Here is a 227,003-nt window from a genome sequence, read left to right on the forward strand (position 1 = left end):
GCTCCTCCTGGTTAAAGTCAAAGATGCTGAGCTTTGAGACCATCTCCCCCTTTTCGCTGCGCACGGTGCACACAGCGCCATATGTCCCGTCGTAGTTCATGGCTATTGCCGTGATATAGTCGTTGGAGAACGGGTATTCATACTGCAGGCTGCCGTCGGCCATATAGACCTCCAGCTTGGAGGCTCCGTAGCTGCTCTCCAGCCCCAGGGCAAACCTCCCGCCCGGGCAGATTCCCCCGGCAAGTATATCCGTCTCTGCCGCACCCTCCGCAGCTATCCTGCCCCCGGACAGGGCCATATACCCCTTACTGCCGCTGTTAAAGAGCAGGTAGCGGTTCCCCGCCGAGCGCATTACCGGCGCGCTTAAATTGTGCCGCACGGAGAATTTTTCCGTGCCGGTGCTGTTTATGGCGGTCAGGGCCGTATTGCTGAGGGTCACCACGCCGCCGTCGTAGCTTAGGAAGTTCCCCTCATACACGTTCGCCCCGGTGATGGGCACAGGGAAGCCGTCCCCTATCTCCTCGCCCTTCACCTGTAATTTGACAGACTCCCTTATATTGTCCCAAGTAAGGTGCTCTCGGTTTATCCAGAGGCTGAGTCCTACCACCGCTACGAGCAGCACAAGGCTCACTATATACACGGCCTTTGGCAGCTGCCGGAGCTCACGCCGTTTCTGCCGCTGGGCCTCGCTCTCCTCTTCATCTCCGCTGAAAATATCCTCATACTCCAGCTCCGCCTCGGCCTCCTGGGCCGGCTCGCTTGGGGCCTTCTTCCGGTAATCGTCCAGGTTTATGACCCTGCTCTTCTTCTCTTCGTGCTTCTCGTGCTTCGCCATGAGCCCGCCTCCCTTATGAAAAACCTCAGTAGAACACTTTATTCAGGTACAACCCGCAGGCCGGGGCTGTGGGGCCCGCCTTGGCCCTGTCCCTCGCCTCAAGTATTTGAGGGATATCCCCGGGCAGAAGCTTCCCCTCCTGCACCCGCAGGAGCGTTCCTGCCATAATGCGCACCATATTATAGAGAAAGCCGTCGGCGGCAACGGTGAACACCACCATGTCCCCCCGGCGCTCTACACTTGCCTTAGTGACCGTGCGCACCATATCCCCCAGCTCCCGCTTGTCGAGAGTACAGAAGGAGGTAAAGTCGTGGGCGCCCACATAGTGCCCCGCCGCTTCGTTCAATCGCCCCTCGTCTATAGGGTACCAGTAGTGCAGGGCCCTTCCCCTCAGAAAGGGCTCCCGCACAGGATTATTCCATATCTCGTAGCTGTACTCCTTGCCCTTGCAGCTATACCTGGCGTGAAAGTCCCCGGGTACCTCCCGGCAGGCCTTTACTGCTATGTCCTCCGGCAGCCAGTGGTTTACAGCCGCCACCATCCGCTGAGGGGCAATCGGGCTCTCCGTCTTCACGCTGACGCAGAACTCCCTGGCATGTACCCCCGTGTCCGTGCGGGAACATGCCTTCATGTCCCCTCTTGCCCCGGTCACCTTCCTGAAGGCGTCCTGGAACACCTCCTGGACGGTGATGGCGTTCTCCTGTATCTGCCAGCCGTGGTAGTTTGTTCCGTCGTAGGTTATAGTAAATAGTAAGTTGCGCATATGGACTCCTATCTCAGTATTACGAGGAAGCTGCATTTCCCGCAGCCATCCAGGGCGGTATGCTCACGCTTCACCTCAAGGTCCCGCCGGGGAAGGACCTGCTCCAGGATATACGGCAGTCTCTGCCTGGAGCAGCCGCACAGCATGGGGCTGTCCGACAGCATTATTTTTTGTCCTTCCTCTGGATTTTCCCATTTAGTTTCATTCTGACTGTCACAGCTGCTTGAAGTATTCCTTTAAGCCAGCCCTGCACCCACCGTCCAGTTCCTTTATGTCCACTCCTTGTATTGCGGCCTCAAGATAATAAAGTATCACCACGCAGGTGCCTGGATACCTCTCCTTAAGCCTGGATACGGCCTGCCTGCTTCCAATCTCCCGCAGCTCCTCCGCAGAGTTTATACCGACGGATTTGAGCTTCCTTTCCATGGCCTTCCCGAAGCCCATGGTTTTGAGTTCAGCCATAGTTTTCATCCTCTCAGTTTATTTGGTTTATGCAGGCACAAATATCTGAAATAGCCGCTTTCCTACCGCCTGTTTTTCCACCCTGCGAAAATAGTCCGAGCGGAATTTCTGCCGCCTGTCCGAGCATACTGCCACCACCGAAGTGTCCTTTATTACCGGCAGCAGCCTGTCAAGGAGGCAGAGGGCATCTTCCTGCCCCGCCTGCCATTCCACCAGATTTCCGTAAGGCACGTCGGTAAAAACTATATCCGCCTTGAAGTCCCGTCCCTCCAGCGCACCCGGGGACAGGATATCCGCCTGAAAAACCTTACGCTTTATCTCCCGGGCCGCCCCGGTTACAATACCCAGCAGATTTTCAGCACTCTCCAGTGCCTCCAGGCTGGAGCTTTTGCCATGCAGGTCCCGTAGCCGGCCTAGCTGCTCAATCCGCCGCCCAAGGCCTTCCCGGCACAGCAGCGACAGATTTTCCCGGGCCAGCTCCACCGCTTCGGCGCTTATGTCCGAAGCTGCTATGCTCTCTATCCGCCCATAGTTCAAAAACCCCAGGACTGTCAGCAGGTACCCGCCTCCGCAGCATGGGTCATAGATACATATCTGCTCCGGACTGCCTATGCGCTCCATACACCGGCAGAAAATCTCCTGGGCAAGCCGTACCGGGAAGTTGGGATACCCTGTCCTATGAAGAAGTACCCTTCCGCTGGCGAAATCCTCAAAGTTCCTGTTTTCGCAATACTTATATACCATTTTGCCGCTTTTATCTAACAATGCTGGGCGGCAACACAATATTCAGCGCCATAAATGCCCCCAGCAATAATATTGCGCTCAAAAGCACCATCCAGTCCACAGCGCCGAAATGCAGCTGCTTCATCTTGGTGCGGCCCTCCCCGCCGTTATAGCAGCGGCTCTCCATAGCCGTAGCCAGGTCGAAGGCCCGCCGGAAGGCCGACACAAACAGGGGTATCAGCACCGGCACCAGGGCCTTTATCCGCTGGACTATGCCGCCGCTCTCCATATCGGCGCCCCTGGCCTTCTGGGCACTCATTATCTTGTCGGTCTCCTCCAGCAGCAGGGGCACGAAGCGCAGGGCTATTGTCATCATCATGGCGAACTCGTGCACCGGGACCTTCAGCTTTGCCAAGGGCTTCAGCAGGCGCTCGATGGCGTCGGTGAGCTGGGTGGGGGATGTGGTGAAGGTTAGTACAGAGCTTGCAAGTATCAGGGTTATAATGCGAACTGAGACAAACAGGCTGTTCAGCAGTCCGTTCCTTGTAATTTTGATGAAGCCCCACTGCCAGATAGGGTCCCCCGTGCCGTAGAAGATGTTCAGGACGGCGGTGAAGATTATGATAAACAGTATGGGCTTTAGGCTCTTGAGGTAGAGCTTCAGCGGTATCTTCGACAGGGCCATGCCAAGGATTATATAGCCCACGGCTAAGGCCAGGGAGAAGAAGTTCCCCGCTGAGAATATCAGCACGATGGAGAAAACCGTCAGGCAGATTTTGAGCCGGGGGTCGGCCCGGTGCATAACTGACTTTGCGGGGAAATACTGCCCCAGGGTTATATCAGACAGCATTCTTGTCTCCCCCTCTGCTCTTGAAATATGGTATAAGCTGCTTTACGGCCCTATCCACCGTCAGGGTAGACGGGTCGGCTGGCACGCCAAGCTTTATGAGCTCCTGCATTATCTTGGTTATCTGCGGCACCCTAAGGCCCATGCCCTCAAGCTCCTCCCCATGGGAGAAGACCTCCTTTGTGGGGGCAAGGTACTGCTTATGCCCGCCGCTCATTACCAGGAGCCTGTCTGCGGTGCGCCCGATGTCCTCCATACTGTGGGACACTAAGAGCACGGTATTCCCCCGCTCACGGTGGTACTGGCCTATCTGCGCCAGAAGCACATCCCGGCCCCTGGGGTCCAGGCCCGCAGTGGGCTCGTCCAGTATAAGCACCTCAGGGTCCATGGCTATCACCCCCGCGATAGCCGCCCGCCGCTTCTCCCCGCCCGAGAGCTCGAAGGGGGATTTTGTGAGGAGCTCCTCTTTAAGGCCTGTAAACCGTGCGGCCTCATATGCCCGCTCCCTCGCCTCACCCTCTGAGAGCCCCATATTTTTAGGGCCGAACATGATGTCCTTTATTACGGTCTCCTCAAACAGCTGGTACTCCGGGTACTGGAACACCATCCCCACCCGGAAGCGCACCGAGCGTATCTTCTTGGGCTCCTGCCAGATATCCCTGCCGTCTAAGAGCACCTGGCCCGAGGTGGGGCGAATCAGGCCGTTGAGGGTCTGTATAAGAGTGGACTTGCCGCTGCCGGTGTGCCCGATAACGCCTATGAACTCCCCCTTCTCAATGGACAGCGAGACGTCCTCTACAGCCACCTTCTCGAAGGGAGTGCCCTGACCGTAGATGTAGGTTAGGTTTTTGGTTTCTATGATTGGCATTTTCTACACCTGCCTATAAATCTGATAATAGCATTTCTGATAGGTCCGAAAGGCCGTACCTGTCCATCGTCCGGCCTATGCCAGCTCTGATTTTCTCTCTGCTGAATCTGCAGGTCTCCAAAAAGCTGTCCGTCTTCCCGTTAAGGTGCGAATAGAACAGGAGCTCAAGCATCAGGCTGCTCTTACCGCCTTCTATCAGCCCCTCAAGACTATTTTCCGCTTCCAGCACACGCCCTCTGTCCGCAAGCTTTATAAGCTCCTCTAAAAGAGCCCGTTCCTCTCTGCTTTCCATAAGCTGAGCAGATGGTGAGTCTGCCTCTATATTGAAAATAAGCTTCAGGACAGTGCGCACTATCTCTTTAATCTGCCGCATGATGTAGTCTTGTTCAAGCATAAGCTGGCTCCTTTACCCATTCAGATTACTGTCTATAAACTCAAAATAGGGCTTCTTATTCACCTTATCCCCATTCTCCCTGTACCACTCCCAGGCCTCCTTAATACCTGTCTCAAGGTCCGTAACACTGTCCATCAGCTCGTACTGCCTCGTGACATCCAGGCGGTACTCATAATCATAGAAGCTGAAATAGCTCCTCTGTTCCACGTCACCATGGACCTCTACAAACTCCGGCTCCCTGCCAAGAGCCCTGTAGCAGAGCTCTGCCCACTCCCTGAGGGTGACCGTGTCCCTATTGCCCACATTGAAGATGTGCCTTGCCGGGCGCTTCTCCAACAGCGCGTCCATGAACCGGCACAGGTCCCGGATGTGGAAGAACTGGAGCCGCTGGGAGCCGTCCTTGGGGAGATAAAACTTCCTTCCCAGGCTTGCGCAGTCAAAGACGAATGCCTCCCTGTAGACGTTGTCCATGGGCCCGTAGAGGTACGGCGGCCGGAGGATATACGCCCCCGGAGCCCTCTCTGTAAGCGCCCTCTCCGCCTCTATCTTGTCCGTACCGTACCTACCCCAATAGCTGTTGGGGCCAATGGGGGACTCCTCGGCAAAGGGCTGGGGGGCCGTCTCCGGATAGACGGCACTGGAGCTTATCAAGATGTAGTCCCCAAAGCTGCCCAGGGCGTCCAGGAGCAGGTCCACGTCCCGGGCGGTATAGGCGGTGTCTATCACCAGGTCGAAGGTATAGTGGCGCAGTATATCGCCCAGATTGCGGCGGTCGGCCTCTATGAGGGTGGTGCCAATGGGCTGGGGCCTGGTGTTGCGGTTTAGGACGCAGACATCGTCACCTTTTTGGGCGTAGTATTCGGCTATATAGCGGCTTACAAAGACTGTGCCGCCGGTTACGAGTATCTTTTTCATTTTTTCCTCCCCTTCCTCTCCGTCATCTCATAGCTTACATCCAACAGTAGCTTTATCTTCTCCCCCTCCGCACTCCCGTCCAGAGCCACAGATATCCAGTGGGCCTTGCTCATATGGTAGGCGGGGAAAAATCCCGGCTCCATGAGCATTGAGCCCAGCATTATCGGGCCGCATTTCAGGTTCACTATGTCTACGCTCCCGCCCTCCGGCAGACCCAGCCTGTCCCGCCCCACTGTCATGGTGAGAGCGAACCACTTCCTGTTGCTCCTGTGCCGGAACACCGCCGCCTGAGGGGTATCCTCCCAGGGGTAGTCCGGGTCGGTATTGTAGGTTTCCCCAATGTACTTTTCAAGCTCTGCTCTTGTCATGATAAGCACTTCTCCATCTGAATATACTGCCCCTCCCGGTGCGTGACCACATAGCCGCTCCTGCGGTAGAGAGTCACGGCGGGCTCCAGGGCGCTGTTGGTGTCCAGGGCTATCCTGGTGCAGCCCTGCTCCCGGGCATAGTCCTCCACTGTACGCAGGAGCTCCCTTGATATGCCCCGCCCCCGGTACTTTGGGCGAATAAACACCCGCTTTATCTCACATACCCCTTCTGAGCGCTCCCGGTATGCCGCGCAGCCTGCTGGCTGTCCGTCCAGGTACACTATCCAGGCCCGGCCAAGGTGCTCCTTTTCGCTGTAGGTGGTATAGTATTTCCTGTGCTCGCCCAGGAAGTCCATCATATGGGCGTCGTGCTCTGAAAAGAGCTTCAGAAGCTCCGGGCTTGTAAGTTCTGCGGGTCTTATGTCCATATTCCCCTCCTAAATCCTGTTCTCCCCCGGCACATATCTTTCCAGCATATCCTCTATGCCGGTGATTCCCTGCTCCAGCACCCCGCGGTACACATCCATGCTAATGTATTTCCCCTCGCCGTAACCGTAAAGTCCCCGCCTAAGAAGCTCCTGCTTTATCCTGATTATGTTCTCCCTGGCCCCGGGAATTTCGGCTGTCCGGGCCGCTATGCCGTCGCAGTAGCTCTCGGCTTTGCCTATAGTCTCCCTGTCAAAAAACCACAAATCAAAATTCCAGAGCTCACCCTCTATCACGGCCTCAGCCCCCTGGAACCATACGGTTTTGCCCTCGTCCGTTACCTCCTCCTTGGCCTCATACCATTTGGGCCGGAAGGTTTTGATTATATAGTCCGTCAGCTCATAGAGCTTTTCAACGGACATATCGGAGTTCTCAATGTCTATGTCCAGGTCGTTCCAGGCCATCATGTCCATTCTGTAGCTGCCGATTATATGGGGCGTGCCTATTTTATTCAGGCGCTCCAAAAGGCCGGTATTGTAAAGTATTATATCAGCGTTTTCTCTTATAGTCCCCATAATAACCCCTCCGGTTTCCTATTCATTTGACGACTCCCTGCTCCCGTGGAGCAAATCCGCCACAGTTGTAATGGTCACGTAGGCGTTGGCGTCCAGCTTATGCACAACGGCCTTGAGCCTTGGTATCTGGAACTGATTCACAACCGCATAGAGCATGGTCTTTTTCTCGCCGGAGTAAAAGCCGTGGGTCTCCCAAACAGTCAGGCCGATTTCAAACAGTGATGACAGCTCGCTGCCCACCTCCTCTGGCTTCCCGGTGATAATCATGGCGGCCTTCTCGGTGTCCAAGCCGTCCACGATAAAGTCAACCGTTTTGGATGAGGAAGCATATGTGACGATTGAGTATAGTGGCAGTATCCAGCTTTTCAGTATCACGCCGCACAGAATATACAGCAGGGCGTTATACACCATCATAAAGGTGCCCACAGTGATTCCCAGGCGCTTTGCGAACACCACCGCCACCACCTCCATGCCGTCCATGGCCCCGCCGTACCGTATGGCAAGGCCGCTGCCCACGCCTGATATCATGCCGCCGAATATGGCGCATAGGAACAAGTCTGTCCCCGCAAGGGGCGAGGCGAAGGCCACGTCAATAGGCAGAATGTCCGTTATCAGCCAGGCCGTGCACGCATATATTCCTACGGCAAAGATGGCGTACAGGGTAAAGAGGGGCCCCTGCCTTTTAAGCCCGAACAGCAGCAGGGGTATATTCAGAATCAGCAGGAACAGCGTAAGGCTGAACTCCGGGGGCGTCAGCTGGCCCAGGAGTATCGACGTGCCGGAAATGCCGCTGTCGTAGAGGTTTACCGGGGCGATGAATATGGTGACGCCGACGGCGTTCACCACTCCGGCAATGAAGAGCATAAACATATTGAAGGGTGAAAAGCCGGAAAACCAGGTGGAAATTTTCTCTTTCAGGGCCATGACGCAGTCCTCCTCTCTCGTATTCACTGTGTTTTCAGCTTGTTTCTAAACAGCTCCAGGCACTCCTCAACAGAGAGCGGCGCTCCCCCCAGGTCTATACCCGCCGCCTTGAGCCTATAGCAGAGCTCCGTGGCCTGGGGCACGTCCAGGGCGTGGCGTTTCAGGCGCTCCACCTGGGCGAAGACCTCCCTTGGCCCTCCGTCCATGAGTATTGAGCCGCTGTCCATCACCACCACGCGCCCTGCTTGTACAGCCTCGTCCATATAGTGGGTTATGAGCACTATGGTGATGCCCTTCTCCATGTTAAGCTTCTTCACAGTTTCCATAACCTCCGTGCGGCCCCTTGGGTCCAGCATAGCGGTGGGCTCATCCAACACAATACAGCGGGTCTCCATGGCGATGACCCCGGCGATAGCCACACGCTGCTTCTGGCCGCCCGAGAGCTTATGTGGCGCATGGGTGCGGTAATGGTACATGTCAACGGCCTTGAGCGCCTCGTCCACCCTTTTTCGTATCTCCAGCGGCGGCACGCCCAGATTCTCCGGCCCGAAGGCCACGTCCTCCTCTACAACCCCCGCCACCAGCTGGTTGTCGGGATTTTGCAAAACGAGGCCTACCCTCCTGCGCACGTCAAGCTGCCTCTGTTCGTCCAGGGTGTCTATGCCGTCCACCAGTATCCGGCCCTCAGAGGGCAGGAGCATACCGTTAAAGAGCTTCGCCACTGTGGACTTGCCGCAGCCGTTATGACCCAGAAGGGCCACGAACTCCCCCTCCTCTATCTTCAGGTCAATGCCGTGAAGCACCTCTTTTTTTCCCGCGTCCTCGGTCTCATAGCTGAAGCGCACCCCTTGGGCCTCTATGAATGACATAGACTTTACCTCCCTTTTCCTTTGCTTTCAGTACCGTATTATGTAGTATATCACATACACCCAGCTGAGCAGCCCATGAAATATGGCCCAGCCCACCGAGTGCCAGTTCACATAGCTTATGACCATGGCAAGGGCGCTTCCAAAGGAAATGCCCGTCTTTATGGTTTTTCCCACCCTATTTGACTTTCTGGCTTCCTGCCCGTCCAAAGTTTTTTCCTGCTCGTCCATGATTATCTCCTTTAAGTATTTTCAGCTCAGCACCGCCAGCGCTATGGCCCCGGCTATACCCACCAGCATGAAAAACCCGCCACCTATGCGGGTGCTCAGGATGTATAAGTCCGAGGGCTCGCCTGTGGTGTTACTCTTCCAGCTTTCGGTGACTTTATAGATGATTTCGGGTTTTATTAGCATTACTGCCCCGGCTATGGATATTGCTATAGCTAAAAGAATGTACATTTCATTTTCTCCCGCCTATTACTTTTTCCTTCTCAGCTTCAGGGATACGCCGCTGCGCTCCGCTATCTCGTTCAAGAGGCCCACCGCATAGGCACCCCTCTCTTTTATTGCAGCCGCCTCTCTCCCCTTTAAAAGCTCCTGGACCCCCATAAGGTCCGAGAGCTCCAGAAGGTTTACCGCCACGGAGAAAAAGCTCTTTCTCCGGCCGTCGTTGCAGGTGGAGAGCAGGTATTCTAAAATGCGCGCCTTCTCCTCCTGCACACGGTTATATCCGTCTATGCCCATACTCCGCGCTCTCTCCAGGTCTGCCTTTTGATTTGCGTGGGTTATAAACGAGTCGTACCTGTCAACATCCTCATATTTCCCGCAGGGGTATTCCGGGCACTGGAAGCAGTATTCAACACCTCCATGCTCCAGGCTGCACCGGGCTATTCTGCAGCTCTGGTTCCCATTACCGCAGCCGCCGCAGTGTCCTCCAAGCTTCATGGTGCATAGGCCGCAGTTAAGTCCGCATAGTGACAAAAGCTGGTTTTCCCTCTCAAAGCCCTTCATAAATATCCGTCCTAAAAGCCGTTATTTTTTCCTCTTTATCTTCTTCCAGGAAGCATACGCTCCCGACCCCAGAAAGTCCAAAAACATCACGATATACATTGGCAGCATGGGCACATGGATGAGTTGTCCCTGCACTGTGCGCTCAAGGGCAGAATACAGCATGGCGCAGATTAAAGCCGCCAGCATAAACCATATCATGGGCCTAAGTTCTGCAGGCTTTCCTGTACAGTGCTCCTTCGTGACCATGGACATAAAGAGCCCCATGGCTATGGTAATCCCCACCACCGCCCAGGTGATGTACTGCCCAAGCCCCCCTCCGGCCCAGGCCCATTCGTATATCATGGACGCCGCCCAGCCTAGCCCCAAAGCGGCACAGGTCCATTTCAGCATAGCTTCCCCCTCCCTTCATGCTTGGGCCAGGCCTCCAGCTTTTCTTGAAGTGCGCCCAGAAAGCAGCTAAGATGATATCCGTCACATACAGCGTGGTGCACCTGTACTGCCAGCGGCATAAAGCAGCGGCCGTTTTCTTCGCGGTATCTGCCCATTGTGAAGATAGGCAGGAAATATTTATAGTCCGGCGTATTAAGCTGGAAGCTCTCGAAGCCTGCCCATGGTATCATAGAAATATTGACTCTGTTCTCCGGCATTCCGGGCTTTGGAATGAAGCCCTCTGCTTTTCCGTATTGCCCCATATCCTCATTATACCTCTGGAGGAATTCTCCGTAATCCTCTGAATACTCCGTCCAGATACAGGAAAAGGTTTCAGTCTCCTTGTGGAATATTGTGTAGCTTGGGGGCAGCGTTTGATATACCACGAGCTTTCCGTCCCGGCGTAAGGCCGTGCGGAACTGCTCAAACTCCGCGGCGGTTTTACTCAGAAGGTAGAGCATCGCTGGATAAAGCCGGGCCCCGCCCCTTCTTAGACCTGTAATGTCCAGCTTTACCGTCATACTGTATGTGCACGGGACGGCAGAGGTATAGTGCTCAAAATACTCTTTGCGGCCCCAGGACTCCAAATCTATCTCCCTGTATTCCATCACGCTTCCCCCTGCCATATAGCCGTGTTCCCGCAGGGCAGCACCATGCCGCTGTCCGTTACCGGCAGGCCTATCTCGTCGGCAGAGACCGTCCCGCCCAGTTTCGGCGTCATCAGCACCTTCAGCAGGTACTCCATTACCGCCGGGGAGAGGCCTGTGGTGTATGAGTTCAGCACCAGGAAAAGGGGCTCCTTTGACATTACCGAGAGGCATAGGCGCAAGAGGCCGTCAAGCTGCTCCTCCAGCTTCCAGACCTCCCCGCCGGGGCCCCTTCCATAGGAGGGCGGGTCCATGATTATGCCGTCGTAGGTGTTCCCCCGGCGCTGCTCCCTCCCCACAAATTTCACGCAGTCGTCTACGAGCCAGCGCACAGGCCTGTCTGACAGCCCCGAGGCGGCGGCGTTCTCCTTGGCCCACTGGACCATGCCCTTTGAGGCGTCCACGTGGGTGACCGACGCCCCGGCCTTCAGGCAGGCCAGGGTTGCCGCCCCTGTGTAGCCAAAGAGGTTCAGCACCTTCACAGGCCTGTTTGCCCTCCCGATAAGCTCTGTCACCAGGTCCCAGTTCACCGCCTGCTCCGGGAAGAGTCCGGTGTGCTTAAAGCCCATTGGCTTTAGCCGGAAGGTGAGCCCGTTCCGGATGACGGGCCATACGTCGGGCATTTTCTTATAGGGCTCCCAGTGCCCGCCGCCCTTATTTGAGCGGTGGTACCTGGCGTGGGCGGTATGCCAGCGGGGGTCTCTCCTCTCGCTCTCCCAGATTATCTGAGGGTCCGGGCGAATGAGCAGGATATCTCCCCAGCGCTCCAGCCTCTCCCCTGAGGATGTGTCTATCAGTTCGTAGTCCTGCCAGTTTGATGTTCTCATGTTTTCCTCTCCCGCCGGGGCTTACACAGCCCGGGCCAGCCTGGACACAGCCTCCTCCTTCGTGCCCACGAAGAAGAAGTCTTTCCCGTTATTTGATTCGTATATAAAATCGTGGAGCGGCTTGCTGGTATAGCGGGAGAAGTCCCCCCAAACCGCCATTTTTATTCCGTAATTGATGTATTTCTGCAATATATCCCCTGCAAGCCCGCTGCTGAGGATAAAGAATTCCTCTGGCAGCAGCTTCTTCGGGAGAGCGATACGCTCCGCCCCGGTCTCGTACTTCACCGTTACAGCCAGGTCCAGGGCGTCCTGCGGGCTGACTATTTTTTCAGTGTTATTCACAACCGCTACTGTTATGCCGTTTTCTGTTATTATTTCTGTCTCCATTTATTTTGTCTCCGTTTCACTTTAAATTCTTTTCTAAAAGCTTTTGCGCCGGGAAGAACTCATACAGCGCGGCACGCTCTATCCTTCCGGAAAACCGGCGGAACTTCTCTCCCAGCAGCTCCATTGCTTTAAGGGTGTTCTCCCTTTCGTCTATAAGCATGGTGGTGTGGGCCGTCCAGCCCTTTTCATCGCTGAACGCCTCCTTCAGCGCCAGCAGCTCCCCGCAAACATCCGGGGCAATGAACAGCACCTGCTGGCCCTCAAACATGCCTATATGGTTGAAGTACACCTCCATAGGCCCTGCTTTAAGGCCATTTAACTTATTTTCAAGCTCCTCCCGCCGCTCAAGCGGGAAGGTGCCAAGGGTCACATGAAAGGGTATGCCCATAGTCTGGCGGCCTTTGAAGCCTGCCTGCAGTATTGAGTCCTGGTATTCCGCAAGCGCCCGCTGGGTATCGCCGTCATATATGCCCAGCACGCATAAAAATTTATCCATACCTTTCACCTTTCCGCCGAGGCAAACAGATTATCCTTGCCCATGCCAATCACATGGGGCTCCTGGTCATACTCATAGCAGAAATCCAGGAAGTCCCGCTTCTGCCGGGGGTCGCCCATTATCTTTTGCAGTATCTCATGGGGCACCGTCCGGGCAAAGGCCCCCGGCCCCGCCATGCGGATATCCCTAAGGCCCAGGCGCTCCAGTATCCCCCGCAGCTCCCCGGGCATAAAGCCGTAGGTGATGCACCAGGGCGCGCCGCCCATATCATACTCGGCTATCTCCTCTTCGCCGCCCATAACGCCGTCCTTCATGAACTTCCGGGCGGCTGATACGTCAAAGCGAAAGCTGTCTGTCATCTCATCTCTATGGTCTATGCACCAGCGCACAAACGGGTCGGCGCTGCCGTCGTCTAAAACAAACTGGCTTTTCTGGATGGGGTTGCTGAGGTATGGCAGCATTCCAAGCCTTGAGGAAACGCTGAGCAGAAGCCTCTTTCCGCATATCCTGGCAAGCTCCCCTATCACTCTCTCCTGGCTTGGCCAGGTGTACGACACAGGCGCGTCAAAGGAGAGCACCAAGTCAAACTGTCCGTCCTTGTAGGCGCTCAAATCCTCAAGCGCCCCCTGTACGAACTCCATATTGTCCAGCACCCCGGCCTCCTTCGCCAATTCCTTGGCACGCTCTATCATGGGCGCGGATATGTCAAAGTGGGTCACCCGCACGCCCCTCTTAGCCAACAGTATAGAGAAGCGCCCGCTCCCGGCACCGCCGTCAAAAGCAGTCCTTACACCACCGTCCAGGGCCTTCAGCACCTGTCTCTCCAGGTGGTCCTTCTGGACGATATCGTCTATAAACGTCTCCTCCCGGCGGCTCTCAAGCTCCCCCTTGTCGGGCAGGTTCCAAAGCCTTCGGGATATTTTTTCACTATAGCTTTCACTCATTTTTCAGCAGAGCTCCTCGCGTATAACCTTTGCCACGCTCTCGGCAAGCTCCTCAATCTGGGCCTCATCCCGGCCCTCCACCATCACCCGGAGCAGCGGCTCCGTACCGCTGGGGCGCACAATTATCCGCCCGTCGCTTCCAAGGGTGCTGCTCACATTTTCAATAGCCGCCCGCACCCGCTGGTCGGTATAAAACGCCAGCTTGCCCTCTGGAGTCACCTGGATATTCACCATGGTCTGGGGATATCTCTGCATGACTGTGGCAAGGGATGAGAGCTTCGCTTCCCTGCGCCTGAGAAGGCTCAGAAGCTGGCAGGCGGTGAGCTGGCCGTCGCCGGTGGTGGCGAAGTCCCTGAAGATAACGTGTCCGCTCTGCTCGCCGCCGAAGCTGAAGTTGTCAAGGCGCATCTGCTCCAGCACGTACCTGTCGCCCACCTTTGTGGCCTCGAAGCGCATACCGTTGTCCTCACAGAATTTCTGGAAGCCCAGGTTTGTCATAATAGTGCCTACGACCGTATTTTTATTCAGCTTCCCCCGGCTCTTCATGTCCAGGGCGCAGATAGCCATAATAAAGTCGCCGTCCACAAAATTGCCCTTCTCGTCCACCATCAGGCAGCGGTCCGCGTCGCCGTCGAAGGCCACGCCCGCGTCCAGCTCGTGGGTGCGCACATACTCTATAAGTCCCTCCATATGGGTGGAGCCGCAGTTGTGGTTTACGTTAATGCCGTCGGGCTTGTCGTTGAGCATTATGACCTCTGCCCCAAGCTCCGTGAACAGCGCCTCGGCCGTGGCGCTGGCGGAGCCGTTTGCGCTGTCTATAGCTATCTTCATACCGTCCAGGGCAAAGTGCACCGTAGATTTCACGTGCTCAATATAGTCCCGCACAGCTCCCTCGGCCCTTGTGACAGTGCCCAGGCCCTCGTCCTGGGGCAGCTGTCCGGAGATATCTGTCTTGCCCAGGATAATATCCTCTATGCGCTCCTCCAAATCGTCCGGCAGCTTAAAGCCGTCGCCGGAGAAAATCTTTATGCCGTTATACTCAAATGAGTTGTGGGAAGCGGATATCATTATGCCCGCGTCCGCCTTGTACTTCTCCACCAGGTACGCCACCGCCGGGGTTGGAACGACTCCTAGGGTCATTACGCTGGCCCCAATGCTGCAAAGGCCCGCCGCCATAGCGCTCTCCAGCATATCCGAGGAGAGGCGGGTGTCCTTGCCGATTAGCACCCGGGGGTGCAGGTTTGATTTATTCGTCAGCACCTGGGCCGCCGCCCGGCCCAGCTGGGTCGCCAGCTCGCAGGTCAGGTCCTTATTCGCTATGCCGCGTATGCCGTCTGTACCAAAAAGTCTGCCCATTAAAAACACCTTCGCTTTCTAAAAAATTATATTTAATAATATATATGTCGTGATATTCCGGCAGAGGCCGGCTATCAGAGCTTCCCGAGCGCCCAGCGCTCCAGCTCTCGGGCGGCCTCCTGCACCGTCAGCTTCGAGACATCCAGGGTATCATAGTATACCCCCTCTATATTGTCGTGCTCTGAAAAGTACCTGTCATAGTCTACAGAGCCCTGAATCCACTCTGAGTCGGCAATGCCCCGGCCCTCGGTCATGCGCCGCCGGAGCTCAGCTTCCCCCGCCGTCAGGGCCAGCACAAAAATACCGCTGAAAAACCTCGTGCCGTAGGCCTTAGAGAGCATCTGGATATTCCCCGCCCGGCTCCAAACCGCAGGCTTGCCGCACTGCATAACGTCCCGGGAGAAGGACATCATCGCCTCGGTCTGGGCCATATAGTCCCCGGGGGTCTCATGGGGCATAATACTATAGAGCATATCGCTCTCAAGGCACACGAACTCCCGGCTCATTTGCTGTAAATTATGCACCGTAGTGCTCTTGCCCACGCCGCTGGCCCCGGTGACTATAAACAGGGGGAGCCTGAGAAATTCCCAGCTATGGCCGCATTTGGGGCAGGCGATTGTGTTATCTGTAACTGTTTTGTCGGGGCTAAAGTTGCCGCATTCAGGGCATATCTCTACCATATTTATCACTCCGATTTAGTCCTGCGCCCCGCAAAGGCTATCATCTCCGGCAGGGCCGCCGACGGATTTTTATGCCAGTCGTACATCTCGTCCACTTCCTCCCGGCTCACGCTCCGTCCGTTTATCATCTCATCGTTGTCGACAAAGAACGGCCGCTCATAGTCGGGGCTAGGCATAATCTCCTCCATGTGCATAAGGCTTATTCCCGCGTCCAGAATAGGGTTTACGATATCCTGTATGCGCCATGCAAAGTTTACCGTGGTCTCGTCCTCAAAGGGCCCGGTGCTGTCATAGGGCTTCACAACCTTCATATTCTCCCCGAAGGGCCGCTGGAATGGGTGGAGCTCATACATAATGTACACCCCGCCGGGCTTTAGAATCCGGCTGATGTTTTTATACATAGACTCCAGGTCATTGAGCCAGACATGCACGCCGTTGGAGGTGTACACGAAATCATAGGCCCCGGATTCTATGCCCGAGAGCCGCATGGTGTCCTCCTGCTGAAAGATGACCCGCTCAGAAAGCCCCAGCTTCTGGGCGGCTGCCTTTGCCGCCGCCAGCTGATTCCCTGAGATATCACAGGAGGTAACCCGGGCCCCCATCAGTGCGAAAGCCAGCACCGCGTTATTATCCCCGCTGGAGGGCACGCAGACCCGCTTTCCCTGAAGGTCCGGCACATACCTTTTTATCATTGCCCAAACCAACCGGTCAAAGGCGCTCTCAGGCCTTGACTTCAGTCGTTCAAGTATTTTATCCGAAAGATTGAAGGCCTGGTATTTTTCGGAGTATTTCTCCCAGTCCAGCCTGTTCTTTTCCACAACATCCGTCATATTATCTCACTCCAATTTAAGCTGTATTCCGTCCGCGTCGTCCCTTATCCTGGACGGCACCGGCAGGCCCAAATGGGCGCAGGCCGTGGGGGTCACACAGCGCCCCCGGGGTGTGCGGGTCAGAAAGCCTATCTGCATAAGATAGGGCTCGTTCACGTCCAGGAGGGTGACGGCCTCCTCGCCTGTTGCTGCCGCCAGGGTCTCAAGGCCTACGGGCCCGCCGCCGTAGTTTTTGATAATGGCTGTGAGCATGTTGCGGTCGCTCTGGTCAAGGCCGAGCTCGTCTATCTCCATGCGGTCCAGGGCAACCTGGGCAGTATTTAGGGTTATGACCCCGCCGCTCATGACCTCCGCAAAGTCCCGCACCCGCTTTAAAAGCCGGTTGACGATTCGCGGGGTTCCCCTGGAGCGTGAGGCCAGCTCCAGAGCCGCATCCGCGTCAATATCACAGTTCAGTATTTTCGCGCTGCGCTGAACAATAAGCCCCAGCTCCCGGGGGTTGTAGAGCTCCAGTCTCAGCACCACCCCGAAGCGGTCCCTAAGGGGGGCTGAGAGCTGGCCCGCCCTGGTGGTTGCCCCCACCAGGGTAAACTTGGGCAGCGGCAGATGGTACGAAGCCGCCATCTGCCCCTTGCCGGTGATAATGTCCAGGGCAAAGTCCTCCATGGCTGGGTACAGTATCTCCTCCACGGCCCTCGGGAGCCGGTGGACCTCATCGATAAAGAGCACGTCCCCAGGTGACAGGTTTGTCAGCAGCGCCGCCAAATCCCCGGGCTTTTCTATTGCCGGTCCGCTGGTGATTCGCAGGTCTACCCCCATCTCGTTTGCGACTATCCCCGCAAGGGTGGTCTTGCCAAGCCCCGGAGGGCCGTATAGCAGCACATGGTCCAGGCTCTCCTTTCTGGATTTCGCCGCCTCTATATATATTTTCAGGTTCTCCTTCACCTTTTCCTGGCCGATGTACTCCGAGAAGGTCCTGGGTCGCAGAGGATTCTCGGTCTCACTATCGCCTGGGATGTACCCGGTGTCCGTCAGACGGTCCTCTAAGTCCAGCTCGCCGTCCCTCTCGTCCCAGTCGATGCCGTACTGCTCAACGCCTTTCCCACTCTGCCCGCCGCTTTTCTCTATCATCTTTCTCAGACCTCCCCCATCTTTGCAAGCCTCTCTGCCGTCTCGGAAACCGTCAGCTCCGACACGTCCAGCTTTACAGTGTCAAGCTCCTCATACAGCGCAAGCCTCGGTATACTACGCTCAACCGCGTCCGCCTCCCGCAGCCCCTGCTCTATATCCCGGCCCAGCCGCTTTTGGAGCTCGCCTTCACTGCATACCAGCGACACGGCCTTTATACTGCATGAGCCTGTGTCCAGCCTTTCGAGTATACTGTCAATTATCCCCTGCTGGTGCATTACCCAGCAGAATATAATGTTCTCATATTCCGTACAGTGTATGAAATTGTTGAGCACATGGCAGATATTGTCTATCACTATGGCCTTAGTCTCCTCCGTCACCACAAAGGGCTCTGCGTCCCAGCACCAGTCCCCGTCCAGAAATACTGCCTTGGGGAGCAGGCCTTTCAGGCGCTGGCACACAGTGGTTTTGCCCACGCCCATGGTGCCGCCTATCAGGTATAGATTTTTCATGGATGAGCCTCCAAAACTTATCCTATCAGTAGGATAACCTACCCTTTACCTGCTTCCAAAGGATTTCAGCGCCAGCCTGATAAGCTCCTCTGCAGGCAGCGAGCTGTCCAAGCGCCCCACTGCCGCCGCAGCCTCAGAGGGCGAGTACCCAAGGGTCACAAGAGCCTCAGCCGCCTGGGCCGCATTGCCGGCGGCTGACGGTCCTCCGGGCTCTATACCGCCAAGGTCCGTACCGGCAAAGCTCAGGCCCTTCACCTTGTCCTTCAGCTCCAGCACTATCCGCTGGGCTAGCTTGGCTCCAACGCCGTTGGCCCTGGTGAAACGCTTCGCGTCCCCTGCCGCCGCCGCGAGAGCCACGTCCTCTGGGGCCATCTCAGAGAGTATGGCAAGGGCCGCCTTTGGGCCCACGCCGCTGATGGCGGTCAAAAGCTTATAGCAGTTGAGCTCCCCCATAGTGTAGAAGCCGTACAAATCCAAGGCGTCCTCGCGCACGTTTAAGTAGGTGTAAAGCGTGGCCTTGCTGCCGGTCCTGGGCAGGGCCCTAAGGGTGCCCATAGAGGTGAGGCACTTAAAGGCCACGCCCCCCACATCGATAACAGCCACGCCCGGCTCTGTATGGGACACTGTCCCGGTTAAGCTATAGAACATTGGATATCCCTCCGTTTATTTTTATCAGCTTCCGGCGCACATTGGAGCCGGCCGCCTGACCGTGGCATATAGCCAGGGCCAGCGCGTCGGCGGCGTCGTCGGGCTTTGGTATGCCCGGCAGCCCCAGCAGCCTTGCCGCCATCTCCTGGACCTGGCGCTTCTGCGCCTTGCCGTAGCCGGTTACAGACTGCTTCACCTGCATAGGGGTGTACTCATATAATGGCACCCCCGCCTGGGCCAGGGTCAGAAGTATCACTCCCCTGGCCTCGGCAACTCCTATTCCGGTGGTCTTATTATTGGTAAAGTACAGCTTCTCCACCGCCGCGGCCTGGGGCCTTAGGGCGGCGATAAGCTCTGTCATGCCCTCGTATATCTCCTTCAGGCGCAGGCCGAAGTCGTCACCGGCCCTGGTCGTCACCGCGCCGTATTCTATGGTCTCATAGCGGCCTGCCGCCACCCTGACCGCCCCGTAGCCCACAATGGCGTAGCCGGGGTCAATTCCTAAAATACGCATATTTCTCTCCTTGAAAAATTGCTTATCCTGTATTATACCATAGATATTATTTCCAGTCAAAAAAATTTGCTTTGCCGCATTATCATGGCGCCAAAAGGGAAAATAAAGGCAGAAAACATAAGGAGGGCACGTCTATGAAAATCCGGTGGAAGGTCCGGCTTATCACCTTTTCCGCAGCTGCCCTGGCTGTTATCGGGGGCTTCTGGCTGGACTCAAGCCTCAGTTTGGATTCTGCCAGAACAAGGCTTGAGCATGTATACCTGCGCTCCCTTGGGGACCTCACTGACTATGTGTCCGGCATACGGACCGCCCTGCACAAATCCATGTATGCAGGCTCCCCCGCCACGCGCAGCGCACTCTCCGCAGAGCTCCTTGCCCAGGCAGGAGGGGCCAAGTCAGCCATGTCCGCGCTGCCCTTTTCACAGGAGAAGACCGAGCGTTTCAACCGCTTCCTCTCCCAGGCCGGGGATTATGCCATGTCCCTCTCCCGCAGGACCCTCTCCGGGGATGAAATATCCGGCTCGGACCTTGATAACCTGAGAATGCTCGGGGAGTACGCGGACAAGCTTATTATGGCGCTCACGAGCCTTCAGGCCAGGCTGACGGCTGAGGGGGACAGCATAGTTCAGAATGTGCATATGCTGAACAATCTTGACGAGATAGATGCTCTGGCTGTTTTAGACGACGACTTCGACGAGGTTGCCCAGGAATTCGCTGCATTTCCCGCCCTTCTGTACGACGGCCCCTTCTCCGACCATATCTCCCGCCTAGAACCTCTTGCCATAAAGAACCTTGAGGGCGTGACCCAGGAACAGGCCCTGCTTGAGGCCGCAGAATTTCTCGGCTGCCCGGAAGACTCTCTAAGCTTCACCGGCGAGGGCGGCGGGAATCTCCCTGTCTACTCCTTCAGCACGGAGGACTCCATGGTGAACATCACCCGCCAGGGCGGAAGGCCTGTATACTATAAAAAATCCGGCGGCATTTCTGCCGCCAGACTCACTACAGACCAGGCCTGCCGTGCCGCCGGGGAGTACCTGGCCGGCCTTGGGTATGGCCCCATGGAGCTCAGCTACTTCCTGGTAAACGACAATATGGCAAGCTTTAATTTTCACGTCTCCCTCAAAACCGAGGACGGACAGCCAGTTATCTGCTACCCTGACCTTCTGAAAGTCACTATTGAGCTTGAGAAGGGCGGGACCATCGAATTTGACTCCGCAGGGTATGTGATGAACAATCACCAGAGGAAAATCCCGGCGCCCAGGGTTTCCCTTGAGGAGGCAAAAGAGGCTCTGAGCCCTGTGCTCCAGGCGGAGAGCTGGCGGCTGGCTATAATCCCCACCCCGGGCCTTGAGGAAATGCTCTGCTGGGAGCTCCACTGTACCGCCGCAGACGGTCAGGAGGTGCTGAGCTTCGTGAACGCCGAAACCGGGCTAGAGGAGCAGCTCTATATCCTGCAAAAGGACGAGCACGGCACCCTTGCCAATTAGAACTTCATCTGCTCCCCGGCCTCCTCCTCGTTAGGGAGGGAACCTGCTGCGGGGAGCTTTTTCTTGTATCTGGCCTCATTCTTCAGCATCCCCTCAAAATAGAGCTCCGCGCTCATAACCCGCTGGCCCTTCTTCAGGCTCATGGCCTGGACCCCCTGGGTGTTCTTCGTGGACTTGGAGGCTATCTGCCCGGTGTGGAACAGCAGTAGCCTGCCTGTGCTGGCTGTGAGCAGCACCATACCGTCCTCGGGAAGCTGTATTGCCGCGACTATCGGCGACTTATCACTATAGGCGCTGATAAGCTTTTTGCGGTTTGTCTTGGTCTGGTAGGCGCTCATGTCAACTTTTGCCGCCTTGCCGTTCTCAAAGACAAAGAGCATATACCCTGAGAAGTCCGTGGTATAGGCCATATAGACAGCCCTCTCACCCTCGTCCATCTGGAGCTTGGCGGGGATATAGTCTCCGAGAACACTGGCCTTGCTGTCGTCAAAGTCAAAGGCCCTGGCCTTATACACTTGGCACCTGTCCGAGAAGAACAGCAGCTCCCCGCTGTTCTGGCCCTCAAGCTGCTGGGAGAGCCCGTCACCCTCCTTTAGCTTCTGCTCGCCGCTCATGCGCAGGGACTGGGGGGTTATCTTCTTGAAGTAGCCCTCCCTTGTGAAGAACAGGTTCACCGGATAGTCTGGCACCTCCTCGGTGATAACCGCCTCCTCTATCTCGTCGGCATATAGCAGGATGGTCTTGCGGGGCTGGCCGTAGGTCTTCGCTACAGCCTCAAGCTCCTTAATAATAATATTCTGTATCTTTGCCTTTGAGCCAAGTATGCCCTCAAGCTGGGCTATGTCCTTCTCAAGCTGCCCTGTCTCTTCCGTGCGCTTTAGGATATACTCCCGGTTTAAGTGCCTTAGGCGTATCTCCGCAACATACTCCGCCTGGACCTCGTCAATGCCAAAGCCTATCATCAGGTTTGGGACGACCTCGGCCTCCTCGTCCGTCTCCCGGACGATTTTTATGGCCTTGTCTATGTCCAGCAGTATGGCGGCAAGGCCTCTGAGCAGGTGCAGCTTTTCCTTCTTTTTAGTCAGGTCAAAGAAGGTCCTCCTGCGCACACATTCAACCCTGAAGGCTGTCCACTCCTCCAGCAGCTCCCGCACGCCCATCACCCTTGGCACCCCGGCTACAAGCACGTTGAAGTTGCAGGCGAAGCTGTCCTCAAGGGTGGTGAGCTTAAAGAGCTTCTGCATGAGCTTATCGGGGTCCACGCCGCGCTTTAGGTCGATGGTAATCTTCATGCCGGTGAGGTCGGTCTCGTCCCGGACGTCCGCCACCTCCCTGAGCTTATTGCCCTTTGCAAGCTCGATTATCTTCTCGACTATCACCTCTACATTGGTGGAGGGCGGTATCTGGGTCACGTCAATGCAGTTTGCGCTCTTATCATAGCTCCACCTGCTGCGCACCCTGAAGCTGCCGCGGCCCGTACTGTAAATCTTCTCCATCTGGGCCCGGTCAAAGACCAGCTGACCCCCGCCGGGGAAGTCCGGGGCCTGGAGAGTGGCAAAAAGGTCTGCCTGGGGGTCACGCATAAGGGCTATGGTGGTCATACATATCTCGGAGAGGTTGAAGGAGCAGATATTGCAGGCCATGCCAACGGCAATGCCAGTGCTGGGGTTCGTGAGTATGGTGGGAAAGCTTGCGGGGAGCAGCAGGGGCTCCTTCATGGTGCTGTCGTAATTGTCCACAAAATCCACAGTGTCCCGGTCGATATCGTTAAAAAACTCCCTGCATATGCCGTCGAGCTTCGCCTCGGTATATCTGGGCGCGGCCCAGGCCATATCTCTGGAGTAGGCCTTGCCGAAGTTTCCCTTTGAGTCCACATAGGGGTGCAAGAGGGCGTCATAGCCCCGGCTAAGCCTCACCATGGTGTCATAGATAGGCCCGTCTCCGTGGGGGTTAAGTTTCATGGTCTGGCCCACTATATTGGCGCTCTTGGTACGGGCTCCGGTCAAAAGCCCCATCTTGTACATGGTATACAGGAGCTTTCTCTGGGAGGGCTTTAAGCCGTCTATCTCCGGCAGGGCGCGGCTTAAAATAACGCTCATGGCGTAGGGCATATAGTTTTTCCGAAGGGTATCCCCCACGTCCTGCTCAACTATCTCCCCCGCCCCGGCGATATAGCCCTGGACACGTCCGGTCTTCTTAGTGGGGCGCTTTTCTTTTTTTGGCATGTTTATCACCTACATTATAACTCGTATTCTTCCAGCACACAGTTCCCCAGCGAATAGCGGAAGAACTCGTCGTTGGTCATGTCCCTGAAATAAGTGTTTATCACCCGGCACACCCCTCCGTGGCAGACAAGGAGTACTGCCCTGTCATGGCACTCCTCTTTAAGCTCCTCTATGAGCCCATAAGTGCGGTGGGCCACGCCCATCATGGACTCCCCGCCGGGGTAGCGGAAGGCAAAAAGCCTCTTATTGGACAGGAAGCCTTCATTCCCCCGGTCCGCACCCTCGTATATGCCGTAGTTCTGCTCCGTGAGCCTAGGGTCTGTCTCAATGGGTATGCCTCTGCCGGACTCTATCAGACGGCTGGTCTCAAGGGCGCGCTTCAATGGCGAGGAGACTATCAAATCTATCCGGCAGCTCATAAGTTTCTCCCCAAGCTCCCTCGCCTGAGACCGGCCCCTGTCGGTGAGCTCCACGTCGGTTATGCCACAGATTTTGTTTTGGGCGTTCCATTCAGTTTCGCCGTGGCGGGTGACGTATAGTTTCATTTTATATTCTCCTTACTCTCACAATATCTTCTCCATATACCCACAGGTAAAGGGAAAGAAATCAAACTTCTTCACCCCGGTATGCACGAATCCGAAACCCTCGTACCACCTTCTGAGCACCCTATTCTCCTCCACAATGCCAATGTCCATCTTGGAACAGCCCAGCTCCTCCGCAGTCTCAAAGGCATACCATAAGAGCTTCGCGCCTATGCCCTCTTGCCTGCGCTCCGGCAGGACGCAGAGGTTGTTGAGCTCGCAAACACCCTCGGCCTGTACCAATAGAGAGAAATAGCCTATGATGTCTCCCCCACTCACAAAAATGTACATATGGCGGTTTTCCTCGTTAAGCTGGTATATCAGGCGCTCCTCTGTGACGGCAAAGGCGGTGAAGCGAGGGGCGTTTTCTAGGGTGAATTCGAGCTCGTCAGCAACAGTCTTAAAGCTCTCGCGGATGACCTCTGCACAGCGGGGGATGTCAGGCTCTGATACTGACCTAATCATTTTCACGCTCCATTGGTCTCAGGTTTTTGTCCAGCCTGTCTATCAGCCATAGGAGCCGCTTCTCCCGGCCTGCCTCGGTCTTCGCGTCGAAATAGGCCCGGGTGTAGGTCTTGCGCACCGAAGGCGGCATGGCCTGAAAGTTGGTGTATGCGGGCTCATGGCCCTCCAGCAGTCCAGAGACCGTTTCCACCTGCTCGTCCGTAAGCTTCATCAGGTCAGGCGCGTCCCACCGGCCGCTCTTTTTCGCAAGCTCTATCTTCTCCCTGCCGAAGTCCGTCATGAGCCCCCGCTCCTCGAGGGATTTTACCAGGGCCTTATTCTTTTCCGACCACTTGCTTTTCTCCCTGCGCTGGGAGAAATACTTCATATAGGACACTTCGTCCAGCTTTTTCATCTGCCCGTCTATCCAGCCGAAACACAGGGCCTCCTCTAGGGCCTCCCCGGCTTTCAGAGTATTTGGGCCGCCAGGCTTGCCGAAAAGGAGCCATACCCCTTCGTGGGTCCGGCAGTTTTCGCTGAGCCAGGCGCGGAAGTCCTGGCGGGTCTCAAATTTCAGCATATCTTCCATCAGCTCACATCCAACTCCTCAGTATACTCGTTCCCATGCTCCGCTATATACTCCTTGCGCCCGTCCAAATCGTTCCCCTGCATTATCTCAAACATCCTGGCGGCATCCTCCACGTCCCCGGGGTTTACCTTTATGAGCCGCCGGGTCCTGGGGTCCATAGTGGTCAGGCTCATCATCTCCGGCTCGTTCTCGCCAAGGCCCTTTGAGCGCTGTATAGTGTACTTCTTGCCATCAAGCTTCTTTAGGAACTCCGCTTTCTCCTGCTCGTTATAGGCAAAATATGTCTCGTCCTTTGAGGTTATCTCGTAGAGCGGACTCTCGGCAATATATACCTTGCCCTCCTCAATAAGGGCCGGGGCCAGCCTGTACACCATAGTCAGCAGCAGCACGCGAATCTGGAAGCCGTCTACGTCCGCGTCGGTGCAGAAGATTATCTTACTCCACCTGAGGTTATTGATGTCAAAGACCCCCAAATTCTTGTTTGCCTTGGTCTTCACCTGTACACCGCAGCCCAGGACGCGTATCAAATCGGTGATAATCTCAGACTTGAATATCCTGTCATAATCGGCCTTAAGGCAGTTCAGGATTTTGCCCCTTATGGGCATTACCGCCTGGAACGCCGCGTCCCTGGCCTGCTTCACAGAGCCCAATGCCGAGTCGCCCTCCACGATAAAGAGCTCCCGCTCGTTCACATCCTTTGAGCGGCAGTCCACAAACTTCTGGACACGGTTTGCCATGTCCATTTTTCCGGTAAGCTTGGTCTTGAGATTCAGCCTGGTCTTCTCCGCGTCCTCCCGGCTGCGCTTGTTTATGAGCACCTGGCCGGCTATCTTGTCCGCGTCCATAGGGTTTTCAATAAAGTAGACCTCCAGGCTGTGCCGGAGCATTTCTGTCATGGCCTCCTGTATGCCCTTATTTGTTATGGCCTTTTTTGTCTGGTTTTCATAGGAGGTCTGGGTGGAGAACGAGGATATCACGATTACCAGGCAGTCCTCAACATCCTGGAAGGTTATCTTCCCCTCGCCCTTGGTATATCTGCTGTTCTGCTTTAAGTAGGCGTCTATCTGCCCCACAAAGGCGCTCCGCACTGCCTTATCAGGCGCGCCGCCGTGCTCCAGCCAGCTGGAGTTGTGGTAATATTCCGCCACATGCACCCGGTTTGAGAAGGCCGCCGCCACGTTTATCCGGCAGTTGTACTCCGCCATATCCGCCCGGTCCTTTACCCGCTTCTCGCTCTGCCAGAGCTGTACGGTGGTGAGGCTGTCCTCCCCAGCCAGCTCCCGGGCGTGGTCCAGTATGCCGTTTTCATAGCAGAAATCCGTCTGCTCGAACTTTCCGGGCTCAGTTTCGTTGAGAAAATGGAAGGTCACCCCGGCGTTTACCACCGCCTGGCGCTTCAGCACGTCCATATAATATTCAGCGCTGATATCTATATCTGTGAACACCTGCAGGTCCGGCTTCCAGTGGAAAAGGGAGCCGGTGTCCTTTTTCTTATATGGCTCCTTTCCAAGGCCCCCTATGTTCTCGCCGTGCTCAAAGTGCAGGGTGTATTTATATCCGTCCCGGCGCACCTCTACGTCCATATATTCAGAGGCGTACTGGGTGGAGCAGAGGCCCAGGCCATTGAGCCCCAGGGAGTATTCGTAGTTCTCCCCGGAGTCGTTATTGTATTTGCCTCCGGCATACAGCTCGCAGAAGACCAGCTCCCAGTTATATCGTTCCTCTTTTCTGTTGTAGTCCACGGGGCAGCCGCGGCCGTGGTCCTCCACCTGTACGGACTTGTCCAGGAATCTTGTGACGGTTATCTCGTCGCCGTAGCCCTGTCTGGCCTCGTCGATAGAGTTGGACAGTATTTCAAATACTGAGTGCTGGCAGCCGTCTATGCCGTCTGAGCCAAAGATAACGGCCGGGCGCAGCCTTACTCTGTCCGCACCCTTTAGGCTCTGGATGCTTTCGTTGTCATATACCGGTTTTTTCGGCATGGTTTGCACCTCTCTCTTTCACAAGAAGGCCCTGCCGCGGCTTACACGGCAGGTCCTTTTTACTCATTTCTCGCCTGTTTGAGATACCGGGGCGAAGGCTCGGTAATGCTCGCTTTTGGGGCATTGGGAATGGCCTCGAGGGCGCTGGCTTCGCCGCGCACAGGACCTCGGGGGCGCTGCCCCCGAACCCCTGCCAGGAGCCTAGGGCTCCTGGACCTCCTCTCGCTTCGCGCTGTCCTCTTCAGTTTCGCCGGTTTCGGCGGGCAGCTCTGCCTTGGGCTCGGCGGCAGTTCCTACTGCTTCCAGTGCCGGCAGAGTCTCGGGCTTCGGCAGCAGCTCGCCGCCCATGACCCCCTGGAACTCGTTCTCGTCCAGCTTCTCACGCTCATAGAGCACCGCCGCCAGCCTGTGCAGCTCCTCCATATGCTCCTCCAGTATCTCCCTGGTGTTGGCATATGCCGTGGACATAATGGCCTGTATCTCCGCATCTATCTCAGAGGCTGTCTGCTCGGAATAGTTGCTAATATGCCCCATCTCCTTCCCAAGGAAGGGGTTGGAGTCGTCCGTGCCATAGGTGATTGGCCCCAGCTTCTCGCTCATGCCGTACTTTGTGACCATGGCCCGGGCTATCTTTGTGGCCCGCTCAATATCGTTGCTGGCCCCTGTTGAGATATCGTCCAGCACCAGGGCCTCCGCCACGCGCCCGCCAAGGAGCACCACCAGCTCCTCGCGCATTTCATTTCTGGACTTATAGGACCGGTCCTCGGTGGGCAGGTGCATAGTATAGCCCCCCGCCATGCCTCTGGGTATAATGGATATCTGGTGCACCGGGTCCTGGGTCTTGCAGTAGTAGCTGGTTATAGCGTGGCCCGCCTCGTGGTAGGCCGTCAGCTTCTTCTCCTTGTCGCTCATAACACGGCTCTTCTTCTCCGTGCCAACCACCACCTTAATGGTAGCTTCCTCTATCTCCACCATGGTGATGGCTTTCAGGTTCTTTCTTGCCGCAAGCAAAGCCGCCTCATTGAGAAGGTTTTCCAAATCTGCGCCGGTGAAGCCCGCCGAGGACTTGGCAATAGTCGAGAGCTCCACGTCCGGTGCAAGGGGCTTGCCTTTTGCGTGCACCCGCAGTATCTCCTCACGGCCCTTGATGTCGGGGTAGCCCACCATTACCTGCCGGTCAAAGCGCCCCGGGCGCATCAATGCCGGGTCCAGGATGTCGGGCCTGTTGGTGGCAGCTATCATAATAACGCCCTCGTTGGCCCCGAAGCCGTCCATCTCAACTAGGAGCTGGTTTAGGGTCTGCTCGCGCTCGTCGTGCCCGCCGCCGAGACCTGCCCCGCGCTGGCGCCCTACAGCGTCTATCTCGTCGATAAATATTATGCATGGGTGGTTTTTCTTGGCTTTGTCAAACAAATCCCTCACGCGGGAAGCGCCCACGCCCACGAACATCTCCACAAAGTCCGAGCCGGAGATGGAGAAGAAGGGCACCCCGGCCTCTCCCGCCACGGCCCTAGCTAAGAGGGTCTTGCCTGTACCGGGAGGGCCCACCAGCAGCACGCCCTTTGGTATCCTCGCGCCAAGGGAGTTGTACCGCCCGGGGTTTCTTAGGAACTCCACTATCTCCCGAAGCTCCTCCTTCTCCTCGTCGGCCCCGGCAACGTCCGCGAAGGTCGTCTTGCGCTTCTCGTCGGTGAGCTGCTTTATCTTGGCCTTGCCGAAGTTCATCTGCTTGTCGCCTCCGGCTCCGCCGCCTATATGCCGCATCATGAATATCCAGAAGAAGATGAGCCCGCCGAAAAGTATCAGCGTGGGCAGAAGGCTTATAATCCAGCTGGTTTCCGCCGGGCGGGTGACGTCCTGGACCATCTTCTTGTCCGGGTGCTCCTCGTTATACTTTGAGATATACTCCCCCGCGTCCCTGTAAAACAGGTCCACGCTGGGCATAACGAAGCCAACGGCGGTGCTGTTCTCGTCGTCCAGCTTCAGGACCATTTCGCCGGTGCCCAGGTTCAGGGAATACTCCGTCACCCGCCCGGTCTCAAAAAAGTTCAGTATGTCAGAATACTTGTAGGTCATGCCCTGGGGCGCCCTGTTGCTGAACAGTATGATGATGATAAACAGCACCACCACCGGTATGCCTATATACAGCAGCAGGTTCCGAAGCTTTTTGCCATTGTTGCCATCCAAAGATTTGCCCTCCTAAATCATCTATAACTTATCCCGCCAAACAGCCGTTTATTCAAGAAGTATATATCTCGGGCTTCAAAACTCCCACAAACGGCAGATTGCGGTATTTTCCCGCGTAATCAAGCCCGTAACCCACTATGAAAGCGTCGGGGATTCTCGCGCCCACATAGTCCGGGGTCACGTCCGCCTCCCTACGCTCGGGCTTGTCAAACAGCGTGCATATCTTTATGCTCCTGGGGTTCCTGGCTTCAAGCACCTCTCTAAGATAGCTCAGAGTCTTGCCGCTGTCAAGGATATCCTCGACTATGAGCAGGTCGTACTCCTCAAGGGGTATATTAAGGTCCAGCACAATTTTTACAACGCCTGAGGTCTTGACCCCCTTGCCGTAGCTTGAGACCACCATGAAATCTATGCTCAGCGGCTCCGTCACGGCGCGCATCAGGTCCGCCATAAACACCACCGAGCCCTTTAATACGCTCACCATAAGAAGGTTCTTGCCCTTATAGTCCCAGCTTATCTCCCGGCCCATTCTCGAAACTATGGCCGCCAGCTCCTCCTTTGTGAACAGCTCCCGCTGGATATCGTCAAGCATATTCTTCTCTTCCATATTCTTTTACCCCTTCCCGTCCTCGATTTCCACAATTAAAACCCTTTTTGTCCTCTCTGTGGCCCTAAACCGTTCAGCGGCGCCCGCCCCGGGGCACCAGGCAATCTCCCCGCCGCATACCAGCAGCGGCACGCCGTCCCGCATGGGCCCCGGCACCCGCAGCTCCTGAAATATCTGCTTTATGGGCTTGCTCACTCCCCGGCCTATTGGGGAGAACCTGTCCCCGGGCCTGCGGCTGCGGAACACTGCCCCCTCAGGCAGCTCTCCGGCCAGTCCTGTCATTATATCATAGTCCAGCGCATTTTTGAATAACAAATTTTGAATTTTTTCCGGAATTTCTGCTTCCGGGCGGGTTTTCTCCCGCAAAACGATAGATTTTCCTCCTGGCAGCGGATTTTTCCCAAGCCTCGCCGGTATCTCAAAGGGCATATTCCCCGCCGGCCTCCCGGCCCAGAAAACCCCTTGGGCACAGCTCACCCGCACCCCCGGCAGGTCCGCCCCGCCACCGCGCTCCAGTATATGAAGGGCCTCTTCTATGTGCTTTTGCTCCAAGCGTGACCCGCCGCAGCGCTCAATAAAGAGCTTCACCGCACGGCTCCTGACACTTTTCTCCTCAGCCAGCAGCGTCTCTGCCTCAAGGCCCCACATGTTCAAGGACCGCTCTAAAAGCGATTCAGCCTGCCTATTCAGGCAGCTCCTGTCCTCTGAGAGGAGCCTTGCCGCCTGCCCCGCCATATGCACAAAGCGGGGATTCAGCTCTTTAAGCACCGGCAGCACCTGGTGGCGCAGCCGGTTCCTTGTGTAATCGTCCGATAGGTTTGAGCTGTCCGTCACATAGCTCAGGCCGTTCTCATGGCAGTACTGCTCTATCTCCCTGCGGCTCACGTATAAAAGAGGCCGCAGGATTTTTCCCCGCCTCGGCGGGATACCGCAGAGGCCGTCCAGCCCAGCTCCCCGGCAGAGGTTCAGAAGGATGGTCTCGGCATTGTCGTCGGCGTTATGTGCGGTGAGTATGCGGTCGTTCCTACCTGAGGCCAGCTTGTGAAAAAAGGCATACCTTATCTCCCTGCCACACTCCTCCGTGCCCATGCCCCTCTCCTCTGCCAGCCTTCCCACATCGGCCCGGAGTACTTCTATACAGAGCCCGCGCTCCCGGGCAAAGCCCTCTGCCGCAAGCTGGTCCCTGTCGGCCTCCCCGCCTCTCAGCATATGGTTTACATGGGCCAGCAGTATGCGCTCCTTATTGACCTCGCCCATAAGCCAGTGGGCCAGGGCGGTAGAGTCGGCCCCGCCGGAGAAGCCAACTACTATCCGGCCCTCCTCCGGGAGCCCCGGCAGGCCTGCCGCCTTTAAATGGCCGCTACTCATACCGCCTGACCTCTCTGGAGGTGAAGCGCATGTACTCGGCCTGCCAATGCACGTCGATGTCTATGGTCGCCCCATGGCGGTTCTTTGCGACGATTATCTGGGCAGCCGTGGTGTCCATGTCGTCGGTCACCTGCCCGCCCTCGCTGGCGGCGTTATATGCCTCACGGTGCAGGAATATGACGATATCCGCGTCCTGCTCGATAGAGCCGGAGTCCCTAAGCTCCGAGAGGCCCGGGCGGTGGTCCTTGGTGCGGTCCGTGGGCCTTCTCAGCTGGGACATGGCGATAACCGGCACGTCCAGCTCCTTTGCCATTATCTTCAGGTTCCTGGTGATATCGCTTATCTCGTTCACCCTGTTATCGTTCTTCTTTCCCCCGGACATGAGCTGAAGGTAGTCAACTATAATCAAGTCCACATTCTTCAGCCTGCGCACCTTGGCCTTCATCTGGGGCACAGTAATGCCGGGCGAGTCGTCAAAGTACAGGTCGGCGCTGCCGAGAATATCCCCGGCCTCGATTATCCTTGTCCACTCGTCTTCGTTAAGGTCCCCGCTCCTGAGCTTCGTGCCCTCTACCGAGGCCTCTGTGGAAAGCAGGCGCGACGCCAGCTGCTCCCCGGACATCTCCAGGGAGAAAAAGGCCACCCGCCGCTTTGACACCACCGACGCGTGCCGGGCAATGTTCAGCCCAAAGCTGGTCTTGCCCACGCCGGGGCGAGCCGCCAGCACAATAAGGTCCGAGCGGTTAAGGCCGGTTATAGTCGTGTCCAAAAGGCCTATTCCGGTGGGAATGCCCCTGTACCTGTCCCGGTCGGGGGAGTTTAACAGGTCCAGCCTGTCAAATGTTTCAAGGAGCATCCCCTTGATGGAGCGGAGCCCCTTCATCTGCTTGCCCTGGCGTATCTCATATATCCGCTGCTCCGCAGAGTCCAGGAGCCTTGAAGCGTCCGTAACCTCCCCGGCCTCGTCCAGAATCTCCCTAAGCGACTGCATAAGCGCCCGGAGCTCGTATTTTTCCCGGACGATATTGGCATAGGTCTCGGCGCCGCTGACCGAGGGCACAAGCTGGGCCAGCTGTATCATGTACACCCGTCCCTGCTCCTGGTCGAAGTCCTGCTCCTCCCGCAGCCTCTCCAGTACAGTCACAAAATCCACCGGCTGGCCCAGGGTGAACATCTCAAGCATCGCGCCGTATATCAGGCGGTTATTGACGGCGTAGAAATACTCGGCTCTCGGCAGTATCTCCGCCACAAGCGAAAGGCATTCGGCATCCAGGAGCACGGCCCCCAGCACAGACTGTTCCGCGTCCAGGTTAAATGGCATACTGAGCCCGGGCTGCGCCTGGGTGTTAAGATAGCTCTCAGGTTCAAAATCCATGGCTTACTGCTCGCAGACCACCACGCTCATGGTAGCGGTAATGCCGTTATAGAACTTGATATCAAAGGAGAAGGTGCCATAGGACTTTATGTCGCCATCCAGGACCACCTTGCGCTTGTCAACGTCAACCCCATACTGCTTCTTTATCTCGTCGCAAATCTCCTTTGCCGTAACCGAGCCAAAGAGCTTACCGCCCTGGCCCGCCTTGGCGGATATCTTTACTGCCCTGCCGTTCAGGGCCTCGGCGTTCTTTTTAGCCTGCTCTGTCTCGGTCTTAATCTTATACTCCTTGGCGGCCTCGGCGTTCTTCAGCTCGTTCATGGCCTGGGCGTTTGCCTCTTTGGCAAGCTTCCTTGGTAGCAGGAAGTTCCTGGCGTAGCCGTCGGAGACCTCCTTGAGCTCGCCTTTTTTGCCTATGGATTTTACGTCCTGTAAGAGTACAACTTTCATTTTTGGTCATCCTTTCTCTATAGAAATTATATAAATTTTATCTTAGCCTGTATGTTCTGTCCCCGCGCTCCATCGCCGCGAAGATTGCCTCCAGTTCCCCGTGGGCACGCTCCTCGCTGTCGTACTCGCCTATTGCAGGGTCTGCCAGCATTTTATCCAGGTTTCCTGTGTGGCAGTAGCCATAGATACCGTATCTCTGGTCCTTCCTGCCGGTACCGGCCAGCTTCCTGACGGTTATCAGCTGATATTCCCCCAGTGACTTGCCATCCTGCGACATGATGTACATAATCACTTCTCCTTTTCGTGTCTGCGCATACGTTTGCCGGTCTCAACAGCCACCCGGAAACAGACATCCTCAAGGCCCGCGCCCTTCTCGTGGAGTATGCCGCCGTCCCAGCCCGCGTCGTCCACGGTATCCGTGGCGTAGAAGAACTCTGCAAAGTGTACGTCCCTGAACTGCGCCACCGCCGCAAGGCTCGCGCACTCCATCTCCACAGATATGCACCCCTGCTCCCGCCTTCTCGCCGCCTTCGCCCGGGTCTCCCGGAAGAAAGCGTCCGTGGTCCAGGTCTTGCCCTCCGCGAAGGAGACTCCCAGTTCATTCATCGCCTCCCGGCAGGCCTGCAAATCTTCCGGGTTCAGCTCTATCTCGTCAGCCGCCGGGATATAGTGGTAGGAAAGCCCCTCGTCCCTTATGGCCGCCGTGGGCAGCAGCAGCTTGCCGTGGGATATCCCCTTTTCCAGCACCCCCGCCGCTCCGAAGTACACGTAATACTTTCCGCCCATGGGTATGCTCTCCTCCATGGTGGAGGCAGCCCCCGGGCCGCCCACAAAGGGCATGAACACCGCCACATCCGTTCCGTAAGCCTCCACCTTATAGATGGGCACAGCTCCTATGCAACACCCGAAATGGCTTATCTCGGTCCCTCCGTATTTATCCAGAAGCCAATCCATAATGGGCTTTGAGAATATCCCTATGCAGATTTCCGGGAAGTCCCCGTCCGGGTGATGACAGCAGTCCTCCGGGTTGATAATGGCCCTTTTATCCGTGTCAAATTCGTTGTGTATCATAAGCCTGCAGCTCCTCTCAATTCACCGTCGTCTCCTCCAGCCTGTCGTCCAGCGCCCTTATTAGCCGCCTTCTCGCCTCGCCCATGGAGACATTTTTTATCTGCGCCCCTGCCATGGTAAAGTGCCCGCCGCCGCCGAATTCTTCAAGGATAAGCTGTACGTTTACATCCCCCAGGCTTCTGGCGGAGATGCTCACGTCCCCGCCCACCTTGTACAGCACGAAGGAGGCCTTCACCCCCTGTATACTCAAAAGCTCATCCGCGGCCTGGGCCGAGGCCACTCTCAGGTCATCGAACTCCCAGCTAGAGGTGGCTATGGCGCACTCCTTATATATCTCCGCCCCCGACACAAGCTGCGCCTTGCGCTTATAGCTGTCGAGAGTGTTTGAAAACAGCTTCTTCACCGACACCGTATCCGCGCCCCTGCGCCTGAGATAGGCCGAGGCCTCAAAGGTGCGCACGCCGGTCTTTAAGACAAAGTTTTTGGTGTCCAGCATTATCCCCGCCAACAGAGCCTGGGCGTCCGCCCTGTCTATTGCAGAGGACTTGATATACTGCACCAGCTCCGTCACCATCTCGGAGGCGGAGCTTGCATAGGGCTCGTGGTAGAATATCAGGGCGTTCTTAATATGGGTGACCATCATCCTGTGGTGGTCTATTACAACTATCCGCTTGACATTGTCCAGAAGCTCACGGTTCTCCACATAGTTCACCGCATGGGTGTCCACCACAATAAGCAGCGAGCGCTCGCTCACAGTCTGCAGCGCCTCCTGGGGGCTTATGAAGACCCCCTCCTCAGGATAGCTGCGCTCCATCATCTCAACCAGGGAACCGGCTAAGGTGGAGCCCTTGTTTATGACAATATGGGCGGGCTTCTCAAGGCCCTTATATATTGCTGCCCACATGCCCACCGCCGAGCCCACCGAGTCCAGGTCGGAATTGGTGTGTCCCATGATGAACACACAGTCGCTGGCCTTTACATGGTCGCTCAGCGTCGCGGCGATAACCCGGGTACGCACCTTGTCGCGCTTTTCAACGCCTTTGCTAAGGCCCCCGAAGAATTCGTATGTATCGCCGCCCTGCATGACCGCCACCTGGTCGCCGCCCCGGCCCAGGGCCATGTCTATGGCCTGCCTTGCCCAGCGCTCGCTCTCGGCTACGCCGCCTGCCCCACGGCCCACGCCAATAGATACCGTGGCGCTCATGGTGTTCCGCGTGTTCCGCACCTCCCTCACGCTGTCCAGCACAGGGAAACGCTTCTGCTTTGCCTCCTCAATATGGGCGTCGTCGGTGATGATAAGGTACCTGCCGCTGGAGACCCGGCGCATAAATCCCGCCATCTCCTTCATGGCCCAGCTGCGCAGAACAGCCTCCACCTCGGCGGTAATCCGAGACTCCTCGCCCCCGGCGTCGTCCCGGGCCATCTCCTCCCTGTTGTCAAAGGAGGCAATGCACACCACCGGGCGCTTGTCCTTATACTCTTTGTTTACGGCTTTAAAGTAAGTGTCGTCCACAAAATAGAGTATATAGCCGTGGCGGGCCCTCGCGCCGTATACCGTGTACTCCCTGCCGCCGTAGGCGACCGCCGTGCCGGACGCCTCCATAACCTGCCGGAAGGTCTTGGGGTAGATATACCTCGAGGCGTTCTCCCCAAGGCTCGGGTGCCCCTTGCCAAGGGAATCGGCAAAGGCCTCGTTCACCCATACCACGTCCCCCGCCGGGGCCACTACCGCCACAGGCAGGGCGAATTTCTCCAGTACCTCCTGGTCCTCGGCAGTGAGGACCCTTGCCGCCGCTCTCAGAGTTGTGACGGCGTTTGTCCTGTACAGTATGCCGGAGACTGTCACCGCCAGGGCACAGAGGCCCGCGGCGGTCATCTCTATCATGAAGACGATACGGTTATAGGGATAGCTCGCCACAGCCATTGCCAGCATGGCTGCAGCCATCAGGTACATCAGCGGGGATGTTACCCACACCTTTTTTCTGCGCACCTTCCTCAGCTCCTTCTCCTGGGGCCCGGCCCCAAACCACGAAACTTTTGATTTATCATACTTCCATGATGATGGGAAGTATCATTGGATTACGCTGGGTCTTTCTATATAGGAATTTTGACAGCTCATCCTTAACGCACTGCTTCATGTCGCTCCAGTCGCGCACCCGGTGCTCCGCGCACTCCTCCAGCGCCCGGTAGACCACCTTACGCGCCTCCTCCATCAGGGCCTCATTCTCCCGCACATACACAAAGCCCCTGGACACAATATCCGGCCCCGCGGCTACATGGCCGCTCTCAGCCTCAATGGAGCAGACCGCCACAATCAGGCCGTCCTCTGCAAGGTGCTTGCGGTCCCGCAGCACTACGCTGCCCACGTCCCCTACCCCCAGGCCGTCCACCATAACGCTTCCGGCGGGCACGTCCGAGAGCTGCTTCATCCTGTCCTCGTGTATCTCCAGCACATTGCCGATGTCCCCGATGAAGATATCCTTCTGCTCCATCCCCATGGACATGGCAATGCCCGCGTTCTTTTGCAGGTGCTTCTGCTCGCCGTGAACCGGTATAAAGAACCTCGGCTTTACCAGCCCGTGGATAAGCTTCAGCTCCTCCTGGCAGGCGTGCCCGGAGACGTGCACCTCGTACATGGATTCATATATCACCGTGCAGCCCTGCTTCAGCAGCTCGTCCACCACGGCCCCTACGGTCTTCTCGTTGCCGGGTATGGGCCGGGCCGACAGGATAATGAAATCCCCGGGGCCTATGGCAACCTGCCTGTGGTCGGAGAAGGCCATGCGGGTGAGGGCCGACATTGGCTCGCCCTGGCTGCCTGTGGTTATGAGCACCAGCTGCCCGGGCTCATACCTGTTTATAAGATTCAGGTCCACCAGCACGCCGTCCGGGATATCGAGATATCCCAGCTCGCTGGCAATTCCCATTACGTTTACCATGCTGCGCCCTGAAAGCGCCACCTTCCTGCCGTACTTCACCGCGCAGTTTATTATCATCTGCACGCGGCTGATACTTGAGGCGAAGGTCGCAACGATTATCCTTTTTCCCTCGGCCCGCATGAATAGAGCGTCCAGGGAGTTGTTCACCGTCTGCTCGGTCTGGGTATAGCCCGGGCGCTCGGCGTTTGTGGAGTCCATGAGAAGGGCCAATACCCCCTGCTTCCCCAGCTCTGCAAACCTGGCCAGGTCTATCATCTCCCCCTCCTCTGGGGTACAGTCGATTTTAAAGTCACCGGTATGCACCAGTACCCCTGCCGGCGTGTGCAGGGCCAGGGCCACGGAGTCGGCTATGGAGTGGTTCACATGTATGAACTCCACCTCAAAACACCCCAGCCGGATATGGCTCCCGGGAGGGGTCACCATCAGCTTTGCCGAGGCCGTCAGGTTGTGTTCCCTGAGCTTGCTCTCTATAAGCCCGATAGTCAGGGCCGTGCCGTATACCGGCACATTGAGCCGCTTTAAAAGGTACGGCACCGCGCCTATATGGTCCTCGTGCCCGTGGGTTATCACCACGCCCTTTATCTTGTCCCGGTTCTTCTCCACAAAGGTGAAGTCCGGTATTACCAGGTCTACCCCCAGCATTTCCTCGTCCGGGAACGCAAGGCCGCAGTCCACAATCACCATGTCCCCCTGGCACTCATAGAGGGTGAAATTCTTGCCTATCTCGTTGAGGCCCCCCAAGAAATACACCTTCACCGGCGGCTTCTGTGACCTTCTGGGCCTGCCCCTGCCCCGCTTGGGCTGGGCGGACTGCACCAGCTTCTGCTGTGCCCTCTGTGCCGCGGCGGTCATGGGGGCGGTGCCCAGGCTCTGCCCGGCTGAATTCTGGCCCTGGCCCTGCTGCCTTGACTGTTTACCGGAGCCCTGCTGCCTGCCGCTCTGCTGCCGTCCCGGCGAGCGGCGCTGCTTGCCGCCCATAGCCCCGCTCTTTGCCGCGCCGCCTTTTGCGCCGCTTCTTGCAGCAGTATCCTTCGCCTGGCCTGCGGCGGCGATGCCCTGGCGCGGGCCTGATATCTTCCCTATCCTTGGGGCCTCCTTACCATTGTTCTGGGCCCTGCGGGGCCTGTTATTTTTTTTTCCAACTTCTGCCACTTAGTTTCCTCCTTAATATTCTGGCCGGACACCTCTCTCTGGGCGCACCCGGCCGGCCTCCCGGAGCGCCGGGGGCTGGATAATTTGATGTAATGCACGCACAGCGTCAATGACCTTGCGTGCTTATAAAAAAACGGCCTTCGCCGTATCGCCCGAAGATATATATTGCTTATTGTACTATATGTTGCCGTCCCCTGTCAAGCCCGGCGGCAGTCCCGTTACCATATTCTAGGCTTCCGGCCACTCTTTTATGCCATTCTCAAAGAAAATTCATCCAGAGGTCTTGACAAAGTATACTAAAAAGGTATATATTTATCCTGTAAGGGCAGACTCCCCTAAAGCAGACCATCGAAAGGATGTAAAATATTATGGACCAAAAGCGAAAAGTCTATGCCGACAACGCCGCGACTACCGCCGTTTCAGAGGAGGTTTTGCAGGCAATGCTCCCCTTCTACAGGGAGATATACGGCAACCCCTCCAGCCTCTATGAGCTGGGCCAGGAGGCAAAGGCCCCTTTAGAGCAGGCAAGGGCGGACGTCGCCCAGTGCCTGGGCGCTAAACCCAACGAGATATACTTCACCAGCTGCGGCAGCGAGAGCGACAACTGGGCCATAAAGGGCGCGGCCCGGGCCCAGCGCAGAAAGCACGGAAAGACCCATATCATCACCTCAGCCTTTGAGCACCACGCCGTGCTGCACACCTGTGAGGCCTTGGAGAAGGACGGCTTCACCGTCACATACCTGCCTGTGCACGAGGACGGCCTTGTGCGCCCGGAGGAGCTTTCAGAAGCCATCACCGAGGATACAGCCCTGGTGACTATAATGTACGCCAACAACGAGATAGGCACTATCCAGCCCATAGAGGAGCTTGGCAGAATATGCAAGGAGCGCGGGGTGCTGTTCCACACAGACGCAGTTCAGGCTGTGGGCAACGTGCATATTGACGTAAAGGCTCAGAATATAGATATGCTCTCCCTTAGCGGGCACAAAATACACGCGCCAAAGGGCGTGGGCGCCCTATATATCCGGGCGGGCGTCTTCATCGAGAACTTCATGGACGGCGGCGCACAGGAGCGCGGCAGGCGGGCAGGCACTGAGAACGTGGCGCAGATAGTGGGCTTGGCAACAGCCATTAAACACGCCACTGAGACTATCGACCAGCGCATTGCCCGGCTCACCCCCATGCGGGACAGGCTTATAGAGGGCCTCTCAAAAATAGAGCGCTCCCGTCTGAACGGCAGCCGCGAGCACCGGCTCCCCGGCAATGTGAGCTTCTGCTTCCAGGGAATCGAGGGCGAAAGCCTCCTGCTCCTTCTGGACATGCACGGCATAAGCGGCTCCTCAGGCTCGGCCTGCACCAGCGGCTCCCTGGACCCCAGCCACGTGCTCCTCTCCATCGGCCTCCCCCACGAGGTTGCCCACGGCTCCCTCCGTCTCTCCTTCGGTGACTACAACACCATGGAGGATATAGACTATATTCTGGAGGTCCTGCCGGGGATAATTGAACGGCTCAGGAACATGTCCCCCCTTTGGGACGCCATCCGTCAGGGAAAGGTAAACTATGATGAATTTATGTAAAAAGCGCAGGCTTACCCCAAAGGTGCAGGCAAGGCTCCGCAAGGTCATTTTCCGGGCATTTATTCTGAGCCTGCCCACTCTCATTATAAACCTGATAGTCCAGGGGCGCAGGGAGTTCAGGGCAGAGCTTGAGACCAATAAGAAATATAAAATGCTTACTGACAAAGCTTTGAAAGGATGACTTATTATGGCATACAGTGAAAAGGTAATGGATCATTTCGCAAACCCCAGGAACGTGGGCGAGATGAAGGACTTCAGCGGCGTGGGCGAGGTCGGCAACCCCAAATGCGGGGATATCATGCGCATGTACATTAAGGTTGAGGGCGACACAATCACCGACGTGAGTTTCATGACCTTCGGCTGCGGCGCGGCAATCGCCACCAGCAGCATGGCTACCGAGCTCATTAAGGGCAAGCCCATAAGCGAGGCGCTGAAGCTCACCAATAAAGCCGTCATGGAGGCGCTGGACGGCCTTCCGGCGGTCAAGGTGCACTGTTCGGTTCTGGCTGAGCAGGCTATTAAGGCCGCGGTATCAGATTATTATACGCGCCTGGGGATTGACCCTGCGCCTATTGTCGGGGAGATTCCTGAGTGCGAGGAGTGCGGTTGCTCTGTCTGAGAATATTTAGGGGCTTTTCCAAAAGGAAAAGCCCCTATTTTTTGTCTATTATTCTGCCTCTCAGCGCCCCTTATGCTTGGCCTTCCGCTTCTGCCGCCTCAGCTCAAACTGCCGCTGTTTCTCAGCTTCCCTCAGCTCTCTGCCGCGCTGTTCCCGCTGGCACTTCATTTCCTCACGCTGCATTTGCAGCGCCTGCTGGGACTTAGTTCCAACACCCGAAGCTTGCAGCTGTTTTCCGGCAATGCGCTGCCGGCGCTTGGGATTGTCCGCGACCTTCCTTACAGGGCTCGCAACCTCCGGGCTGAACTTCAGCCTTTCGTAATCCCTGAGGATAAACTCCCAGACCTCACTGTCCTTTGGCTCGGCCCCGAAGATGTGCCTGCACACAGAAAGCCTGTCCCCAGACACCCGCTCAAAAATCCCGACCCAGAATTGTCCCTCAAAAAACACCGTCAGCCCCGCGCTCTGCCTGTTCATAACATTCCCTCCTGAAATTTGCTATGAACAGAGAACGGACAACCCGGAGGGGCAGGTTACTTACCCCGTCTGCAAAACGGGACGGCCGGGCTACCTACCGGCTCTGGCACATCTTTCGAGAGACGTGCGTTGCGTTTTTATCTCTGCTGTCTATTTTAGTTTTACTATTTTACTCTTCCTCGTCGTCCTCAGGGGCATCCCAGTTGTGCCAGACGTTCTGCACGTCGTCGTTATCCTCCAGAAGGTCCAGCATCTTCTGCATCTTTATGACGGTATCCTCGTCGGCAATGCTGGTGTAGGTGTCCGGCACCATCTCCACCTCAGCGGAGACAAACTCATAGCCCTTCTTTTCCAAATCCTCCCGGACGCCGCTGAAATCCGAGGGCTCGGTGGATATCTCGAACACGTCCCCGTCCGCGGCAAAGTCAGAGGCCCCGGCCTCCAAAGCGTCAGCCATGACCGTGTCCTCGTCCAGGTCCTCCCGCTCTACCACTATCACGCCCTTCTCCTTGAACATGAAGCTCACGCAGCCGGTGGTGCCCAGGTTCCCGCCGTACTTGTCAAAGGCGTGGCGCACGTCGGCGGCGGTGCGGTTGCGGTTGTCAGTTAGGGTCTCCACTATAACCGCCACCCCGCAGGGGCCGTAGCCCTCATAGGTGATGTTCTCGTAGTTGTCCGCATTGCCGTCGCCCATGGCCCGCTTGATTATGCGGTCGATATTGTCGTTGGGCACATTTGCCGCCTTGGCCTTTGCAATGCAGTCCCGGAGCCGGGAATTTGCCGCCGGGTCGCCGCTGCCGCCCTCTTTCACAGCTACCGCGAGCTCACGGCCGATTTTAGTGAATATCTTGGCCTTCGCGCCGTCGGCCTTCTCTTTTTTGCGCTTGATGTTGTTCCATTTTGAATGTCCAGACATATTAAAACCGCCTTACTCTTTGTAATATCCAGTCTATTTTATCACATATCCCCAAGGATTTCAAGGGCCAGGGCGCGGGCTTTTTGCTGGGCCGGGCCCAGATTCTTCCGGCCCAGGTCCGTGCCGTCCCACACGGCGCAGCCCCTTAAAGTTGTATTCATCACGCTGAAGGCCCGCTGAAGCTGGTGGGCCGTCACCTCCACGGGGAAGTCCTCCTCCTGGCCCATGGTGAGCAGCAGCACCGCGTCCCTGTGCTTCTTGACCGGCTGGCGTACCCCTAATGAAAACCTGGCCTCAAAGTACCGCTGGCTCCTGTCCAGCACCGCCTTCATTGGCGAGGGGAAGGAGTCGTTATACACCGGCGAGGCCACCACCAGCAGGTCGCACTTTCTGAGCTCCTTGTCGAACTTGTCCAGGTCATCGTATGTACACTTCTCCTTCTTGGCGCAGGCCCTGCAGCCTGTGCAGGGGTGGGCGTTCAGCTCATATACATTGGTCTCCGAAACCTGCCAGTCCCCACGGTCCTTAAACTCTCCCATAAAGCTGTCCAGCAGCATCCTGGTGCTGCCATGGGAGTTTGGCGAACAAAACAGCACCATCATATGCTTTTTCTGGTCGAACAGGCTCATATTCTCCCTCCTGACTGCAATAATCAGAGCAGAGCTTATTTTAGCACAAACCCCGGCGGGGGTCAAGCCTTGGGCTTCAGAATATAGCTGAGCGTCCCCACCAGCTCCCCGCTTTCAAGCATTCTCTCAATCTCCGAGAGCCCGGCCCAGCGTGTATCGCATACCTCCCCCTCGGCCTTACCCAGGTCGGCCTCCTCCTCAAAGGGGAACTCCCACACGTCTAAAATATCCCCGAAGCGCCTGCCGTCAACCCAGTCCCGGACTGTTGAAAACAGCAGCTCCCCCTGTTCCGGAGCCAAGCTTATGCCCAGCTCCTCCCTGACCTCCCGCACAGCGCCGGTTATGCTGTCCTCCCCCTGGAGCACCGAGCCGCCGGTAGTCTCCCACATGAGCGGGAAGGTTGGCCTGTCCGCTGAGCGCTGTGAGATTAGGTACTGCCCCTTCGGGTTTTTGAGCCAGATATGCACCACCAGGTGGAAAAGCCCCTCGGGGAGCTTTTCGCCCCGGATGTGGGTCTGCCCTGTTTTCACCCTGTCCCGGGTGTAAAGGTCCCATCTTTCCATAAAATTACCTCCTTAAAAGGTCCTCAGAAATTTATAACGCCCAAATGCTCCAAAAGTATCTTTGTGCCCATCAGAATAAGTATCACCCCGCCGGTTATCTCCGCCCGGGACTTGTACTTCGCCCCGAACACGCTGCCCACCTTCACCCCAGCCGCCGAGAGCACGAAGGTCACCGTGCCGATAAAGCCTGCGGCGGCGGTGATATTCACATCCAGGAAGGCAAAGCTCACGCCCACCGCCAGCGCGTCTATGCTGGTGGCAAGGGCCAGGAGCACCATTGCTTTCGGGGCCAGGGACCCGTCGTCCTCCTCTTCGCCGCCGGACATGGCCTCACGCAGCATGTTCCAGCCTATCACCGCCAGAAGCCCAAAGGCTATCCAGTGGTCCACAGCGGTTATGGCCTCCTTGAACTGCACCCCCACAAGATAGCCCAGCACAGGCATCAGCGCCTGGAAACCGCCAAACCACAGGCCCACCAGGGCCATGCTCCTATACCCGGCTCTGCGCATAGCAAGGCCCTTGCATATGGACACCGCGAAAGCGTCCATGGAAAGCCCCACCGCAATTAAAAACAGTCCCAACAAATCCATAGTATTTCCCTGCCTTTTTCCTTGCAATTTTCTTCCTAGGGTATTATAATATGTTACATCAATAAAGTAAAGAGGGAAGGTAATTTATCATGCTGGATATCAAGATTGAACGCACCACCGCCCCCAAGGAAAAGCCCGATGAGGACAAGCTGGGCTTTGGGCAGATTTTCACCGACCATATGTACATTATGGACTATAACGAGGGCCAGGGCTGGCACGACCCCAGGATAGTCCCCTATGCCCCCATAAGCCTTGCCCCCTCGGCTATGGTCTTCCACTATGCCCAGGAGATGTTCGAGGGCCTGAAGGCCTACCGCACCGATGACGGAAGGGTGCTGCTTTTCAGGCCCGACAGGAACGCCCAGCGGGCAGGAAACTCCTGTAAGCGCCTCTGCATCCCGCCGGTGCCTGAGGAGGATTTTATAGGGGCTATAAAGGCCCTTGTAGGCGTTGACCGGGACTGGATACCCACAAAGCCCGGCACCTCCCTTTATATCCGCCCCTTTATCATAGCCACCGACGAGCACCTTGGGGTGCACCCGTCCCTGAGCTACAAGTTTATAATCATCCTCTCCCCCTCCGGGGCCTATTACGCCAGCGGCCTGGACCCGGTCAAAATTTGGATAGAGGACGACTATGTGCGCGCAGTGCGCGGGGGCATAGGCGAAGCCAAGGCCGGGGGCAACTACGCCGCCAGCCTCAAGGCCCAGGAGAAGTCCGACGCAGAGGGCTACGCCCAGGTGCTCTGGCTGGACGGCGTCGAGCGCAAGTACATTGAGGAGGTGGGCTCCATGAATATCTTCTTCAAGATTGCAGGCAAGGTCGTCACCCCCAAGCTCAACGGCAGCATTCTCCCCGGCGTCACCCGGGCAAGCTGCCTGGACCTCTGCCGCCACTGGGGGCTGGAGGTGGAAGAGCGCCGCGTAAGCGTGGACGAACTGGTTTCAGCCGCCCGGAACGGCTCCCTGGAGGAGTGCTTCGGCAGCGGCACCGCCGCGGTCATCTCCCCTGTGGGCACCCTGCGCTTCGGCGACGAGGTAATGGAGATATCCGGCGGCGGTATCGGACCCCTAAGCCAGCGGCTTTACGACACGGTGACCGGCATTCAGACCGGGAAGCTCGAGGACGAATTCGGGTGGACGGTTGAGGTCAAATAAATATATCTCCTGGCCCTCCGGCTTGTAATGCTCTACGGCACAAGGCCGGTGGTCTTTAAAATCGAGCGTATCGATTATGAGTGAGGTAGCTTTCGATGGACAGTACATTCCAAAAGCTCATATCCCTAGGCCTTGACCTTAAGCGGTTAGGGCTCATGCAGCGGGAGGACAATGAGGGCTATTTCTGCACGCCCAAGGGTGCGGTGATACTCGGCTGGGCGGGCATAGACGGCATACATTACTGCCAGGTGCCGGGCCTCGGCGATACCGTGTTTGTTGTGGACCCTATGGACGGCGAGGACCCCGTGCACCCTATTGCCCGCAATATCACCGATATGCTCCGCCTGCTGCTGGTATGCGGGGATATGGCTGCCCCGGCACAGGCGCACGCCTTTCCCGATAAGCAGAGCTTCGGGGAGTTCCTCACCCAGTGCAGGCCCGATAATGAGACCCGGGATATACTTGACAGGATAGGCCGGGCCTTTGACATCAAGCCAATGCCCCTGCCCTACGAGTATGTAAAGGAGCTGCAGGCCTCCTTTGATTTGAGTGCGGTGCCGTATACCGACGAATACTATGAGGTTACAGGTTAGCAATTATGATAATCAGAAAAGCGGATACAGACGATATACCGGCCCTGCGGGAAATGTACAGGGAGCTGGAGGAGGACGCCGTAAGCTATCAGCCGGAGCATTTTGTGCTGGGGTACAGGGACGACAAATTCTTCCGGGACATTTTTGAAAGTGAAACTCAGGATATCCTGGTGGCTGAGACAGAGGGCAGAGTTGTGGGCTTCTCACATGTTATGATTCTGCGGCAGAAGGATGTGCCCTGCCTGAAGCCCCAGAGCCTAGTGTACATACAGGACCTGGATGTACGCTCCAAAATGCGCGGGCAGGGTATCGGCACGAAGCTCATGGACGCGAGCAAAGAGTACGGCGCTGCAAACGGGGCCGACTTTATCCGGACACAGGTGTTTCCCCAAAATACCGACGGGCTCAGGTTTTATGAGCGCTGCGGGTTTAGGGAGATGATGAAGACCATTGAGTGTGAGCTCCATCCATAAATGAGCTTTACCTAAGGCCCCTTATTTCGGGGCCTTTCTTCTTTTATAAAAATTTTCCCTAACCGCCAAAATATATGGAAAATTCCGGCGGGATATGCTATACTATTACTTAAATACATCGTCCCACTCCCTGGGAGATACGGAGGAAATTTATGCCAACACAAGAAAAATGGATGAAGCGGCAGGCCGGGATTCTGCTGCCGGTGAGCAGCCTGCCCTCGAAGTACGGTATCGGGTCGCTGGGGAAGGCTGCGCGGGACTGGGTGGATTTCCTTTCCCGGTCGCGGCAGAGCTTCTGGCAGGTGCTCCCAATGGGGCCCACCGGCTTTGGCAACAGCCCATATCAGAGCTTCTCGGCCTTTGCGGGAGAGCCCATCTACATCGACCTGGACCTTCTGGAGGAGGACGGGCTCATAAGCGGCAAGGGCCTTAAAAAAGCCGACTGGGGCAGCGACCCCGCCCGGGTGGACTACGACGCGGTGAGAAAGTCCCGGGAGCCCTTCCTGCGCAAGGCCTTCGGCAATTTCAAGAAGGACAAGTCCCTGGCCCGCTTCAGGAAGCAGAACGCCGCCTGGATAGAGGATTATGCCCTGTTTATGGCCCTGAAGTCCGCCCACGACGGCAGGCCCTGGTACCAGTGGGAGGAGGATATACGCCTCAGAACGCCCGCCGCCATGAAGAAGGCTAGGAAGGAGCTGTGTGAGGAGATAGACTACCATGTGTTCATGCAGTACCTTTTCTTCCAGCAGTGGGGCAAGCTCAAAAAATATGCCAACAAGAAGGGCATTTCCATTATAGGCGACACGCCAATTTACGTGTCCGGCGACAGCTCGGACGTTTGGGCAAACCCCGGGCAGTTCCAGCTGGACAGTGAGAACAACCCAACCGTGGTAGCCGGGTGCCCGCCCGACGCCTTCTCCGCCGACGGACAGCTCTGGGGCAACCCCATCTACCGCTGGGACACGATGAAGAATGACGGCTACTCCTGGTGGATAGACTGTATAAAAGCCAAGCTCTCCATGTTCGACGTGCTGCGCATAGACCATTTCAGGGGCTTTGAAAGCTACTGGGCCGTGCCGTACGGTGACGAGACCGCCAGGGGCGGCAAGTGGGTGAAGGGCCCGGGGTATGATTTTATCTCAGCCATAAACAAGGCCGTGCCCGGAGCCCCAATTATTGCCGAGGACCTGGGGTATCTCACCCCGGCGGTGAAGACCCTCTTAAAGAGGAGCACCTATCCCGGCATGAAGGTCCTGCACTTTGCCTTCACCTCCTGGGAGGACAGCAGCTACCTGCCCCATAACTACGGCAACCACTGCGTTGTCTATACCGGCACCCACGATAACGACACAACCTTAGGTTGGATAAGGCACGCCCCCGAGGGCGATTTGGAGATGGCAAAGGACTACCTGGGCTTCACCGACGAGAAGCAGGGGGTATGGTGCTTTATCCGTGCGGCTCTTACAAGCGTCGGCGGCCTTGCCGTTGTGCCAATGCAGGACTATCTGGCGCTGGGCTCTGAGGCCCGCATGAACACCCCCTCCACCGTAAGCCCAATGAACTGGAGCTGGCGCATGGAGAAGGGCGCAAATACCAAGGAACTGGCAGAAAAAATTGCCCGGCTTACCCTTATCACAGCCCGGGCGGAAATGGAGGAACCCAAGAATGATAAAAAAAGAACTGGAAAAAAGGCTGGGCGGAAAAAGTCTAAGTGAGGCTGAGAACGCCGAAATCTACTCCGCGCTCCTGGAGCTGACAAAAGAGCGGCTTGCACAGGCGCCGCGCATTTCCGGGGATAGGAAGCTCTATTATGTATCGGCTGAGTTTCTAATCGGCAAGCTCCTCTCAAATAACCTCATTAACCTGGGGCTTTTCGACCAGGTGCGGGAGGCGCTGGCAGAGGCCGGGAAGTCCCTCTCTGAGATAGAGGATGTTGAGCCGGAGCCGTCCCTAGGAAACGGCGGTCTGGGGCGCCTGGCGGCATGCTACCTGGACTCTGCGGCTACCTTAAACCTGCCCGCAGACGGCGTTGGTCTGCTGTACCACTTCGGGCTTTTCCGGCAGAGCTTCTGGGACCATAAGCAGTACGAGAAGCCGGACCACTGGCTCCCCACTAAAGAGTCCCCCGAATGCTGGGCCGAGAAGACCGATGTGAGCTTCACGGTGCCCTTCCCCGGCGGGGCGGTAAAGTCTGTAATGTACGACGTGACCGTCTCCGGCTATGAGGGCGGCGCCAACCGGCTGCACCTATTTGACCTGGAGACAGTGGACGAGAGCCTGGTCAATGACGGCATTGACTTTGACAAGACTGATATTGAGAAAAACCTCACCCTGTTCCTGTACCCCGACGATAGCGACGATAACGGCCGGCTGCTGAGGGTATATCAGCAGTATTTCATGGTGAGCAACGCGGCCCAGCTCATTATCAAGGAGCTTGCCGGGAAGGGCTACGCCCTGCGGGATTTGCACAAGCACGCGGTGATACAGATAAACGACACCCACCCCTCCATGATAATCCCCGAGCTTATCCGGCTCATGCTCAAGGACGGTATACACATGGACGAGGCCATCTCCATTGTGTCGAAGACCTGCGCATACACTAACCATACTATTCTTGCTGAGGCCCTGGAAAAGTGGCCGATACACTACCTGGAGCAGGCCGTGCCGGAGCTGGTGCCCATTATCCAGGAGCTTGACAAGAGGGTGCGGTCAAAATACAGCGACGAGGAGCTTGCCATTATTGACAAGCACAAGCTTGTGCATATGGCGAATATGGATATACACTACGGCTTCTCCGTAAACGGAGTGGCGGCCCTGCACACGGATATCCTCAAGGAGGCTGAGCTCAAGTGCTTCGCCGATATCTACCCGGAGAAGTTCAACAATAAGACCAACGGCGTTACCTTCCGGCGCTGGCTCATGCACTGCAACCCGGAGCTGAGCGAGTTTATCACCGTGAAGATTGGGGACGGCTGGAAGAAGGACGCGGACGAGCTTGAGAAGCTGCTGGAGTTCAAGGACGACCCTGCGGCCCTCGAGGAGCTTCTGAAGATAAAGGGCCAGAAGAAGGAGCAGCTCTGCGAGTATATGAAGGAGCGGGCCGGAGTGGAGCTGGATTCTGAGTCGGTGTTTGATATCCAGATAAAGCGCCTGCACGAGTACAAGCGCCAGCAGATGAACGCCCTCTATATTATCTGGAAGTATAAACAGATAAAGGCCGGGCATAAGCCCAAGAGGAAGCTGACGCTGCTGTTTGGGGCAAAGGCCGCCCCGGCGTATATTATCGCAAAGGACATCATACACCTTATCCTCTGCCTGTCGGATTTAATTGCAAACGACCCGGAGGTCTCCCCTTGGCTTGAGGTACGCATGGTGGAAAACTACAACGTGACCTGGGCCGAGAAGCTTATACCTGCCTGCGATATCTCAGAGCAGATTTCCCTTGCCTCAAAGGAGGCCAGCGGTACAGGCAATATGAAGTTCATGCTCAACGGCGCGGTCACCCTGGGCACCGAGGACGGAGCCAATGTGGAGATACACGAGCTGGTGGGAGACGAGAATATCTGCATATTCGGAAAGTCCAGCCAGGAGGTCATTTACCTGTATAAGGAGGGCGACGGCCGGTACAGCCCGTCGGAGTACTATCCTGTTGACCCGGAGATAGAGGAGCTTCTGGACTTTATTATAAGCCCGACGCTTATGCGTATGGGAGACCCGGAGAACCTGGGGCGTCTCTACCGGGATATGAGCCGGAAGGACTGGTTCATGGCGCTGCTGGATACAAAGGAGTATATCGCCGCCAAGGAGAAGCTCCTCACTGAATACGAGAACAGGCAGGCCTGGGCGAAGAAGATGCTGGTAAACGTAGCCAAAGCCGGGTTCTTCTCCAGTGATAGGGCTATCGCCCAGTACAACGACGACGTCTGGCACTTAAGGTAAAAGTTTCGTCCACCTTTTCAAAGGTGGCAGGGTGTGGGGCAGCGCCCCACGGTGTTGCCGTTGACTTGGCCTACGGCCAAGCCGGCCAAAATATAACCAAAAAAGTTAGGGCTTTTCCGAAAGGAAAGGCCCTAAACTCTTTTACAGCTCAAACTTATCTTTTATCATCTTAGCCACAACATCAGGCGGCAGCTGGGAGTTGTCTATCTTTATATAATTCTCAAAGGGTATCTCCCCATCAAAGCTCTCCAGCCGGTTGTTCGCATCGTCATTCAAAAGTCTCTGGTTCGAGAGCTCTATATCCCGCTTGGATGCCTTGTTTTTCAAACGGTTCTCTGTGGCATTGCGCTCAAGCCGCTTCTCCTGGGAGGCCACCAGCTCTACATAGTAGAATTCTGTACCGTAGGGGGCAAATATCTCCTTTATATGCTCTACATAGTCCCAGTCGCTCTGCTGGTCGAAGGCCCACATATAGGTGAATATCATGCCGTAGTTTCCGGTCTTGGCAAACTCCTCGAAGATGACCTCTCTCAGCCGGTTTATAGTATCCCGATAGAAGCCGCCGAAAATCTCTAACACCGGCTCGATAGTCATATGGTTGTGGAACAGCCGCAGGCCGGTTATCTTCATGAGCTCCTGGCCCACGGTCATCTTGCCTACGGCGGCGTTTCCGATAAGAAACAGCAGTTTCATAATAACTCCCTTTATTATATCATATCAGTGTTTTCCCGCGCGGCGCACGGCGTAGGTACGCTCGTCAGAGGCTTTGAGGAAGGCCATCAGCCCCCAGGTGGATGCCATGCTTGAGCCGCCCGCGCTGATAAATGGAAGGGTCACGCCAGTCAACGGCAAAATATCCGTCACTCCGAATACATTGAGACACGTCTGGAACAATAGCAATCCTGCCACCGCACATGCCCCGATGGAGAAGAAGGTGGACCGACTTCTGGTCACGTCGCTGCGGGCATAGAGGGTAAACCCCGCTATGCCCATTATCACTATAAGCCCCAAAAGCAGCCCCTGCTCCTCACAGAGCAGGCCGAAGACCAGGTCGCTGTCGGCGGCGAAGATGTGCTTTAAGTACCCCCGCCCCAGGCCCATGCCGAAGAGCCCGCCGCTGGCGGTGTAGGTGAGCACCCGGGTCTGCTGAATGCCGGTGTCATAGGGGTCATCCCAGACGTGGCCCCAGGCGCTGAAACGTCCTGCCACGTAGGGCATGAAGGTGAGTATCAGGAAGACGCCCAACGCCGCGGCAGCCAGAATAAGCACAATGGTGCGCACGCTGCCCGAGCGCATGAAGGCGATTATCAGGAAGGTGGCAAAGAATATCAGCGCCGTGCCCAGGTCCCGCATGAGGAACAGGAAGCCTATACAGGCCCCGGTGAACACCAGGAACTCGGTTATGTTCTTCCTGGTCTGGAGCCTGTCCAGGGTGGACGTGCCCACAAACACAAAGGCTATTTTTATAAACTCCGAGGGCTGTATGCTGATGGGCCCTATGTATATCCAGTTTTTAGAGCCAAAGCTGGTTGTGCCCAGAATAAGGTTAATCACAAACAGGCACAGGGCCCCTATGCCTATGGGCAGCCTGTATTTTGCCACACGGTCCATGTCATTCATGAACCATATGAGGAAACAGAACATTACAACGCCTATAAACATAGCGGCAAGCTGGGTCCGGGCCGCGCCGAGATTTGTAGCCGCCAGAAGGTTTATCCCGATACCCGACAGCAGATATGCTGCAGTCTCAATCTCAAAGCTTATACGGTGCTGGACAAACATGGAGTACGTGTATAGCCCCCAGCCCAGGACCAGCACGCCCAGCTCCGGCAGCAGGAGCATAGGGTCAAAGCCCTTTTTCGTCACACAGGCCTGGACCGCCATCATAAGGTGCACAATGGTCGCCATGAACATGAGAAAGAAGGGGCTGGCTGACTGGCCCCGCAAAAACGCCTGGAAGCGCCGCTTCTTCTCGGGCAGCTGGGAGGTGTTATAGAGTGTCAGGGTCACGCCGCCGAAGGTCATGCTGTCCCCAATGCGCACCAGCCTGGGCCCGCTTATCCTGCGCCCGTTCACAAGCACGCCGCCCTTGGAGCCGGTATCGCACACAAACCAGCCCTCCTCCCGGCGCATGAACACCGCGTGGTCCCTGGAGACCTCAGCCACCGGCAGGCAGATATCACAGCTGCGGCTGCGCCCAACGGAGTTCTCCCAGTACAGCACCGGGAACCTGGCCCCGGAGGCCTCGTCCAGCAGCATGACAACAGGGTCCCTCCTGCGCTGCCCGGCCTTAAAGGACGTGTAGCACCTTAGAGACACATACCCCGCCAGCAGCGGCACAATCATCCGCATTATGAGCAGCGCCGTTGGCGCCACTTCTGATTCAAAAAAAGCCCCTATCTGCTCCAAAACAAACCTCCGCTTATCTTATCCCGGCAATCTCTCCGGCGCGCTTATATATGCTGCTCTCCGGCACGGCGCCGCGCACCATTGACAATGGGTACACCCTGCTTCCACGGCCTATGACCGTACCGGGGTTCAGCACCGAGTTGCAGCCTATCTCCACATTGTCCCCAAGTATAGCCCCGAATTTCTTAAGGGAAGTCTCCACCCTGCCGCCTTCGGGCAGGGCTATTGTCACCAGTGACTTATCCTGCTTCACATTAGAGGTGATGGAGCCAGCTCCCATATGGGACTTAAATCCCAGGATAGAATCCCCCACATAGTTATAGTGGGGCACCTGTACATTGTCAAATATAATGACATTCTTAAGCTCCGTGGAGTTTCCCACCACGCAGCCCGCGCCTACCAGAGCGTTTCCCCTGATGAATGCCCCGGGGCGCACCTCGGTTTCAGGGCCTATAATGCAGGGCCCGGCGATATAGTTATTGGGATAACGCTTTACTGTCTTATGGAGCCAGACATGCTCCTCTGCCTGCTCATATTCATCCTTCGGAAGGGTCTCTCCCAACGCCAGTATAAACTCACCTATTTTCGGCAGCGCCTGCCATGGGTACTCGCATCCCTCCAGCAGCCTTGCCGCCGCGGTATGGGTCAAATCCAAAAGCTTTCCGGTCCTCAGTTCCATATGCTGTGCTCCTTCCAACGGTATCGCGGCGCCGCTTACTGGAATGCCAGCACCGCCCGGTCTATCTCGTCTATCTGGTTCAAATCCACCTGGAGCTCGCCGTTTTTGGTAAGCCTGATGTCTAAAACTATGGTCGTGTCCCCGCCGGCAAATTCCAGGGAAGTGAGCCTGCCCTCGCAAAAGTCCAGCACCCTGTCAACATAGAGCTCCGTGGCGGTCTTCAGCAGAGGCGTAGGCGCTGGGGTCGGGGTGGGCTCATCCTCCCCTTCTTCGCCCCACTCGCCATTTTCACCGCCGTCCTCCTGGCCCTCCCCATCATCCAGGTTCACCATGCTCTTGCTGTTGACCTCCTCCTGGGCCTGACTGCGGATAGTGGTAAACTGTTCCGTGAGCCCGGAGAAGCTGGTGATTGGGGAGACGGTGACATCAATGGTGTACCCTGTCTCCACCTTTACCTCGTCTGCAACCTGGTACCTGGTGCTCAGCAGGGCCTTCGCCATTATCTCCTCCAGGCGCTGCATCTGGGTATCGTCGGGACTGAGGCCGTAGGCGTTGCAGAAGTTTATTGCCGCGTTCTCCACGGTGGTGACATTATTCGCCTTTGCCGTGTCCTCAGTGGCCTGGATTCTGGCCATATATGCACGGTGGTCGTCGTGGTAGCTGCTGTCCAAAAGGGCCTGGATATAGCTTGACACGTCGTAGTCGTTAAATTCCTCCGAGGGCAGGAAATCACATCCCGAGAGCCCCAGGCATATGAGCGCCGAAAGCAGTACCGCCGCCCATTTTTTCAAAACTGTCATAACAGGTAATTCCCCTTTCATCCTCCCAAATTGCGTCTTATTCGTCGCGCCCGCAGCACTTCTTGTACTTTTTCCCGCTGCCGCAGGGGCAAGGGTCATTGCGCCCCGGCTTCTGGGCCTTCTTCACAGGCTGGCGCTTAATCTCACGGGTTCCCGCCCCACCTGTGCCGGTCTCCTTTGCAACCTGCTCCCGCTGGGGGGCCTCCTTGGTGCGCAGCCGCACGGTGAGTATGGCTTTAGCCGTCTGCTCCCGTATGGAGGCTATCATGGAGTCGAACATGTCAAAGCCCTCTAGACGGTACTCCACCACCGGGTCCTGCTGTGCGTAGGCCCTGAGGCGTATACCCTCCTGCAGCTGCTCCATGGCGTCGATATGGTCCATCCACTCCTGGTCCACAGTCTTCAGGAGCACGACCCGCTCCAGCTCCCGCATGACCTGGGGGGTGAACTCCTCCTCGCGCCTGTCATAAAGCTTCTGGGCCTTCTCCCACAGGAAGCTCTTGGCAAACTCAGGGGCAAGGTCCTCAAGCTCCCTGCCGCTATAGTTCAGGTCCTCCCCGCTTATGAGCCAGCCCATGTAGTATTCCCGGAGCCCCTGCAAATCCCAGTCCTCGTGGGGTACATTTTTGGGGAGATAGGTGTTCACCCTTTCGCCCACGGCCTCCTCTATCATCTTGAGTATGGCCTGCTTCATATCCTTTCCGTCCAGCACCTGGTCCCGCTGGCCGTAGATTATCTGCCGCTGATTATTCATAACCTCGTCATACTGCAACACGTTCTTGCGTATGCCAAAGTTCCTGCTCTCCACCCTGCTCTGGGCGTTCTCAATAGCGTTTGAGACCATCCCGGCTTCAATGGGTATATCGTCGTCCATCCTGAACCTTTCCATCATGTTATAAAGCCGCTCGCCGCCGAAAAGCCGCATTAAGTCGTCCTCAAGGGAGATATAGAACCTGCTCTTGCCCGGGTCCCCCTGGCGGCCGGAGCGGCCCCGGAGCTGGTTGTCAATACGCCTGGACTCGTGCCTCTCCGTACCGATTATATATAGCCCACCCAGCGCCTTGACCTCTTTCGCCTCGGGAGCTATCTGCTCCTCAAACTCCTTATTGAGCCGCGCAAACTCGGCCCTTGCCCCCAGTATCTCCTCGTCCTCCGTATGGCTGAACGCCGTGGCCTCCACCAGGAGCTCGTCGCTGTAGCCCTTCTTTCGCATCTCGGCCTTGGCCATAAACTCCGCGTTGCCCCCAAGAAGTATATCCGTGCCGCGGCCGGCCATGTTGGTGGCGATGGTGACTGCCCCCCTGCGCCCGGCCTGGGCCACTATCTGGGCCTCCTTTTCGTGGAACTTGGCATTTAGGACCTGGTGCTTTACGCCCCGCTGCTTCAAGAGCTTGCTCAGGGCCTCGGATTTCTCTATGGTGATGGTGCCCACCAGCACCGGCTGGCCCTTTTCGTGGTGCTCCACGATATCGTCTATCACCGCCCTGAACTTGGCGTCCACGGTCTTATACACCACGTCCGGGCAGTCCTCCCGGACCATTGGGCGGTTGGTGGGTATCTCCACCACGTCCAGCTTGTATATCTCAGAGAACTCCTCCTGCTCGGTCATGGCTGTGCCGGTCATGCCCGAGAGCTTTTCGTACATCCTGAAGTAGTTCTGGAAGGTGATTGTTGCCAGGGTCTTGCTCTCGCGGGCCACCTGTACGCCCTCCTTGGCCTCGATAGCCTGGTGCAGGCCCTCGTTGTACCTTCTGCCGTACATTAAGCGCCCGGTGAACTCGTCGACGATTATAACCTCGCCGTCCTTCACCACATAGTCCTGGTCCCGGTGCATAATGCCCCAAGCCCTTATTGCCTGGTTTATGCGGTGTTGTAAAAGAATATTCTCCGGGTCCGTCAGGTTGTCGATATGGAAAGCCTCCTCTGCCTTTTTCACGCCCCGGCGGGTGAGGGAGCAGGTCTTGAGCTTTTCATTGATGATGTAGTCATACTCGGCGTAGAGCTCGTCGTTGTCCTCCTTGGCGTCGGTCTCCTTGACGCGTATAGGCTTGAGCCTTCCTGCAAAGCTGTTGGCAAGGGCATAGTATTCGTCGGCCTTCTCCCCCTGGCCTGATATAATAAGGGGCGTGCGGGCCTCGTCTATCAGAATTGAGTCCACCTCGTCCACTATGGCGTAGTGGTGCCCTCGCTGAACCTTGCGGTCCTTATAAATCACCATATTATCCCTAAGGTAGTCGAAGCCGAACTCATTATTTGTGCCGTAGGTGATGTCGCAGTTATATGCCGCCTGCTTCTCTTCGGAGTTCATGCCGCTCATGGCAAGGCCCACGGAGAGCCCCATAAAGTTGAAGACGCGGGCCATCATCTCGCCCTGGTACTTGGCAAGATACTCGTTGACAGTGACAATATGCACGCCCCTGCCCGAGAGTCCGTTTAGATAGGCCGGCAGGGCCAGTGTAAACGTCTTGCCCTCACCGGTCTTCATCTCGGCAATTCTGCCCTGATGGAGTATCACGCCGCCCTGTACCTGCACCGGGAACAGCCTCTTGCCCAGCACCCGGTCCATAGCCTCCCGACAGGCCGCGAAGGCCTCGGGAAGTATGCTGTCAAGGCTCTCGCCGCCCTCCAGCCGCTTCCTGAGCCTGGGGGTCTCCTCCTTGAGCTCGCCGTCTGAGAGCCCTCTATATTTCTCCTCCAGCCCCAGCACCTTGTCCACCATGGGCTGAATGCGCTTTAGCTCCTTCTTGCTGTAGTTTCCGAAAAGCTTTGTAAGGAAATTATTTGCCATATGAGTTTTCCTTTCTTTTATCTCGTAAAGCCTATTATACCATGCCTGCCCCGCAGATTGCAAGAAAAGCAACAGTTTATTTACATTTAACCGAAGTACCAGCTCTCAAACAGCGCCAGCTGCCCGGCGTACTCCCTTGTGGTGGGCGCGCCGGAAATCACAGGAAAGTATATCATAAAGAGCACTACACAGCCCAGGGCCATGGCCCCCATCAGAAGCTGGGCCCACTGTACCTCTACCCTTCCCCCAACAGTAACTCTCCCGCTGAGCCTGCCTCCCTCTGAAAGCCGCTTAAAGAGGGCCAGCAGCGCCAGCACCAGGAAGGGCACGGCGGTGAAGTAGTGGTAGATAAACGTCAGCCTCGGCACCAGCACCCAGGGCAGGTATACCGACATAAAACCGGTGAGCGCCACGGCGCAGTACACGCTCCTTTTTCTCAGCCACTCCCAGGCCGCCCATAGCAGCGCCGGCAGGCAGCCCCACCAGAGCAGGGGATTTCCCATAGAGGAGATGGTACTGTAATCCCCAAACTCATTGCAGGGGTCGGAGCTGAAAAACCAAATGGGGCGCACTACCAGGGGCCAGTCGTACCAGGGGGAGGCAAAGCTGTGCTCAGCCACAAGCCCCGAGTGGTAGTTGAACATTGTGGTCTGGTAGTTCCAGAAGGCCCAGAGAATATTGTCCCTGTTATGCGGCAGCGTGGTCATAGGCAAATAGGCGCAGAAGTATATCCCAAAGGGTATGGCAATATACAAAAGACAGCACCAGCCGCAGAGTATTCCGCAGCGTCTAAGGGCCGGGGCAAGCCCTCCTTTCTCCTTGTCCTCATACCAGCAGGTGTGTATTAGCTTGCCGAAAAACAGCACCGCGAGCCCCACCGCTCCATAGGCCGCTGTCCATTTTGAGGCCACGCCAAGGCCCATGAACAGTCCACCCAATGCCAGCGGCAGAAGCAGCTCCCTAAGCCTTGCGCGCACTATGTCCTTGTACATAAAGTGCACCATGGCGTCGTACATCAAAAGCAGGAAGAACACGGAATAGGTGTCGATGGTGGCTATTCTGGTCTGGGTAAAGTGCATGAAGTCAAAGGCGAACATCAGCGTCCCTAAGGCGCAGAGCCAGGTCCTCCCAAACAGGTCTTTACACAGATGGTACAGGGCCGGGAGCATCAGCACCCCGAAGAGCGTCCCCATAAACCGCCAGCCGAAGGGGTTTAAACCGAACAGCCGTATACCAAGGGAGATTATATGCTTGCCAAGCGGCGGGTGGGTGTTCTCATAGGGCTCCAATCCCAGGATATGCTCATATGCTGTCCTGGCGTGGTATATCTCGTCAAAATAGCTGGAGTTCTCATAGGTCTTATAAAGGGGCACCTTCTCCTGCTCGTCTGTGAGGAGCCCGGCCCCCGGGCCTGTGGCCTTAAGCTCTGGTATGCCGTCTGAGCCCGCGGGGGCTATTGCCATCTCGCTCACGGTCACAGAGCCGTCCAGGGCCGTCACCCGCACGAACCTCCCCGGAACCTCCAGATACTCCCGGCACCAGGCAAACACATAGCCGTTCCCAACCTCGCCGCAGTCCTCCCAGGTGACCCCGTCCTCGCTTGACTCTATCCTCATGCTTGAGCCCACCCGACTCCTATAGTGTGAGCTGTCCGGCTCAAGCCCGGGAAGATAATATATGATATGGCAGGTGCGGTCCGATTCCAGCACCACGCTCTGCCCCTCCTCCGGGGTCCAGTTGGTGGTTGGCAGCACCGCCCCGCCCAGGTGCCAGAAGGCCGCTGCGCCGTACACCAACGTAATGCTCACCATCAGCGCCCAGTCCAGCCCTGACATCCTCCTGCTTTCCGGCGGGACTATTACCTTTACAGCCCAGCCCTCAAAAAATTTTTCGCCGGGCTCCGGCTCCTTTATCTCCTCTCTGATATAGACACAATACTCTGTCCAGATAAGGTAGATTAGAGCCGCAAGCTGCAGCAGGGCTATCACTCTTCCGGGCTGGCTGTTGGGGTCATAGTTATTGCCCTTCTCACGGAATATCCAGAGGGTATAGCTAACATTGAGATAATTCGCCCCGGCCATGAAGGCATAGGCTCGAAGGAGCCGCTTGTCCCTGGCGAAGACATAGCTGAGCAGTATAAACAGGAACGCCGGGAACAGATACCTCTCGTGCATTTTCACGGCGAAGATATATACTATTCCCATCAGGAGAGGCGCGGCGGCAAATACCGCGTCCCTTCTTTTAGAGAGCAGTATAAGCCCCCCGCAGGCCGCCGTGGCTGCCACCGGCGCCGCCCAGGTGAGCGCCGCGCTCTTTATGCCGCCGGGAAGCCCCCACCAGTTGCGGCCTATAAGGGTCCAGAAGTTGTGGGCGTTTACAGAGTAGTAGTTATAATAGTCCATCGTGGACTGGTACTTCTGCACCAGCCACCAGTAGTTGAAATTTTTAGTGAACGGGGCCGCCACAAGGAGTGCCGCAGCCACGGCGCACATAATCCCCAGCCCAAGCCCAAGCCATTTGCGTCTCTTTATAGCGAAGAAGATAAACATTGGCGCGAATACCAGCATTTGGGGCTTACAGATTATTGACAGGCCATATAATATCCCCGAGGGAACCCAGCCCTCACCGTATAGCAGCAGCACCGAGGCCAGCAGTATCATTGTGCAGAAGGAGTCCGCCTGGCCCCACTGGGCTGAGTTCACGAACACCGCCGGGCAGAACAGATACGCCGCTGATACCAGCAGCGCCGCCCTGTCCCCCAGCTTCTTCCTACCAAGCCAGAGCAGCACGCCGCCGCATACCAGGTCCGCGCCTATGGAGGGCAGCTTCATTATAAGGGTATACATCTGCCCCTCCCAGGCCAGGTGTGTAAACTGGCGTATCTTCTCAAGGAGCATCAGAATATAGAGATACCCCGGCGGGTAGTCCAAAAACATATCCTGCTCATATATCTCAGAGAAGCCCACCCTTGAGAGGGTCATGCCCCAGGACTTGAAGGTGTCCATATCCACGCTGAAGCCCTCGGACCAGTACCCCAAATGCAGCCGGAGCAGAAGCGCCGCCAGTAGCAGAAGCCCTCCCCATACCGGGAAGCTCATGCTTCTGTCCTCCTTCTGCCTTCTGCCGCAAAGCAGGAGCATAAGGCCGCAGAAGCCCGCGCAGGTATATATAATGCCGCTCATCCCATGTTCTCCTTTGTGTATTAGTAATAAGTTAAAAGCAATTTTTAAGTTTTTGATTTTTTACATATTTCTTATTGACTATTTGCCCGATTTAGTGTAGACTTCACATATGGGGCCGCTGGAAAAAGCCCCCAGAGAGTACATACCATAGTATAGTGCTTTCCAAGCGGAAAGTCAAACCCTACTATCATTTCAGAAAGGAAAATCCTATGAACATCACCACCCGCTACCATGAGGACCCCTACGCCCTGCATATCGGCACGGAGCCCTCAAGAGCCTACTACCTCCCCCAGACCCCGGACCGCAGGCCCAGCGTTATAGACCTGGACGGAGAGTGGGATTTCCACTACTTCGACTCCTTCTTAGATGCCGTTGACCTGGAGGGCAATGTGGCAGAGCCGGATATGTGCCAAATCCAGGTGCCGTCCTGCTGGCAGTGCATGGGCTGGGGCCGCCACATGTACACAAACGTCCGCTTCCCCATCCCCTGCGACCCGCCCTATGTCCCCGAGGAGAACCCCTGCGGCCTTTACCGCCGCCATTTTGAGCTGAAGAAGGGGGAGGGCTCCCGTTATTTTCTCAACTTTGAGGGTGTCGACTCCTGCTTCTATCTCTGGGTAAACGGCCAGTTCCAGGGCTACAGCCAGGTTTCACACAGCACCTCCGAGTTCGAGATAACCGCCAACCTGAAGGACGGCATGAACGAGATAACCGCCCTGGTGCTCCAGTGGTGCGACGGCACCTATCTTGAGGACCAGGACAAGCTGAGGATGAGCGGAATCTTCCGGGACGTGTACATCCTGGAGCGCCCCGCCGCCTTCTTAAAGGATTTCTTTGTAAAGGAGTGCTTTAACGGCGACTTCTCCCAAGCCGACGTGACCGTCGAGCTCACCGTTGACGGCCCTGCCCAGGTCACCGGCACGCTCTTCTCCCCCGACGGCACGGAGCTTTCAAAGTCCGGCCCTGCCGCCGATAAGCTCAGCTTCCATATCGATAGCCCTGTCCTCTGGAACGCCGAGAATCCGGCCCAGTATACCCTGGTGCTCTCCACCGGCAGCGAGGTCATTGAGCAGAAGGTGGGCCTGAGGAAGATAGAGATAAAGGACGACGTTGTGTACCTCAACGGCGTTGCTATCAAGTTCCGCGGCGTAAACCGCCACGACAGCGACCCGGTCACCGGCTATACCATCAGCCGCGAGCAGGCCTTAAGGGACATGCTCATTATGAAGCAGCACAACGTCAACGCCATCCGAACCAGCCACTATCCCAATGCCCCATGGTTCAACCAGCTTGCCAGCGAGCTTGGCTTCTATGTTATCGGCGAGGCCGATTTGGAGAGCCACGGCTTTGCGACCCGCTACAGCAGCAACCACGACATGAATACCTATCCCGACGCCATGGACGACCCCCAGTTCAAGGAGGCCATTGTGGACCGCAGCCAGCGCAACGTCCATAGGGACAAAAACGACGCCGCCGTGGTTATCTGGTCCCTGGGCAACGAGAGTGGCTGGGGCGAAAACGGCGAGGCCGCCGGGCGCTGGGTCAAGGAATATGACCCCAGCCGCCTGCTGCACTACGAAGGCAATATGACCTACCATAAGGAGCGCAAGCCGGACTTCTCCATGATAGACCTCTACAGCCAGATGTATTCCCCCACCGTAAACGAGACAAACAAGTGGTACAAGCGCCTTAGCATAGAGGAATACTTTAACGGCGGTGAGCTGGACGAGAACTGGGAAGGCCGCAGGCCCCCCTATGTCCTGTGCGAGTACATACACGCCATGGGCAACGGCCCCGGGGACGCCGAGGACTACCAGCAGCTTATCATGAAGTACGACGGCTTCGTGGGCGGCTTTGTGTGGGAGTGGTGCGACCACGCGGTGTACGGCGGGCAGACCCCTGATAACCGCCCCATCTACCGCTACGGCGGCGACCACGACGAGTTCCCCCACGACGGCAATTTCTGCATGGACGGCCTGGTGTACCCCGACCGCACGCCCCATACCGGACTTATTGAGTTCAAGAATGTTATTCGGCCTATAAGGGCCGAGAAGACCGGCGGGAACACCTTCGTGCTGCACAACTACAGGGATTTCACCAATGCCCGTGACTTCGCGGAGCTGAGCTATGAGGTAATGAAGGACGGCGAGATAACCGCCTCCGGCAAGCTTGATATGCCCTCTATAGAGCCCCACGGCGAGGCTGAGATAACCGTGGACGGCCTGCCCGCCGGCGGCGACAGCACCGTCACCTTCATCTACACCGCAAAGCACGACGGCCCCTTCTTTGCCGCCGGACATCAGCTGGGCTTTGACGAGATAGTTCTCTCCCAGGAGAAGGTCTCCCTGCCCGCGCCTGCCGACGGCAAGGTTGAGATAAGCGAGACAAACCGCATGATAGCCGTCAGCGGCCCTGGCTTCCGTTATGAGCTCTGCCGCCAGACCGGCCTCTGGAGCCAGCTCTGCTATGAAAACAAGGCCCTCTTTACCCGGCCCATGGACTGGAACCTCTTCAGGGCTCCCCTTGACAACGACCAGTTCCTGAGCGATAAATGGAAGGAGGCAGGGCTTGACCGCACTACTGCCAGGGTCTACAGTATCAAGGCCGAGAACGCTCCCGGCGGCGCGGCTGTGATAACCCTGGAGGTTGGTATTGCTGCCCTCATAGTGTCGCCCTTTGTGAAAGCCACAGTCACCTGGACTGTAGATGTAAGCGGGCATATCGGCTGCTCCATGGACTGCCTGCGCGACTTGAAGTTCGGCGGCTTCCTGCCGAGGTTTGGTATGCGCATGTTCATGCCCAAGGCCTTTGATAAAGCCAGCTACTTCGGCTACGGCCCCTTCGAGAGCTACAGCGACAAGCACCGGGCCTCCCGCCTGGGCGTGTACAGCTCCAGCGTCAAGGACATGACCGAGCACTACTTAAAGCCCCAGGAGAACGGCTCCCACTTCGGCTGCCGCTGGGCCAGTGTGACGGACGGCTGCTTCGACCTTACAGCCGCCTCCCCCGACACCTTCTCGGTGAATATCTCCAACTACACCCAGGAGGAGCTGACCAGCACAAAGCACGACTATGAACTTACCCCCGCCGACGAAACTATAGTCTGCCTGGACTACAAGATGAGCGGCGTCGGCTCCAACAGCTGCGGGCCCTTCCTGCTGGAGAAGTACCAGCTTAAAGAGGAGAAATTCAGCTTCCAGTTTGGGCTGACTCCCTCTTGCAAATAAGTGAGCTTTAGGCTATAATAGCTGTAGTGCGGACGGTTTGCACCGTCCGCACTTTGCTTTAAAAGAGAGGCGGAGGTATAACGTGAACAGAGAGATTAGACGAAGAAGGTCCGAGGGCGGCTACTACCAGAGCCACCCCAACACCGAAAGCTTCACCTGCAAGGTCTGCGGGTGCCTGGTCACCCCCGAGGAGGCCGGTACCCAGCACCGCAACCACTGCCCGAACTGCCTGAGCAGCATTCATGTTGACAACGAGCCCGGGGACCGGGCCGCGGACTGCGGCGGCGTGATGGAGCCTATAAGCGTATGGGTCAGGGCAAACGGCGAGTGGGCCATAGTCCACCGCTGCAAGCGCTGCGGGGCCCTCAGCTCCAACCGCATAGCCGCCGACGATAATCCCTTAAAGCTCATGTCCATAGCCCTTCGGCCCCTGGCAGAGCCCCCCTTCCCCATTGAGCGGGTAAAGGAGCTTACCAGCCTTTTGGCCGGGGAGCAGCCCGGGAAGTAGCCGCCATGGGCCATATGGCGGACCTTGGCGGCGCTGTCGCAGACTTTGCCATAGCAGGGCAGTATATAGACTGTATCCTTGGCAGGGAGCTTATAAAGCTGGATAAGCATACCGGCGGCGTTCTCCTGAGAAGGTCAGCCTTTGAAAAGGACGGCCTTTCAAGAAAGCTTATAGCAGACGGCGGACAGCTCTTTATATATGACTTCTGCACCCTTCACATTTTCCGTCAGGATGATTTCGAGCCCCTGGGCAGCTGGCGGCTGGGAGACGACCTTACATCCGACATCTGCGGCATGACAGCAGACGATAATACAGTCTACTGCTCCATACGCAACGGCAGGCTCACCGCATTTGACAGGAAGTCGAGCCAAATGCGTGAGTCCTGGATTTCCGGCAGCAGCATGTGGAGCCTTGAAGTAAACGGCGACGTCCTTCTCTGCGGTACAGTAGACGGCAGGCTTCTGCTGATTGACAAGGACGCTCTGTCTGTAAAAAGGGAGCTCCAACTGGGCAGGAAAAATATCCCCAGCCTGTTTATCGACGGCGGGATACTCTACGCCGCCGGCCAGGACGGCAGGCTCTTTAAAATCAGCATTGACGGCTTCGCTGTGCTGGCGGAGATAAGGAACGCCCACAGAAAGATGTTCCGCCTGGCGGGTATATACGGGGACAAACTTGTGACGGTCTCCCATCCCTGTTCGGAGATAGCCTTCTGGGATAAGGACACGCTGGAAAAGCTTTGGGTGCTGCAAGTGCCCTTGAAGCTGTCTGGGAGGACGTATATAGAGGGGGACGACTTATACATATCTTCCCGCAATATCTTAGGTATCGACATTATAAATCTAAAACACAAATAATCAAGGAGGAACAGAAAATGAAACTAGGCATAATCATGCCCCCAAAGCCTGAGAGCTTCCAAAAGGCCAAGGATTTAGGTCTGGACTTTGTGGAGTTCGACTGCAACCCTGAAAACTACTTCGGCGGGCCTGTCTCAGAGCTCCTGGCTGTAAAGGAGGAGCTGAAGGCCGCAAGCGAGGCCACCGGCGTTGAAGTAGGGGCCGTAGGCCGCTGGGCCAGCCCCGTGCTGGGCCCGGACGGAGAGCCCGACCCAGGCGAGTGGGAGCAGGTCAAGGCCGTTATCGACTTTGGCGCTTACCTAGGGGCAAAGCACTACCTTTGCAGCGTGAGCTATGTAAACGGGCTCAGCTACTATAAGAACATCACGGCGGCTATAAAGATACTCAACGAGATAGTGGCCTACGCCAAGGAACGGGGTATGAAGACAGCCATTGTAAACTGCATGATGGGCGGCAACTATATTCGCACCCCCGAACAATGGAAGCTGGTCCTCAGCGAGGTGCCAGGGCTCGGCATCAAGTACGACCCCTCCCACAGCTTTGTCCACGGAGGTCAGGGCGGCGCATACTTAGAGGAGGGCCTTGAGTGGGGCGCGCACTTCACTTACTGCCACGTAAAGGGCGTTATACAGCGCGGAGCCTCCCATGAGCCCGAGCACTGGGCCGTCCGGGATTTTGCCATGCAGCACCCCGAGCTCAAGGACGAGCTCATGGGCAAGGCCTTCGGCCCGGACAACTCCTACGACAATCCCCCCGCAGGTATCGACGTGATAAACTGGCGGGCCTTCTTCGCCATCCTCTATAAATACGGCTACGACGGCTATCTCGCCATTGAGCCCCACTCCGCTACATGGCAGGGTGAGAAAGGTGAGAAGGGCGTTAAATACACCATCAAGTATATCCGCGACCTGATGATTCTGGACTGATTTGCAAATAGAGCTGCCCCCGGTCATCCGGGGGCTTCTTTCATTTTATAAACTCAATTACCACTATCTCAGGCCTGTTATTAAAGCGCAGTGGTATAATACTGTTCCCAAGCCCCCGGCTCACCACCATATTGGAGCCGCCCTCAGTATAGAGCCCGGAGTCATACTTTGGAAAAAGCCCCTGATTGGGCGCTATGAGCCCGCCTAAAAATGGCAGTCGGAACTGCCCGCCGTGTGCATGGCCTGTGAGGGCCAGGTCTATACTGCTGGAGGCGTAAGTATCAAAAAGCTCCGGGCGGTGGGAGAGTAGGATATTATAGTAATGGGGGTCCACAAGCCCTGAAAGCTTTGCGCCCGCCATAGCCGGAGCTTCACCGAAAATATCACCCGAAATGGCAAAATCCGGGTCCGCAAGGCCTATAATATTCACCCGGGCATATCCCTTCGGGGATACCGCCCGGTCCTCCAGCACCGTGACTCCCGCCGCTTCAAGGCCGTCTCTCAGCTCTCCATACTCCGAAAGCCTCGCCTCATGGTTCCCGGGCACATAGTAGGCCGGCGCTGTCTTCACAGCGCCCCTCATGAACTCCAGGGCTATGTCCATATCCGTATGCCTGGAGTCAACTAAGTCCCCGGTGACAGCGATAAAGTCCGGCTCCGTCTCTGCCAGTAGCTTTAGCAGCTCCGCATTCCCCTCCCCGAACTCCGCGTTGTGCAGGTCGGAGATATGGGCTATGCGGAGGCCCTCCAGCTCACTTGGCCCCCTTATACTTATCCTGCTCACCGTCAGCGCCGTATTCCCCCAGAGGGTCCACAGTATCAGTACCAGCAGGACAAGGGCCGCGCATATCAGCAGCTTCTTCCTGAAAGACAGCTTCCTCATTCCACCTGCTTCTTCATGCTGAGAGATATGCGTTTCTTCCTCTCATCCACCTCGAGCACCGTCACATCCACAACGTCCCCAACCTTCACCACCAGGCTTGGGTCCCGCACAAACCTGTCGCTGAGCTGGGAGATATGCACCAGTCCGTCCTGGTGCACGCCGATGTCCACAAACGCCCCGAAGTCCACCACGTTGCGCACAGTCCCCGTGAGCTTCATGCCGGGCTTCAAATCCGCAATATCCATTACATCCGTCCTCAGGATAGGCGGCGGCAGCTGGTCCCGGGGGTCACGCCCGGGTTTCTGCAATTCCGCCGCTATATCCCTGAGCGTGGGCACACCCACCCCGCAGGCTTCGGCGGCCTTGTCCGCGCCCAGCTCCTTTAAGCGTCCGTCCAGCTCCCCCAGGCTCCCCACATCTTTAAGTGAGTACCCGCATATCTCCAAGAGCTTTTCAGCCGCCTTATAGGACTCCGGGTGCACCGCCGTGCGGTCCAGGACCTGCTTGCTCTCGGGCACCCTTAAAAAGCCCGCGCACTGCTCAAAGGCCTTGGGGCCCAGCTTCGGCACCTTCAGAAGCTCCCGCCTTGTCTTAAAGCTGCCGTTCTCCTCACGGTACACAGTCACGTTCCTGGCGACGGTCGGGCTTATCCCCGCCACTCTTCTGAGCAGGGACGGCGAGGCCGTGTTCAGGTCGACGCCGACGGCGTTCACGCAGTCCTCAACTACGCCGTCCAGGGTCTCCGAGAGCCGCGCCTGGGGCATATCGTGCTGATACTGCCCAACGCCTATGGCCTTCGGGTCTATCTTCACAAGCTCCGCCAAGGGGTCCTGAAGCCTTCTTGCGATGGACACCGCCGAGCGCAGGGACACATCAAAGTCCGGGAACTCCTCCGCCCCCAGCTTCGACGCCGAATACACCGAGGCCCCCGCCTCGCTCACCACCATATATGAGACACTCCCGCTGTACTCTTTAATAAACTCGCTTACAAATATCTCCGACTCCCTGCTGGCTGTGCCGTTACCTATGGCGATACACTCTATCCTGTGCTTATCACAGAGCCTTTTCAGCACCTCCTTGGACTTTTCCGTCTGGTTATGGGGCTTCGTGGGGTATATCACCGCCGTCTCAAGCACTTTGCCGTTGCCGTCAACTACCGCCAGCTTGCAGCCGGTCCTATAGGCCGGGTCAAAGCCCAGGGTCACCTTTGACTTCACCGGCGGCTGCATTAGCAGCGGGCGCAGGTTCAGGGCAAAGGTGTGTATTGCCTGCTCAGCCGCCCGCTCGGTCAGGTCCTTTCTAATCTCGCGCTCCAGGGATGGGAAAATGAGCCTGTCCCATGCGTCCTCAGCGGTCTCCCGCAGGAGCTCCATAAACGGATGTCTGGAATACACCCTCTGCAGTATTACCTGCACCGGCCCGAACTCCCCGGGCAGCACCGACACCTTTAGCATACCCTCCCGCTCGCCCCGGTCCATGGCTAGAATCTGGTGGCTCTGGAGCCTTTTCAGCGGCTCCTGGAACTCGTAGTAGAGCCTGTATACTGTGTCTTCCTCAGTGTTCGCCGCAGACCGCAGCGCTCCGCTCTGCTGTATGCGCTCCCTAAGGCGCTTGCGTATTTCCGCGTCGTCTGAAAGGTCCTCGGCAATAATATCCTTTGCCCCCTGTATGGCCTCCTCAACAGAGCTTACATCCTTCTCCGGGTCCACAAACCCTTCCGCAAGGCCCTCCGCGCTCTCCCGGGTTATCCTGCCCTCCCCGTCGAGCCCAGTAAAAAGCAGCTTCGCCAGGGGCTCCAGCCCCTTCTCCCTGGCAATACTAGCCCTGGTGCGCCGCTTGGGACGGTAGGGCCTGTAAAGGTCCTCCACCTCCGCCATAGTCACGGCGCCCATCACAGCGCTTTCAAGCTCCGGGGTCAGCTTTTCAAGGGCCGTCACCGCCGCTATCACCTCGGCCTTTCTCTGCTCCAGCCCCCGCAGGTACTTCAGCCTGTCGGCCAGTGTGCGGATAGTCTGGTCGTCCATAGTGCCGTGCTGCTCCTTGCGGTAGCGGGCTATAAACGGCACGGTATTCCCCTCATCCAGAAGGTCCACCACAGCCTTTGCGTGCTCTGGGCGCACGTTCAGCTCTCTTGACAGGGTCTCTATTATCTGTTCCATATGGGACTCCTTTACCTAAAATTTCTCAGCCGCACTATTATATCACAAGGGCACCCCGGCGCTCAACCCCTAATTGAGTCCTCACCCGGAAAATAACCCGGGCGGTTATTGCGGACGATACTCTGCGGGGCTATAATATATTTATAAACTGCAGTTATAAAACCGGATTCATTATATCTAAAGGAGGATAATATCATGCCAGTTGACCCTATAAAGGTGGGGCGGCATATCAGCGCCCTGCGCAAATCCTGTGAGCTGACCCAGAACCAGCTTGGTGACCGGCTCCATGTGTCCTTCCAGGCCGTGAGCAAGTGGGAGCGTGGCGAGACCCTACCGGACACCATGCTGCTCCCGGACCTGGCGGCGGCCCTGTCCACAACGGTGGACAATATACTAAACGGAGGCGAGAGGCCGGTGAAACCGCCGGAGCAGTACACCCGCACCGCCACTATCGCAGAAATGCGCGAGGGCATAGCCTGCTTTGAGCGCATAGGTGAGCTCCTGGGCAAGGGCAGTTTCTTCTATAAGGGAGCTATCGGCGGCGTGAACCTTAAGATGGTAATTGACCTTGAAGAATCTCTCGCAGACGACTACACTAGGGAGGCCATGGTAGCCGAGGCAGCTATCCAGTCCATGATGGACGGAGCATATTTCAGCCCTGAGGACATCGAGACAGGTTTCGTGCACCAGCATTGGGTGGACAGCGTGAAAGAGTATGCTAAAAAGTACGGTATTGAGTAGAGAAGCCGGGGGCGTAATCCCCCGGCTTTCTCACTCTTCGTAAAAACTTACTCCTTTAATCTATGCGCTCCCCCTCGTTACCCCATTTCTCAATAAACCGCGCCGCAAAAGCAGGCGGCTCTCCTTTGGCATAAAGGTGGGACAAATCGCCGAAGCCCATCATACGAAAGCAGGCAGTTCCCTCGCGCCTCTCCTCCGTCGCAACTGTAGTCACCGAAGTGGGCAGGGCCACCATACCGTGCCAGATAAGCATTGGAGGTATGTTTATAAGCCGGCTGAGGAGCACCGACTCCACCCCAAAGTGGCAGAACATCACTATTGTATCATTATTGCCCCGCTCCACCTTATACAGGTTCCCCTCCCGCCTGTACCCATGGCGAAGTATAAGCTTGTCCAGCTCGCTTACCACCCAGTCGTACTCCTTCTTCACATTGCCCTCTTTCATTATCGGATTCTCCAGCCAGTCCCCCTGCCTGTGGAACTCAGGGCGGTCAGCCCAATCCTTGGGAAGCCAGTCCCAGCAGCCGGTGAGCCGCCCCTGTGCGTCAGGCCGGTGTACAGCCGTCTGGAATTCCCGGAGCCAGTCGCAGACCTCATAGCTCCTCCCCAGCCGCTCCATAGTCTCCTTCGCCGTGTCCCGCGCCCGGCCCAATGGTGAGCAGTAATAGTAGTCGGCAGGCTCTTTTACCAGCCTGTCCGCAAGGCAGTGGGCCTCCCTCCAGCCCTTTTCAGTAAGGGAGTCAATACTGTAATCAGGGTCTCCGTGGCGAACTATAATCAGCTTCACTTTATCATGACCTTTCTGTTTTATGATTTCTCTTTACAAGTTATTCTATATGATATTCCCGGATTTTGCAAGACCGTTGCATTCCAAATATGAAACTGGTATAATATAATCATCCCAAATAAAAAAGGCGTGCATAAAGCATGGCAGACCTCTATGATTTCCCCGACATATACGACGAGCGCTTTACAGACGGCGCACACCGGGCATACAAGCAGCATTACGAAAAAATGCTGGCCGGTAAAAACATCCACTATACTTGACTGCAGCTTTGGCACCATCAATAATATACTAAACGGAGTAGAGAAGCCGGGGGCGTAATCCCCCGGCTTTCCTTTTGAGCTCTGTTCCAAATACAGATAGTGAATTTATATCGGAATATTCAAATCAGCAGCCATTTTAGACATCCTCCATCCCAATGATGTCAATATCAAAACTCCCGAATCCGCCTATGAACATACGGTACGTCCCGTCCTTCGCAAATAATCCGCAAGGCACAGGAAACTCCATCACATCATGAAAATTGCCTCTAACCCCCGACGCGGCGGCTATTCCTGTATACAGTCTGTACACATTATACCATTCATCTTTATATAAGTAGTCCACTGCATAACAGTCCTCAAAACCTGCACCGTCCGGTGTTTTGACATTAACGTCCACCAGAACCATGTCTGCATGCTTGCCATTATGAAGCTCAACGTCAAAATCGATTCCGGCAAACCGCATCTCAACATTGGGGTTTGATTCAAAACCCCTGTCCTCTGTATCCGAAACTTTCTCCCACGAGGGAAACTGGTTCTCTATGCGGTTTTCCCAGATTGATATGCCGGCTATTATGCAGGCTAATATCAGTAATACACTAAGAATCACCAGGATAGTCTTAAGTAAAATTTTTCTACTATTTGCCATATCATCCTTCCTGGAGATGCCAATTTATACGGTCTTGTAGCCAAGTATTTAAAAGAATAATGAAGTTCCTGTCACCATCACCAGCGTCAGCATCGCCATCGGATACAACTATCCCTTCTGCACAATATCCTTCACCTGACCTATAACAATATATTGGTGACCCACTTTGCCCTTTATATATGTCGATATTAGTTGCCACTAAAGATAGAAATCTAGATCTGTCTGCCTTTATCGTGCCGCTTGTTCTGAACATATACCATTTGTTCCATTCATCATCAGTTTTTCCCATAGCATGATTTCTATCCGCTGGATAACCTTGTGTATAATATACTCCTTTCATTTCTGAAGCACTATTTACGGTATGTCGGCTAAGCATACCTACTGTACGATTCACTGGTGTGGCGAGTTTTACAATAGCCCAATCGTCATACATACCAAAGCCATAATATAATTCGCCTGTATTATTCTTATAGTCTGCACCGACATCATACTCCGTTGCAAGCCTATACTGTTTATAGGTTCCACCTGTTGCACCAATAAATACAGCTATGTGTTCTGCATCACCACTACCAAGAATATCATATGCCATGTGACCAGCAGTCATCAAGTAATTGTTATCTAACAGCCATCCAGTTCCTATTTTTACACCAGTTTTAAATCTTGCTCCTATTAAGCAAGTGCTTTCCTCCCTTTCTAACAGACTGGTAACCATTTGTCTGTTATCTGAACCAATTATAATATGAGGTTCAGGTTGTTCTTCTTGAAGTCCTCTGGACGCTGGAACGGATGATGCACTACCGCTGACACATTCTTCTGGCGAGGAATAACTCCCCTCTCCAGTTATCAAGTTATAATGATATGCTCCATTGGAACCCGCTAATGCAGACACTTCAATAGTGTTTAGTTCCAGCTCTTCACTGGCACTCGCAGGCATTTGTATTAAAGAAAGCACCAAAGCCACACAAATAGCAATAGCCGCTAATTTGTTTAAATGAGTTTTCATTGTATAAAGCACTCCTTCTAAAATTTTTAAAGATATTGCAATTATCTTTATCTATATATAGAATACAACAAAAAATAATATTTGTCAAGAAAAATATGTATTTAAAGCTAAATATTTCTAGAAAACTTCTTAATAAACTTGTAAGTATATTCCCTCAAAATATACCTTGACAGGCGAAGTATATGGGTGTACAATGATACCATGAAAGGAGGGGTAACATGTCCATTGCGTCAGATATGATACGCGGACACACCGACACCATTATCCTGGCCCATCTCATGAGCGGCGACAGCTACGGCTATAAGATAAACCGCTCCATATCCGAAAAGACAGGCGGTCAGTATGAACTGAAGGAGGCCACCCTGTATACGGCCTTCCGCAGGCTCGAGCAGCTGGGGTTTATCTCTTCCTACTGGGGGGATGAGAACACCGGGGCCCGGCGGCGGTATTACTCCATAACCCCCGCCGGGGTGCAGGAGTACCACAGGATGCTGGGGGAATGGGAGCAGTCCCAAAGGCTGATACAGACCCTCATAACTTCATGACCTTATTTATTATAAAAAGGAGACACCCATATGGAATACAGGATACGCGAATACATGGACCAGCTCTTTGAGAGCGCCCCCCGCACCCAGCGGGCCTATGAGCTGAAAATAGAGCTCACACAGAATTTGATTGAGAAGTATTACGCCCTTGTAGGCGAGGGCAAGGACCCTGAGGACGCCTATAATCTCACGATAATGAGCATAGGCGACGTGCGGGAGCTTTTTTCCCAGCTTGAGGACGACGAGAACGGCGACCCTGTGCCCCCGCCTGTCTACTACCCCCAGCCACAGCCCGACCACCGCAGGGCTTTGGTACGCACGTTGGCGGTAATGCTGTTTATCCTCAGCGTAGTCCCGCCCATCCTCTTCGGGGAGCTCTTCGGCGACAGCTTTTTCGACGGTGCCCTGGGGCCCATAGGCATGTTCACAATGATAGCCGTGGGCGTGGGGCTTCTGGTCTATGACAAGTGGGCCCACCCGCAAGCCCCACAGCCCGTGCCCGGGTCCGTGGTGAAGGACTTCCAGCAGTGGCAGCGGCAGAAAACTGTTAAGAAGCACTATATCGCCGCCTTTAACGGAGCCTTCTGGCCTTTGGTGCTGGCCCTCTACTTTATCCTCAGCTTCGGCACCGGGAAGTGGTACATCACATGGGTCATCTTCCTTATAGCCCCAGCCATAGACGTGATAGTGAACACCCTCTTAAGCTCCATTATGAACCAGAACGGCAAGTGAGGAGGAAAATAAATGAAACTGAAAAAACGCCATATATTTACTATAGCCGCCTGCACCATAGCAGCAGTTTTCTTCACCTGCGTACTGGTTATCGGCCTTGCCGCAGAGCCCGGCAGCCGCCCTATAAAGTCCGATATAGTCCGGGGACATGAGAACACCCTCGCTATAGACCCTGTGGAGGACGAGGTGGACAGCCTGGATATATCCTGGCTCACAGGCCCGGTCACCGTGGGGATAAGCCCCGACGATAAAATCCACGTCACCGAGCGCAGCGCAAAAAACCTGGATGAGTCCGACAAAATGAAGGTGAGCGTCGGCTCCGGAGTCCTCACCGTGCGCTGGGACGGCCAGTGGTTCAGAAGATTTTTCAACATAAACCTTGGCTGGTTCGGACAGAAGGATAAGGAGCTGGAGGTGCTGCTGCCCGCAGGGCTCTCCCAGGAGCTTATCACCCTGGACGTCTCCAACACCGACGGCGATATGTCAGTCACCGGCTGCAACGCAGAGACAGTAGATATCTCTACGGTCAGCGGTGAGCTTAATGTCAGTGCCTGCTCCGGAGATGAAATGAATATGAATACTGTCAGCGGGGGCGTTGAGCTCAGCAATGTCTCAGCCGCCGGTAGCATGACCGTAAACACCGTAAGCGGCGGCATGGAGCTCTCCGGCGTTACCTCAGAGACTCTTGTAATCGACACTGTGTCCGGCTCCTGCAGGCTCGCGGGACAGTCCGCAGAGCTCAATGCCAACACCATCTCCGGCGATATCCTCATGAGCCTGACCTCCCTGCCCGAGGATGTGGACATGGACTCCGTCTCCGGGGGCCTCACTCTGGAACTCCCCGGAGGCTCCGGCTTCACCGTGGAGCACGACAGCGTATCCGGCAGTTTTAAATGCGCCTTCCCCACCGAGGACCTGGGCGGCGGCAGGAAGCGCTGCGGCGGCGGCGAGGCCAGCATACGCATGAACACCACCTCCGGCAGCATGGACATAAGGCGCCGGGAGCAGTAGCTGAATACAACAGAATTTTCCAGGCTCCGGGAAACCGGGGCCTTTGTTTATATTAAAGTTAAATTGACAAAGCGGTGGCAACTGGTTATAATAGGCATGTACACCAGAGAATTGAATTTCAGGAGGCTGACATGATAAAACTAAAATGGCTTGGGCATTCCTGTTTTAGGGCCGAATATGAGGGACAGGCTGTAGTGCTGGACCCCTTCGCCCCCGGCAGCGTCCCCGGGTTCAGGGACATAGACGAGACTGCCGGAATGGTGCTGTGCAGCCATCAGCACCACGACCATAATTATACCGCCGGGGTAAGGCTCTCGGGGGATACCTCCCATTTTAAGGTGACCGCCCTAGAGACCTTTCATGACGGCTGCGGCGGTGAACAGCGCGGAGCAAACCTTGTGCATATCCTAGAGGCCGGCAGCGTGAGCATAGCCCATATGGGGGATATCGGCTGTATGCCGGGGCCGGAGGCTATAGAGCAGCTTCGGGGCGTTACGGCTATGCTGATACCTGTAGGCGGGTTTTACACCGTAGGGCCCGAGGAGGCCATGGAGATAGTGCGGGCGGTGAATCCCAGGGTGGTGATACCCATGCACTACAGGAGCAGCAGCTTCGGCTTTGATGTGCTGGGTACTGTTGAGGAGTTTCTTGGGCTTTGTGGGAACGTGACAAGGCTCGGCTCTGACAGCGCTGAAATCACCGGAGACATGGCGCCCGGAACACTGGTGTTCGAGTATAAATAAGCTAAATATATATTCTTATATATTATAATAAGTCAAAGGAGAATCGCAATGGAAATTACCCGGGATATCAAGTATGTTGGAGTGAACGACCATGAAGTTGATTTGTTCGAGGGGCAGTATGTTGTGCCCAACGGCATGGCCTATAACTCCTATGTGGTGCTGGATGAAAAGGTGACGGTGTTCGACACAGTGGACGCCCACTTCACCCACCAGTGGCTGGACAATCTGGAGAGCGTTTTTGAGGGCCGCAAGCCCGACTACCTTATCATCCAGCATATGGAGCCCGACCACGCCGGCAGCATTGCCGCCTTCATGCAGGCATATAAGGACACGACTATCGTCTCCAGCGAGAAGGCCTTCGCCATGATGGGCCAGTTCTTCGGGGACGACTTTGAGGACCGCAGGATGGTCGTCAAGGAGGGTGATTCCCTCACCACCGGCGGGCACACCTTCGCCTTTGTCGCCGCTCCCATGGTGCACTGGCCTGAGGTCATCGTCACCTATGATATTACAGACAAGGTTCTGTTCTCTGCGGACGGCTTCGGCAAGTTCGGGGCGCTGGACGTTGAGGAGGACTGGGACTGCGAGGCCAGAAGGTACTATATCGGCATTGTGGGCAAGTACGGCGCTCAGGTCCAATCCCTTCTGAAGAAAGCCGCCGGGCTCGACATACAGGTTATCTGCCCCACTCACGGCCCGGTGCTCAAGGAGAACCTGGGGCACTATATCAAGAAGTACGACCTATGGTCCTCCTATACCCCCGAGAGCGAGGGCATTGTGATAGCGTACACCTCTGTTTACGGCAACACCAAAAGGGCTGTTGAGAGCTTCGCCGAGAAGCTTCGGCAGAAGGGTTGCCCGAAGGTGGCAGTCCACGACCTGGCCCGCACCGACATGGCCGAGGCTGTGGAGGACGCCTTCCGCTATAACAAGCTGGTGCTTGCCACCACCACCTATAACGCCGAAATATTCCCCTACATGCGGGAGTTTATAACCCATCTCACCGAGCGCAACTTCCAGAACCGCACCGTGGCCCTTATTGAGAACGGCTCCTGGGCGCCTATGGCCGCAAGGGTGATGAAGGGTATGCTGGAGAAGTCCAAGAAACTGACTATGGCGGAGCCCGTGGTAACAATCAGGTCCGCGCTGAACGCTGAGAGCAGCGAAAAGCTGGAGGCCCTTGCCACCAACCTCTGCCAGGATTACCTGGCCCGTCAGGACGATACTGCCGATAAGCACGACCTGACCGCCCTCTTTAACATCGGCTACGGCCTCTATGTTATCACCAGCAACGACGGCAAAAAGGACAACGGACTGATTGTGAACACCGTCACCCAGGTGACGAACACGCCCAATCGCATTGCCGTGTGCATTAACAAGGACAACTACTCCCACCATGTGATAAAGCAGACCGGGAAAATGAATATCAACTGCCTCAGCCAGGACGCCCCCTTCTCCATCTTCCAGAACTTCGGATTCCAGAGCGGGCGCTCTGCTGACAAGTTTGCCGGGCAGGAGATTCTGCGCTCCGACAATGGACTGGCATTCCTGCCTATGTATATCAACTCCTTCATGTCCCTGAAGGTAGAGCAGTATGTGGACCTTGACACCCACGGGATGTTTATTTGCAGCGTGACGGAGTCCAGGGTCATCTCTCATGTGGAGACCATGACTTACACATATTATCAGAATAACGTAAAACCGAAGCCTGAGACTGAGGGCAAGAAGGGCTGGGTCTGCAAGGTCTGTGGGTATGTCTATGAGGGCGATGAGCTTCCGGATGACTTTGTGTGCCCGCTGTGCAAGCATGGGCCTGCGGATTTTGAGAGGATAGAGTAAAATTAAAAGTTTTGTCCACTTTTTCAAAAGTGGCAGGGTGTGGGACAGCGTCCCACGGCCTTGAGTTCGAGCGAAGCGGAGAATCAAAAAAACTCCTCAAAATATTTAGGACTTTTCCTTGTGGAAAAGTCCTAATTTTCTTTTGTATTCTCTTGGCCTTCGGCAAGGTCGTGGGGCGCTGCCCCACACCCTGCAGCCTTGAAAGGCTGGCGAACTTTTTATTCTATGGGCTTCCCGCCGCCCTTGCGCTTGCGCACACACTCCGTCAGCAAAAATTCTATCTGCCCGTTAATAGAGCGAAAGTCATCCTCCGCCCACTGAGCCAGCTCCTTCCAGAGTGTGGGGGATATCCGCAGCAGTATCTGCTTTTTGGCTTTCTCCTTCTCGTCCATAGGCAGTCCCCGTCCTTAATAAATTGAGCCGCTGTTCACTACAGGCTGGGCGTCCTTACTGCCGCAGAGTACCACCAAGAGGTTGCTCACCATCGCGGCCTTGCGCTCGTCGTCCAATGCCACAACCTGGTCCTCACTGAGCTGGTCCAACGCCATCTCCACCATGCCCACAGCCCCTTCAACTATCTTCTTTCGGGCGGCTACAACAGCCTCGGCCTGCTGGCGCTGGAGCATAGCCGCCGCTATCTCTGGGGCGTAGCTCAGGTGGGTTATGCGCACTTCAAGTATCTCAAGGCCAGCTATAGCCACGCGCTCCTGTAAATCCTTTGTCATCATGGCGGCTATCTCCTGGCTGCTGCCTCTGAGGGTCTTCTCGTTCTGGTCGTCCTCCTCGAACAGGTCATAGGGGTACATCCTGGCTATGTTCCGTGTGGCGGAGTCGCACTGGGTGGACAGGAAGGTTTGGTAGTTCTGCACATTGAATACCGCCTTTGTAGTGTCCACTATGCGCCAAATAACAATGGTGCCGATTATAATGGGGTTGCCCCGCTCATCGTTCACAGTCTGCTTCTCGTTATTTAAGGTCATGGTCTTCAGGCTTATTTTCCCCCTGGCATTATGCCCCGCGCCGGGGTTCATGCCGCCACAGAAGATATTTGTCCAGTAGAAGCCGTCCTTCTTGATGGTGCCGTAATACTTGCCGAACAGCGTGAGCACAATGGCCTCGTTGGGGTTGATGGTCTTGAAGCCCGCGCAGAGTATCCCGCCCAGGGTCATTACCAGTATACCTCCAATGAGCAGCACAATCCCCATGGGGCTTACAGCATCCTCGTCCCCCATAAGCTCAGCGTACTGCACCAGAGTTATAACGCCCACCACCAACAGGGCTATGCCCGCCACGACTAACAGCAGTACCAGCGCCAGCATCATAAAGCCGTTATAGGTCTTGACGGCCTTCTCCTCATAGCGGTTGACTATCTTCCCATTGCTTTCCATGTATTCAGTCCCCTTTCTTTATGTCAGCGTGTTCCGCGCTTACCTTATGATATTATTATAATATCAGTATGTATCTTTGTCAAGAGTTTTTTTGATGTGCAATATAATAAGTAAAGGGCATAGGAACGGTCAAAGCATTATTTTTCTTGACTTCTCCTAAAAGAAGTGCTATAATCTCTGCGGAGGGATGTGTAATGATATTATCAAATGCAATGTCCGGCCGATTTTTTTATGTAGTTGAGTTAGGCTTGCCTAACGAGATTTCAAGGCGCCTTGAAGCTCTGGGGATGATAAAGGGCAGCCTGGTGAAGGTCCTGCGCAAGAAGAAGCGTGGGGCAATGATAATCACCGTGCGGGGCACGCGCTTCGCCCTTGGGCTCAGCATAGCTGAACATATTTTAGTAAAGGAGGCGGTTTAAGTGGCGAAGGAGATAGCCATTGGCTTTGCCGGGAACCCTAACTGCGGCAAGACCACCCTTTTCAACGCCTATACCGGCGCGAATCTCAAGGTGGCCAACTGGCCCGGAGTAACCGTCGAGAAGAAGGAGGGACGTTTTAAGTTCCACGACAGCGAGTACCGCCTCGTGGACCTGCCCGGGGCCTACAGCCTCACCTGCTACACCATGGAGGAGCAGGTGACCCGGCAGTACATACTCAGCGACGAGGTGGATGTTATAATCGATGTCGCCGACGCCTCCTCCCTACAGCGAAACCTGTACCTCACGCTGCAGCTCATAGAGCTGGGGAAGCCTGTGATACTTGCCCTCAACATGATGGACATAGTTGAAAAGCGCGGCATGGAGATAGACACCCACCGCCTGCCTGAAATGCTGGGCATTCCGGTGATACCAGTTTCCGCAAGGCGCAAGACCGGCCTTGATATACTTATGCATGCCGCCGCCCACCATGTTGATAAGCCCTCGGACGTACCGTTGATACACCACCACGGCTCAGAGCCTGCAGTCCGGCCCACCCAGACTACCCGCCATAAGCACCAGCACCACTCAGAATACGCCATGGTGTATTCCGACCTGATAGAGGATAAGATTGACCAGCTGATAGACGAGCTCAGGGCCCGTTATCCCGGCCTGCAAAACTACCGCTGGCACGCAATCAAGCTTTTGGAGGGGGATAAGGAGCTCAGGGAGAAATACCCGGTGGACCGTCCGGACGTGCTGGACAGAAGCTACGAGCAGGATATCATAAACCAAAAGTACGACTTTATAGACGAGATAATCCAGGAGGTCGTAGTAAACCGCGAGGAGCGCACCGCCGTCACAGACCGCGCCGACGGGCTTCTCACCCACCGGTTTTTAGGCCTGCCCATCTTCCTGTTGATAATGGCCCTGGTGTTCTTCCTCACCTTTACTGTGGGTGACTGGCTTAAGGAATACTTCCAGATGGGCCTGGACTGGTTTTCTGCCGGAACTCTCCACTATCTTGAGCTATGGGGCGTTGCGCCCACGCTTATCTCACTGATAGTTGACGGCATTATCACAGGTGTGGGCGGCATACTCACCTTTTTGCCGAATATTATCATACTCTTCCTGGCTCTGGCGTTTTTAGAGGACAGCGGCTATATGTCCCGGGTTGCCTACGTGATGGACGGCATAATGGGCAAGCTGGGGCTCTCGGGCCGGGCCTTTATCCCAATGATACTTGGCTTCGGCTGCAGCGTCCCTGCTATAATGGCCTCCCGCTCCCTGGAGAATAAGCGGGACCGCTATAAGACCATGCTCATAACCCCCTTCATGTCCTGCAGCGCCCGCCTGCCCATCTATGTTCTCTTCTCCGAGATGTTCTTTCCAAACCACGCCATGATAGCCGCCTATTCTATGTACCTTTTAGGGCTGCTCGTAGCCGTGGCCTGTGCCTTTATCATGCGCCTTATAGACCGCCGGGACAAGGATAAGCACGGCAACGCCCTCTTAATTGAGCTCCCCGAGTACAAATCCCCCAGCGCGCACACCATCTTCATCTATGTCTGGGAGAAGGTCAAGGACTATCTTACCCGGGCTGGCACCATAATCTTCGTGGCCTCAATCATCATGTGGGTTCTCCTGAACTTCGGGCCATCCGGCTATTCCACGGATATGTCAAGCACCTTCGGCTCACTTTTGGGCCGCTGGCTGGTACCCTTCTTCTCCCCCATCGGCCTTGGGTACTGGCAGATAGTCGTGGCCCTTATTGCCGGGGTCTCGGCAAAAGAGGTCGTGGTCTCAAGCTGCGCGGTGCTCTTCAGCGTCAACAACGTAAACTCCGCCGCCGGCATGGCCTCCCTCTCCGCTATACTCAGCGGCATGGGCTTCGGTCCCGCCAACGCCCTGGCCCTTATGACCTTCTCGCTGCTGTACATCCCCTGCGCGGCTACCCTCGCCACCATTAAAAAGGAGACCAGCAGCTGGCGGTGGATGCTGGGAGCGGCGGCGTTCCAGGTGGCGGTAGCCTGGATTGTGAGCTTTATTGTCTATCATATTGCAGCGCTTCTGGTATGAAGTGAGCTCCGCCGGTATTTTACGTTCTACGGCTTCAGTGTGGTTTGGCCTAAAATCTGGGCAAAATAAAAAAGCTCCCATCGGGAGCCTTTTTTATGCTATTCACCGCTTTCGGTCAGCCATAGCCTATAAAACCAGCTTTCATACCGCACCGGCATATTGTACTTGGAGAATTCCCCCTCACGCTCTGCCTGAAAGCCCAGCTTTTTTAGCAGTGCATTAGATGGGGCATTTTCCTTCGCCACCTCTGCTGTAAGGCTTTTTCCTCCCTGCCCCCTCACATACTTAATGAGCAGGCCCACTATCTCCGTGCCGTAACCCCGGCCCCAATGCCGCCGGTGGACACAGTAGCCAATATCCCAGCTTCCGTCCTCCTCCGGGAACAGGCAGCAGGTGCCCAGCCGCTGGCCATTTTTCAGCCAGGCCACACAGTAGCAGCCCGCCTTATTGTCCTCCAGGCCGTCCAGGGCCCTTCGGAATTTACCGTCTACATGGGCCTGGTCCGGGTCGCTGAGATATCTGCCGTTTTCCGGGTGGAACCACATCTCCATACAAAATTCCCGGTCGGAGTCCTTATAGTCCCGAAGCTCAATCCTATCGCCGGACACTGCCTTCCCAAGTTTCATATCGCCCCTCCTTTAGAGCCGTATAATTAACGCAGTTCAAAAGAGGTATCCTACCTCTTTTGAACCAGGCGGGGAGGCCGTGGCCTCCCTGCCCAGCTTGAAAATCGGCGTACCGATTTTCAAGTGCGTTTACTATATAATGCCCTCTTTCAGCATCTTCTCCGCAGCCATAAGCACCCCAAGCTGCCCGCTGGCATAGTTCAGCCCCCCCTGCATCCAGACAGCATAGGGCTCCCTCAGCGGAGCGTCTGCCGACAGCTCTATTGACGACCCAAGTGTAAACGCCCCTGCCGCCATTATCACGTCGCTGTCATACCCAGGCATGGGGCTCGGCTCCGGTGTCGCAAATGCGTCCACCGGCGACGCGCCCTGCACCCCGCGGCAGAAGGCTATCAGCGCCTCCCGCTCCTTCAGCTTCACCGCCTGTATAATGTCCGCCCTCACTTCCTCGGGGCCCGGCGTCACCTCGTATCCCAGCTCACTGAACAGCGCCGCGCAAAAAACCGCCGTCTTCAGCGCCTCTCCTGTCACCGTCGGTGCATGGAACGCCCCAAGGAAAAGCTCGCGGTTATGTCCAAGGGTACACCCCAGCTCCCGGCCTGTGCCCGGGGTCGTCAGACGGTATGAGCATAGCTCCACCAAGTCCCTCCGTCCGGCTATGTACCCGCCTGTGGGTGCGACCCCGCCACCTGGATTCTTAATAAGGGAGCCAGCCATCAGGTCTGCCCCATGGGAGACAGGCTCCTCTGTCTCTACAAATTCGCCGTAACAGTTGTCCACCATCACGATACAGCCCGGCGCGTGCTCCTTCACAAAGCCCGCAAGCCTCTCGATTTGAGCGACGCTCAGGGAGGGCCGCAGGCTATATCCCCGCGAGCGCTGGATGTACACCATCCTGCAGTCCTTTGCAAGCTCACGCTCCAGCTCCGCATAGTCTATACCGCCGTCGGGCAGCAGGTCCACCTGCTCATAGACTATGCCGAAGTCCCTGAGGCTCCCCGGCTCCTCCCTCCCCGGCAGGCCGAAGACCCCCTGTATGGTGTCGTAGGGTGTGCCGGTGGCGCAGAGCACCACATCTCCCGGTCGCAGCACCCCAAAGAGCGCCACGGTCAGGGCGTGGGTACCGCTGACAAAATTATAGCGCACCAAGGCGTCCTCAGCACCGAAAGCCCGGGCGTAGACCTCGTCCAGTTGGTCCCTCCCCCTGTCTCCGTAACCGTAGCCGGTGCTGGTGACAAAGCTGCTCTCGCTCACCCGGGCCTGCTGAAACGCCGCCAGCATTTTCTGCTGGTTCCAGCGCTTTATCTCCTCTATGCGCTGAAACTGGCCTGCCGCCCTCTCCTCTGCTCTGTCCGCCAGCTCCAAGAGCTTTTCATCCACCTGAAAAAACGGATAATTATTCATACAAATCACCTTTCCATATAATCTTTCTGGCTCCACCGCCCAGCCTCTGCAAAGCCCAGCTTCCTGTAAAACTCACGGTTTTTGCCGCTCTCTCGAAACAGGTACAGCCTGCGCCCAGGCAGCGCCCGCTCCACTTCTTTCATCAATTCCGTGCCAATACCCAGCCTCCGGCAGTTCTCCCGCACGGCTATCGCCGAGAGTACAGCCTCTTTTTCAGTCACAGCCGAAACTACCCCGCAGCCGGTCAGCTCCCCAGAGGCGTATCTTCCCAGGGCCAGAGCCGCGCCGTGCCTCAGGCGGTGGGACATGTCCAGATAGAAGGGCTCAAAGTCTATTGCCATCCCCGCGCCTGCCAGGAGAGCGTAAATCTCCCTTAGCCCGGGTGCCCGAACGCTCACCGGCTCGCCGTCAGCCAGGTCCTTCGCCATAACCGCCCCCTCAGCCGAAGCTGTCAGGCCCAACCTCCCGGCAATGCTGCCGTCACAGAGGACGCTGCCGGGCCCAATCATCTGTATGAACTCCCTGGCCTCCCCCGGCACGCCGGGGCATCCGGCTATGGTCATTTCACCGTCAAGAAGACCGTAGGCTGCGGTGCCGTCTGTCCAGAGGCGCAGAAAGTCCCGGGAGAAACCATAGGCCCTGGCTATGGCGCTGAGCTTGCAGCCAAAGGCTGTGCCCTGGCATATGCTAAAAAAGCAATCCCTGTCCCTCTGGCTCTCAACCAGACTTATCATCTCGGGCCTCCTCTCACAACGAAAAAGCCCCGCACACGGCGAGGCGTCTTCTTTGAATCAGCTTTCTCACTTGACGAAGTACATCACCGCGTTGGCAACGATAACCAGCACGAAGAAGCCAATGGCGATAAACTTTGTCCAGCGGGACAGGAACGCGTCAACGGAGCGGGCCTTGTTCTTGGAGAGGAAGGTGTCCGCAGCGCCGGTGATGGCCCCCATGTTCTTCTGGTTGCCCTCCTGGAGGAGCACTACCAGGATTATCGCCACTGAGAAGATAAGCAGGGCGATGGCAAATATGGTCTCAAAAACAGTCATTCTCTATTCCTCCTTGCGTAGTCACATAGTATATAATAGCATGTCCGGGCGGTTTTTGCAAGCCCCGGGGAAGATTTCGCAAAAATTTCAAAAATATTTTTTCCTCGTGTGAATATGAGCTCCGGGGGCGGTTACAATATGGATAGCGGCACGGAAGCGTTTGCGTGCCTGGAGAAGGATATCGCCCATAAGGGCCGGAGTCTGGCATACATGCAGAATCTGAGGAATGTCCCCACCAGGCTCCGGCTGCTTGCCCGCCGGGGAGCTTATGCTCTGCCCGGCGGGCTGATTTTTTTGCACGCGGCGTGGAGCAGGCATCCCTACTGCATGGAGAGATACTTCTTCAGCAGCCGGCATACTTCCCGCACATCGATAGGCTTAGCCACATGCGCGTTCATCCCCGCCTCCATACACTTCTGTACATCCTCAGAGAAGGCGTCTGCCGTCATAGCGATTATCGGCATATTGCTGTCCGTCCTCCCCAGCTTCCGTATGGCCTCGGTAGCCTCAAATCCGTTCATAACCGGCATACGTATATCCATAAGCACGGCCTTATAAGTCCCGGGCTCAGATTTAGCTATCATATCGACGCAGAGCCGTCCGTTTTCAGCCCACTCCAGCTCCAGGCCGAACTCGCTGAGCAGCTCGCTGGCAATCTCCCAGTTGAGCTCATTATCCTCGGCAACCAGGATTCTGGTGCCCTCAAACGCAAAGCTCTCCCTGCCGTCGTCCTTGGGGACGTCAGGCTTAATGTCGTCAACACCCGCATATCCCCGCAGCCCATAGAACAGCGTGGACTTGAACAGCGGCTTGCTGATAAAGCCGTTGATTCCCGCGGCCTTGGCCTCCTTCTCGATATCGCTCCAGTCGTATGCGGAGATAATGAGGATAGGGATGTCACTGTCCCCAAGCCTGCGGCGCAGCTCCCTCGCGGTGCCAATGCCGTCCAGCCCCGGGAGCTTCCAGTCCAGCAGGATAATATGGTAGTCCTCCCGCCTTTTATGGTGTTCCTCCACCATGCTTATGGCAGACTCACCCGAGAGGGTCCAGTCCGCGCTGACGCCGATTGAGGTCAGCGCCTTCACAGTGCTCTCGCAGAGCGCCTTATCGTCGTCCACCACCAGCATGTTCCAGGGCGGCAGCACCATGTCCACCTCCGGTGCGTCCGCTATCTCCATGTCAAGGGCAAGGGAGAACTTCGTGCCCTCGCCCTGCTTTGAATCCACCTTCATATCCCCGCCCATAGCGTCCACTATGTACTTGGTGATAGCCATGCCAAGCCCTGTGCCCTCGGTACGGTGCACCCGGGCGTTGTCCTCCCTGGCAAAGGAGTCGAAAAGGTGCTTCATAAACTCCGGGGACATTCCTATGCCGCTGTCCTGCACAGATATGAGCACCCGCACAAAGCCTTCGCCCTTGGGGGAGGGCTCCTCCTTCATGGATATCTGTATCTCCCCCTCCTCGGGGGTGAACTTCACAGCGTTTGACAGAAGGTTCAAAAGCACCTGATTCAGGCGCACACTGTCTGTCAGCACATTCTCAGAGGATATATCCAGTATGGACACCCCAAATTTCTGGCGCTTGGATTTGACCTGCGGCTGCACAATGCTGACAATGCTCTCCATCAGCTCGCGAAGGGACACCCTGTCGTAGGCAAGGGTCATCTTGCCGCTCTCAATTTTTGACATGTCCAACACGTCGTTTATAAGCCCCAAAAGGTGGCGGCTGGATGTAGTTATCTTGTGCAGGCAGCTTTGCACCTGCTCCGTATTGTCTATATTGGCCGTCGCGATTGCCGTCATGCCCACTATGGCGTTCATGGGTGTGCGTATATCGTGGCTCATATTGGAGAGGAACTCGCTCTTGGCCTTGGTTGCCTGCTCAGCCTTGCTCTGGGCCTTTTCAGCCTCTCTTCTGGCGTCCACCGCAAGGGTCAGGGCGTTTTCGGCGGCCTCCCTGGCCTCCTCGGTGTCGGCAAGCTGTCTAAGGCTTATCCTGCGGTACAGAAAGAACACCACTCCCAAAGCCATGAATATCACCATACAGCAGACCATGGCGGCCAGCAGCAGCGTCTCCCCCAGATGGTCGATTATGCTGTTTACAACCCCATATGGCATAAAGGTAAGCAGGTACCACTCCGACGATGGCAGCGGGGTTCCGAAGACTCTCCGGCGCTCGCCCTCCATGGTAAATTCCGTGGAGTAATCCTCGCCCCTCTGTATGGCTCCACTTATCTCCTCTATATACTGCTCGCCGGTCATGCCGTCTACATCCTCATAGATGTTGCGCACCCGGTCAAAGTAGCTCTCTCTGAAAGCTCCGCTGGTGCGTATGACAAAGCTTCCGTCTCCACGGATGATAAAGGCGTAGACCAACGAGTCGTCCGCCTCCATAGAGAGGGTATCTGCAATATACTCGGTATCCACCGTAGCCACCAGGGCAAGGCAGGCCGTCCCGTCCTTCATAAGGTAGTCCGAGGGCACCCCAAGCAGCACCATATTCTTGTCATTTTCTTTGGGGTTTGTCCCAACCGCAACCTTTGACTCGCCCTCAGTCAGCGAGCGGATAAAGGGCTCCGGGTCCGTAATCTGCAGCGGGTCGCCGTATATCATCTCAAGCTCGCCGTCATAGGACATCAGCCCAAGCTGCACAAAGCCCCTGGCCTTGCTGCTGGCGGCAAGCTCCTCCAGGACCTGCTCCCTTCCCGTATTCTCCCGCTCGAAAGCCGGGCGCACATCGTTTACAATCGTCTGCACCTGGTCCAGCCTGAGGTCTATAGTGGTCTCAAAGTGCATTGATATCTGCTGGGAGAGGTTTTTCATGTAGACCTCCCCCACCTGGCTGATAGTGTCAGAGCTCCTGGCGTTAAGATAATGGGCAAGAGCCGTGAACGCCGCCAGAGTCACCAGCGTCAGGCTGACAAAGCTGAATATCAGGAATCTGACCGGGCCCCTATCCTTTTTTTCCTTAGTTCCCTTTTCTTTCAAATCACTCACAACCCGGCTTTATACTCCTTTATAGTGTCGGCTGTCAGGGCGTAGTCCTCCCTCACCTGCCCGAGCAGTTCCTCTGCCTTAGGGGACTTGCCGCCCCTAAGGGACTCTGTCAGAGCAGAGCTGGACTTCTCCAGCCTTGCGAAGCTCAGATTCTGGCACATGCCCTTGATGGTGTGCGCGGCCCGGAAGGCTTCGTCGAAGTTGCCGTTCTGCCACGCCTCCTCCAGCAGCTCCATTGTCTTGTCCTCGGCAAACTTCAGCACGTACTTCTGGATAAATTTCTCGCTCGGCAGCCTGCTGCTCACTGCGGCGTAGTCCCCCTCCAGCTTTGCGTAGCATTCCTGTAATGTCATACCTCTATTCCCCCTTTGATTTATTCTTCAGGCGTAAAGTCGATAATCTCTGACTGGTTTGTATATACGCTCTCTCCCCTGCTCTTCACAAGGGAGGTCTCGTTGCCCTCAAAGAACTTATACTGTCCCTTTCCGGCCTGCTTCACAGCGTAGAGAGCTCTGTCAGCGGCGCCCATAAGCTCTGTAAAGTCCGGGCCCACCTGGACAGTAGTGGCGATACCCATGCTGATGGATATTGAAAAGCCGCCGAAGTCCTCGCCGTGTAAGGCGCCGTATATCCTCTGTATAGTAGGCTCAAGCTCCTGGTGGTACTGTATGAATATTATGTACTCATCCCCACCCGCCCGGGAGACTATGTCCCCGCTGCGGGTTACTTGGCGCAGCCTCTCGGCTATATGCACCAGTAAGCGGTTGCCGAACAGGTGCCCGTAGGTATTATTCGCGTCCTTAAAGTAGTCGCAGTCAAAAAACGCCAAAGCGTACTTGGCCTCAGGATTCTCCTTGAGCCTGGCCTCAGCCTGGCTCTGGGCGCTGGTAAGGTTCAGAAGCCCTGTGAGCTGGTCCATAGAGGCCCGGCGCTCCAGGTTCTCCAGATAGCTTCTGGAGCTGTGGATATCTACCGCCTTGCCTATTGCCCCCCTCAGCTCCGGGGGCTCATCCTCGGACCAGAGGGCCTGCATAACAAACCTGTACCACTTCTTTACGCCGTCCTTCTCCATCTTCCCCTCAAGGGTCACGATGGGCTCCTCTGGCGTGGCGGACATGAGCACGTCATGGAGCTGTGCCCGCAGGTCCTCGCTGAGGTACTTCCCCACCTTCTGGTTCTCTAGCGGGTCCATCACCACCTCGTCCAGCCCCAGATTTCTGGCTCCCCATGCGTTCAGGGAGACCATGGAGGGTGATATCGTGTACTCGAACTGAATCTCCTTGCTCATTGCCGCAAAGAAGCTGTACTTCATGCGCTCGTGCTCAAGAAGCTGCAGAGTGCGGTTGCTGGCGGCAAGCTCGCTGTGGTGGGACATCTTCTCCACCATGCTGCTTATGGACTCCCCTGCGGACTCCTTTACCTCGGGGGACTTTAATTCCTCCTGCATGGTGTCGGAGACCTCCATCAGGCACTCCAAAAGCACCGGGTTAAAGCTGCCACACTCATTATTGCAAATCATCTCGATGGCCTTCTCATGGGAGAACGCGGACTTATACACCCGCTCGCTGGTAAGGGCGTCGTACACGTCGGCCATCGCCACCACCTGGGCGGCGATTGGTATATCGTCCCCCTTGAGCCCGTCAGGGTAGCCCCTGCCGTCCCAGCGCTCGTGGTGCCAGCGGCATATCTGGTAAGCTATGCGCACCAGCGGCTCCCCCTGGTGCACCCCAAGGCCGTCCAGCATCTGCGCCCCTATGGAGGAGTGCTGCTTCATTATCTGGAACTCCTCATTGGTGAGCCTGCCGGGCTTATTTAATATCTTTTCATCAATGGCTATCTTCCCGATATCGTGCAGGGCCGAGGCCTCGCTTATCAGGGCAATCTTCCCGGCGCTGAGCTCGTAATCCGGCCGCTTTGAGGCCAGCTGCTTCAAAAGCACCTCCGTGAGCCTGCGCACATGTACTACGTGCAGGCCGCTCTCGCCGTTCCTGAACTCCACTATATGGCTGAGAATATCTATCATCAAAAGGCTATTCTGCTCTTTTTCGTATATCTGCTCCGCCACCAGGTTCTCAAGCTCGGCCTGCTTAGCCGAGCTCAGCAGTGTATTCAGCACCCTTCTCTGGACTATCTTCGCATCGAAGGGGCGGCTTATAAAGTCCGTTACCCCCATCTCCAGCGCCTGGGATATCTTGTCCGAGTTCGTCTCCGCTGAAATCATTATCACCGGCACCGTCTCTATCCATCTGCGCCGGTTCATCACCTCCAGCACCTCCAGTCCATCCATCAGGGGCATGACGATGTCAAGCATCATAAGGGATATCTCCCCCGCCCGCTTCTGCAGCTCGCTCACCGCCATAAGGCCGTTTTCCACCTCAATGGTGTCGTACTCCTCACCCAGCATATCTACCAAAATGGAGCGGTTCATCTCCGAATCGTCCACTATCAAAATCTTTTGCCTGCGCTTCTTGCCATCCATTTCGGCGTAGGCCCCCTTTCGCGCAAAGAATCTCGTATATTATTATATTACATAGAAACGCAAATAGCAAGCCCCAACATAGCGTAGGAGCCTGCTATTTTCGGGCAAAATCCAATTTCATTCCAAATCCCGAGGTTGACAAACGGGCGGGGATGGGATATAATGGGGTGAAAAAAGCGGAGCCCGCCGTTGAAACAGACGGCTGGCCCTGGTTAAGTTGTCATAAATTCAAAAGCAGCTGTTCCCCGGCCGGAACGGCTGCTTACTTTTTGCTGCCAATCAAGGCCGATTAACAGGATTACAACGATATTAACGAACCCGACAATCAAAGCTGACATAATCCCCAAAACGTCGCCAATAGGAACGCTCCTTAAGCTCGCCTTCTTTTCAACCGATTCCCGCTTGTGCCGCTGTATGTATTGCAGAGCAGGTTTCTTTATGTAATCAGAGGTTTCAGGCCCTCTGGAGCGGGCCAGCCGTCCACCGCTTAGCGGACTCCTTAATAGACATAATACCAGATACTTCCAGAAAATGCAAGAAATCTCTGCGCAATATGCCGGAGAGTTGATTTTTCCCGGAAGTTCTGGTATAATAACGGAAAAGAAAAGAGGCCATTAGACATGCTGACTGAAAAGGAAGCCAAAATGATAGAGAAATGCACTATTACGACCTCCGGAGGCTTATCAGCAACGGCGATAAGGAGATCTATACAAAAAAGGAGCTCTGTCGCTGGCTGGACACTATCGCCGACGCCAAGGACCAGGAGGTGAGGCACAGCTATGAAAAAGCTGCTTCTGCTCCTGCTGTGTGCGTTGCCAGCCCTGTCCCTGTGCGCCTGTTCTTCTGAGCACGCCACGGTATACACCGTGGCGACAAGCGACGGCCCGCTCACCGTGGACAATGAGCACAACACCATATCCGACGGTGAAAATACCTATACATACAGCGGAGGGTACGGCACTGCCGGCTATGATTTGGAGATAACCTACCCGGACGGCTCCACATGGAGCGAGGCGAGCACGGACGGAATTTCCCATACCATCAGCTTCAGCGACGACTATGTGCACGGAAAGTACACGGATGGAGACGCAATAGTCGAGGCCATTCTGCATGAGACCCCCAGGGAGATGAAATGGAAAAACCCGCTTCCAAGCCTGCTGCTTTTGGGCATAGGCATATTATCCATCGCCTCGCCCCGCTCGGTCTGGTATCTGAGCTATGGCTGGCACTATAAGGACGCGGAGCCCTCGGACCTGGCGCTGTTTGCAAACCGGGCGGGCGGGGCTTTAGCTGTAGTTCTGGCGGTAATAATATTTTTTATGTAGACAAAGTATCAGGAACGGAGCATATGCCCCGCTCCTGTTTTTTTACTTTATTGGAACTGTGACTGGTATAGCCCCGCATAGAACCCGCCCCGTTCCATGAGCTCCCGGTGAGTTCCCTGCTCCACAATGTCCCCGTCCCTCACGACCAGTATATTATTGGCATTCTGTATAGTAGACAGCCTGTGGGCGATGACAAAGCAGGTCTTATCCTTCATCAGCGTGCGCATAGCCGCCTGTATCTGCTGCTCGGTGCGGGTGTCCACGTTGGAGGTGGCCTCGTCGAGAATCAGCATTTTCGCGTCCAGAAGCATGGCCCGGGCTATGGTCAGCAGCTGCTTCTGGCCCTGGGAGATGTTTATGCCGTTCTCATCTAAAATAGTGTCGTAGCCCTTGGGCAGCGCCATAATGTACCGGTGTATCCTTGCGGCCTTCGCAGCCGCCTCCACGTCGCTTCTTTTCGCATCCTTCTTGCCATAGGCCAGATTGTCAAATATGGTGCCGGTAAACAGCCAGGTGTCCTGGAGCACCATCGCGTATGAGAGCCTGAGGCTCTTTCTCGTTATGTCCTGTATATCCCTGCCGTCCAGGGTTATCTGCCCGCGGTCAGGGTCATAGAAGCGCATGAGCAGGTTTATCAGCGTTGTCTTCCCCGCCCCGGTGGGTCCGACTATGGCTGTAAGCCCCCCGGGAGGGGCGTGCAGGCTCAGGTCATGTATTATCTCCTTGTCCTTCTCGTAGCCGAAGCCCACGTGCTCCATTCTAACATCGCCGTCTACCCTGTCGGCCTCAACTGCGTCCCGGGAGTCCTCTGGCTCGGTGGGCTGGTCCATCAAGTCGAAGACCCTCTCTGCGGCGGCGCAGGCCGACTGGAGCTCACTGACAATATTTGCCATCTCATTTATAGGCCCGGAAAACCTGCGGGAGTAGAGCACAAAGCTGGAGAGGTCCCCAATGGAAATCCTCTGCAAAATGAACAGTATCGAGCCGAACACACTAATAAACGCCAGAGACAGGTTATTGATGAAGTTTACAGAGGGCCCTGTCATTGCGCCGTAATACTCGGCGTTATAATAGGCATCCACGGCCTCCTTGTTCTTCTTGTCAAAGCGGCTTATCTGGGTCTGCTCCTGGTGGTAGGCCTTTGTGGTCTTCTGGCCGCTTATGACCTCCTCCACAAAGCCGTTGAGCTGTCCAAGCATCACTGAACGCTTATGAAACAGGGGGCGCACCTTTTTAGTCATATACCTTGTGAACATAACCGACATAGGTATAGTCACCACAAACACCAGCACCAGCACCGGCGATATGGCTATCATCATCACCAGGGAGCCGACGACGGTTATAACGCTTGCGGCTATCTGCAGAAGGTCGTTTGACAGGGAAGCGTTCACCGTGTCTATATCATAGGAGATATGGCTGACGATATCCCCGGTCTGATGCCGGTCGAAATATTTCACCGGCAGAAGGGTCAGGCGGTCAAAGACCTGCTGGCGCATCTCCCGGACAATCTTCTGGCTCAGGCGTATCATCAGGATGGAGAGCCCGTATGAGAGCCCCGCGGACGCCCCATAGAACAGCGCCATTAAAGCGCAGTAGAAGAACACAGCCGGGAAGTCCACCCCGCCCTTTGTAAGGCCTATGGCGTCTATGGCCCGGCCCGAAAGGTACGGCCCGAGAAGGGCCAGCAGGTTGCTGCCTACGGTCAAAAGCACGGCCCCCAGGGCCATGAATTTGTGGGCGTATATGTAGGACCAGAGGCGTATGAGCACCTTTTTCCGGTCCTTCGGCTTTTCTATAGGCCCTCTCGGCATGAATCTTGGCGGCATCAGTCCTTCCTCCCTTCCCCCATCTGGGATGTCGCTATCTCCCGGTATACTTCGCAGGACTCCAGCAGTTCCTCATGGGTGCCGTAGCCCAGCTCCCGGCCCTCGTCCAGCACAAGTATATGGTCGGCATGCAGAATCGAGCTGACCCTCTGGGCGATTATAACCGTTGTGACCCCGGAGTACTCCTCCCTAAGGCCCTTCCTAAGGGCTGCGTCTGTCTTATAGTCCAGAGCCGACGAGGAGTCGTCCAGGACCAGTATATCCGGGGTACCTGCCAGGGCCCTTGCCACAAGCACCCTCTGCTTCTGCCCGCCGGACAGGTTTGTGCCCTTTGAAGTGAGCATATGCCCGAAGCCCTGGGGCAGCCCGGAGATAAACTCCATCGCCTGGGCGCATCTTGCCGCCTTCTCTATCTCATCGTCGGAAAGCCCCCGCCCGAAGTCTATATTCTCCCGGATAGTGTCGGCAAAGAGCGCGTCGTTCTGGAACACCACGCCGAACATCCTGTGCAGCTCCTCATCGGGTATAGACTTTATAGGCCGGCCCCCTATTGCTATCCTGCCGCCGTCCGTGTCGTAGAGGCGCATTAGCAGGTTTATGAGCGTTGACTTGCCGCAGCCCGTGGCGCCGATTATGCCAAGGGTCTCTCCCCTTCTTAGCCTGAAGCTTATGCCCTCCACATTGTCTTCGCTCTTATTATAGGAGAATGTAACATTCTCGAACTCCACATGGTATGGGGAGTCCTCCCTCTGCGCGGACTCCACCGCCAGGTCTATGGGAGCCGAAAGCACCTGGGCTATGCGGTCGCCGCTGGCGGAGCTGCGGGAGAATGATACGAATATCCTTGTCATTGCCATCATTGCGTTCAGAATAATGGTAAAATAGCTTAAAAAGGCGATTATTTTGCCCGGCTGGGTCAGCCCGGCGTTTACCCTGAAAGCACCTACAATGATAACGGCGGTGAGGCCAAGGTTGAGGAAAAGGTTCATCAGGGGGTTTGTCAGGGCCATTGTGGTCCCGGCCCTGGTCTCCTTCTCCGAGACCCCCTCATTTACCCCGGCGAAACGCTCCTTCTCGTAGTCCACCTTCGAGAGCGCTTTTATGACCCGTATTCCCGAGATAGTCTCTCGGACAGTGCGCACCATGCCGTCCACGCTCTGCTGGAGCTCTGTATACATGGGCACGCCTTTTTTAGAGACACTGTAGACCAAAACGCCGATAAAGGGCAGGGTGCACACCAGCACCAGCGTGAGCACCGGGTCCAGTGTCAGGGTTATGAGTATGCCGCCGACCAAAAGTATCGGGGCGCGTATGCCTATCCTCTGCATCATGCCCAGCATCTGGTGGACATTATATGTATCGGTGGTGAGCCTTGCCTCAAGGGAGGGTATGCTGTAGGAGTCCACCTGCCCGCAGGAGAGATTTGATATCTTCTCAAAAAGGTCATGGCGTATCTTCTCCGTGGTGTGCTGGGCTACCCAGGCCGCCATGCGGTTTGCAAGGACATTGGTAAGCCAGGCCATCACCGCCGCCCCTATCATTGCCCCTCCCCATATTGCCACAAGGCCCATGTCCCCGGTTGGGGCCACCTCGTCTATCATGTACGAGAGTATCCAGGGCAGCAAGAGGTCCATCACTGAGCCGATAAACTTTATGGTGAGCCCCAGGCTCATTCTTGGCACAAAGGGTCTTAGGTAGTGGAATATCATTCTCACGGGCGCGCACTCCTTCTGGGTGAAAATAACTGCGCTCCTATTATACACCCATATAGTTGCGACTGCAACTATATTTTGAAAATTTTGTAAATTTGTACGGCAGTCCCATATCCTCAGAATATTTACAGTTTTCTGACTTTTCATCATCGCTTATTTTTTCAAGGGAGGTGACGCCGGGGAATAACTTCGGCGGTTTTACACAAAAGCACGTTGAAATGGCAGGTGCCCTGTGCTATAATAGGGTGACAAATCGGAATTTGAACCCGTCAAAATTTTAGACTGTTACCACCCGTTATAGTGTGATATTAAAATCCTCTAAAAGCTTTGAAAACAAAGGGTTTATCGCAGTTTACTCACCTTATCCTTTTATACGGTTTCACACAAGTTTACTCTTGCTCTCTCACCTTATAAGGGCAAAAACAAAGGAAACAAAATTCAAAAGGGGGATTATCAAATGGAGTATAAAGAACTCTCTATTACAAATATTTCGGCCATTTCAGCTGTTTATTTTTCTCTGCTACAATGTAAATATGATTTTTATTCTATTGAACGAGATACTTTACTGATAGATAAATTGCGTAGTTTTATCATATCTAATTGCGGGGAATGTGACTTCTTTCTTGATGTGAAACAAAACACATGTGAAGTTTACCCATATTGGCCAAGAGCCGCTATGTTGGAAACAGCGACCTTGTATATTGATTTACCTTATGAACAATTCGTTGATTTTAATGCGTATAAAAATAGTATTGTGTCAGCAAAAAACATATCAGATATAGAAAGAAGTCACTCGTTTTAGGATTGGATTATTAAATTTCCAAAAGCCTTAAAACTCGTTTTGCAAAGTAATAGCTTTCGTCGTTATTTAGAATGGGAAAACGATTGGATAGTAGAACAGAATCAAAAGTACAAGAAAGAATTGGGAAGAATTGGTGATATGCTCGCACTTTGCAAGGAAAAGTTTAAGTCGCCTATTCAGAATATACAAGTTGTTCTTAATCCAATAAAGTGCGTATATTCCGCAGATTATCACTTAAAAGATAATAATTTTATTTTTTGCTCAGGTTCATTAAGAGAAGAATCTGTAATACACGAATTTATACATCATATCATACACCATATTGTTGAGAACCGGAAAGATGAAATTCTGTGTTGCAATTTTACCAATCTCGATATGGATACTTCGTATTATCTCAATAATGATGAAGTGGGATTATTGAATGCTTTTGAAGAATATATGGTGCGTGTACTTACAGGTGTGATTGTCAGTGGTAATGTTCCCGAAACCTTGGATGTGTTTTTTGATCAAGAAATAAGTAAATTAATGCGAACACTGGAGGTTTAACAGGTTGTCCAATGAACGAAATACATTGAGTACATACTTCAGGTTTGTGCGAAGGGTGTATTTCGCTCTCATATGCCGAGAGCCTATTATCTTCCGAAAAATAGTTTAACATTCGGATGAATAAATTCCCTTGTTTCGGGTTGTAAAGGCAAGAATAAGGGAACATATATAAAATTTGCGCATTTAACAGGCAAAGCGCCTTAAAAATACAGGGTTTTCGGAGGATAACTAAGACAAATCGGAATTTAGTTAAGTGTTGAAAGGAGCCAAAATGAACAAAACAGAATTGATTGAGGAACTGAAAAGAGCAGGACTTCAAGAAGGGATGGAAATTGAAGTACACAGTTCGCTTAGCAGCTTCGGCTACGTTGAAGGCGGAGCAGATACTGTAATAGAAGCGCTTATGGAATGTGTGACGAAGCGCGGAAGTATATTTATGCCGTCCTTATGTTTTGGTCCGGAATTAGAGCTTACGGAAGAAGATAGGGATATGGGGATTACCGTGAAAATTAAAATACTTTCAGAAGATGCACCAAAAACTGCTATGGGTATCATTGCAGATACATTTAGACAACGGGAAGATGTTATTACAGGCGCCGGCGTGATTAGAACATCCGGTTGGGGATTACATGCAGACGAGGCTACAAAAGGCGGGTTGAATTATGTTATTCGGAATGGTGGAAAAGCATTATTGCTTGGTGTCGACATTTACAAATTAACTGCAATGCATTATATGGAAGATATTATGCCAAAAGAAATCAGTGATATTTTTGCACCCACAGAAGAAGTCAACAGTAAGTATCCGCCAAGTGAATGGCTGGTTGAATGCGGTGAACCGCCGGTAAAACCCTGGTATACAATTCAGGATATGGCATACAAAAAGGGTATTATTAAAGAAGGTCATATTGGAAATTGTAAATATATGCTTTTTGATATTTGGGATGTGGTAAGTCTTTACAGAAACGAACTGGAAACGAATCCATTTAAACTATATGGATTAGAGGGGTAAATTCTGATTTACCGGGCAGCCGTCCATTAATAGATGGCCGCCCGGTTTAGATATTTTGACTGTTGGTTTAACGAATCAGCTTTCAGCAACACTAATCAAAAGGGGACAATCCCCCTCAATTTGACAACCCGGGCTTTAGTGGATATAATATATCCTATACATTGTCACATAAGGGAGGACATGCCATGCCAAAGGTTACCGCAGCCGTGCCAGTATACAATGTGGAAAAATATCTTGAGAAATGCGCGGAGTCCGTACTGTCCCAGACCGAGAGGGACCTGGAGCTCCTTTTTATAGACGACGGCTCCACCGACGGCAGCGGGGCCCTCTGCGATAAGATAGCCGGGCGGGATTCAAGGGTGAGAGTCATTCATCAGGAAAACAGAGGCCTTGGCGGGGCCAGGAATACAGGAATCGAGAACGCCCTGGGGGAGTGGATAATCTTCCCGGACAGCGACGACTGGCTGAAGCCCGAGACCATTGAGCGGGCCCTTAAAACGGCTGAAGGCACCGGGGCCGATATGTCCCTCTTTGCCTTTAAGTCGGTAGACGAGCAGGGCGGGACTATCTCGGAGCACTTCGAGTCCCTGCCCGAGGGGGTAGCCCTGGACCCCCATAAGCGCCGGGATTTACTGCTGATAGCCCCCAGCGCCTGGTCCAAGCTGTATAAAACCGACCTCTTCAGGCGCACCGGCGTGCGGTACCCCCCAAGGGTCTGGTATGAGGATATCCGTACCACCACAAAGCTGCTGCCTTACTGCGGCTCGGTGGCGTATACCGGCTATGTGGGCTATAACTATTTACAGCGCCAGGGGTCTATTATGAACAATATGTCTCTTGACAGGAACCGGGAGATAATCGACGCCTTTGACGATATCCTGGGCTGGTATAATGAACAGGGCCTTTTTGAGGAATACCGGCAGGAGCTGGAGTATCTGACCCTTTTTCACCTGTATCTGACAGCTTCCGTAAGAGTAGCCCGGGCCGACCCTAAGCATCCCCTTTTAATGGAATTCGCCGGGTCCGTTAAAAAGCGCTTCCCAGAATATAAGGGGAATCCGTACCTCGGGCGGCTTAGCCGTTCAAGGAAGCTTGCCCTATGGCTCACGGAGCACAGGCACTACAGGCTCCTGAATCTGGCTTTCCGGCTGAAGGGGTAAAGGGGGAAAAGCATTTGAATATAAAAGAAAAATGGCGGTCCAGGCAGAGGCACAGCCTGCTTGAGAACACGGTAATGCTCTATATCCTCCAGTTTTCCAACATGGCCCTGGGTATGCTCACCCAGGGATATAAGATGCGAGTGCTGGGCGTGGAGCTGGTAGGGCTGCTGGGGGCGGGCCAGTACGCCGCCAACTTCTTCCTGATATTCCTGGACTTCGGCTTCCTGCTCTCTGCCACAGCCAAGGTCTCTGCAAGGCGTGACAATAAGCACGAGCTCTCCCGCATACTCTCATGCGTTGTGGCGGCAAAGGTCATCTTTACCATAATATCCGCGCTTGTGCTCACCTTCTTCATTGTGCCAAATCTCACCGGCACAGGGGAGGTGCTGGCGTACTACTTCTTCCTGCTGTCCTGCGTGGCGGCGACTATGCTGCCCGACTATATGTACAGGGGCCTTGAGCAGATGTCCGCCATAACCATACGCGCCGTTGCCATAAAGTTTGTGTCCACCCTCCTGGTCTTCGTGCTGGTGCAGAAGCCCGAGGATTTCTACCTCTCCCCCCTGTGTACGGCCATAGGCAACCTGGGGGCCCTGGCCTTTGTATACTGGCACCTGCGCAGCAAGGTGGGCATTGGCTTCACAAGAGTCAGGCTGAAGGAGATATGGACAGAGATAGCGGACTCCTCCCAGTTCCTGCTCTCCCGCATGGCGGCGTCCATAAACTCCAATCTGAACGGCCTGCTGCTAAAGCATGTCATGCCCGGCTCTGGCCTTGATATGTACACAAACCCGGACATAGCCACCGGCCTCTATACAAACGCCGACACTGTTATTATAGCCGCCCGCAACGGCATGTCGCCTATTGCGGACAGTCTTTACCCACACATGATGAAGCACAGGAATTTCGGCATAATAAAGAAGGCAATGCTCTTTGTCTACCCGGTTATTTTAGCCGGCTGCGCCTTTGTGTTCGCATTTGCCGAGCCATTGCTCACCCTTTGGCTCGGCCCCGAGGGTGTGAACGTGGTGTTCCCCCTGCGGCTAATGATACCTGTAGCCGTGTTCGCCTTCCCCAACTATGTGCTGGGCTACCCCACTCTGGGGGCAATGGGCCTTGCAAAATACGCCAATATCTCCACCGGCTTTGGCACGGTCATCTATCTTATCGGCGCTTTCACATGCTATAAAACAGTTGGTATCAGCCTGCCGGCCCTGTGTATACTGTCCTCTGTGACAGAGCTTTCCATCCTGCTGTTCCGGCTTGTGATAATACTCACCCATAGAAAGCTTTTGAAACAGCCTCCCGAGGGGAAGGAGAGTAGGATATGAGCATTGTAAAAAAGCTTATACGCAACGCCCTCTGGCAGGCCCTATCCTTCCTGCCGAAGCAGAAGAAAAAAGCCGTATGCCAGAGCTTCTACGGGCGCGGCTGGTCCGACAGCCCCGGGGCCATAGGCAGCGAGCTTCTTAAAAGGGGCTGGCGGGTATACTGGACCGTGAAATCCGGGGAGGACGCCTTAACTCTTCCCGAGGGGGCCACGCCTATTATATCCGACAGCTTGCGGGCCATATACCACCAGTGCACCGCCTGCGCCTGGGTGGACAACGCCCGCAAGTGGGGCTATACAAAAAAGCGCGGAGCCACAAAATATATCCAGACCTGGCACGGCTTCCCCCTGAAGCGCATTGAGGCCGACGCGGAAGACGCTCTGGACGGAAGCTATGTGCTCGCGGCAAAGCTGGACTCTAAGATATGCGACCTGTTCCTCTCAAACAGCTCCTTTTTGACAGAGCTCTACCATAAGGCCTTCTGGTATGATGGCCCTGTGCTGGAGTGCGGGTTTCCCCGGAACGATATGCTCTTCGGCCCGGCGGGGCCGGTGGAGGAGAAGGTGCGGGAGCTGCTGCATTTGCCCGGGAATAAGCGGCTGGCACTCTATGCCCCCACCTTCCGCAGGGACATGGGCTTTGAAGCATACGACATGGACTATGCCCGGGTGTGCAGAGCCCTCGGAGAGCGCTTTGGGGGGGAGTGGCTGATACTTGCAAAGCTCCACCCCAATTTGGCCGCCAGGGCCGGGGAGCTCTCCCTTGACCCGGAATATGTGGTGAACGCCTCGGGCTATGCAGATATACAGGAACTATATCTTGCCTGCGGCGCGCTTATCACCGACTACTCCTCGGTGATGTTCGACTATATGAACACCGGCAGGCCCTGCTTCCTGTATGTCAACGATTTGGAGGCCTATAGGGGCGACCGCAATTTCTATTTTGATTTGGACCTGCTCCCCTTTGCCCGGGCCGAGACCAACGACAGCCTTGAGTCAGTCATTCTCAGCTATGACGAGGCCGCCCAGCTGGAGCGTACAGAGCGCTTCTGCAAGGAGCTCGGCATTAGGGAAAACGGCACCGCCGCAGAGCAGGCCGCGGACTGGCTCGAGAGGGAGGGCTAGGGCTATTTGCATTTTCCGGCAATATGTGGTATAATAGCCGTTAATAATATTTTGGACGATTAGTCCCCCTGGAAGGTGACACTATGCACACCATGATAAAAAAGCTGAAGCGCACCGTTGTCTTCGTACTGAAGCTGGCACTGTTTGCCTCGCTTTTCGGCATATTTTTCGGCATATTCGGCATAAAGAACCCCTGGCTCTTTAACCTCTCCCGCACCACCGGCGTCACCATGGTGACCTTCGTGGTGCTGGGCATAGCCCTCATGTCCGTCTACGGCGGCTACTCAATCGGCACCCAGAAGTCAAAGCCCATCGTGCACTCCATGGCCCTTGCCACCATCATGACGGACCTTGTGACGCACCTGCAGCTGTCTATAATGAACACCAGCGAGAAGAACAACGACCATTTTGTCTATGAGACCCCCCACCTTCTTCTGCTGGTGATAGTCCTGCAGATACTTGTTATAGTGTTCTTTGCATACTTTGGCAACTATGTGTACTTCTCCCTGGAGCCGCCTGAAAAGTGCTGTGTCATTTCCTCCTCAAGGCATAGCCTTGGCAATATTATCCCGAAGATAAGGCGCTTTAAAAAGCAGTATGAGATTGACGAGATAATACGTTATAACGACCCTCAAGTGCTGGACGTGATACTAAGGAGCAACACGGTATTCCTTTATGACGTGCCCGCCAAGGAGCGCAACGACCTTATCTCCTTCTGCTATCAGACCCAGAAAAACCTGTACTATAATTTCGAGACCATAGACGTGGTGAGCCAGGGGGCCAAATACGTGACCCTGGACGACAAATCCATGGTGATGTACACCGCCAAGGACCTGACAATGGAGCAGCGCATTGTGAAGCGCCTGACGGACCTTGCGGTCTCAATCGTCGGCCTTGTGCTCACAAGCCCTATCATGCTGGGCTGTGCAATAGCCATCAAGCTGGACGACGGCGGGAAGGTCTTCTATAAACAGAAGCGTCTGACAAAATACGGCAGGGTTTTCGAGGTGTACAAGTTCCGCACCATGAAGGAGGCAAACTCCATCAATAAGTCCGTCACCGAGAACGACGACCGAATCACAAGGGTCGGTAAGGTCCTGCGCAAGTTCCGCATAGACGAGCTGCCCCAGCTGCTGAATATTTTAGTCGGCGACATGACCGTTGTGGGCCCGAGGCCGGAGATGCTCGAGAATGTGGAGAAATATACCGAGGAACTGCCGGAGTTCTCCTACCGCCTGCGCATGAAGGCGGGGCTCACGGGCCTTGCCCAGATATCCGGCAAGTATAACACCTCCCCCAAGGACAAGCTGGTCATGGACCTGATGTATATTGAAAACTACAGCATATGGCAGGACTTCAAGCTCATTTTCCAGACAATCACAGTGTTCTTGAAGGCCTCAGAGAGCACCGAGGCCTTTGGCAGGGAGGAGCTCTACGACTTTGACAACGACAGGGAGCGGGACAGGAAGCCCGCCCCGGGGGAGGAAGCAGATGGCGATAAATGAGTATCTGAAAAGGATATACGGCGGCACGGCCCAGTCCTATTTTGAGCGGGCCGGGAAGGTTATGCTCGGCGGCGGCAGGCTCTTTACCGTCACCGCAAACCCGGAGATAATCATGCACGCCGACAGGGACCCTAAGATAAAGAAGCTCCTGCTCTCTCCGGACGCTGAAATAATCCCCGACGGTATCAGCGTTGTGAAGGCCATGGAAATATTGGGCCTGAAAGCCTCCGAGCGCATAACCGGCGTAGACCTTGCCGCCCACCTCTTAAAAGCCGCCGGGGAGAACGGCAGGAGCGTCTATCTCCTTGGGGCCCGGGAGGAGGTCGTCTCGGCCCTGGCTGAAAAGCTTAAGTCCCAGTATCCGGATATCACCGTCAGCTTCCATAACGGCTACGACGGCGACAAGGATATTATCTTCGACGAGATAGCTTCCCTTGCGCCGGACCTGGTGCTGGTGGGGCTGGGTGTGCCCGCCCAGGAGCTGCTGATATACCGGCACCTGCCCAAGTTCACAAAGGGCGTGCTGGTGGGCGTGGGAGGCTCCTTTGACGTGCTCAGCGGCAGCAAGAAGCGCGCCCCCCAGGTCTTTGTAAAGACAAACACTGAGTGGCTCTACCGTATCGCCCGGGAGCCCCAGCGCCTTGGGCGCTTCTGGAACAATAACGTAAAATTCCTGCGGGAAGTGCGCAAAACCCGGTTTACCGGGAAATGACCCCAGTTCTAAAGGAGGACAGTATGAATAAAATAAAAGTAATGCTCGTCTTCGGCACCCGCCCTGAGACCATAAAGATGGCCCCACTGGTAAAGGAGCTGCGCTCCAGGCCGGAGTTTGAAACTGTCGTCTGCGTCACCGCCCAGCACCGGCAGATGCTGGACCAGGTGCTTTCGGCCTTCTCAATCGTGCCCGAGCATGATTTGGACATTATGAAGCCAGGACAGACCCTCTCCGACATCACCGCCCGGGTGCTCAAGGGGCTTGAGGCCGTGATAAATGAGGAGAAGCCAGACATGGTACTGGTCCACGGGGACACCACCACTACCTTTGCCGGGGCCCTGGCGGCCTACTACTGCCAGACAGCCGTTGGGCATGTGGAGGCGGGGCTCAGGACCCGCGACAAGTACTCCCCCTACCCCGAGGAGATGAACAGGCAGTTTGTGGGCTGCGTCACCGACCTGCATTTCGCGCCCACTGAGCTCAGCCGCCAAAACCTGCTCTCTGAGGGCAAGGCCCCCCAGTCCATCGTCGTCACCGGCAACACGGCTATAGACGCTTTGCAGACAACGGTGAGGGAGGATTTCAAGGACCCGGTTCTCCAATGGGCGGACGGCTCACGGCTGATAGTAATAACCGCCCACCGCAGGGAAAACCTGGGCGAGCCCATGCACCGTATGTTCCGGGCCATCCGCCGGGTCATGGAGGAGTTTCCCGACACCAAGGCCATATACCCTGTGCACCTGAACCCCCTGGTGCAGCAGGCGGCCAACGAGGAGCTGGGAGGCTTTGACCGGGTGCGGCTCTGCGAGCCCATGGAGGTGGTGGAGTTCCACAACCTACTGGCCCGGTCACACCTGATACTTACCGACAGCGGGGGCATACAGGAGGAGGCGCCGTCTCTCCACAAGCCGGTGATAGTGCTTAGGGACACCACCGAGCGGCCCGAGGGCGTAGCTGCCGGCACCTTAAAGCTCGCCGGGACGGACGAGGAGACCATCTACAGCATGGTGAAGGAACTGCTGACGGACCAAAACGAGTACGAGCGCATGGCCCGGGCCAGCAATCCCTATGGGGACGGCTGTGCAAGCAAGAGGATAGCGGACGCAATCGTCACTTACTTCAAAAAATAACGGAGAAATTGCCCTATGAAAGAAAAGCGCTTCCTGCGGCTGAGTCTTAGCCGTGGTAATTTCTTTGCTGCCGGGGCGGTACTATTGGCTTCGGCAGTCTTTTTTATCTTGGAATGGCCTCTGGCCTTTGGGAAAAATACTGCGGGTCAGCAGGGAATCTGCTGGTGGTACGTGCTGGCCTTCAGCGGGCTGAGCGCCGGGGCCGCCGGGGCCTGCTTTCTGGAGTTCAGCCTGCCCGGGGCGGCAAGGCAGGGCATAGCCTGGTTTATGATTCTGCTGCTGCCCCTGGGCTCCTTTGTGGCGGTGGACACCATAAACGGCACCAAGCTCTGGCAGTTCAGCGGGCGCAGGTGGTTTGCAAACTATCTCTGCTACCTGCTGGTCTTCGCCCTGGCCTATGCCCTCACCAGAAGGCCCTGGGCGGCGGTAGCCATAGGCGGGGCAGCCTCCCTGACCTTTGGTATTGCAAACTATTTTGTTGTGCAGTTCAGGGGCCAGCCCATTCTCCCCTGGGACTTCACCTCCTTCGGCACGGCCCTCACGGTCTCCGGTGGCTATGAGTATGTGCCCACCAGGAAAATGGCCGTGGCGGCGCTGTGCTATCTCTGCACGGTAATACTCTGCGTGAAGATAGCCCCGCAGGACACGCCCCATGCCTCCAAGCGCTTCCATATTGCCGAACGGCTGACGGCAATGTCCATCTCGGTCCTTTTAGCCATCACACTTTTCCCTCTGAACGGCCTGTCATATTTGGATATCTCTGTGTGGGCCTGGAACCAGAAGGGCAGCTCCGAGCTTATAGGCATAGCCGCCAGCTTCTTTGCCAACGCCCAGTACATGACGGTGGACGTCCCCGACGGCTATTCAAACCGGGCCATGACAAACCTCTCCCAGGAGCTGGAGCGGATACCAACTCCCGCGCCCCTTGGCCAGCCGGGTGAAACCCCCACGGTCATTGCCATTATGAACGAGTCCATGACCGACTTCGACTCCTTTGGCACCCTGGAGTTCTCCCAGGACAATATGCCCAATATACATAGGCTGCAAAACAGCGGGGATATCATCTGGGGCACGGCCTATTCCTCTGTGTACGGCGGCAATACCTGCAACAGCGAGTACGAGTTCCTCACTGGAAACTCCATGGCCTTCCTGCCCTCGGGCAGCAAGCCCTACCAGCAGTATATAGACGCCCCTCAGCAGAGCCTCGCCCATATATTAAAGAGCCGCGGCTACCATACTGTAGCCATACATCCCGGCGACCGCAAGGCCTGGGAGCGCATAGACGCCTATCCCCACCTGGGCTTTGACGAGTTTATGGACGCCACTATCTTCGACGTGCCCCGCAGCTTCGAGCACCGGCTCACCAGCGACCGCTCCTGCTATGAACAGCTCATATATGAGTATGAATACTGGCGGGCCCTGGGGGACACCCCCCTGTTCCTCTTTAACGTGACTATCCAAAACCACGGCGGCTACGAGGACGAGAACTATGAGACCACCGTGCAGGTGGAGGGCAGGGAGGGGCGCTGGCCCCGGGCGGAGCAGTATCTGAGCCTTACTAAAAAGTCCGACGAGGCAATACAATATCTTCTGGACTATTTTGAGGATATCGATGAGCCTGTGGTAGTCCTGTTCTTCGGGGACCACTGGCCCAAGCTTGAGGACGGCTTTAATCAGGCCGTGCTCAAGGGATATAATGTCTTTACGGACATGTACCGGGTCCCCTTCTTCATCTGGGCCAATTACCCCCTGGAGGGCCAGGAGATAGAGGCCGTAAGCCTCAACTATCTCTCCGGGCTGCTCCTGCGGGCGGCGGATATTGAGGGCACGCCCTATACCAACTATCTTGAGCAGCTGAGAAAGGATATACCCGTTGTGACCGATATCGGCGTTATGGACAGCCTGGGGGATTTCTACGTCTCCGGCGGCTATAAGCCCCCGGCGGTGTCAAAGAAGCTGCGGGAATATTCCATTTTGCAGTACAATAACTCTTTCGACGACAGCCGGCGCTCCAAGGGTCTTTTCTATCTGGAGGAGCCCAATATCATGCGCCTAAATAAATAAAAATTCCGGGAGGACAAATCAAATGGCACTGAAAGCAGTACGCCGGGTAAACGAGTGGGACGGCCCATCCATGCTGAAGGTCTACACCCCATATACCGGCACGCCCAAGGCCCCTGAAAAGGAGCCGCCGGAGCTTCAGGACTATATACAAAGAATAGATAAGTATACCTACGGCCTAGGCTGGCTGCTTGCAGAGGTCGACTGCCAGACCGTTGGCTTTTGCCATCTTATGGAGGACCGCGACGACCCTAAAAATCTGTTTTCAGTGGAGTTCCAGATCTACGTGCGCCCGGACTACCTGCGCCGGGGGGTGGGCACAGCCCTCTGGTCCCTTATGCGGGACATGATGGAAGCGGGCAGCCGCAGGCGGGCCCTTGCCCGGGTAGACAGGGACGATCCCGGGGCGCTGGCCTTCTTCAGGTCCATGGGCTTCAAGGACTATAATACTGAAGATAATATAGTTATATTGAAATACGATTTGACCCCCGCGGAGGAAAACCCGGAGCGCCCCACAAAGCCGTACCTGATCGACAGGTACGGCTATGAGTCCTCAAGGGAGCGGGCGGCAGGGCTTATCCGGCCCCTGTAAATTTTTCTTCGGTATTTTTTTAAAAAAATATGAATGAGGGGCTTGTCAAATCGTCCGGCTCGTGGTATCATTTAGGTGATTTTGATAAAATGCGGGAGAATGGCGTTTTTCAAAGTCTTTGATAAGTTTTAGTCTCACCCTTTTCATAATCCCACAGGAGAAAGGAGGTACGAACTTAATGGACTCTTTGATGCTGTTAGCAGCCATGGCTGAGCCCAGCTTCCTGCAGGTCGTCGCCATGGGCCTCATCACGGTATTCGTGGTGCTTATCTGCCTTATCATCATCATCAAGATCATGGGCGCCATTATGGCAGGCGCCAGCAAACCAGCCCCGGCCCCCGCGGCAGCTCCTGCTGTGGCAGCTCCAACCGTGGCTAATGCTGCTCCCCAGCCCAATAAGCAGCAGCTGGTCGCGGCTGTTTCCGCCGCCATTGCCGAGGATATGGGCGGCAGTGTGGACCATATCAAGATCCACTCCATACGCAAGCTGTGAGTAAAACAATGCCCGGATAAAACCAGAAAGGAAAATACGAATTATGAGAAAATATAACGTGAACGTAAACGGCACCGCTTACGAAGTAACTGTCGAGGAGATCCAGGGCGGCGCCGCCCCTGCTGCCGCTCCTGCCCCGGCTCCAGCGCCCGCCCCGGCCCCCGCTGCCCCTGCAGCCTCCGGCTCCGGCGAGCCTGTAAACGCCCCCATGCCCGGCACCATCCTTGACGTTAAGGTAGCCGCCGGCCAGGCTGTGAAGTCCGGGGACGTGCTGATGATTCTCGAGGCCATGAAGATGGAGAACGAGATAATGGCTCCCAAGGACGGCACTGTCACAAGCGTCGCCGTCTCCAAGGGCGCCGCTGTCGAGTCCGGCACACTTCTTTGCACAATAGCCTAAGCGAAATTATTTTCACTTAAAGCTACCCAAAAAATAAAAGGAGTGTAACCTATGGAAGCAATACAAACTTTCCTGCAGAGCACCGGCTTTGCCAAGGTAGCAAGCGAGCCGCTGGACCTTGTGATGATACTCGTTTCCTGCGTGCTGCTGTACCTGGCTATAGTGAAGAAATTCGAGCCGCTGCTGCTCTTGCCCATCGCCTTCGGCATGCTGCTGACAAACCTGCCCGGCGCGGGGATGTACCACGCCGAGTTCTTTGCCGACGGCCATATCAACTGGGCTGAGCTCGGCACCGGCCACGGCGGCCTTCTGGACTACCTGTACCTGGGCGTAAAGCTGGGCATTTATCCCTGCCTTATCTTCATAGGCGTGGGCGCGGGCACAGACTTTGCCCCCCTTATCGCCAACCCCAAGACCCTGCTTCTGGGCGCAGCCGCCCAGCTGGGCATTTTCGTGACCTACATCGGCGCAAACCTGCTGGGCTTTACCGGCCCTGAGTCCGCGTCTATCGGCATAATCGGCGGCGCCGACGGCCCCACAGCCATCTACACCACCGCCAACCTTGCCCCCCACCTCCTTGGCCCCATCGCCGTGGCTGCATACAGCTACATGGCCCTGGTGCCGGTCATCCAGCCTCCCATCATGAAGGCTCTGACCACCTCTGAGGAGCGCAAGATAAAGATGAAGCAGCTTCGTCCGGTTTCAAAGACCGAGAAGATCCTGTTCCCCATTGTCGTCACTATCTTCGTATCTTTCATGCTGCCCTCTGCCGCCCCGCTGGTGGGCTGCCTTATGCTTGGCAACCTGATGAAGGAGAGCGGAGTTGTGGAGCGCCTTAATAAGACCGCCCAGAACGAGCTGATGAACATCGTCACCATCTTCCTGGGCATCTCCGTGGGCGCAACCGCCACCGCAGAGAACTTCCTGAATCTGAGCACCCTGTCTATCCTGGCAATGGGCATCGTGGCCTTTGGCATGGGCTCTGCCGGCGGCGTGCTACTGGCAAAGCTGATGAACGTGTTCTCGAAGGAGAAGGTCAACCCCCTGATCGGCTCCGCAGGCGTGTCTGCCGTTCCCATGGCGGCCCGCGTGTCCCAGGTAGTAGGCCAGAAGGAGGACCCCTCCAACTTCCTGCTGATGCACGCAATGGGCCCCAACGTGGCCGGCGTTATCGGCTCGGCTGTTGCTGCGGGCGTACTGATGTCCCTGTTCGGCGGTTAAAAAGGAGGATACTAAACTATGGCTAAAAATCCCCTAAAGATAATGGATACCATCCTGCGCGACGCCCACCAGTCTCAGGCGGCCACCCGCATGAAGCTGGAGGACATGGTTCCTGTGCTGCCCCTGCTTGACAGCATTGGTTACTGGTCCCTGGAGTGCTGGGGCGGCGCGACCTTTGACGTGTGTATGCGCTTTCTGAACGAAGATCCCTGGGAGCGCCTGCGCACCCTGAAGAAGGGCCTGCCCAACACCAAGCTGCAGATGCTCCTTCGCGGCCAGAACCTTCTGGGCTACCGCCACTACGCCGATGACGTGGTGGAGGCCTTCGTAAAGAAGTCCCTTGAAAACGGCATTGACGTTGTGCGTATTTTCGACGCGCTGAACGACCCCAGGAACGTACAGGCTGCTGTAAAGTTCGTAAAAGAATACGGCGGCTTCGCAGAGGTCGCAATAAGCTACACAAAGAGCCCTGTACACAGCGAGGACTACTTTGTGAAGCTCAGCATGGAGCTTGAGAAGATGGGCGCCGACTCCATCTGCATTAAGGACATGGCAAACCTTCTGCTGCCCTACGACGCCTACTCCCTGGTTAAGAAGCTTAAAGAGAACGTGGGCGTGCCCATTCACCTGCACACCCACAACACCACCGGCACCGGCGACATGACCAACCTCATGGCTGCCCAGGCCGGGGTCGATATAGTGGACTGCGCCCTGTCGCCCCTGGCGAACGGCACCTCCCAGCCCGCTACCGAGGCCATGGTCGCCACCCTTCAGGGCACCAGCCGCGATACCGGCCTTGACATGAACAAGCTCTCCGAGGCCGCCGCCCACTTCAGGGATGTGGCCGGGAAGCTGGACATCAACCCCAAGGTCCTGAAGGTAGACGTGAACACTCTGCTGTACCAGGTGCCCGGCGGAATGCTCAGTAACCTTATCTCCCAGCTCAAGCAGGCCAACGCCGAGGATAAGTACTATCAGGTGCTTGAGGAGGTTCCGCGCGTTCGCGAGGACTTCGGCTTCCCGCCCCTGGTTACCCCCACCAGCCAGATAGTGGGCTCCCAGGCGGTGCTGAACGTGCTCTCCGGCGAGCGTTATAAGATGGTCTCCAAGGAGAGTAAGGGCCTGCTCCGCGGCGAGTACGGCAACCTGCCCGGCACTGTGAACGAGGAGGTTCGCAAGAAGTGTATCGGCAACGACGAGGTAATCACCTGCCGTCCCGCCGACCTGCTGAAGCCCGAGATGGAGACCCTGCGCGCTGAGTGCAAGGAAAAGGGCATAGGCCACTGTGAGGAGGACTACCTGAGCTATGCTCTGTTCCCCCAGGTAGCCGGCAAGTTCTTCGACTGGCGGGATAATCCCCATCCGGTCGAGCCTGCCCCCGCAGCAGCGGCTGCAACTCCCGCAACGGCTCCCAAGGCCGCGCCCGCTGACAACTCCCCCCGCAACCTCATTGTGGAGGACATGACCGGCGGCAATTTCTAAAAAATCAATTTATACCTTACGAAAGGCTGGCACTTTTTAGTGCCGGCCTTTCTGTATTTTTTCTTGTGCCGCGTCGGAAAATATGTTATAATGTCTCCAAATACTCAAAAAAACATAAGGAAACTGAAAATGGAATCTTCACTGTTACGCAGCCGTCTCACCCCACGCTGCGGCGAGATTATGGCCGCGGTACTTCTAATACAGCCGCCACTGGATGTGCTCAGCTACTTCATGCAGCACTACGGCAGCACAGCCATAACCACCTCCCTGCGTATGGCAATGCTGGTAGCCGTAACGCTGCTGGGCTTTGCCATATCCAGACACAGAAAGGCATATATAGCCTGCTTTGCGGTAATCGGGGCCTTCTGGCTCCTCCATGCCCTCAACTGCCTGCGCCTGGGCTACAAGGACCCAATGGGCGATATTGCGGAGTATTTTAAGCTCATACAGTTCCCATTATGGACCCTCGCTTTTATAACCCTGCTCCAAAACCGTGAAGGTCTTGATATGAGGGCTGCGGGTTTTCTGGCGGCGAACCTTCTTACGGTACTATTAGTGATACTCATATCCTACGCTGTAGGTATGCCCGCCTACACCTATGCCATCCCCTCCCGGGATGTGCAGGTCGGGGTGCTGGGGTGGTTTGCCATACCCAACAGTCAGAGCGCCATTGTCTCAATACTCGTGCTGGGGGCGCTGCTCTGGGCATACTGTCAGGAGCGCCTATGGCTGTTCTGCGTCGTATGCCTGCCGGGCTTCGGGCTATTATACCTCACCGGCACCCGCCTTGCCTACTACTCCGCCATAATAATGGCCCTGGGCCTTATTGTTCTGACACTCATATCCGGCGGCAGGGGGCGGCTTTGCTGTATCCCACTTATTGTTATAATCGCCCTGTTTATAGGCTTCAAAGATATATCAATAATGGAGTACCGACAGAGCCTCAGCCAGGACTCCTTTGACCTCTACCAGGAGCCCACCGACGAGATAATGGGGGATGACAAAGACTACCAGTACAGCGGCGGCGATGTGCCCCCCGAGATACTGGATAAAATCACCAGGGTGTATGAGGATGTATACAGCCGCCAGAGCTTCGCGCAGAAGCCCCTCCTTGGGGACCTTTTAGACCGCTTCGGCACTGATAGGGTCATGAAAAGCTATAACTATACCACAAAGGCCTCTGTACTGTATGACGTGCGGGTGAAGAAGCTAAAGGTCACCTCCCTCTTATGGGAGGAGGGGGATTTCCTCACCAGGCTCCTGGGCTTCGAGGCCTCCTCCGTCCATCTTAACGGCACCAACTACGACCCTGAAAACGACTTCCCCGCCCTGCTGTTTTACTGCGGCTATCTGGGCTGCGGGCTCTATGTATGCTTTGCCGGGTACTTCCTGGCAGCTGCTGCATGGCACTGTATCAAAAACATCCGCCAGCTGCCGGATGTACTTACGGTCCCCTTGGGCGCCTGGTCCATGATAATGGTCCTGGGGCTAGGCGCGGCCCAGTTCTCAGGCCAAGTCCTGCGCAAGCCCAGCGTTACCGTCTATATCTCCCTGGCAGCGGCCCAGCTCTACCTGCTCATCCATACGAGTACCAAGCTCCACGCACGCTTTGAGCGGCGCAGGGGCCTGACTATAAAACAACGTCCTGTGAAATAAGGAGGTTCCCCAGTTGCAGAAAATAAAGGATTTCTTGGAAGATAAGCTCTCCGGCATGGTACTGGCGCTGATGGTAGCACAGCCCGCCATGGACGTGGCCTCATACTTTGCCGCCCAGTACGGCCTCACCGCCATAACCACCCTCCTGCGCTTCGGCCTGCTGGCTCTGGTGGCCCTTCTGGGCCTCCTGCTCACAGACCATAAGCGGGCATACCTCATACTCTATGCCGCCATAGCAGTCTTCTGGGCGGCACATATGCTCAACTGCTTCAGGATAGGATATATCTCCCCGGTCTCCGACACCGGGAACCTTCTGCGCCTTCTGAACTTCCCCCTATATGCTCTCACCTTCATAACCGTGCTAAAGGGCCGCCCTCAGCTGCGCAGGGTATTCTATCTGGGAATCTTTATAGCCTTCCTGGAGATAATCCTCTTCACAGCCCTGCCCTGGCTCACCGGGCACCCCATCCACACCTATGAGAAGATAGAGGTCGGGGTCCTGGGATGGTTCCTCATCCCCAGCGCCCAGAGCGCCATTATTGTCCTCACCGCTCCCCTCTCAATATTTGCGGCCTATAAGAGCGGGAAATATCCTGTATATCTCCTGGGGGTATTCCTGCCAGTAGCCTTGATGTTCGTCACCGGTACAAAGCTGGATTTTTACTCAATATTTATCATAGGCGGCGCATATATTTTTCTGTTCCTGCTTAGGATTGGAAGAAAACCCAGAAGCTATGTGCTCAAATACACCCTGCCCATATTCGCCGTGCTCCTTCTGACAGTTGTATTCAGGGGTAAATCCCCCATGGTCGTGCGCAACAATATGACGGCCTACTCCCAGAATATCTACGGCAATATGATAGCCGACAGCCTGGAAAACTCCGGCGCTGACCAGGAGACCCTGGACCTGATACATCAGGGCGGCGTCACCGCGAAGATTTCATCGGAGCGCCAGCTTGAAAACCTGCGCCGTACGGTGCTGCCCATCTACTCCGACACCGGCGTATACGGCTTCCGCACCAGCGAGCTCAACGCCCGCTTCGGCATGTACAATGTCATGGAGTTCTTTGACTATACCGACTCCCCGGCGGTCCTCTCGAATACCCGGCAAGTAAAGCTCAATTATGCCCAGCTTGTCTGGCACGAAAAAGACATTCTCACCCACTTTCTGGGCTTTGAGTACAGCGACTTCCTTCTGGGCGACAGTATCTATGACCTTGAGAACGACTTCCCGGGAGTTTTCTACAGTGTCGGCTATATCGGCATAGTGCTTTATATGCTCATCTTCGCCCTGTTCTTCTACGAGGTATTCCGGGCCCTTGCAGGCAATATACAGCGGGCCGGCACTTTAGAGCGGGAAAATAGCTCCGGCATAGCCCCCCGCTGGCTCAGGGCCTTCTGGAGAGGACTTAGGGATTTCCTCACCCTGGAGACAGGGGCTGTCGGCATGTGCTTCCTGCTTGCCATGATAGCCGCCCAAATATCCGGCAACGTGCTGCGCCGGCCCAACGTGACAATATACTTCGCCGTAGCCGCCGCCTGCCTCTACAGCCTGACCTCCTCTCAGCCCGGGCCGGTGCTTAAAGCCCAGGAAAAAATAGAAAACTTATGAAAAACCGGCCTTGATTTTCTGATATCTCCATATTATAATTATAATATGGAATAATCATCCCCAATATCTATAACCGAAGGTGAGGTGTAACTTATGCTGCAAGGCATCGCCGTATCCGACGGCATAGGCCTTGGCAAGGTACTGCTCATCAGGGCCCATGCCCTGGTATTCAACGAAAACCGCGCCGTGGACCCTCAGCACGAAACCGGCCGCTTCACCAAAGCCGTCGCGGCCTTCTGCGCCAATACCGCCAGCCGTATGCGCCACCTGCAGCAGCGCTCCCCCAGCTCTGAGGACTCAAAAATACTTGAGACTCATATCGGTATCGCCAACGACCCGGAGATGAACAGCCAGGTCTGTGAGCTCATAGAGTCCGGACTCAGCGCCGAGGGTGCTCTTAACCGGGTGTGCGATATGTACATAGCCATGTTCTCGGACTCCCACGACGAGCTAACCCGCCTTAGGGCCGAGGACATCCGGGACGTGCGCAACGCCCTTATGCACCTGCTGCTGGGGGTTAAGGATACCGCCATAAAGGACGCCCCAAAGGGCTCCATACTTGTAGCAGAGGAGCTAAGCCCCTCCGCCATGGCGGACCTTGACACCGAGCGTATAGTGGGGCTGGTACTTGAAAAAGGCGGTCCCGCCTCACACGCCAGCATACTGGCCCGGACTATGGGCCTTCCGGCGGTCTGCGGAGTCCGGGGAGCCGCGGATAAGCTCTCCTCCGGGGATTTCGTCATTGTGGACGGCTCCCGGGGGGAGGTCATATCATCACCCGGGGAGAAGGTAATAGCAGAATACTGGCAGAAGCGCGAAGCCCAGCTTGAGGAGCGCCGCTGCATGGAGCACTTCCGGGACCGCCACACCATCTCTGCCGACGGGCTGGAGTACCCGCTGTACTGCAATATAAGTATGCCCTGTGCCGCAGGCGGGGCCATTGAGTCCGGTGGCGAAGGAGTTGGCCTGTTCCGCACCGAATATCTTTTCATGAACCGCAGCTCTCCCCCCAGCGAGGAGGAGCAGGCCACGGCCTACTCACAGGCCCTGGATGGCGCCGCAGGCAGGCAGGTGGTCATACGCACCCTGGACATCGGCGGCGACAAGAATGTTCCCTGCCTTGATGTCTATAAGGAGGAGAATCCCTTTCTCGGGCTTAGGGGCGTGCGCTGGTGCCTCCAGAATCCCGATGTGTTTCTGACCCAGCTGCGGGCCCTTCTGCGGGCCGGCGCCGGGGAGGGCCGGGACCTGCGTGTAATGTTCCCCATGATATCCTCCCTTGCCGAGCTGCGCGCCTGCCGCCAGCTTCTTGAAAAGGCCCGGGAGCAGCTGATAAACGAGGGCAAGGCCTGTGCCGAGAACCTGCCGGTTGGTGTGATGATAGAGACCCCCTCTGCCGCCTTCATAGCCGACCATCTCTCCCGGGAAACGACGTTCATGAGTATCGGCACCAACGATTTGGTGGGCTATATCATGGCATGCGACCGGGGCAACCCCTCTGTGAGCAACCTATACGACCCCTTCCATCCGGCGGTGCTGCGGGCCCTGCGGCATATAATCCAGTGCGGCAGCGCCACCGGCACCCCCGTATGTGTCTGTGGCGAGACCGCCTCGGACCCCCGCCTTGTCCCCCTCTATATGTCCTATGGCATTGCCAGCTTCAGCATTCCCTCAGGAGCCGTGCCCAGGGTGCGCAAGACCGTCTCCCTGTGGACTAAGGCCGAGGCCGACAGCCTTTCGGAAGCTGCCGGGAGGCTTGAGACGGCGCGGGAGGTCAGGGAGCTGCTGGACAGCGCGACCAGAATGTGAACCCCTCTGGTATTTTGTAAACAAAATAAGTTAATATAACCGTCTTTAAGCTTACTAAAGACAGGGCCACGGAAGCCTTATCTTCCACGCCCTGTCTTTTTATTTACTGCCCATTTTACTCCATGATGTTTACAGATATGGCCTGCTGCCGCACTATATCCCTGCGCAAAAGAGGGCTTTTCAAATCCCCTGAATTGTGCTATAATAATAAGTCGTATAATAAATTCAGATAAGCAGCTGAAAGGAAAGGATAGAAAATGGGAATAAGAGAAGACCTGCGCAACGTGGCTATCATCGCCCACGTTGACCATGGAAAGACCACTTTGGTGGACCAGCTGCTGCGGCAGAGCGGTATCTTCCGCGTAAATGAGGCCGTAGCGGAACGGGTCATGGACTCGGGGGACCTTGAGCGGGAGCGGGGCATTACAATCCTCTCGAAGAATACCGCGGTGAAATACGGAGATACCAAGATAAATATTGTGGACACCCCAGGCCATGCGGACTTTGGCGGCGAGGTGGAGCGGGTACTGATGATGGTGGACGGCGTGCTGCTCTTGGTGGACGCCTTCGAGGGCTGTATGCCCCAGACCCGCTTTGTGCTGAAGAAGGCCTTAGGCCTTGGAAAAAAGCCCATTGTGGTCCTGAACAAAATAGACCGGCCCGGAGCCCGGCCCGCCGAGGTGGTGGACGAGGTGCTGGATTTATTTATAGAGCTTGGCGCAAACGACGACCAGCTGGAGTTCCCGGTGGCTTACTGCTCCGCAAGGGACGGCTACGCCACGCTGGACCCGGAGGTCCCCGGCACAGATATGAAGCCCCTTTTTGAGATGATACTCAGCGAGGTCCCCGCCCCCAGCGGCGACCTTGAGGGCCCCACCCAGGTGCTCTTCTCCAACATCGACTACGACGAATATGTGGGCCGCATAGGTATAGGCCGGGTTGAGAGGGGAGAGATAAAGGCAGGCCAGCAGGTTGCTATATGCGGTGGCGGCGAGGAGGGCCATAAGAACGCCAAGATATCAAAGCTCTACCAGTTTGAGGGCCTTAAAAGGGTTGAGGCCGAGAGCGCCAGACTTGGGGACATAATAGCAGTCTCCGGCATAACGGACCTTAACATCGGACAGACCGCCTGTGACACCGACAATATCGACCCTCTTCCCTTTGTGAAGATAGACGAGCCCACGGTCTCCATGCTCTTTAAGGTCAACGACTCCCCCTTCGCCGGGCGGGAGGGCAAATTCGTAACCTCCCGAAACCTTCGCGACCGGCTCTTTAAGGAGGTGGAGACAAACGTAGCCATGCGCGTTGAGGAGACAGACAGCATGGACACCTTCAAGGTCTCGGGCCGCGGGGAGCTACACCTCTCTATACTAATAGAGCAGATGCGCCGCCAGGGCTATGAGTTCCAGGTCTCGCCCCCCACGGTCATATACAAGGAAAAGGACGGCAAAAAACTCGAGCCCATGGAGCTCCTTATGATAGAGACCCCGGACAGCTATGTTGGGGCCGTTATGGAGAAGATAGGCTCAAGAAAGGCTGAGCTTGTGAACATGGGCACCAGGGAGACCGGAATCACCCATATGGAGTTCAGGATACCCGCCAGGGGATTGATGGGCTACCGCTCCGAGTTCCTCACGGACACCAACGGCAACGGCATTATGAACCATGTCTTCGACGGCTACGAGCCCTATAAGGGGGATATCTCCCAGCGGCAGCAGGGCTCTATCATAGCCTTTGAGACCGGGGAGTCCACGGCCTACGGCCTGTTTAACACCCAGGACCGGGGCAGGCTCTTTATCGGGCCCGGGGTCGAGGTTTACGAGGGCATGATAGTCGGGGCCAGCCCTAAGGCCGAGGATTTAGTTGTAAACGTGTGCAAGAAAAAGCACGCCACTAATACCCGCTCGTCGTCGTCGGACGAGGCATTGAGGCTTACGCCCCACTCGGTGCTGAGCCTGGAGCAGTGCCTTGAGTTCATCAGCGAGGATGAGTACGTGGAGGTCACGCCCAAGAGCGTGCGCATGAGAAAGGCCGTGCTCTCACATGAGCAGAGGATGAAACAGCAGAGCCGCAAAAAGTCCGGCTGACCATATGCCACCAAAGGAGGTGCCTGATATAAATATCGCTATTCTGGACCTTGAGTGGAACGCGGCATACAGCCGCAGGCTTAAGGGTTATATCAACGAGATAATCGAGTTCGGCGCGGTGAAATGCGGGCCGGACCTTGAGCCCATAGGCACCTTCACCTGCTTTGTGCGCCCCCAGGTGGGCAAGCACCTAAACCCGGTGGTGGCGGACCTTACAAGCATTACCGAGGAGGAGCTCTCATCTGACGGCATACCCTTCATGAACGCCGTGAGCCGCTTCAAGCGCTGGCTCGGGGGCTGTGTTCTAATGACCTGGGGCCATTCAGACATTCTGGCCCTGATAGAAAACTGCAAATACTTCAGCGGCAGCATGCAGGTCCCTTTCTTAACGGAATACTGCGACCTGCAGCGCTACGCTCAGGAGGCCTTGGGCCTGGGCACCAACGAGCAGACTGGCCTTGAAAAGGCGGCGGAGCTTCTGGGGATAGACCTTTCGGAGCTCTCCCAGCACCGGGCCCTGGACGACAGCAGGATAGCCCTTGAAATACTCCGCCGGGTCCGGGACCGGATGGACCCGGGGCCGTTCATCCAGTCCTGCGGCGAGAGCTTCTACCGGCGCATGACCTTCCGCACAAGCTATGTGCGGGATCTGAAGGACTCCCGGGTGCGCCCGGAGCACCTTCGGCTCCACTGTCCGGCCTGCGGAGGGGGAAGCTCCCGCACCTGCCGCTGGCACCAGCATAACCGGGCCTTTATCTCCGAGTTCCGCTGCCGTGACTGCGGGCTGCGCTTCTCGGGGAGGGTAATAATAAAAGAGAAATACGAGGGGATAGTCGTGAGTAAAAAAGCCGTCCCAATGCCTGTAATAGAAAAGCCCCGGCGGGCCGAGCCCGGGGAAATAGACAATATGCAGCTTGAAATAAATAACGGCGTGGGGGTGCTGCGCTTCCCCGCCCTCAGCGAGATTAACTTTGTGACCCATGCTTTTTCCACCAGGATAGGCGGGGTAAGCGGTAAAGAATTTGCCTCAATGAACCTGGGGTATGGCAGGGGAGATTCGGACGGAAACGTGGAGGAGAATTACCGCCGCTTTGCCAAGGCCGCCGGCTTTGATTCAGAGAGCATGGTCTGCGGCTGCCAGGTGCACAGGACCGACATACGCCGTGTGGGGGAAAATGAGCGGGGCATCGGAATCTGGACGCCCAACGACTGCGACAGCGCAGACGGCCTGTGTACAGACGTGCCCGGGGTGACCCTGGTGGTATTTGCCGCCGACTGCGTGCCGGTATACTTCATCGACCCGGAGCACCGGGCCATAGGCCTTGCCCACGCCGGGTGGCGGGGAGCCGCGGCGGGTATGCCCAGGGTGATGGCTGAGCGCATGGCTGAGGAGTTCCGCTCAAACCCAAAGAAGCTCATAACGGCTATAGGCCCCTCTATCTGCAGGGACTGCTTCGAGGTGGACGCCCCTGTTGCGAAGGAGTTCTTGCAGCTGCCCAATTCCGGGGAATTTGTAACAGGCCCCACGGAGCTGCCCGGCGACGGCGGGGTGAAGTACCATGTTGATTTGTGGGAGTGCTGCCGCCAGTCCCTCCTGTCCGCGGGAGTCCTGCCGGAGCATATCACCGTGGGCGGGGTATGCACCATGGAGAACAGCGACCTGGTTTTCTCCCACCGCAAGACCCGGGGCCAGCGGGGGAGCAACTGCGCTATGCTGGCAATAAACTCATGATATGTAAGCTGTGCCCAAGGATGTGCGGGGCTGTGAGGGACGGCAGCACCCCCTGCCACAGCGCCGGTGAAATGCGTATAGCCCGGGCGGCGCTGCACTTCTGGGAGGAGCCGCCCATCAGCGGCAAAAACGGCTCAGGGACAGTGTTTTTTACCGGCTGCCCGCTGTGGTGCAGGTACTGCCAGAACTACAGTATCAGCCGCGGCAGGACTCCGGGCCGGGCCGTGACCCCCCGGGAGCTCAGCGATATTTTCTTTGACCTGATAGACGGCGGCGCCCATAATATAAACCTTGTGACCGCTACACAGTTTATACCCGGGGTGCGGGAGGCGCTTATGATGAGAAAGCTGCCGGTGCCGGTGGTGTATAATTCCTCGGGGTACGAGCGTAAGGAGAGCCTTCAAAGCCTGGAGGGTCTTGTGGACATATATCTTCCCGACTTCAAGTACGCCCAAACAAAGCTCGGGGAAGACCTCTCAAATGCCCCGGATTATCCCGGGACGGCTGTCAGTGCCATACATGAAATGGTACGGCAGGCCGGCCCCCCGGAGTATGACGGCGATGGGATGATGATAAAAGGCGTGCTGATTCGGCACCTTATCCTGCCCGGGCACACCAAAAATTCCATAGCCGCCCTGGAGCTTATAGCCAGAGAGTTCCCCGGCATACCTGTGAGCCTTATGGCCCAGTACACCCCCTGGGGCGAGGCGAAGGAGGGAATAGAGAATTACCCGGAGCTCTCGAGGACGGTCACCAGGCGGGAGCTTTTGAAGGTACAGGACGCGCTCTTTGAGCTGGGGCTTGAGGGCTTTGTACAGTCCAGAAAGGCTATGGGAGCGGAATATATACCGGAATTTCAGTGAGGAGGGAGAGCCTGTGAGGGGGAGAAAGGGACGGATATTCGGCATTGTGCCCATGACCGGGGAGCTTGCGGCGAAGATAACCGCCTGGGAGTACCCGGGGGAGTACGCCGTCTATAACTGGGATGAGGGCAGCCCCATAGACGAGCTGCTGGACGGCAGCTCCTATGCCCTTTTAAACAGCGCCCGGGAGCTTGCGGGCTTCTACCAGTTCGGGGCCGGGGCCAGGATACCAACTGTCGAGGAGGGCGCATACCCTGACGGCCCCCTGGACATTGGCCTGGGGCTAAGGCCCGACCTATGCGGGCTGGGCTTCGGCGAGCCCTTTGTGCAGTGCGGGATAAAGCTTGCCCGGGAGGAGCTTGGGGTCTGTACAGTCAGGCTGACAGTCGCCGGGTTCAATATCCGGGCCAGGCGGGTGTATGAGCGCTGCGGGTTTAAAACTGTGGGCCCTGTTACCCATAAAGTATCAAATGCCCAGTTTTTTATCATGCTATTATAAAGCTACTATATTTTTTGGAAAAGGGGTAATTAATTATGACCGACCAGCTTACAGGCAGGCTTTTCGACTTTATCGAGAGCAGTCCCACATCCCTGCACACTGTCAACGCCGTGAGAGCTATGCTTCTGAACGCGGGTTTCACCGAGCTGTCTGAGTCCGGGGCCTGGGAGCTCAGCGAGGGACACGGATACTTTACCACCCGGAGCCAGAGCTCGATAATCGCCTTCCGGGTGCCCAAGAAAGACTTTTATGCCTTCTCAGTGGCGGCTCCCCACGGGGATTCCCCCTGCTTCAAGGTGAAGGGCTCTCCCGAGATGGACTGCGGCGGGCACTACACAAAGCTCAACACCGAGGTATATGGGGGCACCATACTAAACCTCTGGCTGGACAGGCCCCTGTCTGTGGCCGGCAGGCTGGGCATACGCACTGAGGACGGCGTGCGTATGCAGCTTGTAAACCTGGCAAAGGACCTTCTCACTATCCCCAGCCTTGCCATACACATGAACCGCGAGGCCAATAACGGCGCTAAACTTGACCCCCAGCGGGACACTCTGCCCCTGTTCGGCAGCAAGGGCGCCGACCTGCTCTCTATGCTCAGCGAGCTTATAGGGGTGAAGAAGGAGGACATACTCTCCCACGACCTGTACCTCTACAGCCGCACCAGGGGGACGGTCTTCGGCGCCCAAAATGAGTTTATCTCCGCGCCGAGGCTGGACGACCTGGAGTGTTCCTTCTCAGCGGTAACCGCCTTCCTGCAAAGCGATAACCCCGAGAACTGCATGATATGCGCAGTCTTCGACAACGAGGAGACCGGCAGCATGACCCGCCAGGGGGCGGGCTCCACCATGCTCAGCGACGTAATAGACAGGATATGCCGGTGGGCGGGAAAGGACAGCGAAGCCCGCAGCCTTGCCATACAGAACGGTATGCTGCTCTCCGCAGACAACGCCCACTCCGTACACCCCAACTACCCCGACAAGGCAGACCCCACCAGCAAGTGCTGGATGAACGGCGGCATAGTTGTGAAGCACAGCACAAGGTACGCCACGGACGCCTCTACCGCCGCCCTCTTTAAGCGCATCTGTGAAAAAGCAAACGTGCCCACCCAGGACTACTACAACAACTCCTCCACCCCCGGCGGCGGGACCCTGGGCCTTATCTCCGGCTCCCAGGTAGCTATCCCCACCGTGGACATCGGCCTGGCCCAGCTTGCCATGCACTCCCCCTATGAGACGGCGGGGCGTGAGGACCTAAAGCACATGGTAGACGGCATGACAGCATTCTATAACAGCGTGTTCTCCTGGGACGGGAACAGCTGTACACTACGATAAACAGGAGGCACATCATGAATGTTACACGTTTGAAGAATAACCCCGGCTGGCAGAACTCAGCCATGTTTTACCAGATTTACCCAATCGGCTTCTGCGGGGCCCCCTATGAGAACGACGGTGTGCCCATGAGCCGTATACGCAAGGTGATAGACTGGGTGCCGCACCTTAAAAAGCTCAACACAGGCGCGGTGTACTTCTCCCCGGTGTTCGAGTCCGACACCCACGGCTACGACACCAGGGATTTCAGGAAAATAGACTCCCGCCTTGGCAGCAACGAGGACTTTGCCGACGTGTGCAATGCCCTGCACGAGGCCGGGATAAGGGTGGTGCTGGACGGCGTATTCAACCACGTGGGCCGCGGCTTCTGGGCCTTTCAGGACGTCTTAAAGAACAGGGAGAGCTCCCCCTACAGGGACTGGTTCCATATAAACTTCGGCGGCAACTCGAACTATAACGACGGCCTATGGTACGAGGGCTGGGAGGGTCATTTCGAGCTGGTGAAGCTGAACCTTCAGAACCCGACTGTGGTGGACCATATTTTAGAGTGCGTCGGCGGCTGGATGGATGAGTTCGCAATAGACGGCCTGAGGCTTGACGTTGCGTACCTGCTGGATGAAAACTTCATGCGCCGCCTCCACCAGTACACCAAGGGCCGGGACGCGGGTTTCTTCCTCCTAGGTGAGATGATACACGGTGACTATAAGCGCATAATGAACCCGGAAATGCTTGACAGCGTCACCAACTACGAGTGCTATAAGGGGCTCTATTCCTCCTTCAATGACAAGAACATGTTCGAGATAGCCCACTCCCTGAACCGGCAGTTCGGCTCCGAGAACTGGTGCCTCTACAGGGGCGAGCACCTTTTGTGCTTTGCCGACAACCACGATGTAACGCGCATACACACTATACTCAAGGATAAACAGCAGATAGAGGGCCTTTACACCATGCTCTACTGTATGCCCGGCATCCCCTGCCTGTACTACGGCAGTGAATGGGGAGCGGAGGGCGACAAGCATGACGGCGACCCGGCCCTTAGGCCCTGCTTCGATAAGCCTGTAGAGAACAGCCTGACGGAGTTCATAGGCGAGCTCAGCCGGATAAAGCTGCAGAGCAAAGCCCTCAGCGAGGGCAGCTATAAGAACGAGACTATCTTAAACAAGCAGATAGTCATACGCCGGGAGGCCCAGGACGAGACTGTGTTCGCCGCCATAAACGCCGACCAGAGCGGGTTTAATATCAACGTAAATTATCACGGCCCCGCCACCGACCTGTTCACCGGGGAGAGCCGGGAGCTCAACGGCTGTATTGAGCTTGAGCCCTACGGCGTGAAGCTCTACCGACTTGGTCCACCGAGAGCCGGAGACAAGGCCCCCGCCCCCAAGGCTGAGGCTGTCACCGTATCTGTGCCCGCCCCTGAGTATAGGCCGGAACCTAATCCGGAGCCGAAGTCCCAGCCTGAGAGCAAGCCCCAGCCGGAGCAGGGCCCGGTACCCGGCGCCCTTAACCTTGTCCCCACGGATATCCCTCTGCGGTACACCTCACAGGACGGCACACCGTACATTGCCGTGCCCTGCAACGACCCGGCGCTGGAGAAGCTCATCCGCGCCGTTACAGGAAAGTAAAGGAGTGTTTAAATGAGCGAGAACGTACAGCCCCAAAACAAGATGGGCACGGCTAAAATGCTGCCCCTCATATTCTCCATGGCCCTGCCCGCCATGTTCTCCATGATGGTCCAGGCTCTGTATAATATCGTTGACACCTACTTCGTCTCCCAGGTGAGCGAAAAGGCCATGGCGGCGGTATCCCTGGCCTTTCCAATACAAAATCTACAGATAGCCTTCGCGGTGGGCACCGCCGTCGGCGTCACCTCCCTAATCTCCCGCCGCCTGGGAGAGGGCAGGAAAGCCGAGGCTGAGTCCGCAGCGTCCCACGGGATAGTGCTGGGCCTGTGCACCGCGGCAGTCTTCGCCGTGTACGGTGCCTTCTTCACGACCCCCTTCTTCAAAATGTTCGAGTCCGACCCGGAGATAGTCCTCATGGGCGACCAGTACATATCCGTCTGCTGCATTTTCTCCTTCGGTAGCTTTGTTGTGGTAATGCTGGAGAAGATACTCCAGGCCACGGGCAATATGCTCTGGCCCATGATATTCCAGCTGGTGGGCGCCCTCATAAACATAGCCCTGGACCCTGTATTCATCTTCGGCTATTTCGGGCTTCCGGCAATGGGAGTCACCGGCGCCGCCATTGCCACCGTGGGCGGGCAGATTATCTCCATGATATTCGCGGCAATAGTCTTTGCCGTGCGCCCGCACGCCATCTCAATCAGCTTTAAGGGCTTTAGGCCCCGCTGGAAGACAATCAAAAATATCTACGCTGTAGGGCTCCCCGCCATAGTCATGCAGGCCATCGGCACCGTGATGAACATGGCTATGAACGGCATACTCTCCGGCTTCTCCACCGCGGCATATACCGTCTTCGGCCTCTACTTCAAGCTGCAGTCCTTCGTGTTCATGCCGGTCTTCGGCCTGACCCAGGGCCTGCTCCCCATTATGGGTTTTAACTACGGCGCAAGAAATAAAAAACGCCTGATGCAGGCCCTCTCCCAGGGCTGCCTCATAGCGCTCTTTATAATGCTCGCCGGTATGCTCGCCTTCCTCCTGCTGCCGGATAAGCTTCTGGGTATCTTCAACGCCTCGGAGGAGCTCCTTCACATCGGCGTCCCCGCCCTTCGTACCATCTGCATCTGCTTTATCTTCGCCGCCCTGGGCATAGTCTCCTCCACCCTTTTCCAGGCCGTGGGCCGCGGCACCTACAGCCTTATAGTCTCCATTATGCGCCAGCTGGCCGTGCTGGTCCCCTCAGCCTGGCTGCTGTCCCGAATCTTTGGGGAGGTCAACGCCGTCTGGTGGGCCTTCCCCGTAGCCGAGACTGTCTCGCTGCTGGTGAGCGTGTTCTTCTTTATGCGGCTGTATACCAGGGAGATAAAGTCCCTTGACAAAAAAGGCGCTGCCCAGTAGCGGTCAGCCCGGTTTATGAGCAATTTTATAAGTATTACAAAACCGTCACTTTGCCGAGTGGCGGTTTTGCTTTTTTACCTTTTCAGATTGGTATTGCCGAAAGAGGTTTCACCAAACCATTCGTTAATTAATATATCCAAAGCGGGCAGCCATTCACTGGTGGATGACTGCCCGCTAAACTGGAAGTTGTCCTTCAGCCTTCAGGTAATAAAAATATAATAATCGTACTAATCACTTGAAGTATAGCAAGAAACATAAGCAGATACTTTATTCCATGCTTAAACTTTGAAAAAGACAGCAGCATCCAACCAGACATCAAAATACATACAATGGAAACAACAGCACAGATTCCAAATGCAATGTATACATTAACTTGAGCAATTTTATCCAATAATCCTGTGAAATACAATATTATATGAACCGCTTGTAACGCCCCTGTTACAATATATATTCTTTTGCTATTTTCAGATTTAAAAGAATTGCGTCTTAACAAAATAAGCAATCCGATTATCGTTAAAACAAGTAAAATTCCAATTCCTACGGGGACAGTAAAATTCATAATCTGGCACCTCTGAATTTGGGTTTGTTGACCCGATTATAGCACATGGCTCCCGCCATTTCAACGTGCTTTTGTGTAAAACCGCCGAAGTTACGTCCCAGCCACTCTTTCTTTAAAAGGGATTAACGGTTTTCCCTGTTTACATCCCCACGGTTTTTTGGTATAATATTGGGGTATACACCATAAAACGGCTTCTTTATTTTGGAAAGGAGATAACGGATATGCTGCAATTTGAAGAGCTCGCCCGGCAGCTTGCCGCCCAGCGGGAGGCCCTTGACGCCCTGGGCGAAGCCCTTGGCCTTGAGAGGCTGCGGGAGGAGGTCGAAATGCTGGAGCTCAAGTCTGCGGAGCCCGGGTTCTGGGACGATATGGCGAACGCCCAGAAGGTGACCCAGCGCATGGCGGGGCTCAAGGCCAAGGATGAGGGCTACCGCAGGCTCTGCTCCCGCTGCGACGACGCCGCCGCGCTTATTGAGCTTGGGGACGAGGCCGAGGACCTTTCGCTCATTGCGGAGATACAGACGGAGATAGACTCGGTAACAGGCGAGATAGCCACCATGAAGCTCTCCACCCTGCTCACCGGCGAGTACGACGGACATAACGCAATACTGACATTTCATGCGGGTTCCGGCGGCACAGAGGCCCAGGACTGGGCTGAAATGCTTTTCCGCATGTACGGACGCTGGGCCGAGCGCAGGGGCTTCAAGGTTACGACTCTTGATTACCTGGACGGCGACGAGGCCGGGCTCAAGTCCGCTTCTATACTGGTGGAGGGCGAAAACGCCTACGGCTACCTTAAATCCGAGGCCGGGGTGCACAGGCTTGTGCGTGTCTCCCCCTTCGACGCGGCAGGGCGCAGGCACACCTCCTTCTCCTCCCTGGAGGTCATGCCCGAGATAGAGGAGGATAACTCCGTTGAGATAAACCCCGACGACATCAAGATGGAGGTCTACAGAGCCTCAGGCGCCGGCGGCCAGAAGGTCAACAAGACCTCCTCGGCTGTGCGCCTGATACACATACCCACCGGCATTGTAGTCTCCTGCCAGGTGGAGCGCAGCCAGTATCAGAACCGTGACGTAGCTATGAAAATGCTCATCTCAAAGCTGGTAGAGATAAAGGAGCGGGAGAATCTTGAGAAGATATCGGACATAAAGGGCGAGCAGAAGGAGATAACCTGGGGCAGTCAGATACGCTCCTATGTGTTCATGCCCTACACCATGGTCAAGGACCACCGCACAGGCTTCGAGACCGGCAACGTAAACGGCGTCATGGACGGCGACCTGGACGGCTTCATCAACGCCTACCTCACCGCCAAGAGCCAGGGAACCCTGGGGGAGAATATAGAATGAATTTTGAGATGATACCCATCAAAGAGTACGAGAAAGAGATACTCAGGAATTTGATGGAGAAGTACGACTATGAGTTCACCCAGTACACAAAGGAGGACGTGAACCCCCTGGGGCTCTACGGCTACTCCTGGCTGGACTGCTACTGGAAAGACCCGGGCCGCTGGGCATACTTTCTGAAGGCTGACGGAAATCTGGCAGGCTTTGCCCTTATCAACGACTACCCTGAGGCCGCAAAGACCGACTATAACGTGGCCGAGTTCTTCGTCATGTACAAGTACCGCCGCTGCGGACTGGGCTCCTGGGTCATGGACAGGCTCTTTGAGATGTTCCCCGGCTCCTGGCAGATAAAGTACCATCCGAAGAACCTACCGTCGGTAGAGTTTTGGAACAGGGTGGCAGAAAATCACTCGGCTGGAAATTACCGCCGTGAGGAGCGCCCCGACCTTGCCTACCCAGACGGCTCCCCGGCGCAGGTGCTGGTTTTTGAGACTGTTCCTTTGCGGGAGAAAACCCTATGAGCCCTGTCTGTATAAGAGATATGGAGAGTGGGGACTGCCTGGCCGTCGCCGCTGTCTGGCGGGATGTGTTCACCCCTCTGACAGATGAAGCCTTTATCGAAGCCTGCAAAAAGATGGAGGGCGACAGCCGCTACCGCATATTTGTGGCTGACATTGCCGGTGATGTTGTGGGCTTTGTCACCACTGTGGAGACTTTGGCGCTCAATATGCCAAACGGATATATTAAAATAAATGGTCTTGCTGTCCTGCCTGAATACCGGCGCCGGGGTATAGGCAAAATGCTCATGGAGCGGGTGGAGGAGCTTGCGCGGGAGCAGGTCATTTCCCGTATTTGCCTTGCTTCGGGCTTTCAACGAACAGAGGCCCATATATTTTATGAACGCCTTGGATATGAGAAATTATCGTTTTGGTTTCGCAAGATAATATAAAACATGCCCGCCAAAGGAGGGGAAAAGTGATAGACGGACATATCCATATTGAACGCGGAGCGTACACCCTTGATTGGATAAATAAATTCGTAAATAAGGCCGTCGAAATGGGTCTCGATGAGATACGCCTGCTTGAGCATAATTATATATTTGAGGAATTTGCCCCAATGTACGATACTGTGCGAGCATACAGCGGATACGTCGACGCGTGGTTTAGGAGAAGCGCGGGTATACATAAGCTCTCAGATTATCTGGAGCTTATGGAAAAAGCCAGGAGCAAGCAGTTCCCTGTAAAGGTCCGGTTTGGCCTTGAGGTATGCTATTTCAAGAAGTTTGAAGACTTTGTTTGTGAGCTTACAAGGGATAAGGGCTTTGACTTTCTGCTGGGAAGCGTCCACTTTGTTGACGACTTTGCTTTCGACCATAAGCCAGAGCATTGGGAGGGGCTTGACGTTGACAAAATATACCGCAGATATTTTGAAGATTCCATCTCATTGGCAAAGAGCGGATTATTTGACGGCGTCGGTCACCCGGACGCGATAAAATTGTTCGGCCACAGGCCTTCCTATCCGCTGACGGGGTACTATGAGAGCTTGGCGAAAGAGCTCTCAAGAAGCAATATGTATGCGGACCATAACAGCGGGGCCGCCAGGAGATGCCCTGAAACGGCGGCCCTTGGCATGAACAAAGAACTGCTTGGAATTTTGAAAAGGAATAATGTTAAGATAATCACTTCATCCGATGCCCATTGCCCCGAAGACGTGGGGTATAAGATTAAGGAGCTCAGCAGCCATATTGAGAGCTGTTAGGGCAAAAGGGCCGGGACACCCACTTGCGGTATGTCCCGGCCCTCTCTTTTTTGTAAACTTTCTTACATACCCTTCCATTTCCGGATGTTTTGTGATAGAATGGGTTTTAGGCCAAAATATAAAACAATAATCATTGGCCTGCGAACTTATTTGCCGCTATAATAGCCCCGGCTTCAGCCAAAGGCTGAACGTCGAAGATCGCTGAATCATGGGCAGCACCCATGGTAGAAAGGATGGTAAAACATGAGTCAAAACACAGATGTCTTCGAGAGCTACGAGTCCGAGGTGCGGTCTTACTGCCGCAATTTCCCCACGGTGTTCACCAGCGCCAAGGGGCCTTTCCTCTATGACGAGGAGGGCAGGGAGTATATCGACTTCTTCTGCGGGGCCGGCGCCCTGAACTACGGTCACAACCCGGACCTTATCCGCAACAGGTTAGTCGAGTACCTGCAGGGCGACGGCGTAATGCACGCCCTTGATATGTACACGAAACCCAAGCGGGACTTTATAGAGTTCTATGAAGAAAAAGTTTTAAAGCCCCGGGGCCTGCATTACAAGCTCCAGTTCCCCGGCCCCACCGGCACCAACGCTGTGGAGGCCGCGCTGAAGCTTGCCCGGAAGGTGAAGGGCCGCACGGGTATATTCGCCCTGATGGGGGCCTTTCACGGAATGACACTTGGCTCTATATCCCTCACCACCGACGCCGCCAGCCGGGCGGGGGCCGGTGTACCCCTTGAGCATGTTACCCATGTGCCCGCTCCATATATGTTCCCGGAGCTGGACACTCTCCAATATATCGAGACCCTTCTCACCGACGACCACTCCGGCGTCGAAAAGCCCGCCGCTTTTATCCTTGAGACCACCCAGGCCGACGGCGGAATATATCCCATGCCTGCAGAGTGGCTCAGGGGCCTTAGGGAACTCTGTGACAGGCACGACATACTCCTCATCGTTGACGATGTGCAGGTGGGCTGTGCAAGGACAGGCTGGTTCTTCTCCTTCGAGCGCGCGGGGATAGTGCCGGATATCGTCACCCAGAGCAAGTCAATCGGCGGCTACGGTATGCCCTTCGCCCTGGTGCTCATAAAGCCGGAGCTGGATATATGGGATCCCGGCGAGCATAACGGCACCTTCAGGGGCTATCAGCTCTCCATGGTGGCTGCAAAGGCCGGGCTTGAGATGATGCTTGACGGCAAGGTTGAGGAGAAGGTGCGGGGCGAGGCCCATATATTCCAGGAGTATATGGGTAGGATAGAGGCCCTGGCCCCCGGGAAGATAAGCACCCGGGGAGTTGGGTATGTCTGGGGCGTGGATTTGTCCGGCTGCGACAGTGATAATGCCCCCGGCACCGTTAGCAAGCGGGCCCTTGACATTGCATTTAAAAACGGCCTTATTGTGGAGCGCGTGGGCAGGGGAAACTCTGTAATAAAGGTAATGCCCGAGCTGCTCATAGACGAGAGTACCCTTTGCAAGGGGCTGGATATATTGACAAACGCTGTTAAAGAGGCTGTTTCATGAAAACTGTAGGTCTTCGCTCCATAGTGCTGTATATACTGCTGTTCGCTTTTTTAGGCGGCATAGGCTGGCTCGTAGTAAACCTGTTTATACAGGGGAGCCAGTGGGCCATGCAGCCCTATAACGGACACATATATATCGACGGCTCCATGGGCGATGTTGAAGACCGCGACGGCAATATTTTGGCCTATACCGAAGACGGCAGCCGGAAATACAGCGACAGCGAGACTGCCCGCCGGGCGCTGCTGCACACTGTTGGTGACACCGAGGGGTATATAAGCACCAGCGTCCAGTACACCCTCCAGAATAAGCTCACTGGCTTCAACCCAGTCTTCGGCCTGAACCGTACCATCTTTTCGAGCCTTGGCAGCACCGTAAAGCTCACCCTGGACTCCAATGCCTGCACTGCGGCCTATAACGCCATGGAGGGCCATAACGGCGGGGCCATCTTCTATAACTATAAAAACGGCAATATTCTGTGCAAGGTCAGCGCCCCCAGCTATGACCCATTAAACGTGCCGGAGAATATTGACAGCGACCCGGCCTATAAGGGCGCCTATCTTGACAACACCCTCTCCGGGTCATTCACCCCCGGCAGTATCTTCAAGCTGGTGACAAGCTTTGCCGCCATGGAGAAATGGCCCGACACCTGGACCGGCCTCACCTATAGCTGTGCCGAAAGCGAGGATATAGGCGGCAGCAATATCACCTGCCTTGGATATCACGGCGACCAGGATATGCAGGCGGCCCTGGGCAACTCCTGCAACCTGTATTTTGCAAAGCTTGCAAACGATATTGGGGCGGCTGATTTGCAGAAATCCGCCGGGAAGCTGGGCTTTAATAAGCCGCTGGATTTCAGCTCCATTGAGATAGCCGAAAGCGAGTGTAATTTGTCCGGGGCCAACGCCAACCAGCTGGGCTGGGCCGGGGTCGGGCAGTATACGGTGCTTGTAAACCCATACCAGATGATGACGGTCATGGGAGCTGTGGCAAACGGCGGCAGCTATGTGCAACCCCGGCTCACCGAGGACGGCGGGCTGTTCGGAGGCCTTGGAAGCTCCGGCGGCATTTCCCTCATGTCCCAGGCCCAGGCTAATAACCTTAAAACCATGATGCGCAGCACCGTCTCCGGCTACTATGGCGACTGGCTCTTCCCCGACGGATTAAACGTCTGCGCCAAGACCGGCACAGGCGAGGTCGGCGAGACCAGGGAGCCCAACTGCTGGATGGTGGGCTTCTGCGACAGCGACAGCTACCCCATCGCCTTTGCCGTGCTGGTGGAGGAGAGCAACAACAGTCTCGGAGCCGCCGGCGGCGTTGTGAACGCGGTGCTCTCTGAGCTTATAAGCTGATACCCTGAGCGGGGAGGATATATCTCCCCGCTCTCAAATTATGAATATACGGAGGCATGAAGATGAAAATAGAAAAGCTCACCCCCGCCTTTAAGGACTACCTCTGGGGCGGCACAAGGCTTCGGGACGTGTACAAAAAGCCCTGTGATTTTGACAAAGTTGCCGAAAGCTGGGAGCTCTCCACCCACCCGGCAGGCGAGAGCCGTATCTCCGGCGGGGAGTATGATGGCGTGACGCTCAACGAATACTTTAAGGCCAACCCTGGGGTACTGGGGGAGCATGTGCAAAAATTTGAGAGCTTCCCTGTGCTCATAAAGCTGATAGACGCAAAGGAGCCTCTCTCCATACAGGTGCACCCCAGCGACGAGTACGCCCTTAAAGCCGAGCACGAGTACGGCAAGACCGAGATGTGGTATATCGTGGACTGCGACCCAGGCGCAAGCCTGTACTTCGGCGTAAACCGTACTGTTACCCCTGAGGAGTTCAGAAGACGCATTGAGGACAACACCGTTGAGGAGGTCCTAAACCGGGTCCCGGTCCGCCCCGGTGACGTGTTCTTTATTGAGGCCGGCACCTTGCACGCCATCGGCGGGGGCATTTTAATATGTGAGATACAGCAGAACTCCAACTGCACCTACAGGGTCTACGACTACGGACGCCGGGGAGCTGACGGCAGGCTTCGGGAGCTGCATATAGATAAAGCCCTGGAGGTAAGCAAGCTTACTCCAAGCGAGGATAGCGGTAAGGCTTTGGAAACACAGACTATCAGCGGCGGCAGCATGGCAAGGCTTGCCGAGTGCAGGTATTTCACAGCCGACCGCTTTAATGTTGATAGTGAGGTAAATATTTTCATTGGCGCCGGTTCCTTCGTTTCCATGACAGCGGTTGAGGGCGCCGGGCAGATATCCGGCCCTGAAAACACCGTGGACTTTAGGCCCGGGGACACCCTGTTCATTCCGGCGGGCTCCGGGGCAGTTACCGTCAGGGGCAAATCCACTCTGATAGCCGTGGGCGTAAAGGGAGAGTAAAACATGAAAGTATTATTGATAGGTGAACCCATGGGCCTGTTTATGGCGGAGGAGGCCGGGCCATTGAGTAAATCCCGCCGCTTTATAAGCTCCATTGCCGGTGCGGAGTACAATGTAGCTGTAGGTTTAGCCCGCCTGGGCCATACCCCGGTGTACTGCACAAGGCTTGGCAACGACCCCATCGGACAGCAGATATTGGACGCCATGGCCGAAAACCATATAGACACCGCCCTGGTCTCCCGGACAGATGAACAGCCCACCGGCCTGATGCTCAAGGGCAGCACGCAGGAAGGTGACCCGGAGATAGCCTACTACCGCCAGGGCTCGGCGGCCTCGAAGCTCTCTCCAAGGAACGTGGACGCCTTCGGACTCTCCGGCATAGACTGGCTCCATGTCACCGGTATCTTCCCCGCCGTGTCCGAAAGCGCAATGTCCACCACAGTCCGCCTGCTGGACCGGGCCTCGGCAATGGATATCCCCATAAGCTTCGACCCCAACCTGCGCCCCCAGCTCTGGCCCGACGAGAAGACCATGGTAAACTCCCTAAACCGCCTGGCTGCATATGCCCAGGTCGTCCTGCCGGGAATTGGCGAGGGCAGGATACTTACCGGGCATGAGCACGAGGAGGATATCGCCGGATTTTATCACAAGCTTGGGGCCCGCTCGGTAGTAGTCAAGCTGGGCGGCGACGGCGCGTATTACTCTGAATCCTCAGGCGTTAAGGGCTATGCCCCCGGCATAGAGGTTGAGCGCATAGTAGACACCGTGGGTGCCGGCGACGGCTTCGCTGTAGGCGTTATAAGCGCCGTCACCGAGGGCCTCCCTCTCTCAGAGGCCGCTCGCCGGGGCAACGCTATAGGGGCCATACAGATAAGCCATAAGAGCGACAACGAGGGCCTGCCCACCCGTGAAAAATTGGAGGCGGTCTTAGCCGCCGGAAAGGTAGGCGCCCAATGAAAATATCCGAGGCAAAGGCCAAAGAGCTTGCAGCCCAGGCGCTGAAGGCCAGGGAGAACTCCTACTGCCCGTACTCTGATTTCGCCGTGGGCGCTGCCCTGCTCTGCGCGGACGGCAGCGTCTATACCGGCTGCAATATCGAGACCGCGGCATTTAACGGCTGCTGTGCCGAGCGCACGGCTATATTCACCGCCGCGGCCCAGGGCAAGCGTGAGTTTACCGCCATAGCCGTTGCCGGGGCAGGCAGGGGCAGTGAGCCCGACTTCTTCTGCACACCCTGCGGCGTTTGCAGGCAGGTTATGCGGGAATTCTGCAGGCCTGATTTCGACATAATCCTCACCGACGGCAAGGACATCAAGGCCGTGACCCTCGACGGCCTTCTGCCCATGGCCTTCGGGCCCGACAGCTTGGAGTAAACCGGAGGTTTCAGATATGCGCATGTATGATATTATCCACAAAAAGCGCCAGGGCGGTGAGCTCACCCACGAGGAGATAGCCTGGCTGGTAAAGTCCGTCACCGGCGGCTCCGTGCCCGACTACCAGGTATCTGCCCTCCTGATGGCAATATTCTTTCGGGGCATGACCCCTGAGGAGACCGTAGACCTGACCTGGGAGATGGCCCGCTCCGGGGACATGGCCGACCTCTCCCCCATACCCGGGGTGAAGGTGGATAAGCACTCCACCGGCGGCGTCGGGGACAAGACCTCACTGATAGTGGGCCCAATCGCCGCGGCCTGCGGGGTAAAGATAGCGAAAATGAGCGGCAGGGGACTGGGCCATACAGGAGGCACAGTTGATAAGCTGGAGAGTATCCCCGGCCTGCACATGGACGTCCCCCGGGAGCGATTTTATGAGATAGTAAATAAGACCGGCATTGCCCTGGTGGGGCAGTCCGGCAGCCTCTGCCCCGCCGACAAGAAGCTCTATGCCCTTCGGGACGTGACAAACACCGTGGACAGCCTGCCCCTTATTGCCGCCAGCATTATGTCAAAGAAGCTGGCAGCCGGGGCCGACGCTATCTTGCTCGACGTAAAGCTGGGCTCAGGTGCCTTCATGAAGACCCTCCCCGAGGCCGTGGAGCTGGCTGAGCTCATGGTGGACACTGGAAACAGGGCCGGACGGCGCACCGCCGCCATGATAACCGACATGGACATGCCCCTGGGCCGGTGTATCGGCAACGCGCTGGAGGTCAGGGAGGCCGTCGAGATACTCCGCGGAGACGGCGACAGCCGCCTTACGGAGCTCTCCCTGGAGCTTGCCGCCGGTATGATAACCCTTGCAGGCCTGGCCCCGGACAATAGCAGCGCCCTGGCCAAGGCCCGGGAGACTGTAGCCAGCGGGAGCGCGTTTAAGACACTATGTGATATGGTATCGGCCCAGGGAGGGGACGCCTCCTGCCTGGAGGACACATCAAAGCTCCCGCTCTCCCCCTGGGAGCTCACTGTCTCAGCGCCCGAGTCCGGCTATATCACCGCCCTGGACGCCGAGACCTGCGGCCTTGCCGCCATGGAACTGGGCGCGGGCCGGGAGAGTAAGGACGATGAAATAGACTACGGCGCGGGTATAGCGCTCCTTGCCAATAAGGGCGCCGCAGTGGAATCGGGCCAGCCTATAGCAAAGCTCTATGCCCAGTCCGAGGCACAGTGCGCCCAGGCGAAAGAGCGCTTCCTCTGCGCCATAACCATAGAAAAAGAGAGGCCGGATGTCCAGCCTCTCATAATCAAGCGGATAGGTATTTAATATTCAGGCCCCACATTCGGCTCCGGGTATTCCTCCCCGAAGGTCTCAACGGTGACCTTCTCCATTATCTGGTCGGAGTCAGGCTTGTCGTCCCGGTCCCTGTCAACGTGGGCTATGGCGTCGGCTACCTCCTGCCCCTCGGTCACCTTGCCGAAGGCCGCATACTGTCCGTCAAGATACGCCGCGTCAGCCACCATAATAAAGAACTGGCTCCCTGCGCTGTCTGGCTTCTGGGAGCGGGCCATGGAGATGACGCCTGTGGTGTGCTTTAAGTCATTTTCCACACCGTTGGCTGAAAACTCACCCTTTATGCCGTAGCCCGGGCCGCCCATGCCGGTGCCCTCGGGGTCTCCCCCCTGTATCATAAAGCCGGGTATGACCCGGTGGAATATTGTGCCGTCATAAAAGCCCTTGCGCACAAGGGAGATAAAATTATTAACCGTATTCGGCGCGGTCTCCGGATAGAGCTCCACCTTGATAACGCCCTGGTTCGTCTCTATAGTTACGATGGGATTCTGCAATTTGTAAACCTCCAGTTTCAAAATTTCCGAGCTGTTTATTTCCATATTATAACATAAAGGCCGGAGAAAGCATAGCCCCCCGCCGTAATTTTATAATTTATTCACACTGAGTTCATGAACTCATGCTTACGAAAGGAAGGATACGATGAAGCTTATCTCATGGAACGTAAACGGCCTTAGGGCCTGTATGGGCAAGGGTTTCATGGATGTGATAGACCGGGAGCAGCCCGACGCCATCTGCCTGCAGGAGACAAAAATGCTCCGGGAGCAGGCTGATTTCCAGTTCCCCGGCTATCTTGAATACTGGAACTCCGCTGAGAAAAAAGGCTACTCCGGCACGGCTGTCTTCACTAAGACCGAGCCCATAAGCGTCGCCTACGGAATCGGCTGTGAGGACTACGACCGGGAGGGCCGGGCAATTACCGCCGAGTATGGCAGCTTCTACCTTGTGACTATTTATACCCCCAACTCCCAGCGGGGCCTTGAGCGCCTGCCCTTCCGCATGGTCTTTGAGGACAAGCTGCGGGAGTACCTCTACAGGCTCCGGGAGAAGAAGCCGGTGGTGGTCTGCGGGGACCTGAACGTGGCCCATAGACCCATAGATTTGAAGAACGACAAATCAAATATCGGAAACGCGGGCTATACCTATGAGGAGCGGGGCAAGTTCAGCGAGCTCTTAGCCAGCGGCTTTTTAGACAGCTTCCGCTATCTCTACCCTGACAGAGAGGAGGCCTACTCCTGGTGGAGCTACCGCAGCAACTCCCGGGAGAACAACACCGGCTGGCGTATAGACTATTTCCTCTGTGACGAACGGCTTGGGAAGCGCATAGACGACAGCCGAATCCTGCCCGAGTACACCGGCAGCGACCACTGCCCGGTCTGCCTTATCCTGGGGGATGATAAAGATGACTGACATAGAAACCCTGAAAAGCTGGCTCAGAGAGAGTAAGCATACCGTATTCCTAGGCGGCGCGGGGGTCTCCACCGCCAGCGGCATCCCTGACTTCCGCAGCGCCCACGGCCTGTATATGCAGAAAAAATCCGGCATATCCTATGAGGAGATGCTGTCAATAGATTACTACCGCGCCCACACTGAAGAGTTCTACGATTTTCTAAGAAACGTAATGCTCTATCCCGACGCGAAACCCAACCCCGCCCACTACGCCCTCTCGCAGCTTGAGCGGGACGGCATGTTGGAGGTGGTGATAACCCAGAATATAGACGGCCTGCACCAGCTTGCCGGGAGTAAAAATGTAATCGAGCTCCACGGAAACGAGAACCGCTATATCTGCCAAAAATGCGGGAAGGTGTACGATATGCGGCACGTGATGGACTGCGGGGGCGTGCCACTCTGCTCCTGCGACGGGCGGTTGAAGCCGGATGTGGTGCTTTACGGCGAGACCCTTAACGAGCGGGACTTAAGCCACGCGGTACAGTATGCGCTTGACGCCGACCTGATGATAGTGGGCGGAACGTCCCTGGTGGTGTACCCTGTGGCGGGGCTTGTGCAGTACCTGAAAAAGGATGCAAGGCTCGCCATACTCAACCGCGACCCCACCCCATACGACAGCCGCGCCCAGCTTATTTTCCGGGAAGACCTTGCCGATGTGCTGTCCGCGTGTTTGTAAAATCCAAAAGCTTGTGCTATAATAGAGGAAGAAAAATTTCACAAAGGAGTGGGAAAATGGGGGAAAGCCTCAGTAAACGGAGGAAGGGCCTTGTGAGAAGGTTCCTTCCCTATTTCAGAAAGTATGTATGGGTGATGGTGTTCGACCTGTTCTGTGCTGCGCTTACAACTGTTTGCGAGCTCACCCTGCCGCTGCTTATGCGGTACGTCACGGATATGGGCATTAATGACCTCGCCTCTCTGACCTTGCAGATAGTCATAAAGATAGGCGCGCTATACCTGTTCCTCTGCTTAGTGGATGCCGGGGCGACCTTCTTCAGGGCCTCCATAGGCCATATAATGGGCGCCAGGATGGAGACGGATATGCGCACCCAGCTCTTTGCCCACCTGCAAAAGCTCAGCTTTAACTATTTCGACAACATGAAGGTGGGGCAGATAATGTCCCGCATAACCACAGATTTGTTCGATGTAACGGAGTTTGCCCACCACTGCCCCGAGGAGATATTCATGGCGACCATCAAGATAGCGGGGGCGTTTATCATCCTCTGCGGCATGAATGTGCCCCTGACGCTGATAGTCTTCTCGGTGGTGCCCTTTATGGTGCTTGCCGCAGCATATTTCAATATGAAGATGCGCAGCCAGTTTAGGCAGCAGCGCAGTCAGATAGGCGAGATAAACGCCCAGGTGGAGGACAGTCTCCTGGGCGTGCGGGTGGTAAAATCCTTTGCAAACGAAAATGTCGAGACCGAGAAATTCGAGGCAGGCAATAAAAAGTTCTTCCACATCAAGCGGGGGCGCTACTACCTGATGGGAGGCTTCGAGGCCACCAACCGCATGTTCGACGGCCTTATGCACTTCCTGGTGCTCCTGGTTGGAGCTGTCTTCATGATAAACGGCAAAGTCCAGCCCGCCGACCTGGTTGCCTATATGCTCTACGTGGGCACGCTTATAACGTCTATCCGCCAGCTGGTCCAGTTTGCCGAGCAGTTCCAGCAGGGCATGACCGGCATTGAGCGCTTCTTCCAGATACTGGACGCGGACGTGGATATCTTCGACGAGCCCGGGGCCACGCCCCTGAAGATAACCGAGGGCGGCGTGCATTTTGAGCACGTGGGCTTCTCCTATGCGGACGACGGCAAGCAGGTGCTTTCCGAGATAAACCTGGATGTGAAGCCGGGCCAGAACGTGGCTTTGGTTGGCCCCTCAGGCAGCGGCAAGACCACACTGTGCAACCTTATTCCCCGCTTCTACGACGTGACTGAAGGGCGCATAAAAATAGATGGGCAGGACATTAAAAATGTCACACTCCGCTCACTTCGCGAACAGATTGGATTCGTACAGCAGGACGTATATCTATTCTCCGGCACAGTCTTTGAGAACATAGAGTACGGCAGGCCCGGCGCCACCCGCGAAGAAGTGATAGCCGCGGCAAAGCAGGCCGGGGCCCACGGCTTCATAACCGAGCTGAGCAAGGGGTATGATACATACGTGGGCGAGCGGGGAGTGAAGCTCTCCGGCGGACAGAAGCAGCGTATAAGCATAGCCCGGGCCTTCCTAAAAAACCCGCCGGTCATGATACTAGACGAGGCCACAAGCGCCCTTGACAACGAGAGCGAGAAGATAGTGCAGGAGTCCCTGGAAAAGCTCAGCAAGGGCCGCACCACCTTCACCATCGCCCACCGCCTGTCCACTATCAAAAACGCCACCGTCATTTTGGTGCTCACTGAAAACGGCATTGAGGAGAAGGGCACCCACGGGGAGCTTATGGCAAAGGGCGGCGTTTACTACAATCTTTACAGCACCTACAGCGGCGACAAGGAGGGTTAAGCCATGGACGCCACCGCGTTTTTTAAGAGTATATCCGGCAAGCACATCACCTTCTGCGGCATAGGCCGCAGCCATATGCCCCTTATCGAGCTTTTCCAGAGCCATGGGGCCATAGTGACCGCCCGGGACCGCCGCAGCTTCCAGGAGCTTGGCGAGAACGGACAGACGCTTAAACGCCTTGAGGTGGGGCTGATTCTAGGCAAGGACTATCTCCACGGCCTCACCGAGGACATAATCTTCCGCACCCCCGGCATGCCCTTCCACCTGCCTGAGCTGGAAAATGCCAGGAGGCTTGGGAAGACCGTCACCAGCGAGATGGAGGTCTTTTTCCGGCTCTGCCCATGCAGGATATACGCTGTCACCGGCAGCGACGGCAAAACCACCACTACCACCATCCTGTCGGAGTTCCTGAAGGCCCAGGGCATGACTGTACATCTTGGCGGCAATATAGGAAAGCCCCTGCTCCCGGAGATAGAAGCCATCGCCCCGGACCATGTTGTGGTAGCCGAGCTCTCCAGCTTCCAGCTCATTTCTATGCGCCATAGCCCGGATGTAGCCGTGGTGACAAATCTTGCCCCCAACCACCTGGACATCCACAAGGATATGGACGAATACGTGGACGCGAAGAAAAACCTGATACTGCACCAGGACGGCTTCTCCCGCACAGTGCTAAACGCCGACAATGAGATAACCGCCGGATTCAAAGGCTTGGTGCGCGGAGACTGCTGGCTGTTCTCCAGGAAGGACAGCCCCGAAAGGGGAGTTTTCTGCAACGGCGAAAGCATACTGGTGAACGGCGAAAAGCTCATGGATGTGGGAGAAATAAAGCTCCCCGGCTGGCATAACGTGGAAAACTATATGGCGGCTATCGCCGCGGCTTGGGGTGAGGTCTCCCCTGAGAACATGCGCAAAGTGGCAAGGGACTTCGGCGGCGTGGAGCACCGCATGGAGTTCGTCCGGGAGCTTGGCGGCGTGAAATACTACAACGACTCCATCGCCAGCTCCCCCAGCCGCACCATCTCCGGCACCCTAAGCTGCTATGAGGAAAACCTGATACTAATCTGCGGCGGCTACGACAAGCATATCCCATACGCCCCCTTAGGCGGGCCCATATGCCAGCGGGTCAGGGAGCTGATACTCATGGGAGACACCGCCGAAAAGATAGAGGAGGCCGTGCTCGGCTGCCAGGAGTACCGCCACAGCCATCCCAATATCCACCATGTGAGGGATATGCAGGAGGCCGTATTCCTGGCCGGGTCCCTGGCCTCGCCCGGGGATGTAGTCTCCCTGTCCCCCGCCTCGGCCTCCTTTGACATGTATCAGAGCTTTGAGGCCCGGGGCCGGCACTATAAAGAGCTCGTTGCAGGGCTTAAATGAGAAACGGACTGTAAAAAGAGAGGAAGTCAGATAAATGAAGAATAATAAAGGACCACAGAGAGGCCGCCGGGGCTTCGGCGAGCCCAGGCGCACCTTCGGCTCCCCCGACCAGGACGCCTACACCCTCCCCAGCGCCGCCAGCACCCCAGAGGAGCTGCTGATTCTGGGCGCCCTAAAGCGCTGCGGCGGCGACGGCGTGCCCAGCAAGTCCCTTCAGCGGGAGTCCGGTATCAGGGACAAGGACAGCTTCTATGAGGCTTTAAAGAGCCTTGAGGCGCTCCGGGAGGTCACCATAGACAAGGACCACTGGGTAAAGCTCGTCCCTCCGTCCAGGGAGATAGAGGCACAGATTGTCTCCCTCTCCGCGCGCTTCGGCTTTGCAAAGCCCAGGATAGGCGAGGACATATTTATCCCCGGCAGGGACCTGAACGGGGCGTTTTTAGGGGACAAGGTAATACTTTTTGACTTACAAAAGCGCGATAAGGGCCCCAGCGGCAAGGTCAAGCGCATAGTGGAGCACGGAGAGAACAAGCTCACCGGCACCGTCCACATAGACGAGCACGGCTCCGTCATAACCCCCGACGGCCCCATAAGGTACGACCTGGAGATACCTTCCGGGAAGCTGGGCGGCGCTAAGGACGGGGATAAGGTGCTCATGGAGCCCATACAGGACTATAGGGGCGACTGGACCCAGGCCGGGGTAAAATATATTTTCGGCACCGGCGACCGGGCCCGGGTCTGCGCCGACGCCATTATCGAGCGCTGCGGCATACCCACCCAGTTCCCCCCCGCGGTCATGGCCCAGGCCGAGGACATCTCCCATATGACCGTCACCCCCGAGGATATGGCTGAGCGCCTGGACCTTCGGGACGAGCCTATCTTCACCATCGACAGCGCCGACGCAAAGGACCTGGACGACGCCGTCTCCGCCCATAAGACTGTGAACGGCTACACCCTTGGGGTGCACATAGCGGACGTGTCCCACTATGTGAAGGCGGGCACGCCCATAGACAACGAGGCCTTTATCCGTGGCACCTCCGTTTACTTTGCCGACCGGGTGATACCAATGCTCCCCGAGGCCCTCTCCAACGGCGTCTGCTCCCTGAACGCCGGCATGGAGAAGCTCACCTTCTCCGCTTTGATGGACTTTGATTTCGACGGCAATATGACAGGCTACAGATTTGAGAAGACCGTTATCAACTCCAAGGTCAGGGGTGTGTACAGCGAGGTAAACAAGATTTTCCAGGGTACAGCCATGCCCGATATCCTGGAGAAATACTCACCGGTAATGGACAGCCTTATGACCGCCAAGGAGCTTGCGGATATCCTTCGGAACAGCGGCAAGTCCCGAGGTCAGATGGACCTTACCAGCGACGAGACCAAGTTCGTCCTAAACGAGGACGGCGTGTGCATAGACCTGCTCCCCCGTACCCAGGGCATATCCGAGGAGCTCATAGAGCAGCTAATGGTGGCTGCAAACTGCGCTGCGGCTAAGGCCAGCTTAGATGCCGAGATACCCTTCCTATACCGCGTCCATGAGAAGCCCAACCCCGACCGGGTCTACGAGCTCTGCGACCTGTTCGACCGTCTGGGGGTAAAATGCTCCGAGCTCAAAAAGGGGACCCCCAGCACCAAGGATTTCGCTGAGGTCCTGGACCGTGTTAGAGGCACAAGCAAGGAGTCCCTTGTAAACCAGCGTATCCTGCGCACTATGGATAAGGCCAGATACGACCACCGGGAGCTGGGCCACTTTGGTCTGGCTCTGGGAGAATACAGCCACTTCACCTCCCCCATACGCCGCTACCCCGACACATCCATCCACCGTATTTTAAGCGACCTTGTGCGCGGCGAGGATAAGGGGAGCATCCGTAAAAAGTACAGGACCTTTGCCGAGGAGTCCGCTGTCGAGAGCTCCAAGAACGAGGTCAGGGCGGTCACCGGCGAGCGGGACGCCGAGGACTGCTATATGGCTGAGTATATGCGCGCCCATCTCGGGGAGCACCATACGGGAGTTATCAACGGCGTTACCCCCAAGGGCATTTTTGTAAAGCTTGAGAACAACGCCGAGGGCTTTATCAGCCTCAGTGATTTTGAGAACTGTGACTTTGAGTTTGATGGCGAAATATGCCATAAATGCCGCCGCAGCGGGAAGACCCTCATGATGGGCCAGGAACTGGGAATCATAATCGCAGGCGCCGACGTAGCTACCGGGCGCATAGATTTTATGCCTGAGGAGCCGTGAATAAGTCCTCTTACCCTCTCATAAAAATATAGTACAGTAAACGTGCCGGGCAGCACCGCCTAGTCCAAAGGATGAAAAGTATCTCTTTCTGACCGCGTTTACTATAAACCCTTTTGAGAGGACATCCCAATGAAAAGCTTTATTTTCTCCGGCCTGCTGGGATTCTTGGCCCTGGCTGCCGTAAACCTCACCGCCCCCTACACCGGCGTGGCCCTGGCCGTCACCCGCCTGTCCATAGGCGTATCAGGACTTCTGGGCGTCCCCGGTGTGACCCTTCTTGTTATATTAAACACCATACTCCTATAATCAAAAAAGCGAGGGAAGTAAAAAATGTTCATCATCAACTCCACCTATCTTGACAAGGACTTCAATCTTGTTAAGGGCGACATTCAGATTGAGAACGGCAGGATAACCGCATGCGGCCCCAGCCTGCCCCGTAGTGACGAGGACACCGCTATCGACGCCCAGGGCTATACCGTCGTCCCCGGCTTTGTGGACGTGCACATCCACGGCTGCGCCGGCGCGGACGCCGGCGACGGTACAACAGACTCACTCGAGAGCATGGGCCGGTTCCTCCTGTCCCACGGAGTCACCTCCTTCTGCCCCACTACCGCCACTGTCAGCAGCGACACCATCAAGGCCGCTATCCGCGCGGCAAAGCAGGTCCACGAGCACCCCATTAAGGACGGCGCAAAGGTGGCGGGTATGAACCTTGAGGGGCCCTTCTTCTCCCGGGAGCGCAAGGGCGCCCAGAACGAGGAGTTCCTGCTGGCCCCGGACTTTGAGCTCTTTAAGGAGTGGTACGACCTCTCCGGGGGCCTTGTGAAGCTCATAGACCTTGCCACTGAGCAGCCCGGAGGCGAGGATTTTGTGAAAAGGGCCAAGGAGCTCTGCACTGTCTCCATCGCCCATACCACCGCCTCCTATGAGGACGCAAAGGACGCCTTTGACTGGGGAGTCACCCACGTCACCCATCTCTTCAACGCCATGAACGGCCTGCACCACCGCAAGCCCGGGGTTGTAGGGGCCGCATTGGAGGACGAGCGGGTCCGGGCAGAGCTGATATGCGACGGCGAGCACATCCACCCGGCGGTGCTGAAGATTGCCCTCAATGTCTTAGGCGACAGGGCCCTCATAGTCAGCGACTCCCTCCGGGCCAACGGTATGCCCGAGGGCGCCGAATACGACCTGGGGGGCCAGACCGTGCGCATCAGCGGCGGCAAGTGCGTCCTCCCCGACGGCACCATCGCCGGGTCCGTGAGCAACCTGCACCACGAGGTAAAAAACCTGGTAAGCTGGGGAGTGCCCCTCCCTCGTGCGGTAAAGTCCGCCAGCCTTATCCCCGCCATCCAGATAGGCGCCGACAAGGAGATAGGAAGCATAGAGCCCGGAAAAGCTGCCGACCTTGTGATACTTGACAAGGACCTTGAGATTGCCTCAGTGTGGATAAGCCACGGCACAGATACCCATTGCGCGGTGAAGAAGGCGTAAAAATGCAGTGAGCGGGCCTAGCCATAAGGAGCTTACAAATGAAGTATTCATTGGAGCAGGCAAAAGATATACTCCCAAAATCAATCCAGGTAAAGTCAATAGAATTTATCGGATACGGAAACCATTCAGAAGCCTTATGCGTGAATAACGAGATGGTTATGAAACTTCCAAAGCACCGAAAAGCAAGTGACTGCCTAAAAATTGAAATGCAGGTATTACAGGGATTTGGACAAAGCGCTCCGCTGGATATTCCAAACGTCCTCTTCAGCGGCACATTCCCTGCTGGTGACGAAGAGTTTGTATACTTTATTCCAGACGCTTGAACGGAAAAAGATTATCTAAAAAAGAGTTTCTAATGCTGGACAAACGAATCCTCTTTCAAAACGCAGAGCTTATGGCAAAATTCTTGTATCGTCTGCATAATGTAAAGGATGTTTTTCCAGTCAAAAGAAAAGACTTAGTCTTGCTGCATGGTGATTTCAGCCTTAACCACGTATTGTTTAATGACAAAAACGTGGTGTGCGGAATTCTTGATTTTGCAGACAGCCGGGTTGGAAAACCCCTAAGTGATTTTTCTTATTTACTTGACGACGAAGATGACGAGGAATTTGGCGCAGACTTTGGGAAGACAGTTCTTAGCATATATAAAAGTTATAAGAATTCTGACTAAGTAAAACAAAAAAAACAGGGTGTGGCTGTTAAAAAGCCGTACCCTGTTTTACTACTTTGTTATGGAGCCTAGCCATTCGCCCCAATGTTTTCCGTCACTTAAGCGCCTTCTCCAGCGCCTCCACCACAATCTCCAGCGCCTTTATCCTGGCGTACTTTTTATCCACCGACTCCAGGATATGCCAGGGCGCATAGGTGGTGCTGGTCTTCTCCAGCATTTCGTCTATTGCCGCCTCATACACGTCCCATTTCTCCCTGTTGCGCCAGTCCTCGTCGGTGAGCTTCCACTGCTTGGCGGGCGTGTTCTTCCTGTCTGTAAAGCGCTCAAGCTGGGTGTCCTTGTCTATCTGAACCCAGAACTTCAGCACTACCGCCCCCCAGTTATGCAGCTCATGCTCAAACTCATTCATCTCATAGAAGGCCCTCTGCCAGTCGTTCTCGCTGCAAAAGCCCTCCAACCGCTCCACCATCACCCGTCCGTACCAGCTCCGGTCAAAGATAGCCACGTGGCCGTCCTTAGGCAGCCTAGTCCAGAAGCGCCAGAGATAGTGCCTTGCCTTCTCATGGGGCTCGGGGCTGGCGATTGGATACACCTCAAAGCCCCTTGGGTCCAGTGCCCCGGTGAGCCGCTTGATGTTGCCGCCCTTCCCGGCGGCGTCCCAGCCTTCATACACTATCACCACCGGCACCCGCTTGCGGTACAGCCGGTTGTGGAGCATACCCAGCTTCCCCTGGAGCTCCCTGAGCCTTGCCTTGTACTCCTCGTCCGTAATCGTCTTGCTCTTTAGCTCAACGTCTTTAAGCTTCGGCATTTTTATAAGCGGGAACACGTTCTGCAGCAGCGGCACCGCCAAGCTGCCGTTATGCAGAGCCGTATCAATCCCCGTACACAGCGCCTCCATCACCTGCAGCTCCGCAAATTTCTTATTCTTAGCGTCCACAATATACCACGGCGCGCTGGGGGTATTTGTGTCTTCCATGTACTTATCGAACACATCAAGGCATGTATCATAGTGATTATTCTGCCAGATATCCCCTCGGCTCACCCTCCAGGCGGTGTCCTTATGGTCCATCAAGCCGTTAATCCTCTGGGCCTGCTCCTTTTTGCTTATGTGGAAGAAGAATTTCAGCACCAGATAACCGTTATCCGTCAGCTGCCGCTCATAGCGCTTTACGCTGTCCACCCGCTGGGCATAGTCCTCCTCGTCCAGCATACCGTTAAGCCGCTCCTTAGTTATCTCGTCCATCCAGCCTGAGTCCAGAAAGGTGAACTTCCCGGCCTCCGGTATCTTCTCGAAATACCGTGTGAGGAAGGGCTTGCGGCGCTCCTCCTCAGTAGGCGCAGCCATGGAGAAGACCTTGAAGAAGCGGGGGTCTATATTCTTGATTATCCGCCCAATGGTGCTGCCCTTCCCGGCGGCTCCCCAGCCCTCGATAAGCACCAGCACCGGCAGCTTTTTATCCTTGAGCTGCATTTGCTGAACGGCAAGCTTCTCCTCTGCCGCCTTCAGCCTTTGCTTCGTATCGTCCTTCCCGGGCCGCTGGGGACGTATCCAATTTTTAAGCATATTGCTCACCTCAGTGTTGATTTTGTGGTTCTATAGGTGCATTATAACATATTTATTCTGAAAAATCCAGGATTTTTTATAAGAATATATCCGGAAACAGGTTTGTCTATACCCCTTGCAAACCGCGCTAAACCATGCTAAAATAGTCCACGCACAGGCGGGCGGGCCATCCCTCCCGCCAGGTTGTTTTGTTCAGAGGGAGGAATTCAGGATGTTTTTTTCAAAAAGGCAGACCGCCCCGGGTCCCGTTGAGTTTATCATAGCGGGCCTTGGGAACCCCGGCAGGGAATATGAGGGCACAAGGCATAATGCGGGCTTCATGGTCCTGGACCGCCTATGCGAAAAGCTTGGCGCTGATATGCGCCGGGTGCGCTTCAAGGGCGTCACCGGCGACTGTGAGCTTGGCGGCAGACATGTCCTGCTGCTAAAGCCCGGGACCTTCATGAACCTGAGCGGGCAGTCCGTGCGGGAGTCCATGGGCTTTTACAAGGTACCTCCCGAGCGCACGCTCATAATCTTCGACGACATAAATTTACCCCCGGGAAAGCTCAGGGTGCGGCGCAAGGGCAGCGACGGCGGGCATAACGGCATGAAGAATATTATATATCTCTCCGGCTCCGACCAGTTCCCAAGGATAAAGGTGGGGGTGGGCCAGAAGCCGCACCCGGACTTCAACCTGGCCGACTGGGTGCTCTCAAAATTTACCGCCGCCGACATGAATGAGCTGGACCAGGCCCTGGACAACGCCTGCGCCGCCGCGGAGCTCATTATCTGCGGGGATACTGACCGGGCCATGAACCTTTATAACTGAGGTCAATACTATGAAATCAATTTTTTCAGCCCTCAACCGCTCCCCCGAATATACCCAGCTGCAAAAGGCCCTGAAGTCAGGGGCGGTCCCCGCCGTAGCCGCCGGGATATCAGGGGTGCATAAATGCGTATTAACCGCCGGGCTCCTGAAGGAGTCCGGCCTAAAGGCGCTTATTATCGCCGCCGACGAGGCCGAGGCCCAGCGCTTCACCGAGGACCTGCAAAACCTTGGGCTGCACCCAGCCAATTATCCCCTGCGGGATTTCAACTTCCGGGACTCCGCCGTGTCCTCCCACGAGTACGAGCGCCAGCGCCTGGAGGCTCTCTCCCGCCTGCAAAACGGCTCCTGCGACTGCATAGTGAGCTGTATAGACGCCGCTCTGCAGTTCACACTTGGCCCTGAGGAGCTCAGCCGGCGGCTCTTTACCCTCAGCTCCGGCCAGCCTCTCGCCATTGACGAGCTCATCTCGGCCCTCACCTCCTGCGGCTACACCCGTGAGGCCCAGATAGAGGGCCCGGGCCAGTTCAGCCGCCGGGGGGGCATAGTGGACTTTTTCTCCCCCAGCGCCCCGCTGCCGGTGCGCGTCGAGTTCTGGGGCGACGAGATAGACTCACTCTCAAGCTTCGACCCAGAGACCCAGCGCCGCACCGACCCTTTAGACGAGGTAACCCTTGCCCCATGCACCGAGGTCATCCCTCAGAACACCCCGGCGCTTATAAAGAAAATAGAAACCCTCTCTAAGGCTCTCCGGGGCAAGCGTGCTCCAAAGGCAAGGGAGATACTTCTTTCCGAAGCCCAGAAGCTTACAGACGGCCTTCACATCGGCTCCATGGATAAATTCATCCCCCTGGTATACGAGCGTCCCGCCACACTGTTCGACTATTTCAGTGAGAAAGACAGCCTGATTGTCTTCTCCGAGGGCAGCAGGCTCAAGGACCGTGTGCGCACCACCCTTATGCAGTGGTCCGAGGACCTCACCTCATATCTTGAGGACGGTTTACTGTGCCGTGGCCTGGACAAATACTCCGAGACCTGGGAGTATGCCCTCACACAGGCCCAGCGGGTCCCCAGCGTCTTTATGGACGTATTCGCCCGGGGCACCTATGAGATTCCCACTAAAACCCTCGTCAATATAACCGTCCGGCAGTTCCCGGCCTGGGGCGGCGGGGTACAGCTTTTGCAGGAGGACCTCTCGGCCTTGCTGCGCCAGGGGCGGGCCTGCGTTGTGCTCTCGGGCACAGAGCGGGCGGGCAGGGCCCTTGCAGACGACTTAAAGCAGTCCGGGCTCCCGGCGGCGTATATTGAAAACCCCTCCACCGCTGCCAAGGGCACAGTCACAGTCACCCCCGGCTCCCTCTCGGCAGGCTTCGACTGGCCGGACGCCGGGCTGTCCCTTATAGCCCGGGGCAGAACCGCCGCCCGGGCCGCCAGAAAGATAAAGAAAAATAAGAACTCAAAGGAGATTTCCAGCCTCTCAGAGCTCGGCTCCGGGGACTACGTGGTACACGCCACCCACGGCATCGGCATCTTCGAGGGCATACACAAGGTGGAGATGAACGGCGTGGAAAAGGATTATATCCTCATACGCTACGCAAAAAACGACTCTTTATACGTGCCTGTCACCCAGCTTGACATGGTGTCAAAATATATAGGCCCAAGGGAGGACTCCGGGATAAAGCTCAGCCGTCTGGGCGGCGCGGACTGGCAGCAGAAGAAGCAGCGGGTCCGGGCGGCGGTGAAGGACATCGCAAAGGAGCTCATACAGCTCTACGCCCAGCGTATGCAGCAGGAGGGCTTCCCCTTCCCCGAGGACGGCGATTGGCAGCGGGACTTCGAGGGCCGCTTTGAGTTTGAGGAGACCGAGGACCAGCTGCGCTGTGTCAACGAGATAAAGTCCGACATGGAGCGCGCCGTGCCCATGGACCGCCTGCTCTGCGGCGACGTGGGCTTTGGAAAAACCGAGGTTGCCCTGCGTGCGGCCTTTAAGTGCGTCACCGGGGGCAAGCAGTGCGCCATCCTGGTTCCCACCACTATTCTGGCCTGGCAGCACTATCAGACGATTTTAAGGCGCATGGAGGGCTTCCCCATAGACGTGGAGCTATTGTCCCGCTTCCGCACCCCGAAGCAGCAGGACGAGACCCTCAGGCGCTTAAAGCGCGGGGCCGTGGACATTATTGTGGGCACCCACCGGCTGGTGAGCAAGGACGTGCGCTTCAAGGACTTGGGCCTTGTGATAATCGACGAGGAGCAGCGCTTCGGCGTGGCCCAGAAGGAAAAGCTGAAAACCCTCTGCAGCACGGCGGACGTGCTCACCCTCTCCGCTACCCCCATCCCCCGCACCCTCAACATGGCCCTCTCCGGCATAAGGGATATGTCGGTTATCGAGGAGGCCCCCCAGGACCGCCACCCGGTGCAGACCTACGTGATGGAGCACGATAACGGCGTGATATACGACGCCATAAGGAGGGAGCTCCGCCGGGGCGGGCAGGTATACTACCTTCACAACGACACCGCCTCCATATCCCGCACAGCCGCAAGGCTCCAGGAGGCCATACCCGAGGCGAGGGTGGGCTTCGGCCACGGCAAAATGGAGGAGGAGGAGCTCTCGGAGGTCTGGCGGCAGCTTTTAGACCATGAGATAGACATTCTGGTCTGCACGACTATAATAGAGACCGGCGTGGACGTGCCCAGCGCCAACACCCTTATAATAGAGAACGCGGACAGGATGGGCCTATCACAGCTCCACCAGCTTAGGGGCCGCGTGGGCCGCAGCAACCGCCGGGCCTATGCCTATCTCACCTATACCCCCAATAAATCCCTCCAGGAGATAGCCCAGAAGCGGCTCTCGGCTATCAGGGAGTTCACCGAGTTCGGCTCGGGCTTCAAGATAGCCATGCGGGATTTGGAGATACGCGGCGCCGGCAATGTCCTTGGCGGCGAGCAGCACGGGCATATGGAGGCCGTGGGCTACGACATGTACGTGAAGCTTTTAAACGAGGCCGTGAGCCTTATGAAGGGCGAGGAGATAAAAGCCCCCGTAGACGAGGGCTGCACAGTGGATATGCAGGTTTCGGCCCATATCCCAGAGGACTATATCGACAGCATAGACCTGCGCCTGGAGGTCTACCGCAAGATAGCGGGGGTCCAGGACCAGGAGGACGCTATGGACGTGACCGACGAGCTCATCGACCGCTTCGGCGAGCCCCCGGAGGCTGTGCGCGGGCTCATAGACATAGCCCTTCTGAGAGGCATGGCGGCAGGCCTTGGCATAAACGAGATAAAGCAGCAGAACGACTCCCTGCTCCTCTACCAGCGGCAGGTGGACATGGCCCAGGTCGGAAAGCTTGTAAAGGCCATGAACGGCAGGGTCATGGTGAGCGCGGGCAGCAGGCCCTATCTCAGCGTAAAGCTCAGGGGCGGGGCCCCGCTGGAGGTGCTTTCCGGGGTTTTGAAAATCATGGTGGAAAACTTATAGACATTTGAGAAGTTTTGCGGTATAATAGGGAAGTTCCAGTTGAATTTAAGAAAAAACAGGCTTTTTATTTAAATATTTGACCTGTTTGAAAAGAAAGGACAGTGTATCTATGACAAAAATCTTCAAGCGCGCCGCCGCGGGGGTAATGGCCCTTGCCATGTGCGCGGGCCTTTCCGGCTGCTACAGCGAAAACAATACCTGGGCCGTAAAGTCCGGCGACACCACCCTGCCCATCGGCGGCTACATCTACTACCTCTCCAGCGCCTACTCCGAGGCCGCAGGCAAGTTGGGGACCGAGGCCGAGGTGCTGAAATCCGACGTGGAGGGCCAGAACTCCTCTGATTGGATAAAATCCAGGGCCACAGACTATCTCTACTCCTACTGCTACGTGAACGATAAGTTCAATGAGCTGGGCCTCACTCTCGACGAGGATGACCTGGACTCCGTTGACTATGTAACCTCCAATATGTGGGGCTACTATAAAGAGCCTTTCGAGGATATGGGCATTGCAGAGAGCTCATTTGAGGAGGCCTACTCCGTCTATAACTCCAAGCTCACAAAGCTTCTGCACACCATGTACGGCAAGGGCGGCGAGCTGGAGCTTTCAGAAGACGAACTCCACGACCACTATATCGACAGCTATGTGTACTACCAGTACCTGTACGCCGACCTTACCATTACCGGCGACGAGGGCGAATCAGCCGAGATGGACGAGGACGAGAAGTCCGAGGTAAAGGAGTACCTGGAGGACCAGGCGAAGCTTATAAGTGACGGACGCATAGACCTTGACACCGCCTCTGCAAACTACGCCAACTTCAAGGGTACCCAGCCCACCCTGGGCGAGCCCATAGCATACGCCAAAGACAGCCTGAACGACCTCTTTGCCGAGGCCCTTGAGCCCCTGAAGGACGGCGAGGCAGCCTTCGTTGAGACCGCCACCCGGTACTATATCGTCCAGAAGCTGGACATTGAGGAGGATTTCAAGGCCCTTCTGGAGGACGAATCCCGCCTGGGCAGTCTTCTCAGTGATATGAGGGGCAAGGACTTCTCCCAGTACACCATCGACCAGGGCAAGTCCATGGATATCCAGATAAACCAGAGCGCCATAAACAGTATCAAGCCCTCCAAGGTCGCGAAGATTATGGGCAAGAACGGTACCTCCTCCGGGGAGAGCTCCGAGAGTGAGAGCTCCTCTGCCGAGTAAACCTGGTAAAATTTTAATCGAGTAAAGCCTATGCCTGTCGGATTGGGGTAATCCCCCTTTATTCCGACAGGCTTTTCTCTCTATCTTGTCTTTCGTGCGCCTGTGTAGACAGCGCATAGTGTTATAACGATTTTTACTCCCTGTTTTATAATTTTAGTTTTGACTTTTGGGAATATAAGGGGTATAATATGCTTGTGTCTGTGTACCTATATTTATTGGGGCGCACAGCGCACCTAACAGTATTAAAACTACTTTGAGGCTATTCAGCAGGAGGTGAAGAAGTTTGGCGAAAGAGACCATGCAGGCCATCAGCAACGCGGAGCTCAAGGCGCGGGACGTGGTGCTGCATGCTAAGGAGGAAGGCGAAAGGCTCACCGCCGAAGCCGTATCCCAGGGCGCGGAGGCCCTGAAAGCCGCCGTGAAGGAGGCCAAGAAAAAGGCCGACGTACTCTGCGGCGTGGCCCGGGCAGACGCGGAGAAGACCCGCACCGCCGTCCGGGAGCAGACCCTCTCTCAGCAGAAGGAGCTGCGCCAGTCCGCGGGGGCAAACAGCGCCCGTGTAGCGGAAGAAATCCGCAAAATCGTTTTGGGCAAGGCCTAAAGGAGGTTCGATGCAGAATGGCGGTAGTGGAAATGAAGCGCATACATGTTTACGCGCTGAAGAACAACCGCAAAAAGATTCTTGAAATGCTGCAGCGCAGGGCCGCCGTTGAGGTCAGCTTCCCCAAGGGTACAGACGAGGAATTGGGGAAGGGTCCCTTCGCTCAGACGGATACGGCCTCTGCACGGCAGACATTCGAGAAAAACGCTCAGCTCATCAACTCCGCAGTGGAGGTGCTCGACACCTACGCCTCCTTTAATAAGTCCATGCTCGCCATGCTCGAGGGCCGTAAGGGCATAGGCGTGCGGGAGTATGATGAGACAGCCAAAGGCGCCCCGGAGCTCAATAAAACAGCCTCCAGGATAAGCGCCCTCGGCAAGCGCATTACGGACCAGCAGGCGGAGATTGCGAGGCTCGAGGCCCAAATCGACGCCCTAAAGCCCTGGATGGGCCTGGACGTGTCCATGCGCACCATCGGCACAGGCTCCACCAGCGTCTTCATCGGCAGCTTCCCCGAGGAGCTCACCGAAGGGGCGATAAAGGCCCGCATAGCTGAGAGCGCCCCGGAGATTGAGGGCGTGGAGGTTGAGGTGGTGAGCACACAGCCCCAGCAGACCTGCGTGTTTGTGGTGTGCCTTGGAAAGTACGGAATTAAGCTTGAGGCGGCCCTTAGGGGCATGGGCTTCACCTACCCCGCCGCCCCCAGCAAGACGGCTCCACCCGAGAGGGTAAAGGAGCTTCGGGAGCGCATTAAGAAGGCCGAAGAGGAGATAGAGTCCGCAAAGCAGGAGATAATGTCCTACGCCGAAAAGCGTGAGGAGCTGCTCTTCACCGCCGACTACTACACCATGCGCGCCGACAAGTACCAGGTCTTAGGCGAGCTCTGGCAGAGCCGGCACGTGTTCTATCTCACCGGCTATATCGACGCCTCGGAAGCCGACGGCCTGAAGCAGGCCCTGGAGCAGAAGTACGACGCCCTCGTGGAGCTTGAGACCCCCTCCGAGGACGAGGAACTGCCCATTAAGCTTAAAAACGGCTTCTTCGGGGCCCCTGTTGAAGGGGTGCTTGAGGGCTACAGCCTTCCCGGAAAATGGGAGGTTGACCCCTCTAAGGTAATGTGCGTGTTCTACTATGTGCTCTTTGGCATGATGCTCTCAGACGCGGCATACGGTTTTCTTATCTCCCTTGCCTGCGGTATCGTGCTCTTAAAGTTCAAAAACATAGAAGAGGGCCTGCGAAAGACCATGCGCATGTTCTTCTTCTGTGGCATATCCACCATGTTCTGGGGCGTAATGTTCGGCAGCTACTTCGGAGACGCCATCCCGGTCATCACCAGGACATTCTTCGGCAGCGAGATAACCGTGCCGCCCCTATGGTTTGCGCCCCTGGATGACCCAATGAGGCTGATGCTTTTCAGCTTCCTCCTGGGCATAATCCACCTGTTCGCAGGCCTTGCAATGCAGATATACCAGCTCTGCCGCCGGGGCAAGTACCTTGACGCACTATATGACAGCGGATTCTGGTACATGCTTGTGGGCGGGCTTATCATCGCCCTGGTGGGCAGCGACATGTTCAAGGACATGATGAGCCTTGACCTGCCCATTCCGTCCGCCGTCATTACCATAGCCCTGGTGCTGGCGGCTATAGGGGCCGTGGGCATTATCGCCACAAGCGGCCGTGAGAGCCGCGGCTTCAAGCGCCTCCTAAAGGGCCTCTACGGCCTCTACGGCGTGTCCAGCTGGCTCTCGGACATTCTGTCCTATTCCCGCCTTCTGGCCCTCGGGCTTGCCACCGGCGTTATCGCCCAGGTGTTCAACATGCTTGGCACCATGGCAGGCGGCGGCATTATAGGCGTGGTACTCTTTATACTTGTGTTCGTCATCGGGCACGTGCTGAACCTGCTCATCAACCTGCTGGGAGCATACGTACATACCAACCGCTTGCAGTACGTGGAGTTCTTCGGCAAGTTCTATGAGGGCGGCGGGCGCAAATTCGAGCCCTTTGCCGCAAATACTAAACACTTCAAGATTACGGAGGAATAACAAATGGAAAACTTTGATTGGAATGCTTTAGGCGTTGTGTTCGCGCTGCTGGGCGCTGTCCTGGCGGCTCTCATGGGCGGCATCGGCTCCGCCATCGGCGTAGGCATGACCGGCCAGGCCGCTGCCGGCGTTGTGACCGAGGACCCCTCCAAGTTCGGTAAGGTTCTTATCCTGCAGCTGCTGCCCGGCACCCAGGGCATCTACGGCCTTCTAATCGGCTTCGTTACCCTCACTCAGATTGGCATCCTGGGCGGCGAGGCCCCCACCACTCTGGCTAAGGGCCTTCTGTACCTGGCCGCCTGCCTGCCCATGGCAATCGTCGGCATGGTCTCCGCAAAGTGGCAGGCCAAGGCCTCTGTCTCCTCTATCAGCCTGGTTGCAAAGAAGCCTGACCAGTTCGGTAAGTCCATGATTTTCCCCGCCATGGTCGAGACCTACGCGGTTCTGGCCCTGCTTATCTCCATCCTCTCCATCACCAGCATCGCTTCCCTGTAATTCAGGCGTGCCGATACATAAGAGAGAGGAGGTAGACCTATGACCGGACTGGATTCAATCATCAGCCAGATAGCCGGTGACGGCCAGAAAGAGGCCGAAGAAATACTCAGCGAGGCTAAAAAGAAGGCTGAAGAGATAGCTGAGGAGGCCAAGGCCAAGGGCGCCGAGCAGGTGCGGGCGGTATTAAAGGACGGCGAGCGCCGGGCCCAGGACATCAGGGACCGCGCCAAGTCCGCCGCAGAGCTGGAGCAGAGGAACCAAATGCTGGTGTTCAAGCAGCAGCTTATCGGCGAGACCGTGGACGCTGCCCGGAAGTCCTTCGAGGAGGCCCCGGACGCCCAGTATTTTGACACCCTTCTGGCCCTTTACACCCGCTTTGCCCGGGAGGGCCAGGGTGAGCTGCACCTGAACCAAAGGGACCTTGACCGCCTGCCGGACGACTTCTTAGCCCGGATGCGCAAGGCAGTCCCCGGGGCCCAGGTCACCATTTCCCCCAAGGCCCATGACGTGGAGAGCGGTTTCCTGCTGGTATACGGCGGTGTGGACATCAACTGCACCTTCCGTGCCATCTTCGAGGACGCCTACGAGGAGCTGAGGGATACGGCGGGCAAGCTGCTGTTCCCCACGGCATGAGTACGCCCCAAGAAAGGAAACTGCCTCTATGACTGAAGAATATATCTACGCGGTGGCAAGGGTGCGCTCAAGGGAGCTTAATCTTCTCAGCCGCCAGGACGTGGACCAGCTTATGGCCTGCAGGACCTATGACGAGTGCCTGCGGACATTGTCAGACAAGGGCTGGGGCGACGGCGACCCCTCCGCTGAGGCAATTTTAGCCGCTGAGGAGGAAAAGACCTGGGCCTTTATCCACGAGCTGACGGACGACCTGACCCCCTTTAAGGTGCTCCTGTACCCCACCGACTATAATAACCTGAAGGCCGCCGTCAAGGCGGTGGTCACCGGCGTCGAGCCACGGGACGTGTTTCTGCCCGGCGGCGCCGTGGACCCGGAGCTTATGCTGCGCTGCGTCAGGGAGGGCGACTTTTCCGAGCTGCCCGAGACCATGGCGGCTGCGGCGGACGAGGCCTATCACACCCTGCTTCAGACCGAGGACGGCCAGCTCTGTGACGTGATACTTGACAGGGCCTGCATTGCTGACCTTTTGCAGTGCGGCAGGGAGAGCGGGGTAGAGATACTCCGCGACTACGCCGAGCTGACGGCGGCTGTCTCCGACATAAAGATAGCCGTGCGCGCCTGCAAGACCGGCAAGAGCCGTGCGTTTTTAGACGCTGCCCTGGCCCCCTGCGGGACCCTGGACGCGTCCTCACTGGCGGTTGCGGCCTGCAAGAGCCTTGACGACCTGTTCGCCTACCTGTCGGTCACGCCCTACGGTGAGGCCGCGGAAAAGCTCAGGGAGTCCTATTCCGCCTTTGAAAAATACTGCGACGACAGGGTCATGGACCTTATCAAGGAGCAGAAGATGAACCCCTTCACTGTGGGACCGCTTTTCGCCTATGTGCTGGCAAGAAGGAACGAAATCAGCACCGTGCGAATCATACTCTCCGGCAAGCTCAACGAGCTGGACGACGGCATGATTCGGGAAAGACTGAGGGATATGTATGTATAAGATTGCAGTTTTGGGCGACCGCGACAGCATTTACGGCTTCGCGGCCCTGGGGCTGGAGGTCTTCCCTGTCCCCAGTGGCGAGGAGGGCGCCAGGACCCTTAGAAGGCTCTCTGAACAGGACTATGCCGTGGTATACGTCACCGAGGCCCTGGCCGCGGAAATGCCCGCCGAGCTTGAGCGCTGCCGTGAGAGCCTGATGCCTGCCGTCATCCCCATCCCCGGGGTACACGGAAACACCGGCATGGGTATCGACATGGTGAAGCGCTCGGTGGAGCAGGCCGTGGGCTCAGACATTATTTTCAACGGCAACTAAAATAATACGAGAAAAAGGTGATCGGTAAACATGAGTAATGGTACCATCAAAAAAATAGCCGGACCTCTCGTTATCGCCAAGGGCATGCGCGACGCCAACATGTTCGACGTGGTGCGCGTCAGTGAGCGCCGCCTTATCGGCGAGATAATTGAGATACACGGCGACGAGGCCTCCATCCAGGTTTACGAGGAGACCTCCGGCCTGGCCCCCGGGGAGCCTGTAGAGTCTACAGGCGTGCCCATGAGCGTGGAGCTTGGGCCCGGCCTTATCACCAGCATATACGACGGCATCCAGCGCCCGCTGGATGACATAATGAAGATTTCCGGCAACAACCTCCAGCGCGGCGTCGAGGTCCCCTCCCTTAAAAGGGACCTGGAATGGGACTTTGTGCCCACCAAGAAGACCGGTGACGCAGTACAGCCCGGCGACATCATCGGCACCGTTCAGGAGACCGAGGTCGTCTCTCACAAAATCATGGTCCCCGTTGGCATTGAGGGCCAGATAACCGAGATAAAGGCCGGAAAGTACAAGGTCACCGACATGGTGGCTACTGTGGAGACCAAGGACGGCCCCAAGAAGGTTGGCCTCATGCAGAAGTGGCCCGTCCGTCAGGGCCGCCCCTATAAGCAGAAGCTCTCCCCCAACATGCCCCTTGTCACCGGCCAGCGCGTGGTCGATACCATGTTCCCCATCGCGAGGGGCGGTGTGGCGGCTGTTCCCGGCCCCTTCGGCTCCGGCAAGACCGTTATCCAGCACCAGCTGGCTAAGTGGGCCGAGGCCGACATCGTGGTCTATATCGGCTGCGGCGAGCGCGGCAACGAGATGACCGACGTTCTCAACGAGTTCCCCGAGCTTATCGACCCCAAAACCGGCAAGTCCCTGATGGAGCGCACTGTGCTTATCGCCAATACCTCCGACATGCCTGTTGCGGCCCGCGAGGCCTCTGTGTACACCGGCATTACCATTGCCGAGTATTTCCGTGATATGGGCTATTCCGTGGCCCTGATGGCCGACTCCACCTCCCGCTGGGCCGAGGCCCTCCGCGAGATGTCCGGACGTCTTGAAGAGATGCCCGGCGAAGAAGGCTATCCCGCATACCTCGGCAGCCGTCTTGCCCAGTTCTACGAGCGTGCCGGCTCTGTTAAGACCCTGGGCGGCGAGGACCGTGAGGGCGCCCTGTCCGTTATCGGCGCCGTCTCCCCTCCCGGCGGCGACATCTCTGAGCCCGTTTCCCAGGCGACTCTGCGTATAGTTAAGGTGTTCTGGGGCCTTGATACCGCTCTTGCCCAGCAGCGCCACTTCCCCGCCATCAACTGGCTGACAAGCTACTCTCTGTATCTTGACGATATCGCCAACTGGTTCAACACCCACGTTGCTGAGGACTGGATTGACCTGCGCACAAAGCTTATGGGCCTGCTGCAGGACGAATCTGAGCTCCAGGAGATAGTGCAGCTGGTCGGTATGGACGCTCTGAGCGCCCCCGACCGTCTGAAGCTGGAGGCCGCCCGCTCTATCCGCGAGGACTTCCTGCACCAGAACTCCTTCGACGAAGTTGACACCTATACCTCCCTCGACAAGCAGCACAGGATGATGCAGCTGATAGCCGCCTACTACGACAAGGCCCTTGAGGCCCTCAACGCGGGCGCGGACATCCAGAAGCTCATCGACCTGCCTGTCAGAGAGCAGATAGGCCGCTATAAGTACACCCTGCCTGAGAATATAGCCTCCGCCTTCGACCAGGTGATGGCTGAGCTCGACAAGGAAGTAAACGAAGCTAAGAATGCAAAGGAGGACTTCTAATGCCAAAGGAATACAGGACTATCCAGGAAGTGGCAGGCCCTCTTATGCTGGTGCGCGACGTGGAGAACGTGGCCTACGATGAGCTTGCCGAGATAGAGCTGGCAAACGGCGAGCGCCGCCGCTGCCGCGTCCTGGAAATCAACGAGGGCAACGCCCTTGTGCAGCTGTTTGAAAATTCCACAGGTATCAACCTGTCCAATTCCAAGGTACGCTTTCTGGGCCACAGCATGGAGCTGGGCGTCAGCGAGGATATGCTGGGCCGCGTTTTCGACGGCCTGGGCCGCCCCATTGACGACGGACCCGAGATTCTCCCCGACATGCGGGTGGATATCAACGGCCTGCCCATGAACCCCGCCGCCCGGAACTATCCCCAGGAGTTCATACAGACCGGCGTTTCCGCTATCGACGGCCTGAACACCCTGGTCCGCGGCCAGAAGCTGCCTATCTTCTCCGCCTCCGGTCTGCCCCACGCCCAGCTGGCTGCCCAGATAGCCCGCCAGGCCAAGGTGCGCGGCACTAACGACCCCTTCGTAGTCGTCTTTGCCGCCATGGGCATTACCTTCGAGGAGTCCAACTTCTTCGTACAGAGCTTCCGTGAGACCGGAGCTATCGACCGCACAGTTATGTTTGTAAACCTGGCTAACGACCCCGCCGTTGAGCGTATCGCCACCCCCAAGATGGCCCTCACCGCCGCGGAGTACCTGGCCTTCCAGAAGAACATGCACGTGCTGGTAATTTTGACCGACATCACAAACTATGCCGACGCCCTGCGCGAGGTCTCCGCCGCCCGTAAGGAGGTCCCCGGACGCCGCGGTTATCCCGGCTACATGTACACAGACCTTGCGACTCTTTACGAGCGCGCGGGCCGTCAGAAGGGCAAGAACGGCTCTATCACCATGATACCCATTCTCACCATGCCTGAGGGCGACAAGACCCACCCCATCCCCGACCTTACCGGCTACATCACCGAGGGCCAGATTATTCTGAGCCAGGAGCTGTACCGTAAGAACGTGACCCCGCCTATCGACGTGCTGCCCTCTCTGAGCCGTCTGAAGGATAAGGGAATCGGCGAGGGCCGTACCCGCGCCGACCACGCGGCTACCATGAACCAGCTGTTCGCGGCCTATGCCCGCGGCAAGGAGGCCAAGGAGCTGATGGTGGTGCTGGGTGAAGCAGCCCTGACGGATATCGACAAGCTCTACGCCAAGTTTGCGGACGCCTTCGAGAGCGAGTACGTCTCCCAGGGCTACACCGCCAACCGGGACATTGAGGAGACTCTGGACATCGGCTGGAAGCTTCTGTCCATCCTGCCCCGCTCGGAGCTCAAGCGTATTAACGACAAGTTCCTGGACCAGTATTACGGAAAGGTGTGATGCGCCTTGGCAAGTAAACAGATAACCCCTACCCGCATGGAGCTCACACGCCTGAAAAAGAAGCTGACCACCGCCACCCGGGGCCATAAGCTTCTCAAAGACAAGCGTGACGAGCTGATGCGCCAGTTTCTGGAGAAGGTGCGGGAGAATAAGTCCCTTCGCGAGCATGTGGAGAAGGGCATAGAGGCCGCCAACAAAAACTTCCTGCTGGCCCGGGCGGGTATGCAGGACCAGGTGCTGAACACTGCCATGCTGGCCCCCAAGCAGAGGGTCTCTGTAGAGGCCGGGATGGAGAACGTGATGAGCGTGGAAATCCCCACCTTCGACTTCAAGACCCGCACACCCGACCAGAACGATATCTTCTCCTACGGCTTCGCCTTCACCTCCAGCGATTTGGACGGAGCGGTGAAGTCCCTGGCCGACGTCTTCCCCGACATGCTCAAGCTCGCGGAGATTGAGAAATCCTGCCAGCTGATGGCTGTGGAGATAGAGAAGACCCGCCGCAGGGTAAACGCCCTGGAGCATGTTATGATACCTGAGCTTCAGGCCAATATCAAGTACATCTCCATGAAGCTGGACGAGAACGAGCGCTCTACCCAGATAAGGCTGATGAAGGTCAAGGACATGGTGCTCAAGGACGCGCACAACTACGAGACCTTCTAAATGGCATAAAGAAAGCAGGGTGAAAACCCTGCTTTTCCTTTGCCTAAAATAAATCCTTTGGGAGAAAAATATCCTCTTTTTTGACCTTTTCCCAGCTAAAACCGTCCAGGAGCTCCCGGGGGCTTGCCGCCTCCAGCCTGTCTGTAAGGCCTGCAAGATACCCTAGCCTGCCCACTATCTCCCCGGCGCTAAGCCTCTGCCGCAGGGAGTCCAGCCCCATATCCGCGTCCCTTTTTGACAGACGCCTGCCGTCCTCTGCCAGCAGCATGGGTATATGGGCAAACTCCGGCTCCTGCAGCCCTAAGAGCCTGTATAGATACAGCTGCCTTGGCACTGAGCTCAGCAAGTCTCGCCCCCGAACTACCTCTGTGACCCCCATGGCCCCGTCGTCGGCGACGACCGCCAGCTGATAGGCGAACACACCGTCGGAGCGCCGGAGAAGAAAGTCCCCGCAGTCTCTCTGTAAATCCTGCTCATACCAGCCGTAGTGCAAATCCTGAAACCCGACCCGGCCCTCTGCCCACAGCCTCATAGCGGGAGACCGTAACCTACTTTTCTCCCCAATCTCCCCCATTGACAGCCCGCGGCAGGCACCCTGATAGATATAGTCCCCGTCTGAAGCGTGGGGAGCGTCCGCGGCGTGGAGCTCGGCCCGGCTGCAAAAGCACGGGTATACAAGCCCTTGTTCTGTAAGCCTGTCAAGACACTCCTGATAGTACCCGCCGCGCTCCGACTGCCAATACGGTCCCTCGTCCCAGTCAAGCCCCAGGAACTCCAAATCCCGCATAAGCCGCTCGCCGAACTCAACGCTTGTGCGCTGGGTGTCAAGATTCTCCATGCGCATTATCATCCTGCCCCCCGCCGACCTCGCCGACAGCCACGCCAGCAGACAGCTGAAAAGGTTTCCCAGGTGCATACTGCCGCTTGGGGTAGGGGCAAAGCGGCCCACTGGACTTGAGGGGCTTGCCGCCTCCCTATTCATGCACTTCAATCACAGGCATTCCCGCCAGATACCTGCGCACCATGTCCAGGGCCTGGGACGCCGCACAGTGCCTGTGCCAGTCCCGGCTTTTGGTGCGGCCTATCGGGGAGCGCTTTGCCACCCAGGTATTTTTACCGTCGCTAAGGGCGATATATATGAGCCCCACCGGTTTCTCCGGCGTGCCGCCCTCAGGCCCGGCAATCCCGGTAATGCCAACCCCCAGGTCGCTTCCGCTTCGCCGCACGATTTCCTCTGCCATGGCCCTGGCGGTCTCCTCGCTGACGGCGCCGTGCTGCTCCAAAGTCTCGTGCGGAACGCCCAAGAGCTCCTCCTTAGCCTCATTTGCGTAGGTCACAACCCCCATATTAAACACCCCTGAGGACCCTGACACGTCTGTTATACGCTTACTCAGCAGCCCTCCGGTGCACGACTCGGCTGTGGCCAAAGTCTTCCCCTTCTCAGCCAGCTCCTTTACCACCAGCTCCTCAAGGCTGTTGACGTCAACGCTGTACACAAAGTTTCCCAGCCTGCTCCTAATCTCCTGAATCAGCGGCCCGCACATCCTGTCGGCCTCCTCATGGGTGTGAGCCTTGGCAGTTACCCGCAGGTAGCACTCGCCCTCATTGGCGTATGGGGCCAGAGTGGGGTTTTGGCTGTCCATCAAGTCGTCCATCATCTGGGCTACCGGGGCCTCGCCTCTGCCGTAGATATGCACATTATGCGATACGATTGTATACTCCTGACTCTTTTTAAGATAGGGCACGGCGTAATTATTCAGCATAGGCGTCAGCTCTGACGGCGGGCCCGGGAGCATGATTATTGTACAGCCGTTCTCCGCCTGAAACGCGCAGCCGGGGGCCGTGCCATTGTCGTTCTGCAGCACCGTGCACCCCTCCGGCAGCCAGGCCTGCTTCGCCTGGTTTTCGCTCACGTGCTGCTCATTGAAATAGTTCTGTATGCGCCTAAGGCTCTCCTCATGGAGCACCAGCTTCTTACCCGCCGCAGCCGCTGTGGTCTCCTTAGTCAGGTCGTCGGCAGTTGGCCCCAGGCCCCCGGTCATAATGAGCAGTCCGCTCCTGGCAATGGCCCCCTCAACCGCCTCCTTCAGGCGCTGAGGGTTGTCCCCTACCACACAAGTGTGCATAAGGTCTATGCCCAGCTCCGAGAGAGCCCGGGCAACGATTGCCGTGTCGGTGTTCACTACCGCCCCCAGAAGGAGCTCGGTGCCAACGGAAATTATTTCTGCGTTCATCCTGCTTTACCTCCTAAATTATATATCTCTGGCAAAAATATTGTCCAATTCTCCGCCATAGTTCTCCAGCTTGTCTATTTGCTGAAAGCCGTACCTCTCGTACAGCCCGATAATATCAGACGGTATAAAAGCCCTATGAAAACCGGCCTCGCCAGCATAACCACAGGCCGCCTCTACCAGCTTCCCGCATATGCCCCTTCCCCGGAAGCTCTCGTCCACAAACACCGTGCTTATCCAGGGGGAGTACCGATTCTCCGGGTAATAGTCGGTCTCCATGAGCGTGCAGAAGCCCACTATCTTCCCGCCGTCCAATGCGGCAAAAACACTCTCCCACTCTGTAAACGCACCGTCCCTCATTAGGTCCGCAAGGTGCTCCCCTGCGACCCAGGGGCAGCTCCTGGCGTATGCCATAAGCTCCCACCATAGGTCTGCCCCTGGCTCAGCCCTGACTACTTCCACAGCATATGCCCTCCTCTCACTTCTTCCAAAACGTCCACGGCACCCGCCGCTCATATCCAATCCTTGAATAGAACTCATTCCCGCCCCCGGTCATATGGGTGGCACCCAGCGGCTTCAGCCGCCTGTAGAGCTCCGACAGCGCCGCCGCGGCAATGCCCTTATGCCTGTACTCTGGCACGGTGCAAAGGGGCTCGAGATATGCCAGCCTGTTCTCCTTCACCCACCACATTCCGGCATAGCAGACGTACTCGCCCTTACTGTTCATCACTGCTAAAGCATATTTCGTGGTGGCGTGCGGGGCGTTTACCAGCTCAAAGGCGTACTCATACTCGCCGTTCCATGGCCCTTCCTCTGTTTCATGGTCAAAGCCCTTCCAGCAGCACTCGCAGGCCTTTGCCTCGTCCACGCCTCCCATTTCAGTAAAGCTATATCCCTCGGGGAGCCGGTACTCCAGTGGCTTTGAGCAGTCATATACCATACTATCATAGCCTCCGCACTGGGTGAAGCCCGCCGCTTTTGCAGCACTCTCAAACTCCCTCTGGTCCCCCACCAGCACCAGCTGCTGCCGGCCCTCTGTGCGGGGCATATGCCTCTCGGCGTACTCCACCATCTCCGGCGCAAGCTCCTCATAGCCCTCCCGCAGGCTGAAATATATCTCGCTCACCGGATTCTCGTGGAAGCAGAAGCCCACTATCTTCTCCCCGTCCTTCCATATCCTGCACCTATGCAGATAGGACTTGTCCATCCAGTCGGACACAAGTGCATACTCCCAAAAGGGCGCGGGCACGCCTCTCCACCGGGTTGATGAAAAGATGTCCAGCATGAACTGGTATATGTCCATATGGTCACTTAATATGCTGAACTGCTTTGTAGTTATATTTTTCATACTTATCTCCCCGCATTTTCATATGCGTTGACATACATAGTCTTCACATCCTCCAGCGCCTTTCTAAGCAGGGTCTCGCCGTCTATTGCCCCCTCGCCCCGCTCTACCATCTCCAGATTTGGCTTGGTGCGCGGGTGCTTGGGCGTAAAGATGGTGCAGCAGTCCTCATAGGGCTCTATGGAGATATCATAGGTGTCAATCCTCCTGGCAGTCTTCACAATCTCAGCCTTATCGCTGCCGATAAGCGGCCTGAACACCGGCATACTCACCACCGCGTCCGTGCAGGCTATGGCCTGGATGGTCTGGCTGGCCACCTGTCCCAGGCTCTCCCCGGTGATAAGCGCCAAGCAGCCCTCCTCCCGGGCTATGGCCTGGGCCGCCCGGAGCATGTACCGGCGCAGTATCACCGTCCCCAGCTCCTCGGGACAGCGGTCCCGAATCTCCTCCTGCAGGCGGGTGAGCTCCACGGTGATAAGCTTTATCCTCCCCGAATACTCGCTCACCTTTCTCAGCAGCCGCACTACCTTGTCATGGGCCAGCTCACTGGTGTATGGTGGGCTTGAAAAGTGTATAGCCGTCAGCTCCACCCCGCGCTTTGCCATGGTCCACGCGGCCACAGGGCTGTCCAGCCCCCCGCTTATAAGCACCGCCGCCTTTCCTCCGCAGCCCACAGGTATCCCTCCGGCCCCGGGCCGCGCGTCGGCGTGGACAAAGGCGTGCTCCTCCCGGACCTCCACCCACACGGTCACATCCGGCTCATGCACATCCACCCGCAGGTGAGGGTATTTCTCCAGCAGGTACGCCCCCACCCCGGCGGCTATCTCCGGTGATTTCAGCGGGAACTTCTTGTCGCTGCGCTTGCACTCGACCTTAAAGGTGTCTGCCAGCTCAAGCTCCTCCCGCAAATACGCCTCAGCACTCTCCTGTATTTTAGCCAGTTCCTTTTCAGCCGCCCCGGCCCTGGTATAGCCCACCGCGCCAAAGACCTTCGCACAGCGCTCCTCCGCCATGTCCATATCGGCGCTGTCATTAAGGGGCTCCACATAAATTGTGGACTGCCTTGAAGTTACCGAAAATTCCCCGGCGCTCACCAACCGGCGGCGTATACTCTTCATCATTATCTCCTCAAAGCTACGGCGGTTAAGCCCTTTGAGGGCTATCTCCCCCAGCTTCAGCAGTATGACCTCTCGCATAAATTACCTCCTGTTTCGCTCCACAAAATTCACCAGCTCCCTAAGGTTTCCGATGGTCCACTGGTCTTCGGGCTCTATGCCCTGCCTGTCCAAAAGAAAGGATGTAAAGCCCAGCTTCCTTGCCCCCTCGGCCTCGGGCCTGTAGTCGTCCACATACAGCGACTCCTCTGCTGTGACTCCCTGGGCCTCTAGGGCGGCGTTGAATATAATGGGGTCCGGCTTCTCCGCCCCCACTAAGGAGCTGGCGGTGAAGCTGGTGAAATACTTATGCAGCCCGCAGTCAAGTAAAGTCATCTCTAAGGACGGCGCGGAGTCGCTTATTACCCCCAGCTTATACCCCTTGAACTTAAAATATTCCAACACCTCAGCTGTCTCAGGGTATGGCAGCTTCTTTAAGTACCAGAGCTTTTCCACCAGCATATCAGCCCGCTCAGAGCGCTTCTCTGTTATACCCAGGTCGTCGAAAACATAGAGGTACCATTGCTTAAAGAACGCCATCTCCTCCTCCACCGTATGATACGGCGCAAAGGGGAAATTCCCCTTGAGCACCCGGTTAAAGACCTCCATGAAGTAGTCGTATGAGTTATTGAGATTCTTGCCGCTCCACTCTTTAATGCAGTTGTTGCGGAAAGCCGTCCACTCCGGGTCCCCCCGCACCAGGGTGCCGTCCCTGTCAAAGAAAACAGCCTTATACTTCCCCATTCTACCTCTCCTTTTCAAGGCTCGAAAGCCCTGCCCTCAGGCCCTCTATAAGGGCATATACATCCTCATCCGTGCTGAACCTGGAAAAGCTGACCCTCAGTGCCGAGGCCACCCGCTCCCGGGGAAGCCCCATGGCCTCCAGCACATGGCTGGGCTTTGCCCTCCCGCAGGCCGCCCCCGCAGACACATACACCCCTCTGCCCGCCAGAAAGTGCAACATGGTCTCCGCGCGCACCCCAACAGCCGACAGGTTTACAATATACGGCAGGCCGTCCTCCGGGGAGTTCACCTCAATGCCCGGAACCTCCTCCAGGCCCTTTAGCAAAAGCCCTCTCAGCGCACCTATCCTACCCAATGTCTCCGCCGCCCTGGGTGCCAGCCCAACAGCCGCTGCAAACGCCCCTATAAGCGGCAGGCTCTCCGTCCCGGAGCGGATACCGCGCTCCTGGCCGCCTCCGTGGACTATGGGCAGCAGCCGCACTCCCTTCTTCACATACAGGGCGCCTATGCCCTTAGGCCCGTGGATCTTATGCCCGCTTACCGTGCACAGGTCGGCTCCCAGGCCCTTCACGGTGAAGTCCAGCTTGCAGAAGCCCTGCACGCAGTCCGTATGCAGAAGCGCCGGAGCCTTTTTCCTCTTGATGGCCCTTGCCGCCGCCTGTACCGGCAGTATCGCCCCGGTCTCGTTATTACAGAGCATGAGGCTAACTAAAACAGTATCGTTCCTAATGGCCCTCTCAATCTCGTCAGGGCTTATATTCCCATTGGCCCCCGGGGAGAGATAGGCCACCTCAAACCCCTCGCTCTCCAGCTGCTTACAGGCATTCAGCACCGAATCATGCTCGATTTTAGTTGTGACAATATGCCGCCCCATGCGCTTTCTGGCCCGGGCCGCACCCAATACAGCCAGATTATTGGCCTCTGTGCCCCCGCCGGTAAAGATTATCTCCTCCGGCAGGGCTCCCAGTCTTCTGGCTATAGCCTCCCTTGCAGAGTCAAGCTCCTTCTTTGCCTGAAAGCCCATGCTGTGCAGAGAGGAGGGGTTGCCAAAGTCCGAGACCATCAGCCTCATGGCCTCTTCTGCTGCCTCTGGCAGCACCCGAGTGGTTGCGGAATTATCCAGATAATGTTCCATAATCTCCTGAAATCCCCTTAAAGCTTCCTGTAGCCGGTCTCAAAGTCCACCAAATTTTTCAGCTCCCCGCCGCTGAGGAAGCGGCTAAGGTTCTCAGTGAATATGTCCACTATCCTCTGGTGGGTCTCATATAGGTGGTACCCGCCGGACACATGGGGGGTGACAACAGCCGTGGGCAGCCCCCATAGCCTGTGCCCCTTGGGAAGCGGCTCCGGCTCGGTAACGTCCAGGCCCGCCCCGCCTATATGGCCGCTCTCTAAAGCGTCACAGAGCGCCTCGGTGTCAATAATATACCCCCGGCCCACGTTTAGCACCACAGCCCCGGGCTTCATCCTGCCTATCCGCTCCTTATCAAGCATTCCCCTGGTTTCGGGAGTCCCCGGCAGGGTCACCGCCACAACATCCGCCCTGGGCAGCAGCTCGTCCAGCTTCCCGGTCAGACGGACCTCATCGGCATAGCCGGGCTTACTGCCGTCCCTTCTGCGAAGGCCTATCACATAGGCTCCCATGGCCTTGCAGAGCTTCCCGAAGCTTCCGCCGATATCGCCCATGCCCATTATAAGCACCGTCGCACCAAGCAGGGTGCGCACCTCCCCCTGGCCCGCCCAGTCCTCTTTGAGCTGTGCGTCCCTATAAAGCTCCAGCTTCTTATATATCATCAGAAGCATTCCAAGCATATGCTCGGAGATAGCCAGGCCATAGGCCCCTGTGGCGTTTGTAAGCACAGCGCCCTCAGGCATGGTCCCGGGCGCGGTGTAAAACTCAACCCCGGCGCTGCTTGTCTGAAGCCATTTTAATTTTTTCGCGCCCTTCAAAATCTCCGGCCTTACATTGCCCAGTATTGCGTCCGCCCAGGCTATATCCTCCTCTGTCACCATATCCGCACTTAAAAGGTCCGGGAATGGCAGCGCGCCTCCCCGTCCGGAGGGCAGCGCCTCCCCAAGCCTGTAGCGCACCGAGGCGCCCTCCTGTTCCAAATCCTTCCTCTGCTTTTGTGACACGGGTATAGTCACTAAAATATTTTTCATAAGCTCACCTCAAATATAATTAAAGCCCCTCTATCTCTTTAAGCCAAACCGCGGAGCTGGCGTCGCTGGGCATACGCCAGTCTCCCCTTGGGGAAACGCTCACCGTGCCCACCTTGGGTCCGTCCGGTAGGCATGAGCGCTTGAACTGCTGGGAGAAGAACCGGCGGCAGAACACTTTCAGCCAGCCCTTTATGACCTCCGGCCCATACTCCCCCGCAAAGCTCCTGCAGGCCATGCGGTATATCTTCCCGGGCCCGAAGCCATGGCGCAGCAGCTGGTACAGGAAGAAGTCGTGGAGCTCATAGGGCCCCACCAGCTCCTCGGTCTTCTGGGATATTTCACCGTCCTTTGGCGGCAGCAGTTCCGGGCTCACCGGCGTGTCAAGCACGTCAAACAGCGCCTCTCCCAGCTTACCCCCAAGCCTCTGGGCCTCAAACCTCACCAAATGCCGCACAAGGGTCTTTGGCACATCTGCATTGACTCCGTACATGGACATATGGTCGCCGTTATAGGTGCTCCAGCCCAGGGCCAGCTCCGAAAGGTCCCCTGTGCCTATCATCAGGCCGTTCCTCTGGTTTGCCATGTCCATGAGCACCTGTGTGCGCTCCCTGGCCTGGGCATTCTCAAAGGCCGCGTCATAGTTCTCCGGGTCCTGACCGATATCCTCAAAATGGCTCAGCACCGTCTTCCCGATGGGTATCTCCTTAAAGTCTACCCCAAGCTCCCGGGCCATGACCTCGGCGTTGCGCTTAGTCCTCTCGGTGGTGCCGAAGCAGGGCATTGAGATTGTGAGTATCCCCTTCCTAGTAAGCCCCAGTATATCAAAAGCCCTCACAGTCACCAGCGCCGCCAAGGTGGAATCCAGCCCGCCGGAGAAGGCGATAAGGGCGTTCCTGCACCCGGTATGCCTTAACCTCGTCGCCAGCCCCTGGGCCTGCATGGTGAGTATAAGCTGGCACCTTTCACTGCGTATTGCCGGGTCACTGGGCACAAAGGGCTGCCTTGAGAAAGTGCGCTCCGGGCTATAGCGCTCAAGGGTCTCCTGCTTATACCCAAAGGGTATGCGGACGTACTCAGGCTCCCTCTCGCTCACCCAGGTGTTATTCCTCCTGCGCTCCTGCAATATCTTCTCAAGGTCCACCTCCGCTATAGTCAGCCCGGTGTCGAACAGCCGGCTCTCAGAGAGCACCGCGCCGTTCTCCGCGATAATATCGTGGCCCGCGAACACCATATCCCCGGTGGACTCCCCCTGTCCCGCGTCCGAGTACACATAGGCCCCTATAATATGCCCTGACCACATGCGCACCAGGTCCCGGCGGTACCCTGCCTTACCTGCCACCTCATCACTGCATGAGCTGTTAAATATCAGCGTGGCGCCGTTTTTGCACAGCCCCGCGCTTGGCGGCTCCGGCCCCCACAGGTCCTCGCAGATTTCCACCCCTGCTATGAGCTCCGGCACATTCTCACACTCAAACAGGAGCTTCCCGCCAAGCCATACCCGCTGCCCGCAGAAGACTGTTTCCCTTGGCTCTGGGGCCGGGGCAAAGTACCTGGCCTCGTAGAACTCCGAGTAGTTGGGTATAAAGCTCTTAACCGGCAGCCCCAAAAGCCTTCCCCGGTGGAACACCGCCGCCCCATTGTATAGGGACCCCTCCACCGCCACGGGGATTCCCAAAACGCAGAGTATGTCAAGCTCCTCTGTCTCCTCAAGTATCCTTCCAAGGGCCTCCTCAGCCGCCTTTATAAGGGCGCGGCTCCCGAACAAATCCCCGCAGGTATAGGCCGTCACCGCCAGCTCCGGCAGGCAGACCGCCCCGCAGCCCTTATCCGCCGCCTCCCTGATAAGCTCAACTATCCTTCCGGCGTTTACCTCCACATCCGCCACTTTAACCTGGGGCGTAGCCGCCGCCACCCTGAAAAAACCGTCACGCATAAGCCGCTTCTCCTCTCTTTTTGCTTATATTTTTACTCTTTATTTAACCGCAAAAAGGCCACAGGAGAGACCTGCAGCCTTTGGTATTACTGTTTATTCGCCGCCTTCGCCGCCGTCAACAGGAGGCTCTGGGGTGGGCTCCACCACCGGGGGCTCCGGCGTGGGCTCAGGTGTTGGCTCCGGAGTAGGTTCCGGCGTAGCCGTCACCACCGGGGGCGGCACAGGGGTCGGGCCGTCAGTGGGCTTTGGCTTCGGCGTGGGTACAGGTGAAGGGGAGGGCTTGGGGTCTGTAGTGCCGCTCTCCTTGCTGGTGTCCACCTTGGAGGTGTCCGTCCCGGGCCCCACCTTATATCTCTTGCCGGTAGAGCCATAGTAGGAATTTGGCAGTCCCTCCGTGCGTACCTGCTCGCCGTTCTTATAGTAAATCCTCCAGGCACTGGCATAATACCCCGGGTTCCCGCTGGTCTTCCTCACATACTGGCCCTTTGCAAGCGAGCTGTCAACCTCAAAGTCCACCGTGTCCCTGGGATTCTCATAGCCGGTCTGCTCAGAGCCCAGCTCTATATTGTCCCAGTCGTCGGGGAACACTCCGTAGAAGTTCACCGTCAGTGTCACGCCGTCCATCCACGAGGATATATATACCGGGTTCTTCAGGGAATTCCTAAACCTAAAATCTATGCTTCCATAATCCACTGTAGCGTCCAGGCCTATGGGACAGTAGCTGGAGGGGATGGCATGGCAGTCCCGCTCGATTATCTCCATCCCAGCCATAAGCGCCGCGTTATACACAGTCGTAGACCCCTGGCATATGCCGCCGCCGTAGACCTGTACGCTCATGCCGCCCACAAGCCCGGCCGCCGGGAGCCATCCCGCAGAGGGGTCTGTGCTGTCGCCGGTGGTCCCGTTATAGGAGAACTCCTGGCCGGGCTGCAGAATCGTGCCGTTCACCTTCGAGAGGGCCAGGGCCATATTGCTGTTGCCGTTGGAGTTATTGGTGGAGACGGTGCTGTAGGTAGAGAGCATCTTGAAGTTCTCCTCAAGGTACTTCTTCGTCACCTTGGGCTTGCTCTCCACAAACTCCGCCTGTATTGCCCCGCCGTGCTTCTGGGCCAATAGCTGCCTGACGTTTCTGAGGGTCGCCGCCAAATCTACCCTGCTGCCGGCCTGCTCCTCGGTAAAGACAAACTGGCCTGCGCTGGTGTCGAATTTTTCTATGGACGCGTCCTTGCCCTCCTGGAAGCAGGTCTTCGCCGCCTCGGTGAGCTTGCGCTCACCCTCAGGGGAGAGGTCCGCCACAAAGGGCAGCTCATACTTCTCGGCCTTGCCGCTCTCCAGCATATCCGGCAGGGACAGCTCCAGCACATCCTTTATAGTAAAGTCCCCGTCCTTTAACAACACTGTATCATCCTTAAAGGTGACGGTTATCTCCAGCCCATTGACGGCCTCCTCCATAGCGCCCTTTGCTATCTCCAGGGCCTCCTCCTTGGTCTTGCCGCCGATATTTATGCCGCCTATCTCCGTTCCCTCGGGGAACACTGTTCCGTTAGTCACTGAGGAAACCTCCGGCTCAGAGCTCTCCTCTGCGTCCTTCCCCTTGCACGCTCCTAATGTAAGCGCCAGCAGCACCGCTGCCGTAAACGCCCCTATCCTTCTCCAGTTAATTCCGCCGTCCCAATTCGCCATCGCCTTATCCTTCCTCCCGCTATTGGCGGGTAAGTTTCAATATAGTGCCTGTCCTATTATTATATACTGCCTTTTCGGAAATGTAAAGCCGGGAAACATATGAATTTGGTATCAATTTTGTTATATTTTTTTCCCATAATATATTATGGTTCCAAACTGCTTACAAATAACTTACGCTTTGTTAAAAAAGCTGGAAAGATTTTCACCTGCATGGTATAATCAGTTCAATAAATATCCCACAAATAAGGAGCCCCAAAATGAAAATAATGCTTCTCACCGCCGCCACCGGAGGCGGGCATATCAGAGCCGCCAACGCTATTGAGCAGTACATCCGGGAGAACACCCGCTGGGAGGTGGAGAACGTGGACTGCCTTAAAGCCGTGGGCAGGCTTCTTGACAAGACCGTCTGCGACAGCTATCTGTTCATGGCTAAAAAAGCCCCCATGCTCTTCGGCAAGCTATATAAACGCACCAATAAGCAGAATGTTATCTCGCACCTTGTCCCAAAGCTCAGCGGGCTTTTCAGCAACCTTCTGTACCCCACCATTGAGAGCTCCCGCCCGGACGTGATAATCACCACCCACCCCTTTGCAACGGAGATGGTCGCGGCCCTCAAGTCCGACGGCCTGGTCTCTGCGCCGCTTATCTGCATTATCACAGACTACGGCGCCCATAGGGCCTATATTGCAGACGAAGTGGACAGCTATGTGGTGGCCAGCGACGATATGGTACCGGAGCTTATGGAGTTCGGCGTGCCCAAGAAGAAGATAAACCCCTTCGGCATACCGGTCCACGGCGTGTTCTTCGACCGCCAGGACCAGGGGATGCTCCTGCGTCAGCTGGATTTAGACCCGGAACTGCCCACCCTCCTGTTTATGGCAGGCAGCTTCGGCGTCTCAAACATTATCAAGCTCTATAGGGACCTTGCGGAGACAAATGTAAAAATGCAGATAATCGTAATAACCGGCCGAAATCAGAAGCTCTTTGAGGCCTTCGAGAAAGAGATAGGCCAAAACCCGCCAATTCCCACCCGGCTTTTCTACTTCACCGACGAGGTCGAGAAGTACATGCACGCCGCCGACCTGCTAGTTACCAAGCCCGGCGGCCTCACCGTCTCCGAGGCCCTGGCCTGCAACCTGCCTATGGCGGTCTTCGACGCCATCCCCGGCCAGGAGGAGGACAACGCAAATTTCCTGAAGACCCACGATATGTGCGTGCGCATAGAGAAGGACGGGAATTTCGCAAAGGAGATATCCCAGCTTCTTCAGGAGAAAAAACACCTTCAGGCCATGCGGGAGAACTGCGCGGGCTTCGATAAGTCCCGGTCAATGCCCAATATGCTCGAGCTTATAAACCGGCTTGTACCCATGGATGTTGAGGCATGAGCTTCTCTGAATCTGACTACTCCGCTATTCTCGATAAGTTCTCTGAGCTCGGTGACACCAAATATAAGGCCTTCCATGAGAGCCTTATCCCCGGCACCTCCATCGCCTACGGCGTGCGAATCCCGGCCCTTCGGGAGATTGCCCGGGCTATTGTCAAGGCTGACCCTGATGGCTTCCTCTCCGTAAGCTGTCCAGGGTCCTATGAAGAGATAATGCTCCGGGGGATGGTGATAGCGGGCATGAAACGGCCTCTTTCAGAGCGTATCCCGCTCATAGAGAGCTTTCTGCCACTGATAGATAACTGGGCTGTCTGCGATACCTTCTGCTCCAGCTTCAAGCTCCGCTCCGCAGAGGACAAGACCCTTATGTGGCAGCTTATTGAGCCGCTTTTTGCAGACCCCCGGGAGTTCTATGCGCGCTTTGCCCTGGTTATGTTTCTGGGGTGTTTTGTGGAGCCCGATTACATACAGGCTGGGCTTGACCATATTGAGGCGCTTACCCAGGAGCAGTATTATGTCCGCATGGCTGCGGCCTGGGCTGTGTCTGTCTGCTATGTGAAGTTTCCCCAAAAGACGCTTTTGCTGCTGAAAAGGAAGGTGCTGCCTAAGTTTACACAGAACAAGTCTATTCAGAAGATTCGGGAGTCTTATAGGGTGCCGGGGGAGGATAAGGAGATGCTGCTTCGGTATAAGATTTGAGACTGTAGAGCCTACGCTTCGCTTGGCAGGACGGTATTGGGGCGCTGCCCCAAACCCTGCCAGGGGGCGCGCCCCCTGGACCCCTTCTCGCTTCGCGCGTATCCATTAATGGCAAGTGCTTGGCTGCCCAGGGCTTCATAGGCCCTCTGGACAGCCTGCTTTTTATATGCCACTGTCTTGCCCTCCAAAGGGTCATTAAGCAGGTATGTATCCTCTTTTTCTCCCACCAGCAGCAGGCAGTGCTCCGGCTGTATCCAGTCAAACCGCCGCCCGCTCCCCTCCACGGTCAGTGTGGCGCCGTATCTGGGCTCCTCCATCCCCCGGGTGGCCCATATCATTACCGGCACGCCCTCTCTTATGTATCCGTCCACCAGTTCCTCCAGGCTCAGCCCGCACAGGTCCTCCACCTCGCGCTCAGAGCCCATATCCTTCAGCACCCTTCCTACAGCGCTCTTTATCACCGGCGCGTAGCACCCCCAGCCGTCCTCGGACCTGGGCTCGCCTAAAAAGTATTCCATCGGGTCCGGGCTGTAATATGTTCCGTCCACCTCATAGGGTGCGCTCCCTCTGGGCAGATACTTGTCCACAAACTCGTCAGTGGATATATCAATCCCTACGTAGTTCAGGGCCATCACCGCCGTTACGCTCTCACAGCCTCTGGGGAACCCATCCCGCTGGTCCAGGGCCGGGACCTCCAGCACAGCGTCGCCCCAGGCCTCAACTGCCCTCAGCCCCTCCTCTGTCTCCTCCTGCCAGCCGGTTATCCCGCCCAGCACCATCCCGATGATAAACACCACCGCCATTATCCACGCCCACGCCAACAGTTTCACGCTCCAGTGCACCTCCGTCTTTGGATATTCCACCATTCTCAAGTTTTCTTTTTCCATAATCCGGCCCTCCTCAAGCCTATATAGTATAGTTGACGCAGTCCGAAAGAGGAAGAACACCTCCTTTGAACTTCGCCGGCTATACCTATTAGACGGCAACCCAAATAGAAAGGTAAGCCTCAAAATAAAAAAAGAGACCGGCAGCCGCCAGTCTCTTGCTTTTTTATTTTACCCGAACAGGAACGGCCTCGGGTTTACCCTGGTCCCGTTCTGCCAGACCTCAAAGTGCAGGTGCGGCCCGGTAGAGTCGCCAGTGCTTCCCTCATACCCAATGACCTGGCCCTTGGTCACATACTCACCTGTGGACACCGCTGTGGCGCTCATGTGGGCATACAGCGTGCTGTATGTATCATTATGGTAGATATACACATGATATCCCCAGCCCCAGCCCCACGAGTCTGCCATATGGGACCTTATGACCGTACCCGATTCTGCCGCAACAATCTGTGTACCGGACGCTCCGGCTATATCCATCCCGCCGTGCCCTCTAGACCCGCCGAATTCGTCGGAGATATATGTAACTCCCGGCATGGGCCAAGTGGGGTTAAAGCCTGAAACGCCGTTTGTGGTGCCGTCCGGCACCCAGTCCACGTTCCCGGTCTCACCGCCGCCGCCAATCTCACTGTAGCTGCCGTTGCCACCGTTGGCCGCGGCCTCCTGGCGCCTGCGCTCCTCTTCCTCCTGGCGCTTGCGCTCCTCCTCTATAAGGCGCTGTATCTCCTCATCACGCTTCTGTATCTCCTCAGCGTTCTGCTCAAGGGCGTGGTTTGTGTCGTTCTGCCTGCCCTCCAGGTCCGCGATAGCCTGGGCATTCTCCGCATAGAGCCCATCCAGCTCCTTCTGCTTGTGCTCCATGCTCTTTTTCAAATCCGCCACCAGCTTCTTCTCGGCCTCGCACTCCTCGCGCTCGTCCTTAGTGGCGTCCATATACTCGGCTATCTTGTTTATCATCTCCTGGTCCCTCATGCTCATGGTGCTGAGCATTTCGGAGCGCATGGTAAAATCGCTCAGGCTGTTGGAATTCAGCAGTATCTCCAGGGAGCTTACGCTGCCCGCCCTGTATATTGCCGCCACCCGCTCCTTGAACTGGCCGATAGTGTCGGCTATCTCCTCCTCAGAGGCGTCAAGCTTCATGGTCAGCTCGTTAATGCTGGCGTTCAGCTCCTCAATATCGTTTCTCGCCGTGCGTATCTGGTCCTCCAGCACTTCTATCTGCTTCTGCAGGGTCTCCTGATATTCCTGCTTTTTCGCGGTGTCCTCCTTCAGCTGCTCAAGCCTCGCCTGCAATTCCTGACGCTCGGCCTCAAGAGCCTCCTGCTCGGCCTTTACCTCCTCGGTAGTCCTTGCCACTGCCTCCAGGGGCATCATCAGCAGCATAACCACTGCCATTATCAGGCAGGTCAGCCGCCTTTTGCGGGTAATTTTCATGCTGTATCATCCTTCCTAAGGGGAGAATTTTCGTATTGAGATACGTTTGTACAGCACATATTATAGCTTATTTGGCCCCAAATTTATTTCTTTTTTAGAAAATAAACTGTAAACAAACCGTTAACTGGGTGTAAACAGGACATCTAGCGCCGCCCGCCCTGCGCGGCGTCAAGACCTTGGGGAGCGCCATGCTTTAGTGGCCTACCTGGTCCGCGTGATTTTTTCCCGCTCCCGGCCCACCGGCACCGTCACCCTGCCGCACCTTCTGCGCCCGCCGGCCATCATCCCCACCATAACGACCAGCACACCCATCATGACAATTCCCCATCCTCCATACCCCACCGCCCTGCTCATGCTCTCCAATATAATCTCACTCATGAGGTATGCACCCGAAGTCACATATAAATTCCCAGGCCCTGTCAAGTCCCGTCACGTCCCATGTCTCCTTTCGTCCAAAGGCCTTTACTTTAAGCTCCGTGCCATAGGCCGTGCGCTCCACCTTCGCTACCGGCGTGTCGTCCCCAAAGCTCAGCTTCCTGCCCTCATAGTCCACCTTCAAAAGCCCGAGCCCGGTAATCAGCACGAACATTGCAATACCAAACCCCAGCCAAAACGACCTCCACTCCTGTCTCACTAAAGCCACATACCTTTCTTATTTTATCTCTCTATCTCTCTTTAAAAGGTATCGTGGCTGATTTTCACGAAATTATTCCAGCCCTAATAAAGTCTCTGCCAATATCTCCCCGAGAAGCCTCCCGGTATACCTTGCCTCCGCCGCGGTGTTCACCTCCGTGCCCACCTCAATGAGCATTGAGCCTCTTGTGGCGTTCATATTGTACTTGCTGTTTGAAAAGCTCATCGGCCTCATCAGCCCAGGATACAGCTCCTGGGCCTTCTGCTGCACCCTTAATATCAGCCGCAGATTCCACTCCCAGTCCGGGAAATCCCCCCAGTCCCCCGACGCGTCGCACCCTGCAAGGAGCATGGCCTGGGCAGCCTTCCTCCCCTCTATCTGGGCCGTGGGCTTATACTTCACCCCGCTCTCGGTCGTCATGGAGTCCCTGTGCAGGTCTATCGTCACCTGTATCCCCGGGTGCTCGGCTAGATTTTTCTGTATCACCTCCCAAGACCGGGAGTAGGAGCCGTTATATGCCAGGTCGTTCACCGTCTTGTCGTGCACCACCCCGATTCCCCTGGATTCAAGAGCCTTCGCCAGCTCCTCCCCGGCAGCCACAACGCTCATGTCCTGATTCTGTGTCCGGGTCTCCATATCCGTATAGTAAAAGCCGGAGTCTTCCTTTGAGTATGCCTCGCTGGTGTGGGTATGGTATATCAGCACCTCCACGCTGCCGTCGCCTTTAATATGCACGTCCGGGCTCTCCAGAAGTTCGGCGGCAAGGTCTGTCCCCGACTCCGTGCTGTCCCGCACAAAGAAATTATCGATAGGCGTGCCCCCGTCCAGCTGTATCTCCTCCACCGTCCCGCTGCTCCTGTTGGGGTCCGGAGTGGCGGTGAAGCCCGGCAGCAGGTCGCTGTGGAATGGCACGACTCCGTCGTCGGGCAGGGCGCCGTCAGTGTGCACCTCCTCCGGCACAGCGGAGCTCTCCGGCGGCAGACCCGTCCCCTGCTCTGTCTCGCTCTCCGGAGCGCCCTCTATTCCCATGCCGGCGGCAAACAGAAAGGCCTCCCCGCCCCGCTCGGAAAACCACGCCCCCAGGCTCTCCCAGGCGCACCACACACATACGCATACGCTGGCAAGCACCACTATGTTTTTAACAAATCCTATCAGCTTCTGCAAAGCTTTCCCTTCTTTCTTCAGTATCGTTCTTTATTTGTTTACAATTTTCCCCTTGCGCGGGGCTGATAACTTTAGTATAATAAAGACTAAATATAATTTATTTGCCGACAAACCTCATAAAAGAAAGGAGATTTGCATATGTCTGTCTATTCCGAGATAAGGCCTGAGATAAAGTCCCTCTCTCGGCTCTGTGTGGAAAACAGCCGCATAGACCCCGAGCTCTATACCCGGTTTGACGTAAAGCGCGGCCTGCGCGACCTGAACGGCAAAGGCGTGCTCACCGGCCTTACAAATATCTCTGAGATAGTTTCCACCAAAAACGTGGACGGTAAGTCCGTGCCCTGTGAGGGCAAGCTGTACTTCAGGGGCTACGACGTTGAGGAGCTCATACGCCGCCAGCCCAAGGAGGATAACTTCGGCTATGAGCGCATAGCGTACCTGCTGCTGTTTGGCGACTATCCAGACGGGCAGCAGCTCACTGAGTTCTGCTCGCTGCTCTCATTTTACCGCACCCTGCCCACCAGCTTCGTGCGGGACATCATTATGAAGGCCCCCAGCGGCGACATGATGAATACCCTGGCCCGCAGCGTCCTCACCCTATATTCATATGACGAAGACGCCGAGGATATTTCTATCCCCAACGTCCTGCGCCAGTGTATGCAGCTTATCGCCCTGTTCCCCCTCCTGTCCGTCTACGGCTACCAGGCCTACAGGCACTACCACGACGGCCAGAGCCTGTTTATACACCAGCCGGACCCCGCCCTCTCCACGGCCGAGAACATCCTGCGCATACTTCGCCCGGACTGCCGGTACACGGCCCTTGAGGCAAAAGTCCTAGACATAGCCCTGATTCTGCACGCCGACCACGGCGGCGGCAATAACTCCACCTTCACCACCCACGTGGTCACCTCCTCCGGCACGGACACCTACTCAGCCATAGCCGCAGCCCTCGGCTCCCTGAAGGGCCCCAAGCACGGCGGCGCGAACATAAAGGTGGTGCAGATGTTTGAGGACATCAAGTCCCATGTAAAGGACTGGAACGACGACAATGAGATAAGCGCCTACCTGTTAAAGCTCCTCCATAAGGAGGCCTTTGACAAGTCCGGCCTTATCTACGGCATGGGCCACGCCGTCTACTCCATCTCCGACCCCCGGGCAAAGACCATGGCAAGCTTCGTGGAGGGCCTCTCCAGCGAAAAGGGGCGCACCGCCGAGTACCGGCTCTATCAGAACGTGGAGCGTCTGGCAGTGGAGGCCATAGCCAAGGACCGCAAGATATATAAGGGCGTCTCGGCAAACGTGGACTTCTACAGCGGATTTATTTATAGTATGCTCGATTTGCCTATGGAGCTGTATACCCCTATCTTTGCCATCTCAAGGATAGCGGGCTGGAGCGCCCACCGGATTGAGGAATTGGTGGGCAGCGGCAAGATAATCCGACCGTCCTATAAGGCGGTGCAGGAGCACAGGCAGTTTGAGTAACCCCTTAAAGAAGTCGAAGGCAGGACAGACCAAAATGGTCCGTCCTGCCCTTTCCATATTTCTGATATATTAAAGCTGTTCAATACAGGCCCGGACTTCTGCACATACCACTCGGTCATTTTCAAGCACCTTTGCAAGCATGGCCTTCAATCCTTCCTGTGTTCCCTTCTGCAAAATCAAATCCCCGGACCGTTCTGTGATATTATACCCAGTCTCAGGCCCCACTCCCATCAGCCCCCATATCTTCCAGCCAATACCATGGGTCTCGTCATTTCCGTCCATGATGTACCGCGCCGAAAAAACATCTTTCAGCCTGCTATGTATTTCCCTATCTGTGCAAATATCCCACAGCAGGTTCTCCTCCCCACAAAACGCCTCGGCTGCGTGCCATCTCGCTTCAATAAATACCCCGGTAATGCCGCATATCATGCCCGCGGTGTCCATGGCGTTTTCCTCTGTCACATGGTCCAGCACATCCATAACAACACCCTCAAGCTCCGTATGCTTATCATAGGAGAGGGCTTTCTCAATGCGTTCCAGCAGTTCTTTATATGACATCTCGGGCCTAGCGTTTCCGGTGATGACAATGGCGTCCCGAAGGCTGCTTTGCCAGCCCTCAGGCAGGGCGTGGAGCTTTGAGTCCAGGGCGTATATCATGCCGTTCTCATAGCCCGCCGCCAGCAGCCACTCCATCTCATTTTCCAAGCGGAGCAGGGCCGGAAAGCCGCCGTCAATGGCGCTTCTCACAGCCTTAAGCAGTTCTTCACCAGCGCTGTAAAAGCGCTCATAGGTAAACCCAGCAAATCGTGCAAGCTTGTCCACGAAGCTTTCGTCCCAGCGCCAGCCCCATGGGAAGCCCGGCAAACTATGCTGGCCCACGCTGTCATCCCAGGGATAATCAAAGCCAAAGGCAAGCGTGGACACTGTCAGAAGGCAGTGGTAAATTGACAGCTGGTGCCGCTCCAGCAGGTTATCGCCGCAGGGACTGCAGTGGATACAATGGCGGCGCTTTGACGCGCACCAATATGGTTTCTCCCCTGTATACCCCCTGGCAGTTACCAGCGCCGACGCCAGCGCCGCAGTAAAATTGTCCGACTCTGCGTCCACCGGGAAAGGCACCTGGGGTTCTAATATTTTCTTCATACCCCTGCACCACTTTATCTGTTCACAAAGAACTCTTTATACCAGATGAGGAAGGTATACACCGTCCAGACCCGCCTGCTATTGTCCTTCTTCCCGGCCCTATGCTCGTCAAGCAGGGAAACCAGCTTATCCGTGTTAAAGAACTCCCTGGCGGTATCGCCGGTGAACTCATTTTTCACCCTGTTATAATACTCGTCCTCTTTAAGCCAGACCCTGGTCGGCACCGGGAAGCCCAGCTTCTTCTTTCCCGCCCATTTCTCGGGCATCCTCCTCAGCGCCGCCTTCCTCATGGCCAGCTTGGTGTTCTCACTGTTCACCCGGTACTTTGTGGGTATGCGCCCGGCGAGCTTCATTATCTCCTTGTCTAGGAATGGCACCCGCAGCTCCAGAGAGTTTGCCATGCTCATCTTGTCGGCCTTTAAAAGTATGTCCCCCACCATCCACATGTTCAGGTCCACAAACTGCATTTTTGTAACCGAATCCTTGCCCTTCACCATGTCGTAATAGGGCTTCACGAGCACAGCAGGGTCCGGTGTGCCCACCGGGTTTCTGAGTATCTCCCGGCGCTCCTTCTCAGTAAACATATAGGCGTTGCCGATAAAACGCTCCTCAAGGGTCTTCCCCCTGCGCACAAGGAAGTTGAGCCCCCTATGCGCCGGGAACATCCCCGCTACCCTGCCAATAAGCCGCCTGACAGGCATGGGGATTTTGTCATACCACTGTAGCTCCAGGGGCTCCCTATAGATGTTATACCCCCCGAATATCTCATCCGCGCCCTCTCCTGAGAGCACCACCTTTACATGCCGGCAGGCGGTATTGCACACAAAGTACAGCGCCACAGCCGAGGGGTCAGCCAGAGGCTCGTCCATATGGTACTGTATCTTCTGGAAATTCCCCCAGAACTCCTCGGGGGTTATGACCTTGCTGATGTTTTTAACAGGTATCAGCTCAGAGAGCTCCTTGGCATAGCTGGTCTCGTTGTATTTCTCTCCGTTGTCAAAGCCCACCGTAAAGGTCTTGTCCACGTTTGCAGAGCAGGCTACATAGCTGGAGTCCACCCCAGAGCTCAGGAAAGAGCCAACCTCAACGTCGCTGACCTTATGTGCCCTCACGCTGTCGTCAAAAACCTTCTCTATCTCGTCCACCCAGTAGTCAAGGCTCTTGTCCTCCTCGGCGTGAAACTCCGGTAGCCAGTACCGGACAGTCTCCATTTTGCCGTCCCTATAGGTAAAGTAGTGGGCGGGGGGAAGCTTGTACACATTCTCAAAGAAGGTCTCAGGCCCGGGGGAATACTGGAAGCTGAGATAGTTCTCCAGGGCCCGGCGGTTGAGCTCCTTTTTAAAGGCGGGATGGTGCAGGAAGCTCTTTATCTCCGAGCCGAACATGAACACCCCGCCCATTTCAGCGTAGTAAAGGGGCTTAATCCCAAAGAAATCCCTGGCCCCGAAGAGCTCCCCCTTCTCCCTGTCCCATATGGCAAAGGCAAACATGCCCCGCACCCTATCCAGTATTTTGGGGCCGTACTCCTCATAGCCGTGTAATATTACCTCGGAGTCGGCCTCGGTGCGGAACTTATGCCCTGCCTCTATGAGCTTCTGCCTTATATCCCAGTAGTTATATATCTCGCCGTTAAACACCAGCGCCTTGCTCTCGTCCTCGTTGAGGATAGGCTGCCTGCCCCCCTCAATGTCGATTATGGACAGCCGCCTAAATCCCAGGGATATACCCGGAGCCCAGTAGTAGTCGGCGTCGTCCGGGCCGCGATGGGCAATGGCCGTAGTCATTGAGTGCAGGACGCCCTCGTCAGGGTCCCCGGTAAAGCCTACAAATCCGCACATTTTAACGTCCCCCTTATTATCAAGTTTATTTATTATAGCACACCTGGCCGCGGTTGGCAAGGTGTACCTCTGCCGCCAACGCCTTACATCAAAGGCTGTCTATCAACTCTATGACCTTATCTATCACATACAGCGCCCGCACATAAGTTGCGCTGGCGTTTAGCTGTGTCTCGTTTCCGCTGCCGCCCTCTGCCCCCGCAAGGCCCAGCCTGTTGTACACATCCTCCGCCGCCTCCCTTGCCCAGGAGGGCACATCCTTGAAGGTCTTATACTTCGACTCGTTTTTATCATACACCTTCTGGGCCTCCTGCCTGGCCAGCTCCGCCACCTGCTCCCTTGTCATATCCGTCCAGTCCTCCCCTCTGATTATAGCCGGGTAATCCCTAAAGGCCCGGTTCATGTCATAATACCTTCCGTTTACGAGCCCCCTGTCCGTGTACTGCCAGATACCCGCCCCGGGGTACTGCAACTCCCCTGTCCACTGGGCCACCCAGCGGTCTATATGGGCGAGCCTGGGGCTGTTGAGCCGCTCCTTCATCCAGGAAATGCTGGAGTACAGCCCGCAGTAGTACCCGGCATTCTGCAGCTCGTTATAAAACGCCAGACAGTTCTCCGTGAGCTGGCTGTTCCCCGGCAGCGTGCGGTCCTCCACGTCGTACCATACGCCGTATAACGGGGTCAGCCCCCGAAGTAGCCTGAGGGTATGCCTTGCCTCGCTCTTTGCCATAGTTGTATTCCTGGCGTATGAGTACAGGTACACCCCGAATGGTATGCCCGCCGCCCGGCACTTGCCCACGTTCTCCCTATAGCGCACATCGTCCTGATACGAGTAATCCTCGCCGTAGCCGCAGCGTATTATTATAAAGTCAACCTTCCCCTTCATGGCGGCGATATTCACGTCACCGTTGAATTCCGATATATCTATTCCAGTAGCCAGCACCTTTGGCAAGGCTCTCACTCCCTTTCCCCATTATTCTATTCCCAATAAACTTTTTTGTGCTCTATTATCTTGCCCCCTATTTCTGCCGAGTAATATATAAAGGGAGTTATAATTGGGAGGTATCACATATGATAACAATGATGGGCTCCATAGGCGCGTACACTAAAAACCTAAAGCTCCAGACTCAGTTTCAGATGAAGCAGGCAAAAGGGGAGCTTGGCTCCCATAAGTCCCTGGACGAATACCTCTCGGCCTCCCTTAGTGAGGACGGCGAGGATGAGCATAAGCCCGACGATAAGCTCAGGGACATCCACAATAAGCTCCTGCAGGGAGGGAAGCTCACCCCCGAGGAGCGCAAATATCTGCAGGCCAATGACCCTGAGGCATACCAGAAGCTCAAGGCTGCCGAGCAGGAGCAGAAGGCCTTCGAGCAGAAGCTCAAGCAGTGCCGCACCAAGGAAGAGGCCCAGCGCCTGAAGATGACCTATATCAACAGCTCCCTTGTGACCTTAAAGGGCGTTGAGCACAACTCCTCTATCCCCAAGAATAAGAAGCTGGAGATATTCATGCAGGAGAAACAGCGCTGCGACAGGATAGAGGAGAGCTCCAGGGAGTTTGTTAGCCGCGGGGATTATGACAGGCTGCCCACCGAGGCCGAGGAGCATAAGGCCATAAAGGACGCTGTAAAAGCGGAGGAGGCCCAGAAGCCCAAGGCTCCCGAGAGGAAGGAGCCCGGGGATACCCCCGAGCCCGCCGGTAGGCCGGAGAAGAAGAAGCCCGCCGTGCACATGGAAACTGAGGAGGAGAAGAAGGTTAAGCGCGCCAGGGTCAACTCCCGCCGCGGCTCCGACGCCGAGTTCCACCAGGCTGTGGCGGCCTATACTGCCAGCGCCGCAGGCGAGGCCGGCACCTCCATAATTGACACCAAAGGTTAGGGTGATACACCATGAGAATATACCAATCCGCCGACCAGCTCATCGGCCATACCCCTCTGCTGGAGCTTAAAAGGCTAGGGGAAAAATTAGGCCTTGAGGCGAGGCTTTTAGGCAAGCTTGAGGCAATGAACCCCGCCGGCAGCGTAAAGGACCGGGTGGCAAGGGCCATGCTGGACGACGCAGAGAGGCGCGGGGCGGTAAAGCCCGGCTCGGTGATAATCGAGCCCACCTCAGGTAACACCGGCATAGGCCTGTGCGCTGTGGCGGCGGCAAGGGGGTATAGGGTCATAATAGTCATGCCCGATACAATGAGCGCCGAGCGCAGGCTTTTGATGAAGGCTTTCGGGGCCGAACTGGTGCTCACAGACGGGAGCTTAGGCATGGCGGGAGCTATCGAAAAGGCCGGTGAGCTTCAGAAGGACATCCCCGGCAGCTTCATACCCGGCCAGTTTGTAAACCCCGCAAACCCCGCCGCCCACTACAACACCACCGGCCCGGAGCTCTGGGAGGATACCGGGGGCGGCATAGATATATTTGTAGCGGGCGCCGGCACCGGCGGAACTATTACCGGCGCCGGCAGATATCTCAAGAAGATGAAGCCTGGCATTAAGATAGTCGCGGCGGAGCCCGACAGTTCCCCCGTGCTCAGCGGCGGGAAGGCCGGTCCCCACGGCATACAGGGTATCGGCGCGGGCTTTGTGCCGGAAGTCCTGGATGTCTCCATCATAGACGAGATAACCCGCGTAAAGGATGAAGATGCCTTCGAGCTTGCCAGGCTCGTGGGCCGTGCAGAAGGCTTTTTAGTGGGCATATCCTCAGGCGCGGCACTGTGGGCGGCGGTCCAGCAGGCGAGGCGTCCCGAAAATAAAGGCAGGACGATAGTTGCCCTCCTGCCCGACGGCGGGGACAGATACCTCTCCACCGGGCTATACGGGGAGGAATAATTTAAGATTAGGTCTAGTATTAACAGTAAAAGTATGGTACAATAGGTCGTGGGGGCCCGGTGTCCCCCGGCCTATTTTTATTGTATTAAGGAGTGTTCGCGTATGGTGTACTTCCCCATCCTGCTATTCTGCACGGCCTGCCTGTTCCTGGCCCTGCTACAGGACCGCTACCGGCTGCCTGCCACTGTGGGGGTCATGGCTGGGGCGTATATCATAGCCGCTGTGATTTCATCGGCGCTCAATGGAAAATTTGAGGGGCCAAACATATCCATACACGGCCCGGCCCTGGTGGGCACCCTGGTGCTGCTCACGGCCTCCGTATTTGTGCACACGAACAATATCCTGCAGAAGGTATTTATCTCTGTGCTCTCCATGGCGAACCTCTCGTTTATACTGCTCTTTACCCCCCTGTTATTAGGGGCCATGCCCTTCGGCGTTGCCGGAGCTCCCGGCGGGGTCATATCCGTGCTTGCCACGATACTCCTGTATGTGCTCACAATCTTCTGCCTCTACCGCCCCATGCAGCGCTTTGCCCAGCGGGGGCCCTCGGTGTTCCTGTTCGGCATGACCGCCCTGTGCATTCTGCAGTACCTGCTGTGTATGGGCAAGCTCGATATGTCCTTCGGCATTGAGAGCCCCACTGACAGGCTGTTCTTTGCGGTTCTGATATACTGCGCCCTTATCTTCTGCTTTAGGAGCATATACCACGCGGGCCGCTGGCAGTCCCAGGCGGCAAGGCATGAGGCCAGGGAAAACATGCTGCAGCAGGAGTCCTCTGACTACCTGGACATGCTTGCGGCAGTGCGCCAGGTCCGCTCGGCCCATAAGAACGGCGAGTATGCCCTTGACACCGTGTCCCAGCTTCTCCGGGAGGGCCGCACCGAGGAAATACCCCGGTACATAGCCTCTTATAAGCAGTCCGCCCTTGAAAACCCCATACTGGGCCGCTACCATGATAATCCCTATCTTAACGCCGTCATAGCAACCAAGGCGGCCTTCGCCGCCCAGAACGACATAGATTTCCAGTGCAACGCCTCCTCCATGGAGGCCCCCATAAAGACCAGCGAGCTCTGTATTTTAGCCGACGAGCTGCTGACCCGCGCCGCCACAGACGCTTCCCACGGAGAAGGTGACCGCCGCGTGCGCTTCACTGCCATCCCGGGGGAGGATTTATTGCGCCTGGAGGTGGTCTACACCGGGGAGCTGCCTCAGAAAGAGAAGCTCTCCATAAAGGGCAAAAGCTTACGGCAGCTTTTGGACTGGCTGTTTGACGACCCGGAGCCTGAGGAAAATGAGCTTCGGGGCCTTGGGAACTCTACGGAGATAGCCCTTGCACACAGCGGCAGCCTTACCGTCTCTGAAATAGAGGACGGCGTAATAATCAGGGCAGCCCTGCGCTTCTAAGATAATTAATATTTATATAATAAAAAATAAGCAAATCAGGAGGATAAAAACATGAGCAACAGCACAGCACTTACCGAGCAGGTACTTCTGGCCTTCGGCTGGGCAAAGGACGCCACTGTGCGGGTCCTTTCCGGCGGGCATATCAACGACACCTATCTTGTGGACGAAAAATACGTTTTGCAGAGGATAAACCACTTTGTCTTCCCCCGCCCCGGTGACATAATCGATAATATGCTGGGAGTCACAAGCTTCCTTAGGGAAAAGCTCACCGCCCGGGGCGGCGACCCGGACCGGGATATCCTGCAGATAGTCCCCGCCGCGGACGGCAGGCCGGTATATATCGATGACTCCGGCAACTACTGGCGCTGCACTCTGCATATCGGAGATACCGTTACCTACGAGACCCCCGACAGCCCGGACATGCTCTTTGAGGCGGGCCGCTCCTTCGGGGACTTCCAGGCCATGCTTGGCGGCTATCCTGCCGGCACCCTCCATGAGATTATCAAGGACTTCCACAACACCCCGGTGCGCCTGCAGCAGCTAAAGGACGCTGTAGAGGCCGACCCCAAGGGCCGCCTTGCCGAGGTCCAGGCCGAGCTCGACTTTGCCCTCAGCCGTGAGGAGCGCGCAGGGCTTTTGATGGGCCTCTTAAATGACGGCAGGCTCCCCCTTAGAGTTACCCATAACGACACCAAGATGAGCAATATACTTTTTGACGCCAACACAAAAAAGGCCGTCTGCGTTATAGACCTGGATACGGTCATGCCCGGGCTCACGGCCTTTGATTTCGGCGATTCAATACGAGCAGGCGCCTCTACCGCTGCTGAGGATGAGACTGACCTCAGCGAGGTGAATTTCGACCTGGAGCTCTATAGGGCCTACACCCGGGGATTCCTCTCCGCCGCAGGCTCCGCCCTCACCGAGACCGAGCTTGAAACCCTCCCGGACGGTGCCTGGGCCATGACCTTCGAGGTTGGCGTGCGTTTCCTCACCGACTACCTTAACGGCGACGTGTACTTCCGCATAAAGCGCCCCCAGCACAATCTTGACCGCGCCCGCAACCAGTTCCATCTGGCCCTTCAGATGGAGCAGCAGCGGGAGGAGATGGGCCGGATTGTCCGGGAGGCCGTGGGGAAATAACCGTGCCTAAGCGTTCTCTTATCAAGCTTATCCTGCTGTCCCTGATATCCCTGGGGACAGTTATCATATGTGCCGCCCTGTTTGTCACGGAGTCCAGCCGCCGTAGTGCAGCCGGTACCCCCGGCGTGCCGGCTGCGATGATTTATGCCTGCTTCATCGTCTATCCGCTGCTCAGTGCATGTGTGGGGCTTGTCTCAGGCACCGGTGGGCACTACCTCTGCTTCCTCCCGGCAGTCTGTGCTTTCCTTATGTCCATTGGCACCCTCAGCCTCGCCATGATATTTCCCTATGCCATCATCGGATACGTGTTCTTCGCCATCTCTTATTATATAAGCAGATTTCTCCGCGCCCACGGTCAAAGTGAACTCCATGTAGATTGGACCGCCATACTCTCCTCCCTCACTCTCATAGGGACAATCTTCTGCTATTTCCTGTCAAACAGGTGGAATATGCTCCCGATCGCCCTGCTGTTCTGGGCGGCGTGTACGACGGCTTTAGTGTTCCGATATAAGCTAAAGCCCCTCCCCGCCCGGACTCTTGACACCCTCTCCAGGCCCCTTGGGACTTTTCTGGTGATAATGGCCTACACTCTCACAGCCGCGCTCCTGCTCTGCCCCTTAGACGCGCTGGATTTGATGGAGTATGAGGCCCCCCTGTTCTTCACCGTGCCCCTCTGTCTTGTTGGCTACCCCCTCATATTCATCCTCACCGGCGCGGCGGCGGGAAGCCATGCCCGAAAGCTCTGGCCCGTGCCTCTGGCGGCCGTAGCCGTGCTGTTCGCCCTGTCCAACTGCTTTGACAGCCCTATTCTATCCCTCCGGTCCGTCAGCAGCATGGCGTACTATGTACGGAATTCAGTAACCACCATGCTGGTATATACAGCTCTGGGCTATTTTGCCATGCTCCTGTCATGGTTCTTCTGGAAGAACCCGGAGACCTATGTGCCCAGGCTATGGGCAGCGCTGGGCATACTTGCCGCGGGCCCGCTGCTTTACGGCGCGTCCCATGTTCCGGTATTTCTGTGGGGGCACCCGCTGTGGGGAGAGGCGCTCTGGTACATTCTGCACCTTAGCCTCGCCGCCACTGTGGGCATTCTCTCCGGCGGGAATATCAGGCGGTACATCTTAATGCCCTTTCTCCCATTGCTTGTGACATATATCCAAGTATATCCGCCGGTTATTCCTGGAACCCAGCCTAAGCTGCCCTGGGAGCTGGGCAGATCCTGGTCTGTTATATGCTTTTTCGCATGCGCCTTATGTATGCTCCTCAAATTCTTTCTGGAGCCAAAGAATAAGAGCGTTTAGCCCGTCCTGAGTCAGAGGGAAGCTCCCCTCTGACTTTTCCTTTGCCTTTTCAAAGCACTTATCCTCATGCCAGCACCAGACCAGAAGCTTCTCGTTCTCCCTGTCCGGGTCCACCCTATAGCGTATTATCCTGTTCCCCTCGGTATGGCTTCCGGCAAACCTGTTGCCCTCTGTGAAATAGGCCAGTTTCTGCATATCAAACATGTTATTTTCCTCCCAAAAGTATTCTTTTCCGTCTCTTTTTCGCATATAAATTCCCCAGCATATCCATGAGAGAGAGGCGGTCAAATGGTAATATACACCGTTCAGCCCGGCGACACCCTATACAGTATCTCCCAGCGCTTCGGGGTATCCCCCCAGCGCATTACGACAGACAATGCTATTTTAGACCCCAGGAATCTTCCCCCGGGCCAGGGGCTAATCCTGCTCACTCCCGCCGTCACCTACACCGTCAGTCAGGGAGACACCCTCTCCTCTATCGCCGCAAGGTATGGGGTCACGGTCTATGTCCTCCTGCAGAATAACCCCCAGCTCATACTCTCCCCAACCCTCCACGTGGGCCAGACCATCGTGATACACTTTACGGCGGGAAAGCGCCGCCGGGTCAAAGTAAACGGCTACGCCTACGACTATATAGCCCCCGACGTACTGCGCAAAGCCCTGCCATATCTCACATACCTCACCATCTTCGGCTACGGCTTCACCGACGAGGGCCGGCTCATACCTCCCGACGACAGGCCGCTTATTGCCATGGCCCGGGAGTACGGCGCCACTCCGGTAATGCTCCTGTCCTCAGTCACCGAGGACGGCAATTTTAACTCCCGGCGGGCCAGTATGCTATTTAACGACCGGGCACTCCAGGACCGTGTGCTCGCAAACATACTTGCAGCAATGGAGCAGAAGGGCTATACTGGCCTTGACATCGACTTTGAGTTTATCCCGCCTGAGGACAGCGGGGCCTATCTGGGCTTCCTTGAGAACGCTGCCGGGAAGCTCCACAGCGCCGGATATTTCCTGCATGTGGACCTGGCCCCCAAATCCTCCGACGCCCAGAAGGGGCTGCTGTATGAGTCCCACGACTACAGGGCCATCGGGGATATCGCGGACTCCGTTCTTCTCATGACCTACGAGTGGGGCTATACCTACGGCCCCCCAATGGCTGTAGCGCCCATAAACCATGTGCGCCGGGTAGCAGAGTACGGCACCTCCGTCATAGAACCGGGGAAAATCCAGCTGGGTATCCCCAACTACGGCTACGACTGGATTCTCCCCTTCCAGCGAGGGGTGACCCGGGCCACAGCTATTGGAAACGAGTATGCCGTGGACATAGCCCGCCGCCAGGGTTCAGCCATTATCTTCGACCACACGGCCCAGTCCCCATACTTTAACTACACCCGGGACGGCCTGCGGCATATAGTCTGGTATGAGGACGTGCGCAGTATTGAACAGAAGTACAGCCTGATGGACGAACTTAGTTTTGCCGGCGGCGGCTACTGGAACCTTATGTACCCCTTCCAGCAGAACTGGTCCTTTGTGGCGGCAAGGTACAATATCCTCAAGCTCTGACCTGCCTGTAGAGATAGGCCCTCCCCCTTTTCCCAATCTGCTCCACGGCGCCAAGCTCCCTTGCGGCACTCAGCGCCAGGGAGCCCTGCATATTTGAAAACCTCCCGCAGGCCTGGAACTCCTTCGCGGTGAACTCCTCCGGCAGGCCGGGAGGCATCAGCAGGCGGTAATCTCCCGGCCCCCGGACCCATACCTCGTCCATTAGTCTTATGGGCATCCGCTCAAAGCGGGTATAGCCCCTCCGCCCCCTGCCGTCCTTCAGGCGGTACTCCTCCACCTCCATCACCGGCACGCATAGGCTGAGCCCGGGATTTTTCAGGTGCTCCCTAATACTGTAAAGCTCTATAAGAAGCTCCCAGGGCCCCCCGGCCTTGGGGCTTTTCCGTCTTTTGGAGAGCTCACCCTCTCTGCTCATGCTTATGAGCCATTTGAGCCCAGCCACAGGATATACCACCGTCACCGGGTAGTTTTCCAGAAAGAATCCCAGCTTCTCCCGGAGCCTCCCGAAGCCCGCAGTCTGTATCTCGGTTATCCCCTCCGGGCTCATGATATCCGCAACGTACCGGCCCACCGCCACCTCCCTGAAGCGCTCCTCAGGCTGGAAGTAGCGTTTTAAAGCGGCGTGCAGGGTCTTCTCCCCCAGGGTGCCTATTCCTCCCCGGCGGTTGTCCTCCATAGCCTCCCCGCAGGCCGCTAAAAACCTGGCCTCATCCATCCCTTTGAAGCCTATAGAGCCGGGCAAAGTTGCCATAGAGGACAGCCCTGTTTTCCTCTGCCGTGAGCCCAAGGCTGAAAAAGCGCTCTAGCTCCTCACCGGCCCGCCACATGGGGAAATCCGTGCCAAACATCACCTTATCAGTGCCGAAATGGTATATGCTCTTTAGGGCCTCCTCCCTGCTGATAAACCACAGAGAGCTGGAGGCGTCCACGTACAAATTCTCCCCCTTCAGGCACTCCCTTGCCGTATCCCACTCGGTATAGCCCCCTAAGTGCGCAGCTATGCAGGTGAGGTCCGGAAGCTTATCCAGGAGCCTTGCAAGTCTCCTCGGTGAGGAGAAGTCCTTTCTGATATCCCCGGTATGGAAGAGTATGGGAAGTCCCCGCCTATGGGCGGCGCGGTAAAATGGCAGGAGCTTCGGGTCGTCTATCTGGAACTTCTGGAAGTCCGGGTGCAGCTTTATACCCCTCAGTCCCCGGCCCATAATATCATCCAGCTCGCCCTCTATGTCCGCGATATCCTGGTGCCAGGCGGCAAGGCCCACAAACTCCGGGTGCTCCCTGCAGGCCCGCTCGATAAAAGCATTGATAGAGCGCACCTGCTCAACCTTCGTCGCCACAGAGCAGACTGCAAACCTGTCTATCCCGGCCCTCTTGCCCTCCCGGAGCAGCACCTCCGGAAGTCCGGTATTCTCCATCTTTAAATTATAGAACGCCCCCACGGAAGCCGTTGCCTTTTCCGCTATCTTCTCCGGGTAAATATGCGCGTGGGCGTCGGCGGCTGGGTATACTATCCCATTATAGTTTACCGGCAAGCTTATCAGTCCTTTCCTCCATTCTCCTGTCCCGCTCCGCCTTCGAGTATACACAGCCGCAGTAGTCCTGACGGTAGAGGCCGTATTCCTTCGAGAGCTCTATAGAGCGCTTATAGCCCTCCCGCTTCTTTAAATCCGACGGCAGGTGCTTCACGCCATATTTTTCCGAGAGCTCCTCCCCTATCCTGTTGATGGCGCCGGCGTTTTTCAGCGGGCTTATAGTCAGGGTGGTGGTGAAATACTCCAGCCCGTGCTCCTTAGCGGCCTTCGCAGCTTCTTCAAGGCGCAGCCTATAGCAGGCCATGCACCTGGCCCCGCCCTCGGGCTCACCCTCAAGGCCCACTGATATTTTGGCAAAATCTTCGCCCCGGTATTCACAGGGGATAATGCCAATGGGGTGCTCTGCCGGAAGCTCCCTTAGAAGCCTCTGAAGCTCCTCCAGCCGCTTCCCATACTCCGCTATTGGAGATATGTTTGGGTTATAATATAAAAGGCTTATGGAAAAATACCGGCTAAGGTATTCAAGGGAGGCGCTTGAACAGGGGGCGCAGCAGGCGTGCAGGAGCAGGGTGGGGACCCTGCCTTTTAACCCTGCTATCAGCCTCTCAAGCTCTTTTGAATAGTTTCTTGGACAGCTCATCTATGGCCCTCCCCTTCTGTTATCATAAAACAAATTTTAACACATCCCTCGATTCTGCGCAAGCCTGTGTTGACAGCCCGGGGTAAAATAGGGTATTATATATTCATACGCATATGAAAGGAATCTCCCCAATGGACCTGTCTATACTTGTTTCAAACCCGCTGATAAACGTAGCTGTAATATCCTGGGCCACGGCCCAGTTTTTGAAAGCCCTGATAGACGCCATAAAGCATAAGCAGTTCGACCGCCACCGGCTGGCTGGGGCCGGCGGCATGCCCAGCTCACACTCGGCGCTGACCTGCTCTGTGCTGCTGACCTCATACTATATGTACGGCTTCAACTCCCCTATCTTTGCCCTCTCGTTTATCCTTGCAATGATAGTCATGTATGACGCCACCGGCGTGCGCTGGGCGGCGGGGCTCCACGCCAAGGCCATCAACCATATAGTGGAGTACCTGGAGCAGGAGGACGCGGACCCTCTGGGCAGGAAGGCTCTCCAGGAGCTGATACCTAAGCTCAACGAGTCCCTGGGCCACCGGATACGCGAGGCGGTCTGCGGCGCGGCGCTGGGGTTCCTGATTGCTGTAATCGCCCACCTTGTCCGCCAGGGTGGCACAAGCCTGTTTTAAACGGCACACAAAGCGCCTGTACCACACTTGGTACAGGCGCCTTCTTATTCCTTAAACTGGCGCATATTTTCGTTGTTCCAAACCACCTGATTGCGCCCAAACCTCTTGGCGTCATACAGCATTGCGTCGGCTATCTTCAGGTATGTGCTAAAGGAGTCCCCGCGCTTCGGCCGCACAGTGGTCCCGCCTATGCTTATGGTCACCCATTCTGAGACCGACCCACAGTGGGGGATGTGCAGCTCCTCCACCGCCCTGCGCACCCGGCACATCTGCTCAAAGGCCGGCTTCGCCTCGTCGCCCATCATAAAGGCCACAAACTCCTCGCCGCCGTACCGGGCTAAAAAGTCCGTGTTCCTGCGCAGGTACGACCCGGCTGTGCTCGCCACCGAGGATATCACCGTGTCCCCGGCAGGATGCCCGAAGGTATCGTTGAACTTCTTAAAGTGGTCTATGTCCATCATGCAGATGGAGAAGGGCACCTTGAGCCGTATGGCCTCCTGCCACTTCTGCTCGCTAGTGCGCTCATATCGCCGCCTGTTGGCAATACCTGTGAGCTGGTCTGTCATGGACTGGTACTCCACCTGCTTGCGGTACTGGTAGAGCTTTATATGGGTGTTCACCCTGGCCTTTACTATCAGCGGATGGAAGGGCTTATATATGTAGTCGACCGCCCCCAGCGTCAGCCCCCTCTGCTCATTTTCAATGTCCGATAGGGAGGTTATCAGTATCACCGGGATATGCCTGGTGGCAACCTCCTCCTGAAGCTTTTTCAGAAGCACAAATCCGTCCATGCCGGGCATTACCACATCCAGCAGTATCAGGGAAAAGTCCTGCTCGCTGGCGTACTTCAGCCCCTTTTCCGACTCCTGCACTACGGTAATCTGGTAGTCCTCCTCCAGTATGCTTTTCAGGTGCGCAGCCTGCACCGCGCTGTCGTCAATTATAAGTATCTTTTCCAAGTAAAATGACACTCCCCGATGTGCCCCAAAGGCCCATATTTATTATTCTAATATAGCACAGCCGGGCAGTTCTGTCAAGGAGCAATCAGTATTTTCGGCGTTATTCCACAGTGAACTCACAGTAGTAGGTATGGCCCCAGTAGAGCCGGTAGGTGCCAGGGTGCTGGAGGACCTTACCGGGTATTGCTGCCGCAGTGATAAACTCCTGTCCCGGCTCCCCGGAGCCTCCTGTAGCCGCTCCCCTCTGGATATCCGGCCCCGAGACAGTATACCATCTCCCCTGCCAGAGCCGGTCCACACGTGAATCTATTCCCATGCTGTAGGAGTCCTCATTGAAAAGCACCGAGAACTCCAGCATGGCCCGCCCGTCGCCGTCTGTATATGTGCGCCTGGGCGTCAGGGTGATACGCCCGTTGTCCGTATCCTCCTCCCGGGCCTCCTGCCAGCTATCATAGTCATTGGCCTCCATCCCCTCTGCCGGTCCGTCCAGGTGCTTCGCCCTAAACTCGTAACTGCAGACCTGGTATATACCGTCCTGCCTGCTGTTCTTTATCCCCAGCCTCACCCTGTATCGCCCGTCCCGGTGAAAAATCCCCGACGGAAAGCGCAGGTCTACGCCCACGGCCCCGCCGTCCTCGGAGTGGACTGTATAACATTCCTCCCCCTCATAAACTGTGTACCACCTGCCGCACCATTTGTAGTCCAGTATGACCGGCGCGGCATAGAAGCCAAAACTGCCCTCGCCGGACGGCTTCAGCCATATGCTCAGCCTGTCCCAGGCAAGCCCTTCGCCGCTAAGCTGAGTGATTTCAAAGCTGCCGCCGGCCTCCATCAGCCACTCCTCCCGGGCCGGTGGAAGCTCCTCCGGCTCCTTCCACACTGGGAAGCTTGACCTGGCGCTTTGGTAATCGCTCCATAATATAATAGCGGCTGCGGCTACTACTATTATGATTGCTGCGGCAAATGCCGTCAGCTTCCGCTGCCTTGCTCCCTGCTTCATGAAAATCCCTCCTCTATAATTTCAGTCGCAAAATCCCTCGGGATATTTAAGCAAAAAAGAAAAAACCCCGGAAAAACCCGAAGTTTTTTCAAAATATCTCATCTTTTCCGCTAATCCTGTCCCTCAATAACCGCCTGAGGATCCAGATACGCCGAGTCCCTTCTGACCTCAAGGTGCAGGTGGGGCTTGTCCGCGGACTCGCCCGGGACTGCTGTTACGCTGCCGATAGCCTGGCCCATGGTCACCACCTGCTCGGGCTCCACCTGGAAGTTCTCGCCCAGGCCGCAGTAGGAGAAAAGGTAATCCCCATGCTCTATAACTACTACGTTTCCAAGCATACTGTCGGTGTAGGTCTCCTTCACAATTCCGTTGCCGCAGGCCAGCACCTGCTCGCCGCTCTCGGCTGAGAAGTCCGCGCCTGTGTGGACGCGCCAGTCACGCATGGTGTCCGAGTACACCGGGGCTCCGGCGCTGTATGCCTTGGACACAGTTTCGCCGCTCACCGGGTAAATCATCTCGCCGCTTATCTCATAGAGGGGGGCGTTAGCCGGTACCTGCGGCTTGGCAGGCTCAGCGTCCGCCGGCTCAGAGGCGGTGCCCTCCGGGGGGGCGCTGGGCTTTGGCACATAGGTCGCCCTGGGTTTAGGCGTAGGCGCCGGGGACTCTGAGGGCTTTGCCTCCCCAGCCGATGATGTTGAGGGCTTTGAGGGCTGGCTGCTGGGGGCCGGGGACCTCTGGGACATGGGGTCGTCGCTTCTGCTGTTTACATTTTCAGGTGAGCTGCTGTCCAGCTCCTCTGTAGCGGCGATGTAGCCCTGCACCGCGTCGAAGGTGCTCCAGGCCGCCACGCCCACCGCCACCAGGCACACAGCCAGCGCCAGGTAAAAACCGTTCCGTCTTGCCTTATTTTCCGAAAAGCGTTTGCCGTTCATAAATTCGCTTCCTTTCAGGGGTAATCTTTTGACCTGCAAGAGTATTTTAGCCTGAAAGCAAGGGGTTTATACGGCTTTGATAAAAAGCAGAACGGACCGGCTTTCACCGGCCCGCCCTATTTGCTTGAGGGGTATTATTGAGGAGGGTAGAACATGTACGGAAAGGGGAGTTGGGTTGCTCCCTCTTCCCTACGAGCCTATTATACTCCTATGGGCCCTGTGAGTTGTTAAAGAGGTATGAATAATCCTTAAAGAATTTCCGGGCAAATTTTTAATAAAATTCGCAAACATTCGTTTTGCATTTTTCCGTAAACCATGATATAATAGTAAAAACGCTAGCAGAGGAGGCTGCCCAATGGATGGCTTAACTAAAAGCCAGCAAATGGTATATGACTATCTTATAAAGACACTGCCCTCCGGGGTGCCCCCCACGGTCCGGGAGATATGCCGCGCCACAGGCCTGCGCTCCACCTCCACGGTGCACGCCCACTTAAAGACCTTGGAGCGCCTGGGGTACATTTCCAGGGATGCGGGGCTCAACCGCTCCATCCATATTGAGGGCACTGAGCCCACATCCCAGGTGCCTGTGCTGGGGCGGGTCACTGCCGGTATGCCCATTTTAGCCGTGGAGGACATTGAGGGGTATCTGCCCTTCCCCCAGAAAAGTGGCAAGGAGCTGTTTGCCCTGCATGTTATGGGGCTGAGTATGCGCGACGCCGGAATCCTGGACGGGGACTATGTGGTGGTGGAGCGCACCCCCACCGCAGATGACGGCGAGATAGTGGTCGCGATGATAGACGAGGAGGCCACTGTAAAGCGCCTGTTCCGCGAGCCGGACGGCATACGCCTGCAGCCGGAAAACCCGGACTTCGAGCCCATCTACTCCGACCACGCCTCACTATTGGGCCGGGTCATCGCCGTGCTTCGGTACTATTAAAAAAGCAGGATTACTGCTTCAAATATTCCTCCAGAGGCTTCAAGCTCTCCCTCTTCGTGCTGTCAAATGACTCCTGGATATTCTGGAGCATTACCCTCTCCTTTGAGGATTCGGCATTTGATTTGAGCATTTTCTTAAATACTGCCATAAGGAGCCTGTCTATCGGATTCATGGCGGCATAGTTCAGTCCGCCTTGAAGGTAGAAGGGCCGGATAAGCTCAAGCTCGCCGGGGGTGAAATTTTCGCGCTCTAAACGCCGCACGTCCGGGGCGTCGGGAGGCATGGCCCCGGTGAAGAACACGGCTAATTTCTTCCCCCGAAGCTTAGGCAGCTGCTTTTTCAGCCAGCCCAGCTTATTTATCCTGCCAACATAGCACCCGCTGCCAAAAACCACAGCCTGGTATTTCTCAAAATCCACCATCCTCCGCTCCTCATATGGGAAGCAGTCACATGAGAGGTCCTCCTTGAGCCATTGGGCGTACTTTTTCGTAAATCCGGTCTTTGAGCTGTAAATTATCACTGTATTCATATTTTACCTCCCTGCCGCCTGTTCCGGGCGGCTTCTTTATTGTTGCTTTAACATATACGCGTCTGTAAACTGCCTGATATGCTCCCTAAGCCTTGGCTCCGCCTGCTCCCAGCCCTCTCCGGAGCAGAGCAGCAGGAATACCCCGCCGTAAAACTGGCCTGCAAGAGCCGATGGGTCCCCAGTCCGGAAGATTCCCTTTTCCATTAATTCCGCGAATATTTTCTCCTGCACCTCTACAGGATAACGGCAGTAGAGCTGCCTGTAGAGCTCGCCTGCCCGCCGGTCCTCAAACTGGCAGATAGTCAGAAGGCGGCGGAAGCGGGTGTTCCAGGGGTCCTCAAAAAAGAATCTGAATACCTCCAGTATAGTCTCCTCAAGCTCCTGCCCGGTGTGCTGAAAGATAGTGAGGTCGTCTTCCGCTGAAAATGGCAGGCTGTGAGTATGGTAGTATTCTTCCGCTTTGGACCAGCAGATATCCACAATGGCGTCGAATATGGCGCGTTTGCCCTGGAAATGGTTATAAAGCGAGCTCTCCCTTATGCCTACAGCGGCGGCGATATCCCGGACAGACACTGCCGCATATCCGCGGGTCGAGAAAAGGCCGAGGGCTTCCCATATGATTTTTTCTTTTGTAGGCATTTCCTGCTCCTTTCTGCTAACGTCTGTTAGTTTCTATATTGTACTATCAACTGTTCGTTTTGTCAAGGATAAAAAAGCCCGGAAAGCATATAGCTCTCCCGGGCCATTATTTTATCCAAGCCAAAACATGCTTTTCTCACTTACCGTATATCCGGCCTGCTCGTATATCCCCAATATGTCCTCGTTCCCTACTGGGACATGCACAAACGGCGCAAGGCAGTTCTCCAGGCACCAGCCGGTGATATATGCCACGAGCCCCGACAGCAGCTCCGGGACCTCCTCACCCAAATCCTGCCGGACAGCCAGCATACCTATGCCCCCCTCAGGGTAGAGGCCAATGACTCCCTGCATCTCCCTATGCCGTATCACCCCGTGCAGCGCCCCAGCTGATATCCTCTCCCGCAGCTCATCCCGGTCAAATTCATCGGGGAAGCTCTCCAGTACCAAGTCCTCCTGCCCGGCCCCCAGAGGCTTCACCTGCCGGAGGTCAAAGCCTCTGCTCCTTGGAGGCATAGGGCTCAGATACGCCGCCGCCCGGCACTCCATTACTGCGCCGAAGCCCAGCTCATCGGCAAGCTGCTCCGCGTTCTTTTTATCGTGTACAGCCAGCTGGACCGCGCCGCGGATAAGCTCTCCCAGGGCTCCGGCAGCCGCGGTGTCCCCTGCTACCAGCAGGCAGGCCCCGCTCCTGGGAACGCTTATCAGCACACCGTCCATGCGCACTGCGCTTACAACTCCGTCGCCCCGCCTGATAGCCTCCACCATGTCCATACAGAGTACAGGGTTCCGCCCAAGGTATGACAGGGCCCTCTGTTCCATCTCTCTCATAATGCCCTCACCCGCTCTCAGAGCTTCTGCACCGCTCTTATGAGCAGTTCCGCGCTCTTTTCAGCCGTCTCCCTGACAAAGGCCGGGAAATCCACCGGCGAGTCGTCGTTGGCGCTGTCCGAGATGGCCCTCAGCACAGCACAGGGCACGCCGTTCATATAGCAGGCCTGGGCAATGCTTCCGCCCTCCATTTCCACAGCCTTCGCCCCAAACTGTTCTCCAAGCCAGCGGTTTTTCTCCTTATCCGCCACAAATTCGTCCCCGGTAGCTACAACGCCCATATGTGCCCCGCCGTATATGGCCTTGGCCTCCTCCAGCAGCACCTTTGCGGCGGTCATGTCACAGGGCAGCTCCAGTATATTCTCCGTCTCTGAGTCCCCGCGCCGGATAAACAGAGTACCAAGCTTATCCCCAAGGGCCCTGGTGTCAAAGTCGTGCTGTACACAGCTCTCGGCGGCCACCAAGTCGCCTATCTTTACGCCTACGCCTCCTGCCACACCGGTGTTTATTATGAGCCTGGGGCTATGCTTCAGTATCATTATCTGCGTGCACACAGCGGCGTTTACCTTCCCCGGCCCGCATTGGGCCACTACCACCGGCATCCCCTCAAGCGTTCCGCTGTGGAATACAAGCCCTGCCACTGACTCGCTCTGCTCCCCGCTGAGCCGGGATATGATACTGTTGACCTCTACCTCCATTGCCCCTATTATGCCGATGGGTGATTTGTTTTCCATTCTGTATCTTCCTTTCCTTATGTTACGTTTGCATTATCCTCCGGAGCTATGTCCTTCATCCAGACAAAACGTACGCCCTCTCTGTCGCTGTATTCTCCGTCGGGCTTGCAGAGCTCATCCAGCAGAGCCATATCTATCTCGCCTTCCCGGAGCTTATAGCCCCCTCGCACGCTGTATCTGTCCTTTACCATCATGGAGGTGATATAGCCTCTCGAGCCATAGGGCCCCAGCACATTTTCGTACCACTCCAGCTCATAGGTATAGGGGTCGTCCATAGGGTACTCCCCGGGCTGGGCAAAGAACTCCTTATCCTTCAGATTATCGCTTATTCTATCTAAAATCTCGGCGTCGTTGACCACCACTACCCAGGTGTAGTCCTGGTCCTTTATCCAAAGGGATTTGGCCTTAGTGATATCCTTTCGCAATCTCTCAATAGGGCTCGACTCGTACCACTCCGGCCCGGGCAGCGTATTCTCCAGGCGCCTGATGTTCTCTAAGTCAATTCCGCCCTCTTTGGCCTCATAGTAGTACCCGCCGTAGGTTATCCAGCCCTCCATGGTGCGCAGCCTGAACTCCTCACGGACGTATCCGTCCTTGTCGTACCAGATGAGTTCGTTATAAGGGTCGCCGTGGTAGGGCGTCAGGTCCGAGCCTGTGGCATGGTTTGCGAAGGAGTCCATATCGCACTTGTCCCGCCGCACAAAGTGAAGGTTCCGCAGCTCGTCGGCCAGGGCCTCAAAGTCCTCGTCCCTGAATATGGTCCTATAGTCCATTATGACGTACCCCTCGTCAAAGTCAAAGACCTTCTCCTCCGGAGGGTCATCCATCACCTCAAAGGGCGGCGTGCCCTCCGGCTCAAGCTCCGCGCCGGCAGTAGGCTGGGGCCGGGGCGTGACCTCGGCCATGGGCGGGTCTCCGTCCTTCCAGTGCTCCACACCCGGGTGATTTTTATATGGTCCGTTGGGGTCGATAAGCTCCGAGTAGAGGTCTAAGTCAAACTTTTTGTCCCCCGCGACCTTATATATCCTGCTGCCATATCTGATTGTCTCCTCGTCGATAATAAATATGGCATAATCGTAATGGTCGTCGGCATAATACCTGTTTATATAGAACCGCTCCTGCTCGCTCTCACCGGGCCCATCCTCCTTAAACCTCATCTCCCGGATGTCACCTTCAAGGCGCTCCATAAGCTCCGGGTCGGTTATCCTGACAGATTTATCCTCTGTGCTTATTGAGAAAAACAGGATATCATCCTCGTGGCATATTCTGGGCCTGAACATATACTCTATCCATTCATCGCTGAACCCCTCGCCCTCCACCTTGAAAATATAGTCCCCGAACTCAATCAGGCTGCCGCAAAGGGTGATAGTTTTCGACTCTTCATAGCGATTCTTACTGTAAAGCCTTATGCCGTAGGTGCCGCAGTTTGCCTGCTCACCGTCCTCGCAGAAGCTTGCGGTCCTCAGTATAGCTTTCAGCTCCTCCAGGTCGCTTTTGGTGAAGGTGCTGGGTTCCCTGCCGCCGCCTTCCATGGATGCCCGCTCTATTCCTTCCACATCCATTATCTCCTGCGGCTCCCTCACCTCCGGCAGCCCTAAAAGCAGTCCTCTGAGGTAGTCCATGTCGAATATCTCCCCGCCCAGGAAATTAAAGCACTGGTCGCCCCGGAATACCGTACCTGCGGCGCTTATCTCCACTGCGGCCTGGCTCTCACCATTTGTGGAGAGCCACTGGATAGTCCAGTCCCGCATATGCTCTGGGAAATCCTCCTCCAAATCCACCATCATGCCGTTCTCCTCGCTGAGGGTGCTGAGGGTCTCGCTAAGGCGCTGAATGTCCTCCTCGCTCTCCACCCTCACCTTCTTGCCCATGAACCGGCTCTCAAGGAGCACCGAGCCCACTGTGTCCACTGGCGGGGACGCCCCCTTGTCCGGCTGCATACCGTCCTTTGTGCAAAACCAAAGTGTGAATACCAGCGCTGCTACTACCACCGCGTAAAATCCCAGCTTCTTCATTTATCTCAGCTCCTTTATTAATTTTGGAGAAGCCCCTCCTATATATAAAGTCGCAAAAATTTTGGAAATATTTATTATTTTTGAAGCTTTCCACGGATAAATTTTTCAAAGTCCCTGCTCTCACCCTGTTGGAAGCCGTAGTCGTCCACCAGGTAGGCGTTATCCGGGCCGTAGTAGAGGTAGAGGTACTGGCCGCAGCGGCGCACCTCGGTGAGCTGGAAATATGGCACCACATTTGCGGACTGTATGCCCGATACCCTGAATACATCGTTATAGAAGGTATAGTGGGCGGTCTTGCTCATGCCCTGGCTGTGGACCTTTATCTGTATCTTCTCAACAGCACCGGGCATTGCAATGAGCTTATAGGCATAGTAGGCCGTGACAGCCACCGCCGCCAGCTTCATCCACCAGACCGAGTCTATGAGGAATGCGGCGCAGACAGTCACCACACAGAGCAGCGTACCGAATATCACCTCACCAATATTCTTCACATAGGCCTGATAATAGCTGAAGCGGTGTATCGCCTCCCTGGTGCAGTCGGTCTCGTTTACATATACGGCCTCACCATGGGCGGTGTCTTTCCCGTTGGTCTTGTGGAACTCTGAGAGCTGCTCTGTGAGCCTTGCCTTCTTCTTTTTATCCCTTTTGCTCTTGATGGGCACATAAATCAAGGGCCCGGCAACAGCCGCCAGCAGCAGTATCAGCAATAGGAGCGCGTTTAGTGCGGCGCTTACATCCTCCGGGGGCTTCTCCAAAATATTGGTAAATACCATGGAGTCAGCCATCCTCTCTACTATCTCCTCCTGCTCCGGGGTCATGCCGGTATCCAGGGTGTGAATATCGATATTCAGGGAGTAGCCGTTCATAATAGTGCCGTAGATAAGCTCGTGCATCTCCCGCTCGCCGCCCACGTCTATCTTTATCCTGTAGAACAGCAGGCCGGACTCATTCTCAAACCAGCCCTTTTCTATGGCAACGTCCTCGTTCCCTGCCTTTGCAAGGGTCTCCAAAAACTCCGCCTTGTCCTCCTCTTCCATCAGCCGCAGGTCAAAGATTGTCTCGCTCTCCTTGGACACCTTCTGCATTACGGAGATATCCGTTGCCCCATCCTCAGAGAGGAAGTTTGCCAGCACCCCCATCTCCTGGTACTCCTTCAGCTTTGCGGCGGCGTCGCCTACCCCTGCAAGGGCCCAGGCCGGGTCATTCTCCTCTATGCCGGGGCCAAGCTGGTACATCCCTTCAGGGGCCTCAAACTGGAAGTCCACCCCCACCCAAGCCTCAGCCGGGACCATAACCGGCAGTGCCGCTATAAGGAGCAGAGCCGCCAAAACAGACACTATTTTTCTCAAGATAACAACATCCTCTCTGGTTTTTCACGATATTTCTTTTATTATATCACAAGTCTTGCGCAGATGGAAAGATAATTTGTAAATATTCTTCCCCATTCTTCTACTTGACGGCAGGCCTTTGAAGGCGTACAATTTATATGTAAAGTTTTCCGGCTTATGAAAGGAGAGACAGAAATGGTAACAGCAGTCATAACCGGGGCCTCCAGCGGCCTTGGAAAGGAATATATCAACGCCATTATCGAGCAGTATCCCAGCGTGGACGCCTTCTGGCTCATTGCCCGCCGAAAGGAGCTTTTAAAGGAGATAGCTGTGGAGCACCCGGACAAAACCGTCGCAGCCATCTCTCTGGACCTTTCCAAGGATGAGAGCCTGGATATATTCGAGCAGCTCCTTAAGGAGAACAGCCCGGAGATAAAGGTGCTTGTGAATAACGCCGGCTTTGGGAAATGCGAGGACTTTTTCGCCTCCAACCGCCGGGCCCAGACTGATATGGTGGACTTAAACTGCCGGGCCCTTACCTGCGTCACCCGCCTCTGTATGCCATATATGCTGGACGACAGCCTGGTGATAAACGTGGCCTCTATAGCTGCCTTCGCCCCCACGCCCCGCATGTCTGTCTATGCCGCAACAAAATCCTTTGTGCTTTCCCTGTCAAAGGCCCTCCATGACGAGCTGCGTCCCAGAGGCATCAAGGTGCTGGCGGTATGCCCCGGGCCCATGGAAACTGAATTCTGGAAGGTTGCCAATGTTCCCGAGGGCAAGTCCCGGCTGATAGACAAGCTTCCCCGGGTCAGCGCCCCTGCGGTTGCGGCTGGCTCATTAAAAGCCGCTAAGCGCGGCAAGCTGGTCTATACCAACAGCTTTTTCTATAAGCTCTATAGGCTCATAGGCAAGCTTCTGCCTCACGGATTCCTTATGCAGTTTACGGAGGTATAGCTATGCAATATGAGATATTCGCCCAGGACGGCCCAGTTTCCCTTCGCCCGCTTGAACAGGAAGACGCTACCACCCTCCTGCGCTGGCTTACGAACCCCCGCAACCTGGAATACTGGGAGGGCCCCCATGAGGTATTCACCCCTGAACGCATACAGGAAGACTTTTATACCGAGGAGTGGAACGGCTCGGCCTGTATCGTCTGCTATAACGGGCAGGATATTGGGTATGTCCAGGCGTACCAGCTGGATGACGAGGGCTTTACTGAATATGGGTATGACCGCCATGATTTGAAGGCCTTCGGTATCGACCAGTTTATTGGCGAGCCTGAGCTCTGGGGAAAGGGCCTTGGACGGCAGTTCATAAAGCTTATCTGTGATTATCTTCGGGACAGCTGCGGTGCTCGGGCGGTGGTGCTGGACCCTCACGCCGACAATCCCCGGGCTATACGGTGCTATGAGGCCTGCGGGTTTAAGAAGGTGAAGCTACTGCCAAAGCATGAGCTCCATGACGGAGTGATGGTTGACTGCTGGCTGATGACCCTGGAATTCTAGCTCTCCCTTTTGTGCAGAAATTGAGAGGTAAGGCCCGTTTCTTTATGCTATTATTTTCCTTGAGGTGATATATTATGGAATGGCTTGACCGGCTCAACTCAGCGCTCTCTTACATTGAGGACAACCTTGGCAGTCCTCCGGACTATGAGGCCCTTGCCCGCATAGCCTGCTGCTCCCCCTACCATTTTCAGCGGATGTTCACCTATCTCGCCGGTATGCCCCTGTCAGAGTACATCCGGCGCAGGCGCATGTCCCTTGCGGCGGTTGACCTGCTGCAGGGCGGCAAGGTCCTGGACGTGGCACTGAAATATGGCTACAACTCCCCCACGGCCTTTAACCGCGCCTTTCAGTCCGTCCACGGCTGTCCGCCCTCCTCTGTCAGAGCGCCGGGAGCTTCGGTCAAATCCTTTCCCCCTATCTCCTTCAAAATCACTGTTAAAGGAGTGGAAGAGATGAATTTTCGCATTGAACACCGTGAGGCCTTCACGATTGTGGGAGTCTCCGTACCCCTTGAGCGTGAGCTTGAGAAAAATTTCCAGGTGATACCCAAAAAGTGGGCTGAGGCCGGCGCAAACGGCACCTTGGGAAAGCTTGCGGCTCGTATGAGCGGTGAGCCCAAGGGTGTGCTGGGGGTCAGCAATTTTGATACAGTGACCAGGCAGGGACGGTATTATATTGCTGTGGCCTCAGAGGATGACTCCGGCGGGCTTGAAAAATTTACGGTGCCCGCGGCCGACTGGGCGATTTTTCCTGGCAAGGGGCCCAACGAGTCTATACAGGAGCTTGAGAGGCGGGTCTTTACCGAGTGGCTGCCTACATCCGGATATGAGTATGGTGATGCTCCTGATATCGAGGTTTATCTTAGCCCTGACCCCCAGAATGCAGTTTATGAGGTTTGGGTGCCGGTAGTAAAGAAGAAAAATTAAATTTCGCTTTGCAGGCATATAAAAAGCGCGCTCCCGCTTTGGGAACGCGCTCTCTTTTTGCGTCTATTACACCAGCTCTAAAATCGCCATCTCTGCGGCGTCACCCCTGCGGGGGCCCAGCTTGGTCACCCTGGTATAGCCGCCGTTGCGGTCGGCATACTGGGGCGCAATGGTGTTGAACAGCTTCGCGGCAGCGCTCTCCTTGGTCACAAAGCTCATGACCATGCGCTTGCTGTGAAGGTCGTTCGTCTTGGCTATGGTAATCATCTTCTCCGCCAGAGCCTGCACCTCTTTGGCGCGGGTTGCAGTGGTCTCTATCTTTCCGTTCTCAAAGAAGAACGTCACCATCCCCCGGAGCATCGCGGTACGATGCGCGGTGTTGCGGCCCAGCTTTCTGGTTCCCGGCATGAAGATACCTCCTATCTACGCTTATTCGTCGTCTTTACGCAGGCTGAAGCCAAGGGAAGCCAGCTTCCACACGACCTCCTCCAGCGACTTGCGCCCCAAATTCCGGACCTTCATCATGTCGTCCTCGGACTTGTTGATTAGGTCCTCCACGGTGTTTATACCCGCGCGCTTGAGGCAGTTGAACGAGCGGACCGACAGATCCAGCTCTTCTATCGTCATTTCCAGCACTTTCTCTTTGCCGCCCTCGTCCTTCTCCACCATTATCTCCGTGGATTTGCCCTTATCGGACAGGTCTACGAACAGGTTCAGGTGGTCGGTCAGGACCTTTGCCGCCAGCGAGACGGCTTCCTGGGCATTTATCACCCCGTTGGTCCAAACCTCCAGGGTTAGCTTGTCAAAGTCGATGCTCTGTCCAACGCGGGTATTCTCCACGTTGAAGTTGACCTTGAGTACAGGTGTGTAAATGGAATCCACCGCAATTTCGCCGATAACGCCCTCGGGCATATTCTGCTTGTTGCGCTCGTTCGAGACATAGCCCCTTCCCTTATCCAGGGTCAGCTCCATATAGAGCTTGGCCCCCTCGCCCAGGGTGGCGATGTGCAGCTCGGGGTTCAGTATCTCCACCTCGCTGTCCGCCTGGATGGACGCGGCGGTGACCTCGCAGGGCCCCTCCGCAGAGATTTCCACAGTCTTGGGCCCATCGCAGTAGAGCCTTGCGACTATCCCCTTGACGTTCAGGACTATCTCGGTCACGTCCTCCTTTACTCCCGGGATGGTGGAAAATTCGTGGAGCACGCCGTCTATCTTTATAGACCTGGGGGCGACCCCCGGCAGGCTCGACAGCAGCACCCGGCGCAGCGAGTTCCCAAGCGTGGTGCCAAAGCCGCGCTCCAGGGGCTCGATAACGAACCGGCCGTATGTGCCGTCCTCGAATGTTTCCGCTATATCAATTTTGGGTCTTTCTATCTCAATCATCCGCGATCCTCCTCTACACAGACAAAGTAACGGCTTCAAATACGCTTATCCCTTGTGGGGATTACTTAGAGTACAGCTCGACGATGAGGGTCTCATCCACCTCAAGATCGATTTCCTCGCGGGTGGGCAGCGCATCGACCTTTGCCTGCGCATTGGCCGCGTCAACGTCCAGCCACTTGGGCACGGGACGGGCGGAGTTTGACTCCAGCACAGCCTTGAACTTCTCGCTTGAACGGCTCTTATCCTTAATGGCGACCATCTCGCCTGGCTTCACAAGATAGGAGGGTATATCCACCTTCTTGCCTCCCACGGTAAAGTGGCCGTGCACCACCAGCTGGCGGGCCTCAGCCCTGGAGCTGGCCCAGCCGCAGCGGTACACCACATTGTCCAGCCTGCTCTCCAGAAGTATCAGGAGGTTGTCGCCGGCCTTGCCGGGCATATTTGTTGCCATCTCGTAGTAGTGGTGGAACTGGCCCTCCAGCACACCGTAGAAACGGCGGGTCATCTGCTTGGCTCTGAGCTGCATACCGTACTCCGAGGCCTTCTTGCGGCCCTGGCCGTGCTGCCCGGGGGCGTAGGCCCTCCTTGAGATGGCGCACTTGTCGGTGTAGCAGCGCTCGCCCTTCAGGAACAGCTTCTGCCCCTCGCGGCGGCAGAGCTTGCAAACGGCTTCTGTATATCTTGCCATATTTTCTGTAACCTCCTAATGTTTTTACACGCGGCGCCTTTTGGGTGGGCGGCAGCCGTTATGGGGGATGGGGGTCACATCTTTTATCATGCTCACGTCCAGCCCTGCGGCCTGCAGCGCGCGGATAGCAGCCTCACGGCCGGCGCCGGGACCCTTAACGAACACCTCAACGGACTTCATACCGTGCTCCATTGCCAGCTTCGCGGCGGTCTCCGCAGCGGTCTGAGCGGCAAAGGGTGTGGACTTCCTGGAGCCCCTGAAGCCCAGTTCGCCGGAGCTTGCCCAGGAGATAGCGTTGCCCTGGGTGTCGGTAATGGTGACGATGGTGTTGTTGAACGTGGACTGGATATGGGCCGCGCCGCGTTCAATATTCTTGCGCTCACGGCGGCGGCGCACTGTACCCTTAGTGGTCTTTTGTGCCATTTTGTGAATCCCTCCTTACTTCTTCTTATTAGCCATGGTCTTGCGGGGACCCTTGCGGGTGCGGGCATTGGTCTTGGTGCGCTGGCCCCTGACGGGCAGGCCCTTTCTGTGGCGCACACCGCGATAGCAGCCTATCTCCACCAGGCGCTTGATGTCAAACGCTACGTCCCGGCGCAGGTCGCCCTCCACGTGGCAGTTCTTGTCGATATAGTCGCGGAGCTTCGAGGCGTCGTCCTCAGAGAGGTCGCGCACGCGGATATCGGGGTCAACGCCCGTCTCGGCGCAGATATTCGTGGCAGTCTTGCGGCCAATGCCGTAGATATAGGTCAGAGCGATTTCGATTCGCTTGTCTCTTGGCAGGTCGATACCGGAAATTCGAGCCATGTTATTGACCATTCCTTTCACTTAGTTTGTGGGGACGCTCATTGCGCTTGCTTTGCCTGCGCTTAAGCCTTGGGGCGCTGCCCCAAACCCTGCCAGGCGCCTAACGCACCTGGACCGCGTCCCGCTTCGCGCCGTTCTATTTAGCCCTGGCGCTGCTTGTGCTTGGGGTTCTCACAGATGACCATGACCTTCCCCTTGCGCTTGATGATTTTGCACTTCTCACACATCTTCTTAACAGAAGGACGTACTTTCATTCTATCATCACTTTCCTTTCTGTCAGGATTGCTTTACTCTCTATAACCGGGCAGCTTACTTTGAACGCCAGGTTATGCGCCCCTTAGTCAGGTCATAGGGGGACATCTCCAGCGTCACCTTATCCCCCGGCAGTATGCGGATGAAGTTCATCCGCAGCTTCCCGGAGATATGGGCCAGTACCGTGTGCCCGTTTTGAAGCTCCACCTGGAACTGTGCGTTCGGCAGAGCTTCCTTTACTACGCCCTGCACCTCAATTACGTCTTGCTTTGACATACCTCAAACCTCCGCGTCATACGGTGTATTCTCTCCTTGCCCGCCCGCTTCCCGCAGGGCGGCCCGTAGTTTACGATTGGTGGCAAGCGCCTCCTCTGAAAGCACTCTCAAAGTCGGGCTTATGTGCATAAGCTTCTTGCGCTTCGGGCGCTCTACAGGCCTTTTCTTGCCGTCCGCCAGCACTACCCATGGGGGGTCTAGTTCAAGGACCGCCATATAGCTGTCCTTATCCCTCCCCGCCCTGGACTTTACCACCTGGCCGCGCTTTAGCTCCATAGCTTCCTCCTTAGTCCGGCAGAGTCAGTATAACCGGCCCCCCGGGGGTTATGGCTACGGTGTGCTCGAAGTGCGCCGACAGGCTTCCATCCTTTGTTACAACAGTCCAGCCGTCGGGCTTTATCTCGATTTCGCGTCGGCCCTGGTTTATCATCGGCTCTATGGCGATGACCATACCAGCCGTCAGTCTTGCACCCCTTCCCGGAGTGCCGTAATTGGGGACGCTAGGGTCCTCGTGCATATCCGCACCTACTCCGTGGCCGGTCCACTCTCGTACCACCGAGTAACTGCGGGCTTCGACATACTCCTGCACCGCCCGGCCTACATCCCCCACCCGATTCCCCGGGCGGGCCTGCTCGATGCCTAAAAACAGCGACCGTTCGGTAGCGTCCAGCAGGGCCTTTGCCTCATCGCTTATCTCCCCGCAGGGGAAAGTCCAGGCATTGTCTCCGTGAAAGCCCTCGTAATAGGCCCCCACGTCGATGCTTACAATATCGCCCTTCTTTAATATGACGCTCTTCTTTGGTATGCCGTGGATGACCACGCTGTTTACCGAAATACATGTGCTGGCCGGATAACCGTCGTACCCGAGAAAGCTGGGTACGGCGCCCTCGGACTCTATATACTGCCGCACCAGCTTATCTATCTCCCAGGTGGACACCCCCGGCTCAACCGCTTCTCCGGCAAGCCGCAGCGCCTTCTGGGATATTATCCCTGCCTTGCGCATGACGCTTAGCTCCCTGCTGGTTTTCAGCACGATCATGAAAGGTCCTCCAAGGCTTCCAGCACCATCCTTGTGGTGTCCTCTACCTTGTCCTGTCCGTGCACTACCCGCAGCTTGCCCTGCTTGCTGTAGTATTCCTTCAGCGGCTCGGTCTGGCTGTGGTATACCTCCAGCCTCTCCTTCACCGTGTCAGGGTGGTCGTCCTTGCGCTGAATGAGGGCGCCTGCGCAGGCGTCGCATACTCCCTCCGCCTTCGGCTGCTTATACAGCACGTGGTAGGAGGCCCCGCACTTCTCGCAGACGCGGCGTCCGGACATGCGGGTCACGATATCCTCGTCGGCAACCTCAATGTCCAGCACAACGTCGATATCCGCGCCCATCTCGTCCAGAGCCTCGGCCTGGGGGATGGTCCTGGGGAATCCGTCAAGGATGAAGCCGTCTTTGCAGTCCTCCTCCTTGATACGGTCCTTTATAATGCCAATGAGTATCTCGTCGGGCACTAGCTTCCCGCTCTCCATATAGCTCTTGGCTTTAAGGCCCATCTCTGTACCGTTCTTCAGCGCCTCCCGCAGGATATTGCCTGTGGAAATCGCCGGTATCTTTTTATTCTCACAAATTACCTCGGCCTGGGTGCCCTTTCCGGCTCCCGGAGCCCCTAAAAGGATTAACTTCATACTGATACACCCTTTCATCCATGTGACAGCTCCGGCTGCATAAAACTTCCCGGAAGACATTCCGGCTAAAGCTTTATGCGCCCGCTGCCCAATTATTTTTCCGGCGGACCGGCTGTCTCAGCTCAGTCCAGGAAGCCCTTATAGTGGCGCATCATCATCTGGCTCTCCATCTGCTTGACGGTCTCCAGCGCCACGCCCACAATGATTATCACCGAGGTACCGCCCAGGGACAGGCCCTGCATGTTGGTAAGGTTGGTGAAGATGATGGGTATCAGCGCCACAAAAGCCAGGAACATCGCGCCTATGAGGGTAACCTTGGAGAGTATCTTGGCGATGAACTCCGCAGTGGGCCGCCCCGGACGGAGGCCGGGCACGGTGCCGTTGTTCTGGCGCAGGTTATTCGCCATCTCCAAAGGATTGTACTGCACGGACATATAGAAGTATGCGAACATAATTATCAGCAGGAAGTAAATCACCGTATATAGCCATCCGGTCTGGGAGAAGGCGTCTATAAACGCTTTTCCAAAGCCCTCGGTGGGGTTCCAGAAAACCTGGATGAACTGGGGAATGCCCAGTATGGCGCTGGCAAATATCACGGGCATAACGCCGCTCATTGCCACCTTCACAGGCATATAGGTGCTCTGGCCGCCGTACATCTTGCGGCCTACCACCTTTTTGGCGTACTGCACCGGGATACGGCGCTCCGCCTCGTTCATAAATACGATGACCCAGATTACCACCAGGAACAAGACGATGAACAGGGGCGCCAGTATTAGATACTGGCCGCTGGTGGAGGGGCTGGTAAGTCCCAGGTTGAAGAACTGCCACACGCCGCCGAAGGTCACTGGCAGTCTTGCGACTATTCCGGCAAACAGGATAATGGATATGCCGTTGCCGATGCCCTTTTCGTTTATCTGCTCGCCCATCCACATGATAAGGGCCGTGCCCGCCGTAAAGGTCAGCACGATGACAATGCCCACAAGGACCCCGGCAAAGCCGCTGGTCACCTTCACGATACCAGCGTTGGAGCGCAGGTAGAAATAGTAGGCAATGCCCTGGATAAGCCCCAGGCCCACAGTCACATAGCGGGTGATGGTGGCAATCTTCTTGCGGCCGCTCTCGCCCTCCTTCTGGAGGCGCTCAAGGGCCGGTATTGCTATAGTCAGCAGCTGCATGATAATCGAGCTGTTGATATAGGGCGTAATGCCCATGGCGAACAGTGATGCGTATGAGAACGCGCCGCCGGTGAGCATATTGATATAACCCAGCGCCGCATTGCCGTCGCTGGCAGCGTCCATCAGCGTGGACAGGGCCGAAGCGTCCAGGAAGGGCACCGGTATCACCGAGCCGAAGCGGAACACCACGATGATGAACAGGGTATAGAGCATTTTCTTACGCAGGTCCGGGATGCGCCAGGCATTCTTGATGGTGTTCAGCAACTCAGACCACCTCGGCTTTCCCGCCTGCGGCCTCTATCTTGGCCTTTGCCGCTTCGGAAAAAGCGTTTGCCCTGACCGTCAGCTTTTTCGTGAGCTCGCCGTTAGCCAGAATCTTCAAAGCGTCGCCGCTCTTCTTGAGCACGCCGGCCTCCATAAGAGTGTTCACGGTGACCTCAGAGCCGTCCTCAAAGCAGTTGAGACTGCCGATGTTTACAGAGACGACCTCCTTGGCGAAGATATTGTTGAAGCCGCGCTTGGGTATACGCCTCTGCAGGGGCATCTGGCCGCCCTCAAAGCCGGGACGCATTCCGTGGCCGGCCCTGGCCTTCTGGCCCTTATGGCCCTTGCCGGCGGTCTTGCCGTTGCCGGAGCCGTGGCCGCGGCCGATGCGCTTAGCGTCCTTTGTGGCGCCGGGCACAGCTGTAAGCTGATTTAGCTTCATTTTAACGCACCTCCTTCAAGCTTATTCACTAACCTCTACCAGATGACAAATCTTTTTGACCTTGCCCTTGGTCTGGTCGTTGTCGGGCTGCTCCCTGCAGTCGCCGACCTTGAAAAGTCCCAAGGCATGGGCTGTGGCTATCTGGTCCTTCTTGCTGCCGATAAGGCTCTTTATAAGGGTTACTTTCATCTTTTTGAGCCCTCCTTACAGTATTTCCTTGACCTGCTTGCCCCGGATTGCAGCCACCTCTTGGGCGGTACGCAGCTGGGTCAGGCCGGCCAAAGTGGCCCGCACCACATTGCACGGGTTATTGGAACGCAGGGCCTTGGTACGGATGTCCTTAATGCCCGCGCTCTCTACAACAGCGCGCACCGGGCCGCCGGCAATAACGCCTGTACCGGGGGCGGCGGGCTTCAGTATAACCTTGCCCGCGCCGAACTCGCCCACAATCTCGTGGGGGATGGTGCTGCCTCTGAGGGCCACATGGTACAGGTTCTTCTTGGCGTCCTCAATGCCCTTGCGGATGGCGTCGGGCACCTCGGCGGCCTTGCCGATGCCAAAGCCCACCGTGCCGTTGCCGTCGCCAACTACCACCAGGGCGGAGAACTTCATAACACGACCGCCCTTAACGGTCTTTGATACGCGGTTTATGGCGACGACGCGCTCCTGCATCTCTACGCCGTTGGGGTCAAAATTCCTCTCACTAGCCAAACTCTATTCCTCCTCGCTCAGAATTTCAGGCCGCCCTCACGGGCGCCCTCGGCCAGCTCCTGCACGCGGCCGTGGAAGATATAGCCGCCGCGGTCAAAGACCACGGTGCTGATACCCTTTTGGGCAGCGCGCTCGGCGATGAGCTTGCCCACCTTGCGGGCAGCCTCCTTGTTGCCGCCGTTGCCCTCGAAGCCCTTCTCCACGGTGGACGCGGCGCAAAGGGTCACGCCTGCCACGTCGTCAATCACCTGGGCATAGATATGGGCAGAGGAGCGGAACACGTTCAGGCGGGGCCTCTCGGCAGTGCCGGAGATTTTGCCCCGAACCCTTCTGTGCCGGCGCAGGCGCGCCTTATTGGTATCCGGTTTGTTTACCATAGATTTTACCTTCTTTCATTCAACGCTTGTATACGTTTTTAGGCGGCCTTAGCCCTTGGCACCTTTACCGGCCTTGCCTTCCTTATGGCGAACATACTCGCCCTGATAGCGGATGCCCTTGCCCTTATAGGGCTCCGGCGGACGCTTCTCACGCACCTCGGCGGCAAACTGGCCCACCTTCTGCTTGTCAATGCCGGAGATGATAATGGTATTGGCGTTGGGAGCCTCTATCTTAATATCCTCGTTCTCGCTCACCACTACCTGATGGGAATAGCCCAGGTTCATGACCAGGTCCTTCCCCTGCTTCTGCACACGGTAGCCCACGCCCTGGACCTCGAGGGTCTTGGAGAAGCCCTCGGTCACGCCAACCACCATATTGCTGATAAGCGTGCGGGTCAGGCCATGCAGAGACCTGTTCTCCTTCTGGTCGTCAGGACGGGTGACTAATATCTCCGCGCCCTCCTGTGCGATAGCCATATTGGGGCTGAAGCTCTGGGTGAGAGTGCCCTTGGGCCCCTTTACTGTAACTGCGCTGCCGTCGATTTTAACCTCGACGCCTGCGGGAATATTTATGGGTTTTCTTCCAATTCTCGACATACTCGACGCACCCCCTTCCTTACCAAATGAACGCCAGCACTTCGCCGCCGACGTTTTCCTGCCTTGCGGCCCTGTCGGTCATGATGCCCTTGGAGGTGGAGACTATCGCCACGCCCAGGCCCTTCATAACCTTCGGCAGCTCAGCCGCACCGGAGTAAATGCGCAGGCCGGGCTTTGAGACCCTCTTAAGGCCCTTGATGACCGGCTGGCGCCCCTCGGCATACTTCAGGGAAATGGTAATCATCCCCTGCTTGCCGTCCTCCTTGACGGAATAGTGCCGCACATAGCCCTCGTCCACCAGTATCTGGCAGATGGCCTTCTTCATATTGCTGGCGGGCACTTCCACTGTATCATGCTTCGCGGCCTGCGCATTGCGGATGCGTGTGAGCAGGTCTGCGATGGTATCGGTAACTTGCATGAATTTTTCCTCCTTCCTGTATTACCAGCTTGCCTTCTTCACTCCGGGAATCTCGCCCTTATAGGCAAGCTCCCTGAAGCAGATGCGGCAGATGCCGTACTTGCGAAGGTAAGCATGGGGCCGGCCGCATATCTTGCACCGGTTATACTGGCGGGTGGAAAACTTCGCGGGCCTTTGCTGCTTGAGCTTCATAGATGTCTTTGCCACAAAATGTCCCTCCCTTTATCTTGTGAACGGGGCGCCCATGAGGGAAAGGAACTCCCGGGCTTCCTCGTCGGTGTGTGCTGTGGTCACGAAGCAGATGTCCATACCCCGGACCTTGTCTATCTTATCATAGTCTATCTCGGGGAAAATCAGCTGCTCGCGGATACCCATATTGTAGTTGCCCCTGCCGTCGAACGAGTTGGGGTTGATTCCCCTGAAGTCGCGCACACGGGGGAGGGCCACGTTAAAGAGCCTATCCAGGAACTCGTACATGCGCTCGCCGCGAAGGGTGACCTTCACGCCGATGGGCATTCCCTCGCGCAGCTTAAAGTTCGCGACGCTCTTCTTGGCCTTGCACACAACGGGCTTCTGGCCGGTTATCTTCATCAGGTCTCCGGAAATGGCGTCTATGGCCTTGGCGTTCTCCTTGGCCTCGCCCGCACCCACGTTGATGACTATCTTGTCGAGCTTCGGTATCTGCATAACCGACTTATAGCCGAACTTCTTCATCAGCTGGGGGGCAATCTCCGCCTTATATATCTCTTTCAGTCTAGCTGCCATATTCTTCGTCTTCCTCCCTTACAGCGACTCGCCGCATTTTTTGCAAATGCGCTCTTTGGTGCCGTCCGCGAGGACCTTATGGCCTACGCGGGTAGGCTTGCCGCAGCGGGGGCAGACCACCTGTACCTTGCAGGCGTAAATGGCGCTCTCCGCCTTGATGATACCGCCAGGCTCGCCCATCCTGCGGGGCTTCACGTGCTTCTGCACGAAGTTGGCGTTCTCAACTATTACCTTGCCCTCCTTGGGGCTCACCTGCATAACCTTGCCCTTCTTGCCACGGTCGCGTCCGCTGATTATCATAACGGTGTCGCCGGTCTTTACGTGTACTTTATTCATCTCGGTACACCTCCATCAAAGCACTTCCGGGGCCAGCGACAGGATTTTCATATACTCCTTGTCGCGCAGCTCGCGGGCCACAGGCCCGAAGATGCGGGTACCCCTGGGGTTTTTGTCCTCACGGATGATGACAGCGGCGTTCTCATCGAAGCGGATATATGTGCCGTCGTCCCGGCGCACGCCCGAGGCGGACCGGACGATAACAGCTTTCACCACATCGCCCTTCTTCACCACGCCGCCGGGTGCCGCCTTCTTTACAGAGGCCACCACCACGTCGCCGATATTGGCATACCTCCTGCCGGTGCCGCCAAGCACCCGGATGCACATAAGCTCTTTAGCACCCGTGTTGTCGGCAACCTTGAGGTAAGACTGCTGTTGAATCACAGTTTGTTCCTCCTTTTACTTGACTAATAAGCCAGAGAGCCAATAATGCCCCGGCTCATTTAGCCTTCTCGATGATCTCCACCAGCCGCCATCTCTTGTCCTTGGAAATGGGCCTGGTCTCCATGATGCGCACGCGGTCGCCCACACTGCAGGCATTCTCCTCGTCGTGGGCCTTGCGCTTCACGGTACGCTTGATTATCTTGCCGTACATGGGGTGCTTCACGCTGTCCTGGATAGCAACCACCACTGTCTTATCCATCTTATTGCTTACCACGCGGCCTACCGCGGTCTTTCTCATGCTTCTTTCGCTCACTTCGTTATCCTCCCTTCCCGTTAAGCGTTCCCGGCGTGCAGCTCATTCTCGCGTATGACGGTCTTCACGCGGGCGATGTCCTTCTTCACTGCCTGGATGCGCATGGGGTTATCGAGCTGATTGATAGCGAGCTGGAAACGCAGGTTGAAAAGCTCCGCCTTCAGGTCGGAAAGCTTAGTGTTCAGCTCGTCGGCCGTCAATTCTCTGATATCTGAAGCCTTCATGACTGCGCCTCCGTTTCTTTCATTACGAATTTGCACTTGATGGGGAGCTTGGCGGCTGCAAGCCTCAGGGCCTCCCTTGCGGTAGCCTCGGGCACCTCGCCCAGCTCGAACATCACCCTGCCGGGTTTCACAACGGCTACCCAGTATTCGGGCGAGCCCTTACCGGAGCCCATTCGGGTCTCAGCGGGCTTCTGGGTCACCGGCTTGTCGGGGAATATCTTTATCCAGACCTTACCGAAACGCTTGCAGTAACGGGTCATGGCCACACGGGCGGCCTCTATCTGGTTTGAGGTAATCCAGGCCGGCTCCAGGGCCTGCAGGCCGAACTGGCCGTAGGTCACCTTATTGCCGCGCATGGCCTTACCCTTCATGCGGCCTCTCTGCACTCTGCGGTATTTCACGCGCTTGGGCATCAGCATTTACCTGCGCCCCCCTTCCCTGTTGTCTCTTCTGGGCCCGCGGTCGTTACGGTCGCCGCGGGGCCTGCGGTCGTCCCTGCGGGGACGGTCGCTGCGGTCGCCCCTGGGGGCGCGCTCCGAACGGCTGTCGCGGTTATCGTTCAGGACCTCGCCCTTATACAGCCACACCTTGACGCCAATGCGCCCATAGGTAGTGGCGGCCTCGGCAAAGCCGTAGTCAATGTCGGCTCTCAGGGTCTGCAGCGGTATGGTGCCGTCATGGTACTCCTCGCTGCGGGCTATCTCAGCGCCGCCCAGACGCCCGGACACCTTGGTCTTAATGCCCTTGGCCCCAAGCCTCATGCTCCTGCCAATGCAGCCCTTCATTGCCCGGCGGAAGCTGATACGGCGCTCCAGCTGGGAGGCAATATTTTCGGCTACCAGCTGTGCGTTCAGGTCGGGCTGGCGCACCTCCACGATGTTTATCACCACGGGCTTATGGAGCATTGCCTCACACTGCTGGCGAAGCTTCTCTATCTCCGTGCCGCCCTTGCCTATTACCATGCCGGGCTTTGCGCAGTGGATATGAATGCGCACCTTTGAGGCGTCGCGCTCAATCTCAATCTTCGGAATGCCCGCCTGATACAGCTGCTTTTTCAGGGTCTTCCTCAGGTTATAGTCCTCCACAAGAGTGTCGCCGAAGACATTGTCCTTTGCGAACCACCGGGAGTCCCAGTCCTTTATCACACCCACGCGAAGACCGTGGGGATTGACTTTCTGTCCCATAATGTCCCTCCTTACTCTTTCTCGGCCACAACTATGGTGATGTGGCTGGTCCGCTTGAGGATTCTGTGCGCCCTGCCGTGGTCCTTGGGGCGGATTCTCTTGAGAATCGGCCCGGGGGTCACAAAGCATTTTGACACGTACAGACTCCCCTTGTCCATCTGGAAATTGTTCTCCGCGTTGGAAACAGCGGACTTCAAGAGCTTCCCGAGATCCTCACAGGCGGCCTTGGGGGTATTCTCCAAAATAGCCGCGGCCAGGTCTACGGGCTTATTGCGTATAAGGTCCAGCACCAGGCCCACCTTGCGGGGAGAGATGCGGGTATAGTTCAGCGTTGCTTTCGCTTCCATTTTTAGCACTCTCCTTTCGCTTATTTACCGGTCTTTGAGCCGGTGTGGCCCTTAAAGGTCCTGGTGGGGGCGAACTCGCCCAGCTTGTGTCCGACCATGTCCTCGGTAACGTATACCGGCACATGCTTGCGGCCGTCGTGCACCGCAATGGTGTGGCCGACGAAATCCGGGAATATCATTGAAGCCCTGCTCCAGGTCTTCACTATCTTCTTCTCCCCGGCCTCGTTCATAGCCTGGATCCTTTTCAGCAGCACGGGCTGTACAAAAGGTCCCTTTTTAAGACTTCTGCTCATTCTCGTTATGCTCCTTTCCCGTGCTTACTTGCCGTTGCGGCGCCGGACGATAAACTTATCGCTGCTCTTATGATGCTTGCGGGTCTTATAACCCAGCGCCGGCTTGCCCCAGGGGGTGACAGGTCCGGGACGGCCCACAGGGCTCTTGCCCTCGCCGCCGCCGTGGGGGTGGTCGTTGGGGTTCATGACCGAGCCGCGCACGGTGGGACGCCAGCCCATATGGCGCTTGCGTCCGGCCTTGCCTATCTTCACGTTCTCATGGTCGATATTACTGACCTGGCCGATAGACGCCATGCAGGTCTCGGGCACGTTGCGAAGCTCGCCTGAAGGGAGCCTCAAAAGCGCCATGCCGTTCTCCTTTGCCATCAGCTGGGCCATAATGCCCGCGGCCCTTGCCAGCTGGGCCCCCTTGCCGGGATACAGCTCCACGTTGTGGATAAAGGTGCCGGTGGGGATGTTCTTCAGGGGCAGAGCGTTGCCGGGCTTGATATCGGCCTCAGCCCCGGAGACTATCTTGTCCCCTGCCTTGATGCCGTTGGGGGCTATTATATAGCTCTTCTCCCCGTCCTCATACTGGATGAGGGCGATGAAGGCGGAGCGGTTGGGGTCATACTCGATAGTCTGCACCACAGCATTCATGTCGTGCTTCTGGCGCTTGAAATCGATTATACGGTACTTCTTGCGGTTTGCGCCGCCGCGATGGCGGACGGTTATCCTGCCGTAGCTGTTGCGGCCGGACTTGTTCCCAAGAGGAGCCAGCAGGCTCTTCTCCGGGCCGCCCTTAGAGAGGACGGTATAGTCCGTAACGGACATGTTCCGGCGCGCCGCGGTAGTCGGCTTATAATTCTTTATTGCCATGTCTTCTGTTCACTCTCCTAGTCGTTGAGATACTCTGTGCCCGGCCTTAGACCATGCTCTCGAAGAACTCGATGGTCCTGCTCTCCTCTGTGAGGGTCACCACAGCCTTCTTCCAGCTCCTGGTATAGCCCTCATAGCGCCCCTGGCGGCGGAGCCTGCCGCGCACGTGGAGGGTGTTGACCTTGCTGACCTTCACTCCGAAGGCGGCCTCCACGGCCCTCTTCACGTCTATCTTGGTAGCGTCCTTCGCAACCTCGAAGGTGTATTTCTTCTGGGTGTTGCCGTCCATGGTCTTCTCAGTGATGATGGGTCGGATTATGATGTCATGGGCCTCCATTACGCGTACACCTCCTCGATCTTCTGCACGGCTCCCTGCACGACAATGAACTTGTCTGCGTTAAGGATGTCGTACACATTCAGGGTATTTACCTGGGCGGTCTTCACGCCGGGGATATTCCCAGCGCTCTTTATGACCTTCTCATCCACGCTGTCCAGCACTATGAGCGCCTTCCTCTCGCTGCCCACTGCCTTGAGCATGGCGGCGATTTCCTTGGTCTTAAAGCCTTCCAGGGCTATCTTGTCAATGACTATCATCTCGCCGTCCTGCACCTTGGAGGAGAGGGCGGACTTCATTGCCAGGCGCCGCACCTTCTTATTTAAGGTGTAGCTGTAATCCCTGGGCTTTGGGGCGAACACTATGCCGCCGTGGGTCCACTGGGGAGAGCGTGTGCTTCCCTGGCGGGCGCGGCCTGTGCCCTTCTGCCTCCAGGGCTTCCTGCCGCCGCCGGAGACTTCGCTCCTTGTCAGCGCAGACTGGGTGCCCTGGCGCTGGTTTGCCAGATAGTTCTTTACCATATCGTTCATCACAGGGACGTTGGGCTCAATGCCAAACACGGAGTCAGAGAGCTCCTGCCTGCCGACTTCCCGGCCCTGCATGTTCAAAACTGCTACTTCAGCCATTCTTCTTCCTCCTCCCCTTACGCTTTCACGCTGTCGCGCACGATGACTACGCCGCCGTTGGGACCGGGTATGGCGCCCTTGATGGCTATGAGATTGTTCTCCGCGTCCACCTTTGCAACAGTCAGGTTCTGCACCGTGACGGTCTCAGCGCCCAGGTGGCCCGCCATCTTCAGGCCCTTCCAGACTCTGGAGGGGCTGGAGCACGCGCCGTTGGAGCCGCCGTGACGTGCAACGGGGCCGGAGCCGTGGCTCTCCTTCAGGCGGTGGAAGTTCCAGCGCTTGATGACGCCCGCGTAGCCCTTGCCCTTGCTGGTGCCGGTGACGTCCACCCGCTCGCCGGCCTCAAAGGTGTCGGCCTTGATAAGGTCGCCCACATTCAGCGCGCTGATGTCTTCAAGCCTCAGCTCCTTCAGGGTCTTCTTGGGGGCGACGTCGCCCTTCTTGAAGTGGCCAGAAAGGGGCTTATTCACCCGCTGGGGCTTCTGGTCGCCGAAGCCCAGCTGCACCGCGTCGTAGCCGTCGGTCTCCACTGTCTTCTTCTGGGTCACAACACAGGGGCCGGCCTCCACAACGGTTACCGGGATGACCTTGCCCTTGTCGTCGAAGATTTGCGTCATGCCAATCTTCTTTCCGATGATCCCTTTTTTCATGTTCTGCTTCCTTTCTACTCCTGGGATAATTCCTATCCCCTTAGGTTATTGGTCGATAAGCGGGAACGCCTATCGACATGACCCTCCGTCTCGGTAGGTCAGGACTGAGCTTTTTACAGCTTTATCTCAATCTCGACGCCGGCGGGGAGCTCCAGGCCCATCATTGCCTCAACAGTCTTGTTGCTGGGCCGGAGAATGTCGACCAGTCTCTTATGGGTACGCATTTCAAACTGCTCGCGGCTGTCCTTGTACTTGTGGACGGCCCTGAGGATGGTGACAATCTGCTTCTCCGTGGGCAGCGGCACCGGTCCGGAGACCCTGGCGCCCGTGCGCTTCGCGGTAGCGACTATCTTCTCTGCGGACTGGTCCACCAGCTGGTGGTCGTACCCCTTGATTCTGATCCTGATTTTTTCCTTGACTGCCATTTCTATAACCGCCTCCTAAATCGTTCTTGGGCGTCTTGCTTTTTCCAACACTGTCCCGGGTGTTTCACCGTCCGGCATAGAAAAACCGGCAGTCCGCACCAGCGCAAAAAGCGCGGCAGACCCCGGGGACAGAGCCGAAACTCACAGTTTCCTCCAAGGAGCGCACACACGGCCTGCCGGGGGCTGCCCGGCGGTTCCTGCACCCATCAGATTCCTTCGCCCGGTTTAAAATCGGACATACTCCACGGAAATAACCGGCTGAGTCCACACCGTGAACTCATAGGCCGCAACCTCCCGCTTCAACGCATATCAGGGCATTAAATACCCATTTGGCAATCGTACCTGCTTATATTACCACAAGACCTTGTATTTTGCAAGTGCTTTTTCAAAAAAATTTTACAAATTTCCCGCCGCCATCCCCCGAAGGGGGATTGCCGATATCCCCTAAAGGGGAAGCCCCCGGTTTCCCGGGGGCTGTATACCGCCCCTACTGCACCACCAGCACCAGCGCAGTAACATCGTCCTCGTGCCCGTCGCTCCTGCGCCTGCGGGCCTCGTCGGTTATCCTCTGTGCCAAAAGATTCGGGTTTTCCTCCTCGTCCCAGGCCATCACAAGGTCAATCAGCCACTCGCTTCCAGCGGCTACAACGCCATCGGAGACCATTACAACTATATCCCCCACGTCCACCTCTCTCTCCGCTTCGGCAAACTCCACCCCCGGCATAATCCCCACCGGAACGCTCGAGGCCTCTATGAGCTCGCTGTGCCTGCCCCTTCTCAGCACGGTACAGGCCGCCCCGGCCTTAAAAAATTCGGCTTTCCCCGAAAACAAGTCTATACAGGCCACGTCCATAGTAGCCAGGGACTCGTCCCCGGACTTTGCAATCAGCGCGGAATTCACCGTCTCAAGCATACTGTCGAAGCCTATTCCCGCCTTTAACAGGCTCTCCGCCATAGCCGAGGTCATGGCACCGTCAACAGCTGCACGCCCGCCTGTGCCCATTCCGTCGCTGAGCACGGCTATCAGCCTTCCGCAGCCGTCATAGAACACATTGGTGCTGTCCCCACAGAAGGCTCCGCCCCCGGCGCAGTATTGAGAGAACCCCCGGCCTATCTGGAGCTGTGGCCGCTGGCACATCTGTATCCTGCACCTGTCCTCTGCGCTGCTGACGCAGGGCGGTGCGAATACCCTGCCGCAGGCCTCAGAGACCTCCCTTGTGAACGCGGCCCTGTTCAGCCGCTTCTGCCGCTCCCTGCTTATCTCCGCTTCAACTGTCATGCGCCCAAACCTATCCACCCGGCAGCAGACCTCCAGGGGCGTCACCCCGCTTTCCCTGAGAATAGCGGCGACCCTTCCCGCCGCCTCCTCGTCGAAGCGCTGGTACATGGAGAACTCCCCGGCCATCTCCTCCAGAATCCCGGCGGTGGTATGGAAATGCCCCTCAACCACCTCCCGCACCTGGGCGGCCCTCAGCTCCGCCGCCTCCTTCATAAGATAGCGGGCGTAGTTTTTATTTACCTCGTCCCGCATCTCGCCTACCCGGCAGCAGCGCCCGGAGAACTCCTTTGTAAAATCGCTGGTCTCAAGACGCTCCTTTTCCTTCAGCGGCCTGTAGAGCTGGGCGAAGTTGTCCAGGGTCTCATCCTTATACTTTCTCCAGCACACCCCGCTCATGCCGCAGCCGGCGCATATTGTCTCGGTGGACTTATTATAGACCCCCTGTAAATTGGGCGCGCATACCACGCTGAGCTTTTTTGATATCTCGTCCACAGAGTCAGAAACGCTCAAAAGAGCCTGGGCCGCGTATCTCAGCCGCATGACTATATTGCCCCTAAGCGCCCCGCCCGAGAGGGTGTCCGGCCTCACCCCGAACAGTTCCCCCAGCCGTCTGCTCCTGGGTATGAGCATATAAGATACAGTAGCTGCCGCCACCTCTATTGACCCTGTAAATATCTGTGTACCTCCGGCCCCTACCTGCAGCGAGGCCACTCCGTGGGAGATTATAAACGCCGCCGCGGCAGCCACGGCGCCCATAGGCGCAAATACCCCCGCCATCAGTCCCCCGAGCCCATAGGCTCCTGAGAGGTAGGAGAGCCCCGCCGTAGCCAGGCCCTGTATGGCCCCGGCAGCCACTCCCGCCACAGCGCCCCCTGCTATGCCCCCTGCCCGGGCACAGCAGAGCACCAAAAGCACCAGCAGTATCCGCCCGACGGACACGCCCATAATGCTCACGTCCGAAAAGGCCAGCAGTATAATTCCCAGGCTCACCGACACCGCCGCTATATCCCCGGTGTCAAACACAGTCCTGCTCCTGGGCCCCTCCAGGCCCTCACCGGTCAGCCCCATTATAATGTTTGCCGTCCTTTTAAGGAAGAACGCGCTCCCCGCCCCCAGAAAGGACTCCGCAACATACAGCGCCGCCGTATAGCTCACCGAGCCGTTTAAAAACACCATAGTCATGCCCGTAAGCAGCAGGGGCAGGAATGCCGCCGCCGGTGCAAACAGCTGGTGGGAGTTCACTGTCTTCAACTCCGAGAGCGCCCAACGTATGGCTGTAACCGCCACTAAAGCCGCCGCGTATCTTGCGGGCACATATACCGGCGAGGGCAGCAGATACCCTAAAAACGCACCCATGGCCCCGGCCCAGAGCCCGCCCCTGGGCGCCGCCGCCACCGCCGCTATGCCGAACGGGGCGTACTTGCCGAACATGAGCCCCCTTGAACATATAAGCCCCAGAAGAAAGCTCCCCGCGGCAGTAAGGGCCTTTCTCATATGTTCAGTATGCAGCTGCTCCCCTATTGTCTCAATCCACGCTCTTACCTTTACACGTTCCATCATTTTACACCTCATCCGACTTTTTACACACATATATTATGTATAGTGATTATGTCGACCCTTTCATATGGGCCGTGCAAATATAATAGCGCATTTAAAGGAAAATATCTGTCGCAACCACAACAGGGGTTTCTGGTATTTTATTGAGTATTATGTCAAGCACAGTTTCTCCCTGTCCCTCACCGTTGACTTTTCACATATATTAGAATATAATTAAGAAAAAACTTTACAAGAGAAAAGCGAGGTCAAAAGCCATGGAATACCAATTCTCCGACCGGGTGAAGTCCCTAAAGCCCTCGGCCATAAGGGAGATACTGAAAAACTCCTCGGCCCCGGGCATAATCCCCCTCTCGGCGGGCAACCCCGCCCCGGACGCGTTCCCCTATGAGGACATCAGGAAGATATCCGGGGCGCTCCTGGAGGACACCCCCATTGAGGCCCTGCAGTACAGCGTCACCGAGGGCTATATTCCCCTTCGCCAGCACCTTATGAATTATATGGGCGAAAAGCATAATGTCGGCTCCGGCGACGACGATATACTCATAACCAGCGGCGCCCAGCAGGTGATGGACCTGCTCACCAAGACCCTTTTAAACGAAGGCGACACCGTCCTCTGCGAGGCCCCCAGCTTCATCGGCTCCCTGAACACATTCCGCTCATACCGGGCGAAGCTCTGCGGCATACCCATGGAGCCTGACGGCATTAGTATTGAGGGGCTTGAGAAAGCGCTTGATACGGAAAAGAATATCAAGTATCTATATACTATACCAAACTTCCAGAACCCATCGGGTATCACCATGAGCTATGAAAAGCGCAAAAGGGTCTACGAGCTCTGCCGGGACCATAACGTGCTTGTCTTAGAGGACAACCCCTACGGCGACCTGCGCTTTGAGGGTGAAAACATCCCCAGCATTAAGTCCCTCGACCGGGCGGGCATTGTGATGTACGCGGGCTCCTTCTCCAAGGTGGTCTCCCCCGGCATGAGGGTCGGCTACGCCATAGGCCCGAAGCCTGTTATACAGAAGATGGTGGTCTGCAAGCAGGGCGAGGACGTCCATTCCAATATATGGGCACAGATAGTCTGCCACCGCTTCATGACCGAGACCAACTACGAGGCCCACCTGGAGCGGCTTCGCGGCATATACCGCCGCAAATCCTCTGTGCTTTTAAAGGCCATGGAAGAGCACTTTGCCCCTCTCATCACCTGGAGCCCCTTTGAGGGCGGCCTGTTCGCCTGGTGCACCCTGCCGGACGGTATAGATATGCTGGACTTTGTAAAGCGCGGCACAGAGCGCAAGGTCTGCGTAGTCCCCGGCACAGCCTTCCTCACCGACGAGAGTGAGAGCTGCCAGAGCTTCCGTATCAATTTCTCAACGCCTACTGACGAACAGCTCAGTGAAGGCGTGAGGATTTTAGGGGAGATAGGGCGAGAGATGAAAGGGTAACCCCTTCGAAAAACTTATAGAGCAAGGAGATACAGCAAATGGAAAATCAAGACAAAAAGCGCATACTGAGCATGTACCAGTGTACCGGCACCTTCACCCTGGGCAACTACCTGGGGGCGCTCCGCAACCATATCAAGCTTCAGGACGAGGGCTACCAGTGTGTGTACGCCCTGGCTGACCTGCACGCCCTTACTGTGCGCCAGGTGCCCGCAGAGCTCAGGAAATATACCAAGGAGGCCTACGCCTGGCTGTTAGCCATGGGTCTGGACACTGAGAAGACCGTTTTCTTCATCCAGAGCCAGGTTCCCCAGCACTCACAGCTGGCGTGGCTTTTAAACTGCTACACCCAGTTTGGCGAGCTCTCAAGGATGACCCAGTTTAAGGATAAGTCCGCAAAGCACGCCGACAATATCAACGCCGGGCTCTTCACCTACCCCTGCCTTATGGCAGCCGACATACTGTTATATCAGGCGGACTTCGTGCCGGTGGGAGCCGACCAGAAACAGCATGTTGAAATAGCCAGGGACATAGCCGAGCGCTTCAACGGAATTTACGGCGACACCTTCACCGTCCCCGAGCCACTGATACCAAAGCACGGCGCAAGGGTCATGTCCCTGCAAAATCCCCAGAGCAAGATGTCAAAGTCCGATGAAAACCAGAACGGCAATATCTCCGTTCTCGACGACCCTGATACTATAATGCGCAAGTTCAAGCGCGCCAAGACCGACAGCGGCTCTGAGGTCCGCTTTGCCGAGGGCAAGGACGGTGTCAACAACCTGATGAACATTTACGCCGCCGTCACCGGCAAGACCATGGAGGAGATTGAGCGGGAGTTCGAGGGCAAGGGCTACGGAGACTTCAAGCCCGCCGTGGCAGAGGCCGTGATAGCCGAGCTGCGCCCAATTCAGGAGCGCTATCATGAGCTCATAGCCGACAAGGAGTTTTTGGAGAAGACCTACAGGGAGCAGGCCCCCAAAGCCGCAGCCATCGCCCAGCGCACCCTCTCCAAGGTCATGAAGAAAGTCGGGCTGGTGAGCTGATATGCCCAGGCGCAGGCTGGAGCTTACAGAGGAACCAGAATTCCAGCTAATATGCGGAGACCAGGGGGACGGCGTGTACTCCATACGCCTGAGCCGTCCCGGCCACCCGGACTGGCGCATGGCGGCGGGGGATTTCCTCAGTTTTCATGAAGCTATGGATATCCCCTATAATCTGGAAATAAATGAGAGGGACAAAACCGATATGTGGGAGTATTATGCCGGGTTCAGCAATGATAAACCCAAGCATAGCTATAACGACCCATACCTTCGACTCGGGGAACCCGCTGTGCTGGTGCACAGCACGACTACAGAAAACTGGGACTCTATCCGCGGAGAGGGTCGTCTTGAGAGCTGGAACACCCTTAAATCCCGTGTAGCCCTCCGGGAACATGAGCCCATCGGCGCGGCCCTGGGGGACCCGGAGGATTTCAGGGACTATATTATGTTCGGCAGCGGAACCACCGGCGAACTTATTGTCAGCTCAAAGCAGAAGGGGCGCATATGCACGGACCCTCATATAGACTATCTCACCGGGGCAAGGCTCTATTTCGATGCAGCCCTCATGGCTCGGGACGGCCTGCTGCTGCGTGACGGCTGCCATATGAAAGTCCGGGACAGGCTTCTTTTGGAGCCGTATCTCATATGGGCCGCGGACTGGAAAGCGGCGGGGCTGAGTTCGCCAGACTCACAGCCGGAAACCTTCGCCAATCTTGCCGACAGGGAGTTCTCCCGCCGGTTCAAAGAATACACTTTGCTATAGGAGAGAAGCGTATGGAATCTTTAAAGGAACTATACAGAATAGGCCGGGGCCCCTCCAGCTCCCACACCATGGGCCCGAGTTTTGCCGCCGAGCGCTTTCGTTCGGACTTTCCCAAAGCCGACAGCTTCCAGGTGACCCTCTTCGGCTCCCTTGCCAAAACCGGCCGGGGGCACCTTACGGACGTCGCCATCCGTGAGGCGCTGGAGCCCCTGCCCACAGTGATAACCTTCGACACCACCACCGAGGACCTTCCCCACCCCAACACCATGACCCTGGAGGCCTTTCAAAATGGC

Annotated in this window: 235 protein-coding genes (2 of these 235 only partly in view); 97 read left to right on the plus strand and 138 right to left on the minus strand. The window is 56.3% G+C overall.

Going from position 1 to position 227,003, the window contains the following annotated elements; translation table 11 throughout:
• The 30 genes from D5270_RS04590 to ruvC form a co-directional block, all read right to left on the minus strand.
• Nucleotides 1-835, minus strand: the 5' portion of a protein-coding gene (locus tag D5270_RS04590; protein WP_166542976.1) for a DUF5711 family protein. The gene continues 488 nt to the left of window position 1, outside the view; the window shows 835 of its 1,323 coding nt (coding positions 1-835); the start codon lies at nucleotides 833-835; its stop codon lies beyond the left edge, outside the window.
• Nucleotides 836-860: 25 nt separating this feature from the next.
• A complete protein-coding gene (gene truA / locus D5270_RS04595; protein ID WP_166542977.1) occupies nucleotides 861-1,598 on the minus strand; it encodes a tRNA pseudouridine(38-40) synthase TruA in 738 nt (245 codons plus the stop codon).
• 8 nt (nucleotides 1,599-1,606) lie between these two features.
• Nucleotides 1,607-1,762 (minus strand): hypothetical protein, encoded by a 156-nt coding sequence (locus D5270_RS04600; protein WP_166542978.1) that lies wholly within the window; start codon nucleotides 1,760-1,762, stop codon nucleotides 1,607-1,609.
• A 49-nt stretch (nucleotides 1,763-1,811) separates the two neighbouring features.
• Complete coding sequence (locus D5270_RS04605; RefSeq protein WP_166542979.1) at nucleotides 1,812-2,060, minus strand: TfoX/Sxy family DNA transformation protein; 249 nt, start codon at nucleotides 2,058-2,060, stop codon at nucleotides 1,812-1,814.
• A 27-nt stretch (nucleotides 2,061-2,087) separates the two neighbouring features.
• Complete coding sequence (locus D5270_RS04610) at nucleotides 2,088-2,804, minus strand: hypothetical protein (protein WP_166542980.1); 717 nt, start codon at nucleotides 2,802-2,804, stop codon at nucleotides 2,088-2,090.
• Between the two features lie 10 nt (nucleotides 2,805-2,814).
• Nucleotides 2,815-3,633, minus strand: coding sequence for an energy-coupling factor transporter transmembrane component T family protein (locus D5270_RS04615; protein ID WP_166542981.1), 819 nt, complete (start codon nucleotides 3,631-3,633; stop codon nucleotides 2,815-2,817).
• A complete protein-coding gene (locus tag D5270_RS04620) occupies nucleotides 3,623-4,498 on the minus strand; it encodes an energy-coupling factor transporter ATPase (protein ID WP_166542982.1) in 876 nt (291 codons plus the stop codon). The genes D5270_RS04615 and D5270_RS04620 overlap by 11 nt, the downstream gene beginning before the upstream one ends.
• Nucleotides 4,499-4,511: 13 nt before the next feature.
• A complete protein-coding gene (locus D5270_RS04625; RefSeq protein WP_166542983.1) occupies nucleotides 4,512-4,892 on the minus strand; it encodes a DUF6483 family protein in 381 nt (126 codons plus the stop codon).
• 12 nt (nucleotides 4,893-4,904) lie between these two features.
• Nucleotides 4,905-5,807, minus strand: a complete 903-nt coding sequence (locus D5270_RS04630) for an NAD-dependent epimerase/dehydratase family protein (protein WP_166542984.1) — start codon at nucleotides 5,805-5,807, stop codon at nucleotides 4,905-4,907.
• Nucleotides 5,804-6,175 (minus strand): MmcQ/YjbR family DNA-binding protein, encoded by a 372-nt coding sequence (locus tag D5270_RS04635; RefSeq protein ID WP_166542985.1) that lies wholly within the window; start codon nucleotides 6,173-6,175, stop codon nucleotides 5,804-5,806. Before D5270_RS04635 ends, D5270_RS04630 begins: the two co-directional genes overlap by 4 nt.
• Entirely contained in the window at nucleotides 6,172-6,603 is a 432-nt protein-coding gene (locus D5270_RS04640; protein ID WP_166542986.1) for a GNAT family N-acetyltransferase, read from the minus strand. Before D5270_RS04640 ends, D5270_RS04635 begins: the two co-directional genes overlap by 4 nt.
• Before the next feature lie 9 nt (nucleotides 6,604-6,612).
• Nucleotides 6,613-7,176 carry a hypothetical protein gene (locus tag D5270_RS04645; protein ID WP_166542987.1) on the minus strand — a complete coding sequence of 188 codons (564 nt, stop codon included), beginning with the start codon at nucleotides 7,174-7,176 and terminating at the stop codon, nucleotides 6,613-6,615.
• Nucleotides 7,177-7,194: 18 nt separating this feature from the next.
• A complete protein-coding gene (locus tag D5270_RS04650) occupies nucleotides 7,195-8,100 on the minus strand; it encodes a YitT family protein (RefSeq protein ID WP_207709295.1) in 906 nt (301 codons plus the stop codon).
• Between the two features lie 23 nt (nucleotides 8,101-8,123).
• The gene (locus tag D5270_RS04655) at nucleotides 8,124-8,969 is read right to left on the minus strand and encodes an energy-coupling factor transporter ATPase (RefSeq protein WP_166542988.1); all 846 of its coding nucleotides are present in this window, start codon (nucleotides 8,967-8,969) and stop codon (nucleotides 8,124-8,126) included.
• 27 nt (nucleotides 8,970-8,996) lie between these two features.
• Nucleotides 8,997-9,197: a hypothetical protein gene (locus tag D5270_RS04660; RefSeq protein ID WP_166542989.1), complete on the minus strand. Its 201-nt coding sequence runs from the start codon at nucleotides 9,195-9,197 to the stop codon at nucleotides 8,997-8,999.
• A gap of 21 nt (nucleotides 9,198-9,218) precedes the next feature.
• Nucleotides 9,219-9,425 carry a DUF6199 family natural product biosynthesis protein gene (locus D5270_RS04665; RefSeq protein WP_166542990.1) on the minus strand — a complete coding sequence of 69 codons (207 nt, stop codon included), beginning with the start codon at nucleotides 9,423-9,425 and terminating at the stop codon, nucleotides 9,219-9,221.
• Between the two features lie 18 nt (nucleotides 9,426-9,443).
• Nucleotides 9,444-9,977, minus strand: a complete 534-nt coding sequence (locus tag D5270_RS04670; protein ID WP_166542991.1) for a DUF3795 domain-containing protein — start codon at nucleotides 9,975-9,977, stop codon at nucleotides 9,444-9,446.
• A 21-nt stretch (nucleotides 9,978-9,998) separates the two neighbouring features.
• On the minus strand, nucleotides 9,999-10,367 hold the full coding sequence (locus D5270_RS04675; protein WP_166542992.1) for a hypothetical protein: 369 nt from the start codon (nucleotides 10,365-10,367) through the stop codon (nucleotides 9,999-10,001).
• Entirely contained in the window at nucleotides 10,361-11,014 is a 654-nt protein-coding gene (gene catA / locus D5270_RS04680) for a type A chloramphenicol O-acetyltransferase (RefSeq protein WP_166543328.1), read from the minus strand. Before catA ends, D5270_RS04675 begins: the two co-directional genes overlap by 7 nt.
• Entirely contained in the window at nucleotides 11,014-11,880 is an 867-nt protein-coding gene (locus tag D5270_RS04685) for a class I SAM-dependent methyltransferase (RefSeq protein ID WP_166542993.1), read from the minus strand. The genes catA and D5270_RS04685 overlap by 1 nt, the downstream gene beginning before the upstream one ends.
• Nucleotides 11,881-11,901: 21 nt before the next feature.
• Nucleotides 11,902-12,267 (minus strand): DUF4180 domain-containing protein, encoded by a 366-nt coding sequence (locus tag D5270_RS04690; protein ID WP_166542994.1) that lies wholly within the window; start codon nucleotides 12,265-12,267, stop codon nucleotides 11,902-11,904.
• A gap of 16 nt (nucleotides 12,268-12,283) precedes the next feature.
• The gene (locus D5270_RS04695; protein ID WP_166542995.1) at nucleotides 12,284-12,763 is read right to left on the minus strand and encodes a 2'-5' RNA ligase family protein; all 480 of its coding nucleotides are present in this window, start codon (nucleotides 12,761-12,763) and stop codon (nucleotides 12,284-12,286) included.
• A gap of 5 nt (nucleotides 12,764-12,768) precedes the next feature.
• Nucleotides 12,769-13,707 carry a class I SAM-dependent methyltransferase gene (locus D5270_RS04700; RefSeq protein ID WP_166542996.1) on the minus strand — a complete coding sequence of 313 codons (939 nt, stop codon included), beginning with the start codon at nucleotides 13,705-13,707 and terminating at the stop codon, nucleotides 12,769-12,771.
• Nucleotides 13,708-13,710: 3 nt separating this feature from the next.
• Nucleotides 13,711-15,063: a phosphoglucosamine mutase gene (glmM, locus tag D5270_RS04705; protein WP_166542997.1), complete on the minus strand. Its 1,353-nt coding sequence runs from the start codon at nucleotides 15,061-15,063 to the stop codon at nucleotides 13,711-13,713.
• 74 nt (nucleotides 15,064-15,137) lie between these two features.
• A complete protein-coding gene (locus D5270_RS04710; protein ID WP_166542998.1) occupies nucleotides 15,138-15,743 on the minus strand; it encodes a hypothetical protein in 606 nt (201 codons plus the stop codon).
• Between the two features lie 5 nt (nucleotides 15,744-15,748).
• Nucleotides 15,749-16,573: a class I SAM-dependent methyltransferase gene (locus D5270_RS04715; RefSeq protein ID WP_166542999.1), complete on the minus strand. Its 825-nt coding sequence runs from the start codon at nucleotides 16,571-16,573 to the stop codon at nucleotides 15,749-15,751.
• Between the two features lie 6 nt (nucleotides 16,574-16,579).
• Entirely contained in the window at nucleotides 16,580-17,704 is a 1,125-nt protein-coding gene (gene ruvB, locus D5270_RS04720; RefSeq protein WP_207709296.1) for a Holliday junction branch migration DNA helicase RuvB, read from the minus strand.
• A gap of 5 nt (nucleotides 17,705-17,709) precedes the next feature.
• The gene (locus tag D5270_RS04725) at nucleotides 17,710-18,213 is read right to left on the minus strand and encodes an AAA family ATPase (protein ID WP_166543000.1); all 504 of its coding nucleotides are present in this window, start codon (nucleotides 18,211-18,213) and stop codon (nucleotides 17,710-17,712) included.
• A gap of 45 nt (nucleotides 18,214-18,258) precedes the next feature.
• On the minus strand, nucleotides 18,259-18,861 hold the full coding sequence (gene ruvA / locus D5270_RS04730; RefSeq protein ID WP_166543001.1) for a Holliday junction branch migration protein RuvA: 603 nt from the start codon (nucleotides 18,859-18,861) through the stop codon (nucleotides 18,259-18,261).
• Nucleotides 18,851-19,375: a crossover junction endodeoxyribonuclease RuvC gene (gene ruvC, locus D5270_RS04735; RefSeq protein ID WP_166543002.1), complete on the minus strand. Its 525-nt coding sequence runs from the start codon at nucleotides 19,373-19,375 to the stop codon at nucleotides 18,851-18,853. Before ruvC ends, ruvA begins: the two co-directional genes overlap by 11 nt.
• Before the next feature lie 134 nt (nucleotides 19,376-19,509).
• Between ruvC and D5270_RS04740 the strand changes: the two genes are divergently transcribed.
• The gene (locus D5270_RS04740) at nucleotides 19,510-20,862 is read left to right on the plus strand and encodes a PepSY1/2 domain-containing protein (protein ID WP_166543003.1); all 1,353 of its coding nucleotides are present in this window, start codon (nucleotides 19,510-19,512) and stop codon (nucleotides 20,860-20,862) included.
• Here D5270_RS04740 and D5270_RS04745 read toward each other — a convergent pair.
• From D5270_RS04745 to D5270_RS04810, 14 genes are all read right to left on the minus strand, one after another.
• Entirely contained in the window at nucleotides 20,859-23,087 is a 2,229-nt protein-coding gene (locus D5270_RS04745) for a DNA gyrase/topoisomerase IV subunit A (protein WP_166543004.1), read from the minus strand. The genes D5270_RS04740 and D5270_RS04745 overlap by 4 nt on opposite strands.
• A 14-nt stretch (nucleotides 23,088-23,101) precedes the next feature.
• Complete coding sequence (locus D5270_RS04750; protein ID WP_166543005.1) at nucleotides 23,102-23,632, minus strand: histidine phosphatase family protein; 531 nt, start codon at nucleotides 23,630-23,632, stop codon at nucleotides 23,102-23,104.
• An 18-nt stretch (nucleotides 23,633-23,650) separates the two neighbouring features.
• The gene (locus tag D5270_RS04755; protein ID WP_166543006.1) at nucleotides 23,651-24,133 is read right to left on the minus strand and encodes a GNAT family N-acetyltransferase; all 483 of its coding nucleotides are present in this window, start codon (nucleotides 24,131-24,133) and stop codon (nucleotides 23,651-23,653) included.
• Nucleotides 24,126-24,692 carry a YdeI/OmpD-associated family protein gene (locus tag D5270_RS04760; RefSeq protein WP_442858591.1) on the minus strand — a complete coding sequence of 189 codons (567 nt, stop codon included), beginning with the start codon at nucleotides 24,690-24,692 and terminating at the stop codon, nucleotides 24,126-24,128. Before D5270_RS04760 ends, D5270_RS04755 begins: the two co-directional genes overlap by 8 nt.
• Before the next feature lie 8 nt (nucleotides 24,693-24,700).
• Complete coding sequence (locus D5270_RS04765) at nucleotides 24,701-26,683, minus strand: DNA gyrase/topoisomerase IV subunit B (RefSeq protein WP_166543008.1); 1,983 nt, start codon at nucleotides 26,681-26,683, stop codon at nucleotides 24,701-24,703.
• Between the two features lie 201 nt (nucleotides 26,684-26,884).
• Entirely contained in the window at nucleotides 26,885-28,870 is a 1,986-nt protein-coding gene (gene ftsH / locus D5270_RS04770) for an ATP-dependent zinc metalloprotease FtsH (protein ID WP_166543009.1), read from the minus strand.
• A 52-nt stretch (nucleotides 28,871-28,922) separates the two neighbouring features.
• Nucleotides 28,923-29,477, minus strand: coding sequence for a hypoxanthine phosphoribosyltransferase (gene hpt, locus D5270_RS04775; protein ID WP_442858592.1), 555 nt, complete (start codon nucleotides 29,475-29,477; stop codon nucleotides 28,923-28,925).
• A gap of 6 nt (nucleotides 29,478-29,483) precedes the next feature.
• A complete protein-coding gene (gene tilS / locus D5270_RS04780; protein ID WP_166543010.1) occupies nucleotides 29,484-30,845 on the minus strand; it encodes a tRNA lysidine(34) synthetase TilS in 1,362 nt (453 codons plus the stop codon).
• Nucleotides 30,838-32,220, minus strand: a complete 1,383-nt coding sequence (dnaB, locus tag D5270_RS04785) for a replicative DNA helicase (protein ID WP_166543011.1) — start codon at nucleotides 32,218-32,220, stop codon at nucleotides 30,838-30,840. The genes tilS and dnaB overlap by 8 nt, the downstream gene beginning before the upstream one ends.
• Nucleotides 32,221-32,223: 3 nt before the next feature.
• Complete coding sequence (gene rplI / locus D5270_RS04790) at nucleotides 32,224-32,670, minus strand: 50S ribosomal protein L9 (protein WP_166543012.1); 447 nt, start codon at nucleotides 32,668-32,670, stop codon at nucleotides 32,224-32,226.
• 37 nt (nucleotides 32,671-32,707) lie between these two features.
• Nucleotides 32,708-32,956 (minus strand): hypothetical protein, encoded by a 249-nt coding sequence (locus D5270_RS04795; RefSeq protein WP_166543013.1) that lies wholly within the window; start codon nucleotides 32,954-32,956, stop codon nucleotides 32,708-32,710.
• A gap of 2 nt (nucleotides 32,957-32,958) precedes the next feature.
• A complete protein-coding gene (locus D5270_RS04800; protein ID WP_166543014.1) occupies nucleotides 32,959-33,741 on the minus strand; it encodes a nucleoside phosphorylase in 783 nt (260 codons plus the stop codon).
• A 16-nt stretch (nucleotides 33,742-33,757) separates the two neighbouring features.
• Nucleotides 33,758-35,731, minus strand: a complete 1,974-nt coding sequence (locus tag D5270_RS04805; RefSeq protein WP_330587395.1) for a DHH family phosphoesterase — start codon at nucleotides 35,729-35,731, stop codon at nucleotides 33,758-33,760.
• Between the two features lie 55 nt (nucleotides 35,732-35,786).
• Nucleotides 35,787-37,532: a ribonuclease J gene (locus D5270_RS04810; protein ID WP_243150198.1), complete on the minus strand. Its 1,746-nt coding sequence runs from the start codon at nucleotides 37,530-37,532 to the stop codon at nucleotides 35,787-35,789.
• Nucleotides 37,533-38,200: 668 nt separating this feature from the next.
• On the opposite strand from D5270_RS04810, the gene nifS reads away from it, so the two are divergent.
• Genes nifS through nifU form a run of 3 tightly spaced genes read left to right on the plus strand, consistent with a single transcriptional unit; the run spans nucleotide 38,201 to nucleotide 40,028 of the window.
• Nucleotides 38,201-39,409: a cysteine desulfurase NifS gene (gene nifS / locus D5270_RS04815; RefSeq protein ID WP_166543015.1), complete on the plus strand. Its 1,209-nt coding sequence runs from the start codon at nucleotides 38,201-38,203 to the stop codon at nucleotides 39,407-39,409.
• Nucleotides 39,393-39,590 carry a hypothetical protein gene (locus D5270_RS04820; RefSeq protein ID WP_166543016.1) on the plus strand — a complete coding sequence of 66 codons (198 nt, stop codon included), beginning with the start codon at nucleotides 39,393-39,395 and terminating at the stop codon, nucleotides 39,588-39,590. The genes nifS and D5270_RS04820 overlap by 17 nt, the downstream gene beginning before the upstream one ends.
• Before the next feature lie 6 nt (nucleotides 39,591-39,596).
• Nucleotides 39,597-40,028 (plus strand): Fe-S cluster assembly scaffold protein NifU, encoded by a 432-nt coding sequence (gene nifU / locus D5270_RS04825; RefSeq protein ID WP_161472077.1) that lies wholly within the window; start codon nucleotides 39,597-39,599, stop codon nucleotides 40,026-40,028.
• A gap of 60 nt (nucleotides 40,029-40,088) precedes the next feature.
• On the opposite strand, the gene D5270_RS04830 is transcribed toward nifU, so the two are convergent.
• The 5 genes from D5270_RS04830 to D5270_RS04850 form a co-directional block, all read right to left on the minus strand.
• Nucleotides 40,089-40,505: a YjdF family protein gene (locus tag D5270_RS04830; protein ID WP_166543017.1), complete on the minus strand. Its 417-nt coding sequence runs from the start codon at nucleotides 40,503-40,505 to the stop codon at nucleotides 40,089-40,091.
• Between the two features lie 169 nt (nucleotides 40,506-40,674).
• Entirely contained in the window at nucleotides 40,675-41,421 is a 747-nt protein-coding gene (locus D5270_RS04835; protein ID WP_161472075.1) for a YebC/PmpR family DNA-binding transcriptional regulator, read from the minus strand.
• Nucleotides 41,422-41,462: 41 nt separating this feature from the next.
• Nucleotides 41,463-42,050: a flavodoxin family protein gene (locus D5270_RS04840; protein WP_166543018.1), complete on the minus strand. Its 588-nt coding sequence runs from the start codon at nucleotides 42,048-42,050 to the stop codon at nucleotides 41,463-41,465.
• Between the two features lie 62 nt (nucleotides 42,051-42,112).
• Complete coding sequence (locus tag D5270_RS04845; RefSeq protein ID WP_166543019.1) at nucleotides 42,113-42,613, minus strand: NUDIX hydrolase; 501 nt, start codon at nucleotides 42,611-42,613, stop codon at nucleotides 42,113-42,115.
• A gap of 23 nt (nucleotides 42,614-42,636) precedes the next feature.
• On the minus strand, nucleotides 42,637-43,203 hold the full coding sequence (locus D5270_RS04850; protein WP_166543020.1) for a manganese efflux pump MntP: 567 nt from the start codon (nucleotides 43,201-43,203) through the stop codon (nucleotides 42,637-42,639).
• An 89-nt stretch (nucleotides 43,204-43,292) separates the two neighbouring features.
• On the opposite strand from D5270_RS04850, the gene D5270_RS04855 reads away from it, so the two are divergent.
• From D5270_RS04855 to D5270_RS04875, 5 genes are all read left to right on the plus strand, one after another.
• Nucleotides 43,293-44,360 (plus strand): branched-chain amino acid aminotransferase, encoded by a 1,068-nt coding sequence (locus D5270_RS04855; protein ID WP_166543021.1) that lies wholly within the window; start codon nucleotides 43,293-43,295, stop codon nucleotides 44,358-44,360.
• 95 nt (nucleotides 44,361-44,455) lie between these two features.
• Nucleotides 44,456-44,953, plus strand: a complete 498-nt coding sequence (locus D5270_RS04860) for a hypothetical protein (RefSeq protein WP_166543022.1) — start codon at nucleotides 44,456-44,458, stop codon at nucleotides 44,951-44,953.
• Between the two features lie 5 nt (nucleotides 44,954-44,958).
• Entirely contained in the window at nucleotides 44,959-45,426 is a 468-nt protein-coding gene (locus D5270_RS04865) for a GNAT family N-acetyltransferase (protein WP_166543023.1), read from the plus strand.
• Between the two features lie 152 nt (nucleotides 45,427-45,578).
• Entirely contained in the window at nucleotides 45,579-47,141 is a 1,563-nt protein-coding gene (gene malQ / locus D5270_RS04870) for a 4-alpha-glucanotransferase (RefSeq protein ID WP_166543024.1), read from the plus strand.
• Nucleotides 47,092-49,365 carry a glycogen/starch/alpha-glucan phosphorylase gene (locus D5270_RS04875; protein ID WP_166543025.1) on the plus strand — a complete coding sequence of 758 codons (2,274 nt, stop codon included), beginning with the start codon at nucleotides 47,092-47,094 and terminating at the stop codon, nucleotides 49,363-49,365. Before malQ ends, D5270_RS04875 begins: the two co-directional genes overlap by 50 nt.
• 141 nt (nucleotides 49,366-49,506) lie before the next feature.
• On the opposite strand, the gene D5270_RS04880 is transcribed toward D5270_RS04875, so the two are convergent.
• From D5270_RS04880 to D5270_RS04905, 6 genes are all read right to left on the minus strand, one after another.
• Nucleotides 49,507-50,058, minus strand: coding sequence for an AAA family ATPase (locus D5270_RS04880; RefSeq protein ID WP_166543026.1), 552 nt, complete (start codon nucleotides 50,056-50,058; stop codon nucleotides 49,507-49,509).
• 24 nt (nucleotides 50,059-50,082) lie between these two features.
• The gene (locus D5270_RS04885) at nucleotides 50,083-51,774 is read right to left on the minus strand and encodes an FtsW/RodA/SpoVE family cell cycle protein (protein ID WP_243150151.1); all 1,692 of its coding nucleotides are present in this window, start codon (nucleotides 51,772-51,774) and stop codon (nucleotides 50,083-50,085) included.
• 13 nt (nucleotides 51,775-51,787) lie between these two features.
• Complete coding sequence (locus D5270_RS04890; RefSeq protein ID WP_166543027.1) at nucleotides 51,788-52,453, minus strand: acyltransferase; 666 nt, start codon at nucleotides 52,451-52,453, stop codon at nucleotides 51,788-51,790.
• A gap of 35 nt (nucleotides 52,454-52,488) precedes the next feature.
• Nucleotides 52,489-53,253: a hypothetical protein gene (locus D5270_RS04895; protein WP_166543028.1), complete on the minus strand. Its 765-nt coding sequence runs from the start codon at nucleotides 53,251-53,253 to the stop codon at nucleotides 52,489-52,491.
• A gap of 37 nt (nucleotides 53,254-53,290) precedes the next feature.
• Nucleotides 53,291-56,041, minus strand: a complete 2,751-nt coding sequence (secA, locus tag D5270_RS04900; protein ID WP_166543029.1) for a preprotein translocase subunit SecA — start codon at nucleotides 56,039-56,041, stop codon at nucleotides 53,291-53,293.
• An 86-nt stretch (nucleotides 56,042-56,127) separates the two neighbouring features.
• Complete coding sequence (locus tag D5270_RS04905; RefSeq protein WP_166543030.1) at nucleotides 56,128-59,223, minus strand: glycosyltransferase family 39 protein; 3,096 nt, start codon at nucleotides 59,221-59,223, stop codon at nucleotides 56,128-56,130.
• 209 nt (nucleotides 59,224-59,432) lie between these two features.
• Here D5270_RS04905 and D5270_RS04910 point away from each other — a divergent pair, with 209 nt between their 5' ends.
• The 4 genes from D5270_RS04910 (at nucleotide 59,433) to D5270_RS04925 (ending at nucleotide 64,741) form a co-directional block, all read left to right on the plus strand.
• On the plus strand, nucleotides 59,433-62,450 hold the full coding sequence (locus tag D5270_RS04910; RefSeq protein WP_166543031.1) for a glycoside hydrolase family 2 TIM barrel-domain containing protein: 3,018 nt from the start codon (nucleotides 59,433-59,435) through the stop codon (nucleotides 62,448-62,450).
• 82 nt (nucleotides 62,451-62,532) lie between these two features.
• A complete protein-coding gene (locus D5270_RS04915; protein ID WP_166543032.1) occupies nucleotides 62,533-62,958 on the plus strand; it encodes an RNHCP domain-containing protein in 426 nt (141 codons plus the stop codon).
• A 5-nt stretch (nucleotides 62,959-62,963) separates the two neighbouring features.
• Nucleotides 62,964-63,815 carry a PQQ-binding-like beta-propeller repeat protein gene (locus tag D5270_RS04920; protein WP_166543033.1) on the plus strand — a complete coding sequence of 284 codons (852 nt, stop codon included), beginning with the start codon at nucleotides 62,964-62,966 and terminating at the stop codon, nucleotides 63,813-63,815.
• A 17-nt stretch (nucleotides 63,816-63,832) separates the two neighbouring features.
• Nucleotides 63,833-64,741 carry a sugar phosphate isomerase/epimerase family protein gene (locus D5270_RS04925; protein ID WP_166543034.1) on the plus strand — a complete coding sequence of 303 codons (909 nt, stop codon included), beginning with the start codon at nucleotides 63,833-63,835 and terminating at the stop codon, nucleotides 64,739-64,741.
• A 40-nt stretch (nucleotides 64,742-64,781) separates the two neighbouring features.
• Here the strand turns inward: D5270_RS04925 and D5270_RS04930 are convergent, their stop codons facing one another.
• Both D5270_RS04930 and D5270_RS04935 read right to left on the minus strand, forming a co-directional pair.
• Nucleotides 64,782-65,624: a metallophosphoesterase gene (locus tag D5270_RS04930; protein WP_166543035.1), complete on the minus strand. Its 843-nt coding sequence runs from the start codon at nucleotides 65,622-65,624 to the stop codon at nucleotides 64,782-64,784.
• Complete coding sequence (locus D5270_RS04935) at nucleotides 65,621-67,783, minus strand: Tex family protein (RefSeq protein ID WP_166543036.1); 2,163 nt, start codon at nucleotides 67,781-67,783, stop codon at nucleotides 65,621-65,623. The genes D5270_RS04930 and D5270_RS04935 overlap by 4 nt, the downstream gene beginning before the upstream one ends.
• Nucleotides 67,784-67,978: 195 nt before the next feature.
• On the opposite strand from D5270_RS04935, the gene D5270_RS04940 reads away from it, so the two are divergent.
• Complete coding sequence (locus D5270_RS04940) at nucleotides 67,979-68,524, plus strand: helix-turn-helix domain-containing protein (RefSeq protein WP_166543037.1); 546 nt, start codon at nucleotides 67,979-67,981, stop codon at nucleotides 68,522-68,524.
• Nucleotides 68,525-68,579: 55 nt separating this feature from the next.
• On the opposite strand, the gene D5270_RS04945 is transcribed toward D5270_RS04940, so the two are convergent.
• The 3 genes from D5270_RS04945 to D5270_RS04955 form a co-directional block, all read right to left on the minus strand.
• On the minus strand, nucleotides 68,580-69,311 hold the full coding sequence (locus D5270_RS04945) for a histidine phosphatase family protein (protein WP_166543038.1): 732 nt from the start codon (nucleotides 69,309-69,311) through the stop codon (nucleotides 68,580-68,582).
• 396 nt (nucleotides 69,312-69,707) lie between these two features.
• Nucleotides 69,708-70,217, minus strand: a complete 510-nt coding sequence (locus D5270_RS04950; protein WP_166543039.1) for a hypothetical protein — start codon at nucleotides 70,215-70,217, stop codon at nucleotides 69,708-69,710.
• Between the two features lies 1 nt (nucleotide 70,218).
• Nucleotides 70,219-71,220, minus strand: coding sequence for a trypsin-like serine peptidase (locus tag D5270_RS04955; protein WP_166543040.1), 1,002 nt, complete (start codon nucleotides 71,218-71,220; stop codon nucleotides 70,219-70,221).
• A 218-nt stretch (nucleotides 71,221-71,438) separates the two neighbouring features.
• Between D5270_RS04955 and D5270_RS04960 the strand changes: the two genes are divergently transcribed.
• The 5 genes from D5270_RS04960 to D5270_RS04980 all read left to right on the plus strand — a co-directional run bounded on the left by D5270_RS04960 (nucleotide 71,439) and on the right by D5270_RS04980 (nucleotide 76,090).
• Complete coding sequence (locus D5270_RS04960) at nucleotides 71,439-71,765, plus strand: PadR family transcriptional regulator (protein WP_161472050.1); 327 nt, start codon at nucleotides 71,439-71,441, stop codon at nucleotides 71,763-71,765.
• Between the two features lie 30 nt (nucleotides 71,766-71,795).
• On the plus strand, nucleotides 71,796-72,497 hold the full coding sequence (locus D5270_RS04965; protein WP_166543041.1) for a permease prefix domain 1-containing protein: 702 nt from the start codon (nucleotides 71,796-71,798) through the stop codon (nucleotides 72,495-72,497).
• 12 nt (nucleotides 72,498-72,509) lie between these two features.
• Nucleotides 72,510-73,508: a DUF4097 family beta strand repeat-containing protein gene (locus D5270_RS04970; protein ID WP_166543042.1), complete on the plus strand. Its 999-nt coding sequence runs from the start codon at nucleotides 72,510-72,512 to the stop codon at nucleotides 73,506-73,508.
• 131 nt (nucleotides 73,509-73,639) lie between these two features.
• Nucleotides 73,640-74,251 (plus strand): MBL fold metallo-hydrolase, encoded by a 612-nt coding sequence (locus D5270_RS04975; protein ID WP_166543043.1) that lies wholly within the window; start codon nucleotides 73,640-73,642, stop codon nucleotides 74,249-74,251.
• Between the two features lie 48 nt (nucleotides 74,252-74,299).
• Nucleotides 74,300-76,090 (plus strand): flavin reductase, encoded by a 1,791-nt coding sequence (locus D5270_RS04980; protein WP_166543044.1) that lies wholly within the window; start codon nucleotides 74,300-74,302, stop codon nucleotides 76,088-76,090.
• A 218-nt stretch (nucleotides 76,091-76,308) separates the two neighbouring features.
• On the opposite strand, the gene D5270_RS04985 is transcribed toward D5270_RS04980, so the two are convergent.
• On the minus strand, nucleotides 76,309-76,482 hold the full coding sequence (locus D5270_RS04985; protein WP_161472045.1) for an Arc family DNA-binding protein: 174 nt from the start codon (nucleotides 76,480-76,482) through the stop codon (nucleotides 76,309-76,311).
• A gap of 15 nt (nucleotides 76,483-76,497) precedes the next feature.
• Complete coding sequence (locus D5270_RS04990; protein WP_166543045.1) at nucleotides 76,498-77,478, minus strand: SPFH domain-containing protein; 981 nt, start codon at nucleotides 77,476-77,478, stop codon at nucleotides 76,498-76,500.
• A gap of 194 nt (nucleotides 77,479-77,672) precedes the next feature.
• Between D5270_RS04990 and D5270_RS04995 the strand changes: the two genes are divergently transcribed.
• Together D5270_RS04995 and feoB are read left to right on the plus strand one after the other, a co-directional pair.
• Nucleotides 77,673-77,897, plus strand: a complete 225-nt coding sequence (locus D5270_RS04995; protein WP_166543046.1) for a FeoA family protein — start codon at nucleotides 77,673-77,675, stop codon at nucleotides 77,895-77,897.
• Nucleotides 77,898-79,973 (plus strand): ferrous iron transport protein B, encoded by a 2,076-nt coding sequence (gene feoB / locus D5270_RS05000; protein ID WP_166543047.1) that lies wholly within the window; start codon nucleotides 77,898-77,900, stop codon nucleotides 79,971-79,973.
• 98 nt (nucleotides 79,974-80,071) lie between these two features.
• On the opposite strand, the gene D5270_RS05005 is transcribed toward feoB, so the two are convergent.
• The 7 genes from D5270_RS05005 to D5270_RS05035 form a co-directional block, all read right to left on the minus strand.
• Entirely contained in the window at nucleotides 80,072-80,599 is a 528-nt protein-coding gene (locus D5270_RS05005; RefSeq protein WP_166543048.1) for a GNAT family N-acetyltransferase, read from the minus strand.
• A 132-nt stretch (nucleotides 80,600-80,731) separates the two neighbouring features.
• Nucleotides 80,732-82,003 carry a methionine gamma-lyase family protein gene (locus D5270_RS05010; RefSeq protein ID WP_166543049.1) on the minus strand — a complete coding sequence of 424 codons (1,272 nt, stop codon included), beginning with the start codon at nucleotides 82,001-82,003 and terminating at the stop codon, nucleotides 80,732-80,734.
• 5 nt (nucleotides 82,004-82,008) lie between these two features.
• On the minus strand, nucleotides 82,009-82,737 hold the full coding sequence (locus D5270_RS05015) for a GNAT family N-acetyltransferase (protein ID WP_166543050.1): 729 nt from the start codon (nucleotides 82,735-82,737) through the stop codon (nucleotides 82,009-82,011).
• Between the two features lie 66 nt (nucleotides 82,738-82,803).
• Entirely contained in the window at nucleotides 82,804-83,052 is a 249-nt protein-coding gene (gene secG / locus D5270_RS05020; RefSeq protein WP_166543051.1) for a preprotein translocase subunit SecG, read from the minus strand.
• A 320-nt stretch (nucleotides 83,053-83,372) separates the two neighbouring features.
• On the minus strand, nucleotides 83,373-86,039 hold the full coding sequence (locus tag D5270_RS05025) for a hybrid sensor histidine kinase/response regulator (protein WP_166543052.1): 2,667 nt from the start codon (nucleotides 86,037-86,039) through the stop codon (nucleotides 83,373-83,375).
• Nucleotides 86,040-86,044: 5 nt separating this feature from the next.
• Nucleotides 86,045-86,401: an Hpt domain-containing protein gene (locus D5270_RS05030; RefSeq protein WP_166543053.1), complete on the minus strand. Its 357-nt coding sequence runs from the start codon at nucleotides 86,399-86,401 to the stop codon at nucleotides 86,045-86,047.
• 20 nt (nucleotides 86,402-86,421) lie between these two features.
• Nucleotides 86,422-88,527, minus strand: coding sequence for a bifunctional diguanylate cyclase/phosphohydrolase (locus D5270_RS05035; RefSeq protein ID WP_166543054.1), 2,106 nt, complete (start codon nucleotides 88,525-88,527; stop codon nucleotides 86,422-86,424).
• Between the two features lie 655 nt (nucleotides 88,528-89,182).
• Here D5270_RS05035 and D5270_RS05040 point away from each other — a divergent pair.
• Nucleotides 89,183-89,374 carry a hypothetical protein gene (locus tag D5270_RS05040; protein ID WP_166543055.1) on the plus strand — a complete coding sequence of 64 codons (192 nt, stop codon included), beginning with the start codon at nucleotides 89,183-89,185 and terminating at the stop codon, nucleotides 89,372-89,374.
• Entirely contained in the window at nucleotides 89,307-89,852 is a 546-nt protein-coding gene (locus D5270_RS05045) for a DUF6199 family natural product biosynthesis protein (RefSeq protein ID WP_166543056.1), read from the plus strand. Before D5270_RS05040 ends, D5270_RS05045 begins: the two co-directional genes overlap by 68 nt.
• A 47-nt stretch (nucleotides 89,853-89,899) precedes the next feature.
• Here D5270_RS05045 and D5270_RS05050 read toward each other — a convergent pair whose 3' ends face one another.
• Together D5270_RS05050 and D5270_RS05055 are read right to left on the minus strand one after the other, a co-directional pair.
• Nucleotides 89,900-91,678, minus strand: a complete 1,779-nt coding sequence (locus D5270_RS05050; protein ID WP_243150153.1) for an ABC transporter ATP-binding protein — start codon at nucleotides 91,676-91,678, stop codon at nucleotides 89,900-89,902.
• Complete coding sequence (locus tag D5270_RS05055) at nucleotides 91,678-93,387, minus strand: ABC transporter ATP-binding protein (protein WP_207709310.1); 1,710 nt, start codon at nucleotides 93,385-93,387, stop codon at nucleotides 91,678-91,680. Before D5270_RS05055 ends, D5270_RS05050 begins: the two co-directional genes overlap by 1 nt.
• A gap of 460 nt (nucleotides 93,388-93,847) precedes the next feature.
• On the opposite strand from D5270_RS05055, the gene D5270_RS05060 reads away from it, so the two are divergent.
• From D5270_RS05060 to D5270_RS05180, 25 genes are all read left to right on the plus strand, one after another.
• The gene (locus tag D5270_RS05060; protein ID WP_166543058.1) at nucleotides 93,848-94,192 is read left to right on the plus strand and encodes a hypothetical protein; all 345 of its coding nucleotides are present in this window, start codon (nucleotides 93,848-93,850) and stop codon (nucleotides 94,190-94,192) included.
• A gap of 39 nt (nucleotides 94,193-94,231) precedes the next feature.
• Entirely contained in the window at nucleotides 94,232-94,738 is a 507-nt protein-coding gene (locus D5270_RS05065; RefSeq protein ID WP_166543059.1) for a hypothetical protein, read from the plus strand.
• Between the two features lie 271 nt (nucleotides 94,739-95,009).
• Nucleotides 95,010-95,747: an AAC(3) family N-acetyltransferase gene (locus tag D5270_RS05070; protein ID WP_166543060.1), complete on the plus strand. Its 738-nt coding sequence runs from the start codon at nucleotides 95,010-95,012 to the stop codon at nucleotides 95,745-95,747.
• Between the two features lie 185 nt (nucleotides 95,748-95,932).
• The gene (locus D5270_RS05075; RefSeq protein WP_166543061.1) at nucleotides 95,933-96,907 is read left to right on the plus strand and encodes a glycosyltransferase family 2 protein; all 975 of its coding nucleotides are present in this window, start codon (nucleotides 95,933-95,935) and stop codon (nucleotides 96,905-96,907) included.
• Between the two features lie 14 nt (nucleotides 96,908-96,921).
• Nucleotides 96,922-98,238, plus strand: coding sequence for an oligosaccharide flippase family protein (locus D5270_RS05080; RefSeq protein ID WP_166543062.1), 1,317 nt, complete (start codon nucleotides 96,922-96,924; stop codon nucleotides 98,236-98,238).
• On the plus strand, nucleotides 98,235-99,362 hold the full coding sequence (locus tag D5270_RS05085; protein ID WP_166543063.1) for a CDP-glycerol glycerophosphotransferase family protein: 1,128 nt from the start codon (nucleotides 98,235-98,237) through the stop codon (nucleotides 99,360-99,362). Before D5270_RS05080 ends, D5270_RS05085 begins: the two co-directional genes overlap by 4 nt.
• A gap of 83 nt (nucleotides 99,363-99,445) precedes the next feature.
• Nucleotides 99,446-100,867 (plus strand): sugar transferase, encoded by a 1,422-nt coding sequence (locus D5270_RS05090; protein ID WP_166543064.1) that lies wholly within the window; start codon nucleotides 99,446-99,448, stop codon nucleotides 100,865-100,867.
• The gene (locus tag D5270_RS05095; protein ID WP_166543065.1) at nucleotides 100,854-101,579 is read left to right on the plus strand and encodes a WecB/TagA/CpsF family glycosyltransferase; all 726 of its coding nucleotides are present in this window, start codon (nucleotides 100,854-100,856) and stop codon (nucleotides 101,577-101,579) included. The genes D5270_RS05090 and D5270_RS05095 overlap by 14 nt, the downstream gene beginning before the upstream one ends.
• Before the next feature lie 23 nt (nucleotides 101,580-101,602).
• Complete coding sequence (gene wecB, locus D5270_RS05100; protein WP_161472028.1) at nucleotides 101,603-102,712, plus strand: non-hydrolyzing UDP-N-acetylglucosamine 2-epimerase; 1,110 nt, start codon at nucleotides 101,603-101,605, stop codon at nucleotides 102,710-102,712.
• A gap of 15 nt (nucleotides 102,713-102,727) precedes the next feature.
• Complete coding sequence (locus D5270_RS05105) at nucleotides 102,728-104,776, plus strand: LTA synthase family protein (RefSeq protein WP_166543066.1); 2,049 nt, start codon at nucleotides 102,728-102,730, stop codon at nucleotides 104,774-104,776.
• 22 nt (nucleotides 104,777-104,798) lie between these two features.
• Nucleotides 104,799-105,365: a GNAT family N-acetyltransferase gene (locus D5270_RS05110; RefSeq protein WP_161472026.1), complete on the plus strand. Its 567-nt coding sequence runs from the start codon at nucleotides 104,799-104,801 to the stop codon at nucleotides 105,363-105,365.
• A 178-nt stretch (nucleotides 105,366-105,543) separates the two neighbouring features.
• Entirely contained in the window at nucleotides 105,544-105,858 is a 315-nt protein-coding gene (locus tag D5270_RS05115) for an OadG family transporter subunit (protein ID WP_161472025.1), read from the plus strand.
• A gap of 43 nt (nucleotides 105,859-105,901) precedes the next feature.
• Entirely contained in the window at nucleotides 105,902-106,258 is a 357-nt protein-coding gene (locus D5270_RS05120) for a biotin/lipoyl-containing protein (protein ID WP_161472024.1), read from the plus strand.
• Nucleotides 106,259-106,309: 51 nt separating this feature from the next.
• Complete coding sequence (locus D5270_RS05125; protein WP_161472023.1) at nucleotides 106,310-107,479, plus strand: sodium ion-translocating decarboxylase subunit beta; 1,170 nt, start codon at nucleotides 106,310-106,312, stop codon at nucleotides 107,477-107,479.
• Nucleotides 107,480-107,497: 18 nt separating this feature from the next.
• Nucleotides 107,498-108,961: a pyruvate carboxylase subunit B gene (locus D5270_RS05130; RefSeq protein ID WP_166543067.1), complete on the plus strand. Its 1,464-nt coding sequence runs from the start codon at nucleotides 107,498-107,500 to the stop codon at nucleotides 108,959-108,961.
• A gap of 129 nt (nucleotides 108,962-109,090) precedes the next feature.
• Nucleotides 109,091-110,617 (plus strand): O-antigen ligase family protein, encoded by a 1,527-nt coding sequence (locus tag D5270_RS05135; protein WP_166543068.1) that lies wholly within the window; start codon nucleotides 109,091-109,093, stop codon nucleotides 110,615-110,617.
• Nucleotides 110,618-110,630: 13 nt separating this feature from the next.
• A complete protein-coding gene (locus D5270_RS05140) occupies nucleotides 110,631-112,229 on the plus strand; it encodes an O-antigen ligase family protein (protein WP_166543069.1) in 1,599 nt (532 codons plus the stop codon).
• A 93-nt stretch (nucleotides 112,230-112,322) separates the two neighbouring features.
• Nucleotides 112,323-114,038, plus strand: coding sequence for a phosphoenolpyruvate--protein phosphotransferase (gene ptsP / locus D5270_RS05145; protein ID WP_166543070.1), 1,716 nt, complete (start codon nucleotides 112,323-112,325; stop codon nucleotides 114,036-114,038).
• A gap of 257 nt (nucleotides 114,039-114,295) precedes the next feature.
• On the plus strand, nucleotides 114,296-116,125 hold the full coding sequence (gene typA, locus D5270_RS05150; protein WP_166543071.1) for a translational GTPase TypA: 1,830 nt from the start codon (nucleotides 114,296-114,298) through the stop codon (nucleotides 116,123-116,125).
• A 4-nt stretch (nucleotides 116,126-116,129) separates the two neighbouring features.
• Nucleotides 116,130-117,857, plus strand: coding sequence for a peptidoglycan editing factor PgeF (gene pgeF, locus D5270_RS05155; protein WP_166543072.1), 1,728 nt, complete (start codon nucleotides 116,130-116,132; stop codon nucleotides 117,855-117,857).
• Entirely contained in the window at nucleotides 117,854-118,720 is an 867-nt protein-coding gene (locus tag D5270_RS05160; protein WP_166543073.1) for a radical SAM protein, read from the plus strand. Before pgeF ends, D5270_RS05160 begins: the two co-directional genes overlap by 4 nt.
• Before the next feature lie 13 nt (nucleotides 118,721-118,733).
• Nucleotides 118,734-119,219 carry a GNAT family N-acetyltransferase gene (locus tag D5270_RS05165; RefSeq protein ID WP_166543074.1) on the plus strand — a complete coding sequence of 162 codons (486 nt, stop codon included), beginning with the start codon at nucleotides 118,734-118,736 and terminating at the stop codon, nucleotides 119,217-119,219.
• A 35-nt stretch (nucleotides 119,220-119,254) separates the two neighbouring features.
• On the plus strand, nucleotides 119,255-120,550 hold the full coding sequence (locus D5270_RS05170; RefSeq protein ID WP_166543075.1) for a M18 family aminopeptidase: 1,296 nt from the start codon (nucleotides 119,255-119,257) through the stop codon (nucleotides 120,548-120,550).
• A 14-nt stretch (nucleotides 120,551-120,564) separates the two neighbouring features.
• Nucleotides 120,565-122,172 (plus strand): alpha-amylase family glycosyl hydrolase, encoded by a 1,608-nt coding sequence (locus D5270_RS05175; protein ID WP_207709298.1) that lies wholly within the window; start codon nucleotides 120,565-120,567, stop codon nucleotides 122,170-122,172.
• A gap of 12 nt (nucleotides 122,173-122,184) precedes the next feature.
• Nucleotides 122,185-123,567: an MATE family efflux transporter gene (locus D5270_RS05180; protein ID WP_166543076.1), complete on the plus strand. Its 1,383-nt coding sequence runs from the start codon at nucleotides 122,185-122,187 to the stop codon at nucleotides 123,565-123,567.
• 193 nt (nucleotides 123,568-123,760) lie between these two features.
• Here D5270_RS05180 and D5270_RS05185 read toward each other — a convergent pair whose 3' ends face one another.
• Complete coding sequence (locus tag D5270_RS05185) at nucleotides 123,761-124,126, minus strand: hypothetical protein (protein ID WP_166543077.1); 366 nt, start codon at nucleotides 124,124-124,126, stop codon at nucleotides 123,761-123,763.
• A gap of 221 nt (nucleotides 124,127-124,347) precedes the next feature.
• On the opposite strand from D5270_RS05185, the gene prfB reads away from it, so the two are divergent.
• The 10 genes from prfB to D5270_RS05235 all read left to right on the plus strand — a co-directional run bounded on the left by prfB (nucleotide 124,348) and on the right by D5270_RS05235 (nucleotide 133,822).
• Nucleotides 124,348-125,475 (plus strand): peptide chain release factor 2, encoded by a 1,128-nt coding sequence (prfB, locus tag D5270_RS05190; RefSeq protein ID WP_166543078.1) that lies wholly within the window; start codon nucleotides 124,348-124,350, stop codon nucleotides 125,473-125,475.
• Nucleotides 125,472-125,993: a GNAT family N-acetyltransferase gene (locus tag D5270_RS05195; RefSeq protein WP_166543079.1), complete on the plus strand. Its 522-nt coding sequence runs from the start codon at nucleotides 125,472-125,474 to the stop codon at nucleotides 125,991-125,993. The genes prfB and D5270_RS05195 overlap by 4 nt, the downstream gene beginning before the upstream one ends.
• A complete protein-coding gene (locus tag D5270_RS05200; RefSeq protein ID WP_166543080.1) occupies nucleotides 125,990-126,421 on the plus strand; it encodes a GNAT family N-acetyltransferase in 432 nt (143 codons plus the stop codon). The genes D5270_RS05195 and D5270_RS05200 overlap by 4 nt, the downstream gene beginning before the upstream one ends.
• A 26-nt stretch (nucleotides 126,422-126,447) precedes the next feature.
• Complete coding sequence (locus tag D5270_RS05205) at nucleotides 126,448-127,230, plus strand: PHP domain-containing protein (protein ID WP_166543081.1); 783 nt, start codon at nucleotides 126,448-126,450, stop codon at nucleotides 127,228-127,230.
• Nucleotides 127,231-127,473: 243 nt separating this feature from the next.
• Entirely contained in the window at nucleotides 127,474-128,748 is a 1,275-nt protein-coding gene (locus D5270_RS05210) for an aspartate aminotransferase family protein (RefSeq protein WP_166543082.1), read from the plus strand.
• Complete coding sequence (locus D5270_RS05215) at nucleotides 128,745-130,097, plus strand: penicillin-binding transpeptidase domain-containing protein (RefSeq protein ID WP_166543083.1); 1,353 nt, start codon at nucleotides 128,745-128,747, stop codon at nucleotides 130,095-130,097. Before D5270_RS05210 ends, D5270_RS05215 begins: the two co-directional genes overlap by 4 nt.
• Nucleotides 130,098-130,159: 62 nt before the next feature.
• Nucleotides 130,160-131,125: a type I phosphomannose isomerase catalytic subunit gene (locus D5270_RS05220; protein ID WP_166543084.1), complete on the plus strand. Its 966-nt coding sequence runs from the start codon at nucleotides 130,160-130,162 to the stop codon at nucleotides 131,123-131,125.
• A gap of 3 nt (nucleotides 131,126-131,128) precedes the next feature.
• Entirely contained in the window at nucleotides 131,129-132,082 is a 954-nt protein-coding gene (locus tag D5270_RS05225; protein ID WP_166543085.1) for a sugar kinase, read from the plus strand.
• Nucleotides 132,079-132,498: a cytidine deaminase gene (cdd, locus tag D5270_RS05230; protein ID WP_166543086.1), complete on the plus strand. Its 420-nt coding sequence runs from the start codon at nucleotides 132,079-132,081 to the stop codon at nucleotides 132,496-132,498. Before D5270_RS05225 ends, cdd begins: the two co-directional genes overlap by 4 nt.
• 16 nt (nucleotides 132,499-132,514) lie before the next feature.
• Nucleotides 132,515-133,822, plus strand: coding sequence for a pyrimidine-nucleoside phosphorylase (locus tag D5270_RS05235; RefSeq protein WP_166543087.1), 1,308 nt, complete (start codon nucleotides 132,515-132,517; stop codon nucleotides 133,820-133,822).
• Here D5270_RS05235 and D5270_RS05240 read toward each other — a convergent pair.
• Nucleotides 133,819-134,343, minus strand: a complete 525-nt coding sequence (locus D5270_RS05240; protein WP_243150161.1) for a peptidylprolyl isomerase — start codon at nucleotides 134,341-134,343, stop codon at nucleotides 133,819-133,821. The genes D5270_RS05235 and D5270_RS05240 overlap by 4 nt on opposite strands.
• 145 nt (nucleotides 134,344-134,488) lie before the next feature.
• On the opposite strand from D5270_RS05240, the gene D5270_RS05245 reads away from it, so the two are divergent.
• From D5270_RS05245 to D5270_RS05285, 9 genes are all read left to right on the plus strand, one after another.
• The gene (locus D5270_RS05245; RefSeq protein ID WP_166543089.1) at nucleotides 134,489-135,256 is read left to right on the plus strand and encodes an exodeoxyribonuclease III; all 768 of its coding nucleotides are present in this window, start codon (nucleotides 134,489-134,491) and stop codon (nucleotides 135,254-135,256) included.
• Nucleotides 135,249-135,971, plus strand: a complete 723-nt coding sequence (locus D5270_RS05250) for an NAD-dependent protein deacylase (RefSeq protein WP_166543090.1) — start codon at nucleotides 135,249-135,251, stop codon at nucleotides 135,969-135,971. Before D5270_RS05245 ends, D5270_RS05250 begins: the two co-directional genes overlap by 8 nt.
• A gap of 56 nt (nucleotides 135,972-136,027) precedes the next feature.
• Nucleotides 136,028-137,797, plus strand: a complete 1,770-nt coding sequence (locus tag D5270_RS05255; RefSeq protein ID WP_166543091.1) for an ABC transporter ATP-binding protein — start codon at nucleotides 136,028-136,030, stop codon at nucleotides 137,795-137,797.
• Between the two features lie 3 nt (nucleotides 137,798-137,800).
• Nucleotides 137,801-139,174 carry a UDP-N-acetylmuramoyl-L-alanine--D-glutamate ligase gene (gene murD / locus D5270_RS05260; protein WP_166543092.1) on the plus strand — a complete coding sequence of 458 codons (1,374 nt, stop codon included), beginning with the start codon at nucleotides 137,801-137,803 and terminating at the stop codon, nucleotides 139,172-139,174.
• Between the two features lie 34 nt (nucleotides 139,175-139,208).
• Nucleotides 139,209-141,416: a ribonuclease R gene (gene rnr / locus D5270_RS05265; RefSeq protein WP_166543093.1), complete on the plus strand. Its 2,208-nt coding sequence runs from the start codon at nucleotides 139,209-139,211 to the stop codon at nucleotides 141,414-141,416.
• 129 nt (nucleotides 141,417-141,545) lie between these two features.
• Nucleotides 141,546-141,722 (plus strand): pro-sigmaK processing inhibitor BofA family protein, encoded by a 177-nt coding sequence (locus D5270_RS05270; protein ID WP_161471996.1) that lies wholly within the window; start codon nucleotides 141,546-141,548, stop codon nucleotides 141,720-141,722.
• Between the two features lie 24 nt (nucleotides 141,723-141,746).
• Nucleotides 141,747-142,907: an N-acetylglucosamine-6-phosphate deacetylase gene (nagA, locus tag D5270_RS05275; protein ID WP_166543094.1), complete on the plus strand. Its 1,161-nt coding sequence runs from the start codon at nucleotides 141,747-141,749 to the stop codon at nucleotides 142,905-142,907.
• 38 nt (nucleotides 142,908-142,945) lie between these two features.
• Nucleotides 142,946-143,230, plus strand: a complete 285-nt coding sequence (locus D5270_RS05280) for a hypothetical protein (RefSeq protein ID WP_166543095.1) — start codon at nucleotides 142,946-142,948, stop codon at nucleotides 143,228-143,230.
• Nucleotides 143,231-143,262: 32 nt separating this feature from the next.
• Entirely contained in the window at nucleotides 143,263-143,577 is a 315-nt protein-coding gene (locus D5270_RS05285) for an aminoglycoside phosphotransferase family protein (protein WP_166543096.1), read from the plus strand.
• A 94-nt stretch (nucleotides 143,578-143,671) separates the two neighbouring features.
• Here D5270_RS05285 and pap read toward each other — a convergent pair whose 3' ends face one another.
• The gene (gene pap, locus D5270_RS05290; protein WP_166543097.1) at nucleotides 143,672-145,144 is read right to left on the minus strand and encodes a polyphosphate:AMP phosphotransferase; all 1,473 of its coding nucleotides are present in this window, start codon (nucleotides 145,142-145,144) and stop codon (nucleotides 143,672-143,674) included.
• Between the two features lie 211 nt (nucleotides 145,145-145,355).
• Between pap and pth the strand changes: the two genes are divergently transcribed.
• The 12 genes from pth (at nucleotide 145,356) to D5270_RS05350 (ending at nucleotide 159,545) form a co-directional block, all read left to right on the plus strand.
• Nucleotides 145,356-145,955, plus strand: coding sequence for an aminoacyl-tRNA hydrolase (pth, locus tag D5270_RS05295; protein WP_166543098.1), 600 nt, complete (start codon nucleotides 145,356-145,358; stop codon nucleotides 145,953-145,955).
• Between the two features lie 10 nt (nucleotides 145,956-145,965).
• Nucleotides 145,966-149,430: a transcription-repair coupling factor gene (mfd, locus tag D5270_RS05300; RefSeq protein WP_166543099.1), complete on the plus strand. Its 3,465-nt coding sequence runs from the start codon at nucleotides 145,966-145,968 to the stop codon at nucleotides 149,428-149,430.
• Nucleotides 149,431-149,539: 109 nt separating this feature from the next.
• The gene (locus D5270_RS05305) at nucleotides 149,540-150,634 is read left to right on the plus strand and encodes a hypothetical protein (protein ID WP_166543100.1); all 1,095 of its coding nucleotides are present in this window, start codon (nucleotides 149,540-149,542) and stop codon (nucleotides 150,632-150,634) included.
• 283 nt (nucleotides 150,635-150,917) lie between these two features.
• Nucleotides 150,918-151,235 carry a hypothetical protein gene (locus D5270_RS05310; RefSeq protein ID WP_166543101.1) on the plus strand — a complete coding sequence of 106 codons (318 nt, stop codon included), beginning with the start codon at nucleotides 150,918-150,920 and terminating at the stop codon, nucleotides 151,233-151,235.
• A 17-nt stretch (nucleotides 151,236-151,252) separates the two neighbouring features.
• Complete coding sequence (locus tag D5270_RS05315) at nucleotides 151,253-153,277, plus strand: V-type ATP synthase subunit I (RefSeq protein ID WP_166543102.1); 2,025 nt, start codon at nucleotides 151,253-151,255, stop codon at nucleotides 153,275-153,277.
• Between the two features lie 3 nt (nucleotides 153,278-153,280).
• Nucleotides 153,281-153,772, plus strand: a complete 492-nt coding sequence (locus D5270_RS05320; RefSeq protein ID WP_166543103.1) for a V-type ATP synthase subunit K — start codon at nucleotides 153,281-153,283, stop codon at nucleotides 153,770-153,772.
• A gap of 39 nt (nucleotides 153,773-153,811) precedes the next feature.
• Nucleotides 153,812-154,405 (plus strand): V-type ATP synthase subunit E, encoded by a 594-nt coding sequence (locus D5270_RS05325; RefSeq protein ID WP_166543104.1) that lies wholly within the window; start codon nucleotides 153,812-153,814, stop codon nucleotides 154,403-154,405.
• Nucleotides 154,406-154,433: 28 nt separating this feature from the next.
• Nucleotides 154,434-155,396 carry a V0D/AC39 family V-type ATPase subunit gene (locus D5270_RS05330; protein ID WP_166543105.1) on the plus strand — a complete coding sequence of 321 codons (963 nt, stop codon included), beginning with the start codon at nucleotides 154,434-154,436 and terminating at the stop codon, nucleotides 155,394-155,396.
• On the plus strand, nucleotides 155,389-155,709 hold the full coding sequence (locus tag D5270_RS05335) for a V-type ATP synthase subunit F (protein WP_161471985.1): 321 nt from the start codon (nucleotides 155,389-155,391) through the stop codon (nucleotides 155,707-155,709). The genes D5270_RS05330 and D5270_RS05335 overlap by 8 nt, the downstream gene beginning before the upstream one ends.
• Before the next feature lie 30 nt (nucleotides 155,710-155,739).
• Entirely contained in the window at nucleotides 155,740-157,509 is a 1,770-nt protein-coding gene (locus tag D5270_RS05340) for a V-type ATP synthase subunit A (RefSeq protein ID WP_166543106.1), read from the plus strand.
• Nucleotides 157,509-158,882: a V-type ATP synthase subunit B gene (locus tag D5270_RS05345; RefSeq protein ID WP_166543107.1), complete on the plus strand. Its 1,374-nt coding sequence runs from the start codon at nucleotides 157,509-157,511 to the stop codon at nucleotides 158,880-158,882. The genes D5270_RS05340 and D5270_RS05345 overlap by 1 nt, the downstream gene beginning before the upstream one ends.
• A 6-nt stretch (nucleotides 158,883-158,888) precedes the next feature.
• Nucleotides 158,889-159,545, plus strand: coding sequence for a V-type ATP synthase subunit D (locus D5270_RS05350; protein WP_166543108.1), 657 nt, complete (start codon nucleotides 158,889-158,891; stop codon nucleotides 159,543-159,545).
• Nucleotides 159,546-159,588: 43 nt separating this feature from the next.
• Here D5270_RS05350 and gluQRS read toward each other — a convergent pair whose 3' ends face one another.
• From gluQRS to D5270_RS05400, 10 genes are all read right to left on the minus strand, one after another.
• Nucleotides 159,589-160,527, minus strand: a complete 939-nt coding sequence (gluQRS, locus tag D5270_RS05355) for a tRNA glutamyl-Q(34) synthetase GluQRS (protein WP_166543334.1) — start codon at nucleotides 160,525-160,527, stop codon at nucleotides 159,589-159,591.
• Nucleotides 160,520-161,779, minus strand: a complete 1,260-nt coding sequence (locus D5270_RS05360; protein WP_166543109.1) for a competence/damage-inducible protein A — start codon at nucleotides 161,777-161,779, stop codon at nucleotides 160,520-160,522. The genes gluQRS and D5270_RS05360 overlap by 8 nt, the downstream gene beginning before the upstream one ends.
• 18 nt (nucleotides 161,780-161,797) lie before the next feature.
• Nucleotides 161,798-162,238 (minus strand): GNAT family N-acetyltransferase, encoded by a 441-nt coding sequence (locus tag D5270_RS05365; protein ID WP_166543110.1) that lies wholly within the window; start codon nucleotides 162,236-162,238, stop codon nucleotides 161,798-161,800.
• Between the two features lie 16 nt (nucleotides 162,239-162,254).
• Nucleotides 162,255-163,124: a GNAT family N-acetyltransferase gene (locus tag D5270_RS05370; RefSeq protein ID WP_166543111.1), complete on the minus strand. Its 870-nt coding sequence runs from the start codon at nucleotides 163,122-163,124 to the stop codon at nucleotides 162,255-162,257.
• Nucleotides 163,125-163,126: 2 nt separating this feature from the next.
• Nucleotides 163,127-164,317, minus strand: a complete 1,191-nt coding sequence (thiI, locus tag D5270_RS05375; RefSeq protein ID WP_166543112.1) for a tRNA uracil 4-sulfurtransferase ThiI — start codon at nucleotides 164,315-164,317, stop codon at nucleotides 163,127-163,129.
• Between the two features lie 3 nt (nucleotides 164,318-164,320).
• Nucleotides 164,321-165,019 (minus strand): HAD family hydrolase, encoded by a 699-nt coding sequence (locus D5270_RS05380; protein ID WP_166543113.1) that lies wholly within the window; start codon nucleotides 165,017-165,019, stop codon nucleotides 164,321-164,323.
• 1 nt (nucleotide 165,020) lies between these two features.
• Nucleotides 165,021-166,154 (minus strand): cysteine desulfurase family protein, encoded by a 1,134-nt coding sequence (locus D5270_RS05385; RefSeq protein ID WP_166543114.1) that lies wholly within the window; start codon nucleotides 166,152-166,154, stop codon nucleotides 165,021-165,023.
• Nucleotides 166,155-166,171: 17 nt separating this feature from the next.
• Nucleotides 166,172-167,182 carry a D-2-hydroxyacid dehydrogenase gene (locus D5270_RS05390; protein ID WP_166543115.1) on the minus strand — a complete coding sequence of 337 codons (1,011 nt, stop codon included), beginning with the start codon at nucleotides 167,180-167,182 and terminating at the stop codon, nucleotides 166,172-166,174.
• Nucleotides 167,183-167,201: 19 nt separating this feature from the next.
• Nucleotides 167,202-169,115 (minus strand): NAD(+) synthase, encoded by a 1,914-nt coding sequence (locus D5270_RS05395; protein WP_166543116.1) that lies wholly within the window; start codon nucleotides 169,113-169,115, stop codon nucleotides 167,202-167,204.
• A gap of 93 nt (nucleotides 169,116-169,208) precedes the next feature.
• Nucleotides 169,209-170,798, minus strand: a complete 1,590-nt coding sequence (locus D5270_RS05400; RefSeq protein WP_166543117.1) for a VanW family protein — start codon at nucleotides 170,796-170,798, stop codon at nucleotides 169,209-169,211.
• Between the two features lie 257 nt (nucleotides 170,799-171,055).
• Here D5270_RS05400 and D5270_RS05405 point away from each other — a divergent pair, with 257 nt between their 5' ends.
• A complete protein-coding gene (locus D5270_RS05405) occupies nucleotides 171,056-172,183 on the plus strand; it encodes an MGDG synthase family glycosyltransferase (RefSeq protein WP_166543118.1) in 1,128 nt (375 codons plus the stop codon).
• The gene (locus D5270_RS05410) at nucleotides 172,180-172,881 is read left to right on the plus strand and encodes a DNA alkylation repair protein (RefSeq protein WP_166543119.1); all 702 of its coding nucleotides are present in this window, start codon (nucleotides 172,180-172,182) and stop codon (nucleotides 172,879-172,881) included. The genes D5270_RS05405 and D5270_RS05410 overlap by 4 nt, the downstream gene beginning before the upstream one ends.
• An 11-nt stretch (nucleotides 172,882-172,892) precedes the next feature.
• On the opposite strand, the gene D5270_RS05415 is transcribed toward D5270_RS05410, so the two are convergent.
• From D5270_RS05415 to spoIIP, 5 genes are all read right to left on the minus strand, one after another.
• Entirely contained in the window at nucleotides 172,893-173,768 is an 876-nt protein-coding gene (locus D5270_RS05415) for a C39 family peptidase (RefSeq protein ID WP_166543120.1), read from the minus strand.
• A 168-nt stretch (nucleotides 173,769-173,936) separates the two neighbouring features.
• Complete coding sequence (locus D5270_RS05420; RefSeq protein WP_166543121.1) at nucleotides 173,937-175,196, minus strand: murein hydrolase activator EnvC family protein; 1,260 nt, start codon at nucleotides 175,194-175,196, stop codon at nucleotides 173,937-173,939.
• Between the two features lie 201 nt (nucleotides 175,197-175,397).
• On the minus strand, nucleotides 175,398-175,574 hold the full coding sequence (locus D5270_RS05425) for a hypothetical protein (RefSeq protein ID WP_166543122.1): 177 nt from the start codon (nucleotides 175,572-175,574) through the stop codon (nucleotides 175,398-175,400).
• Nucleotides 175,567-175,839 carry a hypothetical protein gene (locus D5270_RS05430; RefSeq protein WP_166543123.1) on the minus strand — a complete coding sequence of 91 codons (273 nt, stop codon included), beginning with the start codon at nucleotides 175,837-175,839 and terminating at the stop codon, nucleotides 175,567-175,569. The genes D5270_RS05425 and D5270_RS05430 overlap by 8 nt, the downstream gene beginning before the upstream one ends.
• Nucleotides 175,840-175,902: 63 nt before the next feature.
• On the minus strand, nucleotides 175,903-176,994 hold the full coding sequence (gene spoIIP / locus D5270_RS05435) for a stage II sporulation protein P (RefSeq protein WP_166543124.1): 1,092 nt from the start codon (nucleotides 176,992-176,994) through the stop codon (nucleotides 175,903-175,905).
• A 138-nt stretch (nucleotides 176,995-177,132) separates the two neighbouring features.
• Between spoIIP and D5270_RS05440 the strand changes: the two genes are divergently transcribed.
• Nucleotides 177,133-178,476, plus strand: coding sequence for a citrate/2-methylcitrate synthase (locus tag D5270_RS05440; protein WP_166543125.1), 1,344 nt, complete (start codon nucleotides 177,133-177,135; stop codon nucleotides 178,474-178,476).
• 69 nt (nucleotides 178,477-178,545) lie between these two features.
• Here D5270_RS05440 and D5270_RS05445 read toward each other — a convergent pair whose 3' ends face one another.
• From D5270_RS05445 to D5270_RS05455, 3 genes are all read right to left on the minus strand, one after another.
• Nucleotides 178,546-179,619: a hypothetical protein gene (locus D5270_RS05445; protein ID WP_166543126.1), complete on the minus strand. Its 1,074-nt coding sequence runs from the start codon at nucleotides 179,617-179,619 to the stop codon at nucleotides 178,546-178,548.
• A gap of 14 nt (nucleotides 179,620-179,633) precedes the next feature.
• The gene (gene asnB / locus D5270_RS05450) at nucleotides 179,634-181,457 is read right to left on the minus strand and encodes an asparagine synthase (glutamine-hydrolyzing) (protein ID WP_166543127.1); all 1,824 of its coding nucleotides are present in this window, start codon (nucleotides 181,455-181,457) and stop codon (nucleotides 179,634-179,636) included.
• Between the two features lie 88 nt (nucleotides 181,458-181,545).
• Nucleotides 181,546-182,415: a glycoside hydrolase family 25 protein gene (locus D5270_RS05455; protein WP_166543128.1), complete on the minus strand. Its 870-nt coding sequence runs from the start codon at nucleotides 182,413-182,415 to the stop codon at nucleotides 181,546-181,548.
• 110 nt (nucleotides 182,416-182,525) lie between these two features.
• On the opposite strand from D5270_RS05455, the gene D5270_RS05460 reads away from it, so the two are divergent.
• From D5270_RS05460 to D5270_RS05480, 5 genes are all read left to right on the plus strand, one after another.
• Nucleotides 182,526-183,332: a hypothetical protein gene (locus tag D5270_RS05460; protein WP_166543129.1), complete on the plus strand. Its 807-nt coding sequence runs from the start codon at nucleotides 182,526-182,528 to the stop codon at nucleotides 183,330-183,332.
• A gap of 11 nt (nucleotides 183,333-183,343) precedes the next feature.
• Nucleotides 183,344-184,276: a cysteine synthase A gene (gene cysK / locus D5270_RS05465; protein WP_166543130.1), complete on the plus strand. Its 933-nt coding sequence runs from the start codon at nucleotides 183,344-183,346 to the stop codon at nucleotides 184,274-184,276.
• Nucleotides 184,277-184,378: 102 nt separating this feature from the next.
• Nucleotides 184,379-185,680 carry a sensor histidine kinase gene (locus tag D5270_RS05470; RefSeq protein ID WP_166543131.1) on the plus strand — a complete coding sequence of 434 codons (1,302 nt, stop codon included), beginning with the start codon at nucleotides 184,379-184,381 and terminating at the stop codon, nucleotides 185,678-185,680.
• 51 nt (nucleotides 185,681-185,731) lie between these two features.
• The gene (locus D5270_RS05475; RefSeq protein WP_166543132.1) at nucleotides 185,732-186,820 is read left to right on the plus strand and encodes a phosphotransferase enzyme family protein; all 1,089 of its coding nucleotides are present in this window, start codon (nucleotides 185,732-185,734) and stop codon (nucleotides 186,818-186,820) included.
• A gap of 2 nt (nucleotides 186,821-186,822) precedes the next feature.
• A complete protein-coding gene (locus D5270_RS05480) occupies nucleotides 186,823-188,124 on the plus strand; it encodes a hypothetical protein (RefSeq protein WP_166543133.1) in 1,302 nt (433 codons plus the stop codon).
• Here D5270_RS05480 and D5270_RS05485 read toward each other — a convergent pair.
• Nucleotides 188,074-188,328, minus strand: a complete 255-nt coding sequence (locus D5270_RS05485) for a hypothetical protein (protein WP_166543134.1) — start codon at nucleotides 188,326-188,328, stop codon at nucleotides 188,074-188,076. The genes D5270_RS05480 and D5270_RS05485 overlap by 51 nt on opposite strands.
• A gap of 84 nt (nucleotides 188,329-188,412) precedes the next feature.
• On the opposite strand from D5270_RS05485, the gene D5270_RS05490 reads away from it, so the two are divergent.
• Nucleotides 188,413-189,690 (plus strand): LysM peptidoglycan-binding domain-containing protein, encoded by a 1,278-nt coding sequence (locus D5270_RS05490; RefSeq protein ID WP_166543135.1) that lies wholly within the window; start codon nucleotides 188,413-188,415, stop codon nucleotides 189,688-189,690.
• Here the strand turns inward: D5270_RS05490 and D5270_RS05495 are convergent.
• The 3 genes from D5270_RS05495 to D5270_RS05505 are packed head-to-tail and all read right to left on the minus strand — an operon-like array spanning nucleotide 189,680 to nucleotide 191,862.
• Nucleotides 189,680-190,441 (minus strand): hypothetical protein, encoded by a 762-nt coding sequence (locus D5270_RS05495; protein ID WP_166543136.1) that lies wholly within the window; start codon nucleotides 190,439-190,441, stop codon nucleotides 189,680-189,682. The two genes, D5270_RS05490 and D5270_RS05495, sit on opposite strands and share 11 nt — an antisense overlap.
• A complete protein-coding gene (locus D5270_RS05500; protein ID WP_166543137.1) occupies nucleotides 190,398-191,222 on the minus strand; it encodes an amidohydrolase family protein in 825 nt (274 codons plus the stop codon). The genes D5270_RS05495 and D5270_RS05500 overlap by 44 nt, the downstream gene beginning before the upstream one ends.
• Nucleotides 191,206-191,862 (minus strand): epoxyqueuosine reductase QueH, encoded by a 657-nt coding sequence (locus D5270_RS05505; protein WP_166543138.1) that lies wholly within the window; start codon nucleotides 191,860-191,862, stop codon nucleotides 191,206-191,208. The genes D5270_RS05500 and D5270_RS05505 overlap by 17 nt, the downstream gene beginning before the upstream one ends.
• 113 nt (nucleotides 191,863-191,975) lie before the next feature.
• On the opposite strand from D5270_RS05505, the gene D5270_RS05510 reads away from it, so the two are divergent.
• The gene (locus D5270_RS05510) at nucleotides 191,976-192,491 is read left to right on the plus strand and encodes a divergent PAP2 family protein (RefSeq protein ID WP_243150163.1); all 516 of its coding nucleotides are present in this window, start codon (nucleotides 191,976-191,978) and stop codon (nucleotides 192,489-192,491) included.
• A 44-nt stretch (nucleotides 192,492-192,535) separates the two neighbouring features.
• Here D5270_RS05510 and D5270_RS05515 read toward each other — a convergent pair whose 3' ends face one another.
• From D5270_RS05515 to D5270_RS05525, 3 genes are all read right to left on the minus strand, one after another.
• Entirely contained in the window at nucleotides 192,536-193,450 is a 915-nt protein-coding gene (locus D5270_RS05515) for a diguanylate cyclase (protein WP_166543139.1), read from the minus strand.
• 100 nt (nucleotides 193,451-193,550) lie between these two features.
• Nucleotides 193,551-194,450: a hypothetical protein gene (locus D5270_RS05520; RefSeq protein ID WP_166543140.1), complete on the minus strand. Its 900-nt coding sequence runs from the start codon at nucleotides 194,448-194,450 to the stop codon at nucleotides 193,551-193,553.
• 110 nt (nucleotides 194,451-194,560) lie between these two features.
• Nucleotides 194,561-195,382 carry a M23 family metallopeptidase gene (locus D5270_RS05525; protein WP_166543141.1) on the minus strand — a complete coding sequence of 274 codons (822 nt, stop codon included), beginning with the start codon at nucleotides 195,380-195,382 and terminating at the stop codon, nucleotides 194,561-194,563.
• A gap of 355 nt (nucleotides 195,383-195,737) precedes the next feature.
• Between D5270_RS05525 and lexA the strand changes: the two genes are divergently transcribed.
• Nucleotides 195,738-196,319, plus strand: a complete 582-nt coding sequence (lexA, locus tag D5270_RS05530; protein WP_166543142.1) for a transcriptional repressor LexA — start codon at nucleotides 195,738-195,740, stop codon at nucleotides 196,317-196,319.
• 10 nt (nucleotides 196,320-196,329) lie between these two features.
• On the opposite strand, the gene D5270_RS05535 is transcribed toward lexA, so the two are convergent.
• From D5270_RS05535 to D5270_RS05560, 6 genes are all read right to left on the minus strand, one after another.
• Nucleotides 196,330-196,848, minus strand: coding sequence for a flavodoxin domain-containing protein (locus D5270_RS05535; RefSeq protein ID WP_166543143.1), 519 nt, complete (start codon nucleotides 196,846-196,848; stop codon nucleotides 196,330-196,332).
• Nucleotides 196,849-196,884: 36 nt separating this feature from the next.
• Nucleotides 196,885-197,487, minus strand: coding sequence for a TetR/AcrR family transcriptional regulator (locus tag D5270_RS05540; protein ID WP_166543144.1), 603 nt, complete (start codon nucleotides 197,485-197,487; stop codon nucleotides 196,885-196,887).
• Between the two features lie 111 nt (nucleotides 197,488-197,598).
• Complete coding sequence (locus tag D5270_RS05545) at nucleotides 197,599-198,315, minus strand: hypothetical protein (protein ID WP_166543145.1); 717 nt, start codon at nucleotides 198,313-198,315, stop codon at nucleotides 197,599-197,601.
• A gap of 17 nt (nucleotides 198,316-198,332) precedes the next feature.
• Nucleotides 198,333-199,049, minus strand: coding sequence for a 5'-methylthioadenosine/adenosylhomocysteine nucleosidase (locus D5270_RS05550; RefSeq protein WP_166543146.1), 717 nt, complete (start codon nucleotides 199,047-199,049; stop codon nucleotides 198,333-198,335).
• 17 nt (nucleotides 199,050-199,066) lie between these two features.
• Nucleotides 199,067-201,064, minus strand: a complete 1,998-nt coding sequence (locus D5270_RS05555; protein WP_166543147.1) for a hypothetical protein — start codon at nucleotides 201,062-201,064, stop codon at nucleotides 199,067-199,069.
• A gap of 74 nt (nucleotides 201,065-201,138) precedes the next feature.
• Nucleotides 201,139-202,413: a YcxB family protein gene (locus D5270_RS05560; protein ID WP_166543148.1), complete on the minus strand. Its 1,275-nt coding sequence runs from the start codon at nucleotides 202,411-202,413 to the stop codon at nucleotides 201,139-201,141.
• Between the two features lie 174 nt (nucleotides 202,414-202,587).
• Here D5270_RS05560 and D5270_RS05565 point away from each other — a divergent pair, with 174 nt between their 5' ends.
• From D5270_RS05565 to D5270_RS05575, 3 genes are all read left to right on the plus strand, one after another.
• Complete coding sequence (locus tag D5270_RS05565) at nucleotides 202,588-203,349, plus strand: SDR family NAD(P)-dependent oxidoreductase (RefSeq protein WP_166543149.1); 762 nt, start codon at nucleotides 202,588-202,590, stop codon at nucleotides 203,347-203,349.
• Nucleotides 203,350-203,351: 2 nt separating this feature from the next.
• Entirely contained in the window at nucleotides 203,352-203,900 is a 549-nt protein-coding gene (locus D5270_RS05570) for a GNAT family N-acetyltransferase (RefSeq protein ID WP_166543150.1), read from the plus strand.
• A gap of 74 nt (nucleotides 203,901-203,974) precedes the next feature.
• Complete coding sequence (locus tag D5270_RS05575; RefSeq protein ID WP_166543151.1) at nucleotides 203,975-204,826, plus strand: AraC family transcriptional regulator; 852 nt, start codon at nucleotides 203,975-203,977, stop codon at nucleotides 204,824-204,826.
• A gap of 66 nt (nucleotides 204,827-204,892) precedes the next feature.
• Here D5270_RS05575 and rplQ read toward each other — a convergent pair whose 3' ends face one another.
• The 33 genes from rplQ to D5270_RS05740 form a co-directional block, all read right to left on the minus strand.
• On the minus strand, nucleotides 204,893-205,234 hold the full coding sequence (gene rplQ / locus D5270_RS05580) for a 50S ribosomal protein L17 (RefSeq protein ID WP_161471941.1): 342 nt from the start codon (nucleotides 205,232-205,234) through the stop codon (nucleotides 204,893-204,895).
• A gap of 21 nt (nucleotides 205,235-205,255) precedes the next feature.
• Nucleotides 205,256-206,209, minus strand: a complete 954-nt coding sequence (locus D5270_RS05585) for a DNA-directed RNA polymerase subunit alpha (protein WP_161471940.1) — start codon at nucleotides 206,207-206,209, stop codon at nucleotides 205,256-205,258.
• Between the two features lie 61 nt (nucleotides 206,210-206,270).
• Nucleotides 206,271-206,897: a 30S ribosomal protein S4 gene (gene rpsD, locus D5270_RS05590; protein WP_161471939.1), complete on the minus strand. Its 627-nt coding sequence runs from the start codon at nucleotides 206,895-206,897 to the stop codon at nucleotides 206,271-206,273.
• A 24-nt stretch (nucleotides 206,898-206,921) separates the two neighbouring features.
• Nucleotides 206,922-207,320 (minus strand): 30S ribosomal protein S11, encoded by a 399-nt coding sequence (gene rpsK, locus D5270_RS05595; protein WP_066537809.1) that lies wholly within the window; start codon nucleotides 207,318-207,320, stop codon nucleotides 206,922-206,924.
• Nucleotides 207,321-207,335: 15 nt separating this feature from the next.
• Nucleotides 207,336-207,704: a 30S ribosomal protein S13 gene (rpsM, locus tag D5270_RS05600; RefSeq protein ID WP_161471938.1), complete on the minus strand. Its 369-nt coding sequence runs from the start codon at nucleotides 207,702-207,704 to the stop codon at nucleotides 207,336-207,338.
• A 140-nt stretch (nucleotides 207,705-207,844) separates the two neighbouring features.
• Nucleotides 207,845-207,958, minus strand: coding sequence for a 50S ribosomal protein L36 (rpmJ, locus tag D5270_RS05605; RefSeq protein ID WP_004824776.1), 114 nt, complete (start codon nucleotides 207,956-207,958; stop codon nucleotides 207,845-207,847).
• A gap of 55 nt (nucleotides 207,959-208,013) precedes the next feature.
• Nucleotides 208,014-208,232, minus strand: coding sequence for a translation initiation factor IF-1 (infA, locus tag D5270_RS05610; RefSeq protein WP_066537804.1), 219 nt, complete (start codon nucleotides 208,230-208,232; stop codon nucleotides 208,014-208,016).
• A 3-nt stretch (nucleotides 208,233-208,235) separates the two neighbouring features.
• Complete coding sequence (locus D5270_RS05615; protein WP_166543152.1) at nucleotides 208,236-208,508, minus strand: KOW domain-containing RNA-binding protein; 273 nt, start codon at nucleotides 208,506-208,508, stop codon at nucleotides 208,236-208,238.
• Between the two features lie 10 nt (nucleotides 208,509-208,518).
• The gene (gene map, locus D5270_RS05620; RefSeq protein WP_166543153.1) at nucleotides 208,519-209,271 is read right to left on the minus strand and encodes a type I methionyl aminopeptidase; all 753 of its coding nucleotides are present in this window, start codon (nucleotides 209,269-209,271) and stop codon (nucleotides 208,519-208,521) included.
• On the minus strand, nucleotides 209,268-209,906 hold the full coding sequence (locus D5270_RS05625; RefSeq protein ID WP_166543154.1) for an adenylate kinase: 639 nt from the start codon (nucleotides 209,904-209,906) through the stop codon (nucleotides 209,268-209,270). Before D5270_RS05625 ends, map begins: the two co-directional genes overlap by 4 nt.
• A gap of 122 nt (nucleotides 209,907-210,028) precedes the next feature.
• A complete protein-coding gene (gene secY / locus D5270_RS05630) occupies nucleotides 210,029-211,345 on the minus strand; it encodes a preprotein translocase subunit SecY (RefSeq protein ID WP_166543155.1) in 1,317 nt (438 codons plus the stop codon).
• Nucleotide 211,346: 1 nt separating this feature from the next.
• A complete protein-coding gene (rplO, locus tag D5270_RS05635; RefSeq protein ID WP_166543156.1) occupies nucleotides 211,347-211,787 on the minus strand; it encodes a 50S ribosomal protein L15 in 441 nt (146 codons plus the stop codon).
• Between the two features lie 21 nt (nucleotides 211,788-211,808).
• Nucleotides 211,809-211,976 (minus strand): 50S ribosomal protein L30, encoded by a 168-nt coding sequence (rpmD, locus tag D5270_RS05640; RefSeq protein WP_166543157.1) that lies wholly within the window; start codon nucleotides 211,974-211,976, stop codon nucleotides 211,809-211,811.
• A 15-nt stretch (nucleotides 211,977-211,991) separates the two neighbouring features.
• Nucleotides 211,992-212,459 (minus strand): 30S ribosomal protein S5, encoded by a 468-nt coding sequence (gene rpsE / locus D5270_RS05645; RefSeq protein WP_161472212.1) that lies wholly within the window; start codon nucleotides 212,457-212,459, stop codon nucleotides 211,992-211,994.
• A gap of 56 nt (nucleotides 212,460-212,515) precedes the next feature.
• Nucleotides 212,516-212,875: a 50S ribosomal protein L18 gene (gene rplR, locus D5270_RS05650; RefSeq protein ID WP_166543158.1), complete on the minus strand. Its 360-nt coding sequence runs from the start codon at nucleotides 212,873-212,875 to the stop codon at nucleotides 212,516-212,518.
• A gap of 48 nt (nucleotides 212,876-212,923) precedes the next feature.
• On the minus strand, nucleotides 212,924-213,472 hold the full coding sequence (gene rplF, locus D5270_RS05655) for a 50S ribosomal protein L6 (protein ID WP_166543159.1): 549 nt from the start codon (nucleotides 213,470-213,472) through the stop codon (nucleotides 212,924-212,926).
• Between the two features lie 19 nt (nucleotides 213,473-213,491).
• Entirely contained in the window at nucleotides 213,492-213,890 is a 399-nt protein-coding gene (gene rpsH, locus D5270_RS05660; protein WP_166543160.1) for a 30S ribosomal protein S8, read from the minus strand.
• A gap of 21 nt (nucleotides 213,891-213,911) precedes the next feature.
• Nucleotides 213,912-214,097 (minus strand): type Z 30S ribosomal protein S14, encoded by a 186-nt coding sequence (locus tag D5270_RS05665; protein WP_161471928.1) that lies wholly within the window; start codon nucleotides 214,095-214,097, stop codon nucleotides 213,912-213,914.
• A 15-nt stretch (nucleotides 214,098-214,112) separates the two neighbouring features.
• Complete coding sequence (gene rplE / locus D5270_RS05670; RefSeq protein ID WP_166543161.1) at nucleotides 214,113-214,655, minus strand: 50S ribosomal protein L5; 543 nt, start codon at nucleotides 214,653-214,655, stop codon at nucleotides 214,113-214,115.
• Nucleotides 214,656-214,673: 18 nt separating this feature from the next.
• Nucleotides 214,674-214,991 (minus strand): 50S ribosomal protein L24, encoded by a 318-nt coding sequence (gene rplX, locus D5270_RS05675; protein ID WP_161471926.1) that lies wholly within the window; start codon nucleotides 214,989-214,991, stop codon nucleotides 214,674-214,676.
• Between the two features lie 15 nt (nucleotides 214,992-215,006).
• Nucleotides 215,007-215,375 (minus strand): 50S ribosomal protein L14, encoded by a 369-nt coding sequence (gene rplN / locus D5270_RS05680; RefSeq protein ID WP_066537774.1) that lies wholly within the window; start codon nucleotides 215,373-215,375, stop codon nucleotides 215,007-215,009.
• 55 nt (nucleotides 215,376-215,430) lie between these two features.
• Complete coding sequence (rpsQ, locus tag D5270_RS05685; protein WP_291502998.1) at nucleotides 215,431-215,688, minus strand: 30S ribosomal protein S17; 258 nt, start codon at nucleotides 215,686-215,688, stop codon at nucleotides 215,431-215,433.
• Nucleotides 215,689-215,708: 20 nt separating this feature from the next.
• A complete protein-coding gene (rpmC, locus tag D5270_RS05690) occupies nucleotides 215,709-215,912 on the minus strand; it encodes a 50S ribosomal protein L29 (RefSeq protein WP_161471925.1) in 204 nt (67 codons plus the stop codon).
• Nucleotides 215,909-216,331, minus strand: a complete 423-nt coding sequence (gene rplP / locus D5270_RS05695; protein WP_161471924.1) for a 50S ribosomal protein L16 — start codon at nucleotides 216,329-216,331, stop codon at nucleotides 215,909-215,911. Before rplP ends, rpmC begins: the two co-directional genes overlap by 4 nt.
• On the minus strand, nucleotides 216,332-217,096 hold the full coding sequence (rpsC, locus tag D5270_RS05700) for a 30S ribosomal protein S3 (RefSeq protein WP_166543162.1): 765 nt from the start codon (nucleotides 217,094-217,096) through the stop codon (nucleotides 216,332-216,334). It abuts the gene before it with no gap.
• An 11-nt stretch (nucleotides 217,097-217,107) separates the two neighbouring features.
• On the minus strand, nucleotides 217,108-217,443 hold the full coding sequence (rplV, locus tag D5270_RS05705; RefSeq protein WP_166543163.1) for a 50S ribosomal protein L22: 336 nt from the start codon (nucleotides 217,441-217,443) through the stop codon (nucleotides 217,108-217,110).
• Between the two features lie 20 nt (nucleotides 217,444-217,463).
• Nucleotides 217,464-217,736, minus strand: a complete 273-nt coding sequence (gene rpsS / locus D5270_RS05710; protein WP_066537756.1) for a 30S ribosomal protein S19 — start codon at nucleotides 217,734-217,736, stop codon at nucleotides 217,464-217,466.
• A 24-nt stretch (nucleotides 217,737-217,760) separates the two neighbouring features.
• Nucleotides 217,761-218,594 carry a 50S ribosomal protein L2 gene (rplB, locus tag D5270_RS05715; protein WP_166543164.1) on the minus strand — a complete coding sequence of 278 codons (834 nt, stop codon included), beginning with the start codon at nucleotides 218,592-218,594 and terminating at the stop codon, nucleotides 217,761-217,763.
• A 46-nt stretch (nucleotides 218,595-218,640) separates the two neighbouring features.
• Nucleotides 218,641-218,931 (minus strand): 50S ribosomal protein L23, encoded by a 291-nt coding sequence (gene rplW, locus D5270_RS05720; protein ID WP_161471921.1) that lies wholly within the window; start codon nucleotides 218,929-218,931, stop codon nucleotides 218,641-218,643.
• The gene (gene rplD, locus D5270_RS05725; protein ID WP_161471920.1) at nucleotides 218,931-219,554 is read right to left on the minus strand and encodes a 50S ribosomal protein L4; all 624 of its coding nucleotides are present in this window, start codon (nucleotides 219,552-219,554) and stop codon (nucleotides 218,931-218,933) included. The genes rplW and rplD overlap by 1 nt, the downstream gene beginning before the upstream one ends.
• A gap of 17 nt (nucleotides 219,555-219,571) precedes the next feature.
• A complete protein-coding gene (gene rplC / locus D5270_RS05730; RefSeq protein ID WP_166543165.1) occupies nucleotides 219,572-220,204 on the minus strand; it encodes a 50S ribosomal protein L3 in 633 nt (210 codons plus the stop codon).
• A 113-nt stretch (nucleotides 220,205-220,317) separates the two neighbouring features.
• Nucleotides 220,318-220,629, minus strand: coding sequence for a 30S ribosomal protein S10 (rpsJ, locus tag D5270_RS05735; protein ID WP_161471918.1), 312 nt, complete (start codon nucleotides 220,627-220,629; stop codon nucleotides 220,318-220,320).
• 487 nt (nucleotides 220,630-221,116) lie between these two features.
• A complete protein-coding gene (locus tag D5270_RS05740; protein WP_166543166.1) occupies nucleotides 221,117-223,468 on the minus strand; it encodes a SpoIIE family protein phosphatase in 2,352 nt (783 codons plus the stop codon).
• 251 nt (nucleotides 223,469-223,719) lie between these two features.
• Between D5270_RS05740 and D5270_RS05745 the strand changes: the two genes are divergently transcribed.
• The 4 genes in view from D5270_RS05745 to D5270_RS05760 are tightly spaced (at most 38 nt apart) and all read left to right on the plus strand, a layout consistent with a single transcriptional unit that may run on beyond the window.
• On the plus strand, nucleotides 223,720-224,910 hold the full coding sequence (locus D5270_RS05745) for an aminotransferase-like domain-containing protein (RefSeq protein ID WP_166543167.1): 1,191 nt from the start codon (nucleotides 223,720-223,722) through the stop codon (nucleotides 224,908-224,910).
• Between the two features lie 38 nt (nucleotides 224,911-224,948).
• Nucleotides 224,949-225,950 carry a tryptophan--tRNA ligase gene (gene trpS / locus D5270_RS05750; RefSeq protein WP_166543168.1) on the plus strand — a complete coding sequence of 334 codons (1,002 nt, stop codon included), beginning with the start codon at nucleotides 224,949-224,951 and terminating at the stop codon, nucleotides 225,948-225,950.
• 1 nt (nucleotide 225,951) lies between these two features.
• Nucleotides 225,952-226,710 (plus strand): hypothetical protein, encoded by a 759-nt coding sequence (locus tag D5270_RS05755; RefSeq protein WP_166543169.1) that lies wholly within the window; start codon nucleotides 225,952-225,954, stop codon nucleotides 226,708-226,710.
• An 11-nt stretch (nucleotides 226,711-226,721) separates the two neighbouring features.
• A protein-coding gene (locus D5270_RS05760; RefSeq protein WP_166543170.1) for an L-serine ammonia-lyase, iron-sulfur-dependent, subunit alpha crosses the window boundary here: on the plus strand, nucleotides 226,722-227,003 show its 5' portion. 948 nt of this gene lie beyond the right edge of the window; only the first 282 of its 1,230 coding nucleotides appear in the window; it begins with the start codon at nucleotides 226,722-226,724; the stop codon falls past the right edge of the window.

Origin of the sequence: Acutalibacter sp. 1XD8-36 (assembly GCF_009917525.1) — a bacterium.
In the GTDB taxonomy this organism is placed as follows: domain Bacteria; phylum Bacillota; class Clostridia; order Oscillospirales; family Acutalibacteraceae; genus Acutalibacter.

Coding starts and splice junctions, on each gene's coding strand:
- truA (WP_166542977.1), bottom strand. CDS start 1,598: ATGCGCAACTTACTATTTACTATAACCTACGACGGAACAAACTACCAC.
- D5270_RS04600 (WP_166542978.1), bottom strand. CDS start 1,762: ATGCTGTCGGACAGCCCCATGCTGTGCGGCTGCTCCAGGCAGAGACTG.
- D5270_RS04605 (WP_166542979.1), bottom strand. CDS start 2,060: ATGGCTGAACTCAAAACCATGGGCTTCGGGAAGGCCATGGAAAGGAAG.
- D5270_RS04610 (WP_166542980.1), bottom strand. CDS start 2,804: ATGGTATATAAGTATTGCGAAAACAGGAACTTTGAGGATTTCGCCAGC.
- D5270_RS04615 (WP_166542981.1), bottom strand. CDS start 3,633: ATGCTGTCTGATATAACCCTGGGGCAGTATTTCCCCGCAAAGTCAGTT.
- D5270_RS04620 (WP_166542982.1), bottom strand. CDS start 4,498: ATGCCAATCATAGAAACCAAAAACCTAACCTACATCTACGGTCAGGGC.
- D5270_RS04625 (WP_166542983.1), bottom strand. CDS start 4,892: ATGCTTGAACAAGACTACATCATGCGGCAGATTAAAGAGATAGTGCGC.
- D5270_RS04630 (WP_166542984.1), bottom strand. CDS start 5,807: ATGAAAAAGATACTCGTAACCGGCGGCACAGTCTTTGTAAGCCGCTAT.
- D5270_RS04635 (WP_166542985.1), bottom strand. CDS start 6,175: ATGACAAGAGCAGAGCTTGAAAAGTACATTGGGGAAACCTACAATACC.
- D5270_RS04640 (WP_166542986.1), bottom strand. CDS start 6,603: ATGGACATAAGACCCGCAGAACTTACAAGCCCGGAGCTTCTGAAGCTC.
- D5270_RS04645 (WP_166542987.1), bottom strand. CDS start 7,176: ATGGGGACTATAAGAGAAAACGCTGATATAATACTTTACAATACCGGC.
- D5270_RS04650 (WP_207709295.1), bottom strand. CDS start 8,100: ATGGCCCTGAAAGAGAAAATTTCCACCTGGTTTTCCGGCTTTTCACCC.
- D5270_RS04655 (WP_166542988.1), bottom strand. CDS start 8,969: ATGTCATTCATAGAGGCCCAAGGGGTGCGCTTCAGCTATGAGACCGAG.
- D5270_RS04660 (WP_166542989.1), bottom strand. CDS start 9,197: ATGGACGAGCAGGAAAAAACTTTGGACGGGCAGGAAGCCAGAAAGTCA.
- D5270_RS04665 (WP_166542990.1), bottom strand. CDS start 9,425: ATGTACATTCTTTTAGCTATAGCAATATCCATAGCCGGGGCAGTAATG.
- D5270_RS04670 (WP_166542991.1), bottom strand. CDS start 9,977: ATGAAGGGCTTTGAGAGGGAAAACCAGCTTTTGTCACTATGCGGACTT.
- D5270_RS04675 (WP_166542992.1), bottom strand. CDS start 10,367: ATGCTGAAATGGACCTGTGCCGCTTTGGGGCTAGGCTGGGCGGCGTCC.
- catA (WP_166543328.1), bottom strand. CDS start 11,014: ATGGAATACAGGGAGATAGATTTGGAGTCCTGGGGCCGCAAAGAGTAT.
- D5270_RS04685 (WP_166542993.1), bottom strand. CDS start 11,880: ATGAGAACATCAAACTGGCAGGACTACGAACTGATAGACACATCCTCA.
- D5270_RS04690 (WP_166542994.1), bottom strand. CDS start 12,267: ATGGAGACAGAAATAATAACAGAAAACGGCATAACAGTAGCGGTTGTG.
- D5270_RS04695 (WP_166542995.1), bottom strand. CDS start 12,763: ATGGATAAATTTTTATGCGTGCTGGGCATATATGACGGCGATACCCAG.
- D5270_RS04700 (WP_166542996.1), bottom strand. CDS start 13,707: ATGAGTGAAAGCTATAGTGAAAAAATATCCCGAAGGCTTTGGAACCTG.
- glmM (WP_166542997.1), bottom strand. CDS start 15,063: ATGGGCAGACTTTTTGGTACAGACGGCATACGCGGCATAGCGAATAAG.
- D5270_RS04710 (WP_166542998.1), bottom strand. CDS start 15,743: ATGGTAGAGATATGCCCTGAATGCGGCAACTTTAGCCCCGACAAAACA.
- D5270_RS04715 (WP_166542999.1), bottom strand. CDS start 16,573: ATGACGGATGTTGTGGAAAAGAACAGGCTGGACTGGGAGAAATACTCC.
- ruvB (WP_207709296.1), bottom strand. CDS start 17,704: ATGATAGAGAAAAGCGGCGGGCAGAGTGGGAAAGGCGTTGAGCAGTAC.
- D5270_RS04725 (WP_166543000.1), bottom strand. CDS start 18,213: ATGAAAAATCTATACCTGATAGGCGGCACCATGGGCGTGGGCAAAACC.
- ruvA (WP_166543001.1), bottom strand. CDS start 18,861: ATGTTCTATAGCTTAACCGGGACAGTGTCCCATACAGAGCCGGGCGTG.
- ruvC (WP_166543002.1), bottom strand. CDS start 19,375: ATGCGTATTTTAGGAATTGACCCCGGCTACGCCATTGTGGGCTACGGG.
- D5270_RS04740 (WP_166543003.1), top strand. CDS start 19,510: ATGAAAATCCGGTGGAAGGTCCGGCTTATCACCTTTTCCGCAGCTGCC.
- D5270_RS04745 (WP_166543004.1), bottom strand. CDS start 23,087: ATGCCAAAAAAAGAAAAGCGCCCCACTAAGAAGACCGGACGTGTCCAG.
- D5270_RS04750 (WP_166543005.1), bottom strand. CDS start 23,632: ATGAAACTATACGTCACCCGCCACGGCGAAACTGAATGGAACGCCCAA.
- D5270_RS04755 (WP_166543006.1), bottom strand. CDS start 24,133: ATGATTAGGTCAGTATCAGAGCCTGACATCCCCCGCTGTGCAGAGGTC.
- D5270_RS04760 (WP_442858591.1), bottom strand. CDS start 24,692: ATGCTGAAATTTGAGACCCGCCAGGACTTCCGCGCCTGGCTCAGCGAA.
- D5270_RS04765 (WP_166543008.1), bottom strand. CDS start 26,683: ATGCCGAAAAAACCGGTATATGACAACGAAAGCATCCAGAGCCTAAAG.
- hpt (WP_442858592.1), bottom strand. CDS start 29,477: ATGGAAGAGAAGAATATGCTTGACGATATCCAGCGGGAGCTGTTCACA.
- tilS (WP_166543010.1), bottom strand. CDS start 30,845: ATGAGTAGCGGCCATTTAAAGGCGGCAGGCCTGCCGGGGCTCCCGGAG.
- dnaB (WP_166543011.1), bottom strand. CDS start 32,220: ATGGATTTTGAACCTGAGAGCTATCTTAACACCCAGGCGCAGCCCGGG.
- rplI (WP_166543012.1), bottom strand. CDS start 32,670: ATGAAAGTTGTACTCTTACAGGACGTAAAATCCATAGGCAAAAAAGGC.
- D5270_RS04795 (WP_166543013.1), bottom strand. CDS start 32,956: ATGTACATCATGTCGCAGGATGGCAAGTCACTGGGGGAATATCAGCTG.
- D5270_RS04800 (WP_166543014.1), bottom strand. CDS start 33,741: ATGATACACAACGAATTTGACACGGATAAAAGGGCCATTATCAACCCG.
- D5270_RS04810 (WP_243150198.1), bottom strand. CDS start 37,532: ATGACCGCCGCGGCACAGAGGGCACAGCAGAAGCTGGTGCAGTCCGCC.
- nifS (WP_166543015.1), top strand. CDS start 38,201: ATGGACCAAAAGCGAAAAGTCTATGCCGACAACGCCGCGACTACCGCC.
- D5270_RS04820 (WP_166543016.1), top strand. CDS start 39,393: ATGATGAATTTATGTAAAAAGCGCAGGCTTACCCCAAAGGTGCAGGCA.
- nifU (WP_161472077.1), top strand. CDS start 39,597: ATGGCATACAGTGAAAAGGTAATGGATCATTTCGCAAACCCCAGGAAC.
- D5270_RS04830 (WP_166543017.1), bottom strand. CDS start 40,505: ATGAACAGGCAGAGCGCGGGGCTGACGGTGTTTTTTGAGGGACAATTC.
- D5270_RS04835 (WP_161472075.1), bottom strand. CDS start 41,421: ATGTCTGGACATTCAAAATGGAACAACATCAAGCGCAAAAAAGAGAAG.
- D5270_RS04840 (WP_166543018.1), bottom strand. CDS start 42,050: ATGAGCCTGTTCGACCAGAAAAAGCATATGATGGTGCTGTTTTGTTCG.
- D5270_RS04845 (WP_166543019.1), bottom strand. CDS start 42,613: ATGGAAAGATGGGACCTTTACACCCGGGACAGGGTGAAAACAGGGCAG.
- D5270_RS04850 (WP_166543020.1), bottom strand. CDS start 43,203: ATGGATTTGTTGGGACTGTTTTTAATTGCGGTGGGGCTTTCCATGGAC.
- D5270_RS04855 (WP_166543021.1), top strand. CDS start 43,293: ATGCTGGATATCAAGATTGAACGCACCACCGCCCCCAAGGAAAAGCCC.
- D5270_RS04860 (WP_166543022.1), top strand. CDS start 44,456: ATGGACAGTACATTCCAAAAGCTCATATCCCTAGGCCTTGACCTTAAG.
- D5270_RS04865 (WP_166543023.1), top strand. CDS start 44,959: ATGATAATCAGAAAAGCGGATACAGACGATATACCGGCCCTGCGGGAA.
- malQ (WP_166543024.1), top strand. CDS start 45,579: ATGCCAACACAAGAAAAATGGATGAAGCGGCAGGCCGGGATTCTGCTG.
- D5270_RS04875 (WP_166543025.1), top strand. CDS start 47,092: ATGATAAAAAAAGAACTGGAAAAAAGGCTGGGCGGAAAAAGTCTAAGT.
- D5270_RS04880 (WP_166543026.1), bottom strand. CDS start 50,058: ATGAAACTGCTGTTTCTTATCGGAAACGCCGCCGTAGGCAAGATGACC.
- D5270_RS04890 (WP_166543027.1), bottom strand. CDS start 52,453: ATGGAACTGAGGACCGGAAAGCTTTTGGATTTGACCCATACCGCGGCG.
- D5270_RS04895 (WP_166543028.1), bottom strand. CDS start 53,253: ATGACAGTTTTGAAAAAATGGGCGGCGGTACTGCTTTCGGCGCTCATA.
- secA (WP_166543029.1), bottom strand. CDS start 56,041: ATGGCAAATAATTTCCTTACAAAGCTTTTCGGAAACTACAGCAAGAAG.
- D5270_RS04905 (WP_166543030.1), bottom strand. CDS start 59,223: ATGAGCGGCATTATATATACCTGCGCGGGCTTCTGCGGCCTTATGCTC.
- D5270_RS04910 (WP_166543031.1), top strand. CDS start 59,433: ATGAACATCACCACCCGCTACCATGAGGACCCCTACGCCCTGCATATC.
- D5270_RS04920 (WP_166543033.1), top strand. CDS start 62,964: ATGGGCCATATGGCGGACCTTGGCGGCGCTGTCGCAGACTTTGCCATA.
- D5270_RS04925 (WP_166543034.1), top strand. CDS start 63,833: ATGAAACTAGGCATAATCATGCCCCCAAAGCCTGAGAGCTTCCAAAAG.
- D5270_RS04930 (WP_166543035.1), bottom strand. CDS start 65,624: ATGAGGAAGCTGTCTTTCAGGAAGAAGCTGCTGATATGCGCGGCCCTT.
- D5270_RS04935 (WP_166543036.1), bottom strand. CDS start 67,783: ATGGAACAGATAATAGAGACCCTGTCAAGAGAGCTGAACGTGCGCCCA.
- D5270_RS04940 (WP_166543037.1), top strand. CDS start 67,979: ATGCCAGTTGACCCTATAAAGGTGGGGCGGCATATCAGCGCCCTGCGC.
- D5270_RS04950 (WP_166543039.1), bottom strand. CDS start 70,217: ATGGCAAATAGTAGAAAAATTTTACTTAAGACTATCCTGGTGATTCTT.
- D5270_RS04955 (WP_166543040.1), bottom strand. CDS start 71,220: ATGAAAACTCATTTAAACAAATTAGCGGCTATTGCTATTTGTGTGGCT.
- D5270_RS04960 (WP_161472050.1), top strand. CDS start 71,439: ATGTCCATTGCGTCAGATATGATACGCGGACACACCGACACCATTATC.
- D5270_RS04965 (WP_166543041.1), top strand. CDS start 71,796: ATGGAATACAGGATACGCGAATACATGGACCAGCTCTTTGAGAGCGCC.
- D5270_RS04970 (WP_166543042.1), top strand. CDS start 72,510: ATGAAACTGAAAAAACGCCATATATTTACTATAGCCGCCTGCACCATA.
- D5270_RS04975 (WP_166543043.1), top strand. CDS start 73,640: ATGATAAAACTAAAATGGCTTGGGCATTCCTGTTTTAGGGCCGAATAT.
- D5270_RS04980 (WP_166543044.1), top strand. CDS start 74,300: ATGGAAATTACCCGGGATATCAAGTATGTTGGAGTGAACGACCATGAA.
- D5270_RS04985 (WP_161472045.1), bottom strand. CDS start 76,482: ATGGACGAGAAGGAGAAAGCCAAAAAGCAGATACTGCTGCGGATATCC.
- D5270_RS04990 (WP_166543045.1), bottom strand. CDS start 77,478: ATGGAAAGCAATGGGAAGATAGTCAACCGCTATGAGGAGAAGGCCGTC.
- D5270_RS04995 (WP_166543046.1), top strand. CDS start 77,673: ATGATATTATCAAATGCAATGTCCGGCCGATTTTTTTATGTAGTTGAG.
- D5270_RS05005 (WP_166543048.1), bottom strand. CDS start 80,599: ATGAAACTTGGGAAGGCAGTGTCCGGCGATAGGATTGAGCTTCGGGAC.
- D5270_RS05010 (WP_166543049.1), bottom strand. CDS start 82,003: ATGAATAATTATCCGTTTTTTCAGGTGGATGAAAAGCTCTTGGAGCTG.
- D5270_RS05015 (WP_166543050.1), bottom strand. CDS start 82,737: ATGATAAGTCTGGTTGAGAGCCAGAGGGACAGGGATTGCTTTTTTAGC.
- secG (WP_166543051.1), bottom strand. CDS start 83,052: ATGACTGTTTTTGAGACCATATTTGCCATCGCCCTGCTTATCTTCTCA.
- D5270_RS05030 (WP_166543053.1), bottom strand. CDS start 86,401: ATGACATTACAGGAATGCTACGCAAAGCTGGAGGGGGACTACGCCGCA.
- D5270_RS05035 (WP_166543054.1), bottom strand. CDS start 88,527: ATGGATGGCAAGAAGCGCAGGCAAAAGATTTTGATAGTGGACGATTCG.
- D5270_RS05040 (WP_166543055.1), top strand. CDS start 89,183: ATGCACTATTACGACCTCCGGAGGCTTATCAGCAACGGCGATAAGGAG.
- D5270_RS05045 (WP_166543056.1), top strand. CDS start 89,307: ATGAAAAAGCTGCTTCTGCTCCTGCTGTGTGCGTTGCCAGCCCTGTCC.
- D5270_RS05050 (WP_243150153.1), bottom strand. CDS start 91,678: ATGCCGCCAAGATTCATGCCGAGAGGGCCTATAGAAAAGCCGAAGGAC.
- D5270_RS05055 (WP_207709310.1), bottom strand. CDS start 93,387: ATGATATTCCACTACCTAAGACCCTTTGTGCCAAGAATGAGCCTGGGG.
- D5270_RS05060 (WP_166543058.1), top strand. CDS start 93,848: ATGGAGTATAAAGAACTCTCTATTACAAATATTTCGGCCATTTCAGCT.
- D5270_RS05070 (WP_166543060.1), top strand. CDS start 95,010: ATGAACAAAACAGAATTGATTGAGGAACTGAAAAGAGCAGGACTTCAA.
- D5270_RS05075 (WP_166543061.1), top strand. CDS start 95,933: ATGCCAAAGGTTACCGCAGCCGTGCCAGTATACAATGTGGAAAAATAT.
- D5270_RS05085 (WP_166543063.1), top strand. CDS start 98,235: ATGAGCATTGTAAAAAAGCTTATACGCAACGCCCTCTGGCAGGCCCTA.
- D5270_RS05090 (WP_166543064.1), top strand. CDS start 99,446: ATGCACACCATGATAAAAAAGCTGAAGCGCACCGTTGTCTTCGTACTG.
- D5270_RS05095 (WP_166543065.1), top strand. CDS start 100,854: ATGGCGATAAATGAGTATCTGAAAAGGATATACGGCGGCACGGCCCAG.
- wecB (WP_161472028.1), top strand. CDS start 101,603: ATGAATAAAATAAAAGTAATGCTCGTCTTCGGCACCCGCCCTGAGACC.
- D5270_RS05105 (WP_166543066.1), top strand. CDS start 102,728: ATGAAAGAAAAGCGCTTCCTGCGGCTGAGTCTTAGCCGTGGTAATTTC.
- D5270_RS05110 (WP_161472026.1), top strand. CDS start 104,799: ATGGCACTGAAAGCAGTACGCCGGGTAAACGAGTGGGACGGCCCATCC.
- D5270_RS05115 (WP_161472025.1), top strand. CDS start 105,544: ATGGACTCTTTGATGCTGTTAGCAGCCATGGCTGAGCCCAGCTTCCTG.
- D5270_RS05120 (WP_161472024.1), top strand. CDS start 105,902: ATGAGAAAATATAACGTGAACGTAAACGGCACCGCTTACGAAGTAACT.
- D5270_RS05125 (WP_161472023.1), top strand. CDS start 106,310: ATGGAAGCAATACAAACTTTCCTGCAGAGCACCGGCTTTGCCAAGGTA.
- D5270_RS05130 (WP_166543067.1), top strand. CDS start 107,498: ATGGCTAAAAATCCCCTAAAGATAATGGATACCATCCTGCGCGACGCC.
- D5270_RS05135 (WP_166543068.1), top strand. CDS start 109,091: ATGGAATCTTCACTGTTACGCAGCCGTCTCACCCCACGCTGCGGCGAG.
- ptsP (WP_166543070.1), top strand. CDS start 112,323: ATGCTGCAAGGCATCGCCGTATCCGACGGCATAGGCCTTGGCAAGGTA.
- typA (WP_166543071.1), top strand. CDS start 114,296: ATGGGAATAAGAGAAGACCTGCGCAACGTGGCTATCATCGCCCACGTT.
- pgeF (WP_166543072.1), top strand. CDS start 116,130: ATGCCACCAAAGGAGGTGCCTGATATAAATATCGCTATTCTGGACCTT.
- D5270_RS05160 (WP_166543073.1), top strand. CDS start 117,854: ATGATATGTAAGCTGTGCCCAAGGATGTGCGGGGCTGTGAGGGACGGC.
- D5270_RS05170 (WP_166543075.1), top strand. CDS start 119,255: ATGACCGACCAGCTTACAGGCAGGCTTTTCGACTTTATCGAGAGCAGT.
- D5270_RS05175 (WP_207709298.1), top strand. CDS start 120,565: ATGAATGTTACACGTTTGAAGAATAACCCCGGCTGGCAGAACTCAGCC.
- D5270_RS05180 (WP_166543076.1), top strand. CDS start 122,185: ATGAGCGAGAACGTACAGCCCCAAAACAAGATGGGCACGGCTAAAATG.
- D5270_RS05185 (WP_166543077.1), bottom strand. CDS start 124,126: ATGAATTTTACTGTCCCCGTAGGAATTGGAATTTTACTTGTTTTAACG.
- prfB (WP_166543078.1), top strand. CDS start 124,348: ATGCTGCAATTTGAAGAGCTCGCCCGGCAGCTTGCCGCCCAGCGGGAG.
- D5270_RS05195 (WP_166543079.1), top strand. CDS start 125,472: ATGAATTTTGAGATGATACCCATCAAAGAGTACGAGAAAGAGATACTC.
- D5270_RS05200 (WP_166543080.1), top strand. CDS start 125,990: ATGAGCCCTGTCTGTATAAGAGATATGGAGAGTGGGGACTGCCTGGCC.
- D5270_RS05210 (WP_166543082.1), top strand. CDS start 127,474: ATGAGTCAAAACACAGATGTCTTCGAGAGCTACGAGTCCGAGGTGCGG.
- D5270_RS05215 (WP_166543083.1), top strand. CDS start 128,745: ATGAAAACTGTAGGTCTTCGCTCCATAGTGCTGTATATACTGCTGTTC.
- D5270_RS05220 (WP_166543084.1), top strand. CDS start 130,160: ATGAAAATAGAAAAGCTCACCCCCGCCTTTAAGGACTACCTCTGGGGC.
- D5270_RS05225 (WP_166543085.1), top strand. CDS start 131,129: ATGAAAGTATTATTGATAGGTGAACCCATGGGCCTGTTTATGGCGGAG.
- cdd (WP_166543086.1), top strand. CDS start 132,079: ATGAAAATATCCGAGGCAAAGGCCAAAGAGCTTGCAGCCCAGGCGCTG.
- D5270_RS05235 (WP_166543087.1), top strand. CDS start 132,515: ATGCGCATGTATGATATTATCCACAAAAAGCGCCAGGGCGGTGAGCTC.
- D5270_RS05245 (WP_166543089.1), top strand. CDS start 134,489: ATGAAGCTTATCTCATGGAACGTAAACGGCCTTAGGGCCTGTATGGGC.
- D5270_RS05250 (WP_166543090.1), top strand. CDS start 135,249: ATGACTGACATAGAAACCCTGAAAAGCTGGCTCAGAGAGAGTAAGCAT.
- D5270_RS05255 (WP_166543091.1), top strand. CDS start 136,028: ATGGGGGAAAGCCTCAGTAAACGGAGGAAGGGCCTTGTGAGAAGGTTC.
- murD (WP_166543092.1), top strand. CDS start 137,801: ATGGACGCCACCGCGTTTTTTAAGAGTATATCCGGCAAGCACATCACC.
- rnr (WP_166543093.1), top strand. CDS start 139,209: ATGAAGAATAATAAAGGACCACAGAGAGGCCGCCGGGGCTTCGGCGAG.
- D5270_RS05270 (WP_161471996.1), top strand. CDS start 141,546: ATGAAAAGCTTTATTTTCTCCGGCCTGCTGGGATTCTTGGCCCTGGCT.
- nagA (WP_166543094.1), top strand. CDS start 141,747: ATGTTCATCATCAACTCCACCTATCTTGACAAGGACTTCAATCTTGTT.
- D5270_RS05280 (WP_166543095.1), top strand. CDS start 142,946: ATGAAGTATTCATTGGAGCAGGCAAAAGATATACTCCCAAAATCAATC.
- D5270_RS05285 (WP_166543096.1), top strand. CDS start 143,263: ATGCTGGACAAACGAATCCTCTTTCAAAACGCAGAGCTTATGGCAAAA.
- pap (WP_166543097.1), bottom strand. CDS start 145,144: ATGCTTAAAAATTGGATACGTCCCCAGCGGCCCGGGAAGGACGATACG.
- pth (WP_166543098.1), top strand. CDS start 145,356: ATGTTTTTTTCAAAAAGGCAGACCGCCCCGGGTCCCGTTGAGTTTATC.
- mfd (WP_166543099.1), top strand. CDS start 145,966: ATGAAATCAATTTTTTCAGCCCTCAACCGCTCCCCCGAATATACCCAG.
- D5270_RS05305 (WP_166543100.1), top strand. CDS start 149,540: ATGACAAAAATCTTCAAGCGCGCCGCCGCGGGGGTAATGGCCCTTGCC.
- D5270_RS05315 (WP_166543102.1), top strand. CDS start 151,253: ATGGCGGTAGTGGAAATGAAGCGCATACATGTTTACGCGCTGAAGAAC.
- D5270_RS05320 (WP_166543103.1), top strand. CDS start 153,281: ATGGAAAACTTTGATTGGAATGCTTTAGGCGTTGTGTTCGCGCTGCTG.
- D5270_RS05325 (WP_166543104.1), top strand. CDS start 153,812: ATGACCGGACTGGATTCAATCATCAGCCAGATAGCCGGTGACGGCCAG.
- D5270_RS05330 (WP_166543105.1), top strand. CDS start 154,434: ATGACTGAAGAATATATCTACGCGGTGGCAAGGGTGCGCTCAAGGGAG.
- D5270_RS05335 (WP_161471985.1), top strand. CDS start 155,389: ATGTATAAGATTGCAGTTTTGGGCGACCGCGACAGCATTTACGGCTTC.
- D5270_RS05340 (WP_166543106.1), top strand. CDS start 155,740: ATGAGTAATGGTACCATCAAAAAAATAGCCGGACCTCTCGTTATCGCC.
- D5270_RS05345 (WP_166543107.1), top strand. CDS start 157,509: ATGCCAAAGGAATACAGGACTATCCAGGAAGTGGCAGGCCCTCTTATG.
- gluQRS (WP_166543334.1), bottom strand. CDS start 160,527: ATGAATAGGGAGGCGGCAAGCCCCTCAAGTCCAGTGGGCCGCTTTGCC.
- D5270_RS05360 (WP_166543109.1), bottom strand. CDS start 161,779: ATGAACGCAGAAATAATTTCCGTTGGCACCGAGCTCCTTCTGGGGGCG.
- D5270_RS05370 (WP_166543111.1), bottom strand. CDS start 163,124: ATGAAAAATATAACTACAAAGCAGTTCAGCATATTAAGTGACCATATG.
- thiI (WP_166543112.1), bottom strand. CDS start 164,317: ATGCGAGAGGTCATACTGCTGAAGCTGGGGGAGATAGCCCTCAAAGGG.
- D5270_RS05380 (WP_166543113.1), bottom strand. CDS start 165,019: ATGGGGAAGTATAAGGCTGTTTTCTTTGACAGGGACGGCACCCTGGTG.
- D5270_RS05385 (WP_166543114.1), bottom strand. CDS start 166,154: ATGGAACATTATCTGGATAATTCCGCAACCACTCGGGTGCTGCCAGAG.
- D5270_RS05390 (WP_166543115.1), bottom strand. CDS start 167,182: ATGAAAAATATTTTAGTGACTATACCCGTGTCACAAAAGCAGAGGAAG.
- D5270_RS05395 (WP_166543116.1), bottom strand. CDS start 169,115: ATGCGTGACGGTTTTTTCAGGGTGGCGGCGGCTACGCCCCAGGTTAAA.
- D5270_RS05400 (WP_166543117.1), bottom strand. CDS start 170,798: ATGGCGAATTGGGACGGCGGAATTAACTGGAGAAGGATAGGGGCGTTT.
- D5270_RS05405 (WP_166543118.1), top strand. CDS start 171,056: ATGAAAATAATGCTTCTCACCGCCGCCACCGGAGGCGGGCATATCAGA.
- D5270_RS05410 (WP_166543119.1), top strand. CDS start 172,180: ATGAGCTTCTCTGAATCTGACTACTCCGCTATTCTCGATAAGTTCTCT.
- D5270_RS05415 (WP_166543120.1), bottom strand. CDS start 173,768: ATGGAAAAAGAAAACTTGAGAATGGTGGAATATCCAAAGACGGAGGTG.
- D5270_RS05420 (WP_166543121.1), bottom strand. CDS start 175,196: ATGAAAATTACCCGCAAAAGGCGGCTGACCTGCCTGATAATGGCAGTG.
- D5270_RS05425 (WP_166543122.1), bottom strand. CDS start 175,574: ATGAGTGAGATTATATTGGAGAGCATGAGCAGGGCGGTGGGGTATGGA.
- D5270_RS05440 (WP_166543125.1), top strand. CDS start 177,133: ATGTCTGTCTATTCCGAGATAAGGCCTGAGATAAAGTCCCTCTCTCGG.
- D5270_RS05445 (WP_166543126.1), bottom strand. CDS start 179,619: ATGAAGAAAATATTAGAACCCCAGGTGCCTTTCCCGGTGGACGCAGAG.
- asnB (WP_166543127.1), bottom strand. CDS start 181,457: ATGTGCGGATTTGTAGGCTTTACCGGGGACCCTGACGAGGGCGTCCTG.
- D5270_RS05460 (WP_166543129.1), top strand. CDS start 182,526: ATGATAACAATGATGGGCTCCATAGGCGCGTACACTAAAAACCTAAAG.
- cysK (WP_166543130.1), top strand. CDS start 183,344: ATGAGAATATACCAATCCGCCGACCAGCTCATCGGCCATACCCCTCTG.
- D5270_RS05470 (WP_166543131.1), top strand. CDS start 184,379: ATGGTGTACTTCCCCATCCTGCTATTCTGCACGGCCTGCCTGTTCCTG.
- D5270_RS05475 (WP_166543132.1), top strand. CDS start 185,732: ATGAGCAACAGCACAGCACTTACCGAGCAGGTACTTCTGGCCTTCGGC.
- D5270_RS05485 (WP_166543134.1), bottom strand. CDS start 188,328: ATGTTTGATATGCAGAAACTGGCCTATTTCACAGAGGGCAACAGGTTT.
- D5270_RS05490 (WP_166543135.1), top strand. CDS start 188,413: ATGGTAATATACACCGTTCAGCCCGGCGACACCCTATACAGTATCTCC.
- D5270_RS05495 (WP_166543136.1), bottom strand. CDS start 190,441: ATGGCAACTTTGCCCGGCTCTATAGGCTTCAAAGGGATGGATGAGGCC.
- D5270_RS05505 (WP_166543138.1), bottom strand. CDS start 191,862: ATGAGCTGTCCAAGAAACTATTCAAAAGAGCTTGAGAGGCTGATAGCA.
- D5270_RS05510 (WP_243150163.1), top strand. CDS start 191,976: ATGAAAGGAATCTCCCCAATGGACCTGTCTATACTTGTTTCAAACCCG.
- D5270_RS05520 (WP_166543140.1), bottom strand. CDS start 194,450: ATGAAGCAGGGAGCAAGGCAGCGGAAGCTGACGGCATTTGCCGCAGCA.
- D5270_RS05525 (WP_166543141.1), bottom strand. CDS start 195,382: ATGAACGGCAAACGCTTTTCGGAAAATAAGGCAAGACGGAACGGTTTT.
- lexA (WP_166543142.1), top strand. CDS start 195,738: ATGGATGGCTTAACTAAAAGCCAGCAAATGGTATATGACTATCTTATA.
- D5270_RS05535 (WP_166543143.1), bottom strand. CDS start 196,848: ATGAATACAGTGATAATTTACAGCTCAAAGACCGGATTTACGAAAAAG.
- D5270_RS05540 (WP_166543144.1), bottom strand. CDS start 197,487: ATGCCTACAAAAGAAAAAATCATATGGGAAGCCCTCGGCCTTTTCTCG.
- D5270_RS05545 (WP_166543145.1), bottom strand. CDS start 198,315: ATGAGAGAGATGGAACAGAGGGCCCTGTCATACCTTGGGCGGAACCCT.
- D5270_RS05550 (WP_166543146.1), bottom strand. CDS start 199,049: ATGGAAAACAAATCACCCATCGGCATAATAGGGGCAATGGAGGTAGAG.
- D5270_RS05555 (WP_166543147.1), bottom strand. CDS start 201,064: ATGAAGAAGCTGGGATTTTACGCGGTGGTAGTAGCAGCGCTGGTATTC.
- D5270_RS05565 (WP_166543149.1), top strand. CDS start 202,588: ATGGTAACAGCAGTCATAACCGGGGCCTCCAGCGGCCTTGGAAAGGAA.
- D5270_RS05570 (WP_166543150.1), top strand. CDS start 203,352: ATGCAATATGAGATATTCGCCCAGGACGGCCCAGTTTCCCTTCGCCCG.
- D5270_RS05575 (WP_166543151.1), top strand. CDS start 203,975: ATGGAATGGCTTGACCGGCTCAACTCAGCGCTCTCTTACATTGAGGAC.
- rplQ (WP_161471941.1), bottom strand. CDS start 205,234: ATGCCGGGAACCAGAAAGCTGGGCCGCAACACCGCGCATCGTACCGCG.
- D5270_RS05585 (WP_161471940.1), bottom strand. CDS start 206,209: ATGATTGAGATAGAAAGACCCAAAATTGATATAGCGGAAACATTCGAG.
- rpsD (WP_161471939.1), bottom strand. CDS start 206,897: ATGGCAAGATATACAGAAGCCGTTTGCAAGCTCTGCCGCCGCGAGGGG.
- rpsK (WP_066537809.1), bottom strand. CDS start 207,320: ATGGCACAAAAGACCACTAAGGGTACAGTGCGCCGCCGCCGTGAGCGC.
- rpsM (WP_161471938.1), bottom strand. CDS start 207,704: ATGGCTCGAATTTCCGGTATCGACCTGCCAAGAGACAAGCGAATCGAA.
- rpmJ (WP_004824776.1), bottom strand. CDS start 207,958: ATGAAAGTACGTCCTTCTGTTAAGAAGATGTGTGAGAAGTGCAAAATC.
- infA (WP_066537804.1), bottom strand. CDS start 208,232: ATGTCAAAGCAAGACGTAATTGAGGTGCAGGGCGTAGTAAAGGAAGCT.
- D5270_RS05615 (WP_166543152.1), bottom strand. CDS start 208,508: ATGGAGCTAAAGCGCGGCCAGGTGGTAAAGTCCAGGGCGGGGAGGGAT.
- map (WP_166543153.1), bottom strand. CDS start 209,271: ATGATCGTGCTGAAAACCAGCAGGGAGCTAAGCGTCATGCGCAAGGCA.
- D5270_RS05625 (WP_166543154.1), bottom strand. CDS start 209,906: ATGAAGTTAATCCTTTTAGGGGCTCCGGGAGCCGGAAAGGGCACCCAG.
- rplO (WP_166543156.1), bottom strand. CDS start 211,787: ATGAAGCTAAATCAGCTTACAGCTGTGCCCGGCGCCACAAAGGACGCT.
- rpmD (WP_166543157.1), bottom strand. CDS start 211,976: ATGAAAGTAACCCTTATAAAGAGCCTTATCGGCAGCAAGAAGGACCAG.
- rpsE (WP_161472212.1), bottom strand. CDS start 212,459: ATGCAGGAGCGCGTCGTCGCCATAAACCGCGTATCAAAGACCGTTAAG.
- rplR (WP_166543158.1), bottom strand. CDS start 212,875: ATGGTAAACAAACCGGATACCAATAAGGCGCGCCTGCGCCGGCACAGA.
- rplF (WP_166543159.1), bottom strand. CDS start 213,472: ATGTCGAGAATTGGAAGAAAACCCATAAATATTCCCGCAGGCGTCGAG.
- rpsH (WP_166543160.1), bottom strand. CDS start 213,890: ATGCAAGTTACCGATACCATCGCAGACCTGCTCACACGCATCCGCAAT.
- rplE (WP_166543161.1), bottom strand. CDS start 214,655: ATGGCAGCTAGACTGAAAGAGATATATAAGGCGGAGATTGCCCCCCAG.
- rplX (WP_161471926.1), bottom strand. CDS start 214,991: ATGAATAAAGTACACGTAAAGACCGGCGACACCGTTATGATAATCAGC.
- rpmC (WP_161471925.1), bottom strand. CDS start 215,912: ATGAAGGCTTCAGATATCAGAGAATTGACGGCCGACGAGCTGAACACT.
- rplP (WP_161471924.1), bottom strand. CDS start 216,331: ATGCTGATGCCCAAGCGCGTGAAATACCGCAGAGTGCAGAGAGGCCGC.
- rpsC (WP_166543162.1), bottom strand. CDS start 217,096: ATGGGACAGAAAGTCAATCCCCACGGTCTTCGCGTGGGTGTGATAAAG.
- rplV (WP_166543163.1), bottom strand. CDS start 217,443: ATGGAAGCGAAAGCAACGCTGAACTATACCCGCATCTCTCCCCGCAAG.
- rpsS (WP_066537756.1), bottom strand. CDS start 217,736: ATGAGCAGAAGTCTTAAAAAGGGACCTTTTGTACAGCCCGTGCTGCTG.
- rplB (WP_166543164.1), bottom strand. CDS start 218,594: ATGGCAATAAAGAATTATAAGCCGACTACCGCGGCGCGCCGGAACATG.
- rplW (WP_161471921.1), bottom strand. CDS start 218,931: ATGGAGGCCCATGACATCATAATCCGACCCATCATCACTGAGAAGACC.
- rplD (WP_161471920.1), bottom strand. CDS start 219,554: ATGGCTGAAGTAGCAGTTTTGAACATGCAGGGCCGGGAAGTCGGCAGG.
- rplC (WP_166543165.1), bottom strand. CDS start 220,204: ATGAAAAAAGGGATCATCGGAAAGAAGATTGGCATGACGCAAATCTTC.
- rpsJ (WP_161471918.1), bottom strand. CDS start 220,629: ATGGCAGTCAAGGAAAAAATCAGGATCAGAATCAAGGGGTACGACCAC.
- D5270_RS05740 (WP_166543166.1), bottom strand. CDS start 223,468: ATGATGGAACGTGTAAAGGTAAGAGCGTGGATTGAGACAATAGGGGAG.
- D5270_RS05745 (WP_166543167.1), top strand. CDS start 223,720: ATGGAATACCAATTCTCCGACCGGGTGAAGTCCCTAAAGCCCTCGGCC.
- trpS (WP_166543168.1), top strand. CDS start 224,949: ATGGAAAATCAAGACAAAAAGCGCATACTGAGCATGTACCAGTGTACC.
- D5270_RS05755 (WP_166543169.1), top strand. CDS start 225,952: ATGCCCAGGCGCAGGCTGGAGCTTACAGAGGAACCAGAATTCCAGCTA.